This window comes from Sphingobacterium gobiense, assembly GCF_002980575.1.
Classification (GTDB): domain Bacteria; phylum Bacteroidota; class Bacteroidia; order Sphingobacteriales; family Sphingobacteriaceae; genus Sphingobacterium; species Sphingobacterium gobiense.
On record NZ_PVBS01000001.1, the window covers coordinates 1,384,116 to 1,614,801 of the forward strand.

The following is a 230,686-nucleotide window of genomic DNA, read 5'->3' on the forward strand; positions in this document are numbered from 1 at the left end:
ATAGAATAGACTTGCAATTTCAAACTGTCGAGTTACTGTCACCCGATGTGAAACGGCAAATTATGGAACTTTGGAATCTTGAGTATCCAGCTAAATTGGTTCATGCTGATCTAACAGCATTCGAAAAATATCTCCATGCATTGGAAAAACCAACACATATTCTTGTCAGGTTGAATGATAGAATAGTTGGTTGGGCGACAAAATTTTACAGAGATCAAAGTAGATGGTTTGCTATAATACTGTCCAATTCTATTCATGGACAGCATATTGGTTCAATACTGATGAAGCAAATTAAAGCCAATGAATCCTTGCTGTATGGCTGGGTTATTGACCATGACAAGGATATTAAAGCTAACGGTAAGCAATACATATCGCCCTTGAATTTTTATCTAAAACAGGGCTTTACAGTCATTGAAGATGAACGTTTGGAGCTTGCAACGTTATCCGCCGTCAAAATAGTTTGGTTTGAACAGGAATATAATATAGAATAGCAATACGTATGAAAATATATGCAGAAACAGAGCGCTTGATTTTAAGGGAAATACTTCCGACGGATGTTGATGCCATGTTTGAACTGGATTCCGACCCAGATGTACATAGATATTTAGGCAACAACCCTGTGGACGATAAAGATCAAATTTACCGCGCTATAGAATTCATTAGGAATCAATATGTTAAATTTGGAATCGGTAGATGGGCGATTGTCGACAAACAGACGAATCAATTTATCGGATGGTCAGGTCTTAAATATGTTACTGATGAGACAAATGGGCATACAAACTATTATGATCTTGGGTATAGATTGATCAAGCGATATTGGGGAAACGGTATCGCTACTGAAGCAGCTTTAGCTTCTATTGAATACGGTTTTAAGATACTTGGGTTAAACGAAATCTATGCTATTGCAGACCAAGAAAACGATGGGTCAAATAGAATTTTGAGAAAGGTTGGATTTACCTTCATTGAAGCTTTTGAATTGGATGGTATACGGCTTAATTGGTATAGAATACAGAAACAGCTATGAATGTCTATAACGGAGGTCACCGGGCCAGCTATTCTAGTAGAAAAATTGCCCAACTGTCAGATTAAGTCTTAACTTTTACAGCTCAACCAAAATACTATATAAGGAAATATCTTAATTCTATGTGTAGGGGATGATATATGTCAATCGAGGCGACAGTTTATTCTCTTCTAGGTCTAAAATAACCACACCGAAATCACATAGCTTAGCATAACTCTCCCCTTCTTTATTCATCAAATCTAAAGCCATTTTAGAAAAGTCCCGATCGCTCTCCCATTTAAATAAAGTAAAAATACGTTGTAGCAGAGACTCCACTTCAGTATAAAAATAAAACTCTGAATAGTTATGAGATCTTCTAAAAAAAGCCAAAGTAAATCTTTTGTTTTCAACATCTTGCAAAACACTTACATCTGTAAAAAAATCAAAATGTAATCGAGGTAATGTGCCTGAAAAGGCTTGGCCATCTCCTATCTGATGTTCTGAAAAATCAAATCTATTTTCACAATTTCGGACTAGGTCCAAAATCACTCCCAATATATTTTCAGAATCAGTCTCTAATGAGCATCTTGACTCCAATGAATCTATCATCTCATAAGGTGATATTACTTTTGTACGTATGTTAAATTTATGGTATAGAACATTTGTTTTGGTTAAAAGATTTTTATCAGCAACTACGAAATAATCACAATGAGCCGCATAAAAAGAATGTTGAGCATCTGTATAAATATTCATGGCAGTATCTGATGGTTTTGGGAGTTTATCAGCTTTATATCCCAATAAATCTAATATGTTATAACATGCGGTAAAATATACCAAGCGGTCAGGTTTTTCATTCCTAAGCTCAAACACATAATCGACAAATGCTAAAAAATCTTTATTAAATCCTGATTCTTTTAAAAAGGCATCCACATTTGCCATAACTTCGGATACATCCCAATTACCAGAATTTTTATCAAGAACAAAACCCTGTTCTGAGATAGAGTTACGAAGATTTTTATAGTACAATCTATCTGTTATCAAAGATAGCAACATATTTCCGCTTTGTTTCATTAAATCCCAATGGTTCGAATTAACAGTTAAGTCAGGAAACATGGTATTAACAATTTTCTTGTTATCCTCCGTTATGTCTAAACCAGATGGAATGGTTGCGAGAATCTTTTTTAAACTAGAAAATATCGACTTAAAAGAAATTAAACCACTTTCTTCCAGACCCTTATCTAGATCATTAAACAATTTATTGATATCGAACATTGGAGTTATATCTAGATCTCTATCGTAAGATTCAAAATAGTCTTTTGGGGTACAAAATTTGGGTTGGACAAAATTATCTTCCCAATGGAGTAAATGTTTGTTAGATAACCATTCTAAATTTTTCAAATCGGTCTGAAAATACACATTGTTCATAGAATAGCTTTTCATTAAATCTGAAAAATGTGCCGCACTATAAGGAAAAAGAAACCTGTGCTTATTTTCTTCTATAAATGCTTTTAATCTTGAAAACTCAGGTTGCTTCAAATAGCTTATAATACTCCAGTCTAAATAAATTCTGATCATAAATAACTTTCTAGATTACTAAATATAAATTTAGTTTTATTTACGACAAGATTGTTACCAAAGCCTCCTTGCTCTTAGAAAAAATAAAATCAGGTTCCATATTAATTAATAATCTATTAAGATTCATTAATTCTTCCTTAGATAAAACTTCATGCTCCATCAACAAATTTTCCTCTGAAGTTGAAACTAACAGTGCTACTCTTGGATTTATCGGATAATAAAACTCTAACAATTCTGTAGCTTGGGTTGGGTTATTGAAATCTGTTTTTGTATTAATGATTGGTTGGTCTGTGGTAATAAAATCAATGTTGGTGGCATTCTTTAAAAGAGTTACCCTCAATTTATGTACTAAAGCCAAATTAGACGCTAATGTAATTGCAAATGTAACCGCGATGAATTTTAATGAACTTTCGGGCAGATGGTTTGCCAGACTCAATCCATTCATGGCCTTAGAATGCATTTGGTTTGTTCTGGTATATTGAATGCATAAATAAATTAAGGCTTTTACTTTCTCCTCCAAAGTATTAAAAAATGACAAGTCAGACAAATCATTTACAATTAGCAGTTTTTCACCGAACTTTTCAAATATTGAATGTAAATCCTCTAACGTATTTTTCTTTACAACATTTAACCTTTCTTCCTTATCGTAAATGCTTAATTTATCCAATGCTCTTTTAGCTCTCGAATAGATGAAAAATCTTTTTAATAAAGCTAGATTCGTATCTCTCGAATAATCATTACTCCACTCATTGATTAAATATGCTAATATAGACTCTTCATTTTCTGAAAATGCATCCACTTCATAGAAAAAACGTTGTTGAGCAATATTCTCTAAATTTGTTACCTTAACCTCGTTTGAGTTCTTATGAAGAAAATAAATCTGTTTTTCGTTATATGACCAGTTTTTTAAATATTGCTTCCAAACATAATGTTGCTTTTTCTTGACTTCCATACAAACTCCCTTCTCCTATTTTTCCTCGAAACTTTCTAGTTCTTTATTTACTTCCTCTAAAAGTTGCTGTTCTGTTGGCAAGTATAATTTGTATTGGCTTGCAATAATCTGTTTTTGATTTTCGGGCAGTGTGAATTTTACTACTGCGTCATTTTTATCAGCACAGAGCAAAATGCCAATGGTTGGTGTTTCGTGTGGCAGTTTTTCCATTCGGTCATAATAATTAACATACATTTGCAGCTGACCAATATCCTGGTGCGTTAGTTTATGCGTTTTGATCTCAATAATCACAAAACACTGGAGCAAGCGATTATAAAATACTAAATCCGCAAAAAATTCATCACCTTCGATATGGATTCTTTTCTGTCGTGCCACAAAGGAAAAACCATTTCCTAACTCCAATAAGAATTCTTGAAGGTGCGTTATTATAGCATTCTCCAAATCCTTTTCATAGTATGAAGTTTCTCTTTTTAATCCTAAAAACTCCAAATACATCGGGTCTTTGATAATCTCTTTAGCATCAGAGGGGAACTTCTCATTTTTAGCTACTGACAGAACATTTTCTTTATCATTGCTTACTAACAGGCGCTCGTATAGGTTACTGTAAATCTGCCTTTCTAATTGCCTCGATGTCCAATTATTTTTTATTGTTTCGGCTATATAGAAATCTCTTTGTTCTTCATTATCAACACTTAGTAGTAACTTGTACTGTGTCCAACTTAATTGCGTCCGCAGTGCGGACGCAATTGGAAATACACGATAAAACTGTCTGTATCGTTCTAATTGACGGGGAGAAAAACCACTACCAAATTCCGGTTGTAGTTGTTCGGAAAGTAATTTAATAAGGTAAGTTCCGTAATCGGCCCTCTCTTTCCCCTCTTGTTCTTCTTCAAAAATACGCTTCCCAATATGCCAATACATTAACGTTCGTTGATGGTCAACAGCACGGATAGCCTTTTCTTTTGATTGGACTATGATATTCTTGATATCCGTAATAATAGATTGATTTATAATCATGTTAATCGGCTTTACTTTACAAATCTATTTTTATAATCCCTTCAAAGTTATAAAAACGAAATCATTAAAACTAATTTTTTTAGCAAAAATATATTATGGTTATCCTCTTGCTTATATATGGATTCGATAGTGCCGTGAAAATGCCGACCAGGGATACTGTTCCTGGATTGGCAAATGATAAAACCTATACCCGATATAGATCCACCGAAATGATTTCATCGATGCTCAAGCCGTAGTACTTCGCTATCTTGACCAGCAGCGCTATCGGTGGCTCGGCCATGCCGTACTCGTATTTTGAGTAGCGGGTACGGGTGATACCGAGCTCATCGGCAAGCTGTTGCTGTGACCGCCCCCACTTCGCCCGCAGATACCTCATATTGTCAGCCAGATACAACATTGTTCTAATTTTGAACAACAAACATACTAATATTTTTAGTATTTTAGTGTAGCTTTGTATGAAATTTAATAGGGAGCGATATGAAATGGAACGCGCAATAGTACACATGGATCTGGACACATTTTTCGTGTCCTGCGAGCGCCTGAACAACGACAAGCTAAAGGGTATACCGGTAATCATCGGCGGTGGGGAACGCGGTGTGGTGGCCTCCTGTTCTTATGAAGCCCGCTACTATGGGGTGCGTTCGGCAATGCCCATTAAGATGGCGCTGCGCTTATGCCCGGAGGCCAAAGTAATGAAGGGCGATATGGAGCGGTATTCCAAACTTTCGCATACGGTAACGGAAATTATCGAGGAGAAGGCACCGATCGTGGAAAAGGCGAGTATTGATGAACATTATCTCGACATCACGGGCATGGATAAGTTTTTCGGAGCCTATAAATGGACCGGGGAGTTAGCGGCATCGGTTACGAAGCAGTCGGGGCTGCCGATCAGCTTTGCGCTGTCTGTAAACAAGACGGTGGCCAAGATCGGAACGGGCGAAGCCAAACCCATCGGCCAGAAGGAAATACCGCAGGCGCTGGTGAGGCCTTTTCTTGATCCATTGTCCATTAAAAAAATACCGATGGTGGGCAGTGCTACTTTTGAATTGCTGTCGCGCATCGGCATCCGGCGGATACGGACCTTGGCGGATATGCCTATGGAGGTATTGCAGCAGATGATCGGCAAGAATGGCACAGATCTCTGGAAAAAGGCCAATGGTATAGATTATACGCCGGTGGAACCGTATACGGAACGCAAGTCTATATCAACTGAACATACGTTCGGGCAAGATACAATCGATCTGACCAAACTGCGCAGCGTAATCAGCGGTATGGTGGAGAAACTTGCCTACCAGCTGCGCAGCGAGCAGTGGCTGACTTCGACAGTGGTGGTGAAGATCCGGTACTCGAATTTCGACACCGAGACCCGGCAGTGCCGCATCCCGTATACCTCGGCCGATCACACGCTATCGCACTGTGTGATGGGGCTGTTTGAGAAACTGTACAACAGGCGCATGCGCATCCGGCTGATCGGGGTGCGCCTAACGAATCTAGTGCGTGGTAGTCTGCAGATCAACATCTTTGAGGATACGCAGGAAATGGTGGCGCTCTACCAGGCGATGGACCGCATCAAGAACCGTTTTGGCGTGGACAAAGTGGGCCGGGCTTCGGGGTTCCGGAATGTAGCGAAGGAGGAACACTAGCGATGTATCTTAATTGTCACTCTTATCATAGCCTGCGGTATGGCACCTTATCGCTGGACAGCTTGATCCAACAGGCGCTTGCCTGTGGGGTACCTTCGCTGGCGCTGACAGACATCAACACTGTGACAGGTATCTATGATTTTGCCAAGGCCTGCCGGAAGGTAGGGATAAAGCCTATCGTGGGCATGGAAGTGCGGCAAGGGAATAGGTTACGCTATATCACGCTGGCGAAGTGCCGGGCGGGGATCGGTGAGATATGCCGGCTCATAACCGCGCACAACTGCGAGGGGACGGAATTGCCCAGCCATGCGCCTGCGTTTGAGGAGGTTATCACGGTATATCCGATGGCGAATGTACCGGAACAACTGCGGGATAACGAGTATATCGGTATTCGGCCCCATGAGCTGAATAGGTTGATCAGGCCGGAGTGGAAAAAATGGTTGCACCGGATGGTGATATGGTATCCGGTTACGGTGTCGGGCAAACTGGAGCACAACCTGCATCGGGTGCTCCGTGCGATTGACCAGAACGTGGTTCTCTCTAAACTGACAGAGGACGATTATTGCCGTACGGATGAGGTGATGCGGCCTTTTGAAGATATCGTGGCTGCTTATGGAGGCTATCCGCAACTGGTTTCCAATACGCGTGGGGTGATGGAACAGTGCAGTTTTGCGTTTGATTTTGGCACGCCGAAAAACAAAAGGCACTATACGGATAGCCAGGAGGGTGATATCAAGCTGCTCACGGGACTGGCCTACGCGGGTTTGAAAAAGCGTTATGGAGAGAAGAACCGGCCTGCGCGGGAACGGGTGGAGAAGGAACTGAAAGTGATCGATGAACTGGGCTTCAGCGGTTATTTCCTGATAACCTGGGATATTGTGCGCTACAGCAACAGCATGGGCTTTATGCATGTGGGGCGTGGCAGTGGTGCCAATAGTATTGTGGCGTATTGTCTGGGTATTACGGATATATGTCCGCTGGAACTGGATCTTTATTTTGAGCGTTTTCTGAACCTGAACCGGAAGACGCCGCCTGATTTTGATATCGACTGGAGCTGGCAGGAACGGGATGTGATATTGCAATATATCTTTGACCGCTACGGCAAAGACCATGTGGCTTTTTGCGGAACGAACGTGGAGTTTAAGTACCGTTCGATATTCCGGGAGGTGGGCAAGGTATTTGGCCTGCCCAAAGAGGAACTGGATGCGCTGGCTAAAAATCCGATGGAACAGCATGACGGCAACGCGGTGGTCAAGCTGGTACAGAAATATGGGATGTTGCTGGAGAAGTATCCCAATCAGCGGAGCATGCATGCCTGTGGCATATTGATCTCGGAAGAGCCGATAACCAACTACACGGCCTTGGAGATGCCTCCCAAGGGTTTTCCGATTGTGCAGTTTGACATGCATATCGCCGAGGATATTGGCTTTGAGAAATTCGACATCTTGAGCCAACGGGGGTTGGGAACGATCAACGACGCTGTTAAGCTCATCAGGAAGAATAGAGGCATCGCTGTCGATATACGGGATACGGCTATCTCCAAGGATGAGGCGCGCTGTAATGATTTCCTGAGCCGCGGGCAGACCATAGGCTGCTTTTATATCGAAAGCCCGGCTATGCGGGGGTTACTGCGGAGGCTCAAATGCGACAACTACCAAACATTGGTGGCGGCTTCTTCCATTATCCGGCCGGGGGTAGCGCAGAGTGGTATGATGAAGGAGTATATATTTCGGCATAATTACCCCGATCGCTTTGAATATTTCCACGAGGTATTCGAGGAGCATCTGGGGGATACGTATGGCATTATGGTGTATCAGGAGGATGTGATCAAGATCGCGATGCACTTTGGTGGGCTGTCGGCCGCTGATGGGGATATCCTGCGCCGTGCCATGAGCGGAAAGGGCCGGTCGCTCTCTGCCTTGCAGCGGGTGAAGGATAACTTTTTTGCGTCATGTGCGCGTCTGGGGCATTCGGAAGAGCTGAGCCGCGAGGTGTACCGGCAGATTGAGTCGTTCGCGGGTTACTCCTTCTGTAAGGCGCATTCGGCTTCTTACGCGGTAGAGAGCTATCAGAGTCTTTACCTGAAGGTGTATTATCCGCTGGAGTTTATGGTGGCGGCAATTAACAACGGAGGTGGTTTCTACCGTACGGAGGTGTATGTGCACGAGGCCAGGATGTCGGGCGCGACGATCCTACCGCCCTGTGTGAACAAGAGCGGCTACGAAACGGTCTTGGATGGCAGTGATCTATTTCTTGGGTTGATGCACCTGCAGGGTTTGGAGACGCGCCTAGTGCGGCTGATACCGGAGGAGCGGCAGCGAAACGGTGCCTTTGGTTCGCTGGAGGATTTTGTGCGGCGGATTCCAATGGGGATTGAAGGCGTACAGACCTTGATTTTTATCGGTGCTTTCCGCTTTACAGGGAAAGCGAAAAATGAACTATTGGTGCAGGCAAGGCTGCTGCTCGTAAATTTTAAACCGGAGCAGCGCATGCCGCTCTTGTTGCGCGAACCGGCCAAGGAGTGGTCGCTCCCGCAGCTGGAACGTTCTTACTTTGAGGATGCTTTTGATGAGATCGAGCTGCTGGGCTTTCCGGTTTCCTGTTCGCCTTTTGACCTGCTACAGACGGCTTTTCGGGGTGATGTAATGGCGGCTGACCTGGTGAACTGCCACAAGAAGCAGGTCAGAATGCTGGCTTATCTCATTGCGCGCAAGCATGTGCCGACAAAACGGGGGGTGATGTACTTTGGTACGTGGATCGATGTGAACGGCGGCTATTTTGATACGGCGCATTTCCCGGATTGCCTGGAGCGGTATCCTTTCAAAGGGGGCGGTTGCTACTTGCTGCTCGGCACGGTGGAGGTGGATTACCACTTCCCTACCCTCACGATCCACAAGATGGCCAAGCTGCCGTTTATCCCGGATCCGCGGTACAACCATGACCGCGACAGCCAGTACAAGATTCATCAGCAGATCCGTGAGGATGTGAGCATGACGCATCGCGCGCCTTATCCGCAGGCGCACGAGATCGGGCTGCCGAGACAGAGGTTGGGGTGACTTTTTTGTCTTATTTCTATACTTTATAGTTGTTTCCCCAAATCATTATTTTTGATAAATTTTGAGTTTTAAATTTGTCCGATAGCGTGTCTAGTTTGATGGAAAATTCTTTCAGTTCGTTAATCAGTTTTATAAAAGCTGTTTTTGTATCCTTGTAATCGAGTCTAATCTCTTCCTTAATTGTAATCGGATAAAATGTTTCAAATTCGTCCTTACAATAAATAATAATTTCACGACCTCTTCTTTTTATCAATGGCGATGGATGACCTTCAGATAGATAAAATTCCTCAAAATCCTCGAGCAGAATACTTTTCCATATTTGAATTTCTTCTAAAAGTCCGCAACATTGAGGAAATAATTCTATCGTTCCATCTTTAGAAATTGCATATCCACCAAAAAGAGAAATTGATTCGTTTATATCCGTGTCTCCAATATGCAGTTTTATTACTCGCTCTAAGTCTTCGAGAGAAATATCAAAAAGTTTATATTGATAAACGTCTTTGCGTATTGGTTCAGGGAAATTTGTGTAATTTTTTTCAATTTCACTTTTTCGGTAATTGTACCAATCATCTGCGTTGCTTAAACTAGTTCCGCTAAGAATAGTATCACTTTCCTTACCTTTTTTTGTTGCAGGTTCAATAAGAGGAATAAATTCTATTTGGTTCATTTATTGCGGTGTGTCTGTAAATATAAGCCTGTGTAGTCTATCGTCTCTTTAATCTGGCCTTGCTCCATATATCGAATTTTGAGGTGCTATATTATCTACTCTCCTACCTTTCTTACTGTCAATACAGAATCAAGGCGAGCATTTATATAAAAAACATCTTCAGAGAGTATCTTAGCACCAAATGCATTATTCGCCCTATATTTATGAGTTATTCGAAAACCCTGTCGATCCTTCAGTATCTCTTGTTGCTGCGCCATTATACTTTTTCTCTTTTCCATATCCATGCTTTTATCAAAATCTCGTTGTAGATTGGCATATTCAACTCCTGTCCCAATCATACTTATTGACGTCATAGAGTCTAAGCTTCCGAACGCTACCGCTTCATAACTCTCAGGATCGTTGGCATGTTTATCAATGTAGTTTTTGATGAGGGTTTTAGCTTTTTCCTCATTAGATGGATTTCCACACGAATATACCGCTAGAAGTGCATATATCGCTAAATAAATTATTCGTTTCATGGTTTATATAGTTTAAAGTCGAAAAGTTAATTATCATTGATAAGTTACGATTTTTTTATCAACAGACAATCTTTTTAATTATATCTGGTTTTCAATTTGCTCTAAGTTAACTTGTTCCCACACAGGTTCCTTGGTAGCGACATGTTCTCCTCCATTCTTTTCGGGCGAATTTTATATACTGTCCATAGACTTATAAATATTGTAATAAAACTCGAAAAACGTTGCTTTTATTCGGTTTATTACCTAGTTTTAGAAAACGTAACAGTAAATTACTGTTTGGATAAATTTTAAACCTAATCAAAATTAATATTATGGAATACAAGGTAGTACCATTTGTCGCATTGATAGATCACAAAAGCGGCACCTCTGATCATGTTGCCGAACAGTTAGAAAAACTAATAAACCAAGGTGCAAAAGAAGGCTGGAACTATGTAAGACTGGAAAGTGTAACTACCCAGGTGAGCCCTGACACTGGTTGCTTCGGATTTGGCGGAAGGCCTGCCTACACGACAACAAGACAAATGGTAGTATTTTCTAGATCATGAGACTAATCTTATTGAGCGCTATCAAGCTCTACTGGTTTATCATACCTCCGGAAAAAAGGCGAAAGTGCATCTTCAAACATAGCTGCTCTAAATTCGTCTTCGACGTGACTAAGAAAGATGGCTTCACGGCTGGAAAAAAGGCTCTGGTTTTCCGCCTGCGGAACTGTAATGCTCACTTTGATATAATCACCGATTATGAAAGTGGGCTGAGAAAGATGTACCTAAAAAGCGGACTGGCGGTAAATGAGTCTGAAATCGCTGAAAGGCTATTGCGGTCGAGGTAAAGTTTGGTTAGCTTTTACCTTGTGTAACCTTACATGATAACAATCTCCTTTTGAGGTATGATAGCCAACAAGAGGTGTCTGGCGGTATTGGAAATAAAATAACAGCTGCGATGCCCTGCGTAGAGTTTTCTTGTGTTATGATAGACACAATATTTGTGGTCACTGGTTTACGTACTTTGCGAATGCCCCGCGTAACATTATTGTCTACTTTTAATGGACCCAATAGCGGTTTCCCGTAAAAGAATGCTCAAAGTGATCTTTAATTTTGGAAAATATTATTATTGAGACAATGAAGCATACGTTTTTAATTACAATTATTATCCTATTTAGTTTTTTTGGATGCAATCCTAAAAAAGAATATCCATATTATGAAATCATCCAAGAAAATATAACGGAATCTGGTTCCAAGATAAAATACGAGGCTAAAGCAGTATTGAAACCAAATCAAAATCTTGACAAACCGCAAATGGAAGAGCTCTTGAAACATATTTATGATTCGGTAACAACCAGAACTCCAGCACGACCGAACGTCGTAAACATCTTCCTATTCACCAGTAAAGAGCACATGGAGAGTGACATGGGCCAATGGGTTGGCCGTATTAGTAAAGCAAAAAATGATAACACTCCCAATCTTCAAATTCAATTCCTTAATAGCGTTAATGAGAATCCAATAATTGAAACAAGCGATTCGACACAGGATGGTATAGCTCTTGAGCAGAAACAAAAGATATGGGAACAACTTATTCTGGCAGAAGATCAAGCTGAAGAACTAGCAGAAAAAAAACATCCGATAACACTCAAGGATACCGGCGGAAAAACTGCTGAAGAAATTGATCTACTCCGAGAAAGAGCACGGCGGAATATGGATTTAAATCGCGAATATGAAAAGAAATTGAACGATAAATATCGACGAGACATCATACAAAAATTCGAAATAGATGAAAGCACATTAGAAATCATTATCCAAGAAGGGTTAAATAAGAATTGGCCGTTTCCGAAAAAGAGCCGGGGATAATAACACCAGACCTCATTGATTTATATAACCGACAGTATAAATTCATTAGCATTGAAAAACAATACGCTCAGTAATAAATCAATGCACAACAAAATAATTAACACAATAAATTATGACGAATCGAAAAGACGTATTAGTGGTCACTACACCTTCAATAGATGGTGTAAAAATAAAAAGCTATATTAAACCTGTATCTGCCCATATCGTAGCAGGCACAAATCTTTTTAGTGATTTTTTGGGCAGTCTAACAGACGTATTCGGTGGACGTTCCCAAACTTATCAAAAACAGCTTACATCATTGTATAACGAAGCCATTGAGCGAGTAAAACAAGCAGCCTTGCAGCTTGGGGCAAACTGTGTGGTAGGACTTAAAATTGATATGGACGAAATTTCCGGTAAGAATAAATCTATGTTTATGATCACCGCTGTCGGTACCGCCGTGATACTCGATAAACAGCTTGACGATAAGCCTGTAATTCCAGAATCCGACGAAACACTTGATAATGTTGGGATGGAAAAGATAAACGTTTTGCGAAAGAAAAAAGAAATCATTGAAAAAGCTGAAAGGGGTGATTTAAAATTCAATGACGATGTTTGGAGTTTTATAACGGCTTATCAAATTAAAGAAGTTTTACCTCACCTCTTGAAGAAATATCGAGATGTAATCACAAACGAACCGAGTTTTCCGGGAAGTACAGAAAAATTTCACAATTCATTTGTAAGGTATATAGAAGCTTTACCAGACGAAATTAAATTAGATTTCTTATATACAGGAGTAGCGGAACAAGACGGACAGATTGCCCTTAAGTTCTCCGAAATAATAAAAGAACTAAATCTTTTTGACTTTGAGCGAAATCTAAAGTTGCTAAAAAATGAAGATTTCGTGGTTCAAAAACGCGGCATCTACATAGCCACTTATGATAAACCGTCTTATAATAAGAAAGACGTCCAGAACCTACACGATCTCAGAAGCCTTATCCAATTGACATTTAAAGAAAGAGGAATCCATGCGGTGAAAAAAACATTTTTATCATCGAAAGAGAAAGAAATCTGGAACTGTGAGTGCGGTAGAGTTAACGATACGGATACGTTTTGTAATGGTTGTGGTCGAGATATCTTTGGGTTTAAACAACATGAATTAGACGCTAGAACAGCCGATGACTATATTAGACAGAAAATAGACTTAATTACCGAATATTTAGGGTAATTATTGTTGACTTAATCGAGTCAGCAGCTACAAGATGGGGCTGGCAGAGTAATTACGGTTTGTATCACCTCCTCACCCTACTCCGAAAATACCGCTCGGTCTCCTTATCCATAAAGTACACATAGCAGGCTTTCATACCACGTCCCAATAATACGCGGTATGTATTTTTTACCAACTGCACGAAATCCTCACTCCCCTTCACCTGCCCATCGTGCGAATTTTCAGGAAATCCCTCCCATTCCCCGGTATCGGGGTTATATTTAAGATCGTTGCCAAAAATGACACCGGCATAGTCAAACTCAAATCCTTGTGCTGTATACACGCAGCCTACCTGATCGATACCTGCTTCATCGTATGCCCAGTACTGCGATTTAGGAATACCACGGCGCATACCTTTGGTGTTCTCGTCCGCATTCCACGGGCGGATATAATCGCCCACGACAACATCTTTGTGCAATTCTCCATCGGCATCTGCCTGTTTGGTCCATGGCCAACAGAACCCTGCCATCACCCGGCCGGTATAACCTTCTTCGACCTTCTCCCGGATGGCCTGCTCCAACGCATGTGGGCTGTCCATGATACGGAACTCGAAGGCGTCCTCCTGCCGCCACTCGGTAGTAGCGGTCTGCCGGATATGAAGCGTATGATCTATCCACTGGCTGTATTTCTCTGATCCGCCGTTACGGAACTGCGATTCCAAATCATATTCATACACGGTACAGCCCATCTTTTCGGCTTGCGCACGGATAAAGCTGGAAGAACCGATCTCGCCTTTTCGCACGGCTTGATAATCGTCGATAAAGAAGACGCATATGCGGCCGGCGTGGAGTAAGTCTTCCACTTGTAGCCTGCCCGTTGATTTGGCATAGCGTACCTGCGTTTTCTCGCGAATACGATGTGCTTCATCCATGAGCAGGACATCAATAGCATTGGGTGTTGCACCACCGTAAGACAAGAAGTACTTGAGGAGGCTAGCGGAATCCTTGCCCAATATCTTGCGCAGCGTCTCGGTAAATGATCTGGAGCCTGTGGCATAGTGGGTGTTGATATCAAGCGCAGTGAGATCAGCCAATAGCTGCAGCCCTACGACGGATTTTCCGGTGCCTGCACCTCCTTTGACGATGATGGCATATTTATCCTGCTTTTTGACTTTTCGGGCGAGCGACATGACCGTATCGTACACGATAAGCTGTTCGTCCAGCAGGATATAGTCGCCTTTGGCCTTTGCCCTGCCAAATAGTTGTAGCTCGCCGTTAAGCTTTTGCTTGATCACATCGGATACCTGCTTGAGCAGTTTCTTCGATGGCCGCAGTTTGCTGTGTTCGACTTCGTCGAGGATGGTCATCCCCTCGCCTGCCCCGACACGGTTGTGTATAAATGCGGAAAGTTCGTCACGGTCGTCTGCTCCATACACCGGAAACCGGTCGATAGCTTCTTGGAAACGGTTATCGAGCAATGTCTGATCGGTGGAGATGCTGTAGTTGTGCAGGTAGCTACAGGCGGATAATTGAATAGGTTTCGTTTCTTGATAAAAAGCGCTATTGTTCTCTTTGAGGTAGTATAGATAGTTGCCGACCTGTATACTAGGATGCAATACTTGCCGGTTGCCGCCGCCGACCCAGGTCAATACGTAATCGCTGTCGTAATCGGTAAAGTTGCATTTTTCCCATTGCTTGAGTTCGATGATAACGGCCTGTTTTTGGTGCTGCTCGTCATGCCCATAGATGACCACATCGATCCGCTTGGCGCTGAGTGGAAGTTTATACTCGACCATGATGCCTTGTTCGCTCAGGTTCTGGCGTTCGAGGATATCGGACAGGCGGAACAGCGAGTTGCGCCAGGACATGACTTCGTTTTGGGAGGGATTGTACCCAAACTGCTGCAGGAATTGCTCGCGGAGTAAGTCGGCAAGCTTGTTTTGGATATTTAGTTGTATAAACTCGGTTGCTGACCCAGCGTATAGCTTCATAGTTCGTTGTATTTTTTGGCTGTTCCTTTGGCTTTATCGACGGGATATTTCTCGTTGTTGCGCTTGATCTTGTCTTCGATGATCTGCTGGATGTCGAGGTTATGCTTATCCGCAAGTAGTAGTGCGTACATCAGCACATCCGCCAGTTCTTCTTTCAGCTTTTCGGAATCGGCTTCTTCGTTGCCTTTCCAGAGGAATAGTTCCAATAGCTCGGATGCTTCTATACTAAGGGCTACGGCGAGGTCTTTGGAATTGTGGAACTGCTGCCAGTCGCGGGCATCGCGGAAGTTCCTGATCTGCTGCAAGAGTTGTTCGATATCTGTCATGGTGTGCTTCAAAAACGGCTTGATGGCTAAATTTACGAATTTTATACGGAAGACGATAACGAAAAACAAATCATAAAACACATTATTTATCTTTGGTTTTACTGAACCGACCTTTCAATATGGGGGGAAGACATATCGATCACGGTTATACTTTAGAAAATAATAAGGATGAATATAAATATTGTAAACATGAAAATATATCAAAAACTCCTTTTAGTGTTCGTATTCCTATACTTATCGAATCCTATTGCAGCACAAACGGACGCAGAGAAAATAAAAAAGGTCGAAAATGACTTCAATTTTCTATTATACTTCAAAAGAGAATATGAACGGTATGACGCCGCCTTAGAATACCCCAACATACCTCAGACTAGAAGAGATTCGCTGCAGGTAAAAAAAGATTCATGGTATAACAAGTACGTGCAAAAAGCAAAGTCGATCCGTGAAAATGCCGATTTCTATTTACCGGTAATAAATGAAGCGATCAAGAACGGCCGCGTGGAATCTGATCAACCCGAAAGAGTTTTGTACAATCATGTGAATACATTGCTGCCTTTCGACGGTGAACTCAACTCTGTAAGCAGATTAGAGCTCCATAAGCTCGTAAAGCAATACATTATCGAAGCGGACACGTTATTGCCGGCAAAAACTGAAGCCTACCGAAAAGTAGGACACGATGTGGGGTCTTATAAACTAATTCGGTAATAAACTGATCTGCATGGGAAAAGCAAAGTGCATTAAATGGGAAGATATGAAAGATGCTGAATTCAACAAAAATATGCAGCAGATTCGCCTCTATTCAAAACAAGGGGAACGAATTAAAATTTGCAAGTAACCATCCGTATATAGTACAGCGTATTCTGGACAGATCTTTATTCTGATCTTTAATAAAGAACTTTGTTTTTATTGCCTCGCGTATAGTAGAGAAATGGAGCCGTAATAATAAGCCGATAAATGGATAAGATATATGATCAAATTTTTCCTATATTAGTTACTTACAACTATAACCATGAAAAAGCTTATTCTCATTCTAATCGTGTTTACGGCAACACATTCATTTGCCCAAAGAGCGAAAAATGTGTTCCCATGGAAATCCACGCCTGTTACAATCAATAAAAGTAGAGACACTTCGTTGCGAGTGATCATAGTTGACAAAGAGAAACAGGTGCCGCAGCCCGCCTATTTTGTTAATGATAGATTTGTACAACATCTTGGTTTTATCAACCCTAAACAAATAGAAAATATAAACGTAGTTAAAAGAGATACCATCATCGGAACGCAAACATATGCAGGTCAAATCCATATAAAGACTAAAGCGAACTATACTCCTAAATTTATTTCCTTAGCAGAGCTGAAAGATAAATATACAAGCTTTAAAGACATGCCTGTGGTATTCATGCTGGACGCTGATATAATTAATTCTGATGAAGAAAGTTTTTTTGTAGATGAAAATAACCTGTTAACGATAATCGTTGACAAACTGAAAACCAATAAAGACAATGTCGAGATAGGGTTTATAAAATTATTGACAAAATCCAAAGAGAACATTGATAAAAGAAATAACATTATGATCCGTGGTGAAGGAATAGCGGCGAAATAAAAACACACATTTACTTTATAAGCCAGCTTATTAAAAGATTGAGCGAAAATTGGTGCGCCAAGGAAATAGTTGATGGTAATTTTTTTAAGTAACGACAATGGCGGATTGGTATAGGCGAAAAACTTGGACTAAAACAGATGAAGAAGAATATTTCGTCAAGCTTGGTCGCGCAAGAAAGAACGGAAGACCTCAATATTTAAGAGTACAAGCAGTCGAACTTATTAAAACTGAAGATATAAATTTATTATCGGTAGCGGAGACGCTTTTATACAAAATTCTGACAGACTATCCAGACAATAGGATTGAAAAAAGTCAAACCTATAACTCATTAGGAGAGATATATAGGTTTAAAAGAGACTATGAAACTGCATTAATGTATTTTCAGAAGTCACTTGACTTTGAAAGAGAATTTCCTAATATTATTACTAACGCTTACTTAAACTTCTCTGAAACAGTTGTTCTTGCAGAGAGAACCGACTTGTATGGTTCAGTTGAGAAATTATTGACAGAAAAAATAGATCACGACACTTTAAAGTTTCCGGCTCAAAACTATATCATGTATTCTGTTATGGCGATAATTTTTGAGTTTAAAGGTAACTTGGAGCAAGCGAAAGCATTTAAAGATCTAGCTGATAAAAATGCTACGACAGAGACAAATTCACTCTGGGATCCGCAAAAGAAAAAATATGGAATTGTAAAAGAAAGGAAAAAATGGTTAGACAAACTTATTGGACGGAATAAAAATCGCGGTTAAGGATAATTTTAAAAAAATGGCAAAATACGACAATGCTAAAAAAACCATTATACAGAAAGGTGAATACAAGAGCAAGAGGTGTTCATCATAAGTTGCTTAATCTTGATCGCAATACAAAAGACACCTTAGATGTAAAAAACTTAATGCCGTTATAAATCCATTTACAAAATCATTGTATATATCCACTGTCTCTGGCAATATCATTATAATCTAAAACTTCAATCAATTTTCCATTGCGATATAACTCAACCAGTAGGCTGCCGTCATTTTTTGAAACAGAATCACCAACTTGAAATTTTGGTTCCCACGAACGTTCAATAGCTTACCGCCATATTGCCCAACTTTTGCCCCACTATTGTACTTTTTGCCCCACTATTGCCCCACTACCTTATAGGAAATACTTGAACCAGAAGTACCAGTTTTGATTAGAATTTTGAATTTACTAGATAACTCTGTTAATTCAGTCGTCGCTGTTCTTTTGGATATACTATTCAACGTCTGATAGTCACTATTCGTGATTTTTCCTTTCTCTTTAGCAAACAACACCGCTTTCACTTGCCGGCCGTTCAATCCAAGAGAATCAAGATACTCCGTATTATAAATATCCTTCTTGAATATAACCCAAAAATCCGATCCCTCCACAAGATAACTTGGCTCGGGAAGACCAGCGGCTACACACAATTCCGTCATTTTGCTGATACCACGTCCCCAAGACTCCACATAACCACTACGGAAAAAAGAGTTGGCTATATCTGGATTATACGGCCTGGATGAATGGCTCTTTAATAAATTACGCACCGTCCAGTTTTCCGGGAGATGCCCCTCATTCCAAATCATAAGCTTATCAGGATATACCCGAATCTGGATGGGAGTTGATCCCGAATAATCTTTATGTGCGATGGCATTTAACAATGCCTCCCGAACAGCCTCCTTGGGGTATTCATATGTTTCATTACGATGGATCCCATCGTAACTGATCATCGCCTTAATATATTTGGTAAACAATAGATCGATAGTCCCTTCAACCTGTTCAAACAAATTTCCATGAACTTCATCCTGAAATATAAGATCTGCTTCACGCTCAAAATACCCAATCTTCACATAAGCCCCCGTTACATACTTTTCCGGATCTGGATGAAACAACAAAACAGCAGCTCGTTTTAAATAACCATTCTCAACCAGCTTCAAGTTTTCAAGCAGATGCTCGTCACTATCTGTTAAATTATCTTCAGACAAGCGTTTATTTTTGAAGCCACGGTTACGAAAAAAAACAAATGTTTCCTTCTTCAGATCATTAACTGATACGCGGGGAACAGCCGCACCATCCCAACGGACACCTTTCTTCTGTAGTAGAAATTTATCCAGCGCTACGCTCTTCAGCTCTTGTTTCGTGCTACCACTTCTGTAGTGATATTGCCCTTTATAATTAACAGCGTTAGGATAAGGCTCTACGATAATTTCTAAGTAATCCCCCTCAACAGTCTCGTACATATTGACGTCAACCAAAATACCCAATACATCGCGTACCTTATTCGGAATATCCTCCAACAGCTTTTTAGCGGCAGCTAGTCCAACCGTCTTACCTGCATCGTCCTTACCGATGAAAATAGTACCTCCATTCGCATTTGCAAACCCGCATATCCATTTCAGATATTCGTCTCTCCAGCTCTGTTTGTATTCTATATTTTGAGATTCTGCCATTGTTAATTCGTATGGAGCAAGTTATATATAAGTTGGTCTTGTTTCAAAGATAAATAATTTTCTAGCTTGTGGCAAATCTGGCGGGTATTAAGGAATTTACTCTCCTGTAGATGGTGATCTAGTTAGCCTTCCAACATGCTTTCAAGAAGGTGGGGGCTATAAATATTTTTTTTCATAATTGTTTACTACCGTTTAAACGACCTATCAGACCGTCAACGTGGAACTACTGCCAGTCGCGGGCATCGCGAAAGTTCCTGATCTGCTGCAAGAGTTGTTCAATATCTGTCATGCTGTGCTTCAAAAACGGCTTGATGGCTAAATTTATGAATTTTGTGGGAGTTTCATTTACTCTTTCTTTATACCAGGTTCGCTACTTATTCGCAAGTTGTTCGAAAGACTACCGGCATTTTACCGGGAAAGTACCGAGGATTTACCGTGTTGCGTACGGTAAATTCTCGGTAAACACTCGGTAAATCCCCGTTGAATGGGCGAACAAAGTGTGAACAGTGTGCGAATACGATTTAAGTAATGTTCGAAAAAAGGACGACCTGATAAATTAATTGTAATGGTAGCTGGAAGCGTAGTCGATATGTCCTCATGGATCTTCATCGTATTTTGTCATTTTCCACTAATGTGCTATAATATTTTTCTTTATTTTCCATCATTGTACTTTTTCTGAACGGCTATCATCATATGCGGACTTAACGATTAGTTAATCCCTGATGTATAAATTCATCTTTGAGTTGTTTGGGTGGGTGACGATATGAGAAAAAATAAACAGACTCTTTAGACAATTACAAAAGATTTTATACTTTTATTAAGTAAAGCTAATTATACAAGAAGCTACTGACTAATGATATAATCACGATACTTTACCAAATTAACATGACACCAAAAGAAAAACTGACTTCCTTGCTAGACAATAAATATGTTTCTGAAGATGGAGAAGAATATCAAGTTAAACTTTTAGAAGGTTTGCGGATTTAAGAAAAAAATTAAACAAAACGGGGTTTGCATGGGGAAAGTTCGGCCCGAATATAGAAAATGTGAAAAGACATGGATCTGAACTAATTTGGGCAATCGAAAAACCAGAAAAGAAAAAATGGGGTTTATCAAAACTATTTGGAAAATAAGATTGCAGCCAATAGGCTCTCCGCTTAATAATATTCAACACAATTCATGGTTTTAGACATATTCTTTATAGTAGGCATCGCTTTACTATCGGTAACTGCGATAGACGTGTTGGGTGCTATTAATAGGTTTCTTCTTGGCTATTATAATCGGTGCAATGGGTTATACAATAGCTTAATTCGTGCTCGATATTAAAAATGAAAGAACAGTTAAGGATAACATGTGATGGAGAATATCAACTGACTACTAAACAATGAAAATTCATAAATTAATAATGTCATTAACATTGTTGACGATGGCATCATGCGCTACAAACAAATTTACATTTCAAAAAAAAATGTTTAACAGATTGAGCGAACTTGACATCAAGACCGTAATTGAAGAAGAAAAAGAAAGGAACTCTAAAGATATTACACCCGTTCATCTGATAGGAATAGATGAAGGAATTTATCCGAATAAAAACAGATATATTTTAGCGACACCCAGGACTTATGAAAATAAAGACAAGTCAAGTTTCAAACTTGAAACACAATATTTTTATGGAGTAAATGACAGCTTGGTAAAAGTGATCCTATACCAATGGGATTTAGCATACAAAAACGATGTTGATTTTTTTGAAGATGAAACCTATACGCGGATGTTCAATGAATTTCAATCTAAGTTTGATGACTTAGCTATCAAATTAACAAAGGAATTTGGCCAACCTGTTTTAAAAAATCTAGAACAGAATACGATCATCGGTGACACCTTCAGAGACGATTTAAAATTTCAAAGAATCGATGGACTTCATGCTTATCTGTTTATGTTTGGAAATAACAGTAATGGCTACAGACAAATACGGCTCGCAATTTATAAAGAATAACACAGCATTAACTATCATAAAAAAGTATATTAGAGGTATATTATATTTTAAAAAAACCAATGAATCAAATAATTATTAGTCTAATAGTCACATCCACGTTGTGGCTAGTATCCTGCCAAACTGATCAAAACCAACTAAGTAAGAAGGAGTTTACGCAGAGATATAAGGATTCACTAATGCAAAGGGAACCCGATGCTAATTATGAGATACAAGAAGATCTAAAAATAAAAGTAAGCGAAGGCAAACACGATATGGCAATCTATCTGGATAACGCCTATCGTGCCTACACACTCCAACCCGACTCGCTCACTTCAATATTTTCGGATTACTTAAATTCGTCGATAAGTACATTGACCAAGACGGAATTAATAAGTAAAAGCTCAATAGTACCGGTGATAAAGCCCTTTAAATATCTTGATGACATTAAATCGTTAGATCATGGCAATACAAGCCTCGATTCGCTGATCTATTACGAATCAATGATGATCTGATTATAGTATATGCAGAAGACACAGAGCTTAATATTCGATATCTTCAGAAGCATATATTAGACAGCCTGAATATTGGTTTAGATACGCTTCGAAATTTTGCTTTTAATAATCTTCGCAGAATATTGCCCGATGTCGAGATTATAAATCTTGACGGCAAATTCGGTGTTATGGCAGGAGGTGTTTACGATGCGAGTCTGATTCTTTCTAAATCTATGTGGAATAGCGAAAATTTTAGCGTTGACGGTGATATTGTAATAGCGGTACCTACACGTGATATGGTGTATGTAACTGGCAGTAAGAACAGACAAGAGATTAATAAGCTTAAGTCGCTTGCTTTGAAAGATTTTGAGAATGAAAACTATCAGGTATCCCCCTATCTCTTTAGATACAACGGAACAGCTTTCGAACGTTTCAGGGATTAGCAGGATGACTGACGTAGTGTGTAAAACGTGAAATCAGCCATGTACTTTTGTCGGAACATTCATCGTGCTAAGAATTTGCTGATATCGCTATTATTTCTTTGAATAGCGAGACATATACTCTGCTAATAACGAATCGCCAGGAACTTGACTTTCTTTAAGACTACCAATGATAGTGTCTATTTCCTCTTGGGTCTTGTTTTGGCTTAGCTTGGCCTTGCCCTGTATATCGGTGACATCTATCTCAAATGTGACAATACCATTTAGCATTTTGCTTTTGAAATCATCGGATAGCTTCAACCACTTTTCATAATACTCGCGTTCATACTTGATCATGGTGCGATTCATGACCTCCGAAATTTGATTAGCATCGTGAAGTATTGACACATTCCCATAGATATGGACGGCCACGTAGTTCCACGTCGGCACTGTTTCTTCTTTCAAATAGTTGACAGTTGAAATGTAAGCGTGGGGTTCGGTGAAGATAACAAGCACTTCCTGTCCTTCAATTTCTTTCCATTGGCTGTTGGCAATTGCTATATGCGTATGAAGCTTTAATTGATCAGGATCGTTGTTTGAAAGAATAGGGATATGGGTGCCTATTATCCGACTGCTGTCTCTACTAATCAATATACCGAAACTAAATCGATCAATAAATGCGAGGATTTCTGCAGTTTCCTCCAATCTGTTGGATTTTGGTACGTACATAACAGTTACTGGATATAATGTTGATATTCCCCCCTCTGCTGGACATACTATCCCCCCTATCGAGGGTTCTTTCTGTCCAACTGATGACCTGACAATATTACTTCTTTTTTCTTACACTTTTGCCTTTTTAGCTCAAAGGATATATCTCATATATAGTCTTTATTGATAAACAGCATATTCCTCTAGGAACTGTCTCCCTCTTTGTGTCGCATTTTCTTCATACCATTGGCGAGGGTGATTATCGAAGTTAACAGTGATGGCATTCGGCACTGCAACAGTGACCTATTCGCTGGCCTCAATGCTAAGGGCGAGGTCTTTGGAATTGTGGAACTGCTGCCAGTCGCGGGAATCGCGAAAGTTTCTGATCTGCCGCAAGAGTTGTTCGATATCTGTCATGGTGTGCTTCGAAAACGGCTTGATGGCTAAATTTACGGATTTTGTGGGAGTATTAGTCTATGCTCATTTTTTTGAGAGCTCAGCTTTTAGTGTCTCAGTCAAGTAATAACCGCCAGTTTGTGTTGCCTCACCGCGAAACTCGATAAGTCCTCCTTTACGAAGCTGTTGCATATAACGTTCAAGTGTTCGGTGACTACCAAGGTTCGTATCCGCGGTATAATCTGCAATATTTTTTCCCTCGTCATTCAAAATAGCTTTAACGAGTACGGTCAGTTTTCGTTTCAATGCTTTCGATACACCGTCAATTGCACCGTCAATTTGCTGCGTCTTATATTCCTTATCAATAAATTGCACCTGAAATTGTAACCCACCACGCTCGAACCATTTGAATTCGATTTCGGGATAGTCCTTAAGTTCCCCTGCAATTAGTTTGAGACCATTTCCCCACTGGTCGATCAGGCCAACCTTCTTGAAAACCGGCGCAATTACCTTGTTACGGATGTCAGACTGCCGGGCTTCGAGCTCATCAAAGTCAATTGATGGTAATAACTTTCCTGGGCTTGTAATTTCAATCATATCATCGAAGATAGCCACCTTAATATCCCTTCCGGTAAGAGCATAATCGCGGTGCACAACGGCATTCCGAATCGCCTCACGAACTGCTATCACAGGGTACTGCCAGCGGCTATTGGTATACACCCCCTCAACCACGGCCGATTTGTTTATGTGTCGTAAAATGAAATCGTACGCTTGTTCCGCCTGCGCAGCGAGATTGCCTTCGATCGTCTTTTGGTCTATAAACACACTGGTATCCGTCCCTTTAAATCGGGCACATTCGATTTTGGCATAAGGAAAGTAGGTTCTGCGGAAATCCCCTTCCGAAAATAAAATCATGGCATTTGTAGGCACCAAGTTTCCTTGATGTAGTTTTACCAGCTCATATCCTGCTCTTTTCTTTCGTAGAGAGCAAGTTATATGTGCAAGTTGGTCTTAGTTTCAAAGATATATAATTTCCCGTCTTGCGGCAAATCGAGTATTAATTTATGCAAAATTTTCGGGTACTATACGCCTGAAAAATCAAAACGCGGGTTTGCTGTACCCGTGCAGTGAATGAAAAATATTGTATTATAAAAGATTTTTGGTAGTTTTATTCTACAAAGTACAGTTATCTGTAAAATAACTAAAGCGACTGACTAATTTATGTCTATAACAACTCCAAAACCCTGCACTGAGAAATGGGATAACATGTCTCCTACTGAACGAGGACGGCATTGTTCTGTCTGTCAAACGGAAGTAGTCGATTTTACGGATTGGAAAACAGACGATATCATAAGATATATCCAAAATACCAACAAAAAGATCTGTGGAAGAATACACAGGACACCTAAACACAATACACGTTTTTCGAATGGGTTTTGGAAGAGCAAAAGTTATATAAGAGTAGCTGCCAGTTTAATTCTTTCAACCGCAATAGGTATCAAATCTACACAGGCAACATTCAAGGACAACGAAAGAATTCTCGACATTAATTACGTAATACAGATTGACTCTATAACTATCAAGGGGGTTGTCACAGATCAACAGAATAACCCTTTGGTAGACGTCCCAATCTCCATGGAGAAGCAATATCTTGCCTCTACAGATGCTAACGGAAATTTTACATTAAAACTTTCAAAAGAAAACAAAGAAGAAATTTCGCTATTATTTCAATACATTGGCTATAAAAGCAATATAGTAAGGATAAAGCTGAAGAAAGAGATGATTCGACCGCTTAAAGTGATATTAGACGAGGATATCGTTTACATAGGTGAAGTTATCGTTAAACGACCTAATATCTGGCAACGATTTATTCAATCTTTAAAAAAGATATGAACTACTGTAAAACGCTTTGGACATGCTTATCAACCAACAAAAACCATCTTCACATAATTGACAGTTATGAATTATTTAGGAAACATATTTTTAAAAGCTAATAGTAGCCATATCCATTTAGCAATAACAACCTTCTTATTATTATATGGATTTTTCCCAATAAAGGCACAAGAAAAAGCAATCTTGGTAGGCGATTGGATAAAAGTAGGTGTGACCTATTTAGACGGTATGGAAATAGAAGAATCGCACCCGCTGAAATATGCATTCTTAAAATACAGTTTCAAACCAAAAAACAAGGCTGCCATAATTACTGATTATACCCATGCAGGAAACTTCAATTCTTATGAGGATAGAAACGGGACAATAGAGATTTCTACCAATTTTAACACCAAAATAACATTAGGAATTATCCGTCTTACTTCGGATAGCTTAATTGTCGTCCAACCGGGAACTCTAGGAGCAACAGATCCAAGTTCGCTATTGATAACATTAATTAGATACGAACATTTACAAAATACATCGGAATGGAACGGAAAGGATTTGGTAGGTATTTCCAAAACTGACACGGTTTACAAAACCAGTGGAAAGATCCATCCTACTTTTTCTAACCCCTATGGACTACGCCATGCTTTCCAGACTGCGATGCCATCTTATAGCAAGTATATATCAGGCTTTTCCCAAGATTATGGAGAGCTGTTTTTGGCAACTTTTGTTGTTCGTAAATCTGGCTCCATCGATAATATAAAAATCTTGCAAGGTATGGATGATAAATTTAACAAGGAATTTATTAAAACCTGTAGTAAAATGGCAAAGAATTGGACCCCGGCTTATTACCATGGAGAGCCTGTTGACGCTCAAGTCACCCTGGAAATAGATTTCAATTTTATGGACAAGTTTTTAACAGATGAACGATATACTAGATACGCTGCGAAGCGGATTGAGGAAGGTGATATTTATGGCGCTATAACGTACTTTGACAGGATAATCGCCAAAAATCCTAGAAATGAAATAGCTTTGATAAATCGCGGTTACTGTTATCTCATGTTGAACGATCAAGAGTCTGCCTGCCAGGATTTCAGAATACTTCGAAATCTCGGATTTGATTCTGGAAAGTCCTTGTTAGAAAAGCACTGCAAATTATAGTATTAAATGGAATAGGGAATGTTTGGAAACACTAAAAAATAATCATACCGGAAGGTAAATACTAGAGCGAGAGGTGTCCATCATAACTTTGGCGACTTTAAATATTCGAAGGATAAAGAAGGTGAAACTCCGGAACAGATTAGGGGTACTATGTTTGGCAAAAAAGATCGCGGCCTCGACTATACTCCGCTATTTAGATTTTTGTTATCAATGGGAAATCTGTCAAAACTGAATATAAATTGAAACGATACCAATATAATGATCTGACAATTGAAATACTTGATGAGCAAGATTATAGATTCGGGCCGGCAGGTAATTATTTCTCTTACAAGAAACAATATTTCGGTATTGATGCACAAGAATATCCGACTTCAAAACACGGCATCAAGGTTTGGCGAGACGACCAAGTAATTGATAGTTGTATCATAATTGGCTCCGGTGGCACTACAGGTGTTCATCAAAATTCTTCGCTACTTGACGACGAGCATTTACTACTTTGCTGTTGCGACACCATATTTTGTCTTACACTGCCATGTCTAAAGTTAGAATGGAAGACACAGGCCGACCCAGCCACATGTTTTCAGGTATTTAAATTACAAGATGACTATGCTGTTCACGGTGAATTTCAAATAGTTAGGATTGATAAAAAGGGAAAAATAAAATGGGAGTTTGGTGCTGCAGATATTTTTGTCTCGGTAGACTATAAGGAAGAATTTAAAATCGAAAATGACGGAATTTTACTTACGGATTTTTCTAATACGAAATATAAAATTGATTTTGATGGAAGACTAATTTGGGATACTTACGGCAGTTATAACTAATCTCAAATGTTAAAATAATGTGCTAAATCTTTAACATTCTTTTCCATATGATAACTTCAATCGAGGTTTTCCCACCATTTGGTAAACGTTTGCTCCGTGTCGTTCAAGTATACGATGTCGCCTATTCTGGGTGTGATCAATGTCGTTTTATGCGCTTCTTCATTTAACGCAGTAACACTTGTCAAAGGTTCGTCCCAAGGGTGGTAGCCCAATTTGAATTTGGATGAATGTATCGGCAACAATCGCTTTGTCTGTAAGTCCTTTGCGGCTTTCAATACTTCATCTGGCAATAAATGGATCTCCCTCCAGGCTGGATTGTACTGACCGTTGTCCAAAAGGGCTAGATCGAATCCACCAAACTGTTTCCCAATCTCGGCAAAATGCGTATCGTAGCCACTATCACCACCTAGATACAATTTCAAATCTGGTGTCTGCAAAATGTAAGAAAGCCAAAGCGTACTATTACTCTTCATGCCTCTGCCGGAAAAATGCCGTGCTGGCGCAGTGTGGACTGTAAGATCATCTCTGATCAAAATACGTTCGCTCCAATCTTTTTCGATTAATCGCGCAGGATCAAACTTCCAATATTCAAAATGCTCGCCCACTCCCAGACCACATATAACCTGCTTTATTTTGGGTTTTAATTTTTTAATAGTTTCGTAATCGAGGTGGTCGTAATGATCGTGTGTGATGAGGAGATAGTCAATATCGGGCATATCGTTAGCCGAATAAATATCTGTTCCAATGAACGACTTATTTGAACCTGGAATAGGCGAAGCATTTCCACTGAAAACAGGGTCTACCAGGAACCGGGTACCATTGAGCTGGATGAAGTAGGACGAATGACCGAACCAGATCAATACATTCTCGCTGACCGGCAAGCTTTTCAAATCGGTCTTTAAAGATGGGATTTCGTCTATCGGTTTGGTCCGAGGAAATTTTCGGAAAATAAAATCAAAGGTCACTTTGGTTATCGAATATCCCTCGCTGACCATAGGCGTATAGTGTGTGTTTTGAAATTTCCCGTCTCTGTACTGGGGCGATTGTTTTATCCGTTCCAATCGTTTTCCGCTTGGTGCTTTCCCGAATTTAGGATGTTGCATATAGGCAAGGACAGCTACAGTCGATATACCTATAAAAATGAGTATCCCTATCATTACATTTTTCAATATTTTAAAAAGCTTCTCCCTTCTCATACTTTTGCCTCATTACACTTTGATTATGCAAATATACTTTGTAGATTTACAACTAACAACCATATAGTATGGTTTATACTTTATATTTTTTATTCACAAAAACATAAAACTATGTTAATCAATGAATTATCAAAAAGAACCGGCGTATCGATAGCTACGTTGCGATATTACGAGAATTACGGAATGTTCAAAGGTGTATCTGATGAAAAGGTGAGAACAAACAACTATAAACATTATGACGAACTTGTAGTGGAGAAAATAGAAATCATCAAAGGTGCCAAGGAGGTTGGATTTACATTAGCTGAAATAAAAGATCTGTTGGAAAACTGGCATAGTGAGCAACTATCGGTAGAAAAGAAAATAGCGGTCGTAAATAGTAAAATCAACGAGGTCGATGCCAAGATCCGCCAACTAACGGAAGTCAAAAAGCTCCTAGCAAGATGCATTGAGGATATCGAAAACGGGATGTGTTAGTATGAAGTTATTAATTTAAATAAATAATTCGAAAACGAATTTCAATGAAAATTGTTTTAAAATAAATTTACAATTACAGATGGGCACTTTTTTTCATTTGGCTATTCAAATGAATAGAGCTCAACAAGGTTGATAGCGGAGAAGCAGGAAATGTAAACAGCACTTCTACCAGTTCTCTGGTATGGTATCCTTTCTAACTAGGATCCATCTCGGTCGTTCTGCCCGATTATATTCTTCTGATTCTTTTTCGTTAACATAGGTGCGGATGATAGAACGTTCATTCATCTTCTCAATGAACCGAATCGTCTTATTTCCGCTAGCAGATAGCATTCTTCCGCGCGGTTCTATCGTGCGATTGGTAATAAACATAGCGAGAGGAATCATGGAGCATAGGAGAAAAAATCCTTTGTATTTTTTACGTAGCTTTCCTTTGAAAATAAAAAACCACGATAGTATAAGACTACCCCAAAAGAGAATGTTAACAGTAATATATACGGCGTCTACATAGGAATCTGAAATAAAAGAATAAGTTGGGTACCTATAAAAATCCATGTAAAACATCCCCTCTAACAAAGAGGAATAAGAGTAGATACCACTTAGTACAACAACCAAAGTTGGGACGGAAACGAATGCTATTCCAGTCCACCTCAATATCGAGTTCTGTCCTGGTGTCATACAGAACTAAAGTAATAAAAAAGGATTATAATGACAATAAGGATGCGGAAGAATAGCGCGACATACATATCCCTGGCCTGTTAATCGTTATCTTACTTTTACCACCAATATAATTTGACATCTTCAGTTTTTAATTCCGCTCTCATTTGGTATCTTTACTTTAAAGATATCGGTAAAAAATAGAAAATTTGATACAGTGATCTTCTCCTATTGGGGAGAGATATTACCAGCTATATCAAGAAAACCTTGCATTGTAACACCTTTTCTCTACTTTTAGAAAGACAGATTACTAATTAATTACATAACAAATTTAAATGACGAAGAATACTCCTCTAACTGAAATGAGTACCGAAGAACTCATAAAAAATCAAAAAACAATGGGCACTGCGACAGCAGCTTTGGCAGGGTTACTAGCATCCTTGTTCATTTTATCAGTATACAAGTGGATAACAAAAGGTTTTACATCACTTATTGTCGTACCTCTTGCCCTGTTACCAATCGTGTTTGTTAATCTTAAAAAACTCAAGGAAATAAAAGAGGAGTTAGAAATACGGGACAAAGATGTAACGAAATGAAGCGCACCATATTATGTGTGAACTTTAGTAAGACTGTAACGAAGACATATAAATACTTGCTAGAAGATGAAAACAGACGATAGATGAGCTTAGTTAGAAAGGATTTAGAAGGCTACATCGAATTCTGTTTGGATGCTCGAAAATCAAATACCCTCTACCCTTTTGCTAATGGCAGGTCTTTAATCTCGATTTTTCTATTTTTTTTAACTGTCACAATTTTTATAGCCTTATGACCAGGTACATTTTATTATTTCTTTTAGCCAGTCAATCTTGCTTTGGTCAAATAAATACATTCCATGGGAAAAAATTGGACGTCATAGCGTTGGACAAACAAATCAAACACGCGATGGATTCGCTACAGGTCCAGGGGATGTCCCTTGCAATCATCAACGATGGAAAAATAGTATTTAACAAGGGGTTTGGTGTCTCAAATACACAACTGAAGAAAAAAGTTACCGAATCTACCCTCTTTGAGGCGGCGTCTCTGTCCAAACCTGTTTTCGCTTTATTTGTCCTTAAACTGGCAAAGGCAGGAAAAATAGATATTGACAAACCTTTATTCGAATATTTACCGGCTAATAACATTGTTGACGATAGGTATAAGAAAGTCACGGCAAGAATGGTTTTAAACCATACGACAGGACTACCCAACTGGAGCGAGACGGAAAAAATACATTTATTAAGCAAACCGGGAACACAGTTCTCATATTCTGGCGAAGCTTTTATGTACCTTGCTAAGGTCATTGCCAAGCTCTACGATACGTCGCTTGAAAATTTGGATAACATTTTTCAAAGGGAGGTTGCTAGGGAGTTGCATCTTAAAAATTTTCATTTCATAACGACTCAAGAAATTGAGAAAAACTTAGCGCTGGGATACCAGAAGAATCAGAAAGTAGAGGATGAAAGGAATAGATTAATTTTTGATCCAGCCGGAGGCTTGTATGCGAATACCCTAAACTATGCAACCTTTCTGATTTGGTTAATGAACAATGCGTTAGAATACAAAGAAATGTTTCTACCTGTAATCTCTCTTGAACAGGGAAATCCGATTATGGAATACTTTGGCGTTGACTCATGGACACTTGGCATGGCCTTTATACACCTTGGTGGCACTAAAAATTACTGGCATGGCGGAAATAATTTAGGTTTTACTTCTTCCTTTATGATCAATCTGGAGAAGCAATTTGGATATGTATATTTCACTAACGAAGATCAATGCAACGGTATGAAAAAAGTTATAGAGGATATACTTTGGAGATAAATTATTGCTATTCTATCTGTCCCCGACGCCGCCGGAACAACGCTACATCGTTCACCCCATACGTGTTATGGAACTTTGTGAAGCTTATGAGAGCGATGTGAATATCCTGGCAGTCGCTTTATTGCACGACGTACTGGAAGACACCGCCGTTTCGGAAGAGGAGCTTAGTCGTTTCCTGCGAGAAACGATGGCCGCAAACGACGCCCAAAAAACCCTACGTTATGTAATAGAGTTAACAGATATCTATATTAAAGCAGATTACCTCCATTTAAACCGACGGCAGCGAAAGACTAGAGAAAACGAGAGATTTCAAAAAATCACCCCACAGGCACAGACCATTAAATATGCAGATATTACAGATAACTGTATCGAGATTGTAAAGCACGATACAGATTTCGCTCTTTTATTTCTTCATGAATGTCGCGATGTACTCCATCTACTCAACAAAGGAAATGAAGATCTATACCAGCGTGCCGTAGACGCAGTGTCAACAGCGCTAGATAACCTTCCGCAATCTAAAAGGGAAAATCGATCCACAAGGAGATTCCCGTCAAAATAATTTACATTCGTAAAAAAGAACCGAACGATGAAAACACACTCCACCAACTATCTCGATACATTCATCGAAGTCGCTGAGGATACGAAAGCGACCAAAGGCACGCCGCCACCCGCAAGAAACAAAAAGTCCGTAGCAGCAATGCAGTACGAACTACTCGCTCACAACCCCTACAAATTCACATCAGACGACATTCTCTTTCAAGTATACGCCGATCGAAACGATTTAATAAAGGCAGACTACAAGCAAGCAAGAGAACAGTTTTTCTCAAAAGGACAGCCCTGCTTTCGCGCCTCTCCATTAGCAAAAACTTATGGTTTCGGCATTCATAGCAATAATGAAGGAAAGGTTGCGCTTTATGGAATGGAAACGGCGGAATATCAGTCTTTTTTGGCGGATACAAATACGACAAAAAAGAAAGCTATGCGATCGAGCAAACCCACTACATAAGAAAAGGACAAAGTCCAGTATGGCTTAAATTAATGAAGAGCCGATCCTGTTCGATTAATAATAGGTTGGGTTAAAAACAAATACTTCGTGTAAAAAATCTTCACAAAAAAACCAGCGCCAAAAGGGCTGGCTGGGTTTTAAAATTCTTGTTTTAAAGTGCTGCTCTACAGCTCTAGAGTATAGAGGGGCACTAACTATAGCATAAAGATACATTTTCACTAATATTTCCTACTTTTAGAGATATAAAGGAAATTATGAATTATATCCAAAATCAACTAAAGAAAATTTCACTATATGAAACCAGATAATTTGACTGAATTTACTGATGATCAGTTATTCCAAAAAATGAAAAATATCAAGAATACCAAGATAATAAACGCCGTCATCATTGGGGCCACCGTGGGGATTTTCTTTTTTGGAGTAATGAAAAATGGACTTGGGCTGTTTACTTTTTTTCCTTTAGTTATCGGATATTTGGTGATTAAAAATTCAGCAAGCGATAAAATTATTGAACAGGAAATCCGTAAAGAAATGCAGTCTAGGAATTTGGTGTAAAAATTTACAGCATGAAAAATATTAAAAACGATTACGTCTTTCGTGATACCCATAAAGGCCGTGGTGGCCGCAGAAAGGCACCTAATGTGTTCACCGAGTATGGTATGCTCACGCATTTATGCGCTTGGCTGTCCTTGCGACATTGGTCCTTACGAAAAACATTACCATATGTGTCTGTCTATTCCTGAAATAGCTTGACACTTTTTCGGTAAAAAGAGGAAAAAGATGTCAAAATCAACAGGAAGAAAACAGAAAGAGATTTTACTTAAGGACCGCTTCAGTGATGAGAGTTCCACCCAGCCAGAGATAGCATTCCGTAGATGGCTGGTCGGCGAGCTGGACTCAGGCCGGATGACCGAAGGGGAAGCACGTGCGCGATTTCATATAGGAGATGCTACATGGTGGAGACTGATACGGCGCTGGCGCAGGTTATATTCTTCGGATATTCCTTTAACTTTACCCCCGATGACCGAAAAAGAACAGCGGGAACTAGAGGCGCTCCATAAGCGGATAAAGGAGCTGGAGAAGCATCTGGAAGATGCCAAGGTGAAGAATACTGCACTGGAAACATTGGTCGATGTTGCCGAACAGAAGCTGCGGATCAGTATCCGAAAAAAGTCTGGGCCCAAACAGTAAACCTGCTCAGGCAGTTGTACCCACATTACAGTGTAGGGTACCTCTGTTCACTGTTTGGGTATAGCCGGCAAGGCTATTATGAGCAGATAAAGCGTGCCGAAGAGAAGCATATGGCAGATGCACTGGTCATCAAGATGGTCAGAGAGGTGCGCAAAGACCTGCCCCGCTGTGGTGTCCCCAAGCTGATGGTCATCTTAAAAGACCGGTTTGACGGGCATGGTATAAAAATGGGCAGGGACCAGCTGTACAGGCTGCTGGGGGAACGTGGGTACCTGATCCGTTACCGTAGGAGAAAGGTATATACGACCGACAGCAACCATCCTTACCGAAAATACCCCAACCTGATCCGCGATCTGAGCGTGCTGACATGTGCAGGGCAGTTATGGGTAAGCGACATTACCTATCTCCACCTGAAGCATGGGTTCGCCTACCTGAGTATTGTTACAGATGCCTATTCCCACCGGATTATCGGCTACTGCCTTCACCCCACACTCCACAGTGATGGCCCTATAAATGCTTTATTGATGGCAAGCACCTCCAAAATGCAGGGGACACTGATCCATCACAGTGACCGCGGTGTACAGTACTGCTGCCAGCAATATATACAGACACTGGAGTCATTTGGCATCCGCATATCCATGACCGAGAACGGTGACCCTTATGAAAATGCCATTGCCGAACGGATCAACGGTATATTAAAGACGGAATTCCTGTTGGACCGGACTTTCCCATCTTTTGCCATGGCTCACAGTTCGGTAGAAAATGCAGTGGACAGATACAACCGTATAAGACCACATGCAAGCTGTGATAACCTTACACCGGTGCGGGCCCACGAGCAGAAGGGCATCCTTAAAAAGCACTGGAGATCCAAAGGAGAAAAAAAAGATACGGTCAATCTCCAAAACTAATAGACCATGGACATAAGAGGACCCCCTGTCTGCCCAGCTCAGTAATAAGATGATCATACGGACAGTACTTCAGTAACTAGCCGGATCCTGTAGGATAAGGGCAGCAGGAAAAGAAACGTAGTCAAGTAGATATAGAAGTAAAATGAAACATGTAACAGATAACAGCGATAACAGGGGAACGGTATACAGTCCTCCAAACAGTGCCAGTGGTGTAAGTAAAACCAGTAATACGGCATATGGAATACGAGCCTATCGTAAATGTATATTGTTTGTCTGTGTAAACAGGGTTGATCAAAAAATTATATCTACATCCCGTATAAAAGAATCATTGTGTAACTTTGTGTTAGTAAACAATAGAATAACAGTAAACTTTATCAATAACTAACCGATAAGGCTGTCAAGTTTTTTTAGGAAGGTACAGTCTTAATACAGCTATATTGGGGAAGGATATCACCTTTTGTGTAAAAAAGAAAAGCTTTGCTCTGTAACAGCTTTTCCCAGTTTGCGTATGCTCAATGCGTCATTGACCATGTAATTAATGGATTTGACATCCGTCAGTACTCAACAAGCAATGTAGCAATCAGCTTTGACAATCGTCAAAATCAAACAGACACCTGCCAACATGAATCAATCAATGTACGGAAAGTTGTTTTCTGCCATTTGCTTGCTTTGTACCCTAACAAAACCAGTAAGGCAATGTAGTAGCCGGCTTTGAGCCCCGTCAGAAAGAATTATGCAGCCAACATATCAATTTTGTTCCCTGGCGAAGTCGATCTGTTCCGTACAGGCATGCGCTCGCACATGCGCAGAACCAGCATAAAAAAAGCTTAGCTATAAACGTTTATCATTTCCAAAATATGTTCTGAATAGTGATATATATCGTCGAGTTCGTTTAAATCATATTTCGTTTCCTTTTTCTCTTTATCGAAAAGTCCTATACGCAGGCGATTGGAATTAAAATAGAAACGACAGATTGGTTTGCGATTGTTATCATCTAATAATATTCCGCAATAAGATTGGTTGTCTCTCATAAAGACGCGGCCGACCTCAATCTCTTTCCGCAGAATAGATTTCACGATAAGATAACCATCAATCTCATCTTGCGTAGTAACAACTAATGATTCGAGTTCTGCTGGAGCTGCATTATTTTCCTGCTCGTTTTCTGTTTCCTTTTTGAGTGCACTTTTCAGACGCTCGCTGATCTGATCATGGACTATCTGTGTAAATACACGCTTAACTAAAGGCGTGAATTGTTCCAGCACTTTAGCGGTTACGACGCTAGGATATACCTGCCTGGCGAAATATCGGACAAATTCCTCGCTCGGAGCTTGCATTTCGCCTGTAACCAGTATTTGAAGCTCATTGAAAAATTTCAGGTCGCTAGCAGCCGAAGAAATACTATCGAGGTCGAAGATGGTTTTATGAAACTTTCGAAGCTCTGCAATTTCATTGTCTTTGATATCTGTAATCTTAAATTCAAAGAATGGTTTCTCATCCATTTTATTGGGTGTAACCAGATCGGTGTAGAAACGATATTCCAAGCCGTTGGTTAAGAGGCTGAATTTGGCATCAGTTGTATGAAAGTATCGAAACAATTGTGAGTTATGCGGGTCTAAGCCGTCGGCATAATGTTTACATTCGATAAGGATAACGGGTTTATCTTCACGAAGAATAGCATAGTCCACCTTCTCCCCTTTCTTGATGCCAATGTCTGCAATGAATTCTGGTTGTACCTCGAAAGGGTCGAATACGTCGTATCCTAGGATTTTCAGGAAAGGCATAATCAGAGAAGTCTTAGTGGCTTCTTCTGTCTTAATTTGTGGCAATAATCTGTCCACACGCTTGGCAAATTGCCGGATTTCTTCTTTAAAGTCCATTTGTAATCTGTAAATAGTTTATAGTATTTTTTTGATCATTTTCTGTCTTTCTGTTATTTATACTGGGGCATTATCTGCTCTCCAAAAAGGATTTAATAGTTGAAAATGCTTCGGTTTCAGAATTGGCCGTTGGCAAAAGTTTGAATGACTTTACACCGGACTGTGTGAGCCAATCTGACCAAAAAAGTTGTAATATGTCCCAATCTGTCGGATGTACTGAGGCGCCTCCATTTTTGTTCTTTGAACGATCATACATTTCCAGAACGAGAACGTGCAGGTCACGCAACAAAGGATTTTCTACCGGTATAATACCATACCCGTTCTCTTCAAAAAAAGCTTGCATACTTGTCGATCCAGACGCCTTGAAAGCTTTGCGAAAATTCTCGATAGTCTTAGAACTCAAAAAATAGCATTTGTTCCCCTTACAATGGTCTTCTCCATGGAGCCCAGCTTCGATATATCCGTCTGTAAAAAGCAACAGAACATTGCAGCTGTAATCTCGTTTTAACAAGTTGTTTTTTAGTATTGTAGTATCAACAGCTCTATCTACTAACCCATGCTTGATGCCATCTTTCAAATATGACCAGATATCGGCCCCCGCTGGAGCTCGCTCGGACGCAACCGACATCTCATTATATGCGTTTTTAAACTTCCCCCTATCAGTCGCGAGGTTTTGATTAGATTGATTCGTGAGATATCTAACGCGGTCTTCCTGGTTTCTTCCAAACCGCTTGAGGTCGAACTGCATGTCTAACACATTGACACCATATCGACTTATCAATTTCTGGTTGATAAAATCTACCCGAAGAATATCACGCTGTCCCGTTTTTCTCGTCTTAGAAGTACGATGAGCAAGATTATATGTGACGATATCGGGATAGAAACTATCGACTACCGCATCCACTATATCGGCATCACGTACAGGTTTGGGATACAACTGTCCGTTAATGCGATTGGATAAATCTGGGGCGATAGTTATATTATAATGAATGACATCTACGTTTTTTGGCTCCTCTATTTCAGAGGTGCAACTCCAACAAGCACTTAGCGCAACTGCCGGTAGAATGTAGATGGGTAGTATATTAAAACTTGACACGGCGATCGATTTTTTGAGTAGTTAATTTTTGTTCTTGCCACTGATTGACACTATCGGATGCCATAAAGGACATCTCCGTAGCCTTTGCGACAGAATACTGTTGATGCAAAAAGTCGTTCCATCCTTCAAGAAAAATATTAATACGGTCTTTCAACGAATCTAATGAAATAGGAAGATTGTCATTTTCGATATGGCTAACGTACAGGTCCGAAGTTTGCTGAATATATTGGGATTTTTGATTAAGCACCATCAATACCCGTTCTTTTTCACGGTTGTAAATAGCGGGACTTTGCTCGATTTCTGCCAAAGCCAACTGATTCTCGGCACGCAAAATAATGTTCCGCTGCGCTATCGCACTAGATTCTGTTCTAAAACCATGAATGTTGCTAACACCCTTTTTAATTTCCCTTTCATGCTCTTTAATGAGCGCCTTGCTTTTCATAGCTGCATGATCCAGATTTCGCTCTTCATAGTACCCGATTAATCTGGTGTAAACAAATTTGAAAACAACAAGCCCTAGGGCGCCCAAAATAAAAACAAGATAAAAATTACTATCGCTGAAGATATTTGTGAATTCCCACGGTAACGTCGTATCACCACGTAGCTTATGGACTTGATGTACGACAGAAGCTACCTGATAAGCAATAACGGCATCGACCAATATAATACCGATCCACGTCAGTGTGTGTCCCCAAAAATTGAATCCTACTATCTTAGGCAATACAGCCAAAACAATTGGAACCAACACGAAGGTGATCACAAAAAAGAAGGCTACTGTTCCTTTATTCCATGCGTCGGAAAGTGCATCGGGATTGAATACCTCTGGCACCTGAAGATAACCTTCCAGCTGATTCATTTCTGCATCAGAGGCACTATATATCATAATATAAGCTGCTGACGAATAAAAGATAAATAAATAGATGAGAAGCAAAATTCCAAAAGCTATAAGAGGTATCAGTTCGAATGGTCGATGAGCTGGTTTTACAAAAGCAAGTTTCTCACTTTTGATATCTTCCTCATATTTCGCAATTATACTTTCTTCGCGCTTTATCTTGTCTTCGATATTCGTGATGTTTTCGTCATTTACTGCAATAGTCGAATTATTGGTAGCGATACTCGCTTCTAAATTTTTCTTCCGCAGGTCGATATCTGCTTGCGTATGGTTAAGGGATAAATCAGTTTGCCGCTTTAAAGCTCCTATAGCATGCAATTTCTGCTCTTCAACTTTGCCTAATAGACGACGCTTTTTATCTTCGATAACATCTATATCATTAATGAATATGGAATAGACGGTGTCTAACACTTTGTAGATCACTTGATGATCCCCGTTATTGGCCTTAGCTCGATCAAATCCCTGCTGTCTAAGTAGACTTCTGTCGAAATTGGACACCTCTGCTGCGATCATCGAATCGAGGACATTGGCGAAACTTACATCTTCAACTTCATTGGATTTGTTATGCCTTATCTCTTTTATGACCGTTTTATCGATGGAATCGCTTTTTTCCTCCCCCAACTGATCAGTTTGCTCTTCTACTTTGGTTTTAATCTTGTAAAAACTGGCCACCAAACTGTCTACTGTCGGTTGATGATTGGTTGCAATAATACTCTCATTGTTGTTTTTTCGCGCGTTCACGCTCCAGTTATATGATCCGTGTAGCACAAAGGAACGATCAATTACACAAAACTTCTGATTCATGACGCCATAGCCTGCATTTTTGATACGGATTACTACAGCTCCGGAACTAGTTAAGCGATCAAACGGCAGCCTATAATTTTCCTGGTTTTCGGACATTACAATCTCAATCTTCACCCCTTCTGCGATTTTCTTTTCCAGTACATCAAAGAGATCTTCATCGGTAAACCATGCTGCCGCTATTAGAATTTCTTCAGAAGCAGCAGAAAGACTCGATACAATCGCCGCATGGATCGCCTCATTGTCATTGATGACACGTTGGTCTAATTCAAAGACATGCTCTTGAGCGAGTGTTTTGGTGAATGGGTTCTTAAAATTTATTTTCATCGGTATGTATTATAAATAATCGTATGTAGTGCTAGATAACACAGTTATTGTCACTGATTAAGAAAATGAAGTTGACCGAGAGTTTAATCAGGCCGTACAACAGTAGATAGCTTAATGTCTTTTTTAGCAGGGTAGTACGGAGTGCATTTTGTATTCCTAACAAATCGCTGTGTAAGGTTGCCCGTTGCTGACGGGCGAGTAAAATCGCCTCTTTGATACCCTGCATATCTTGACTCGTAATCTCATGTACATCCGCACTAAAGATATTGCCGCGGGATTCACATGGATAACTATTATTCTGTGGCAAAGCTGGTGCTGATGCTGAGCTCTTTACTCCGTTGGAAAGCTTTCTTCTGTTGTAAATTCCTAGCCCGGGTATACTGGTGTTTAGGTAGGCTCCGGAAGATCCCAAAGTTACACTTGCTCCTTTTACTCCAATGGATGTAGAAATTCCGCTTTTACTAAAATTCAAGTGAACTCCAGGGATAATCTTTACACGTCGTCTAAATTTCCATGCCATGATCATTCATATTTAGTCATCTGGTGATTGTTAATAATACAAATGTATGGCCTCCAATGGTTTTGATTTTACGGCTTCCCGTAAAGCAACGATTTTGTAGAAAATAAAAGAGATTTGACATTGGGTGGATAGGTATCGACTACGGCGTACCCATTGATGCTCTGTCTTAGACCGAACGTATTCTTTGGATTGGGAAGCAAAGTATCCTTTCTTCTTCCAGCGGGAGTTTTTTGTTTCGGGAGCATCAATACCGATGAATCGTAATATTTTTCTTTATTTTCCATAACTTTACTTTTCTTGAACGGCTATCATCATATGTGGACTAAAGGATAGAAGATAACTGTCTTTTTCCGTAAGTTGAATAAGCGCCAACAATGTTTTTCTCTTTTTGTGATCTGATATATTGGTGAAAAAGTTCTTATCCAACCATACCATGCCTTCAACCGCATAAGTATCGAGATGAGTTAATCCTTGGTTTATAAATTCATCTTTGAGTTGTTCGGGTCTGTGATAAAATGCTTCGGCTAAAAGCCAAGGGTAATCATCAGGCGGGTTATGCTTACCGGTTGTCAATTCTTCTTTGCACATTTCAAAAAATGACTTCTTGTGGATGAGGCCATTTAACAGACCAACCAACGTTGATGCTGTATAATTAATGGCAAACCCCAATATAATTCCTCCGCTTTTCAAAACTCGTTTAGCCTCACAGATGGTTAAATATCGGTCTTCCCTGTTTTGAAGATGATAAAGTGGTCCGTGCAGTATAACGAGGTCTGCATAATTATTGGGAAACGGCAATTTTCGAGATTCTCCCAGATGTACGGAAAATTTGTTCTTCAGTTTATTGGCTCTGCTTCGGGCAATTTTGATATGTTTTGAAACTGGCTCTACCAAATGGACCGTGTGTCCTTTTTTAGCGAGCCACTCCGAATATTTACCGGTACCGCCACCAACATCAATTATTTTGGAAGGTGAAACAGCAATATATTTCTCTATGAGTGCCTTAATCCTTTCAAATTCAAATATCCCCATTCCTTTTTCGAGCCGGGTTTCTTCGGATGCTTTGTTATAAAATAACTCTATATCTCTGCTTATTAGCTGTTTATTGTTCATTACATTCCTTGTGTTTCCCTCATCCTGTTGTAAATTGGATGCATGCAGTCAGATGAGGCAATAGATCCTATGATCAATTGTGTGTTAAATACTTATGAAATAAATGGGTATGATTATCTGTGCATTAACAACCAGAAGGTTCCATGCATAGTCACTCTTTTTTAGAGTCCGTCTTTTCTAGTGAAGACGCAGATAATATGTTAGATACAGCTTAACAGACTGTAAAAATAGAAATTTTGTATCGATTTTTTTATTTTTCTCATCACTTATTGGAGAAAGATAATATTTTGATGAAAAAGGTTTACCTTTTCAGCGGTTTAGGTGTCGAGAAAAGAGTTTTTCAAAAAATAGAAACTTAGATATCAGATTCATAGATTGGATTGAACCTCGAAAGAGTGAGAAAATTGAACTGTCGTACGTTTGTAAAGTAATAAAAAACGCATGGATTAAGACCGATGAACTGTTGGTGCTTGACACCGCGTGACACGATCCGTCCCCATGCGTTTACATCTCAATACTGAATAGTTCGTTAGACATAAAGCCTGTGTGTACGACGATAGTTACCGAGATGTTGCTTTTAATTTACTTAAAACAAATGTATGAAGTTTATCGGAATTGACATTGCCAAGAGCACTTTTGTTACGGCCTATCCCTTACCCACGGGAGGCTATCGGACCAAGACTTATCCTAATGATCCTAAAGGGGTCGCCCTTTTTATGAAGTCATTTTCACAGGAAGGCCATCATTGCGTATTGGAGGCAACCGGGAATTACGGGATGCTTTTGCTTTATATGCTTTGCAAGGCGGGGATTGCCGTAAGCCAGGTGAATCCCAAACAGATAAAGCATTTTGCCAGAATGATGATGACCGTCACCAAGACAGACGATGTGGACGCCAAACTTATTTCACTCTATGGAGAAAAAATGTGTCCGCCTGTTTATCGGTTCCCTGCAGAGTCTTTACTTATTCTAAAACAAAAAAAAGTCATTGCTAGGCAATTGCGTAAACAGCTGGTCGCTCTCTCCAATTTGAAAGAATCCTTACAAGCATTACCGATAAAGGATAAGGCCAGCTTGAAGTCTCTGGATAAGACATTACGTTTTCTAAAGGCGAGGATTGAAGAAATCGATGCTGATATAGCCGATGTTGCGTCCAGCGCCTTCGAGCAACAGATTGCTTCCCTGACCTCCGTTAAAGGGATAGGCATCTCACTGGCGACATCACTTGTAATCTCTACCGGTGGATTCTCCCAATTCGAGACATCTAAACAGCTGGCGCGATTTGTTGGGATATACCCCAGCTACCAACAATCCGGTTCATCAATAAATATTAGGGGCAAAATCAGTCGAAACGGTGATTCAAACCTGCGTTCGCTCCTCTATATAGCCTCATGGTCCGCCATTCGTTATAACGAGACCTGTAAGGAGGCTTACGAACGGTTGAAGGCTCGTGGCAAGCCATCCAAGGTTGCATTGGTAGCGGTCGCTAACAAACTCCTCCGGCAGGCTTTTGCGATATGTAAATCGAACAGCAGATATGTGGACGGGTATAAATCAACCCTAAATAAAAATGCGAATTCTTCTTGCTTTTTAACATAGTTCGTGTCATTAATATAGCTTTTCCTCATTAATTGAGAAGCTCTCGTTAAAATAACGAAGTATACCGTGCCATTTTCCTTCCACATTATATTTTTCGCCGGTGGTTTTGTTACGTATGACTAGCTTAAATGAACATATTATGGCATGCCGATCAATAGATTTTCTAAAAATTAGTTTAGATTGTGCAGGTACTTTCAGGTCGAAGGTAAATGTACTGTTAGGCGTGTATGGCTCACGTTGCTCCCTGTCGCTTATTGTAAAGTGTTCTGGATAATAGGAAAATGTTCCATCTTCGTAATATATCTCAGGCACGTTAACCTTAAATCCAGTGATATTTAAATCTGAGGGTAATTCGCCATCTTTCAGATTTACCTCAAAAAAAGAAGTTTTGACAAGATCATCAAACGTTTCGACGTGCTGTACTTCCATGAGCGTGTTACCGGGATTAATAAATTCCTCTGTCCCCCCTTTGATTTTCAATGTATCAATTTTGTCGTCGTCCTTCAAGAGATACGTTAAACTCTCCATTTCATATTCGTGCGGAAGAATGGATTCGTCTTCGTTAACTTCCAGATCTAAAGATTCCTTCGAGCAGCTACCAAGAAATAAAAAGGATATAGCAACGATTAAAAGTATTTGTCTATAATTTAATGCAAATGTTTGGACCATGTCGAACAACTTAAATCAATAACCAAACTTACGTAAAATATTGCTTTATCTTTGGATTTTTAAGCTAAAGTATGACGGACGAGTTATATACTACAACAATAGCGGTTCACTCAATTCTATTGTACATCTCGTTAAGTCAGGGTTATTTTAATGTTAATAATTTAATTTTTTGTCGATAAACCAAACAATTTTCATAAAACTGAGTTTTAAATTTAAAATTATATTTTTTAGACACCGTTCTTCTAATCATTAATTCTTCTTTTTTTGAACTGGTTACAGAACATAACTTAATCAGAAATTAATTTCATTTATTATATAACACCTAAAACACGTTATCATGAAAATCTTCAAAGGTAAACCAGAGAAAATTAAAAAGAAGGAAAGGTATGAAAAGCCGCTTGTTTCAAGCTTAATTTTACATCTAGAATATCATATTGCAGCAGGTTCAACTGTTCAGGGAACTACTATGCAGCAGGAGCATAATGAAGAAACCAAATCTCAGAATGTCGAATGGTAATTAATTTAATTAAAAAAAATTATGAGATCATATCGAATCCAAGACATGCTTATGGGGAAAGTAGCTAGTTCTTTAATAGTGGTTACTTTATTGTTTTTTTCATGCGCTAAAGAAAACCAGATTCAATCTGAAAAGGAAAACACAATTGTGCGGATAAACCTGTCCAGTACAATTTTCAATTCTTCTAATGGAAATACTGGCCGTGCAAATGATAGTTTTTCTAGAGAACATAGTCAGGTTATTGGTCTTACAGAGGAATTCAATCTCGTTGCGACTTTAAAACCTGCTGAAAATCAAAAAACTCCAGATATTGCCCTTTCCAAAAAAGCGGATCTAAAAGCTGCAACGCCGGTGCGTACACCTTTGCCCCTCGGCACTCAATACATCATTGCGGTTTATAATACCTCGGGGGATTATATAACCCATCAGAATTATACATATGCTGCAGGTCAGAATCCTGAAATCACTGTTCAACCCGGAACTTACCAATTTGTCGCGGTTGCCTCAGGAAATAATACCCTTCCGACGATCAACTTCAATCAATCTTTGGCGAACATTAATTTGGAAATACAGGATCCCGATATAGATCTGATGTATTTCAGTCAGCAATTGACAGTGCTGCAAGGTCAGATCAATCAATTAGATGTGGTTTTAAAACACCTGTTTACTGAAATCACTGTAAGTTTAAATACGGAGGCAATAGGTGAGATTGGCGCAATCGGCCAGGCAAACATATCCCCTAATTATTCAGCTGTGAACGTTTCTTTGAGCAATGGCAGTTTAAGTTATCCCTCCACAGCAACTTCCGCTGCTAAAACCATAGTTTTTGGTGCGACGACTGGAGAAATCGTAATTTCTACACCGATCTTTCTATTCCCAAACAATACAAACAGCGGTACAATCTCCATCGAAAATTTACAGATCGGAGAAATATCAAAGCCATTGACCTTAACAAACTTGACAATCATGGATGGCATAAAATACAATCTTGAATTTGTGTTGCAGGCAGCTGGAATTAATATTGGGAATGAAATATGGTCTGGAGGAAACCTGATTTATGATCCTGCAGACAATAGATATGGATTTACGGCTTCTGATAATGACTTTGGTAATTATTGGTTTCCTGGTTATACACTGCCAAAATTATTGGACGGCACCAATCAGGGACCGGATCCCACAATTAACGGAAGTGCTGGAGATCCTTGCGCACTGGTCGCTCCTGCTGGAACTTGGAGGTTGCCTACTGAAGCAGAAGCTAGCCAGCTGATCGATCGCACGGGTCCGAACGGCGCTGACAATCCCCATAATATGAATGCATATGATCCAGCACGTTACGTAGATACTTTTGACGGCAGCGGTTCTGGTACAAATCTAGGAATGTTTTTTGGCATACAGGGGAATCCGGGAGCATCCAGACATGATTATTTATTTTGTGTATATGCAGGTGCATACCACAATGAAAATACGCCTGGCCCTACTATAGGATCTGAAGGGAATTATATCCTTTCAGGGACAAGCGGCGGCTATCGTGAATTGCATTTAACGGGTAATGCTGGGGATGCAGGCTATGGAATAAATATCGGACAGGCTGATATGAACACGGCCTATCAGATCCGTTGTGTAAAACAGTAAAAAAGATCATATCGAGTTCAATATATTCATAAAAAACGTAAAAATATGAAAAGGAAATTAGCAATAATACTAACGGCAATATGTCTGTTTTGGGCAAAAAATTCTGTGCTATGTACCAGAGTGGTTTACAAAGGCCCTAATCAAAATGTAATTACCGCCAGAAGCATGGATTGGCGCGATGAAATCCCTGCCAATTTGTGGATTCTCCCAAAAGGAATTGAAAGAACCGGAGAAGTAGGCCCGCTTTCCGAAAAATGGAAATCCAAATACGGAAGTATCGTAAGCACTTCCTGGGATATTGCTTCCTCAGACGGAATGAATGAAAAAGGTCTGGTTGCCAACCTTTTATGGCTTGGAGAATCTCAATACCCGAAATTTGATCCGAAAGGCACAAAAAAAGGAATTGCCATTTCCTTATGGGCACAATATTTTCTGGATAATTTTGCAACCGTAAAAGAAGCAGTAGAACAGGCTAGTAAAGAACAATTTGTTATTGTAAGTGATTATATCCCCGGAACTGAAAGATTTACAACCGTTCACCTTTCCCTTTCCGATGCTTCTGGTGACAGTGCAGTCTTGGAATATATTGACGGAAAACTTATCATTCACCACTCTCCAGAATATACCGTAATGACCAATTCTCCTGTTTTTGATGAACAGTTGGCTTTAAATAATTACTGGAAAGGAATTCCTGGAACCGTGATGCTTCCGGGAACGAATCGTGCTGCAGATCGTTTTGTGAGAGCATCCTATTATATTGATGCCATTCCTAAAACTGCAGATACCAGAACTGCTATAGCAAGCGTTTTCAGCGTAATCAGAAACTGTTCTGTACCTTACGGAATCTCTTCAGAAACAGAGCCTAATATTTCTTCTACGAGATGGCGCTCTGTTTCCGACCAAAAAAACATGGTCTATTACTTCGAAACTGTTTTTACTCCCAATACATTTTGGGTCAACCTTAAAGAATTTGATTTAACAGAAAAGGGAAAAGTAATGAAGCTGGATCTAAGCAATTTTCAAACCTACAACGGAAAAGCAAATTCGAATTTCAAAGAATCAACACCATTCAAATTTTTAGGACTGAATTAATCTTAAAGTAAAACACATAAACAATATGACTTTTTTTTATTTAAAAAGAGTCTGTTGCTTTGCTTTATGCTACTTTGCTGTGATGCAATCGCACAGATTCCGGATTCTATACCTATCGAATCAAAAGAAGACAATGTAAAATACCCGGTCCTGCAGATTAAGGGGCTATTCCAGGCTAGATATCTCGTCGGAATGTCGAAGGATGTAGATGTAAACGGACTTCACCATACAGATGAATCGGGAATCAGTAATAATTTTATGGTAAAATACATGAGAGTACAGGTTCGGGCACAAATCAGCAAACGTACCGAAGTGGTTACATTGGCTAATTTAGCGGATTTTAATTCTCTGTTTTTTTGATAAATCTACTTTCTCGAGATCTTTTTTAGGACATTTGCAGCATTATCATTTTGGGGGTTGAGTTCTAACGATTTTTTGTATGCATTGATAGCTTCTTCTTTTTCACCCAATTTCAGTAGAGTCTCTCCATAACTGTCGTAAGTATTAAAAGCTTCGGGATACAATTCTGTATTTAATTGGAAGATATCGAGGGCGTCTTTATCCATATTTTGATTGAGCAACATATATCCTAAACCGTTAATCATTTGCTCACTTACGTTATAGGTTGATTGTTTACCTTTTTTAAACTCACTTTTAATTACAGCAATGGTCTTTTCAACTGATTTAGAATCCATGTAGTATTGAATAATAGGCGTCAAATTCATCAAACGTTCTTTCTCCTCCTGTTCCGCGAGAGTTTCTACACCGTAATATCTTCTTTCTTCATCAGTAACTGCATCCGGATTCAAGGTGTAACGCTTCCATTTTCCGTTGGTAGAACTGTCGTTAATAGTCTGTGTACCATAAATCTGTGGTTCTCCTTTTCTCATCAAATCTCGATCAACTGCTGCTGCATACCACCATCTGTTCAAAGTACTATCCATTTCGATAGCTTTTTTAAAACTTTCAACCGCTATTCGGCTAGCAATAGTGTCGTTTCCGTGCTGAAAAATAATCCCTACATTATAATGATCTTTCGCAGTTTTAACGTTACCGGCATCAATGATAGCGTGTGCTTTTATTCGTCTCAAGCTATCTTGTTTATTCAATTCTTTCCAATCAATATTTTGCCCCATTCGCTGTTGTTGATCGGCATCAGCCATTTGCTGTAGTTCTTGGTTATCCTGTGCAAAGGCTAACACCGAGAGAAATAAACTCGTTATTAAGAATACATATTTCATACCGTCTTTTTTTAATGTCTAATTTTATGTTCAAAAATGAATACGCGTATATAAAACAAACTTATTAACAAAAAGAACGTGAAGTGACCTCAATTAGTAATCGTTGTCAATAAATTTATATTCGTTGCCTTTGTTGCATTGCTTCTTCATTCAACCGCTCAATTTCAAAATCAAAACTATCTTCGTAACGAATCTGCTGTAAGCCCAAATAAAAACGTCTTTAAACAACTGACATGGCAAAACCGAGTCGATCACTAATCTGCTCAATTGACATACTACCTTATCCTGATCGTTGAAAACTTGAATAAAAATCAAAGCGGATGTAACCTAATTAAGGCATGTTGTAACTTTCGTAGGTGATATAATGCTTTTTTTGGTATCACAGGATATTGTTTAATTTAATATATTGAAGAAGCATAATTGTTTTAGCATCTTTTATTTCTCCAATTTCAATCATCTTCATCGCTTCATTTATATGCATTTCCAGTACCTCAATATTTTCTTCTTCCTGTTCAAGACCTCCTCCTTCATTTATTTTCATTTCCATTGAGTATTCCGCTATGAAGAAATGTAGTATTTCAGTAACGGATCCAGGAGACATATAGGCTTCAAAAATCTTACGCACGTCTTTTATCTGATAGCCCGTTTCTTCTTCTGTTTCACGTCTGATACAATCTTCCGCATTGTCCTCGTCTAACAATCCTGCACAGGCCTCTATCAGCATTCCTGTTCTGTTACCGTTTAGGAATGTTGGCATCCGAAATTGTCTTGTAAGGATTACTAATTGTTGCTCTTTATTGTAAAGCAATATAGTGGCACCGTTCCCCCTGTCATAAGCTTCACGACTTTGTGTTTGTGTAGTCCCGTCGTCCTTTAAATATTCGTATGTAATTTTCCTGAGAATGTACCAATTATCGGAAAGAATTTTGCTCTCTATGATTTTAATGTTGTCTATCATTACAGTTAATCTATATTTTTTTGCTTACGTTAATAGTATATATTGAAAATTTTTGAATCAGCTAATGATCATTACTTTGAAATATATTTAAAAATCCTTTCAAATTTAATAAATGCATTGGTTACTTCTTTAATAGTTAAAGGGCCTCATTATTTCGAAGGCGAATTCAAAAGAACTATTGTATTCTTTCCATCTTAAGGTAACAACGCCTATAGTTCATTCCGTTGCTTCTCATCCGTCCATTCTGGCAATTCTCTTCAAGATAGAGCGGAGATAGTTCCTCATCATCCCTACCGTAATGGTACCCGTTGAAGCGACTTCAGTTACCACCTAAACGGATTTCTTTTTTCGGATTTTGTTTCTCAATTCACTATCCAAAATTTCAGAATGTTGTATCATCTCCTAACTAACTGCATCGTGGAAAATAATTCCTAATGTGTGGCGTTCGCCTGTTCTTACTTCACTTACGCCGTGTTTCATATTTATCCGGTAATAACCTTTTGTGCCTTTTGCGGGTTTGAAATTCGTTGTAAAAATCAGCATATCGCCTTTTTTTGGTTTCAATACAATGGCTTTGGATTGTGCTCTCGGAATTTGCTGTGTCAATACAAATTCACCGCCTGTAAAATCTTGGTCGGGTTCATTCAAAAACAAAACGGTCTGTATCGGAAAATAAACTTCGCCATACAAATCCTGATGTAAGGTATTGAAACCGCCTTTGCCGTATTTCAAAATCAAAACAGTTGCTTTTTGCTGTCCGTTTTGGTGGCATTGTCGTAACAATTCTGCGTGTTCCAACGGAAATTGCCTATCCATATTCAACGCTCTAAACCACGCATTTGCTATCGGTGCAAGGTGCGGATAAATGTTAGTTCGGATTTGCTGAATAATGTCGGGCAGCGGATAGCTGAAATACTTATATTCGCCCAAACCAAAACGGTGGCGTTCCATTACTACCGTTTTTCTGTAAGCGTTTGGGTTATTGTATTCCGATTTCAGCATTTCGCATTGTTCGTCTGATAACAGGTTGGGGAGAACCGCATAACCGTTTGCGTGCATTGTTTCGGTTATGGCTTGCCAATCTATATTTTGTATCTTTTGCGCTATCATCTTATAACCGAAATTCCTGCGTCCACTGTTAATTCTGTTCCGTGAATGTATGAGGCTTCTTGTGATGCAAGAAACAATACGGCGTTGGCTGTTTCGACAGGTTCGTCGAATCTTTTGAATGGAATAGTAGGGATGTTAATGAACTGTTGGGCTGTGGCAAATCCCATTCCGTTTGTTCCGCCTGTGATAAGAGCGAATTTGTCTTTAAATCTTTGCATTGTTTTCTAGTTTTAAAATCTGTTGTAAAGATTGGAACGCGTTTTAAGGTAGAAAATCCGAAACTTGCTGTATTTCCAATGTTGTAATCGGTAAATCAGAATACACGTGCTCATGTTGTTGTTTTTCCGGCCATATGCCTTTTCTTGACTGCACAAAGATCTCGCTTCCCTTGATCTGGCCATCGTGCGAGTTTTCAGGGAATCCCTCCCACAATCAAAACAAATCGCGTCTAATTACTTTAACGGCATTGCCACGCGCCAACTCATAATGATTTTGCCATTGGTTTTGCTGTTGTTCCATTAGTTGCTCTGCCTGCCAGACCAATACTTTTTCCTGCAATCTGGCTAAACAAAGTTTTTTGTTCTCCAACTGGGAGCGTGTATCCATAACCAGTACTTGTGAGCCTGATGGCAGGTGTATTCCGCGCACGGCTGTTTCAACTTTATTTACGTTTTGCCCACCGGGACCCGATGATCGGCAGGTTTCTAGCTTGACATCTTTGGGATTCCATTGCATTAGTGTCTTCACATCGAAGGCGGCAACACCCACAAACCAATTTTTACGCTTGTGGTATCTACGAAATGGGCTCTGTGCGATCCATTGTATCGTCCCTACCCATTCTTTTAAAAAGTCATCCAGATTATTTCCTATAAGCATCATAGTGGAAGACAATAGTGTTCCCTTTAATTCGCCGGCCTTATTTTCAAGCACCTGCATTTGAATGCCTTGTTGTTTGGCCTGTTTCATAATTAAACTTTGCACACAGGCGACAACCCGGCAACATTCTACCGGGCCCTTACCTGATGTAATTTGTATCATAATTTTCTTCATCATTACTCTTTATTCATTCTAACAATACGTGGATAGAATTTACCTTGGATATCAACTAGATCGCGCTGTGCAGTCATGACGGCGTCGATATCCTTATATGCCAAGGGGTTTTCTTCAACTGTCCCGCCGATTAAAGTAACATCGGCATTGATAAGCATCTTCTTCATGGCAGATACCGTCATGCTATCCTTAGCTTTTTGCCTGCTCATAGCGCGGCCTGCACCGTGCGATGCGGAATATAATGCATCGTGGTTTCCTTTGCCGGACACCAGGTAAGCTGGTGTTGTCATGCTACCGGGTATAATACCCAGCTCGCCTTTATGCGCTGGTGTTGCGCCTTTACGGTGTATGATCATTTCTTTACCATCGGACAATTTGTCTTTCCAGGCAAAATTGTGATGGTTCTCCACGACACAGATTGCTTTTAGCCCTAAAGCTTTTAATAGGTTCGAATGGATACGGTCATGACAGGCTTTCGCATAATCGCCGGCCAATGCCATCGCAAGCCAGTACTCCTGCCCTGCTTCGCTGTTCAAATCCAACCAGGCTAGTTGTTGTGCATGCTTGGGCAACTTACAGGTGTCCATAGCAAGTTTCGTGTAGTGTTTAGCGATAGCCGCGCCTAAACCGCGGCTTCCTGAATGAGTTAATAATGCCAGGTATCTCCTAGCTGGTAACCCCAGGGCATTATCGGCCAGCATCTCTATTTCGCCAAATTCCACAAAGTGGTTGCCTTTTCCGGAGGTACCCAATTGCCTTACGGCTTTACCTCTTAGGGGTTTCAAAAAAGGTATTTCGTTGAACACGGTACTATCTAAAACTTCATGCTCCTGCCTGATGTCCAACCCGCCTTCCATTCCAAAATGAGTGTGTTTTTTTAGTGCCTGCTTGATTTGGTATGCAGACCTTTTTATAAAACTATCACTCTCGTCAATAATAGAAAGTGCCATGCGGCATCCGATATCCATACCTACTGCGTATGGGATCACAGCGTTATCTGTAGCCAAGACACCACCGATAGGTAAGCCAAATCCCATATGCGCATCTGCCATTAAAGCCCCTTGCAAGCTTACCGGCAACAGGCTAGCAAGTTCCATTTGTTGTTTGGCTGACGGTTCGATAAACTTACCACCGTACGTTTTAACACATACGGGTTCATCGCGTAGCGTGTAAGCTTTAAACGGTGCTCCTTCTTCTTTGCCAATTATTTTCTCGGCTATTTTACTTGTCAATGTATTATCCAAAAATGCTTCTGGATCGTTCTTAATATCCACCAACAGATCAAGTATTTCTTGCTTGCTGTGATGTTTGAAATTTTTGGAAACTACACCAATAACCAGACTTCGTAGCTGATCATTATGATATCCTATCTTACTTAAATCTTTTGTCCTTAAATTGCCCATGTGGGTGCATGTATTAAACTCCAGAATAACCTGATTGGGTTATATCTGGAAATGTTTGTGTTTTTTTGAATTTAATTTTTGATTGCAATTCGTCCTTGTAGAAGGATGTACCCTTTTAGGAGCGCTCAGCAAAATCTAATGAAATTTCAGGCAGACAAACATTGCATAAGTTCATTACACAATTGCTTAATTATAAAAAAAAGAGGTTTGACTGCCTTTTTAGGCAATGAGCGAAAGGGATGATATGTAAATTTGCTCTGTCATGATTCCTTGATATTTAAAAGATGAATAAATCAAGAATGACTGCAAATATAAGGAATAATTTAATATTGCGAAAAAAAACTATTCATAGGAATCAAGTACTTACCATCAATAATAAAAGGACATAAAATCCTGTAAATAAATATGAATTACTCGCTGGGACTATCTCGAAATGGTATACGATCTTATAATCTTCAATAACTATTCTATATCCGTTGGAAATATCCTATTGGCGACCGTTACTATTATTATTTCCTAAACAGCCATAAGACGGAGGTAGCTAAGCTATTGAGCAGCTTTAATAAAATGATAGCAGACTTGGAGCAGAGCGGCATGAGCGAGAAGCGATACTGCTAAGAATGTATCAATTAGACTAGGTACAACATGGACTGATATCTAAACAAACGCTATAGCTTTTTCGCCAATTCCCACTGTTTGGCAATGGTTTCTTTCGCTAAAGGAAGTTCCGTTTCCAAATCCGTAAACCGACATTCCAATGCGATCATCCCCTTGTAACCAATTTGCTGAAGCGCACGGAAGTAAGGCACAAAGTCATCTCCTTTGACCCCTGGAGCGGAACGTGTTTCTTTCTCACCTATATCGCAATGGTAAATATATTTTCCTCCATCGATAATATGGTCAGCTGGCTCATTTTCACGCATCATATGGTAGGTATCTACCGTTACACGGAAATTCGGATGATCAACTTCTTTGGCAATCAAAATGGCCTCTTGCAAAGTATTGATAAAATTGCATTCTTCTTTATTCTGGCTTTCAAGCGAGAGTACGATATTATATTGCGCAGCAAGAACGGCCAGTGTTCTGGAAATGTCTACAAACTGCTTGCGTGCGATATTTTTATCAAACCCATCGGGGATCATGCGGGATGCGCCACTACCAAAAACAATTAGCCGAATATTTGATTTTTCTGCTCGCTCAAATACGCTGGTGGCATACGCCATAATTTTTTGCTCATTAACTTCGGGCCCGGTGGTCTTGATGGAACCGGGGATAAAAACATTACAAACGACCATATCCAGCGGAAAATCAATCTTATTGATATGCCCCTCATATAGACTATCAGGTTTTTGCGGTTGCAATATTTCGGCAACAGTCGGTTGAATAAAAGTATATCCATGTTTATGGACTAAAGGAACTTTATCCATTGTCGCACAAACGCCTAACAGTGGAACGTCTGTTTTTTGGCCAAAAACTAAATTTGGACTGGTGGTAATAAGTAATAAAAAAAGATAGATCAGTTTTTTCACTGCTTCGATGTTAAGGTTTATAAGTGAGATCTGTCTTGATAGCACTATTTAAAAAGTGAATATAGTATTTTTCATTGAATCTTCATGAAACTTTTGGTAATATTGAACAGCCTCCTCGGGGTATTCATTGAGCTTTTATGAGTTCAGCAACTACACGATTCCGCCCATTAACGGATCGGTGATACTATCGTTGCCATTTTCTACACGCCCGCTATACCTACGGATAAACGACGTCTGAGGAATGGTCAATGCTAAATCATACCAGCGTTTATTAGCTTTAGTTCCTATTTTAATAATCTTTGTATCGCTTGGTTTAAATATGATCTGTTTCCTTTTTTTGGTATAAGAATCGTAAATTTCTAGTGAAAGGCCACTGTTCTGTTTATTGGTAACTTCAAAAACAATTTCTTCTTTAAGAAAATCATAACGTTGCCGAATAGCGATAGGCTGCTTATACTTTTCACCAGAAAAATAACGATAATAACCATTAGGCCCATGTATGGCTAGCGCGTAGTCATTACCCGAGAAGTCATCTAGAGACCATTGGTAGTCAATCTCTTTACCAGCTGACGTAGCAAAGGACCAATTCGATTTTTCATGATTATAACCATAGGCAAATACATTGAATGCTCCACCTAAAGCTTTGTCTGCAAAGAGTTGATCGGAAGCAATAAAGTGTAAAGTAAGCTGATTCGCTGTAGTTTCTTCATCTACATATAACTCGTAACACAGCGCATTTGAAGGTTTCGTCCCTTTTTCCTGTCGAGGGAGCGCGGTAGTTTTTTGCCCTTGGCTGATAGCGGCGATGGCAGCCGCGTCTAATAGCGTAAATTTATTGGGTGCTGGCTTGTCCCGGGCCTTATTGATCGCTGCTACTTGTTCGTTTCTGTTGATAAATGGAGGAAGCTTCTCCTTCCCTCGCTGAAATGGTCTAAAGGCAGAGGAAAGATTGCCAGTTATGGCTCTTCGCCAGCTGCTGATGTTGTCTTCCAGAATATTTAGGTTGTGTTTTTTATTTAGAAAGTGCTCCATAAATTGTATGGTTGATGTGATGTCACAGACTTCGGAATTAACCCACCCTCCACGTGACCAGGGCGAGGCAATGATAAGCGGAACGCGGTAACCCAGACCTACAGGACCTTCTGTAGCGTTTTTTTCTCCTATACCGTATTCCAATTCCTGTTCTCTTGTGACATATTCACTGCTGTAATCCAAATCGTCACTGGTTTTTCCAGTCCCTATGTCTCCAGGTTTAGGAGCAACAAAAGGTGGAATATGATCAAAATATCCATCGTTTTCATCATAGTTTAAGATGAATATTGTTTTTTTCCATATTTCGGGATCCTTGGTGAGGATATTCAGAATTTCAGATACATACCAAGCTCCATACATCGGAGCACTGGGGTGGTCTGAGAAATTCTGAGGTGCGCATAGCCAGGACACCGTAGGAAGCTGGCCGTTTTTAACATCCTCACGAAACTGGTGCAAGACATCGCCTTTAGGGACGGTAATGATCATGTTGTCTACTTCTACCTCTTCCGTTTGGTGATAATAGGGGTCGCCTTCATTAGTCTGAAAAGCCCGTAGATGTAAAGACTTGCTAAAGCTATCCAGCTTTTCAAAATTTGTTGTATTGTACGTTTTCAGTTCATTTTGATAGCTTTCTAACTGCTGTTCCTTCTGTTGTATCTTATGCTTAAGTTTTTGATCATTTTTAGTGCCTAAATCTCTTTTTAGCTGCTGGATTTCATTAGGAAGTTCCTGGACACGTTTGTTATAGAAATCCACATGGCTTTTCTTATAACGTACGTGGTACTGTGAATACCACTCTAAATTATTATCTGTGAAGTTGCCCAACCAGCTTTCCGCATCTCCGGATAATTCATTTTGAAGACTAATTTCATTTTGATAGATTTTCCAGCTAATATTGTTTTTTTCCAATAATTCAGGAAATGTTCGCCAGGAAGCCTCTCTGCTGAAATAAACATCGGAATTACGCACCAAAGGTTTGGCGCCTTTTTCAGGGATACATTTTCCGGTCCAGAAGTAGTGGCGGTTTGTCGTTGTCCCCGTGATGGAAGAGCAAAAATGTTGATCGCAAATCGTAAAAGCATCAGCAAAGGCGTAATAGAAAGGAATATCTTCACGCGTGTAGTAACCTAAGGTCAGCGGGATGTCCCGGTATATTTTGTTGCCAGAGCGTTTAGATTCCAACCAATTGTCAAAGTTTCCATTATTCCACGCGCCGATCTGATTTTCCCAGGAATGAGGAAGGTCGCGTGTCCATGCTGCATTGGAATTTTTAATATCCAAGCGGAACGGTGCATAGGTATCTCCATTTTTATAGGACTGCAACCATACGGGACGTCCACTTTGCAAACGTAAAGCGCGAGGATCATTAAAACCGCGTACTCCCCTTAAAGTACCGAAGCTGTGGTCAAAGGAACGGTTCTCCTGCATAACCATAACAATGTGCTCTGCGTCCAGGTAGGTTGATCCATCGGCAGGGTCTATCCGTAGTGCTGCTTGAATAGATTGGGGCAATGACTGAAATAATCCGAAAGTGCCTGCAAGCAAACCGGCTTTTTTGATAAAATCTCTTCTATTATCCATGATCACGTTGTTAAACTAAAAAGGTGTCCGTATAGCACAGACACCTTCCTATCCTTAAAGATACAAATTATTTTAAAATCCACATCAATTGGTTAATGTCATCGACACCTCCAAATTGTCTCTCAACAGCAGCATCAACATTTTCTGCATTGTAGTCAAATTCAACTGTAATCACGTACAGTATTTGGTGATATGGACAGATACGCTGCAATCTCTTGATTGTAGCGATTTTCCAATTTGCTGAGCTGATATATCATTTCCTCTTTTCGGAGATAAAAGAGATAGCCTGGTGGTAGAGTACGTGCAGTTCTTCAAATTCTTGATACTCTTCGTTACTGTTTGTACTTTCCGATTGGTGGTATTGGGCATGGTAGATTTTACCTTACTGCTGACACACTGATATCATCTATTGATTTACTTTTGGATATTATCCGAACATCGATATATCTTTCTTCGCAAAACAGAAACAATGCCTGTAAAAAAGTCCGTCTGTAATTCATTGCATAAAGGTGGATAATATATATGGTCAAATTTTTCCTATATTAGGTACCGCAACCCGCCTATTTTGTTAATTATAGATTTGTACAACATCTTGGTTTTATCAATCCTAAACAAATAGAAAATATAAACGTAGTCAAAGGAGATACCGTCATCGGAACGCAAACATACTCGGGTCAAATCTATATAAAGATTAAAGCAGTATACGCTCCAAAATTTATTTCCTTAGCGGAACTGAAAGATAAATATACAAGCTTTAAAGAAATACCTGTAGTATTCATGTTGGAGGCTGATGTAATTAATTCTGATGAAGAAAGTTATTTTGTAGATGAAAATAACCTGTTAACGATAATAGTTGACAAGCTGAAAACCAATAAAGACAATGTCGAGATAGGATTCATAAAATTATTGACAAAATCCAAAGAGAACATTGAGCTGTCTTGATTTTACGGCTTCCCGTAGTAAAGCAACGATTTTGTAGAAAATAAAAGAGACTGCCGATTTCAGCAGTCTCCAGGTTAGAATTAATAATTGGGAATATTATTCAGGCTCTTTTCTCCACAATCCTTGTTTCGTCTCGCGTGCTCGTTTTTGCAGATCAATAAACTGCTCAACATATTTTACATTGGGTGGATAGGTATCGACTACGGCGTACCCTTGTTCGATCAAAGAGGCGTTGAGAAACGTCCCGTCTTCTAGATAAATATAGGCTAGCCTGCGCTTATACCGATCCATAGCTTGTACATCGAACTCCAGGCGTACCCATTGATACTCTGTTTTAGACCGAACGTATTCTTTGGATTCGGAAGCAAAATATCCTTTCTTCTTCCAGCGGGAGTTCCTTGTTTCGGGAGCATCAATACCGATGAATCGTACTTTGAACGACTCCGTCCCGTTGTCTACCCAGAAGGTATCCCCATCGATAACTTTAGTCACGTAGGCAAAGCCTCTTTTCCAGCGTTTGTTTTTTTCTGCGCGCGAAGGTTCGCTTTCATGGAGTGCGCGAGTGACGTCTCCGGTTTCTCCTTTGACACTATAAACGTAATCTGACTGGCTCTGACAGGCTATACAGACATAACAAAACAGCACCGATAAAACGGTAAAAATGTAACGGTTCTTCATCGTGCAAAGATAGACTTCGGTGTGCTAAATAATGCCGACATCTTTACAATAGGCAACGAGTTGTTCATTCTTTGAAAAACCTAATACTGTACGCATGAGGCCTAGTCTTTTTTCGACACTACTGAGCCCCGAAGGCTTCATATTCTTCTCTTCCAGATAGGAAGGAATGTTTTTCTGTGGCACACCTTCTGCCAATAGGGAAATAATATAAACATCAAAGGCCGTGAATTCATGGCTATGTTTTTCCTTTAATGACTCTTTAACCTCCGGTGAATAGTAAGTTCTATTGCTATAAACAGTTTGTAAAGCTTCTTTTAGATGTTGTGCATCACGACGTGCCTTACGGACATAGCCATCAATAGTCTCCTGTTTAAATAGCTCGTCGATAATATTGGAGCGTGCTTCGGCTGAAAGTACGATTATTTTTAAATCCGGCTGTATTTGTTTTACCGCGTTAACGAGTTGTGTGCCGTGGGTGATCTGCTGTGGTGTATTGTCATCCTCAAAAATGAGATCGGTAATTAATAGATCATAGGGTTCGTCCTCGTGCAATGCCTTTTTTATCCAGTTTAATGCATGGTCACAGTAGTAAACATATTTTGTGTCTTGAATACCTAAATCATGCAGTGTTTTCTGAACAGAAATATTGGCTATTTCGTGGTCTTCTGCAATCAATACTTTTTTAAACATATGCATCTTCTTTTAGGAAATGGGAATAGCGATTTCTATTTTCAATCCTTTTCCCAGTTCGCTAGCAAAAGTAATTTGACCTTTTATATTTTTCATACGGGAAACCGTATTCTTTAAACCATTTCCTTGAGAATTTACATTTTTCATCCCAACACCGTTGTCTTTGTAGTAAATTTTTAAATGTGCATCGATTTTCTCAAAACGGATGACCACTTGATCTGTGTTACTATGTTTCCGCATATTGACCATGAGCTCCTGTAATACATGGCTGATTTCGGTTTTTATATTTTCGTCCACATCGTCCCAAAGTTGACTTTCATTCCCTACGATGAGTACTTTGTGTTGCTCATTGGCAAATGATGTCAAAAGTTCGGTTATCTGTCGGGCATAGGCCTGCTCGGCTGGTAAGGATTCTTCGGCTTCACAGGATATATCACGGGATTTATGGTAAACACCTTCCAGTTTATCCAAAATTCCTTCCCGATCGATATTTTCTTTGTTTTCTATTTCGCTCATCACCCGGTAGATGCCGTTGGCTACTACATCGTGAACTTTACGTGAGGTTTTGAGCTGGCTGGCTTTGATTTGATGCTGTGCTTCTAGCTCTAGGCGTTGCTTACGCTTTTTATACCAAAATCGGCCTCCTACACTGGAAAGTAGCAATAAAAACACAAGGCTTCCGGTAAAAAATCGTTGACGGGTAAGCCTGTTGATTTTTTCTGCATTTTCTTTCTGTAATCGCAAATTATCGGCCTTGTTTTTTTCTACTTCGTAACGTATTAGTGCGAATTGATTCTTGGCTGCAGCTCGAGCTTGTTGCAAGCTGTCCGTCAATAACTGGTAGGTATGAAAATATTCCTTTGCCTTTCCTTCTGGACTCAGTTCAATGAGTTTACTTAATGCATGGACTTGATCATCGGGACTTTGTATTTTCTGAGCGGTTTCGTACATCTTTTTTGCATACCATAGCGCGGAATCGGGGCGTACATCAGCGTAATAGTCTGCGAGATGGACGTAACTGGCATTTAACCCCCATAGATCGTTTTCCTCTTTTCGGATAGCCAGCGATGTCAGCAATTCTTCCGCGGCTGGGTATGTCGGGTCAGCAAGCCATTTTGTTCTGGCTAAATTTGATAAGACGCGGGCATATTGTTTCCGATTATCCTTAACCTTATCATAGATATCCGCATAAATCTGTACGGCTTTGTCGTAATTTTTAAGATTCTGATAACAAATCGCCATATTGTTCTGATAGATTAGACCATTCAAAGAATCTTGGGAAAATTGGAGTGCTAATTTATAAAATACTAAAGCCTGTTCGAAATCATTGAGTTTTCCCGTCGCAGCCCCAAGATTGTTATAGTTCGTACTTAGGTATATGTGATGTTTGGGGTTATTTTTGCTTAGATAATCTACTGCTTGCAAGGCAGTTTCCTGTGCGCCGAAGTAATCGCCTTGGTCTTTTTGTGTAATAGCCATGTTTATTAGACAGTTTGCTACATTCAAACTGTCATTTGCTTCTATATAGACATCCTTCGCTTTATTGAAAGCAAAAAAAGCACTATCCGAAATTCCTCGATCTAAGTATTCATATGCGCTATCCGTATCTGGATTATATGTAACCGAGGTTTTATTCTGATGGTTTTCTGAACAAGAAATAAAAACGAGAATAGCAATATATATAGGTAATGACTTCACTAGGGTTTGTTTCCACTAAATTATTAAGAATAATCGGTAAAACAAAAAGGCAGCGGATGCTGCCTTTCAAAAAATTATGGGTTATTTGGTTGCGACGGGCGCGGTGGACGCGGTGTATCTGTTTCTCCTCCGTGATCGCCAGACTGGACAGTCTGCTGTCCGCCTTTATTACCATTGTGTGCTGAATCATTTCCTTGTCCAAATAATAGAGCTAAAATTAAATACCACATTTTTCAAAAATTTAAAAGTCAAAAACTTGGTAGGTCCTCGTGCCCTGTGCACGGGATTGCTACGATTGTTTTCAGAAGGCCTTCTGAATTTTTGGGAAGTGGGAGCTTCTGTCGCGGGAGGCAATAACTGCTTCCCAAACCGGCTAATGTCTACCGCGACTTCTTCTCTTTTCGGAATCTCTTTCGTATCTTTCCTGGAAAGAACTGGTTGATGTTTCAACTGATTCCGAAAGCAAATTTATGACTAACAAAACCCTACAAGCCAATGTTTTACGATGTTTCCGACATTTCCGGAATCATTCCGAATATTCCGACACATTGCTGAAATTTCCGATGTTTTTACGTTGGTTTTAGGCTTGTTCGGTTTACGGATTTCCGTAATTTCCGACAATCTGATTGATTTATTTTTGTAATAATGTTTGAAAAATTCCAAACGGCGGTGAGAAACGCCTACCTAGATTTAAAGAACGAAGGGCAGCTCCATTTCGATAGGGCATGGCCTTCTCCAGGAGAACTTAAGTCGTGGTGCTTAAAGTGTTACGTACAGGGGCTTAATCCAGATGATGAACTCGTGTTTATGCGTTTTTTTAATCGTGAACAGGCAACAGAGGATCTCGCCGCGATTATAGAAGGTTTTGATTTGGACAAGCTACGTCCGCTGCGAAATTTTATAAGTGGTGATACGCAGAGAAGACCCGACGAAAATATTGTGAAGTTGCTAGCGGTTTTAATAGACTTTAAACCTCGCCCCTATAAAGCTTCCCACTGGGACGAACATGTATACACGGATAGTTTGAATAACGAAGAAGAAAATCCTTCGACAACAGGTTCGAGATACGGAGATTCATTTGCAGAGCCCCTTAGCACAGATGGAACTGAAAAGGAAGACCATTGGCCAAAAGCTATTGAACAGGAACAGGTTGAAAATCTGGAATATAAAAAGGCGCCGCTAAAGGCGATAGAAATAAAAAGAAAATCGAAAAATAACAAACTATTGTACGTGGGGGTCGGTTTAGCTATCGTGACGGTGTTATTTGTTGTTTATAATATATTTACGCCTGCGAATTGTATGTGCTGGAATGGGGAGCGTTATGTAGAGGTGGATTGTCAGGATAAAGGACAGCCTTATCAAGTTATTGGGCTCGACAAAAATAAATTGATCCATTTTCAGAAAATTACGCGTCCGGACACGTTGAACCGTGAGCATGTAGGAAAGGTTTGGTATTCTAAAATTAATAATGAAGTGGAGTTTTTTACATATCCGGGACATCACCCGATAGAATACGGTAGATCGCTAAAAGCGGCCACAGAACATATTATTGATAGATATGCGGGGGAAGATACAACGGACGAGTGATGTTTGTACAATTTGGTGCTAACATCGTTATTAAACAACAAGGGGTCAGTTCGTCGACGAACTGACCCCTTGTGTGTTATTAAAAAACCTGAGTACTGTGTTAACCTTTATGCGGTTTTTTTGCTGATTCAATCAGCTCGTGCATTTCCATTTTGATGTAATCTACATTCGGCGAAGACCCCGTTAGAAAATAACGGATATTTCCTTCCTTGTCAATAATGAATTTGGCGGGAATACCTTTCACCCCGTACTGCGCCGCCATATTTTGGCCCGATTGCGGATCTTTCTGGTCGTCGTATAACACTTCGAAGGGATAGTTATTCTTTTCGATAAAGGCAGGAACTTTCGTTTTGTAGTCTTTGTCGCGCTCCCAGGTATTGATAAATAGGAATTCCACATCCGGATCTGCCGCATAGGATGCCTGTGCCGCCTGCATGCCTGGGAACGAGCGGATACAAGGTTGGCACCAGGTTGCCCAAAAGTCCAATACCACAACCTTCCCCTTCAGGCTGGCCAGGGAGACTTTTTCGCCTTTCAGATTCAATAGCTCGAAGGCTGGGGCAGGTTTAAACGTTTCCATTTCTTTGATATGTGTACGGATAGATTGTTTCAGCTCTTCTTTTAGATTTGCGTTGAACCGCTCGTAGCCCGTCATGGATCCGTTGAGATCGGCGTAAAGTTTCTTCAGCTGATCTTCTACACCAAATTGACCTTTTGCGTAAAGCCGCGTAAGAATGTTGTACGCTTCCAGTTTACGATCTAGTCCGATTAATGACTTATAGTACACCGTGGATAGGGCGTCCGCTTGCTGCGGTGCCACCACCAATGCCTTTTCGATCTGCTCCACTGCCTGCGCATATTGCCCTCTGTTTACCAGTATATCCACGTATGCTGACATAGAACTGGCATAACCCATAGCGGCGAACCTCGCTTTGTTATCTTTCTGTTCTTCTGGCAAGGATATAAAGTAATATGCATCATCCATAGCCACCTTGAGTAGAGGAGTCGCATTCGTGGTATCTCCCTGAGCCAATAAGGTTGTTGCGACAGGTAGGTACCCGTTTCCTCGCCAGAACCGTTCCTGCATGGTTTCGAGATATTGGGTTGCTTTCGCTGCATTGCCATCTTTGGCGAAACTTTGCGCCAGTGTTGCAATGGCATAATCGTATGTAAGCCCTTCGTCGGGAAAGTTTTTAACCGGCCATTTTTTTAGCAGTTCGTTATAGGCCTTTTCTTTTGCCGCTGTTGTTTCGGCTTTGTAAAATGTGTTCTGGATAAACGCATCGCGTGTGATGGCACCCTTCGGAAATTTCTTGACGGCAATTTTTTCCAGGTCTTGCACTTTCGCATCCTGTTCCAAATTGCGAAGTATATTTAACGTGGAGCGGTATTCGGCTTCCGTTTTATAGCTCTTGGCTTCCCCCACTAATGCGGTAGCTAAAGAGTCCTTCTGTGCTGCAGAGCCCTCAGTGATAATCGGAAGGTATTGCTGATACCGATCGGCTGGCTTTTGCTGACCGTAACTTACGGTGGCTGATAGCGCAAGGGCAAAAATTAGTGTGGTTTTCATATCTTTCATTTTTTTGAATGTATTATTTAATCCTCGTAACCTAAATTCTGTGTTAAGAGGTTATTAGCCAGACGTTGTCCATTTGGTATAGGAAATAGCACATCGGTAGCCTGCCAGTTTGGTTTTATAGGTGCAAGTACCGCTGTCGCGCGGTCTGTCCGTTTCAAGTCAAACCATCTATGGCCGTACTCACCGAAAAGCTCATGAAGACGCTCCGTTTCTATGGCGGTTAGCATTTGCGTCGCCGTTAAGTTGCTGCTTACGCCTTCAAGTCCGGCGCGTGAGCGCACGGCATCGATATCTGCTTTTGCACCTGCACGATTATCCTGGTTTGCTCTTGCTTCGGCTCGGATAAGGTACTGCTCGGCAAGACGCAATACGACGTGATACTCATTGCCTATTGTTGGGCTCGTAGATTTGTATTTGGTAATGGTGTAATATACCTTCTCACTAACAGTTTTAGGTGTTATCCAATTAAGTTTTCGCAGGTCTTCCTCGGGCGCCGTTTCAAAACTCTGGTAATGCCTGTCTGGTAAGGTGTACGCTGGAATGCTTGTCGCCCCCGCAGCGAAATAGTTTGCTGCAAACGTCGTTACCCCATTGATATTAGCCAGTTGAAAAATGATTTCTCCGCTGTTGTTAGTAAAACTTACGGATGGTGCCGGCATACTGTACAGATCTGTGGCTGCCAGTACTTTGCTGGCATATAGCTCCGCATTGACATAATCTTTACGGTATAGGTATACACGGGCCAAAAGTGCGCTGGCGGCATGTTTATTTACTCTACCCCGAAATGTACCTTTATAGGCAACATCCAGTTTGGTCTCCGCATCTTTTAAATCGCTGAGGATTTGTTCATAAACGCGATCGGTGGCTGTGCGCGGTAGCACGGCACTCTCAAATACCCCGCTATCGTCGGCGGTGTATAATGGGACATCGCCGTACAGGTTAACAAGATATAAATAGGCGTATGCGCGTATAAACTTTGCCTCACCGATTAGCTGGTCCTTTGTAGCAGGTGTTAGTGCGTTAGACGCTTCTAAGGCAGCTACGGCGTTGTTCGTGTTCTTTATCAGTTGATACAGGTTACTCCATACATTGTTAACAAGACCGTTAGTGCTTAGCAGACCATTTGTATAAAACTCCAACAACAATGCATCGGCACCATTATATTGAAGGTCGTCAGCAGCAACGCCAGTATATAGGGAAGCCATACTGGAAAGGTTTGCATTGTTTGCGTTTCCGGTTGCTGATACATATAATCCCAATATGACACTCTGGGCACCAGCATCCGTTAAAAAGCCGTCTTGATATTCAATCTGCGTCGGAGGTGCACCCAACTCTACAAATTTAGCACAGGAAACAAAAAGCGAGCTTCCTATGATGACAGATAGTGGTATGATGTTATTTAAAAATCTTTTCATTTTGTTGTTCATTAAAATTGACAGTTAAACCCAAAGACAATAGTACGCAATGGCGGAAGAACTTGGCTCAATGTGCCTGTACCTAGCCCCGGAGGGCCGCCCTGTATAGTTGTTTCCGTATCCAATACATATGGATTTTTAGCCCAGGTAAATAAATTTTGTCCCTGTACAAAGATACTGCAGTTGGACATTTTTGCGCGAGATGTCCATTGGGTCGGCAACTTATACGTCAAATTGATCGATCGCAGCTTGATATAGGATGCATCTCCGTATACCGCATTAGAACTTGTAAATTGATTGTACGATGTATAAAGAGGGTTTCCGGCCGTGGTTGTCGCGGCAGGAATCTCCGAACCCGGATTGGAATCTGTCCAACGGCCCAGCCAGTAATCGTTCTGATTGACAAATGCGCCCGGACGTGTATTCAATATCTTGGTCACACCAAAGCGATGGTTGAATTGGAAGAATACGCCCAACTCGAGACCTTTATAAGCAAAGGTATTATTAAACCCGCCATAAAAAGGTGTACCTAAATCGGCTACATAGCGATCATCAAGATTGATGGTGCCGTTACCATCCCGATCTTCATAGGATGCCCGTCCAGTAGCTTCATCAACGCCTAAATAGTTGTATAAACGAACTAAGTTGATGGGTTCGCCGACTATAAAGCTATTGGCATAAAATGTATTTTCGATGCCATCGAATTCAAGTAGTTTGTTTTTAAAGAACGTAAAGTTTGTCGATGTCTTCCAGAAGAAATTATCCGTCTCGATGTTGGTTGAGCTGAGTTCTAATTCTAAACCTGTGTTTTGAATGAGTGCAGGAACATTTGTTGTGTAACTATTGTATCCGACCTGCGTTGGTAAAGTTGCAAACGACAGCTGATTGCCGGAGCGGTTCCGAAAATAATTTGCCGTAAACAAAATCCGGTCGCGTAGAAAGCCCAGATCTAATGCGAATTCCAGTTTCTTTGTCGTCTCCCATTGGATATTAGGATTCGCAAGCGTGACTAGGTTCATCGAAGGACTTCCCAAATAGGCTGTTGTAGAGCTTAGTAGGGAAAGATGGATGTAGTTTGAAATTTGATCATTACCAGTCGAACCGAAGCTACCCCGTATCTTACCGAAACTGAGTATGCGATTGCGGTCTTCGAAAAAGTCTTCATTCGTGAAGACCCAGCCCAAACCGATAGCGCCAAAGTTTCCAAAACGGTTGTTTGCTCCAAATCGAGACGATCCATCACGGCGGAATGTTCCGTTGAAAAGGTATTTTTGTTTCCAGTCGTAATTCAATTTTCCAAACACCGCATTGTACTTATAGTATACAATATTGTTACTCGCCGTGTAGTTTCCGGCGGCACTTAGCGAACCAAGTAAAGCTTCGTTCGGGAAATTAGATGCATTTGTCGTTTGCGTGACCGACGAATTTTGTTGGAAACTCGTTCCGATTAACGCGGTTAATTGGCCTTCGCCCAAAGTCGCGACATAATCTACTGTAGGCTCAATGATCCAGTTTTGTGACTTCGTATTGGAGAAAGATGCTGAACTCAACGGATTGTTCGCTGGATTCAAACTCGAAGCCGGTGTTTGGCTATTTTGATGTAGTTGGGTTGTCGTATAACCAAAGTTGGCCTTCGCTGTTAGACCCGGCAATATCTTGTAGCTTAAGTTGGCCCCGGAAATTAGGTTATTTGTGGTGCCAATATATTTTCGATTGATCATGGCTAGGGGATTGTTGAAAGAAGATCCCGTTAACCAATAGAGCGCGCCGTTATCATCATAAAGTGGGAAGTTAGGCGGAAGGTTATATAACGAGGTGATATCAGAGCTCGGCATATCCGATTCGTCGTTTGCATAACTTGCTGAAATCGCGATGTTGAACTTGCCATCGGAGGTAGTATGATCCAAGTTTAACCTCGAGGTAAAACGGGCATTCTGACTATCGCCCACGAATACTGTGCTCTCCCGTCTATATCCTGAATTGAAAAAGAACCGTGTGTTGTTATTTCCGCCAGACATGTTGGCCTGTAGATCTGTGATATGTCCCCGGTTTCCGATCAAGAACTTTTGCCAGTCGGTCGATTGTGTTTGATCCCATAACATTAAATCAGGTGCGTTAGCAACTGATGGTGTTACGCCATCATTCGCGAATGCTTCTTTACGAAGGGTCAAATAATCTTCTAGCCCAAGCATGGGTATAAAGCGATTTACCTCGGTGTAACCCGTGTTGGCGTTTACGCCGATGCGCGTACGTCCAGACTGTCCTTTTTTTGTCGTAATCAATACAACTCCATTTGCGCCCCGACTACCATAAATAGCGGTCGCATCGGCATCCTTTAATACGTCGATACGTTCAATGTCTGAAGGATTTATCATCGCAAACGGGCTTAACCCGCCTGAGGAGCCCGATATACCGAAGGCATTAAGGTTGTCTGTAGCGGGCGCACCGCCATTAAAATTGGTAAACGGTACACCATCGATCACATAAAGTGGAATGGAACCAGACGAAGTTGGACTTAGGGACGTCTGGTTACGAACCTGAATCTGTACCGCACTACCAGGTACGCCATTATTCTGCGCGATCAGTACTCCTGAAAGTCTGCCCGATAATGCAGCCAAGGGATTTCCGACAGGTTGTGTTTCAATATCTTTGGCCGTAATGGAAGCTACAGATCCCGTATTCATCCGTTTTGTGGTCGTGCCGTAGCCAACGACCACAACTTCTTCGAGCCCTCCGATTTCTGGCTGTAAATGGAGGGGTTCGCGATTTTCAATAAAACGTTTTGCCGGCATTTCTATCGTTTGATAGCCTATAAAGGAGAATACCAGCGTTAAATTGTCCGCAGGTAAGTTTAGACTCCAGATGCCATTTTCGTCGGAAGCGGTATTTGTCTGTATATTTTGAAACTTGGGATTTCGCCAATCTTTGATCAGGATGGTCACGCCGGCCAATGGTGTACCATTGGCGTTGAGCACTTGTCCATTAGCTCTCGATTGTTGTTGCGATTGTTGCTTCGTTGGCTTTTCTTTGATCGCAATAATGTTGTTATTCAATAGTTCCCATGTAAGGTTACTACCGCTCAACGACTTATCGAGAACATCTTTTACACTCATATCGCTACCCTGAAGATTAACCTCTGACGTTGGTAGCATGCCCTTGCTGTAAAATATTTTGTAACTACTCTTCGCATCAATGGATTTGAATACATCCTCCAGTCGGCCGCGTTTGATCGATACGTCTATCTTTTCGGACTGCGAATATGCAGCCCCATGGATGTGGGTTGTGCTCAAACACGCTAAAAAAATAGCCAGCCGAACTTCTTTGCTGATGTGTGGTAAGAATTTATTCATAAATGGAGTTAATTATATATGGATATTGCTTTTATTTAAAAAATTTCGATGTTCCCGTCGCTATCCTTTTTTATCTGGAAAGGTGATACTACACTAAGCCCCCTGAGTATATTATCGATGGTCTCATTTTCGAACGTTGCGGAGTACAATTTCTGTCCGATGGTGGGATCTGCAATCTTGATATGCACCCCATACATCCGCTGTAAGCGTAACGCGATCTGCTGGAGTGACTCTTCATGAATGGTGATTCGGTTTAATGTCCATTCTGTTTCCAGCGCACTTCCATCGGTTTCAGAAATTTCAAAAGGTTGTATGGTAATTTCCGGTTGCTTTGTCACTAATTTGCCCGTGTTGACGGGTACCGTGTTTTTGGGCGTTGACACCGCTGCCTGCCCGGTAAGTGTAAATTTTTCACGTGGTGCTAGAAAATAGGTGTTTTGTTTCTCGCCCGTTTTCCATATTTCTATCTTACCGTGCACCAGTGCGGTTTCCGCAATATCATCTTCTTTATAATCACGCACATTAAAAGCGGTACCGTGTACACGGATTTCCATACGATCTGTATGGACAAGAAAGTGCTTATGTTTATCCTTCGCGACATCGAAGTAGGCTTCTCCTACCAGTGTCACTTCCCTCGTCGCTGCGTCTTTAAATGTGCGGGGATAAGTAAGGGTACTTGATGCATTTAAGGTAACCTTAGTGCCATCTGGGAGCGTGAGCTGCCGTTGTTGTCCAGCGGCTAAGGTAATTTCATGCTCCCCATCAAACGGCGTGTCTATAAAATAGGAATATACGCCTATTGTGCATATGAATAAAGCAGCAATTGCAGCAAGATTACGCAGGACACGAGCACGCTGACTTTTTTGTGGCAGCGCAGATTCCACCTGCGCGAGATTGTTGGCCAGATCGGAATCAGATATCTTATGCGTAGACTGCTTGGCTTTATGTAGATAGAAGCTATCCAGCCACAGTGTCTCCTGCCTGCTTAATTTTTCGCCTGCATGGTACTTTTGCAGGATTTTTTTAGTGTCTAGTTTGCTCATCATTATCAGGTACTGGCCCCATATTTACGACGGTCAGTTATAGAAGAGACGGGCAACCTACGGAAAGGGAGTACTATAAAATTGAAAATAGTAAAAAAAGTATAGAAAATAAGAGTGCAGTAAGCTTTGTTCGAAGGTATCGTAGTGCATTATGCACTTGTTTCTTTGCCGTTGTCTCCGAAATAGACAGTTTCTCGCCAATTTCGCGGTAGCTTAATTGCTGTTCGCGGTTCATTTCGAAAACTTCGCGCGTACGGGGTGGTAAATTAGACTTATTTTCTTCGATCAGGGCTAAAAGTTCGCGTTCGAGTACGGATTCTTCGGTATAACACTGTCCGTTTCGCTCGAAATCGGCCAATTCGCCTAAATATTTGTCAATCACTTTTTCATGGCTGATGTGATCAAGTACCTTATTGCGTACCGCTTGATAAAGATATGAAATTGCAGAAGTTTTGATATGCCAGGTCTTATGTTTGGCCCATATGGTCAGGAATACATCTTGTATAATGTCGTTGCAGACCTCTGTATCCGGAATCATACGATATGCGTGGCGGTAGAGAGCTTCTTTATAACGACTGAATAATTCATCAAAAGCTCGATGGTCACCGGCATTGATCCGTAAAACTAGCTGTACATCATCGCTATAGGCACCTCTCTCTCGCACGGTTACTACTTTGTTACCAAATGATTATTTTTTTGTAAATCTATCTTATTTTTTAAAAATTTGCAAATACGAAATCGCATCATGTCTTTCGGACGACATCGCTCCCCAGATCTATACCGCTGAAACACACCGGGTCAACTATCTTAGCTCTCTCGAACGGAAGAATCCCAGGCACTATCCTCCTCCTCCCTAGCGATGAATATGCTATCTTCTTGTAGCAAGCGTTCCTGCATGAATTTAATAAATTCAATTATGACGATAATACAGGCAATCAATCAAGTTTCAAAAGATTATGCATTTTTGTTTTTTCTACATTTTATTAAGTAAAATGGATAATTTTCAGTTACTTCCGATACTTCAAAAAGCCCTGTACTTCCAAATTCTTCTTCTATCGTTTCCTTGTCGTAAAAGAAAATTTTAACACCACCAAACATTTCAAATCGGTCTTTACTTATGAGCGTTCCGCGTCCATAAGTTGGGGCATCTTTTGTTATAGCGGTAAATACCATATAGCCGTTTTCAGTCAATTGGTTAAAACAATCTTGGATTAGTTTTTTCCTTTCGTCTTTGTCCAACAAGTAAATTAATCCGTAACAAAATATTCCGTCAAACGATTTATCGTCAAAAGGCATTTCTGCTACCGAACCGTGATAAATTGTTAAACCATTTCCAAAATGCTTTTGAGCTAAATCTATAGCTGTCTTTGAAATTTCAATTCCTGTGACGGTCATTCCATTGTCTATGAAAACTTGTGCATTCCGTCCATAGCCAATTCCCGGAATAAGTAAATTTTTTATTTTATGCTCGACAAAAAAATCCTTTGTCAGAACAGCGGATTTAGCCGGTTCAGATCCCCACATTTCTTGCTTGTCTTTAAATGCCTTTTCCCAAAATTCAGTCATTGCCTTACTTTATTGTTAAGTTGTATCGTTCTAAAATGCACCATAACGGTTATGCCTTCGCGAAGTTACGCCCCCCTTTTCCAATTTGCACATTTCGATATAAAAATACAGCTTTAAAGGATTACGGGTACAAATAATGAGTGTAGAGACATTGCTTCATCTGCAAAAATATGAAAGAATGCCTTTTAATCAATCTAACGCTTTCTCAGTAACTGTGAATCGGGCTTTAAAATAACCAGAATACCGCGCCATTTTCCATTGAAAATAAATCGTTTACCCATAGTTTTATTTCGAATAATCATTTGAAATGAGCAGACCATATTATACTGGTCATTTTTTTTCTAGGATTAATTTTGAATGCGCCGGTATTTTAAGATTGAGGGTGGATATCCCCGTTCTTCCCGGCGAATATGGTACGAGCCTCACGAGTGGAGACTCTTGTGCAATGGTATATCCCCATGGTGTGAGATAGTTAGACCTTGATTAGGCTGCCTAATGGTATTTTTAATAAAAAGTATGCTAAACTAAAATAAACTGGTATATGAAACGTAAAAATGGGTTTCAGCGAAATAATAGTGGGTACACCGGATATCGCGACAAACCAGATTAATTTTTACAGCAGGCTTCGAACCCTTCGCAGTCAGGAAGGATTTTTTATTGTTAACTATGTGCATCCAATATACAAGAATGGTTTAAAGCTACGTGCCTACGGGCATTCGTTCCTCCTTAGCTAGGCTTACGCTTTACAAGCACAGCTGCTGTTACCGCGAGCAATAGCCCGATACCTGCTTTTTTCATGACCGATTTTTTGTTAAGCTTCCACCGGGCCCTCCAGCCCTTTTCCAAGAGTATGTGGGGAGCTTTACCGTGTTTAAAATCATCTATAATGCCCTCGATTTCATTGATGCGATCGGCGATCAGGAGAGGAATCCAATGGCGATAACGGGATTCACTATGATTAAATGCATATCGCCGGATATGGCCGCTGATACCCTGCGGAGCTATTGTTTGGCCGAAAACCGCCGGAATAGTAGCGCGCTCGTTTGAAGTAAGTACTTCCATCGAAGCTTGTTGCTGGTCAGGACGCTCCCAAATAGTTATTTTATCTTCCGCGTCTCCCTCTTTCATGGGATAGGTGGGTTCGTTTAGTGGATCTGCATCGATTCCCCAACCTTTGACTTCCTGGTAGTTTATTTTTTGTGTATTCATATGTCTAATTATTAAAAGCTGATTCGACTTCTCTATCACACCGCTGAAGGTACCAACACAGGCTTTATACAATCGTCTAGCTTAGAAGAAAAAATGTGATAGGCGTCCGCCGCATCCTCTAGTGCGAAGCGATGTGTTATAATTTCTCTGGGACTTAATATACCCTGCTGCACATGTTCGATAAGTCTGGGCAATAACCTTTTGACCGAAGTCTGGCCTGCCCTGATAGTAATGCCTTTATTCACGGCGTTACCAATAGGTATGAGGTTATCCGTGGGACCATATACCCCTACTATCGAAACGATACCTCCTTTTTTGACCGAGTTGATTGCCCAGTGTAATGCTGTGGCGGCTCCTGCCTGCAGCAGCAATTTTTTACCGGTAAGTGTCTGCATCATGTTGCCACAGGCATCCGAACCTACGGCGTCTATACACACGTCGGCACCTAACCAATCGGTCTGCCGTTTGATAAAAAGTACGGGGTCTTCAATCGACTTGAAATTATAGGCTTCGCAGGGTGCATATTTTCGCACAAAGTCTAATCTGTACTCCAGATGATCGATTACGATAACGCGTCCGGCACCGAACAACCAAGCACAGCGGGCTGCCATGATTCCCACAGGCCCCGCACCAAAGACAACAACCGTATCTCCCTTTTTAATCCCGCCCATTTCGGCGGCATAATAGCCTGTAGGCAAGACATCTGTCAACAGAAGGGCATCCTCTTCGTTCATACCGTCGGGGATAACTGTTGGCCCGATATCTGCGTACGGTACCCGAACATATTCGGCCTGCCCTCCGTCGAATCCGCCCGCAATATGTGAATAACCGAACACTCCGCCAACAGTCGACGACATGGCATTGGATTCGTGGCAATAAGCGAAAAGCCCTTGTTTGCAAAAAACACACTGCCCGCACGCAATGTTGAATGGAACGAGCACGCTGTCTCCTACTCCAAGGTTATGTACTTCCGTCCCAACTTCTTGCACTATTCCAATAAATTCGTGCCCGAAGGTGGTTCCTACCCGTGTATCGGGTACCATTCCGTGATAAAGGTGTAGATCGGAACCGCAAATGCACGCGCGTGTTACTTGTACGATTGCATCACGAGGATGCTGAATTTCCGGGATTGGTTTGTCTTCTACCCTGATTCGAAAAGGGCCTCTATAATTTATTGCTTGCATATCGTCTCATTTTATTCTTATTATCTTTTTCAACTTCTGTTGTCAGTAGAATAAATAAAGGGGCCTCATTGTTTACTGGAGCTTACAAAACGGGTAGAATTACAGGTCTTTAGGTATTTATTGCATATTATATCTTTTATACGCTTCACCGAAAAAGCCGTTCAACTATAGCGACGATAAATCAATGTCGCAGGAATATGTGTATATTTATCATCTATCTAAAAGTTTGACAAATGGTACAATTTTTCAAAGAGCTCTTTGATTACAATCACGAATGTAACCAAAAATTAGCGCAGGCGATAATCTTCCTACGAGAGCAACTACCGGAAAAGGTTGTCGGATTATATAGCCACATACTTGACGCGCACCAGATCTGGAACAACAGGATTGATCCAAGAGAAAAAACTTTCGGTGTATGGCAGATTCACGACACCGCTGACTTCATAAATCTGGACCTAAAAAACTACAGGCATTCGTTAAGTATTTTGGAGAGATCTGACCTCACCCAAGTTATAAATTACAAAAACAGTACAGGACGGCATTTTAATTCCTCTATTCGGGACATTGTTTTTCATGTTATCAATCATTCTACCTATCACCGCGCGCAGATTGCAACCGAGTTCAGACAGAGTAGTCTGGATCCTTTGATGACAGATTATATTATGATGAAGAGGTAGTTTTTCCCCCATGGACAACCACAAAGATACAAAACGACTTTCACGATTAACCGCGATTCTCACCCAATTGCAAACGAAACGACTTGTGACTGCTTCTGAATTAGCGAGTAAGTTTTTAGTAAGTAATAGGACAATTTATAGGGATATAAGAGCTTTAGAGCAGGCGGGGGTTCCTATCTTGACAGAAGAAGGCAAAGGTTATACATTAATGGAGGGTTACAGAATCCCGCCAATTATGTTTACTGAAAGTGAAGCCAACGCATTGATCACGGCTGAGCAACTGATATTAAGAAACAAAGACACCTCATTCGTGAAGGAATATTCAGAAGCAATCAACAAAATAAAGTCTGTACTTAGATATAACACCAAACACAAGGCAAACTTGCTCTCCAACAGAATTGTATTCAGACAAAACTCAGGTAATAACCGAACAAGCAATTTTCTGTCAACTCTACAGTTAGCTTTAACAAATTTTAAACTTGTCAAAATCAAATATCATTCGCCCGATACAAAACAGACAACTGAAAGAACCATCGAGCCTTTTGCTATTTATAGCACACAAGAAAATTGGTTGCTTATCGCATTTTGTCGTTTAAGAAAGGATTTTAGGGCGTTTCGTCTTGACAGAATACAAAACCTAATGACACTCAACGAACCGTTTGAACCTCATAAATTAACGTTGCAGGAGTACTTTGAAATCTGTAAGGAAAAAACTTCTTCACAACCCTTGACATAGGGTTGTCACAACGCAAAGTTAGTTTTGTGGCTTAATAACAACATATTTTAAAAATGGATAACGTAAACATTGAGCCTTTTAACGTGATCGGCATTTCGGTGAGGACCACAAACGAAAACAACCAAGCGGCAAAAGATATTGTGGATTTGTGGAATAAATTTATGCATGATGGAGTGCTGGAAGCCATTCCTAACAAAATTAACAACACTGTATACTCCATTTATACGGATTATGAAAGTGACCACACCAGGCCTTACACGACCATACTGGGTTGCAAGGTGGAAAATTTAAACAGTATTCCTGAAGGAATGGTTGGCAAATCAGTTGATGGAGGAAATTATGTGAAATTTTCTATCAAAGGAGATTTAATGAAAAACTTGGTCATAAACAAATGGCTGGAGATTTGGAAAATGGATTTAGACAGACTGTTTACGGCCGACTTTGAGGTATTTGGTGAGAAAGCACAAAATCCGACAAATGCAGAGGTAGATATTTTAATTGCAGTAAAATAGACGAAATGATTGAGCAACTTCATAACTACTATTTGAATAAAGAAGAGCCAAACAAGAGTTGCCTTTTTGCATTGCGGAAGATTATACTCAGTCAGGATACAAACATTACTGAAACACAGAAGTGGGGAATGCCCTGCTTCTGTTATAAGAAAAAAATGTTTTGCTATTTGTGGACAGATAAAAAGACCGCTGAACCATATATTCTTATGGTTGAAGAAAAATATCTTGACCATCCCGAATTGGAAGAAGGTAACCGTACTCGGATGAAGATTTTCAGAATTAATCCTAACAAAGATTTGCCCTTAAAGAAAATCGAGAATATTTTACAAACAGCATTGGACTTATACAGAACAGGTGTGGTAAAGCTCACAGAAAGATAGGCAGTTTCATTTACTTCTTTATAGTTGTTTCCCAGATCATTATTTTTACAAGGTCAATTTCATTTTGGGACCGTCATTCTTCGATAATGCGCTGTAATATCTTTCTCTATTTTCCATAATTATCGTTTTTTGAACGGGATCGTTTAAAGTGCCGTGTCAAGCTCCATATTTCCTGAACTTTTGCGCTTATAAAAGAGCGTTAATTTTGTTGAACCTTTTTTGCACATAAGCCTTAATTGCACCCGTGGACCAGAGTGCCCACAGAATTAAAACCGGCTGAAAGAACAACCGCATAAGTCTTTTTTGGTCTGTATCGAGACCAAAGGCATCAATCTGATTGGTGTACTGCGAGACGTTACCGGGAAAAACAAGCACGTAGAATATGGCTAATATAGCGCCTAATGGAACTTTATATCTGCTTAAGAATATCATGGCCAATCCAAGAGCAATTTCAACAATTCCGGAGGATATAACCACAAAATCCATGAAAGCTGGGTTATCTGGCAACCACCTAGGTACCTGAGCCAAAAATTCTTCCCGAAGAAAGGTTAAATGACTTATGCCCGCAAATAACATAAACCCGCCCAAAAAGATCCTGCATATATTTTGAAGAGTAGATGTTTTTATCGAGGCCATAATAGTGCTTTCAATTAGAACCTCTTCATCGACCGAAAAGTTTTATCAATTTTGTCGTCATCCGCCAAAAGATTCGTTACACTTTCTATTTCATATTGTGGGGCACCAAGCTTATCGGGATATACCCAAAATTGCACATTATTATTTCCCAATTACACGTCAATAGCGATAACTTTTACCCAACTGAAATACCTTGAATATATTTGTGTAATTTTGTCATACACGACAAGCCAGTTAGTTGTCATTTTAGGATAACAATCCTGAACTGACCATTATCATGATTTAAAAATGGAAGCAGAATCAAGAGTTGCTCGACATCTGTCATGGCGCGCTTCGAGTTGAAAAATATTGCTGTTGCCGAGGCGTACCAAAACCAAGGCATCGGAAAATTTATGCTGGCTGATGCCGAAAAGCGGGCTTTGAGCGCTTTGCCAGCAGGAAAGATTTTTTTATCGTTAACTATACGCAGCCAATATACGAGCATGGTATACAGCTGAAAGATATGGTGATGCTACGGAAAAGAATCGGGGATTAGCTTTGGCTTGATACGTTCTTAACGTAACGACAGGTAGCATATCATTAACTTTCATGAGTGTTTATCAGCTCTAACTGGCTACAGCGTCACGTTTTATTTTTATAGAGAGTTACATTTTCTTTCCTGTTTATCGCTATTTCCGCCACTTTCTCTGCATGGGCATCGCCCCATTGTTGCATTGCATCGATGACAGATAACAGTGTATTTCCAAATGGCGTCAAAGTGTATTCTACTTTAAGCGGATAGCCCTCAAAGGATTCTTTGGTCACAATTTCATAATCCAAGAGTTCTGACAGCTGTTGGTTTATAACCCGTAGGCTAGCCTGCTTTATTGCTTTCTGAATCTGAGCTGGCCTGTTTATGCCATTCGATATGCAATCAATTATACAGGGCTTCCATTTGCCTCCGATGACCTTCATTGTGACGGATACGCCGTAGTCTAGTGCTTGTGGTATTTTATTACGGTACATTAGCTGCTTTACATTAAAACTATAAGTACGAATTTACAAATATATTTATTGTGATTCCGGTATTGAGATGGTGACAATATTATCTATATGATTCTTTTACCTCATATTTCACGCCGTTATTAGTTGCCTTAACTTTGTTAAAAAATAATACATATATGAAACATTTCTTTCTCTTTGGTGCAATTCTGGCAGAAATAATAGGTGCTTTGGCAACACGACAGTCAGATGGGTTTAGTAAGTTTTGGCCATCCTGCGTCGCCGTAGTTGGTGTCGTCGGCGCATATTTCCTATTGTCATTATCATTGAAAAGTGGTATGCCAATAGGTGTTGCCTATGGAATCTGGGCTGCTTTAGGAATAACTATACTAACAATTATTGGCGCTATCTTTTTCGAAGAGCCTTTGAGTGTCATCCAAATCATAGGAATCATCATGATAGTGGGTGGAGTTTTAGCCTTAGAGCTCGGGAAGACTAATATTGATACTATCTAGCCTGTCCAACATTTATAGTAGAAAAGATTATTAACGACAATGCATACAAAAGTATGGCAGGGCAAATAAAGAATTTTTCTTATATTGGTATAAACAATTACATTTCAACGCTATGTCCAAAATTATTTTCTTTATTATCTTGATTGGTTTTTCTAATACGATTAAAAATAGCATTATATTAAATAGAATAAACGCAAGCCTTTTGTAGCCATGAAGCCAATTTTGTTAAGCTTTTTTTTGATTTTAATTGGCCATATAGTGTTTGCTGAGGTTCCTTTACGGTTGGCCGTAGCTGGGCTAAGCCACGGGCACGTCGACTGGATTTTCAACAGAAAAGACAAAAAGGATGTGGTTGTAATTGGCATTTATGAAACCAATTCAGAGTTGATTGATTATTACGCCAAACAGTACCAGCTAGATAAAGCTCTTTTCTTTACCGACTTGCAGGAAATGTTGGATCAACTAAAACCGGACGCTGTGTCGGCATTCGGCGCTATTAGCGAACACATTGTTGTTGTACGTGCCTGCGCACCGCGACAGATCCATGTGATGGTGGAAAAGCCGTTGGCAACGACCGTGGCGGATGCCAAAGAGATAAAAGAACTCGCCGAACAATATAAGATACATGTTCTGACAAATTTTGAAACGTCGTGGTATGAAAGCAATCAGCAGATTAAGGAAATATTAGAAGAGGGTCAATTGGGAGAAATACGAAAAGTGCTAGTGAATGATGGGCATCAGGGACCAAAAGAAATCGGGGTAAGCAAAGAATTCTTGGAGATACTGACCGATCCGGCAAAAAATGGAGCGGGTGCATTGGTGGATTTCGGATGCTATGGAGCCAACTTGATGACCTGGTTGATGAATGGCGAGAGACCTCTCTCAGTAACGGCCGTAATACATCAAAATAAACCAGACATCTACAAAGATGTGGACGATGAAGCGACCATCGTTCTACAATATCCGAAAGCACAATGTGTGATTCAGGCCTCATGGAACTGGCCCTTTTCTAGAAAGGACATGGAAGTATATGGCACCGAAGGTTATGCTATAGCTCTTGATGCTACAACTTTACAACAGCGCTTACCGGGAAACAATAAAGAAGAAAAAAAGAAACTTCCCGCAAGATCGGCTCCGTTTGATGACCCATTTTCTGTATTAGCCGCTGTGGTGAATGGTTCTTTAGTATTGAACAAACTTGATCTTTATGAATTAACCATTAATTGCACCGTTGTCGAAATCCTCGATGCGGCAATGCAATCTGCAAAACAAAAAAGAACTGTATTCTTAAAATAGCACAAAATCCTTTGCTTGGGAAAGCTAGATAATAAGAAAATCGGGATTCCCGATTTTACTGATCTGTCTTTAGTACATTCCTGTAGGGATATTTGGGATATATATGCCGTTTTGCAAATCGGCTAGGTGAATCGGCATTGGCAAATTTAATATACTCATTTTTAGGGACTTTAAAATACTCGTATTTGCTGCCGTCAAAAAAGCTAATTGTCAATGTATGCGCACTCCACTCAAAATCGGCAATACCTGAATTTTCGATCGTATTTTTATAAATCGGAAGTTGTGCCTTTAGTGTTTCGGAACTTATGCTGACAAGAAAATGATATGCTTCAATTATTTCTTTACTTTTCTCCTCAGCAGCCAATAAGCCTACTTCGTCATTAATAAATCTATCGGGATGGCATTCTTTCATGATCTGCCTGTAACGAGATTTCAGCGTGCCAAGATCAGCTTCACTGCCGACTTCTAAAAGCGCTCTGTAATCAGCTGTTTTTTTCATGGGGCAAATGTAATCATTATCCTGTCAAAATATCATTCCATCTTCTCAATCGTTGTATCATCATTTCCACCGCTTATGTGTCCACAACCAACCGTATGGTTCTTCCTTGATATTTTCCGTTAATAGGTCTACGTACTTTTGGGTAATTTCGCCCTCGATCGTAGATTCCGCATTCGAGCATATTGGTACGCAGACAATTTTGTAGTTTCCTTTTGATAGCTGTGTAATATGTAGATAGATAACTGCTGTCCGCTCCTTGCGCGCTAATTTTTCCATTCCTGAAAAAAAATATGTTTCCTGATTCAATAAAGTAAACCTATACTTTTCTTCTTTTATGCGCGGACATTGGTCAGCAAGAAAAAGATAGACGGCAGGGCTTGAGCTTTTAGATAGGACATGGCGCAGAACTGCACTATCGGCTAACAACTTCATACCAAAACGTGACCTTATTTTAATCATCAGCCTGTTCATTGCCACAGACCTAAGGGGTTTGTAAACGGCATATACCTCGTGGCGTATTTTATATGGCATGAAATTTAACATTTCCCAGTTGCCACAATGCCCCAAACACGCAATGACATTTCGCCCGGAGTTTATATACTGGTCTATCACTTCCAAATTCTCAAATACTATTTTCTTATCAAGTACTTCTGCCGGAGTCGAGATACTTTTTATAATTTCGGCAAAATAGGAGACGAAGCAAGCATAGAACTTTGTTACAATTGCATGGATTTCTCCGTATCGCTTTTCTGGAAATGAACGTGCAACGTTTTGAAGGACTACCGCTTTCCTGTACCCAATAATGTGATAAGCAATGCAAAACGTGAAAGAAGCCATTATATATAGAAACCCCATTGGTAACAGGCTTGCGACGTAGGTAATAGTATAAATGCTTCTATATGCAACGGTGTGTAAGGCTTGCTTCATTTTCATTGATTAAAATTTCATTTTTAAACCGATGGACGCATACGGAGAGACTGAAAAATGATAGTCATTGTCGCCTGCAAACACCCCTTTTAAGGTTCTGTCGCTGTATGACGCAGGGCGGTATAGATTCAGTCCCGCCATACCAGTGATAGATAATCCTTTTTTGCCAAGCTTTACTTCAGGACGAAATCCTGTAACGATATATTGATGGGAGAATATCACATCTTTACCGTTTTTGTTCAATAAGGCTACCTGTCCGTTCATTTCAAGGGCATATGATAATTTGAACCTTTCGTTGAAACCATAACCTACCGACACGTCCAAGCCCTCAACAAGCTCAATATTTACATCGTATTTTCCATCACGCCTCCAATTGATGTAGACGGCAGGAAATACCATTGGATAACCCAGGGAACTGTTTATAGCCAGACCGCCTCCGATATCAAGATTGGTATTTAGATGACGTATAAAAACAATCCCCCCGCTTCCAAGAACATGTTTGAAGCTGATTTTGGAAAAGTCGGTAGAGGACGTAAATATCCCCATTCCGACACTTGCCCTGATCGACCATCTGTCGTTCAGCGGACGTAAATGATAAACGCCCAACTGTAAGTTCATGATTTCGGACACCATGTATTCTGAAAAGTTTTGGTTTTTCAACGAAACGTACGCCCCCCCAAAACCAATTCCCCACGCGGTAGGTCGATTGTTATCATTTAACTTCCGGGATAAGGGCATACTGAACGTTCCCTGATAAACCATGGCCGAGCCTCCCGCATCACCAATTTTTTCCCTTGGCTTCTCGCCAGGAGGTAAATAATAGTATCCGGAATTTCCGATGTACGCTGTCTTTAAGGACACTTGCTGTGCTTTTGCTCCCAGACATGAAAGTATAACCAATGTTGCTAAGAATAATGATATGGACTTCACGATTTTAAAATGTATGTATACTTATTTGCTGTTTAAACTTCGATATGCCATTGGCTTGATAACTGCGTTATTTTTAGAATTTGTAGGCTAATCCGACGGACGCAGCGTGGTTTTTCATTGAGCCGCCTTTACCTTTGTGCAGATCTGCAAGACCAAATTGATAACTTGCGTTTATTTGCCAATTTTTATCAAAGTCGTAGCCGATAATACCTCCGACACCGTAGTCAAAACGGTTTACTGTAGGTCTGCCTGCTTCGTTATTATTTTTAAACAGATTTACACCATTGGACTTTGTACTGATGCCATAGCCGACATACGGGCCTGCTCCAATAAAGGCTTTTCCACTACCCAATTCTCCCTGCACAATCCCATAAATTGGCATCTCGATGCCAAAAGATTTGATTTTATTGGATATTCTATCTGTTGTGGATTCCAGCTTAGAAGTCCTGTAATAAACATCGATACCGGACTGTAGCGCAAAGTTTTGGCTTATGTCGTATTTGACAAAACCGCCAACAGAACCGCCTATACTCATGTTACTGTTGAAGCTCTTCATATTACCTTTTAGCCTATAATTGGAAAGGCTTGTTCCGGCTTTGAAACCGACCGACACGGGATTGTCCTGTGCTGATAATTGAGAGGAGAAAACCACTGAGGCTGTTGCGAAGATGAATGCTAATACGTTCTTTTTCATTGTTCTAAGATTTTAATGTTGTTTTTAAATTCTGAACAAAAGAACGATGAACGGTGCAGTTAAGAAATCTCTAAGCGATAGACTTTAGATTCTACTTGATAAAATGCAATATACGGGGGATGGATTTTTCTACATCAGCTATTGTACAATACCGTCCATCCATTTTAGAAAATCCGGTACGCGTACACGACTTACCAAAACCGTATGTGGGCATTCCGGCGAAAAGGAAAGTTTCAGACGGCTGTTAAAGTATTTTGCAACATTTTCAATAGCTTTGACATTCCCGATGCAATTACGCGACACACGGAAAAACAAACGGTTATCAAGCTGTTGGTCCAGCTGGTCTAACGTATAATTAATAATATATCTTCTATCGTTGAATGTATGGAGGAAGACGACCCCCTCTTCACTATAGAAATGGGCAATATCTTTGGTTTCGATATAATGATAGTTTTCCCCTTTGGATATCAGGAAACGGTTTTTGGTCTTAAGCGATAATAGTTGCTCAAAATTCTTCGAATTGCTTTTATAAGATCGGTTATGAAAGATGTTCTCAAATTTGGTCAATGCTTTCTCTAGTTCACTTTCGTCAAATGGTTTTAATAGATAATCAATACTGTTCAGCTTAAACGCCTTGATAGCATGTTCATCGTATGCGGTCGTAAATATAACGGGTGTGATAACCTCGACATGGTTAAATATTTCGAAGCAGTTGCCGTCTGCAAGGCGGATATCCATAAGAATAAGATCAACAGCGGATTCTTTGAGAAATCCAATGGTATCTATAACCGTTTTCGTTTGTTTCTCCAACAAATAATCTGGACGTAATTTCATCATCATACGTTTCAGTTCTTCGTATGCGAACCGCTCATCTTCTACTATCAGGTACTTCATGACTGTATATAGGGAATTTTTACAATAAACATTTGCTCGTTACGCTCAACCGTAACTTCTTTCGCATAGATTTTATAATGCTTGGTAATGTATTTTAACCCAATTCCACCTTTATCTGCACTGCCTGACGGCTGGATATTGTTTTCGACCGTAATGTATTCGTTATCAATATTAATTGTGATATTTAATGTCGATTCTTCAGTTGCGGTATTGTGCTTGAATGCGTTCTCTATGAGCAGTTGAAGGGTAAGGGGGATTATTTTATTCTGTTCGCTGGACGATATTCGATTTACCGTGAAAGTAAATGAGTTTTCAAACCTCATCCGCATCAGGAATATATACGAATCCAGCGCATTCAATTCTTCCGCAACGGACACTGTCGGTTGTTGCGTGAGGGATAGTACGTACCGATAGGTTTTTGAAAGGGCTTTCGTAAACTTATTGGCATTTTCCTGATTTATATATATCAGAGAAGACAACACATTCAGGGAATTAAACAGGAAATGCGGATTTATTTGTGATCTCAGCGTTTCGTGCTGAAATAGGAGAACCTTACGTTTGGCCTTCTCGGAATCTGCTATGGCTTTTTGTTCAGACTGGAAATAATGGATCAACTCAAATACTAACAGAATAGGGATATTTGTTGACATAGCAAAAGCAAACTTAACAAGGAAAGTGGGCAGTCCCTCTTGCGGAATGAGAAATACATCATATATCAGAAAATTAAATATCCACAATAATGTCAGGCATATCAATGTTATACCCACAATATCTGCCACAATGCGCAAAAATATATTCTTAGAATAAGGCAGGTATTTATTTAAAAATAGTAATAGGCGGTAATCTGCTATACACATCGCAAAGATTACCACATAGTGAGCCGATAACTGCTTATGAAAATTAGTCCATAAATCTTCTTTCATCAAAATAATACTAAACAGCATCTGGCACAAAGCATATATCAGCGTAGAAAAGAAAAAGATGACCAGTCGCTTTAGATTTATTTTTTTTATTTGAACCATTCTTCAAAAATAAAATTTCCATGTAAGATTTATTGAAAAGTGCTCTTACTTTCCGATGAAGTTCATTATTTAGGAGATGAATTTTATGTGCCGGCTGTTATTCGTCTTGTACGAGGTGCTGTAGAACGTAAGTTCCTGGACTGTCCATTCTAAGGTGTAGAACGCATGACGGACTATTTGAGACAAGATTCCCCCACAGTCCCGATTATATTATGATGAAGAGGTGTAAATGGTAAGTAAGATGGTTCTTCGCCAATTTTGATTTAGCGATTATATGATAGGCGGTTCTAAATTTCTTGATAACCTCCAAATATATGCAAAAAAAACAACCCGATCAAGAGAAACTTAGTTTATATTTGTTCTATAAATCGTTCACTTCAATAGTAAAAATTATGGGTTAAAACATTATTGTTGGTTTGAAATCTATGTCAAGGATATAGAATATACCAGAAATGAACACTTCGAAATGTTTTCAATACGTTAAAAAAATTATTATGAAAATCATCAAATTTATTCTCTGTTTGTTATTTGGAATACTGTTCGTGAATGCGGGACTTGACAAATTCTTACACTATATGCCCATCCCCGAAATGGATGCTGAAATTATAAAAATTGGCGAAGCTATGATGACAATTAAATGGATTATTCCATTAACGGGATTCATTGAAATTGTCGGTGGAATTCTATTTATTTTTCCCAAAACAAGAGCCTTGGGTGCAATTGTCATCTTACCGGTAATGGTCGGAATCGTCATTCATAATATTATTTTTATGCCCAGCGGACTAATCATGGCAGGTATATTGTTCCTCATTAATTTATGGGCTATATACGACAACCGTGAAAAATATAGATTGTTAATTTCATAAAATAAAACAAAATGAAAAAGCTACAGTACAAAACAAACATCAAAGCTCCTAAAGAGGTGGTATATGAAAAAATGCTAGGGAGAGCCACCTATAAACAATGGACCTCGGAGTTCAACCCTACTTCTGATTTTGAGGGTGGGTGGAACAAGGGTGATAAAATCCGGTTTATTGGTATTTCCGAAGAAGGAAAAAAAGAAGGAATGCTTGCCCAAATAGCAGAAAACATCCCAAACGAATACGTATCTATACGTCACTATGGGCTTGTGGACGGAAACAACGAAATCACCGAAGGGCCGGCAGTCGAGGCCTGGACACCGTCGTTTGAAAACTATACATTTTCGGAAAACGGGGGTATCACGACGGTGGTCGTCGAGGTGGATACCAATGAAGAATACTTCGAATATTTCAACGAAGCATGGCCCAAAGCGCTCAATAAGTTAAAAGAAATCTCAGAGCAATAAGGAAAAAATATTCGCAAGTTTAAACAAAAACCTAAAAAAACAAAGTAATGAAAATAATAGCATTTATAGCGGCAGTAATCTTGTTATACGGTTGCAATGGGCAACAGCAAAAATCGAACACGGACACTTCGCAGCACAGCGAAACGACCAGCGCGTCAGACGATAAACAACGTATCAAAGATTATTTTGATGAAACCTACCAAGACATCATACAAACAACGCAAGGCCTCACCGAGGAGCAGCTGAACTTCAAGGCTTCACCCGAAAAATGGTCGGTTTTGGAATGTGTGGAACACATTGTCATTACAGAACCGATGTTGTTTGCAGGGGTAAAAGAAGCAATGGAAAATCCGGCCACACCTGAGAAAAGAAGCGAAATCAAGTTGAGTGACGACGAAATCCCCGCCATGTTGACTAACAGAGATTATAAAGCCACAGCTCCGGCTGAAATGACTCCTGTGGGAAAATATAAAGATGTAGCTTCGGCCCTATCGGATCTTGAGGAACAGCGCAACATGATTTTTGCCAATTTGGAGAACTACTCGATCGATGATATGCGCAGTCGTGTGATAGAAGCCCCCTTTGGCAGTATTGACGCTTATCAATTTATGTTATTTATCCCCGGACATGCTGCTCGGCACACCTTACAGATGGAAGAAGTGAAAGCCGACTCGAATTTCCCAAGTAAGTAGGGTGATAATAGTCTTGCTCTACTCTCGCAAGTTTTTCTTAGTTGCGCTCTCCATCAACCGGCGGATCGGTTAGCGCAACTATACCCATTCCGAAAGAAATAGAAAACATGTTCCTTTATACCATCGAAATATACTCATAAAACGATCATGTCATTTTGAATTTAACATACATCCTCCTTGATGAATTTTCTTCAATCGCTGAAAACTTTGTCTTTATAATTTCTTCTATTACTCCTGAAAATTCAAACTCCCCATATACTCTATTTATATCTTTCGATATCTGTCATGGTAAGCTTCAAAAAGGGATTAATATAAAGTTATTTAACGTTCAATTTCTGTAAACGTCTTTTCGCTGAAGGAATGACATCATCATCTCCTTCATAATTTTCAATCACACTTTGTAACGTACTCTTCGCCTGGAGACTATTGCCTTTAACAGCATAGGTATCTGCAAGTAGAAGGAAGCTCTTGGCCACCCAGTAATCATGTGCCGCCATATTGTTGATCACATCAAAGGCTGTTTCTTGAGCCTTGTCGTACTCCTTGTTTTCATACTGCAGTTGTCCCACGCGATACCGTGCTTCTGCGCCGACCGCCGTTTGACTCTTCAGCGCGGCCAGATTCAGCTCCTTCGTGGCAGACTCCATATTGCCTTCCTGCAGCAAGGCTCGCCCACTATATAAGTGTGCCTTGGCAATTTCCTCCTTAGATGACTTATCGTAACTCTTTACTAACTTCGCATACTTGACCGTCTGTTCCAAATCACCGAGTTCGAAATAACAAATCATCAGGTTGGTTACCGCATAGCTATAGTTAGCTTTATATGCTGAGTTGAGCTCCAGCTTTTTGAGATGCACAATAGCCTCGTTGTATTCCTTTAGGTCCAGGTATAACGCTGCCGCTGTCAGCAGGGTACTCTCCGTATACTTGCTCGTCCAGTCGTTCAGGATGATGTTCAGGTCGTGCAGCGCTTCATTCGGGTGCCCGGTATGGTACAGACTCACCCCACGGATGTAACGGGCATGTTTTTCTTGTCTGGGTTTCGGAAATTTATCAAAATACGCATTGATCGCTTCCACTGCCGGTCCGTATTCCCCCCTTGCAAACAGGGAATGGGCTACTTGGAAAGCCAGGTTATCCTGCTCCGCGGTGCTCAGATTACTGATATTGGTGCTGGTCGCGTAACGAATATAGCTCGAAGCATCCCCCTGATCTAGGTAAATGTTTTCAATGGAACGCAGGGCTTGTCCTGCTTCATCGGTTGCGGCGTATTGCTCGACTACCTTCTGGAAGGTGGCTTTCGCCGCTTCGGTCTCACCTTTATTGTACTGGACGAGACCGATGGTCATCAACGCGCGGGGAACGTAGCTGCTACGGGGGTACTGCGCTATCATCCGCTGCAGCCCTTCAATAGCGGCATCGTAATCTCCGGTAGTGAAATATGTGTACGGGATCTCAAAGGCAACGTCATCCGCATAGTTCGAACCCGGAAATTGTTCCACAACGGATCGCAGGATGCTGAGCTTGGTTTCATTGTCGCCCTGCAACCCAAAGATAACACCTCGTTGGAACAACGCATAGTCTTGATTGGGAGCTTTGCTGTTGATCAGCTGGTCATAGTATCGGTTGGCTCGGTTGTAATTGCGCATGGACAAATATGAATCGCCCAAACGTGCGATCACGTCATGACGTACACTTTCCTCCATTGAACTTCCATCCATAGCCAAAAAGCGTTCAAAATAGTCTGCCGCTGTGCCAAAGCTGTTATTGCGGAACGCCGCATAAGCTAGTCCGTAATTTGCATAATTGTATACTTCGGTGTTTCGCGCGGCGGGCAACCGAAGGAACCGGGAGAAGTTCTCCACCGCTTCCTTGTATTTGCGCACTTCATACATCGCCTCGGCTTTCCAATACGTGGCCAACGCCGCCATTTCTACATCAATCGGGAATTTTTCCGACCTCATGAACATGGATATGCTGTTTTCGAAAGCGCGCTCGTTATAAAACTCCAACGCGCGATAGTACGTTGCTTTTTGATAGGTTGCATTGCCTTCCTCCCCCCTGTTGCTCATCGATTCCAGCATACTTACTCCTGCGTGGAAGTTACTCGTACCTAATAAAACTTCTGCCGATAGTGTCTCCACACTTTCTTGTTTTTGGGCACCAGGATCACTATCCGCATATTCCTGAGCGATATATTCGCGGAGGACCTCCTGGGCGACCTGGGCGGAATCTAACTCGTACAAGATTTTGGCATAGTTAAACAACGCATCCACTTTCAATACCGGATCGAGATCCAGTCTCGTCGCTTTGAGAAATGCATCTCGTGCACGTTGCTTATCACCGGTTTCCAAGGCAATATGGCCTAAAGTAATTAGTGAACCTTGATAAAAGGCATCCGAAGTTTCCAACTTCTCCAAAATAGAGGTCGCTCTGGGGTATTCGCCTGCCCGGTAGGCCAGATAGCTGATCCGATAATTGTCGATATTGTCGCGTGAAGCGTTCGGATTCCGTTTCAGTAATTCATCGTTATAAGCTTGTTTATATCGGTTTCTTGCAAGATATGTGGCGGTGGCGATCTTGCGCAGCTCTATCTCAATTGCTTCCCGGTTGATACGCATATCCGGGCTCCGGCGGACCTTTACGGCATCGGCCAGCATCGGCCGGTAGTCACGCACGACATCAATGGAATCCATAATTGTAGCTTGCCTTTCGTGCCGTTGCTCACTAGGTTGTTGTTTCTCTTTCTGCTGTTTCTCCTCTTGCTGCGCATACCCCGTAACCAGCAAAACTGAAAAGACCCCGGTAAGCAGGTATTTCAAGTATTTATAGCCAATGCTTTCTTTCAATATCATTGTTCGTCCGTATTTCTGAGTTTTTCCAAACGTTCCTTTGCCGAGGAGATAATATTGTAATATTTCTCTAACTAGCTATAGCCAAAACTAAAGAATTCCAACCACAATTATGTAAATCGTCAGGAAAAAATTGGACGCTAAAAGGTATTTTACATACATATCCGTCACGTTTACACCATTTAAAACTCGTTAAGCGTTGGGTAGAAATTAATAAGTACTTGTAATTATTTAGTCTGATAGGTTTGTTGATAAAATCCTAACTCTGGCTTATTATTCTTGAGCTCAATCAATCCAGCCGAAGGTACTTGCTTTCCTCTAACGGAGGTACTGCATGTACCTGTGTTTAGCAAAGCTACCCAAATATTTAACTCCTTTCTGCCGCGAATCTTCTGTTGCGGCTTGCTTTTCGCTAGCTTCATCGTCTCATTTAATATAAAAGAGGAGGGCAAAATTGTTTTGCCCTCCTCTTTTATATTATTTCCTATCCTTTATCTTAATATCCCGGATTTTGTTCTAGCTCCGTATTCCGGTTTATTTCATCACGATGAAACGAGGTAAAATACATTTTATCATTCCAGGTTCTATTTTCGATCCCTGGGTCAATCGTATTTACGGTATAACTATAGTTGTAATTTTCTTTGTCGTATTTGTATACTGACACTTGCCTTCCTGGTTTCAATTTCCCTTCTATCCTAATAATTGTTGCTTTCCTCCCTAAGGTTTCAGGTGCAATCATCCACCGTCTAGCGTCAAAGTAACGATGTTCTTCGTAAGCAAGTTCTACTCTTCTTTCGTTACGATAACGTTGCTTTAAAGCTTCTCCTGCATCCTCGATGGCTGGCATCCCCACGCGGTATCGAATTTTGTTAAGCCACAATCTTGCTTCGGCCTCTTCACCTAATTCAATACATGCCTCCACATAATTGAGCACGGCCTCTGTATACCGCAACAAAGGCCAAGGGATACTTTGGCGCGTATTCTGATCCTCAATGGCGGGGTCGGAATCTATAAACTTACGATAATAGTATCCCGTATAGGAGCCGTTCCAATCTTCTATGGGACTGTTCCGTGTGTCTAGTCCGTGCTGGACTCTCTTGGTTCCCGAGCCGTCACCAATCTCGTATTGGCCTGTTTGTATTTGATTATAAGGATCGCGGCCTTTTACATCATCGGTACGCGGTTTCCAGTCTGCTCCGTCGTATAGGATGGATGCATAAAGACGAGGGTCCCTATTTTCGTAGGGAGCTGTTCTGTGTACCGCGTTTCCCCAGTTAAATTTACTTCCGTCGATCATCTCATAATCGTCCACCAACAATTGCGTCGGCGTATTCCCTGCCCAGTTGTGGTAACCATTTGGTCCGTTATCACGACCTACCCATCCTCCAGCTTCATCTTTTAAATCAATAAAGAATCGTCCTAAAATGAGGTCGTTCTTACCTTCGGCATCAGCCACTTTGCTGCCTCCCCCCATTGCTATCGCGATATAATTCTCCCTTCCATCTTCCGGGGTTTCTGGCTCTGCCAAATCCAATTTATACTGATATTCCGTATACGCAACGACTGCTTTACTTGCCTCTTTGGCTCGCTGCCAACGTTCTGTTCTATCGCCACTAGTATAGCCAATATATTCGGGTGTTTTATAGCCATTGATCAGCGATGATCTAGATTTTGCTGTTGCATTATCATACAGATCACTAGCAGCATACGTTAGTACGCGGGCCTTCAACGCTAAAGCCGCCACTTCGTTGGCTCTGCCGTCAACCCTCACGACACCATCCAGAAGAAGCGCTGCTGAGTCGCAATCACCTACAATGAACTCCACACATTCTTCAAAGGTACTTCTTTCCATCGTATAGCCTTCCGATCCCAATTGATATACAAAATCTACAATAGGTACAGCCCCATATTGACGTAGAAGTTGTTGGTAAAAATAAGCTCTTAAGAAATATGTTTCCCCTAGCAATTGGTTTACCAAATCAGGGTCGTCAAACTGCGGTTCCAGTAGGTTGGCAATCGCGATATTCGTTGCCCGAATCCTCGTATACATCAAATCGAACCGATAAGTCTCCAAGATATATCCCTGATTGGCATCGTTGGTCCGCGCTTCCGTCACTGTATTGATGTCTCTACCGGGGTGGGTAAACAACGCTTCATCTGTTAGGGAAGCCATTTGCTGTTCGAAAAAGCCGCCTACACCAAACCCATTATAAATTTCAAATATGAAAGCCTCAGCCAAAGCCCCATCGGCCCATACAAGGTCTTCAGGAACTTCTTCCAACGGTTGCGTACTCACAAAATCATCGTTACAAGACAGGAATACCATGCTTGTCAACACTATATATATACTATTTTTAATCTTCTTCATATTATCGATTTTTTAAAATGAAACCATAACCCCGGCGTTAATCAATCTCGCTTGTGGATAATACTGTCCAAGCTCACTGGTTGCTTCTGGGTCCAAGACCTTAATCTTGCTCCAAGTCAATAGGTTAAAGCCACTCACATACACGCGTAGATTGCTTATTCTCGCCCGCTCTAACAACTTTGCCGGAAGGTTATAACCGAATTCTACGTTTTTCAACCGAAGGTAATTCGTGCTTCGTAACCAGTACGTATTGTTATACGAATAATATTGATCACTTCGGTCGGTAATTCTTGGGTGCTTGTCGCTCGGATTGTCGACCGTCCACCTATTTTCATAAAAATCCAGCAAATAATTACCGATAGCCCCTGACTCGTCCGTCCCGACACGTAACTCGCCACCAGTAGCTCCCTGAAAAAGTACACTCAAGTCAAAATCGCCGTAGGTCAAACCTAAGTTTATACCTCCTTGAAATCTAGGATCTGTATTTCTGTCTCTACGCACCCGGTCATTTGGTGTTATCTTACCGTCGTTGTCATAATCGACATACTTCATATCTCCCGGGCGCAAATTCCCGGTTATATCACCGTAATCGATCGTATTTGCATCGATATCTGCCTGATCTTTAAACACGCCATCATACAAGTAATACAACTCAGCATTGATAGCTGCTCCTGTACTTTTTTGCCAATCGGGGGCTCCTGGTGCTTCATCCCAAAATATAATTTTATTTCTTGAATACCCACCATTTACGGATACTCGATAGCCCAATTTACCAATCTGATCCTGCCAGCCGACATTAAATTCCCATCCAGCGTTATCTACTTTCCCTAAGTTTTCAGCTGGTAATGTCATACCGGTACTCTGGGGAATCGAAGCGTTTCTCCGCCATAATATGCTGTTACGGCTATTTTTGAAAACATCGAATTCTGCATTCATCTTCCCACCGAAAAACTGCATATCCAACCCTAGATTGTAGTTGTTTGCCACTTCCCATGTGATGAAATTGTTCGGAACACGCGTTTCATAGAGAGATTTCACCAGGTCTCCACCAATAATATAGGTACCAAAGGCGTAGGTGGAGAAATATTGATATTCTTGTAAGGCGTCGTCGTAATAAATATTATCGTTACCCATTTGCCCATAAGATGCACGCAGCTTCATATAGTTGATAAACGGAATATTGTCTTTCCAAAAGTTCTCTTCCGACAACAGGTAGCCCACCATGGCCCCCGGGAAGAAGCCATAGCGCCTATTTTCAGGAAACATATAGGAGCCATCATAACGCCACAAAAACTCTGCGATATATTTACTTTTATAATTATAACCGACACGGCCAAAATAGTTTAAACGGGCCCTTTCCCATGCCCCTCCGTCATTGTCCTTTTCGAGTTCTCCTCCAGCAAACAGATAGTCTATGTTTTGCGAAATAAAATAACGTCTAAATGCACTGAAGTTATCGTTGCGAATCGTTTCCCTATTCATACCGGCCAACAAATTGATAGTATGATCGCCGATCGATTTATCGTAGCTCAAAACAGCGCCAAGCAAGATATTTGTTTGGTCTTCATCACTTTGTGTTAGATTAGGATCGGCAGGACCCCGTCTACCAGGCTCCAACTTAGGGGTTACGCCGTCTTCTTCATATGCACCCTGCCAGGTATACAAATACCAAGGAATCGACCATGTTTTTTGCTTTTTACCATATTTGTCGATAGAAGCGGTCAGAGATAATTTCAAGCCTTCTATCCATGGATTGGTAATGTCCACCTGTCCATTGGTCTGTACATAATACCGCTTATCACGATCATAGCCGGTCTGATCTGTCGTAATGACCACGGGGTTTTCTCCGTGTTCGATATCCGGCCCCGGTAAACCATTTGGCCAATAAGCGGGCATCGTTGGGTTACCACGCATCAACATGCGAAAGATCGTGCTAGCACCTTTCGTTGGAAAATTTCTATTTTCCTGGCGCCCTAACACACCAAATTGTGTTTTGATATAGGGATTGATATCTGCGTCCAGGTTAATCCTAAAATCGTACTGTTTATATCCTGTTGCCGATTTTTTATAGTATCCATCCTGATTCTGAAAACCAAGAGACATCAGATAACGCATGTTTTCTGACCCACCATCAATCTGCAGATTGTGTCTGCTTTGAGGTGCCCAGTTTTTTAATGTAGCATTATACCAATCTGTATTGGGATACCCCCAAGGATCACTACCATTTCTAAACAATTCCCGTTCATCGGGCGAGAACGGAGCTTCAACACGGTTACCGTTTGCTCGTTCGTAGAAGCCACTTGTATTAAATCCATGCGAGGCATCGCTCCACTCATCTACAGGCAATTTAAATATTTCTAGCTCATTTCTCAATTCAGCATATTGAACAGCATCGGTCAATTTAGGAATAACGGTAGGTTGCGAATATCCTTGGTTAAAGCTATATGACAGTTTTGGTTTACCAGAACTTCCCCGCTTGGTGGTCACCAATATCACGCCATTTGCTGCGCGAGCACCGTAAATAGCGGCAGAAGCATCTTTCAAAACAGATATGTTATCAATATCGGCAGGATTTAATCGTTCAAACCCTCCCTGCCTGGCAGGTATACCATCAATTACAATTAGTGGACCACTATCGCCTAGTGTATTGGTTCCTCTGATTTTTATAGTTGATCCGTCGTACCCCGGCTCTGCACTGCCATTTGTCGCGACAACCCCGGGCACTCTTCCAGCAATAGCATTAGAAACGTTTAATGCCGGGGACTTTACCAGCTCCTCTCCCTTAATAGCTACCACAGAACCGGTAATTGTTTCTCGCTTCTGTGTGCCGTAGCCTACGACGACGACCTCGTCCAGCTGTGCCTGATCTTCTTGCAAGACAATATTCATCGAACTTTGTTGATAGGCAATTTCCTGTGTGAGATATCCGATATAGGTAAATTGAAGAATAGCATTTTCATTCTCCACTTCCAAAGAAAATTTCCCTTCCGCATCCGACAACGTAGCCCGGTCAGTGCCAACTTGTGCAATCGAAACATTGGGTAGTGGCTCGTTGTTTCTATCTCTAATTATTCCAAATGCTGTTAGCTTTTGACTTTTCTGTTTCGCTCTAAGTATAATACGTTGCTTTCCTACATATTCAACAATAAGGCCCTCACGATCTAATATAGGCAACAATAGATCTTTCCAATGTATATCCCTAGCATCAATGTTTTTTACCTTAATATCTTCAATCAGGTTATCGTTATAAATAAAAGAAATCTCCGTTTGCTCCTCGATAGAGAGCAACAAGCTTTTCAGTTTGACATGACTAAAACGTATGGAAACGGTTTCTTGGGCAATAGACTCATGTGCCAGCAAGCCGGAAGAAAAACAGACGATAAATAATACAACTAACTTTAACAATAACAACCACTTAAGGTAATGAGAAATACGCACATGTATTTTAGCATGCGAAGTTATTTTCATACTTTTGTTTTTTAAAATTTAATCAATTGAGCATCTAACTTCCTACGGCCGGATGCTCACGGTTAACAAGTTTTAGGGGTATATCTTTACGAAAAAGGTATACCCTATTTTTTATTTAGATGTGTTTAGGTCATATGCTTCTACTTTATATAAATGATACCATTATTAATGTTATAGCTAAATTTTACTCCTGTTTTCTGTAATAAGTCAAGCACCTGCTCGCAGGATCTTTCTTGGAACACACCTGTAAACAATTGTCTGTTTAAGTTTTCATTTTCTACAACAATTGTTTTATTATACCAACGTTCCATTTTTTTCACCGCTTCTGTTAAGGAGTCGCCATTAAACACCAGTTTATTTTCGACCCACATTGTCTCCAGCGCATTGTTCTTATCGACCACATTTTTTTTATAATCTACAAGCCCCTCGATATCATTCTCTTTTAATTCTGCGGTCACCGCTCCCATAATCTTCTTGTCAAACTGACGGTTACGGTTTAAAACTTCTACTTTATCGCCAGGGCTCAACATATAATTACTTTGTTTATTTCCCTTCTCCACGTGTAGATTCACTTTTCCCTCGATCAGCGAAGTCGCTATTTTTTCTTCTTCTGGATACGCCCTAACATTAAATACTGTTCCCAACACTTTAATCTCGGTATCCAAAGCATTCAAATATAGTGGCAGGGCTTTATTTTTCGCAACAGAGAAGTAACCTTCGCCCTCCAGCATCAATATACGGTGCTCCTTCCCATATCCTTTTTTAACTCTTAAAAGACTTTCACTATTCAACCATATTTCGGTACCGTCACTCATCCGAAAGAATTTTCGTTCGCCCCTTTCAGTCGACATTTCTAACCATTCCTGTTGTGATTCCAAAGGAAAGTACGGTTTACCAATGATCACCCAAAAGGTAATAGCCAAACAGACAACACAGGAGGCGGCAATAAGATAGCGGTTTTTCCAAAAAATCGATTGCGCTTTTTCGGGATACGATGTTTGACGTATATCATTCGGTTTTGTTTTTTCATAGATAATCTCAGCCTCCAAACGCTCTCCGGTTTCGTGGTCGCGTTTATCAAGGTATTGTAGCAAAAGCTTCTTTTTTTCGTCGGTCTCTGCCAATACAAAAAGAGTATCTCTTTCCGCTGGAGATAGCGTGCCCTCCAATAACCTCTTTAACAGTTCCAAATAATATTGTTCGTCTGTGGACATGGATAGCTTTTAGTCTACATTTATACAGACACGACAAATCCATAAAATCCCCAATACAATTTTATTTTTTTTTCTTAAGTGCACACCAGAGCTTCTGGATGGCTATTTGAATATGCCGATCCACGGTATTGATGGAGATGCCCATCATCTGGGCCGCATCTTTATAGGAATAGTTTTCGTCTTTTACGAGCCGGAAGACCTGTTGGGTTTTTGTCGGAAGTTTTGCTATAGCATGCTCAATCTCCATCACATTTTCATTTGAAATAAAAATGTCTTCCGGATTTAGGTGATCCAAAAATTGATAATCAGCCAACTCTTCATGCCCCACATACTCCGCCTGTCGAATACGGAGATAGTTTAAACACTTGTTCTTAATTGCCCGTAGTAGATAGAGTTCTATAGAGGTTACATGCAATAAATCGGACCCGAGATGCCACATTTTCCACATCACCTCAGACGCGATGTCCTCCGCGATAAATTTATCTTTTACGTAAAACCTGGCATAGCTCTCTAACACCTTAAAATTGGCTACAAAAAACAATTTGAAGACCTCTTGCCTACGTTCTATAGCTATTTTTCTCTTATTATCCTCACTTAACGGTTTAAAATACATGGCTGCGTAATGCTACTGTAATTCGCAAAATAACAAATATATTACAATCTGCATATACAAAAAAGGAAATAATGGGAAAACGTCAGATGAAATCGAAACTAATACAAGTAATATAGCTAAGCTTTTTTCTATGTTTTTTTATAAGTACCTATCGACCTCCTTTATTTCAACGTCATTGATACTTGCATACCGTTTTCTCATTAGACCATTTTCGTCAAACTCCCAATTTTCATTACCATAGGCTCTAAACCATGTTCCGTCTTTATTCCTATATTCGTATTCAAACCGAACAGCAATTCTGTTGTCAGTATGTGCCCAGTACTCTTTTTTGAGTTTGTAATCTAATTCTTTTTCCCATTTCTCGGTCAAAAATCTCACAATTTCTTCCCGACCATTAATAAACAGGTTTCGATTTCGCCATTCACTGTCAATGGTATAAGCCATTGATACCTTTTCGGGATTTTTGGTATTCCAGGCATCTTCCGCCATTTGGACTTTTTGTTTTGCCGTCGCCAAAGTAAATGGAGGTAAAGGTTGTTTCTGTTCCATAGTTCTAAGATTTAAATTAAACTGTTCGTGATTTTTTTTGATTTCTCGACCAGCTCATTTGATTTAAAGAGCTGGCTTTCTATAATTGAACTTTCAAATAATAGATAGATATGAGCGGACAACAATTCCTCTCCGAGCTCTTTTTCAAAAAATTTTCTAAGATCGTTTTTGTGTCTTTGTATAACAGAAAGTATAGCGCCTTGTTCTTGTGATATTTCCGACAAAATGTTCAAAAAACTACAGCCCCTATAATCTTCCTTTTCGTTCATATAAACAATGAAATCAAACGCGTTCAATATTCTCTCCTTGGTGTTTTTCGCTGCTGAAATGTGTGCCATTAATTCGGAAAACCAATATTCGTGTCTTGCATTTAGAAACGCAATACATAATTCGTCTTTTGATTTAAAGTGTTGATAGAAGCTCGCTTTAGCCACGTTCGCTTCGCTGATAATCTGATTTATTCCAGTGCTATTGTAGCCTTGTTGGTGAAACAGAATAGAAGCGGCGTCAATAATTCTTTCTCTCGGGGCATTCATGTTTAATATCTTTTATGAAAGCAAATATATAGAACTAAAACAATACAGACAAGTCTGTCTACACCATGTACATACAGTATGTGCACAATTAGAAAAGCACGTTGAGAATTTGATGTGATTGTTGATGGAATTGTCGACCCTTGGCTACAAAACGATCCAATGGCAGAAACATTTAGATACTATTGAATTATGCTTTATCTTTGGATTTTAAGCTGAAGTAAGACTGAAGAGTTAAAGCACATAGAAAATTCCGTATTCCATGCGCTAGGGTAGCTATGATTTATTTACGTTATATCTATAGCAACATGTGCGAAAGCACAAGTGGAGGCAACATTTGGGTTCTTAGACTAGGTACTCCTTTAAGATAAAAAAATATGATAATTGGTTTAGATATTGGTACATCATCTACAAAAGCTATCGCATTTGACCATGCGGGTATGATCATTACGCAATATAGCGTAGCATATCCTATTTTAATCCCCCAAACTGGTTATTATGAACAAGATCCCCTACAGATCTACGAGGCTTGCGTACGCGCAGTTTCGGAGGTCATGGATGCTTTGAAAAATTATACACAAGAACATCGCTTAGAAGGGATAGCCGTGAGCAGTGCTATGCATGGACTTATCGCCATGGATAAGAAAGGGAATCATCTTACAAATTGTATTATTTGGGCGGATACGCGTAGTCAAGATATTGCGGATAAGTTAAGAGGAACTTCCGCAGGACATAACCTCTTCCGACAAACAGGTACTCCCATCCATCCTATGTCTCCACTGTGCAAATTAATTTGGATGAATAAGCATATGCCGAACACCTTTAAAGAAACACATAAGTTTATTGGCGTAAAAGAATATATCTTTTTCAAATTATTCGGTACCTACGTTGTAGATTATTCTATTGCTTCCGCTACGGGATTATTAGATATTCATACGCTCCATTGGAGTGGATTAGCGTTATTGGAGGCTGGAATAACAGATGAACATCTATCCTCATTAGTTTCTGTTGATCACATAATTAAAGTGGAGGATGAGGCGATGGCACAGCGGTGGAAAATTCCCGTAGGAACACCCTTTGTAATCGGTGCTAGCGATGGATGTCTTGCTAATTTGGGTGTCGGCGCAACCAAGCCGGGTATAGCCTCTCTGACAGTAGGAACCAGTGGTGCTATACGCGTAGTGACGGATCAATCCAATACGGATACTAAAGAACGTGTTTTTAGTTACATCCTTCGCCCTGGTGAATTTGTGGTAGGTGGCGCCATCAACAATGCCGGAGTCGTCCGAAGCTGGTTTCAAGATCAGTTTATGTCTGAACTTTCCCGATCACCTTTGGGTGCTGACCGCTCCGCTTTATTTGATGACGAAGTCAGGTCCGTCGCGCCTGGTTCGGATGGACTAATCTTTCTACCTTATCTTACGGGAGAGCGTGCTCCATATTGGGATGCAAAGGCAAAAGGTCTTTATTTTGGAATTCAGCTACAACACCGTAGGGCACACTTTGCACGCGCGATGATTGAAGGGATGCTATTTGCGCTATATAGCGTTGGAATTGCTCTGGAAGAAACGACACAACCTATAGAAACTATTTATGCGAGTGGCGGTCTGGCACGTTCGGTGCTCTGGGTTCAAATGCTTGCCGACGTATTTAATAAGCCCGTGCTTGTAAAAGAGAATGTAGAAAGTTCGGCATGGGGAGCAGCTATCATAGGAATGGATGCACTTGGCATACATGGGGCATACTTATCGACCCATACGGCCGATACCTACAGTACACGATATCTCCCAGACGAGAATAACCATCACGTTTACATGGAGAACTTCAAGAGATTTGAACGTCTCTACCTTAAGTTGAAGGAAGAATTTTAACCTCTAATACTTGTATTATGCCCTTAATGATTGTATTGTGTGGAATAATTTTACTGCTATTATTAATAACGGTAGTAAAGCTCAATTCAATAATTTCTTTATTGATTACATCGATGGCGGTTGGTTTCGCTATGGGAATGGACGGGATGTCCATTATGAAGTCTGTCGAAGTCGGCGTGAGTAGCACCATGGGCCAGTTGGCATTGATACTTGCCTTTGGCGCAATTTTAGGAAGGCTGCTCGCTGATGGCGGAGCAGCTCAGCAGATAACCGACGTTTTGACGAGGGTGTTTGGTGTCCGAAATCTCCCATGGGCAATGGTATTAACGGGATTCATTGTAGGAATCCCGCTCTTTTATAACGTGGGCTTTATTGTGTTAGTTCCGTTTGTTTTTATGGTATGTCGATCAAATAAACTTCCTTTGCTTTATGTGGGTATCCCCTTGCTTGCGGCACTATCTGTCACACATGGCTACCTGCCACCGCACCCGGGAGCCACAGCTATTGCGATTATATTTCAGGCAGATATTGGGTTAACGATGATTTATGGAATGGTTGTCGCCGTACCGGCTATTATTATAAGTGGTCCACTTTTCGGACGCTTCTTGAAATCGATACCCACCAATCCTCCTGAAGAACTATTTGCGCCTAAATCCGAACTCCATACATCTTCTCCTGGATTTGCAGTAAGTATTCTCACTGGACTGTTCCCTGTCTTTCTCATCGCATTGGGATCATTTGGATCTATGTTTCTACCCGAAAGTTCTCGTATTCTATATGTCGTACAGTTCCTTGGGGATCCAGTATTTGCTTTACTTTTAGCGGCTCTATTGGCTATGTATACAATGGGAATAAGACAAGGCAAGAGTTTGAAGCAGCAGGCTGCGAGCATTGAAGATGCCCTACGGGGTGTGACCATGATACTGTTTATTATCGGGGCATCAGGTGTGTTTAAGCAAGTGCTTGTGGATAGTGGCCTAGCCATATATATTACTGAAATCACCGCTGACCTTACCTTGTCGCCATTAGTTTTGGCTTGGGCAATTGCCGCTATTATACGATTGGCTATTGGATCGGCTACTGTCGCTGGGCTCACGACTGCGGGGATTATGTTACCGATTCTAGAATCTTCACACAGTAGTCCGGAACTTATGGTGCTGGCTACTGGTGCAGGAAGCCTCATGTTTTCGCATGTAAACGATACCGGTTTCTGGATGTTTAAAGAGTACTTTGGTCTGAGTATACGGCATACTTTCCTATCGTGGTCCATTATGGAAACATTGGTTTCTGTTATTGGCTTATTTGGCGTTTTACTACTGAACTTGTTTGTTCGATAGGTTAAACTCAAAAAAGCAGAACAGAGATTTTTAATTGTGAAAACTGTACCTTCGTCCTAATTATGGCATATACAAAAGAAAGAAAAAAGTTGGAGAAGCTTTTGGAAAAAATTGCAGGTCTACAGAACTACGATGATAAAAGCTTAACGACCATTACGGACATATACGACCAATATTCACATACAGTACGTATATTAAAAAACAAAGATGCAGAAACATTTAGCGAGCTTTATTTAAATGAATTGCAGCAGGTTAAGGAATTTAAAAGACTCCTTAAAGTGGGTGAAGAGGAAGACCGTCAAGTCAATTTCATCAACTATAAAACAGCCCTCTCAGATGCTCTGAAAAAAACTATACAAGCGGCTAACAGCACCATATAAGTCGGTTTGTATAAGCAATGGGTAGGACTATATAGTCGAGATGGTAAATATCTATATGCAAACAGAGGTTTTGGTTACCATGGTCTAAAGGGTAGAATTGGTGTCTGTAGCTGCCGATCGAAATCCATCACCCCGTCCGTGGCCTTCTTGGGGATCATGTGTATATACGGGTTATGAGAAATAGCGGTTCCATGGGGGTCAATTACATAAATGGGGATATCCGCGGCTATATAATCAATTAAGGAAGCGGCTGGATAAACTTGTAATGACGTACCGATAATCAACATAATATCTGCCGTTACCGCTTCGGCGACGGCTTCGTCCATCATCGGCACCATTTCCCCGAACCACACAATATGGGGTCGGAGCTGTGCGCCATCCGCTCCCCTATCGCCCAAAACCAAATCTTCAGACCAATCATAGATCAGCTGTTCGTTTTTTTCACTACGGACCTTATCTAGTTCCCCATGCAGATGAATAACGCGGGATGATCCAGCTCGTTCATGCAGATTATCGACATTTTGGGTGATGATACTTACATCATACTCCGCTTCCAATCGCTTTAAATAGAAATGCGCCGAATTAGGCTTCACCGTTTTCAATTGGCGTCGACGTTGGTTATAAAATGCTAACACCAACCCAGGATTCTTCTTCCACCCTTCCGGTGTAGCTACATCCATGATATCGTGGTTTTCCCATAGTCCATTAGCATCCCGGAATGTAGAAATACCACTTTCCGCACTCATTCCCGCTCCTGTCAAGACAACGATTTTCTTCATTTTGAATGATTTTCTGTTACTGAATAGATTCAATTCCTTGAAACCAAATTTAATCATTTATACTTTACGATAAGGTCTCTCAGGTGTTTTTATCATGCTTAACGGCGGTTCAGATTCGATGGAACTATTTTTTGTAGTGAATTAATTCTATATCTTCGTTGCTATGATGAGACAAGCGATAATTTTGCTAGTGTTGATACAACAGATACTATGTGTCTGTGCACAAGATAGTACAAATTATAAGGGGATAACGATGAGGCATGGTGATCTTTTATTTGTCGGCGCCCAATCTGAAAATCTCTCCGGTGCGATTAACCGTGTCACACAACGGACAAGTAGCACCGCCTTTGATCATGTCGGACTGATCGAAATAGTATACGGATTCCCTCATATTCTCCATGCAAGTAGCAAGAAAGGCTCTATAAAAGAACCATTGGACAGTTTAATAAAGGGCAATCATGGAGATAATAAGCTGTTTGCTATATATCGTATAGATAGCATTTATCAAAATGCAATTCCCAAGGCGCTCACAAAGGCTCATCAAATGTTAGGCAAGCCGTACAATTGGAGTTATACGTTAAATGACAGTTCCTATTACTGTTCCGACTTTATGGAACGAGCCTTTCGACACATAGGGCTATTTCAATTGGAACCAATGACATTTAAGAATCCGAAGACGGGCGATTTTGATGAATTTTGGAAGATTTTCTATGCAAAGCAGGGCATGGAAATACCTGAAGGCGAGTTAGGGTGTAACCCTAATGGTCTGGCTGCCAGTAGAAACATCCATTATATAGGTTCTTTCCACACTGGGGCAGAATAAGCTGTATGGTTTATCGGAAAAAGTAAGTTGGTAAAGTGATTTTATTGTATATAATAACGAATTTAATTAGGTTTGATAATTAGATAAGGCAATGCAAAAACAGAGAATTAATACAGGTATATTAAGCTTCGGAATGTCAGGACGTGTTTTTCACGCCCCGTTTATCCACACTAATGAGAATTTTAATTTTACAGCGATCGTGGAAAGGACAACTAAAGCAGCTAAGGAACTCTACGCCGATGTGAGAAGCTACAACAGTGTTACCGAGTTATTAGCCGATGATAGTATAGAACTTGTTATTGTAAATACACCTAACTATACGCATTTCGAATTCGCAAAAGCGTCGCTAGAAGCGGGAAAACATGTTCTGTTGGAAAAACCTGCTGTAGACAATCTTAATCAACTGGACAAATTATCCGAACTAAGCGAAAAGACAGGTAAGCAGATTTTTTTCTACCAAAATAGACGCTACGATAGCCACTTTATGCAGATGAAAGAGATTATCGAAAGTGGGCAACTCGGTAAAATAATAGAAGTACACATGCGTTTTGACCGCTACAATATGGCATTGGGACCTAAAGAATTCAAAGAAAAAAGCCAATATGTTTCAAGCGGTGTCGCATATGATTTAGGACCACACCTCCTTGATCAAGCTTTTTCCCTTTTTGGAAAACCTAACAAAATAATCAAAACAACCGCTATTAACAGGCCGGAATCACAAGTACCTGATTTCTTTAACTTTCATTTGATCTACTCCGATAACCTTCAAGTATTTTTGACTGGAAATCTCTTGGTGGCCGATCCACAGTCAGCCTTCGTCGTTCATGGATCCACAGGATCTTTTATTAAAAAAATGGTCGATGTTCAGGAACGGCAGTTAATTAATGGTATGTTACCCACCGCATCAGAATACGGAATTGAACCAGAAGAAAGCGAAGGGAGGTTAACGGTTGTGGATGGTAACGGAGAAAAACAGATGGTCTTACTTCCCGCGCAAAAAGGAGATTATAATCTCTTATTTAACGCCGTGTATGAGAGCTTGCGTAACGACGCAGCATATCCCATAACGATTGATCATATTAGATGGCAAATCGAAGCTCTACAGGCACCAGATTTTAGCATTATAGAGCCATAGCTTACTTTCGCAAGCTATGGCTTAGTATACATACCTATTATTTCCCGATTTTCGTCAGAATGGTTTCCATCTCCGCCATTACAGCGTTGATCTTAGCAATAGTGAGGTCAAACGGTTCTGAAGTATTCATATCCACGCCAGCATCGACAAGTAAATCCACGGGGTATTTTGTGCTTCCGGAGGCTAAAAAATTAAGGTATTTTTCACGATCTTCATCCGCGCCTTTTAGCACCTTTTCTGAAAGAGCGGTAGAGGCGGTGAAGGATGTTGCATATTGATAAACGTAGAAATTGTAATAAAAATGTGGAATATAAGACCACTCGGATTTGACGTAATCATCCACTATACAAACATTTTTATCATGACCGTAGTACCGTTTGGTTAAATCGAGATACATTTTATCAAAATCTTCACCAGTTAACGCTTCGCCCTTTGCAACTTTTTCGTGGATCATCAATTCAAATTCAGCAAACTGTGTCTGTCGGAACAATGTCCCTTTGGCGCCTTCGAGGTAATTTCCGAGGATAGCGAGCCGGATTCTATCATCTTCAATCTGCTTCAGCATATAGTCGTTCAACAATTCTTCATTTAGCGTGGATGCCACCTCAGCGACGAAAATAGAATAATTGGCGTTCGCAAAATGTTGCTTCTTATTGGTTAGGTAGCTGTGCATTGTATGCCCCAATTCGTGCGTTAAAGTCGACATGTCATTGTACTTTCCATTATAATTCATGAGTATATATGGATGTACGTCGTACGCGGCCCCATTAGAATAAGCCCCCGATCTTTTTCCTTCGTTTGGATACATGTCGATCCATCTTTCATTAAATGCTCTTTTTGACACATTTATATAATCGGCACCTAAAGGTTTCAAGGATTGCAAAATATTTTCAACAGCTTCTTCGACCGTATATTTTAAATCTACTTTTTCAACCAAAGGGGCATATAAATCATAATAATGCAACGTGTCTACGCCCATCATACGTTTACGAAGATTTAGATAGCGGTGAAAGGTCTCTAAGTTTCCATTCACGTTCTTAATGAGATTATGAAAAACATCAGTGGCAATATTCCCCCCATCCAGCGCCCTTTCTAACGTACTCTCATAATTTCTAGCTTTTGTAGTAAACAATGCAGCGTTAATGTTTCCGTATAGCTGCGCTCCAAAGGTCCGTTGAAATTCATTCAACTTACGAAAATACGTCTCAAACACTTTGCTCCTGACTTCTCTGTCTTCGCTTGCTCTATATAGCGCAAAATTGGCGGCGTTGAGCTTTACGCGCTCACCGTTTAATTCAATTTCCGGATGGGGGAACTCTGCATTAAAAAATGTACTAAAGATATTTGCTGCATTTCCAGACATTAATGACGAATACGCCATTACCTTCTCAACTTCTTCGGTGCCCCGGTGTTCGCGCTTGCGAAGCAAATCCGTGAGGTAAAATTTATATGTCGCCAGTACCTTTTCCTTTGCAAGAAAAGCGTTGAGCTGTTCTTGCTTTAGTGTTAATAATTCTGGCTCCATGAACGATGTCAGTGCGCCATATGCTGAAAAAAGCTGTTGCAACTCTTGTTTCATTCCTGCATATTTTGTCACCCTGGTGTCTTGATCTGATTTCATCGACGCATAAGATGATAGTCTGGCCATTTCCTTAACCAAGTTACTATTCAACTCTAGTGCTTCTAAAAGTACGGAAGCGGACTGCGTAAGCTTACCCTTGTAGGATGCTGCTTTCTGCATTTCTAATTGCACTCGTTGTTTTTCCTCTTTCCAAACTTCATCGGTAGCATAGAGATCGGAAAGGTTCCACTTATATTTTTCAGGCAGCTCTTCCCGAACTTTCATCTGACTTACAGCAACCGTCGTAGAAAATAGTATCATAGCGGTAATCAATTGTGTTTTTTTACGCATATCTTATTAATATAAATAGTGCGTACAATTTACAAAAAAGATTTTATCGATTTCGGTTAAGGTATAATAATAACGTTATCGCTAAACTTATTGGCTATTATTTTTCGAGTAGACAAGAGGAAACGTGCCAATTATATTTTAGTTAACTTTGTAGCTTCGTATTCATTTAATTGTTCAGCAGTGTCTTTAGATAAATTAAAGCTTAGTAAACGTCTTCATGCATCCATGAATGATTTGGGTTACTTTACGGCAAAAGAATTCCAGTTAAAATCACTCTCTCGAATCGTCGGTGGGCATAGTATTATTGGCGTCGCACCTGAAGGGGCTGGAAAAACTACTACTTATGTCCTCGGCGTGCTGATGCGCCTGAAACATACGCAAGATGAGGCTCCTAAGGTCTTAATTTTAGCGCCTAATGAAGAAAAAATCACAGAAATAGTAGATCGTTTTCTGACCATCAGCAAGAATAAGAACCTGCATATTATCGGACTCAAAACGAGTGGAAGTATGGAGGAAGAGATCGAAGATTTGGTCCGTGGGGTAGATATTGTCGTTGCGACTCCGAACCGTGCCCGTGCAGTGTATTTAAAATTAGGGCTTAATTTAAATCGTATTCAGACGTTCATCATCGATGATGCAGAAGAAATAGTTAAGCAGGGAATGCAAACAACTGTAAGGGAATTGGCCCAAAGCTGCGGAAAAGTCCAGTATTTATCCTTCAGTACTGTCGAACATGAAAAATTGCATTTGATGATCGATGATTTTATGCCGTTCGCTACGCTGGTCGAGGTTGAAGAGCTTGGTGAGAAAATCGTCGACACCCATGAACTCATGTTGTATCAAGTTCCTAATTTCACCACGAAAATCAATTTGCTAAATCTTTTGATGAGAGACGACGAAGTATTTGATAAAGTCGTGATATTTGTGAATAGTAGGCTTACTGCACAAAAATTAAGTCAAAGTCTACACACCAAAAAAGGAGAAGTTGCTGTTTTACGCCCGTTACTACATAACGACGTAGGTATGGATAATCTTCATGATTTTAAGCAAATCGCCGAATGTCGAATACTCATTATTGCAAATGAAGGCACGAATGATGTTGATTTGAGTGGAATTCCTTTTATATTTCATTTTGAAATACCAGAAAATAGCGACGTTTTTGTACGACATATCCTAAAAACTCCAGATGATGACGTTATTGCCATCACATTTGCAACAGACATCGAACTCCCCAAACTTAAAAAAATAGAGCAATCTTTAGGGAAGAAAATACCTGTCATACCTCTTCCAGAAGATCTTGTCATCTATCGTCCGTCCAATAATCTAAAGGAAAAAAATGAAGTAGATGAATCACAAGGTGGCGCTTTTCATAAAAAGAAAGAAAGCAATAACAAAACCTACAATTATGGAAGTGGGCTAAAAGCCAAAATGACCATGAAAAATAAGAAAAGGTAATTACTTTTTTTGTAATTTTATAATATGGAGAAGCAACCAAATAACCCATTACATGGCAAACGGCTGGATACGATTATAGAAGAATTATTGGATTATTATGGAAGTTGGAAAGCATTAGGCCAAGAGGTGCGAATTAACTGTTTCGTGGACAACCCAAGTTTAAAATCGTCATTGACATTTTTGCGGAAAACGCCGTGGGCTCGTAAGAAAGTAGAGAATCTGTACATCGAGGTATTAGGGAAGTAAAGGTTTAACTAGTAATTATTGACGACATGCATCCAAACATACAACAAACATTAGATTTATTCGATGACTACAATAGCCAAGACCCTCATATTTTTGTCTGGCAAGGTATGCAATACCCGCAGGAATATTTTTTAGCCACTAAGCTACATGAGTGGGTACTGAAATTAGATCCTAAAGCAAGTGATGCGCTCATCCTGGCTTCCCGATGTCAGCATATCGGACGGTGGGAAATTCCACGAGACAGTTTTCCGCTGGATAAAAGCGGATACCTTCAGTGGAGGAAGACTTTAGCTAACCACCATGCTGAAAAGGCGAAAATCATCATGGAACAATCACAAGTGTCAGATACCCTCATCGCAGATGTTCAGGAAATCATCTTAAAAAAGAAATTAAAAGTAAATCCGGTGGTACAGACCATGGAAAATGCCTTATGTTTGGTTTTCCTAGCGTATCAGTACGAAACGTTCTTTCCGAATCATCGAGCAAAAATCGTTAACATTTTAAAAAGGTCACTGTTAAAAATGGACCATCAGGGGCACCATTTTGCACTTACACTTCCGTACTCTACGGAAGGTATGGCTTATATTCAGGAAGCGCTCGACTTATTAAACGACAACAAAATAGGATAATGCGTCCATCGACAAACGACACCTCTATAAATCATATTACCTTACACCATTAGTCTTTTAGCTAATATCGACATGAAGAACATAGGCATCATTGGATGCGGTTGGTTAGGATCACATATGGCTAAACACTTGTTTCCAAAATATAAAATCTATACGTCCACAACCACACAAAGAAAAAGAGCAGAACTGGAAGCGGTGGGATATGATTCCATTGCTATTCAATTTTCAGATAACGAAATACGCCAAACGTATAAATCTTGGAAAGTTTTGGAACACCTGGATACGATTATTATCAGCGTACCATTTTCAAAACGAACGGATATAAAATCGCTTCAAAACCGGTTTGAAAATATCAGCTTGTTTATTAACGACTTCGATAAACAGCTTTTTTTGATGAGCTCAATAGGAATCTATCCGCAGACACAAATGGAAATCGGCGAAGAAACACTTGATGAACAGTCCCTTCATCCAAATATCTTATTCGTAGAGCAATTAATAAAGAATAAATTCCCACAGGTGAACATTTTGCGATTAGGCGGATTAATGGGAGGAGACAGAATTTTCAGTAATTACCATACTTCAAATCCTGATCAGTTTGTTAACCATGTCCATTATGAAGATATCGTCCTGATAACCGAAAAAATGATAGATAAAAAAATCCATTCGAAAATATATAATATCGTAGCTCCTGAGCATCCGACTAAACAGGACGTTGTTAATTATCAAAAGGGCTTAACCGAATTCCGTAACACGCAGGGACAGGGCCGAAAAATAACATCAACTTTATCTGAGCAAGACATACCGTACCAATATTTGCACCCAGACCCAAAAACATTCAAATAATAGCCCCCTTAAAAGCAAGTTTAAGGGGATACGTAGGCGATCTTCTTACAAAACTTTAGAAGCTTCGACAAGACGTTTTAATTTGGCATGTGTGACATCAATGGGTACGTGTCCAAATCCACATTCGCTGGTCAATATCAAACGATCGGCCGGAAAGTAATCCAGCGCAGGCTTCAACCGCTGGCGTATTTCCTCTACAGTCTCTAAATCGTCACTACGTTGGTCTATCACACCGATCGCCAAGTCTCCTTTAAAATCCCACTCATCAAACAACTCAAGCATGTTGTAACTGAGTGTACAATGTTCCAGCAAAAGCTCGTCTACCGGGACGGTCTTAAAAGCGTCAACTATGTCAGTATACTTTGTAAAATAGACCCGTTTTCTTCTCGGATTTCCACCACACACGTGCAATCCGATACGCACTTTTTTCGGCAATGACTCGATTAGCTCCGCCAGAATCTGAGCTGCCCAAACGCTTTCTTCCGGAGACTCTGTCCACATCGGTTCATCAAATTGCACATGCGTGCACCCAAGTGCTATGGCTTCGGCGATTTCATCTCGCAAAACGTTAGCCCACGCACGACATAAAGCCTGTGCGTCGGGATACAGATCTTCACGCTCGTTCACACTGAAACGGTATAGCACATGTGGCCCGGTTACCGTCAGTTTGACATCGACACCGGCGGGCGCAGCATCACGGGCAATTTTCCAATTACGCGCTATTTCGAACCGTGAATTCTTAAGCTCGCCGACAACTCTTGGACATTCAATTCCAAAACCAGCAGTACCGAATGAAACCTTGGGCATATTTTCGAACGTAATACCGTCAATACGCTTTTGATAGAAATAGTACATATTCTCACGGTATCCTTCGCCATCGGTAATCGTATCCAATCCCAATTCAGCCTGATCTTTTGCTGCCCATTTGATATAATCATCCACCTCTTCCTGGGTCATTACGGGTCGTTTCATTGTATCTTCTAACTTTTCCGGACGCGGGTAACTCCCCACCACTGTATTACGAAATCCTGCCATATATTGCTTAGTATTTTAAAATATCTATAAAGATAGAACTTTTCTAGTAAACGGTCTGTAATTGCCTGTTTCGAGCTTCCTCAATCTGCGCCCGTACCCCATCGGCCAGCGACCTTGGCGTAAATCCAATTTCCTCTTCTAAACGAGCGCCATCACAACGGTCCACAAGGGATGTTCGCTGCACATTCTCGTCGAACTCATACCGAGCATCTGGTACGATGTTCGCGACAGTCTGCATCAATTCCTCAGCCGTCACCGAATGTCCTCCATTGTTGTATGCGAAGTATTTGAGCTCCGGCTTCAATGTTAGTCGCACAAACTGTTCCGCGACGTCATCGACATAAATCCAGCAATCACGAGCATGTTTAGAGAAGGGCAGTTTAACCTCCTTCCCCAATGCCGGATTGGTAGCAAATTCACAAGCCCAAAGAACCGATCCGCGCATGCGTCCATCTCCGTAGACAACCGGAGGACGCATAGACGCAATACTGACTCCTTTCGTTTGGATATATTTCTTGGCTGTAAATTCATTTAACATTTTCATAACACCATAGGTATAGAAATGATCATCTAGCGAGCAAAAGTCGTCCTCCCTAATAGCATAATCTTCGCCGCCATAGGCGCTATGATTTGCCCCATAGATTGTCTCGCTACTGGCAAACACCAAACGAGTTAGTTTATGATCCACTACCATGTCAAACATGTTGACCATGCCGAGAATATTAACAGATGCGCCACGATGATGATCCGCTTCCACTTCGGCACTCATAAGATACGCTAGATGAACAACATGGGTAATATCCGGATAAGTCAAAAAAACATTGTTTACTGCACCTCTGTCGGATACATCCAATTCAATAAATGTGGTCTGACGAATCTGCTCCTCAATTTCTGCAAGCTTGATCTCGTTATTTTGATATTTTAACAAAGCAATCTGCTTTGTCCATTCGATATTCAGGTTCAGGTCAGCGACCACTACCGGAATTTTACGTTCCCACAGGTTGACTACAACGCGTGCTCCAATAAATCCCGTACCTCCGGTAACTAAAAATTTCATAAATAATACTGTGTTTTTCGTTAAACAGTCTTGCAAATGTGAGCATATCCTAACTCCTCGCACATCTGGCTAAGCACTGTACAAAGTTAGTTTCTGTTTATTAACAACCACAATTTTTTACATAATTAGGTTTTTTAACTAAATAATATAAATGTATTAGTATAATTATCTTTTTGTTTATTAGATTTGTTTACCGAAAAGTGTTTTATGCTATGGAAGAACTTGACAAGACAGATTTGTTGTTATTGAAAATATTGGCGGACAATTCCAACCACACTATTAAGGAGTTGGCTAAACGGGTAAATCTCTCGCCTACACCCGTGCTGCAACGCGTTAGGAGGTTAGAGAACAACGGCTATATCAAAAAATATATCGCGTTACTCAATCCGGAGAAATTTAGCCAAGGGTTTATCGTTTTCTGTAATATTAAATTGAAGCAACACGACCGCCAGGTGGGCCATCGGCTAGTAGCAGACATCTTAAAGATCGATGAGGTGGTAGAATGCTATAATGTGTCGGGCGATTATGATTTCATTTTAAAAGTGTTTGCAAAGGATATGAAACATTACCAAGAGTTTGTATTCAACAAATTAGGTACGCTCGAAAGCATTGGCAGCACACATAGTACCTTTGTCATGGCCGAAATAAAAAATTCTCACAACATAAATCTTTGAGACACCCTAGGCCGCTATGACGATACCATCCATGAAAGTAGGTACCTGCGATAATTATTGCTATATTCAGAAATGCTCGTCGACAAGTTCTTTATTAACTATAGCTCCCGTGACATTTCCAGAAGAAATAGCATTTGCCACGGAACGCATCATAGCGGCGTTGTCGCCACAAGCAAAGACCCCCTCAACAGTTGTCTTCTGCATCGTATCTACATAAATATAACCATGTTCCGTGAAATCACACCCTAAAGCCGCAGGAATATCGGAATGTTGTTCGAAGGGCAAGGCGGCATAAACAGCTATAAATGCCTCTCGGCTACCGTCCATAAACACAACCTCTTTAACATATCCATCTTCATGCACAATCTCAGCAACCTCTTTCTCTATGATACTTATACCGTTCGCTCTCAATTTTTCCGCAGCTGGAAAATCAAACTCAACTTTACCATTAGTGAGAAGTGTAAGATCATCCGTCAAGTTGTTTATCAAAGACGCTAGATGATAAGCTTTCGCTCCATTGGCAAGAATGGCGGTTTTCGCATTACGAAATTCATAGCCATGACAATATGGACAGTGAATCACGGTTATTCCCCAGCATTCCGAAAAACCCGGAATATCGGGCATAACATCTTTTATACCAGTGGCAAATATAAGTTTTTGCCCACTGAAGATCTCACCAGTCTGGGTAATAACAGTAAATCCTTGGTCTGTTTTCGAAGCCCCAACGGCAAGACCATGATGAAACTTTATAGTGTCATATTTCATGAGTTGCCTTCTGGCTTCTGCAGCAATCTGACCGGGTGTATGCCCATCATGCGTAAGGAAGTTCTGTGAATGCGGAGTTTGAAGGTTGCAAGGCCATCCGCTGTCAATAACTAATACAGCGCGTAATGAACGGCCTAAGGACATAGCCGCTGACAGGCCTGCATAACTGCCGCCGATAATGATAACTTCGAAGTTTACACGTTTCTCCATAGTATATACATCATTTCACTACCGATAGATCTGCCCTATGAACAATTTAAAGTTAGTACAGTTTTAGACATTCTCAAAATGTGAATCCTTTATACCTATTTATGACAAAGTCAAGAGAAACGTCCTTTAATGGGAACCATCCTCGTAAAAAATTGTTATAAAATAATAAGTAAACAGACAATAACATATGAAAAAGAAGATTGTATCTCGGACAAGATATTTAGCATTACTGTTACCGGCTATAGCCCTTCTAATTTCCTGCGGCGAGTCAGGCAACAGCGCCTCGAACGATAAGGATACATTAATCCGTGACGACGATACCAGGGCTATTACCAACGAATATGGCGCCGACATCAAATTAAAAGCACCTTTCGATACACCACCACAGAACAAATTTGCAAAGGTAATTGGCTGGGAGGGGGGAAATACGCCGACTGCACCATCAGGATATCGGGTAGTCGCATTCGCCCGCGACCTTAATAGCCCGCGCAACATTTATGTAGCGGATAATGGCGACATCTTTGTAGCTCAATCCCGCACAGAAAAAGAAGGAGAAGATCCTGAAAAAGAAAACTCGCGCAACGTCTTTCGTGATAAGAGTCCTAACGAGATACTGCGATTCCGAGATGAAGATAAAGATGGTATAGCCGAAAAGAAAGAGGTTGTTTTAAGTGACTTATCACAGCCCTATGGAATGTTGATAATCGATAATTTTTTCTACGTAGCAAACACCGACGCATTACTACGTTTCCCATATGATCCTTCGACAGGAAAAGTAACAAGGAAACCCGAGGAGATTATCTCGCTGCCTGCCGGGGGATATAATAACCATTGGACACGTAACCTCACTGCGAATAAAGATAAATCTAAGATATATATATCTGTTGGTTCAGGTAGCAATGTCGGTGAGAACGGTATGGACAAAGAAGTCGGCAGAGCGTTGATTCTGGAGATCAACCCAGATGGTTCAGACAAACAGATATACGCAGCAGGTCTCCGGAATCCAGTGGGCATGGATTGGGAACTGACTACTGGTCAACTATGGACCGCAGTCAACGAGCGTGATGAACTGGGTGACGAAATCGTGCCCGATTATATTACGGCAGTAAAACCAGGTGGCTGGTATGGCTGGCCATATACTTACTGGGGCAAGCATATTGACCCCCGGTGGGATTCCGAACACATTGAACATTTGGGATCTGCTCCGGATTCGTTAACCACCAAATCAATTACACCAGATTATGCTCTCGGCTCGCATACCGCATCGCTGGGTTTAGCATTTAGCAAAACGGTGACTTTCCAGGAAGGCGCCTATATCGGCCAACATGGGTCTTGGAATCGTTCCAACTTGGTCGGATATAAAGTCGTGTTCGTTCCATTTGAACAAGGCAAACCTGTAGGTAAACCTAAGGACTTCCTGACGGGTTTTATCGCCGATGAAGAGAAAGCGGAGGTCCGTGGACGTCCAGTAGCTGTCGTATTCACTCCACAATATATGCTAGTTACAGACGACGCCGCTAACGTCATCTGGGCCGTACTGCCGGAGAAAAAATAAAGTGATTTTGCATATACCAGCGCTTAACATACGGGCGCGCTTACAGTATATTGCGCATAAGAATCAATTTGCATAAGTTTGTGATATCAACACTTTATATATGAGATTTATTTCTATTCTATTCTTATTTATTGTAAGCATGTTGGGGCCCGGCGTTTCTGCGCAGACTGCCCGCATTTTTACAGATGTCGTTTATAAAACATCACAGGAGGGAAAATCGCTCTCCTTGGATATCTTTTTACCCGACCATAATTTGACCGCGGAGAAGACGCCCGTTGTCATCATTATACATGGCGGTGCTTGGGTAGCAGGAAACCGCACGTTAGAGACGCTATATTATATGCGGACTCTCAGAAAAGCATTAAATGACAGCGGCTTCGCAGTAGTAAGCATAGATTATACGTTATTGGATAAAGAAATACACTTTCCCGACCCCGTTATCGACTGTAAGGACGCTATACGTTGGGTACGTGCTCAAGCGGACAGGTATAATATCGACGGCGATCGGGTGGGTTTGTGGGGAGGCTCCGCTGGAGGCCATCTCGCTATGTTAGCAGCGTACTCTGATGATTCCAAATGGTTGGGAGACGAAAGCCTTATAAATTTTTCTGCACAAGTTAGTTGCGTGGTTGACAATTTTGGTCCCACTGATCTTAATGCTTTATTGCGTACAGATGCAGGAAAGCTAACTATTTTCATGTACAAAACCTTTGCAAGTAAACTGTATCCTCTTCGGCAAAAGGTTATCCACGCGTTAACAGGGTATACTTTAGAGGAAAATAAAGACGATGTATTGCAAATAGCAACAGAATACTCACCGTTGTATTATGTTGATTCAACTGCAGTCCCTACGCTTATCCTACACGGCACGAAAGACCGCATTGTGCCGATAAAACAATCTAAAGTACTAGCGAAAACTCTTACAAAATTTGGTGTACGCCATGAATTTATAAAGGTAAAAAATGGCGATCATGGGTTTAATAACATTCCTGAACAAGAAATTGATAAAATTGTAGCGGAGACTGTTATATTTTATGCCGAACATTTGCAATAAAACTTTCAGATCATCGAAACACGGTTCAGTATGAGCGAGTATAAAAAAATTGCCCGTATTAATACTACTGAATTAGTTGGCGAGCTATGCTCGCCAACTAATCTCACATAAACCAGTGCTGTTTAAACCGCTATGTGTGCGGTATGCGGTTCGCGCATCCAGTTTCGGTGTTTAGCCAGTGCGCTGGCGAACTGCTCGGGCGTACCATTCAATAAAATGGCTTCGTCATTGACAAAATCCTTTGCAGCCGAAAGCTGAAACAGTTCTTCAGCTTCTCCGTCAAAGGCAACCGTCTTACAGTGTTTTAACGTTTCATTTATAAATTTAAACACCTTTCCTTCTTCTTTAAGCTTTTGTATACTTCCCGCACCTCCAGGGACATACAAGGCGTCAAAAAGTACGCTTTCGGTTGTCATTAATGCGTGATCCACCTTATGCTCCCTGCTATCTGCGCTAGTTACGGTGCCGCCATGGGGTGCTATAAGTAGAAAACTCGCGTGTTTTAGTTCTTCCAGATACGTCTTCATTTTTTGTAGTGCTACCATATCAAACCCCTTCGCCACCAATACAGCAATTTTTCTGCTCTCTATAGTCGCAGCCGGCAACCGTTCTTGGCTGAGAGCCTCTGACTTTTCCAAATAATGTTTAACCGCAGGAGGTTCATGTTTGTGCGGATCTGCATCAGCACCAATGTTTTGATTTATCGGTTTTTCTATACCGGTCGGTATTTGCATCCCCAGCTTGTCTGCCACAGCGGTGGCTAACCGATTATCTATCTGTGACAAAAGCCACAACATGCGTTGTTTAATCGGATCTAACAGACATTTCCCCAATTCAAATGCATAAGCGTTAATCAAATGAGTCTGTTCCCACATTGTTAAACTCCTAAAAAACAAAGCCGGTTGCGAAAAATGATCGTTAAAGCTGGAACTCCTGTCCCTAATCTTTTTGCCGTCTATCCGCTCCTCAAAGGACGTAAACCCGCCCTCTGCCATCTTCGCTAAATGCGGGCATCCCCCACCTATTGTATTAGGGAAATACGCCGCTTTACCTTTGTTGATCGTCATGCGCATTTGCGCGTCGCGGTGGTTATTGTGCACTTCATTGACCGCACGGTTGATGGGTATTTCCCGAAAGTTAGGCCCCCCTAATCGAGACAGTTGCGTGTCCGTATAGGAAAAAAGCCGTCCTTGCAATAATGGATCATTTGTGAAATCGATACCTGGTACAATGTGTCCTGGATGAAAAGCCACCTGCTCGGTTTCTGCAAAGAAATTGTCTGGATTGCGATTCAATGTCATCTTCCCGATAATTTTTACAGGCACTAGTTCTTCCGGAACAAACTTTGTGGCATCCAGAAGGTCAAACTCATACTTGTGCTCATCCTCCGCAGGAATAATCTGTAGACCAAGCTCCCATTCCGGAAAATGCCCAGCTTCTATGGCCTCCCACAAATCTCGCCGATGGAAATCAGGATCTGCGCCGTTTATTTTTACGGCCTCGTCCCAGGTAACGGAGTGAACACCTAATTTTGGTTTCCAATGAAACTTGACGAAATGTGACTCACCTTGTGCATTTACCAGTCGAAAGGTGTGAATACCAAAGCCTTCCATCATCCGATAACTCCTTGGAATACCTCTGTCACTCATTGCCCACATATGATTATGTAACGATTCGGTAGCTAACGAAATAAAATCATAAAATGTATCGTGTGCAGATGCTGCTTGGGGAATCTCCCAGTCAGGTTCGGGTTTCACCGAGTGTATGATGTCCGGAAACTTCATCGCGTCTTGGATAAAAAATACGGGCGTATTATTTCCGACAAGATCAAATACACCTTCCTGCGTGTAAAACTTAACGGCAAATCCCCGTATATCTCGAGCCAGATCCCCCGAGCCTTTGCTTCCAGCCACCGTAGAAAATCTGACAAAAACCGGGGTTCGATTTTCAGTATCTGTAAAAATCTTAGCGCGAGTATAATTACTCATATCTTCATACAGCTCAAAGTAACCATGCGCGCCGGAACCGCGGGCGTGTACAATCCGTTCTGGAATACGTTCGTGGTCAAAATGGGTGATTTTCTCACGAAGTATAAAATCTTCTAACAGCGAGGCTCCTCGCTCACCAGCCTTTAGCGAGTTCGCGTCGTCGTTAATTTTTACACCTTGGTCCGTAGTCATCGGTTTACCTTCACTCGTGACGCTATTTTTCTGTAAATCGTTGATTTTAGAATGAAAGGGGCATCCAGAAGTTTCGTGTTCATTTTTTTTCATGATAATTTCATTTTTTATCTTTCTATTCCAATGAATTGTTTATACAGAAGAACATATGGTACACGGGAAAGTTTTCTTTAAATTATTTCCTTACTTATTTTTTTTCGAAGACATTCCATTCAAATCGAAATGGATGTCTGCTATAAGGCTTATTCATTGTTTTGTCCTATTAAATATTCGGGAATACAAGCATTTTTGCTAAGTTTGCCTGGAGTGGGTCAACATATGAAATATTTATTATCGGCACTTTGCTTGATCAGCGTGATATCTTGTCGCGATAGGCGCAGCGAACAAGTACTAGAACAACTGGATAGAAAGTCAGCCCGGGAGATCACTTTAAAAACGGTGACCAAAGGTGATTCCGTTCTGCATATAACCATACAACATATCTGGTATAACGGTGAGCAGATTACTTCTAAAAATGATACCATCGTAACGGCCATAGCGCCCGGTACCTGGAATACCATGGATTCATCTGCGACGTTGAGCAAGGTACCTATCTATGTAACTGTACAGTGATGAGAAAAACAGCAGCAAAAAGTATAAAATTGGTTTTAATTACTTCGGTACTGGCCTCCTGCGCGCAGCCCGAAGGTCAACGAAATAGCGAGGACAGGCAGCGTGTATTTATGCGTGCAGACACCACGGCCGCCTATACAGAAGTTACGGACAATTATACACGCGGACATTCGGGAGGTGGTATGGGTTCGGCCCTACTCTGGTTTATGGCTTTTAGACACTTAGGAGGTGGTTTCGGCTATGCTAATAATAGTCTGCATCCGCAATCAATAGCGGGTACGAACGCAGCAAAGGCGGCCGCCTACCAAGCTCAACGCGGCGGCTTTGGTCGTAACGCGGCTTCCTCGGCTAGATCTTCTTACGGTTCCTGATGCGAATCAAAAAATTACGTATCGATCCGAAATGGCAGTCCCGCCTAGAGTCCATAGGATATGGCTATCATACGCCAGACGGCGTTCCCTATTGGATGGATGGTTACTATTACGAGATTAGCAATCAAGATGCAGATCTGATCTACAAGGCTACTACCGAACTTTGGCAAATGTGCTTAGACGCTGTCGAGTACATTGTCCAGAACAAACGATATAAGCATTTTCATATACCACCTTTTATGATCCCTCATATTGAGCGGACTTGGAACGATGACGACCCTTCCATATATGGACGTTTTGATTTCGCCTATGATTCTTTGCATGGAGCGTTAAAGATGTTGGAGTTCAATGCGGATACACCAACGTCACTCTTTGAGACCGGTATTGTACAGTGGTATTGGAAAAATCATTATTTTCCAGAACTTACGGATCAGTTCAATAGTATCCACGAACAATTGATTCGGAGCTGGATAAAACTAAAGCCTTATCTTAAAGGGGGTATTTTACATTTTTCCTGTGCTAAAGAAACGCTGGAGGATCTTACTAATGTTGAATATCTCCGGGATACCGCACTTCAGGCTGGTATTGAAACCAAGCTTATCTATATTGATGATATCGGTTGGACTGGCAACGACTTCGTAGATTTACAAGGTGAACCAATTCTATCTATTTTCAAATTATATCCTTGGGAATGGATGACGCGGGAGGAATTTGGTGTGCATATTGTAAACGATCCGAACAAGACACAATGGATAGAGCCGTCGTGGAAAATGTTATTATCCAACAAAGCGATACTTCCAATACTGTGGGAGTTATTTCCAAATCATCCCCACTTATTAGCTACGTATTTTAAGGAACCGGCTCACCTGAAGCATTTTGTTAAAAAGCCCATCTTATCACGCGAAGGCGCCAACATAGAAATGTACTACGACAGTCAGATGATCTATCATACGGAAGGCGAATATGGCGGAGAAGGTTTTGTCTATCAAGAGTTGGCCAATTTACACCGGGAAGATACAGGTTTTTCTATTATCGGCAGCTGGATTATTGACCAAGAGCCGTGCGGTATAAACTTCAGGGAATCTGATATGCCCATTACGACAGATAAAAGCCGTTTTATACCGCATATAATTGGAAGGTAAACGATAATCTTTAGAACGCTCCTAAAAGATATGATTCTTTCAGGATTGAGTTAGTTTATCACGATCTCCCAATCATCCGGTTTATAGAGAATATTAAAACCTACCTCACCGTATTTCGACCGGTTGATGATTAAACCACACTTTTCATTCCCCAGTTTCAAATCAGTGAGACGAATTTCGTGGAGATAATCCGGAAGCACAATTCGATCGAAGGTTATTGTTTTATTTATCGCATTTATATCGATACGTAAACAAGACTGGAGCAGCATAAATACCGTACCAACTGCCCACGCCTGTGGTGAACAGGCAACCGGGTACGCCGTAGGTCCTATGCCTTGCCGTTTCTCAAAACCGCAATATAGTTCAGGGACCCTTTGCAACTCTATGAATAACGAGGCGTCAAATATGGCGCCCATAATTTTTAAAACATGCTTTTGTAAACCATACTTTGATAACCCGTAACCTATCAATGCGTTATCATGAGGCCAGATTGAGCCATTATGATAAGACATCGGGTTATACCTTCCCGATGATGATGACAGGGTTCTGACTCCCCATCCGCTAAACATATCCGAAGCAAGTAGCGTATCCGCAAGAACGGCAGCCTTATCGTCGTCAGCAATCCCCGTAAATAAGCAGTGTCCAGCGTTCGATGACCTTACCCTGCAAGGCTTTTTCTGACCATCGAGCGCCAAAACGAAACTAGATAAATCCGCATCCCAAAAACGCTCGTTAAAGTTCTTTTTTAAAACGGCGGCCTCATCATATAGTCTCGACGACTTATCTTGGTTACCAAGTACAAGGGCGAGCTTTCCAGCATGAAGTTTTGCACCATACACATAACTTTGAACTTCACATAGCGCAATCGGCGGGTCGGCAAGTTGATTGTTTTCGTGCATGATAGAATCAAAGGAGTCTTTCCAACCCTGATTCGTCAAACCATTTTTAGCTTTATGTATATATTCCACGAAACCATCACCATCGATATCTCCGTAGTTATCGATCCAATTGACCGCAGTCATAATATTCGGCCAAATTTGTTTAACTAAGTTCAAATCACCAGTACGATCATAATACATTCCCGCCAAGATAATAAACAAAGGCGTGGCATCTATTGTTCCGTAATATTGCTTAAAAGGAATCTCACCCGTATTCGCCATTTCACCGTTGCGCGCTTCATGGAGTATTTTTCCAGGTTCGGCATCTTTTTCCGAAATTAGGTCAACAGCCTGGTTTGCGGCCAAGAATAATAATACCCCTTTTGCAATTTCCGGATTGATCCATAAGATTTCCATAGCGGCGATTATCCCGTCCCTCCCGAACGGCGTATTGTACCAAGGAACGCCAGCATATGGATATTTTCCATAATCGGTTTGAGAAAGGAGCGATATAAAATCTTTTTCCGACCGATACAACCAATGGTTAAACTGTGTATTAGAAGTCTTAATCTCGGCGAACAAGGTTTTGCTTTGATTTAACTCAAACTGGTTTAATTCACTGGCTTCAGCATAGGACATAGCGTCTTTTTTCTCATCCCCCGTCAAGAAATGAATACAATACTGAATAGTTACGACCTTTTTAGAAGTTAAATTAACAGAAAAGACAGCTCGATTTCCTCCTAAGCTATATTCAGCGTCAGACTGGAAATAGATTTCAAAAGAACGTTTGATACCATCTAGTCCTAAATAAGTGGTTTCAAAATATTCATTGTGATCAACTGGGTACGCATTATGGGTATCTACTTTTCTTTTTATCCCTCTAATTTCAAAGATATCCTTAAAATCCCCGTCAAAATCCAAGCTTAAATCAAAGGAGCAATTTTCAGGCTCGTATTGGAGAATCTTGATTTCCTCGTAAAAAGCACCTTCCCGCACAAATTGATGCCTTTCGATATGAATAGAATTTTCCTGTATCTTGCATGCTTTTATCATGGGGTTTGTAAGATCTGCCGAGTAGATGGAATTTCCTTCTTTGATTGAGCCACTTAGTAAAAGAGGTTTCTGACCATTAAACTTTAATACTAATCTATTTATAAAGCGGGTACCCTCGTGGTAAATGCCCTGTACCATTTTTCCATAGGGATGGATATTCCCGGATCGGTCAAAAACCGCAAATGTATTGGAATAGTTTAACACCATATTTACCTCATCTGAATTAACGGCATCAGATGAGATGTGATATTCTTCTTCTTCTTGTGTTATTTCTTCTTTCATGCTGGTTTATTTAATCTTGGCATACTACGCCGATGGACGTTTTTGTATCTGTCTTTGACTAGAGAATGATACACATCAATATAGTTGTCTGCCATGTGAGCGGCTGTAAAACGTCTTTCAAAAACACGACGTATGTCCATTTTTGACAAATATTTTAATCGACTTACGGCTTCAATAGCTTCCGTTACAGAATCTACGATAAAACCAGTAACTTGATCTTCCATGATTTCTGGTACAGATCCTCTATTAAATGCAATCACAGGTGTCCCACATGCCATAGCCTCGATCATGACTAACCCAAATGGCTCCGGCCAATCTATAGGGAACAGTAAAGCCTTTGCACTACCCAGAAACTCCGTTTTTTGTTGTTCGCTTATTTCTCCGATATATTCAATTAAAGGATGATCTAAGAGAAATTTCACTTTTTCCTCATAATAGGCAAAATCAGTCTTGTCAATTTTTGCGGCAATCTTCAGTTTTGTATTCGTTGCTAAGGCAATTTCGACTGCTCTTTCCACACCTTTCTCGGGCGAAATCCGACCTAAGAAAGCCAAGTATTCACCTCTTCCTTTTCCTTGGTGATGAAGGTTTGTCGGAAGTCCATGATATATGGTTTTGACAAAGTTTCCTTGAGGAATTGGCAGACGCTGATTTTCAGAAATTGATATTAGGTTTTGATAAGGGAACGTATGATAGATATCCTGTAGCTCAGGGATATCCAGCCGGCCGTGTAAAGTTGTAACAGACGGAATTTCTAACATGTTACTGAACGGGAAATGAAGGTAATCGGTGTGAAAATGAAGGATATCAAATTCATTGATGCGCGTACTCAACTTTTCCATTTGGATAATATGATACGCTAATGGATCATTACAGTGTCGTTTTAACCGCAGCCCCTCATCGACGCAGGCAATCAATTTAGCTGTTGTACTAGAATCTCCTGAAGCAAACAACGTAACATCATGCCCTTGCCGAACTAATTCTTCTGTCAAATAATGTACAATCCGCTCCGTTCCGCCATATAACTTTGGAGGCAGTGACTCATACAATGGTGCAACTTGCGCTATCCGCAGGGCTCTCCTTTTAACCGTTTCACTTCTGTATTTATCCATCACTATGGTTATCTTTTCCTTATAAATAACCTAGCAAAACGTAAATAGTTCAATGAAATTATGACACCGTGTGCGACAATTGAATTTTATAAATTCAAATCGCCTTGCTCCCCGGTTTCGATGTTACTTCCCGTAATAGCACGTGCCGCCACTTTAAAAAAGGTTATCAATTTACTTGATTTCGTATCCCAATAATGAGCCTCATAAGGAACAACCTTAAGTACACGTATACGCGGATCTTCTTTTCCACGGTCAAACCAGCCTTCAACCATCTTATTCCAATATTTTTCTATCCGGCCTCTATCTTGATTAATTTCGGCCTCGCCGTTAATGCTCAGAAAGCTATAATTGCGGACGTCCGAATACAGCAAGCTAACTTTAGTCGTGTCCTGTAAGTGTTTGTGTGTCTCACTTTCCGAAGAAAACAGAAACCAAATATTCCCTTTTTCATCGACTTCCTGCCTGCTCATCGGAATGGCATGAATATAGTCGCTATCTTTTGGATATGTTCCCAACATGCCAATATCAATCTGATCGACGATTTTCTTTAACTTCTCTATCGCTTCTTGATTATAAAGATTTTCTGTACTCATAGTTGTGCTATTTAGTATACTATCTATAGAACAATGAAAAGTCTCTTTTGTTAAGTCTTTTTCACTTTATATTATCCGCAACCCACACTCCAGAGCTAAAACAAGCTTGTAATAAATAGCCTCCAGTGGGCGCCTCCCAGTCGAGCATTTCACCGACGCAAAAAACATTGGGGTACTTTTTCAGTGCTAGGGAACTAGACAGTTCGCCAAAAGAAACTCCTCCAGCGGTAGAAATGACCTCGTCAATAGGTCTAAAAGAAGTAACTTCAATAGGGAATTTTTTTATTGCAAAAGCTAATTTGGTAGGATTGGTATACGTTTTTTTATCCAAAAATTTCAGTAATTGTACAGCTGTTTGCGAGAATTTTAATTTCTCTTTGAGAACGGACACAACGTTCCCTTTATTTTCCAATTCCTTTTCGATGGACGCCATCGAGTGAGTAGGTTTTAAATCTAAAAACAGATGATTCGGAAAAGGATGCTGGCGCAGGAAACGATTTAGATAATATACGGGGGCTCCCTCGATACCGTATGATGTAAATACAATTTCACCCGACTTCTTGTGTTCCGAAAATTTTAACTGAATATTTTTTAGTACCTGGCCGGCAAGCGAAGAAAATTCATCTTTCGTGTTCATACCCGAATTAGCTGGTTCCAGTGTATTAATTTGAATGCCTTTTGCATTAAGAATATCTACCCACTTCGCATCTGAACCTGTTTTAGACCAAGATCCGCCGCCTAGTCCCAAAATTAGTTTATGATACGGGACTCGTATAAACTCTCCTTGATGAATGAAGGTAGCAACCTTCTCGTCAAAATCGACCATTTGATAGCCATAGTGTATTTTTACACCATCATATACTAATTTAGCGAGTATAGCTTGTAATACCTGTATGGGTTTTATTCCCTTTGCCGGAAATACCTTGCCGGAACTGCCGATAAACGTCGGGATTCGCAGTTTGCCAAGCCATTCCACAGTAGCCCTATTATCGAAATGTTTAATAATACGGCGGATTTCGATTTTATCATAATTCTGAATAAACGAATCGATATCTTCACTATGCGTAAGGTTAAACCCACCGTGGCCGGCCACTAAAAATTTACGTGCAGCGGCTTTATTCTGCTCGTAGATGTGCACTTCAAACCCCTTTACTGCCAATTGTTGCGCGGCTATCAGCCCTGCCGGTCCCGCTCCAACAATAACAATAGGTGATTTTGACATGCCGCAAAAATACGCAAATCTCTCTTAACCGGATAGCTATTACTCCCTTTCTTGCAGTTTCCGTTTACTGCTTTCGCTCAAACCTACCGTTTGTTGCAAACCTTCCTGAAGACTCTTCCAAATGGTTTTAAAGTGAGAATATTCGGGAACACGCTCATAATCTATCTCTCCTATGTGATACACTTCATTTGCATCCGGATTGCTATCATTGATTAAAAGCTGGTTGATTAAAAACGTGAGGATACCGCGCTTTCCTCTTTTATTGCTTTCCGCACCGGGAGGATATAAAAGATTCACTTTAAGTTGCTCATAATCAAAATAGAGTTTACCCCAATTTCTGTAGTCATTTCCCTGCATGTCAAAACGTATGCGACGCACGTTCCCGGAAGCAAACTGGAGATTAAGCAACGGCGTAATTATACGGTTGAAAGCTGATACTTCCATACTTCCTAATGTTCCAGCATAAGAGTGACGACCATTTTTGCTCAGCATATCGAAGCCAAATACGGCATGCAATCTTCCTGATCCCATTAGGTTTGCTTGCAAATCTGCTCGCATGAATTTATCCTTTTCCAGTTGACTTGTATCGTTAGCGACATTGGTAATATGACCATGTGCCTGTTGAAAAGTAATCACGCCTTCACGATGGTACTTCCCGCTCAGCTCGTGATAGGAAACATCTACGTTTTCTACAAAAACTGTATCAAAGTAAAGAGGCAGATTAACGGCCATTATTTTTTGATGCGGAGCCTCTCCTATCTTATTTACGTTATCTTTTTGAAAGCGCTTATCTTTGTGAAATGAGGCTATACCTCCGTCCACATGTACGTATATAGAGGAGATCCGTTGCCTATCAAACATGTCTCGGAACCGGATCTTTTCCATTCGAATAGTATCAAAGTTTAGAAAAATCAAAGCTTTATTCTCCTTATCATTTCGGAAATAATCTACTTTGCTGATCTTCGGTGACAAGTCGATTTTCGTCAATAACAGTTGATCCTCCCTACTGTCCATCATCAAACGATCAAAACTTATCCTATAAGGGCTGGTCGGAATCTCGTATTCAAATTTTGGAATATCTATCTGTAAGGCTTTGAAATAATATAGACGTGCGGAATCCTGTGCTGCGTTTTCATCTACCAGGATATCATAAAACCGGAATTGTGTACTGTCGACTTTTATCACGTTCGTGTTACCGCTTTCTGTCTTTGAATACACGATATTAAAACGGTCTAGACTCAGTTTGTCTACCTGTATCGATTTGAAGGTATCTTTAATGCGATCATACAACGAAGTGGCGCTATCACGCTTAACTGCATCGTTATAAGCATGGGATTCATTCAGCACGAGCAAGTCCGCTCCGCTCAATGTAACATGTTTGATAAATAACTTTTTGCGTATCAAAACAGACCAGAGGTTCACGCCTTTCACTTCTAAGGATTCTAATTTAACATGGAAACGGCTGTCTGACGCGGTCTTTGACGCAATCTGTTCACGGTAAACTGTGGAATCAGAAACGAGTTCCGCATTTTTCAAACGGACAGTACCTGTTAGGATATGCAGTTCCATATCGTCATAAGTCAACGTGTACAGCCCCTTGCTCCTTTGTTGGACAACTCCTTCCAGTTTGGCTTTGATTTTGGGCTTCCAATTACGTACGTAGTATGCACCTAGCGACAATGCTACTATAAGCACTAATAACAGAATCCCTCCTACCCACATCCATGTACGGGGTATTGAACGTATATTATTCATCATCCCGCTTAGCCTCATCTGGGTTTACGCGTTTCTTTCCTTTTTTGGCTCCTGATCACGAAGAAAATTCCAAGTGCGATAAACAGGACCGCAAATATAATCGGCAACACCATAGTCTTAATCTATTTTTAAATAAACATATTGAATCACAAAAAGGTTTAGATTATTCGATTTTACATAGAAACCCACTTCTAAACCTTTTCTTCTTTTTATTGTTAATTATAGGTGATAGAAAACTAAACTCAATCCCTATGCGTACACGAAGAGAATTTCTTCAGAAGATTACCTATTCAGCCATGGCGTTGCCTTTACTCCCTTCCTGGCAATTTGGCTCATTCGGTGTTGACAACGAACCCTATGACGGTCCGGTTTTACGAGTGGCTATCATGGGGCTTGGTGGATATGGAACACGCGTAGCAGAAGCTATGAAAGCGTGTAAGAAAGCTAAATTGGTGGGCGTAATCAGCGGTACGCCTGCCAAGATCAAGGAATGGCAATCAAAATACCAAATTCCAGAGAAAAACTGCTACAACTATGAAAATTTTGACGACCTAAAGGACAACCCCGACATCGATGCCGTGTATGTAATTACTCCCAACGCTTTGCATCACGATCAAGTTATAAGAGCCGCAAAAGCGGGGAAACACGTAATCTGCGAAAAGCCAATGGGTCTGAATGCCAAAGAAGGCGAAGAAATGGTTCGGGCATGCAAGGAGGCAAAGGTCAAGTTATTGGTTGGGTATCGTCTGCATTTTGAGCCGAAAACGCTCGAAATTGTCCGCATGAGACGAAACGGTGATTTCGGAAAAATCCTTTTTTTTCAAGGACAATGCGGTTTTAGGATAGGTGATCCTAACCAATGGAGATTGGATAGAGCCTTGGCTGGTGGTGGTTCCTTAATGGATATTGGCATTTATGCTGTCAACGGTGCTCGCTACATGGTCGGGGAAGAACCCATATGGGTAACCGCACAGGAAATGAAGACAGATCCGGTAAAATTTAAAGAGGGTGTAGATGAAACGATATTATTTCAGTTTGGTTTTCCAAGCGGTGCTGTATCTTCCTGCCTGTCTACCTACAATATGAATAACCTCGATCGATTTTTCTTAAACGGGGAAAAGGGGTTTGCCGAGATGCAACCTTCCACCGGTTACGGACCTATAGCGGGAAGGACGCATAAGGGTAAGCTCACACAACAGCATGTTACCCATCAAACATTACAAATGGAGGAAATGGCGTCTATTATTTTAGAAGACAAAGAGTCTATTATACCCGTTGATGGCGAGGAAGGCTTAAGAGATTTAAAAATAATAGACGCTATCTATAAATCTTGTCAGACTGGCGAGAGAGTCGAATTAGTATAAACGCCCGTCCACCCCGCGATTTCCGCGGGGCTTCTGAGCGATCACTCGATTACTAAACAACAAAATGAAACAAACTTATGTCCGCTAGAAAAAGCGAACGGAATATTTTTTAACCTAGAGGCGGATTCATATTATACCCCTGATGATTTCTTTGCTTATAACATAGATTGCTTACTTGGAATAAACAACGATAAACATACGAACAAATTATGATTTTTCCAAAAAAATCATAATTTGTTTAACACAAAAATTAAAAACAACGATTATTATTAATGAAAAACAAATTAAATTGATAGATCAACGAGCGGGTATGGTATGCCTATGGTGAAAAAAGTCTTTAAAAAGATACATCTTAAAATTTGTTTGATCCGAATTATTACGCTATTTTTAGCCAAAATGAATAATTAAGATATTGAAATTTATTGAATTTGGTTTCTCTCCCACATTAGAGGAGGGCCTTGATAGTATGGGGTTTGAAGAAGCTACACCCATTCAAGAACAAACAATTCCGGTTATTTTAAACGGAAAGGATATTATCGCTTGTGCACAAACAGGTACAGGTAAAACAGCTTCTTATCTCTTGCCTCTATTGAACAAAATAGCTGAGAATCCTCGAGAACAGATTAATAGCCTTATCCTCGTTCCTACCCGAGAACTCGCCGTACAAATCGACCAACAGATTATGGGGTTTGGGTATTTTACCGGAGCCACTTCTATATGTGTATATGGTGGCGGAGATGGTGCGGGTTACGAACAGCAAAGAAGAGCTATTCAAGAGGGAGTAAACATCATTGTTGCAACTCCGGGTAGGCTTATCGCCCACATGGGATCGGGGAAGGTAGATTACAGCCATTTGGAACACCTCGTGCTAGACGAAGCAGATCGTATGCTGGATATGGGATTTCATGATGATATCATGCGCATTATTAGTGCGTTGCCCAAAAAGAGACAAAGTCTATTATTTTCGGCAACAATGCCTCCAAAAATCCGAACGCTGGCAAAGAAGATACTTCACCAGCCCCTAGAAATTAACGTGGCTATTTCTAAACCCTCTGAAGGAATCGACCAACAAGCATATTTGGTATATGATGAGCATAAAATGGAGCTTATCAAACATATCTTAGATAATCCTGCTTATGAGAGTGTCATTATTTTTGCTTCCAAAAAAGACATCGTTAAAAGGTTAAACAAAGAATTGGTTAAAAAGGGAATTGTCGCAGAAGGTTTCCACTCGGATCTGGAACAAGTACAACGGGAAGATATCATGCAACGATTTAAGGCAAGAAGAATAAGGGTACTGGTGGGTACGGATGTTATTTCCCGAGGTATCGATATTGTTGGGATTAGCTTGGTCGTGAATTACGACGTACCTCCTGATCCGGAAGATTATGTACACCGGATTGGGCGCACGGCACGAGCAGCCACCACGGGTACCGCCATTACATTCATCAACGAAAAGGATCAAAATCGATTTGCCCGTATCGAGCAATTGATAGAAAGGGAGATACCGAAAACACCATTGCCTTCTGGTTTTGCAGAAGGTCCTTCATACGAACCACGTAAGGGAACCAAAAAGAAAAATAACAATCGGAAAAAGCCTTTTCGGAAATTTCCTAAACGCAAAACGGAATAATCCGTTTTGCTTCTACCTTTACCTTCTACGCTTGAAAATCAGGTAGTCCAAACTGAATTTGCCCGGGCCCAATGTTAAAATCGAGAGATAACCGATAAAAAAAGCAGTGGCTAATTCATACTCCCCAAATAATTCCCAGTTATGGATAGATAAAGCTATCAGCATAGTCGCCAGTAAAGGGATTGTGGCCAAGCGGGTGAACAAACCTAGAATCAATAGTACCGAACAGAAAAACTCTGCGAATACGGCTAGGCCCAATGACACCGAACTGCCTAAACCCAATATATCAACAAATCCGTCTTTACGTTCATTAAACTCAACTAGCTTAGCATAGCCGTGGTAAGGAATCATCAAAATACCAAAACCTACCCGCAGGATAAACGCCGCAAAATTGCTAGATTTTGTTCCTTTCTGGACGGTTAGAAAAAATTTCTTCATATAACAGGATTATGTCATGGTAAATATAACAAAAATAGAGACGCAATAATACTCTTCATAGTAAATCGTTTGCGTCTCTATTAACGACAGTAGATCACATTAACGCAGGTGTGCACGTAGCATCCATGCGGTTTTTTCGTGTGCTTCCATAATACCAACCAAAAAATCTTCCGTTCCGGCATCGTTATGCTTTTCACCAACCTTGTCTATCTGCTCACGAATGGATACGATAATAGCTTCATAATCTGATAATAGTTCTTTTATAAGCCCTTGACTATCGTTTTTCTTATAACGTCTCTCTGTCAACTGGGTCAGTTCGAGAAATTCTTTCATGGTACCCACCGCATAATGACCAATCGAACGAACACGTTCTGCAATTTCATCAATGGTTTCCGCCAATTCGCCATACAGACCTTCAAAAAACAAATGCTGGGAATGAAAATCAGGTCCTTCCACATTCCAATGGGCATTCCGGATTTTCACATACAACACATGTTCGTCGGCCAATAACTTATTCAAAATGGCCGCAACAGCATTTGAGTCTTTTTCTTTAATACCTATGCTAGCCGAGGTCGCTAAAGCTTTTTCAAGCACAGTTGTGTCTGTTTCTTCCATATCCGTTTTCATATTTAAAAATTTAAGTAAAATTATGTGTTATTGAGATTAACACAATTTACGGCTTTTTGTTGGTTTTTTTCTATTTTTGCAGCACAAAGTTTTTCATCCGCATGGTTGCCAACAGCCCTACCTTTTTTCATCATTTTCAATCGGATATTACCGCACTACCAAAGCCCCAAGTGTTCACTTTTCCTTTTTGTTATGAACCTGATGAACTCAGTAAAATAGCGGCTGAAGAATTACAGGCCTATCTCGAAAAGCAACAGGACTTTACGCACAACTTTGGCTTACAGAAAATGGAAGGTTCTGCCATTGGTAAAATGTTTGGTGTGTTAGTAGTGGAAAATGAAGACGGTCAAATGGGCTATCTGGCTGCGTGTTCGGGAAAACTTGCGGGCACGAATCAACACACCTATTTTGTACCGCCTATTTTTGATATGTTGATAAAAGAGAGCTTTTTCTTACGAGAAGAAGAACAAATCAACGCACTAAATCGAAAAATTGAAACCTTGGAAGGCTCTCCCGATTTCCCGGCACTTCTCCAGCAGCTCAAAGAAACACAGCAACAGGCTGACGAAGAGTTAAGAACTTACCGTCTCCATATGAAAGAGGAAAAAACAAAGCGGAAAAAAATAAGAACGGAAAGCAAGGAGATACTGTCGGTCGCTGAATATCGATTGTTGGAAACCGATCTCATCAAACAAAGCTATCGTGACCAACATGAATACGCGGTCCTTAAAAGTAAATGGAAAGGACAACTCGAATCTATTGAAATATTAATTCAGGATAGGCAACAGGAAATAGAAAGTTTAAAAAGCAGTCGTAAATTAAAGTCTGCTGCGCTGCAACAGCGATTATTTGAGCAATATCAATTTTTGAATGCCCGAGAGGAAACGAAAAATGTGTTAGCCATTTTTGCCGAGAGCAAACAGCCTATTCCTCCGGCAGGTGCTGGCGAGTGCGCAGCCCCAAAATTGCTTCAATATGCATACCAGCATCAATTAAAACCTATCTGTATGGCGGAATTCTGGTGGGGAGTTTCACCATCTTCCGAAGTTCGGAAACACAAAAATTTCTATCCCGCATGTAAAAGTAAATGTGAGCCCATATTATCACACATGCTAAAAGGTTTACAAGTGGCGCCCAATCCGATGCGCATAAATCCAGCATTCGGACGTACATTTGACATCATTCACGAAGACCACGATATTATCGTCATTAATAAACCGTCGGAGTTTCTCTCTGTTCCGGGCATCCATATTACCGATTCAGTCTACACCAGAATATTAGAACAATATCCGGAGGTTTCCGGTCCAGTCATTATCCATAGGCTAGATATGTCTACATCCGGTATTCTGTTAGTAGCCAAACATAAAGACGCACATCAATTTATTCAACAACAATTCATACAACATACTATCATAAAAAGGTATACTGCTATACTAGATGGGCTAGTGAACCTAAAAAACGGACTTATCAACTTACCCCTTCGGGTCGATTTAGATGATCGCCCGCGACAAGTAGTGTGTTACAAATTTGGCAAACCGGCACAAACGAAGTTCGAAGTACTTACTCATGACAGTGGGCTTACCCGTATCCATTTTTTTCCATTGACCGGCCGTACACATCAACTTCGTGTACACGCCGCCCATCACCTAGGACTCCATACTCCCATACTGGGTGATGATCTATACGGACAACGGGCAAACAGACTGCACCTCCATGCCGGTCATATCCAATTCGTTCATCCTAGAACCGGAAAGCTGACAACCTTTACAGCAGAAGATCCTTTCTAAGGACCAACTATTCCCTAGTTTATCAAGAAAAAGTCACATTCTTCCCACGTCACGCTTCATCCTTCAAAATCATTTAAAGTATTACTACTTTTGTTCGACTTCCTTAAAAACTGACTTACAAAGTTCAAAAGTCAGCCGCAAGGTTTATAAAGAGATATACTATGTCAGGTTATCGCGTAACGTCAATTACCAACAGGCTGTTAGCCTATAGATTAAAGCTCGGAATGCTTATGGCATTCATTTTTGTTTCCGTTTTATCTTTCGGACAAACCCTTCATTTAAAAGGAAATGTAATGGATGTAACCAATAAAGAACCAATTGGTTATGCCACCGTCGCAGCGGTAGGATCCACAACCGCAGCGTCGACCGACGATAATGGGAATTTCATATTAAAAGTCGAACCAAATTTTTCCAAAATCCGCATTTCCTTCGTGGGCTACGAACCCCAAGATGTAAGCATTAATGGCGAAACGTACCAAGAATTAACAGTTTACCTGGTTCCGGAGGAACACACGATTGAGACTGTAAATATTACAGCTCCGAAACGAGCCAAATATTCAAACAAGAACAATCCAGCTGTCGAACTGATCCGAAAAGTTATCGCCCATAAAGATGAAAATCGAATTGCTTCCTACGAATATGCTGAATATCGCCAATATGAGAAAGTCTCCTTAGGCCTGAGCAACTTATCTGAAAAATTCAAAAACAGAAAAATATTTAAAAATTATCAATTTCTGTTTGAAAAAGAAGATGTAGAAGCCGGAAGCAGCACAAGAGGCTACACGCTCCCTGCCTATATAGAAGAAAGGTTGTCGCAGGTATATACACGTAAAAAACCAAATACGACGAAGCAGTTAATTTTAGCAGAACAACGCGCACAATTCGACCCTAAATTTGTGGACAATGACGGTTTGAGCGCATACTTCAATAAACTCTACCAAGATATTGACATCTATGAGAGCAATATCGAATTGGTAACAAATCAATTTTTAAGTCCGATTGCTGGATCATCACCGACGTTTTATAGATTTTACATCACCGACACCGTTAAAACAGAAACCCCTTATTTGGTAGAATTAAGTTTCTTTCCGCGGAATAGAGCCGATCTTCTCTTTCAGGGGAAATTATATATTACGCTAGATGGGAAATATGCGGTTAAGCGTGCTGATCTCAGTGTATCCGACGACATCAACCTCAACTTTGTCCGTGATCTGGATGTCAAACTCGACTTTGAACAGGACAGCAATAACCGTTATTATCTAAAGACAAGTTCTTTAGGATTAGATTTCTCCCTAACTAATAAAGGTACAGGTATCAAAGGTAACCGTACGGTAAATTTCAATGACTTCCGAACCGGTGTCGCTCAGCCCGATAGCGTTTATGCAGGTCCATCGGTCGTAAAAGTTGTTCAAGAAAAAGACACAACATTAAATGAGACATATTGGGCAACCCATCGTCCGATTGCGTTGAAGCCCACTGAACAAAACATATATCGCAATATCGACACTTTACAGCTTATTCCCTCCTTTCAACGCTTTATGGACATCAGTGCCTTAGTGCTCTCTGGCTATAAACAGGCGGGTCCCGTTGAGATTGGCCCTGTCAATACGTTTTATAGCTTTAATCCGGTAGAAGGTTTTAGGTTGCGCCTGGGTGGACGCACGACGGATAGACTAAGTAAACGATTTTATGCCGAGGCTTATACTGCCTATGGATTAAAAGACGAAAAATGGAAATATTTCTTGAGCGGAACATACGCCCTCAACAACAAATCGGTATACACATTTCCTCAACATTACCTCCGGGCGTCCATTATGCGAGATACGAAAATCCCGGGACAAAATCTGGAATTTGTCCAAGAGGACAATTTTTTGTTATCATTTAAACGAGGTGAGAACGAGCGTTATCTTTACAACGATATCTACCGTCTGGAATATAAGCGCGAGTTTGAAAACAATTTCTCCTACCTCATCGGTTTATCGAAATGGAGACAACAACCAGCTGGCATATTGTCGTACCAAATGTTGGACGACCACGGAAATAACAGATTGTTCGACGAACTCAACACCACCGAACTTTCCGTCAGTTTGCGCTACGCACCTCATGAAGAGTTTTATCAAGGGAAATTGTACCGCACGCCTATATATAATAAATACCCCATCTTTTACCTTAATTATGTCGCCGGCCTTAAAGATGTTTTAGGAGGAGAATACGATTATCATAATTTCACTTTAGGAGCAGATAAGCGCTTTTATTTTTCACAACTCGGCTATGCTGATGTGAATATAGAAGGAAATTATATTCTTGGCGATCATATTCCTTTTCCATTTTTGAATATCCATCGGGCGAACCAAACATATGCTTATCAGCTTCGGTCTTATAATCTTATGAATTTCCTGGAATTTGTAAGTGACCGTTCTATCTCCGCAAACGTACAATATTATATGAACGGGTTTCTGTTGAATAAAGTACCCTTGATAAAAAAATTAAAATGGCGTGAGGTGTTCAGTATCAAGACGATTTATGGCGATTTACGTAATGAAAACAACCCTGCTTATACGAGCAATGTACTTCAGTTTCAAAAGAATGAAGATAATGAAGCAATTACATATGGATTTAAGAGCAGACCTTATGTAGAAGCTAGTGTGGGCTTAACCAACATCTTTAAATTTATTCGGGTAGATTACGTCAAGCGGCTTAATTATCTTGACCAACCCGACGTACCGAAACACGGTATCCGAGTCAGGGTGAAGTTTGATTTTTAAATGGTATGCGTTTTGTTTTAAAAAAATTCTATTTTTAAAACAAAAACCTGCTATGTACCCAGACAAACTTCGCCTAGTTTACCAATATCCGACCATGTCCTATGCTGATATTGATCGGATTATAGAACGGCATGAAAAAGTCTCCTTTAAAAAAGGTGATCTGCTATTGCGTGAGGGGCAAATTAGTGATTGCTACTTTATATTAGAGGAAGGTATTGCCCGCTCTTTCGTTCATGATTACGAAGGTAACGATATCAGTACTAATTTCTTTTGCCCCGGTGAAGTTGTTATTGAAGTCGCTTCTATATTTCACCATATCCCTACACAAGAAAATATTGTATGCATAACGGATTGTACATTGTGGAAAATAAAACTCGAACAATTCCAAGATTTGTTCGAGACTATTCCTGCGCTGGCGGAGTGGGGACGTGCCTGGATGGCTTATCAACTACTTATTACAAAAAAAAGAGCCATAGACATCATCAGCCTATCGGCGATAGACCGTTATAAACAACTCCTAGACGAGAAACCACTTATCTTTCAGCAAGCACCATTAAAACACATCGCGACTTTTTTGGGTATTACCGACACCTCCCTCAGTCGTATCCGAAAAGAACTGGTAAGTAAATAGCCCCTTTTAAAAACTTGCCCTACGAAAAGTAACTTCAACATCTAGTGCTTTATTTTTGAATAGTTGAAGAGACCAAAATCCCGTTATTATGGAAATTAGATTCAAAGGTGGTGTGAATATTGCGATGAAGATTCCACCAGAGAAATACGATGAAACAGTAGCATTTTACAGAGATATCCTCCTACTTGATGGAAGAAGTGTCTGCAGCCGATCCCACGGTGTTAGTTACACACCGATTGGAGTTTGGACAAAACATTTTGTGGTTAGACTGTGTAAAGGGAGTAACGGGCTCGAAAATATGGCTAGAAATATGTACAGATGACGTCCAAAGTGCCGCGAATTATTTGCGTGTAAATGATGTTACTATATGTGATGAAGCAGAGGAAATTGATCCACCCATGCATCGGATAGAAGATCCTGCAGGCAATATATTTCTGTTAAAAAAACAAATGAATTAAGAAATGGCACAATTACAGCACAAGTCGACTCCCGATTGGAAACGCTACCATGCTCAATGGGAAGATGCGATAGAAAAAGTCCAACAAGTTTTACAAGAGCTACCTCTTAACCGAGAAATTAAGTGGGGTAGCGACGTGTATACCTACCAAGGTAAAAACGTCGTGTCATATGGAGGATTTAAAAATCATTTTGCGATATGGTTTTATAATGGTGTATTTCTGGAAGATAAAGACAACATGCTGATCACCGCGTCGGAAGGTAAAACGAAGTCTTTGAGACAATGGCGGTTTCAATCAGCAGACGAAATCGATCCTGTTAAAATAAAAAGTTATTTCCAGGAAGCCATCCAAATCGTAATCGACGGCAAAGAAATAAAACCCGAAAAGAGCATACCGCGTCAACCATCCGGTTTACTGGAAGAAATCTTAACAAAGGACACCTCCCTTCAACGTGCTTTCGATAAATTGTCTCCCGGTAAACAAAAAGAGTATATGGAATATATAGATAGTGCCAAACAGGAAAAAACCAAGACAGCACGTATTGAAAAGATAACACCGCTCATCAAGGAAGGGAAGGGGTTGCATGATAAGTATAAACGGTAGGAATTAAAAAAAGTAAGGGCCGAACGATAGCGTTCGGCCCTACATCTACCTATGAAAAACATGCCCTTTGGGAGGGCTTATACAAAAGTATATTTTAAATTAAGAACCCACTAGTATTTTAAAGAGTTTATCGGTAAATGTCGAAGTAAGACTACAAGATGTGCTACAATATGAAGAACCACCGCTTCGCTTAACGTCCATATATTTATAAACACATTAAATCTTATTCACATTTCATCCATTTTTCACAAAATTTTATTTAATTCGTAGACTTCAAAAGATATACGATGAGCTTATATAAGTTAGAAGAATATATAGAGACCGGGAACCACCATGACTTGGAGATATTATTGAGAGCACAACCGGAATTATTGAGAGAGCGAACAAGCCATGATATATCTCCCTTATTGCTCGCCTGCTATTATCATAAAGACCAAGTAATCAAAACGATACTAACTCAATTAACCGCTATTACGATTCACGAATCTTGTGCTATTGGTTTAGTCGAACAGATAGAGGCTATGCTTAGTCAGAAACCGGAAGTTATCGACGAGATCTCTACACATGGGTTTACGCCATTAGGCATTGCGACACATTTTGGACAAGAAAAAGTTGTTCAAACACTCTTGGCAAAAGGCGCAGATCCTAATATATGCTCGCAAAACGGATACAATGTGCATCCTTTACATACTGCGCTAACAGGTGGATACGACCAAATCAGTAAAATGTTAATTGAGGCCGGTGCTAATGTAAATGTAGCTCAACATGCCCGTATCACCCCCTTACATATTGCTGCTCAACAAGGCAACATTGATATGATCATCATCCTATTGGAAAACGGATCAGATGTTTCTGTGAAAACGGAAATGGGTATGACTGCTTCTGAACTGGCCCTTGAAAAAGGGCATAAGGAGCTCGCCGAAATTTTGCGAGTAGGTTAATTTGCAATTCGTCTGTGCCCATATAGAAAATCGGGACCGGCGTTGTAGTTACATAGGTTAAAAAGTCTAAAAAATATAGGTATTATTTTTGGGTGTTTTTTCTTTTTATTACCTTTAAGGTAGATTATAAACTCCAATGGTTATGCACACTAAAACAGAATACCTAATTTGGGATAAAATTGTCAACAGTGCTAAGAGAAGAATAGACTTAAGTAGTTACGGTGAAAAAGCAACCCAGATAAGCCCAGAAATTTTGGACAAGTTAATATTACATATCATCGCCGCTTTTGCATCAGGAGAAGAACATAGCACCATTTCTACCAATCTACACAATGAATTGCACCATATCGGAATGGATGTCAATGAAGATGTAATCGACAAAATAGTTTCGGACAAACATATCGTATTCAGTGCCGAGATATATGCGGCCTATCTCACCTTTTCCATGTTGGAAGATGGTCACACAGAACAGGAGGTATTAGGCTATGTTATCGATCTTCTGGACACCCCAAAAGTACACTAAAACAATCTACCTATTAAAATAAAACCTCAAATCGTCACCTCCGACTTTTTGTCTGGTGCTTACTATTGCATTTATTAGAGGAGCAGGTCTACCCTGTTTCCAGCTACTCTGGGAAACGAAAACACGTGCTTCATCCCATATTCCTGCGTCAATGAACGATTGTATTGTCTTTGCTCCTCCTTCGATAATCAAGGATTGCACGTCCATCAGGTATAGCTGATAAAGTATCTGCTGAGGAAGATACCGGTCGAAATGCTCTAATGCGATCAGCTTTTTACTTTTTTGCCAGTCCGTGTGATACGCATTGAAGACGATGGTCTCCGCCTCGTCGTTAAAAATTGTAGCGTGTGCTGGTACTTTTAGATCTTTGTCAATCAATATTCGTTTTGCATTTTTCCCGCTCCATAAACGTGTAGTCAATCCAGGATTATCAATAAGAACTGTGGATGTACCTACCAATATGGCATCCTCCTCCCCTCTCCACTTATGTACAAGTTGCTTGCTCGCTTTATTACTTATCCATTGCTGCGTAGCGTTCTCGGGTGAGAAAAAACCATCATGGGTTTGCGCCCATTTTAGAATAACGTAGGGGCGTTGCTGACGAATACGTGTAAAGAAGCGTCTGTTAACGAATACACAAGCATCCTCTAACACACCTACTGTCGTATTAATACTGGCTTCTTGTAGCTTTTTTACACCCTGTCCGTTGACTTTTGCGAAAGGATCAAGGCAGCCGATTACCACGCGCTGGAAATGCAATTCGACTAACATATCAGCACAGGGTGGTGTTTTCCCAAAATGGGAACAAGGTTCTAGACTGACATACATCGTCGATGTTCGAAATCGAACTTTAGCTTCTTCCTCGCCCAGCTTTCTATAGGCGTCCTGTATTGCATTTACCTCTGCGTGAGGTCCGCCAAATGGCGATGTGTAACCTTCGCCGATGATAAGATCATCGTGCAAAATGACCGCGCCCACCATCGGATTTGGGCTCACAGTACCTGCACCTAAAGTAGCTAAATCCAAGCAACGTTGCATGTATCTCTCGTCTTGTATCATAGTACAAACTTAGTATTTACCAAAGAATATCAAAAGTGTAATCAGCTTTTGTAAGTTTGTGGTTTGAATTTAATAAGATGAAAACTTTCAAGGATATAGCAAAGACTTATGAAGAAGCTTTATTACCACTGTACCCTCTAGGGGAAATTAAACAGCTGTTTTTGATATCATACTCTTTTGTTACGAAAAAAAATAGTGCTTATTACATGTTAAATAGCACAAATGAAGTTACCGGAACAGTGTTACACCGATTTATAAGCATACTGGAGGGGTTGCAAACAGGACGTCCCATACAACACGTCCTTGGGGTTGCGGATTTCTATGGGCTCCGCCTTTCGGTAAACGAACATACGTTAATTCCCCGTCCTGAAACCGAAGAACTAGTCGAATGGATTGTCAAGGAGCATCAAAATAATGAACAGTTATCTATACTCGATATTGGAACGGGATCAGGTTGCATAGCACTAGCACTAAAAAAGCACCTACCCCAAGCGCAGATAGATGCAATCGATCTGCTGGGCGAGGCCATAGCAATTGCCCGTACAAATGCCGCAAACCTAAATCTTTCAGTGAACTTCATACAAGCCGATATCTTGGAATGGGACAGCTTTATGCAAGCAAAACAACGATATGATATTATCGTTAGTAATCCGCCGTATATTACACCAGCCGAGCAAAAAGACATGCACAACAATGTTTTGCTTTATGAGCCATACTGCGCGCTTTTTGTCGAAGAGCAGACGCCTCTCCTTTTCTATGATGTTATTGCTGAGATTGGAAAACAACATCTGTCTCCGGGAGGTAGTCTCTATTTTGAAATTAATCAGTATTTAAGCCGTGAGACCTGTGAGCTCTTACTAAAAAAAGGTTATGAAGACGTAACGCTACGTCAGGATTTAAACCAAGCAGATCGAATGATAAAAGCGCTTTTAAATTAGTGTATTTTTTTTATCTGAATAACAGCCCGTTAAAGCTATATATTCAAAATAAACAAGCAGGTATTTGGCAAGAGTAAACATTTTTTCTACCTTTGCAACACTTCAATCGGTGAAGCGATGCTTCCGAAAATTAAGTACGATTCTGTAGCTCAGCTGGTAGAGCAATACACTTTTAATGTATGGGTCCTGGGTTCGAATCCCAGCGGGATCACAAACAAAAGCAACTCTCAAAAGGGTTGCTTTTTTTGTATCCTCAAAGCTGGGATGAGAACCCTGGGGTTCGATTCGCCAGAAGGCTCAGGGCGGAGTTGGGGGATTTGTGGGGCTGAGCCAATCCCAGCGGAATCACTAAGCCACCTCACAAGGGTGGCTTTTTTTTAAGCTAAGATGAGAACAGAAGGGTGGGTTTCGTTTATTACTTTTTGTCGGCCATATATTCCAATTTATAATCTCCGATGTGCTTTTCGCTCTTGGTGATATTCCGTTTTTGTATCAAAAAATTAACGGTTCCAATCACCAGCAAAATCACCGAAATCGCGATAAACACAATTTCAATAAGATATCCCTGTTTTATAGTCGTCAAATTATTGATGCTGACTCCAGCGACCAAAAAATACATAGCTGTCCGTATAAAGGACAGTAAAGTAGATTGATTGGCTAAAACCGTGCGTGCAAGTGCAAGTTTTTCTCTAAGTATTAAGTCTTTATTCATAATATCAATAAATTGATTTTATTGCTCTCCATTAGATCATGATATTGCACTAATTTACGTAATTCTGCTTGCTATTCCCGTCGCTATTAGAATTTACATTTTCTTTAACACTTTTTCAAATGTATTGATGTTACGCGAAGTAAAAGAGCTTTTTAGGTTCTTTATCCCTAGTATTTTCCCGAATTCGGAATCGAGTGTGTTTCCTTTCGGAACTTTCCAGTAGAAATTACAATCCACAAGCTGTGCTGCTTCTCCTAAAGCTTTTTTTGATTTATCAAATTCCGACATCAACATTTTCGCTACGCCATCCACGCCAACAAAACCGTATATATGGTATCGTGAGTCAGTTTCAAAAGGAATTTCACGAAAAATAGTTTCTATCTCCTGCCGGCTTTTCACAAATAGATAAGCTTCGTAGGAGAAATGGTCCGACATTGCTTTTTCTAGTGTTTGTTTTAATTCCTGTGCTCTCCTTTCTGAGGAAAACAGGATGTTCCCCGAAGCTAACACCGAGGAAACATTTTGCATGCCTGCTCTTTTAAATACAGAACAGACTTCTGCCATTTTCATGTTAGTTCCCTTTACGTTCACGCCGCGCAGAAATGCACAGAATTGATTGTCAGCATTAAAAACGCCCATTGCCGGTACCTCCTTCATTTTATAATTGTATATTTAAGCGAAATCCAAGATAGGTGACGCTTTGTTCAAGCTAATTGCTAATGCCAAATTACAAAGATATACGGACAACCTGAATAAGAAATACATATTTTTAAAAAGTGCCCTTGAATCGCACGGAATGTGCAATTAATAAATTTACTAAAACATCAATCAGATTTGGGATTGGTTTGTGATTTCATCCGTCACATCACTATCTTTGTGCATAACGATGAGCATGCAAGAACATATTTTTTCGATTAATAGCGAGGAGACATTCAATGAAGTTTGCTTAAAAGTATACCGCTATCAAAAAGCTAACTGCTCCGTTTATGGCAAATATGTAGACTTATTAGGCAAAGGAAAAACAAATATTAGTCACTACACACAAATTCCTTTTTTACCGATCGATTTTTTTAAAACTCAACGGGTACTTGCCGAAGGATATCAAGCGGAGATTATTTTCACCAGTTCAGGCACGACGGGCGTGGTCACGAGCAAGCACCATGTAGCGAATGTATCATGGTACCAGAGGAGTTTTCGGTCCGGCTTTCAACGGTTTTATGGCAAGGTAAAAAATATGGCTGTGTTGGCACTTCTCCCCTCCTATCTCGAACGCTCGGGTTCATCATTAATCTATATGGTCGATGATTTAATAGTGCAAAGCCAACACCCGCTATCCGGCTATTTTTTGTATAATCATGAAGATTTATTCAACACCCTCTATGAACTGAAACAGCGTGGTACAAAAACACTCTTGATTGGCGTTACATATGCACTTTTGGATTTCTGCGAACAATACCAAGTTGATTTTCCCAATCTTAAAATTATGGAAACGGGCGGCATGAAAGGAAGACGGAAAGAAATGATCCGCGAAGAGCTGCACCAAACATTAACTAAGGGCTTTGGCGTACAAAAGATCCATTCGGAATACGGCATGACAGAACTGCTTTCGCAAGGCTATTCGTTTGGAGAAGGGGTTTTTCAGACACCGCCGTGGATGAAAGTATTATTGCGCGACACCGATGACCCACTAAGCCTTATCAATCAAGGAAAAACAGGCGCCATTAACGTCATTGATTTAGCCAACTATTATTCTTGTTCTTTTATCGCTACACAGGATCTGGGCAAGCAACATATGGATGGGCGATTCGAAATCTTGGGTCGTTTCGATAACAGTGATATTCGAGGGTGCAATTTATTGGTGCAATAATCTTTTGGCGACGAAAGCGGTACAACCTTCGAAAGCATCATTCTAAACTTGTATCCTCAAATGTATTACCTGCATTAATATCTCCTGTATCGTAACCTTTTTTAAACCAATGAACACGTTGTTCCGAGGTACCGTGGGTAAACGACTCTGGATTGATGTGCCCATGTACTTGTTCCTGTAAGTGATCATCTCCTACTGCTGCTGCCGCCCGCATACCGTCGACAATATCGTCGTAAGTCAGTTCAATATTGGAATAATTTTTAACGTGATGTGCCCAAACACCCGCGTAAAAATCTGCCTGTAATTCGGTCATCACGGATATCTTATTGTATTCGCGCTCACTCATTTTCGAGCGCATATCATTGGTTTGCTGCAATACCCCTAGTACATTTTGTATATGATGCCCCACTTCGTGGGCAATAACATAAGCCAAAGCAAATTCTCCTTTTGCTCCGTATTTGTTTGACAATTCATCATTAAAGCTTAAATCTAGGTAAATTTTTTGGTCTCCTGGGCAGTAAAACGGTCCAAAAGCCGACTGTCCCACTCCACATCCGGCAGTTTCTACCGCACCGTTATATACGGTTAGCGTTGTAACTGGATAACTCCATCCATTAGCTGCAAAAATATTTTTCCAAACATCTTCCGTACTTCCTAAAATAACATCTGCAAAATCCATCAATCGGCTTTCTTCTTCCGTCGATTCGTATACACCTCCTTCTTTCGGGGCGGTTTGCTGCACCTGGTTCAATAATTGTTCTGGGTCTCCCCCCATCAAAAAACCAACAATCAACACGATAATCCCCCCTATTCCACCGAGTGTCAACTTCTGTCCGCCGCTCATACCTCTTTTATCTTCGATATTGCCGCTTCTACGGCCACCTTGCCATTTCATAATTTTATCCGTTTATATTTCAATATTACAAAATATTTGCCAACAAATGTATATCCACATTTTTTCGTATTTTCGCGGTTCGACCCGGTTATTATGTCTTTAGAACATCAGTTGATAGAAAGAAGCAACAATACATGTGAATTGTGTAACAACACAGCAACGTTATCTACATATACAGTTCCTCCCGACGCACAGCAAACTGCAGATAATGCTATTTATCTATGTAAAGTTTGTTTAGATCAGATCGAAAAAAGGGAACAAATGAATACTGAACACTGGAAAGTACTCTCTCAAACGATGTGGTCAGCGTATCCTGCCGTGCAGGTCGTGGCATGGCGAATGCTGAGCCGCCTACGGCATGAGGGCTGGGCAGCCGAAAACCTTGATATTCTATATCTCGATGACGAAAACCTAGAATGGGCCAAAAAAACAGGTGATCATGAACAAGACGGGACTGTACAATTTCATATAGATACCAACGGTACCCGCCTCTATGAGGGAGATACCGTTGTACTCGTTAAAACGCTAGATATAAAGGGGTCGTCTCTCTCCGCGAAGTTAGGTACAGTAGTCAAGAACATCCGTTTAGTATCAAACAGTCCCGAACAAATCGAAGGTAAAATAGAGGGACAAACTATTGTTATCTTAACGAAATACCTTCGTAAAGGATAAAGAGCACCGCTGAAAATATCAAGATTGATTAGGCAATCAATATATCTATTTTATTTCACCCGGTGGCAGACCCGATGTGTCCACCCCTATCCCTGCCGAATCTTGCATTTCATGCAACATCTCATCGGGTTCATTGAGATTATAACGGGATCTATCCATTTCGCTCACTGGTCCCGGAAAAACCGTATCTGTATCTATATCAGAAGAATTTCGATTTCCGCTTGAACACGAGAAAAACAGGGTTGCCACTACTAAAGCTGCGATGTATTTTATGGTATTGATCATATCTTATTTTTTTAAGGTGAAAATATTTATCCCATTTTTGTTAAATCGTTGCTCGCCCCCCAGTCGCGGGGATAGTTGCGCCTGACACATAGGAAGCCGCATCCGACGCTAAGAATATATATACCGGTGCTATTTCTGCAGGTTGCCCGGGCCTACCCATTGGCGTATCCTCTCCAAAATTCTCGTGATCAGGGATTGTACTAGGAATAAGGGGTGTCCACACCGGTCCTGGAGCCACGGCATTTACTCGTATACCTGATCCATCCTGTAAAAACAGCTGTGCTAAGCTCGAAGTAAAATTTTGGATAGCCCCTTTGGTAGCGGCATAAGGCAATAGACTGGGATTGGGATTATAGGCATTAACGGACGTTGTGTTAATGATAGACGAGCCTGGCGGCATGTGTTTCTTTGCATATTTCACAAAATAGAACATGGCACTCATATTGACCTGAAAGGTTTTATTCCACTCCTCTTCAGAAATGTCCTCTACGCTTTCATAAGTCATCTGATAAGCCGCATTGTTGACCAATATATCAATCTTACCAAACTTCGCTACTGTCTCATCGACGATCCGTTGACACATTAATTCGTTCCTTATATTTCCTTTAAAAAGTAATGCTGTGCGTCCTGAACGTTCTACCCAATCACGCGTATCGAATGCATCTTCATCCTCGGTATCATCCTTATAAGAGATAACAACATCCGCACCCTCACGCGCCATAGCTATTGCAACAGCTTTACCAATACCCGAATCTCCTCCGGTTATTACCGCTACCTTTCCCAATAAGGTATCACATCCGATATAGCTTTCCTCACCGTGGTCGGGTCGTGGTTGCATAGCCGACGTGATCCCCGGTGGTTGTTGGCTTTGTTTCGGAAAGGGAGGTTTAGGATAGATATCTTTTGGATTGCCCTTCTTGTAAGTATTCATATCGTAATATTTAGAATGTGATGAATGTTGTAACTTAATCTTAACACCAATGCTTTAATCTAAAGGCGGTGTTGGCATCATCCGTTCTACGGTATCCAAACTATCTCGCTCTAATGAATCAATAGGCACTATGCCATCTCCTAGCGGCATATCCTGCTCTATCGGAGTATCTTGTATATGTTCTCTCTGATTTCCGCCACAAGCATATAGGAAACCTGCAGCCGTAAATAGTTGTGTAAAAAAAATAAGCTTTTTCATAATAACTTTTTTTAATGAATGTTGTTACTGACGGAACGACTTTTGGTAGTTCCGTCTTATCTGACGTTTTTCAAGGTCAACTCTCCACATACCATGATACTTTTTCTGGCATTTCCTGTCGACAGAAGCCTTAATAGAAAAACACAAAGTAAATAATGGCGAGAATAATCACGGCAATAACAATTGTCCATGGGATGGTCCGAGCCGCTGGCTTATCATCTGGCTCCTCTTTTGCAACTTCCGGTACTTCCTTCCGTGGAACACCGTGCATGGATTCATCCATTTCCATTTCATTTTGTTCTCTGTTATTTTCCATAACTTTATCGTTTTCGTTTAATCCTGCCCATCATTCTCCTGCTGCTGGAATAAAAACAAACGGTTGGACATTTAGGTTTGGAATCCCATGATAACAAGTAGTAATACGTTAAAAAAGAAAGCTTGACAGCCTTTTAATAAGTATTTATACCAAACTAACCGTATTAAACCCTAAAACTTATTAAGCTTCGCGACTGTTTACTCTAAAAGAATTCGAAGACACTAATCGCATCATCATGGCAAAAGATAATAGAAAGTCTATTAAAGACGACGAAAAATATGAAGCATTACGTGACCAAGGAATGAGTAAAGAAAAAGCTGCACGTATATCTAATACGCCCAACGCCAGTAAAAAGGGGGGAAAAGCAAAGCCATTAGATGACCGAACAAAACAGGAACTACTGGAGGAGGCTAAAAAAATTGGCATTACAGGTCGTCATAAGATGAATAAATCAACACTCATTAATGCAATCCGAAATCATTGATAGGCTAAAATGGACGTAAAAAAGGAGGCTCTATTTGAGCTAGAAGAGTGCGGTCTCCGCTATTCTTCTCCGCAAGAAAAGGGGTATAGTCGAAAAGCTAAAGGGAACTCCTTTATATATCTGGATAAACAAGGTCTTCTTATCACAAACAAACAGGTACTATCCCGTATTCGTTCACTGGTACTCCCCCCTGCTTGGCGAGAAGTGTGGATTTGTGCGTCTCCAAATGGTCATTTACAGGCGACAGGATTCGATCTCAATAATCGAAAGCAGTATAAATATCATCCAAAATGGATGTCCTTACGAAGTCAGAAAAAATTTGCTGATCTTCTCACCTTCGGGATTAAACTTCCGCTTTTAAGAAAGAGAGTATCTCAAAATTTACGAAAAAAGAAACTATCGCGTGATAAAGTTTGTGCGTTGGCCATCGCGATTATGGATAAAACTTCTTTTCGAGCAGGAAATAGATACTACGAAAAAAATTATGGTTCCTATGGGCTGACCACTTTACGCAACAAGCACATTCAACAAATTTCCAGCAATAAAATATTCTTTAAATTCGTCGGCAAGAAAGGTGTAGTGCAACAATGCTACTTACGTGAAAAAGCCTTAATTCGGGCCCTAGCAAAAGTCAAAGAGATCCCTGGACAGGTGCTTTTCCAATATTATGATGAGGAGGGAAATGTAAGACAGCTTGACTCTGGTACCATCAACGCTTATCTGAAAGAAGCGATGCTGTCTGAAGTTAGCTGTAAAACTTTTCGAACGTGGAATGGCTGTCTATTGGCATTATCCTATATGGCCACATTACCTCTTCCGAACAATACGACAGAGCGGAAAAAAAATATCATAAATATTATTGATCACGTTGCGCATGAGCTAGGTAATACGAGAACCGTAACACGCAATTATTACATACATCCTGAAATACTTTCTGCCTACGAAAGTGGCATGTTAGATAAATGGATAAAGACTATCCAAAGCAAACAGAAGCTCAGCGAAAAAATGATACAAAATCACTTAATGAAATTATTAAGAAGGCAGAGCGGCTAGACAACGTTTTCATCATCCCCCTCATTATCCAATACTGTCTCCATGATGCCTAAACCAACGGCGACGTATTTCAACTAATGCAATGCCTTTGCCGGCAATTTTATCGGAGCTAGCAATACCACCTGTACCGCTTGGCTTATTTTTCTAATGATTTTTTTCATCTTTTAATAACTTATAGCAGCAGGGTCCATTCCCTCGCTGTGGAAACCAAAGTGTTCGGCCGTGAAAATTTTAACGGAAAGTGAAGACAGATGAGGACAGATGAACACGCATTTACACTTGGTTGTCTTTATTTTGAGCAACAACAAGAGCATGTCGAGGGACCTCTACGTCCTGACGAAGGACCTCTTTTCCTTGTTGAGGTCCCTCAATACGTTGCTGAGGGACCTCAATACCACATCGAGGGGCGTCAATGAAAGCAAGAGGGACCTCAACGTTTATATGTCCTCCGTGTCAGAGCCTATGAGGGGCATCAACGTGACGTCGAAGGACGACAATATGGTTTTGCCGCTGCTCAAAACGTTATCGAGGTATGACACCATCGTGTTGAGGGGGGAATAGATTACAAAGAGGGACCGATATAACGTGTAGACGCACCAATACATCGTGTCGAGGGGGCTCTTGCCGGTGTTGAGGGGCAACGGAAGATGTAAGTCGGCCCTCGATGCTTTCTTGAGGGCCGTAGAGCACACATATCGGTACCTCGGCACGCACATGAGGGGCCTCGTTAGACCAATGAGGTACCGCAACGGGTTGTTGAGGTGCCTCAAAACGAGAGAAAAGCGTGCCATCTGGACGCTTTCCCCTATTTAAACTGCGGCAACGATGCGCTTTATCAGCTCGTCGTTTGCCTCGCCGTGCACACTCCTGCAAAGCCTGCTAGAGATCGGCGTCCGTGTAAAAATGTCGAGAACCGATAGTACGCGGAACCAGAATGCCTTGCTTTACCCAGTGGGTGGCAACCTGGTCGCTACACCGGCTACTGCTACATTCGGAATCAAGCCAATCAGCCGTTTGGCTACCTGGATGAATGCCTTGTCGTCGTCCAGCAGTATGAGTTTGATCGTTCTATTCCCCGATGACCACTTTATCAAAGCAAGCAAGATTCCTTTGATGTAAAAACAAAAGGTTGTCCTTTCAATTGGACAACCTTTTATGCGTTTAAGCGGTCTCTCCCATATTAGCCTCTTCCATAGCTATTTGGGTCAATAATTCATCGGTTTCTTTTTCCTCCGCCAATGTCTGCCCTAATAAATCTTTTACTTCTGTGTGTCCCATCAATTTAGCATACGTGACGATACATCCGTAACTGGCGATTTCGTAATGCTCTACCTTTTGCGCCGCGGCAATCAATGCTGCGTCTAATACTTCTGGGCTATCTTCGAATTCTTCGATAATCTCCTCAGCTTCATTTAAAAGGCCTTCCATTGCTTTACATTTTTTGCCTCGTCCACTAAGTCCTAAATTAGAAAAAGCGGATTTTAGACGTTCAATATGATTCTCCGTCTGTTCATAGTGTTGTTCGAACGCCTTTTTAAGCGTCGAATTCTGCGCAGCATTTGCCAATTTCTTCAGTCCCTTTAGCAATTGACGTTCCGCTCCCATAATGTCTTTCATCTCATCTACTAGGAGTTCGTGTAGATGCGCATTTGGCATATTGCCATTTTCTTTTGTATGTGCCATAATTTATTTCTGTTTGTTTGTTAATAGAACGTTCTACGAAGATATTGGTTCGTAATTTTTTTATTTTTCAGTAGTAATACGTCGTAAGCAGGTAGAAAGGCATACCAGTCCGTATAACACGTATTTTTAATCGGCGATGGATCATATCATAAAAAGGGGCGGTCTTATCAAGATCGCCCCTTTTTATCCAACATACTTTGTTCGTTCAATTATAACAGGTTGGTGTGCTAATCGATGCTATTTAACCAATCCTCTACTTCTTCTTTCGTCTTTCCTGTTTTCTTTTGTAATCTACCTAACAATTCGTCTTCCTTACCTTCTGCATATAACAAATCATCGTCCGTTAGATCTGCATATTCCTGTTTAACTTTTCCTTTGACTTCGTTCCAACGACCTTTCCATGTTAATTTATTCATTGTTTCCTCCTTTTAATATAATGTACACTTATATAACCTGAATATTTCGTTTTTGTTCTACATCTTCTAAAATTATCATTTTTCTCAACGGACTTAATCTATCTTCGACATATTACTACTTATGTGTTTTTCCGCTTTCTTTATCACTGTGGGCAACCAAGCAATTAAATCTCGAAATATACTGTTACAAGTTTGCATGAGTATAGTACTGGGGTCACCGGAAAATTGTTTTTTGTAGATTCGCTTTTCCTTTCTATACTGAAAGGCATAATACACGGTGCCTACCTCTCTTTTTTGCCTCGGGTTATTCGTTTTATAAGCCAATCCAGTTACACTAATAAAAACATCCGCCCCAGGAATTGAGCTCGCAGACAATCCATCCAACATGCGCAAGGTTACTACTGCAGACTCCGCGCAGTATTTTTCTATTTTATTTTTTGACACAGAAAGCAATTTGGTTTTACATTGATTATCATAACAGACCAATGATCCCAAAAAATAATCACCACTGTTGAATTCCAATGACCATAGCGTACTGAGATATCCAGCGGTCATACTTTCGGCGCACAACAGTTTTAATCCATGAGTTTGAAAAAATTTACCGCAAGCGGTTAATACTTTTTCGTCTATTTGCATAACGGCTGCCTTCATTAAATTTTCCATTCATTATTTCAATAACCCGTTTTGAATAGCAAATTTGATTAATGCGGGGGTATTTTTTGATTTTGTTTTATCAATTAAGCTTTGCCTATGCCCCTCCACTGTTCGTTTGCTCAAAAATAATTTCTTCGATATTTCTAAATTAGTCAATCCCTCACCCAGCAATTCCAATACCTCCAACTCCCGTGAAGAAAGTGACAATTCTGCCGGATCTATTTTGCAAGATCGTGTCTCTTCCTTGTTAATTAGCTTATCCACCAGTTTCATAGCAAGTTCTTCGCACAGATATCGTCCATCTTTGGCCACATGGTTAATACAAAAAAGCATTTCATCTGCCGCAACATTTTTAACCAGATACGCCTTCGCGCCGAATCGGAAACTTTGGGCCACATACTGTTCTTCATCCAACATTGTTAATACAATCACACGTATTCCTATATTTTTTTGATAAAGTTCTTTAATCAGCTGTAATCCGTCCACATTATCCATGGTTAGGTCAGTAATTAAAATATCCGCTTCTAGACCAGTTGCTATCAAATCCAAAATTTCTTTACCACTACCTACATCGCCTACGACTTCGAAATTATCTTGAGCGTCCAAAAGTAGCTTAATACCATTTCTGACAACTAGATGATCTTCTGCCAATAATATTTTCGTCTTTTCCATTTTAACTTCTAACCTTTACTTCCTTTTGTTTCCCAGTAGCATAAATATTTACGAATGTTAAAGCTCCATGGAACAATAAGCTCGTTGCATCCGAATTATTGTAATTCTTGCAAGTTTCATTGATACTGTTTGTTCAACAACTAAACCCCTTGAATAGTTTATTTGTTTACCCATTTACTTAAAAAAATTCATTTTTATAGCAAACCAACCTCATGTCGCCGTTAACTAACATCAATTTACACCGTCCGTTTGGTATTTAATGCTATAGCCCATTTATCGTGCCGACATCGAGTACACGTAGGGTTTTGTATAACGGTGTCGCGTTGCTGTATACAACCACAATGCATACAGGCCAACGTATCGTTACAGCTAGATAAATCAGCTTCTTGATAAGCTTCTGGAAATAACGGCAAACCAAACTTTACTTCATGATCAGCGTAAAACAACACACTGATTGTGCCATCTGTTTCCAATATAGCCGTTCTAATCTGTCCAAGGTGTTCGATGGATTGATTACGCAGTTCTGCAAAAAATTCTACAGTAGAAAAGTCGTTATCTTTCTCATTTTTTATGCTAAACACTCCGTTTTCGACCACAGCCATTTCTTTACCCTCCAAGATTCGATGGACAGAAAGTGATTTAGAGGCTAGCCATGTAAGGGTCTTGTATATCGCCATAACGACAGCAAAAACCACTAATGCGTGAAAAATAGGTATATCTTCTTGAAACATCGGGTCGCCTGCAGCGGACCCTAAACCCAATATGATGGCGACTTCAAATAAGGTAAGCTGACGTACCCCCCTTTTTCCTGACAAGCGGAGCACTAATAAGATCATCAAAAACATAATCGCGGTACGCACAACTATTTCTCCAATAAAATGCCATTCAATACTTTCTATTAGTAAGTTTTTGATGTCGATGTCAAACATATTTCAATCATTATATCAATAAAGCAATATAGATATAAAATAGTTTATTAGTAACAAAAAAATCGTATTCGATTAAGTATAATTGGTAAAAATTGCAAAAGTAAAAAGGAGCTACGTTAAGTAGCCCCTTTTGATTATTTGAAAAACATTTATTAAAGTGGCTTTATACGTATGTTCCTAAAAAAGACTTCGGAACCGTGTCCCAAAAAGCCGATATGCCCCGACTTCTTATTTAATCCCGGATGTTTTTTCCCATCCAATGTTCCATTTTTCGAAGCCTCCACAAGATCACCATTTAGGATAACCACGCCGTTAAGCGTTACTTTGATCTTGTCACCTTGAACGCGGATCTCTTGTTCATTCCATTCGCCGATTGGTTTCATACCCTCACGTTTAGCAGGAATAATACCATAGGCGGATCCGTGATACTGATATTCTTTCAGATTTTTGTAAATCTCTGCATCATTATCTAAAATCTGTATCTCCGTACCTGCATAGGCCGCATCTCCTTCTAATGGAGTACGGATACCTACACCATTGTTGGCACCAGGTGTCAGTTTAAACTCAAAACGATATACAAAATCGTCGTATTCATCTCTCGTATAAAGGTTCTTACCAAACTTAGCATCCGGATTTGCTCTGATATAACCTTCCGGTGTTACTTCGTAAGCCGGCGTTTCTGTCCACTTATCGAGGTTATTACCATCGAATAACATTTCAAAGCCCTCTTTCTTTTCTTCCCCACTCAATGTATATGTTTCTTTGCGTGCTAACTCTTTTACATATATATCCCTGTACCACACTTGTGAACCATGTGCTTGGAGTTCTATCTGTTCAACTGGAAAAATAGATTGGTTGCGATCCCAATAGTTTTCGAGTGTTACGTTGTCTACAACTAATTCACCGTTTAACCATACCCATACTTTCTCACCCACCATGCGGATTTTAAATGTGTTCCATTCGCCTAGCGCATTATCGGCAACTTTCAATGGTGTGGATGGGTGTTTTTTATTGTTGTATAGACCACCTGATCCAACTTGCGCACCTACATTCGTACGTGCGATATCCCATATTTGCACCTGTGGAGTACCACGAAGATAAACACCTGCATCTGGTTCTTTACCGTTGGGATCCAGTTTCCAATCCACCAGCATCTCAAAATCACCATATTGCTTTACGGTCGCGATATTATCACCTTCTCCGGAGAAAACGAGTTCACCCTTAACCGCTCTCCAACTATCACGCATCTTTTTATCTGCCGCAGCTTGCTTTTGCTCCAATTCTTTTGAAGACATCGCAGCACGCTTAATAGGATTCTCAACAAGTCCCTTCCAACCCGTAAGATCCGTACCATTAAATATTGATAAGTAACCTTCTCCTGCCGGCATCTCGGTGAGGTGGCGGATGATTGCTTCCCTTAGGTAAGAACTTTCGCTCCCCGTCAGATTCTCCATCGCTTTATTCAGGATATTACGGACGTCTGTTCCAATAAAATTATAACTGTCCGTAGCAATATTGATCGCCGTATTTGTCGCAGCGCCCGTCAAGTCCTTATCATCCATATACTTTGCAGCAAACATCAGCGCCTGATAAGTACCTGTTGCCTGCAAGCTACTTAATACGGTACGCTTTTGTGCAGTGCTTTCTGCCAGTTCAAACGCATCTTTTAACAGCAACGTTTTTTGTTCATTAGTATGTTCACTCGCATTAATGTGCTTAACCAAACCGTTGAAAATTGCGCCAAAATGTTCGCTCGCGCGTTCAGAGCGGGATAGCTCGATCAATACGGGCAATACTTCGGGGTCGGACCAATTGGCAAGCGCCAAGACGGCTGAATTCTTGAGTTCGTTGTTCTTCAAGAAACCTTTGACGGTTTTCAAGGATTCCTTTCCACCTACACCGGCAAATACAGGAAAAAGTTTAGCAGAAGTCGGCGAAGGGTTTCTTGATGTTTCCACAGCCAACTGATTTATTTTGGCGTCCTTGTCACTACGTGCATTTAACGCAATGACCAAAGCTTCTTGTACGTAACGGGCATCACTTTCTGACATATTAGCCAATACATTGACCAACGCATCTACATCTTCAGGACTTACCACATTCGGTAGTGCTTTTAATGCCGCTACTTTCACGTTGTTATCGCTAGCTGTCAACAACGGTAAAACTACTTTAGACGAATTGGCATTTGTGCGGGTAGCCAAAACTTTAAGCATTGCTAACTGCGTTTTTGTATCTGCCCCTGCAACCGCGTTGTTTATTTTTTCAACAACATCTGCATCTTTTGAAGAGAGGAGCAACGCTTCAATCGCTTGCGTCGTTGCTTCATCGGCGTTTGGCAACTCTGAAATCAGGTAATCTGTACTACCATCACTAGATAGTTTAGAGAGCGTGTTTAAGCCTGCAATTTTTGCTCTTGTATACTTTAAGTTACCCAATGATTTTTTAATGTCTGGCACGAGTGCTTCGGTACCTTCCATTGCGAGATAGTTGAGAATACTTTCCTGCACCTCTGGCGAAGATTTCCGCAATGTACCGATCAATTTTTTGGTATCTGCATCTGTTCCATTTTCCGCTAAAAGATCCAATGCTGCCGCACGGTACAGCGGATCGTTACTTAACGCCGCTTTCATCAATTGCTTACGCGTTCCTATTGGGTTAGCTTTCGTCAATAATGTTAATGCGCCCACCTGTAATGTTGAAGCTCCTGCCTTTGCAGCTTCTTTAGCAATAACATTGGCGATCGAAATAGCTTGTTTTTGCTGTCCTTCGTCCAACATATTGTTGGCATAATCCAATGTCAGTCCGCCAATATTGGTTTTATCAAATTGATAATTGACTTCCTTTAGCTTTTCCAAAAACACCGGTGCAGATTTCGTACCGGCAATTTTACTCAATGCGGTATAAGCGTTACGTTGGTAATTTTCGGATGTGTATTGCGCCAATGTAGCAATAATAGCTTCTTCGTCACTTTTTGAACGTAGGTCACCCAAGGCACCTACGATTGCTATTGTTGTTTTTTCAGAAGCCGACGATGCTAATGCATTAGACAACGCCTGTGCTGCTTCCGGTGTACGGATGCCGTTTAACGCCATCGCCGCTTTATCGACCAGATATTCATCTTTCAAGTACGGAACCAGCACATCGATTGCTTCATTTTTTGACGCTTGCCTCATCAATTGTAATACAAAGCCCTTGTTGTCCTTGTCTTGCAATCTATCCAACGCTAATATCAAACCTTTAGAAAAGGCTTCACGTTGCGTTTCCATACCAGGCTGCATAACATAGAAGGAATAGGAATTAGCCGCATATTCCGTTGTCGCGTTATTTCCTCCTTGGGGTTTCAGTCCCGCGAGTAGATTTGCTACATCTTCTGCCGTGAAGTTTTGGAGTTCCTTCATGGCAGCTGTAAATTTATTTATTTCTTCAGCAGGTTGCTGCGCCAACACATCCGCAATTTTTGTTGCTGAGGTTCTGTTTGCTGGTTGTTGGGCATACGCCGCAACTTGTATAAGCAATAGTGCTGATAATGTATTAAATACTTTCTTCATTTGTTCTCAAGAGGTTAATTTAGATAATCCAAGGACCACGCATAGGTTGATCAATTAATCTGTTCGCTGCTTCATCGTCCACAAATGCCTGCTTTTCAGAATCAAATTTCAGCGTCCGGTTTAAGCGCAGGGCTGCTAAACCCAAATTAACCAAGGTGGCTGAATAATAACCGTTTTGTTCATTCAATGCGAATTTCTGTCTTGTTCGGCAGGCTTCCACAAAATCAGTCATCTGCGGAGCAGGATCTGGATATTGCGCTAATTTACGTTCCATATCGGGAATATCAGATATGAATCCTTTATACAATTTCCCTTTTGGTCCTTCGATATACGCCAAACCTTCTTCTGTACCTGCACCGTCCAATACGATCTGACATCCATCAGCATAGGTATAGGTAATTTTTCTCCAGGTTCCAACAGCATCTGAATGTTGCTGTGGTGCATCTACCTCTATCTTTACAGGGCTTTCTCCATCCTTACCCAGAAAATATTGGACGGGATCCAGATAATGTTGCCCCATATCACCGAGTCCACCGCCATCGTAATCCCAATATCCACGGAATGTCGTATGCACGCGGTGCTTGCTATAAGGTTTATATGGTGCTGGCCCCAGCCACATTTCGTAATCCAATTCTTTGGGAGCTTGTTCTACAGGTAAATTCTCCCTTCCTACCCAATAAAACTTCCAATCAAACCCCGTGTGTTTACTGATTGTTACCTTTAGCGGCCAACCCAACATACCCGTATCGACCAATTTTTTTATTTTTTTGACTGGCACATTCATGCCATAAAAGTTAGCATCGAAGCGGAACCAGGTATTTAATCTAAAGATATTCCCATGTTGGGCTACTGCCTCTTTTACTTTTTTGCCTTCCCCAATCGTCCGCGTCATAGGCTTTTCACACCAGATATCTTTACCAGAGCGGGCAGCTTCTACAGCCATGATCCCATGCCAATGTGGCGGTGTCGCGATATGTACAATATCTACTTCTGGATTTTGGATCAATTCGCGAAAGTCGTGATGCTCTGTTACTCCTCCGCCAAGAGCCTTTTGTGCTATGGCTAAGTGCCTAGTGTCTACGTCACAGATGGCTACCGTTTTTGTACCCGCATATTTGAAATGCCCCCTTCCCATGGATCCTACACCGATTACTCCTTTAGTTAAATGGTCACTAGGCGCAAGAAAACCGTTACCGCCGAGCACGTGTCTGGGCACAATGGTAAAAGCTGCCGCACCAATTAACGTCTTCTTCAGAAAATTACGCCTTGATGTTTTGTTTTCACTCATGCTTGTTTATTGATTAAATTAGGTTTTAAATATTCTTTTTGATTTGAGATTCTACCGCTATATTTTGAATTCTCCAATTTCATGACGCTGACATTAACGATAACTCCTTGCCATAAATATGTGTTTCTGACCGAGCTCAAATTAACATCACGCTTATCCTTCGAGCCTATTTCTTAAAAGCCAAATTATACTATTTTCTTCACTAATACAAAAACATCAATTATATTTTTCAAAAAAGTTACCTGATTAATATAAAATTTAAAAATAAAAATTATCTTTATTAAAAATTTCAAAGAACAACAGCTTTTAATTATATCAGATGTCACTAACCGACCCTATACTTGGCACTATCGATCAGGACATTGTTGACATGGGGAATGTCGACCGGAAAAAATATGCTCAAAAAATTAGTTTAATCAAACAGTTGTACGAAAACGGTCCATCCTCTATACTAGAACTATTTACAAAACTTGGTGTAAGCCATCCTACGTGCCAAGGTTTGGTAGCGGAACTTACTGTTCTTGACCTAATAGAAAAAAAAGGGAAGGGTATATCTGTCGGCGGAAGAAAACCCGACCTCTATGGCTTGAAAGATGGCTCTTACTATGTTGTGAGCATAGACATGGAGCGGTTCCACGTACGGGCAGCCATTTTTGACAACAACAACAATAATGTTAGCGGCATTAGACAACTACCGCTTTCTATTTCCAAAGACATATCCGTCCTAAATACGATTCGAGATTTTATTGATGCACTGATCCGGGATTCGGATATTAATACAAGCAAAATACTTGGAATTGGAATGAGCATGCCTGGCTTGATCAGCAGTGAGGAATACATCAATTACACCTATCTTTCGGAAGGAGATTTTAACTTGAAAGAGAATCTCGAACAGATGTTTCCCTATCCGGTATTTATTGAAAACGACGTTAAATCGGCTACCATTGCCGAATCTCGCCACGGATTGGCCAAAGACCGAAAAGACGCACTAGTCGTCTTATTGGATTGGGGAATTGGTTTGGGCATTATCATGGATGGAAAAGTCAGAAAGGGGGCCAAGGGATTTTCCGGTGAGATCGGCCACATGCCTTTCGTGGATGACGGCGCCTTATGCTACTGCGGCAAGCAGGGCTGTCTGGAGACTGTAGCTTCGGGAATTGCCCTTGCCAGAATGGTAAAAGAAGGAATCAAGTCGGGACAGCACTCACTATTAAACCGCTTATCGGGGCAGGAAATCAATGAAATAGAGCCGCATATCGTTATAGAAGCCGCTAATCAGGGCGACCAATTTGCAATAAGCATGTTGTCCAAACTAGGAAACAGCTTAGGCAAAGGTATTGCCACCCTTATACAACTGTTCAATCCAGAAGTAATCATACTGGGCGGAAAAATTGCAGAGGCCAAGCAGTACATTACTATTCCAATTATCCAGTCGATAAACACATATAGCATGGCCAAGATTCGAGAAGACACGAAAGTCACGCTCTCGGAACTACGGCGCGATGCGAGTCTAATGGGAAACATCAGCATTGTCATCGACGGCATATTGGAAGCACAAATGAGGAAAGCAAATAGCTAAGATTGTCCTCCAGATGTTTTATATTCAATCCCTAAATTGTCACACAATTGTTGGTATTTAGTAGGTATACTATCACTTATAATCATATCTACTTTGGCCAAGGAAGAAATCTTGCCCAAACTTTTCCTGTCGAACTTGGAAGCATCTGCTAAAATAATAACCTTATGGGCAGATTCCATCATTCGGCGATTCAACAACGCTTCCTGCGCATTTGTTGTGGTAATTCCGAACTCCGCGTCAATACCATCCACACCAAGAAATAACTTAGAACAAAAAAAATCACCTAATAAATCTTCTGCATAGCGTCCGGTAATAGAAGAAGATGTTTTTCTTACAGGACCGCCCAACTGAATGATATCCACACTTTCATGCTTGATAAGTTCCATCGTTACGTTGATGGCCGAGGTAATCACTGTTAAACGTTCTTGCGGTACAATTTCTTTCGCAAAATACTGCATCGTCGTTCCAGAGGCAATAATAATGGAATCGTTCGGTTCTACCAGTGTCGCAGCCGTTATTCCTATAGATTTTTTAGCATCTGAATGTAATAATGCTTTCTCGTTTATAGAGCGATCCTTTTGATACGGATTCACATTGGTTGCTCCGCCGTGCGTCCGGAAGACCATGCCTTCGTCTTCTAAAAACTGTAAGTCTTTACGGATAGTAACGGAAGAAACTTTCAGCTCTTCACATAAATCAACGACAGAAACATGGCCATTTTTCTCAATCTGCTTGATTATAAACTGATGACGTTCTACATTATTCATAGCCCAAGATACACATTCCATTCGAATAGTAAATTAAAACACCATAAAAACTTCAAAAAGTTTCGTTTGTTTACGTTTTTTACTATTTTTACCGCATAATAGAAATTCTAACGAAACGAATCAAAATGATTTTCAAGAGAACCGAAGCGATACATATAATAGAAAGTACTACCACATGGGATATTGCCATCATCGGCGGTGGAGCCACTGGATTAGGCATCGCAGTCGACGCCGCCGCTCGGGGATATAAAACGTTATTGATAGAAAAATATGACTTCGCTAAAGGCACATCAAGCAAGAGTACTAAACTAGTACACGGCGGCGTACGCTATCTAGCTAATGGTGATGTCAAATTGGTGTATTCGGCACTCAAAGAGCGTGGTCTGATTTTTCAGAACGCACCCCACGTCTCTTTCGTGCAGAGCTTTGTTATTCCTTCTTATAGCGTATTCAGCAAATTAAAATTCCTCATCGGCCTTAAGCTTTACGATTGGATGGCAGGTAGTCTACGTATTGGCAAATCCTCCCTATTAAGTAAAAAGGAAGTGGTTGAAAAGCTCCCTAAAGTAAAAACGAAGGGGCTACGTGGTGGTATACAATATTTTGACGGGCAATTTGATGACGCCCGCTTAGCCATAAATCTTGCACAAACCGCCACGGAATATGGAGCTGTGACCCTCAACTACGCAGAAGCGACAGTCATTCGAAAGGATGCCAACGGAAAAATAAATGGTCTTTCATTCTTAGACAGCGAAAACGGGATAACATACGATATACAGGCTAAAGTAGTTATCAACGCCACTGGGATTTTTGTCGATGATATCCTTAAACTAGACACCCCTACACATAGGAATCTTGTACGTCCTAGTCAAGGTGCACATATTGTCATTGATCAGAAGTTTTTGGGCAATCAGGACGCTCTCATGATACCAGAAACAAGTGATGGGCGCGTTCTTTTTGGCGTACCTTGGCATGGAAAAGTTTTATTGGGAACGACAGACACCCCATTAAAAGAGCATCAAATTGAACCCCGACCACTGGAAGAAGAAATTGAATTTATCCTCTCAACTGCCAACGAATACTTAGAAAACGCACCTACTCGCGCAGATATACGTAGTGTTTTTGCAGGTTTAAGGCCACTCGCCGCCCCCACAAATGGCGATAGCAACAGCACAAAAGAAATTTCCCGAGACCATAAGCTCATCAAAAGCGAATCGGGACTTATCACCATCACTGGAGGCAAGTGGACAACCTACCGGAAAATGGGGGAAGAGACGGTCGATTTAGCAATGAAAACTGGGCGTCTACCCGAAACCTCCTGCAAAACCGATTATCTTCCACTACACGGATATACGAAAGATAAACACCCAGGACATTGGCAAGTATATGGCTCCGATAGGATCGCTATCCAAAAATTAATGGACAATAATCCTTCGCTAGCGGAAAAAATACACCAGGATCATGATTTTACCGTTGCTGAGATTATTTGGGCCTGTAAAAATGAGATGGTTGTTAAAGTAGAGGATTTTCTAGCCAGACGGATCCGTTTATTGTTACTGGATGCACGGGCCTCCTTAGAGGCCGCTCCACTGGTCGCTAAAATCATGGCGGAGCAATTAGATAAAGACAACGAATGGGTAAATAAGGAGCTGGCAGATTATGAACTCTTAGTAAAAAATTATACATTGTCCCCAAAAGAAATAAGCAACCACAATAGTCCCACATGGGGATAAAGCCTTAAACTTATTATTCGAATGAAGAAAGAATTTATTTTAGCGCTAGACCAAGGCACAACAAGTTCCAGAGCGATCCTCTTCAATAAGAAGGGTGAAATCGAAAATATTGCTCAAAAGGAGTTTACGCAGATATTTCCCCGGTCAGGTTGGGTCGAACATGATGCACAGGAAATATGGTCGTCACAGCTCAGCGTATTAACAGAAGTTATTGCAAAAGCCAATATAAAACTAGATGCCATCAAAGCCATTGGTATTACGAATCAACGGGAAACCACAGTAGTTTGGAATCGGAAAACGGGAGAACCTATACATAACGCCATTGTTTGGCAAGATAGACGTACAGCGGCCTATTGCCACTTGATGGAGGAAAAGGGCTTGGCTAAGACGATACAAGAAAAAACCGGCCTTTTAATCGATGCTTATTTCTCCGCCTCCAAAATCAATTGGATCCTTAAACATGTTAAAGGGGCACGCAAATTAGCCGAAAAAGGCGAGCTGGCTTTTGGCACGATAGATTCTTGGCTTGTCTATAACCTGACCAATGGCACCAAACACATCACAGACGTGACCAATGCGTCACGTACGCTGCTCTTTAATATCCATACGTTAACCTGGGACCAAGAGCTTTTGGATATCTTTGAGGTCCCTGCTTCTATGCTACCCACGGTATGTGATAGTTCCGAAATATACGGAGAAACGAGCACTACGTTAGGCGCTCGGCCAATTCCTATCGCCGGTATTGCCGGCGATCAACAAGCCGCTTTGTTTGGCCAGCTATGCACCCAAAAGGGTATGGCAAAAAACACGTATGGAACAGGTTGTTTTTTGCTGATGAATATTGGCAACAAACCGGTTATCTCCACACATAAATTGGTAACAACTATCGCGTGGAAAATTGGCAAGGAGGTCAATTATGCACTAGAGGGCAGTATTTTCATCGGCGGGGCGGTTGTTCAATGGTTACGTGATGAATTGGGTATTATTAAAAAAGCGAGCGACGTAGAACAATTGGCCACGACCGTAGCGAGTACGGATGGTGTATATTTAGTTCCCGCCTTTTCAGGTCTAGGTGCACCACATTGGAATCCCGACGCAAGAGGGACACTGCTTGGCTTATCCCGTGGTTCGAATGATGCTCATATTGCACGAGCAGCGTTGGAAAGCATCGCTTATCAAACCTACGATATACTTAAAGCGATGGAATTGGATGCTAAATCTAAAATCCGCGAGCTTCGCGTCGACGGAGGCGCCACACAAAACAGTTTTCTCATGCAGTTTCAGGCCGACATATTAAAAACCAATGTTATTCGACCCGCGGTGACAGAAACGACAGCTATGGGCGCAGCATTTTTGGCTGGATTAGCGGTTGGTTTTTGGAAAGATATTGACCAATTGCAATCTTTATGGCAAGAAGAAAGAACGTTTATTGCCGACAAGAAAAAGAAATATCAACCACTACTCCAAGAATGGAAAAGAGCCACAGATACTGTAAAGTTCTGGGCAGAATATAAATAAGATAATTGTTTTAATTTCATCATTATGACACCCTTTTTAGCAGAGTTGATCGGTACAGCCTCTATGATTTTATTAGGTGGCGGCGTTGTGGCAAATGTCGTCTTAAAAGGCACAAAAGGCAATAACAGCGGATGGATCGTCATCACAACTGCTTGGGCAATGGCGGTCTTTGTAGGCGTGACTATTGCCGGTCCTTATAGTGGCGCGCATCTGAACTGGGCGGTAACTATAGCAAATTTCGCCCTTGGAAAATTGGATATCGCGACTTCGCTGTCTTACATGTCCGCACAGCTGCTAGGAGCTATGGCAGGTGCTTTTACGGTCTGGATAGTATATAAAGACCATTTCGACCAGACGGAGGACGCCGGAGCAAAACAGGCGGTGTTCTGCACCGCACCGGCAATCCGGAACCTACCCATTAACCTTATCAGTGAAATTGTAGGCACCTTCGTTCTTATATTCACCATTTTGCATTTTACAGATGCATCCCTAGTGGGGGCAGATGAGAGCACCCCTATTGGTTTAGGTTCCATAGGCGCTATCCCTGTTGCTTTTCTGGTATGGGTAATTGGTCTTTCATTAGGCGGTACAACGGGATATGCTATAAATCCCGCCCGTGATTTGGGTCCGCGTATCATGCATGCCATCCTTCCCATTCAAAACAAAGCAGCTTTTGATGGTGCCTACGCGTGGATCCCCATTGTTGGACCTATATTGGGTGCGCTGATAGCAAGCACGTTATATCTTACTATTTACTAGTAAGATACATATCCATATCAATCCAATATTTCATCAAATGACTCTCAAAAAAATGCATTTCAGAACAAGGCTAGCCATGAGTATGTTAATTTTATGCGCTTATGGAAAAACTGAGGACACTTCAAGTGGATGGCATTATTAGAGATTACCCTGATTTGCTTTTGTTTTACCGTCCATATTAAAGACTCCATCACGTTATCAAATCTATATGCTTAATATTTTCAAACCAGCGACACACAAACCGCAGCTGCCCGCCAACAAAATAAGTCCCGAATACAAAAGACTACGCCTACAAGTATTCATTGGCATATTTATAGGTTACGCTGCTTACTATTTTGTACGCAAGAACTTTTCATTTGCCGTCAAAGACCTTCAGGATTCATTGGGTTATAGTAAAGCCGAATTGGGTTTCGCTATGTCTGCTATTTCGATCGCTTACGGCCTGAGTAAATTTCTTATGGGTAACGTCTCTGACCGAAGCAATGCACGATATTTTCTGGCAACCGGGTTAATTCTATCAGCTTTAACCATGATTTTTATGGGTTTCTCACCTATTGCAACCTCATCTATAGGAATCATATTTGCACTTTTGTTTATCAACGGCTGGGTGCAGGGTATGGGCTGGCCAGCATGCGGCCGTGTAGTAGTTCACTGGTATTCCATCAAGGAACGAGGCACCACCATGTCCATCTGGAATCTTGCACATAACGTAGGTGGTTTTCTCGTGGGGCCACTGGCTATCCTTGGTGTCGAATTGTTTATGGATTGGCAAGCGCGTCTCTATTTCCCTGGCCTAGCGGCGATACTCGTGGCGTTAATATCCATTTTGCTGGTACGTGATACACCTCAATCCTGCGGCCTTCCGCCAATTGAGGAATACAATAACGACTATCCCAAAACTTATGATAAATCACAAGAAAAAGAATTTAGCGCAAAAGAGATCTTTTTAAAATATATTTTCAACAACAAAATGCTGTGGTTTATAGCTATCGCCAACGCTTTTGTTTACCTAGTCCGCAACGGAATCATCAACTGGGCTCCCACCTATCTGCAGGAAGCCAAACATTTTACAGCATCCGAAGCGACTTGGTCAGCTTCCATTTATGAACTTGCGGCTATACCGGGTACTATCTTGTGCGGATTAATGAGCGATAAACTGTTCAAAGGACGCCGTGCTCCTGTCACGATCATCTATATGACAATCACTTTCCTAGCCGTACTCCTTTATTGGATAACTCCTGGCGACACGGCTTGGCTTGTAAATGGTTCTTTATGGGCTATCGGCTTTTTAATTTATGGACCTGTTATGCTTATTGGCGTACAGGCATTGGATCTTGTTCCTAAGAAAGCTGCAGGTACTGCTGCGGGATTAACAGGATTGTTTGGCTACTTTATAGGTGATCTATTGGCTAATGCAGCTCTTGGAGCCGTAGTAGACCACAGTGGCTGGAATGCTAGCTTCGAAATCGTGTTACTATCTTGTGTATTGGCAATTTTGTTCACCGCCTTTACCTGGAACAGAGAAAAGGTTCTTTTGCTGCAATAAAAACGTTTTATCGCGCGGTTTGTTTACCCTATATTGTAGTCCCAAATAGAAAGTGTTATGACAAAAAGTATTTTCCGTCTTTTGAACAAACTCAATAAAGTGGCATTACCTAAATTATCAGGAAAAGACCCTAGTAAATTGACAAAATGGGAGCAAGCTCTGCTTGCCTACCGTTATTATATTCTGACGCGCTCACTGGATTGATATTACTGTAAAAACAAACCATTTTTCTTATCTTTAACCTTATGTCATGGATATACTTGGATAACAACGCCACTACGAAGATAGATCCAAAGGTTTTAGAGGCTATGCTTCCTTTCCTAACAGACTCCTATGGGAATGCCTCCAGCATGCAGCACCGTATAGGACGTGAAGCCAGCCAAGCTGTAGCTTTGGCACGCCAACAAATTGCACAGAAATTTCGTGTAAAGGAAAATGAACTCTTTTTTAATTCTGGTGCAACGGAAGGTATCAATACCGTCCTACGTGGAGTACCCCAAGCTTATAAACGCAAAGGAAAACATATTATTACTTGCCAGACCGAACATAAGGCGGTCTTAACGACCTGCGCTCAGTTAGAACGGAACGGCGTTGAAATAACATATTTACCCGTCAATCATAACGGGGAATTAGATTTACAATTGCTCCAGGATAGCATACGCCAGGATACCATCTTAGTATGTATTATGGCCGCGAATAACGAATCGGGTGTTATACACCCCATTTCTGCAATTGCAAACATCTGTCAGGAAAAGGATGTCCTGTTTTTTTGCGATGCGACACAGTTGGTCGGCAAACAGGAAATAGACCTACAGCAGATTCCTATTGACATCCTGACCTTCAGTGCACATAAGTTTCATGGTCCTAAAGGCGCAGGTGTGTTATATGTGCGTCGCAAACGTAAACCGATACAGGTCCCTCCGTTAATATCCGGAGGACAGCAGGAAAACGGATTTCGTGGTGGAACATTAAATGTTCCCAATATTGTAGGTTGCGGGAAGGCACTGGAAATAGCAAATACCCATCCACAGGTCAAGCAATACCGAGACGAGCTGGAAAAGCAAATTAAACTTCGGATACCCGAAGTCATTATCCACGGCGAGCAGGCGGCACGATTAGACAACACCAGTTTCGTCGCTTTTCGACATATTAAAGCAGCTGAGCTTATGACTACCCTCTCCCATATCGCAGTCTCTTCAGGTTCTGCCTGTACTTCTGGTCTACGGGATCCATCACATGTTTTGAAAGCAATGGGTGTTAGCGATGATGACGCCTACGCTAGTATCCGTTTTAGCTTGAGTAAATTTACCAAAAAAGCCGATATGGAACAGACCATAAACGATCTTGCCAAGGCCGTTCAACGTCTTCGCTCCTCCTCTCCCATATGGCAACTTTTTAAAAAGGGGCTGATAGAGTGACGATTTTAGCAATTGCATTTACATTTTTTGACATTCTCTCGACCTCCGATAGTTGGAAGTAAACAAAAGAATAGCGATTTTTGTAAATCAAGAAGAAAAGCGATGAACGAATTGGTAACAATCACAGATAGAGCAAAGGAGCGTATCGACAAGATTATGCAAGAAGAGAACTATGACAATAGTTACTTTGTACGAGTTGCAGTGGAAAGTGGGGGGTGTTCCGGTCTTTCCTACAAACTATCGTTTGACAATGAGGAAAAAAAAGGTGACCAGTTTTGTGAAGATAGGGGTATTAAAATTTGTTTAGATATAAAATCCTACCTGTATCTAGCGGGAACAGAACTAGATTACTCAGACGGACTTACAGGCAAAGGCTTTGAATTTCATAACCCGAATGCTTCGCGGACTTGTGCGTGCGGCGAGAGTTTCTCCGTATAATCCTATTCTACAGGATATTATTAAAAGGGAGTTGTATAAACAGCTCCCTTTTTTAGTAATATTTTCAAAACATCATTCATTTTATTAATAAAACATTTATTTTTGCTGATAAAATTTAAAAAAATATCAATAGCTAGCTTATGGTATTTAGAGCGCTAACATTTTATGGGACGTAACTTATTAAAAACGGAACAAGCGATTACGTTTGTTAAGAACATTTTTTCGGAGAAACTAAGTCAGGCATTAAATCTCATTCCTGTTTCCTCGCCTTTAGTTGTATTAGATGGAACAGGCATCAATGATGATCTCAATGGCATTGAACGTCCGGTAGGGTTTCCTATCAAATCTTTGAACGAACAGCGTGCTGTAGTAGTACATTCCTTGGCCAAATGGAAAAGGGTGCGACTAAAAGAATTGGAAATACAACCCGGAGAAGGTATATTGACAGATATGCGGGCTTTACGCCCGGACGAGGATTATAGCCCTATCCATTCCATCTATGTAGACCAATGGGATTGGGAAAAACATATCAACAACCGAAACCGTACGTTGGTTTATCTAAAGGACACCGTATTAAAAATATATCAAGCGCTATATGAAACAGAACAGGAAGTGGCGGAACGGTACCCTGAAAAACAGCCTGCTCTTCCAAGGGATATTCATTTCATCGCCTCCGAAGAACTCCTAGCGAAATACCCCAATTTAACTCCCAAGGAACGAGAGAACGCTATCGCCAAAGAATATGGCGCCGTCTTTATACATGGTATCGGATGTGAACTTAGTAACGGCTTTCCACACGACGGCCGTGCAGCCGACTACGACGACTGGAGCACCGATAATGAAAACGGATATAAAGGCCTAAATGGTGATATATTGGTTTGGAACCCTATTTTACATACTGCTTTCGAGCTTTCTTCCATGGGGATTCGAGTCGATAAAAAGGCACTATTGCACCAGTTGGAGCTTAGAGGCAGCCTGGAAAGGACTAAGCTTCCTTTTCACGATATGCTATTAAATGATCAGCTTCCTCCGTCTATCGGAGGTGGTATCGGCCAATCACGTGTTTGTATGTTCATGCTTAAAAAAGCACATATTGGCGAAGTACAAGTAAGTATATGGGAGGGTGAACAACGGAAGCTACTAGCGTCGCAGAATATCAATTTGTTATGACCACCCCTATCTATTGCTGATGCCGAAGCATGTTACTAAAGTGGCGGCATAAAACAGGCAGCTTACAGCCTATAGCTAATAATTATTATATTTGCGCTATTATTTATAGAATAGAAAAACGATATGATTATACAACCACGTGTAAGAGGGTTTATCTGCTTAACTTCGCATCCGGAAGGAACAGCAGAACATGTTAAGCAACAGATAAGCCATATAAAATCCAAGGGTAAAATAGAAAACGGTCCTAAAAAGGTTTTGGTAATCGGTGCATCCACCGGTTTCGGATTGGCTTCCCGTATTACGGCTGCCTTCGGTTCGGACGCCTCAACGATCGGCGTGTTCTTCGAAAAACCTGCAGCCCCCGGCAAGCCTGGCACTGCTGGTTGGTATAATACTGCTGCCTTCGAAAACGAAGCGCATGCTGCGGGACTTTATGCGAAAAGCATCAATGGAGATGCCTTTTCTGATGAAATAAAAAAACAAACTATTGATCTTATCAAAAAAGATCTTGGACAAGTAGATTTGATTGTCTATTCATTAGCCTCACCGCGCCGTACACACCCGAACACCGGCGTCGCGCATATGTCGGTACTTAAACCCATCGGACAAGCTTTTACCGACAAAACGGTGGATTTTCACTCCGGTGTTGTCTCGGACATTTCCATCCAACCGGTCGAAAGCGAAGAGGACATTCAGAACACCATCGCCGTCATGGGCGGTGAGGATTGGAAGTTCTGGATAGAACAGTTAAAGGACGCTGGCGTATTGGCGGATGGAGTAAAAACGGTTGCTTATTCTTATATCGGGCCAGCGCTTACCTATCCAATTTATAGAAATGGAACGATTGGCAGAGCGAAAGATGATTTGGAAGGTACGGTGCCGGTTCTTAACGACCTGTTAAAAGACATAGACGGCATTAGCTATGTCTCTGTAAACAAGGCGTTGGTAACACAATCAAGCTCTGCTATCCCGGTTGTCCCCCTCTACATATCCCTACTCTATAAAGTCATGAAGGAGAAAGGTATACATGAAGGCACTATCGAACAAATGCAGCGGCTATTTGCTGACCGCCTCTATACTAACGGAGAAACTCCACTAGATGAAAAAGGGCGGATTCGAGTTGATGATTGGGAAATGCGAGAAGACGTACAAACGGAAGTGGCAAAACTATGGGAACAGATTACCACAGAAAATTTGGGACAAATTTCTGATATAGCTGGCTACCGGAATGACTTTTTTAATTTGTTCGGTTTCAACTTCGATACCGTAAATTACGATAAAGACACCAATGAAGTTGTCAAAATACCTAGTATAAAAGAATAGATAGATTCTATTAACGAAAATAAAAAAGGCAGTAGATTATAATTTCTATTGCCTTTTTTATTTTCTGTCTTTTTGAGCATTATCTCAAGCAAGATTCACCCGCTCCATGTACGTTTTTCAGCTAAAAATAGAAGAAATAAGTTGAGAATTAATTTTATAAAAACCAATTTAAAATTACAATAAAAACCTGGCTAACAAGCAAAAAAATATTATATACCTTCTTGATATTTCCAATTTAAATAGTCACTTTTATAAACTGATTATTTTATAAATTAAAATAGAAATATATTATGGCAAGAAAAAAAACTAAAACCACGGAAGAATCAGAAAATATACCTGTAAAAAAAGCTCGTAAGGTAGTTGCTGGTCCCATACGAGACAAAGAACGAACCAAGCGTAGGTTAATAGCAACTGTAGGTAAGGTGTTGCAAAAGTATACATACGCCGGGCTTACTATTACCAATATTGCAAAAGAGTCCGGCCTAAACCCTAAGCTTATATATCTCTATTTTGGAAACTTAGATGGCTTGATAGAGGAATATATCCTGGAAAAAGATTTTTGGGCCGGAAAGCTTAAAACACAAATCACGGAGTTTGCAGAAAATCCAACACCGGTTGGCGCACAGGACACCAGTGATTTGTTCCAACTACAGTTCGATTCGTTCTTAAAAGATAAATCTATGCAGCGTATTATCCATTGGGAGATGGGGGTAAAAAATAAGTTGTTACGAAGAATAGCTGACGACCGGGAAGAAGTTGGTAAAAGTGCTCTTGACCTTATTTCCGCTCGATTCGTGGATACAGATGTAGACATTCAGGCCACCCTGGCCATTATTCTTGGCGGAATTTATTATCTGACATTACATGCCAAAAACAATGGAAGTACGGTCAGTGGTATCGATATTAATGACGACGAAGGTCGGGAACGCATCGAAAGGACTATTGAAAGATTAATCTTCCGGGATTTTGAAGATGCAAAAAAGACAAAGACAGCAAAAGCAAAAAAATAACAACATAATCAGATAGTACAGTAATGAATGGGGGGGGGCAATATTTCACCCCTATTTTTGTACTTTTGCAGCATGTCTGTACTAAACAAAAAATTTGACACAGCGCATGATACGGCGCCGTTTTCACAAATAAAAGACGAGGATTACATCCCCGCGTTTGACACCGCTATCGAAAAAACAGCAACCGAAATCACAGCAATTATCAATAATCCAGAACCGCCTACTTTTATAAACACAATAGCTGCAATAGTCTATTCTGGCATGGAGCTGGACCGTATATCACATATATTTTTCAACCTCCACTCCGCAGAAACCACCGACAAGCTTGATAAAATAGCCCAAGAGGTAGCGCCCAAGCTATCCAAGCTGAACAACGACATCATGCTAAATCCACAACTATTCGAACGGATAAAAGTAGTATACGATCAAAAAGACAAGTTTTCGTTAAATACCGAGCAGCAAACTTTACTACAGAAATCCTACCGCGATTTCGTGAGAAACGGTGCATTGCTGGATGATGATAAAAAGAAAACCTTACGTCAAATAGATGCTGAACTTGCTATTTTAACGCTAAAGTTTGGAGAGAATATATTAGCAGAAACAAACGCATATCAATTGTATATTACTGATAAAAAGGATTTATCAGGTTTGCCAGAAGGCTCTATAGAAGCTGCACGAGGACTCGCTGAAGCACAAGATAAAATTGGGTGGATATTCACCTTAGACTACCCAAGTTACATCCCATTTGTAACTTATGCCGATAATCAGGCTCTTCGTCGCGAAATTACTATTGCCGCTGGCCGTAAAGCGTTTCAACATAACGAATATAACAACGAGGAGAATATCCTCAAAATTGCACAACTACGTTTCCAGCGCGCACAACTATTAGATTATGATACACACGCCCATTTTGTTTTGGAAGAACGTATGGCACAGCAGCCATCAAAGGTGTTGACATTCCTAAATGATTTATTAAATAAAGCGAAGCCCGCCGCAGAAAGAGAATTTCAAGAATTAAGTGCTTTTGCAAAAGAGATGCACGGATTAACACGACTTGAAAAATGGGATACAGCGTATTATGGCGAAAAGTTAAAACAAAAAAAATATAATTTAGACGACGAACTACTGAAACCCTACTTTCAACTTGAAAATGTATTGCAGGGTGTTTTCATTATTGCTCAGCGGCTTTATGACTTAAACTTCCACGAAGTCAATTATATCGACAAATACCACGAAGAGGTACGCACTTTTGAAGTCACGACGAACGACAATAGTTTCATAGCGATATTTTATGCCGATTTCTTTCCCAGAAAAGGTAAACGTAATGGGGCTTGGATGACATCATTTAAACCGCAATACCGTAAAAATAACCAGGACGAACGCCCCCACATATCCATTGTATGCAATTTTACACGTCCAACCACTACAAAGCCGTCTTTATTGACATTCAGCGAAGTGACTACCCTGTTCCACGAATTCGGTCATGCACTACATGGTATGTTAGCCGATACGACCTACCCTAGTCTATCTGGTACGTCTGTATATTGGGATTTTGTAGAACTGCCCAGTCAAATCATGGAAAACTGGTGTTACGAAAAAGAGGCCCTCGAACTTTTTGCAAAACATTATCAAACCGGAGAAGCCATCCCAATGGAACTCATTGATAGAATCAGAGCCTCGGCTTCATTTATGGAAGGAATGGCAACCTTACGTCAATTGGGTTTCGGATTATTGGATATGGGGTGGCACGCCCAAGACCCTACAAATATTGACAACGTCAAGTCATTTGAAAATAGTTGCTTCGCTTCTACACAATTGTTACCTGACGTTGGAGAAAATGCGATAAGTCCATCGTTTTCACATATTTTTAATGGCGGATACTCTTCGGGCTACTATAGCTATAAATGGGCGGAAGTATTAGATGCTGACGCGTTTGCCTATTTTCAAGAAAACGGAATTTTTGACAAAGCAGTTGCTGGTAAATTCAAAACAAACATTCTCTCCAAAGGGGGTATCGAACACCCCATGACACTTTATAAACGGTTCCGTGGAAAAGAACCTAGTGTAGACGCATTGTTGAAACGAGCAGGATTAATTGAATAACAGCTACAAAAATGATTCAAAATTGATTTTTTCTTTTTATTCCAGAGAATAGTATTTACATTTAATTTGTAATAGTCAATTTATCTTAAATATTTTCATATGAGCAAATTAGAAGAAAAAATTGCCGGTTATGTTGCCGAAGCAAAAAAGTTAAACCTTTCTTTAGATGAAAAGTTGGTCGCTGCTGTAGCGAAGGGATTGGGACCGTCCATCTACAATGCCGATGCAGAAACCATTGCGTCGTCAGATAAAGCTGAACTCGATCGTGTCAAGAGCAACTTTTTGGTTAAAAAACTTGGGTTGACAGATGGCCCAGAGTTAGATACCGCTATTGAGGAAGTTATAGAGCAAATTGGAAAATCCAACAGGAATAAGTATCGCGCTATTGTGTATGCGTTGCTCGTTAAGAAATTCAAAAAGGAAAGTGCATATGCGTAAGCATAGCCCATGTAAAATTCAAAAGCTCGATTCTATTAAATAGAGTCGAGCTTTTTCTTAAGCGAACAGGTTACACGCTATTAACCTGTACTATTTTCAATGTCCGCATTGGAACTCCGTCTCGGACACCGCAAAGACACTAAATAAACGGTCAATACCGCCAATGGAAAAGAAATCAATGCGGGGTTTTCCAGTTGATGTATTGCACTTTCTGGGTCTAGCCCGTATTTGTCCCACATTGTGGGCGATGTGAGAATAATTATTAGTGAGGATACAATCCCCACTATGATCGACGCCGCGATTCCTGTTTCCGAAGTTTTTTTCCAAAAAAGCAAGAACAGAATAGCCGGTAAGTTAGCTGATGCAGCGATGGCAAACGCCCACCCAACCAAAAAAGATACATTTATTCCCTTAAAAGCCATGCCAAGTAAGATCGCAAAGATCCCAACAACAAAAGCAGCAATCTTTCCAAGTTTAACTTTTCTATCGTCGCTCAAATTTTTCTTTAGATACACATCAATAAAATCATGCGCTATCGCTCCTGAGGAAGCTACAATCAATCCCGCAACGGTGCCTAGCACGGTTGCGAATGCTACCGCTGATATAATCGAGAACAATACTGCACCGAATGCGCGTGCTAACAGTGGTGCTGCCATATTGCTAGATTCCAGATCTAAAACGCCATTCACAGCCGACCCCAGTCCCATAAACAGGGTAAGGATATAAAAGCCTCCAATAGCAGCTATCGCTAGAATAGTTGATTTCCGCGCATCACGTGGTGTTTTGACGGTATAATAACGAATCAAGATATGTGGTAGGGCGGCCGTTCCTAAGAACAACGCTAACATTAAGGATATGAAATCCAATTTACTCCATAAGTTGGCATCGCGACCAATTTTATATTTAAGACCGGGAAGCATAAAAGAAGCGCCCGCTGTAGGCTCCTGATAGTACAGTGACACTTGATCTGCTCCATCTGGAAATTTTACTTGCAGAAACCGCACAATCTCACTCTTTTGCAGCGTCGATAAGAACTCGAATGGACTAAGGGGTCCGGTTTGTTCCACTTCTCGCCCATTGACCACAATCTTGCTCATGTGTCCTACCTGATAAAAACGACGGTTTTCCTTGGGTTCTCCGTTATATAATGTCTGCCCATTGGCCTGCTGCGTTACGGTTAGCGCCTCTTTCAATAAAGAGCTATCATGACCTCGCTCCCAGTCAAACCACCGTTCAATCCCATTTTGTGAAAGCTTAACAAATGTTTTATCTCCAATGACTTGCTGCGCAATGACATTCCAATCCGGCACGGCCACCACTTTATCATCTTCCACTTGTGGTGTAAGTTCCATAAAGGTATAGTGGCTGCTATTACCTTTGAAGTCCGGTGTTAATGTGAGCCCATTTTTCAATATGAAAAACGTAAGCACCAACGAAAGTACAATAAGTAAGCCTCCCTTTAAAAACTGCACATAAGTCGTTGAAGCCATTCCTGCGCTAGCTACAATGACAATTACAATAGCGCCGACCAACAACACACCTGCCCAATGTGGCATACCAAGCAGAGGCATCACCAAATCACCAGCGCCTACCATTTGCGGAATGAGATAAAATACCGATACAATCAACGTACTTACAGATGCTGATAACGTTATCGCACGCGAATTAAATTTGGCGTTGAGGGCGTCGGTAAATGTGTATTTCCCTAAGCGCTTGAATGGCTCTGCTATGAGAAATAAAGCAACAATCCATCCCCCTAGAAAACCAATTGCGTACAAAAAACCATCAAAGCCAGACACAGCGATCATCCCACATATTCCAAGAAAAGAGGCTGCAGATAAATAATCACCTGCAAAAGCAATTCCATTGACTCCCCAATGAATCTGTCCTCCTGCAGCATAATAAGAAGAGGATGAACGTGTCTTCCTTCCAAAATAGAAGGAAAGACCTATTACTAATCCGACAAAAATAAAGAAGAATACAAGCGCGGTATACGAAATCTCATAAATCATGCAGTACCCCTCTCTTTCATTTCATTTGCTTGTTCGGTATCGGCCTCATCTTCGTATTTTGTACAATAATAATTATATAACACACCGAGAATAACGGCAAATACAATGAGACCAATTCCATAGGCTAAGGCCAAGTTAAGCCCCCCGAATATTTGAATAGCTAATAATTCATACTGAAATACACCTATCAGTACAAAACCTGCATAGAAAACAAGATAAATGAAAAATAAGCGTATGCCTAAGCTAGATTTTCGCTTGGTCAGACTTTCTTTTTCTGTAGACGTGTTATTAACGTGCATAATATTTTTTTGGAACGGTTTATGAATTGAAACATCGGCAGCATAGATAAGTAAGCCGCCGATGTACGTAAACAAATGTAACCAAAAATGGGAAAAGTTTATATTTTTTTATTTTTTTAAAGATGTAGGACATCTACATTTTAAATTTTAGGTTTTTCCGAGGGGTAGTAAGCATTCACAAAATCGTCTAAGTATTCGGCGCCGATCGATAGCGGAGCATCATAATCCAACAGATAAAACTGTCTCATTGCGCGGGAAAATTTCATGACTCGGTGGATGTTAACGACATAACTTCGGTGTGCTTGGATAAAAATGTTGCGTGGTAATATGGACAACAATTCTCTCAGCGTAGTACGCGCTTTTATTTCCCGTTTGTCCGACAGGTGGAAACAGACATAATTCTTGTCGCTTTTTACTAAACTAACTTCTGTGAAGACGATTTTTGCATCAAACCCCTCCCTTACGTCCTTCACAAACATAAAATCTCTTCCTGCATCCTCTGTATTCATCACTTTGGAGATAACACGATTTATTGCTTCTGCTAGACGAGCATAATCCACAGGTTTGGGAATACAATCGTCTACCTGTATATCAAATGCGTCCATGGCGCGTTCAGCATAAGCAGTTATCAAAATTACCGCGGGACGAGGCTCAATAGACTTGATTAGTGAGATGCCGTCGAATCCTTCCATAACAATATCCGATACCAGAATATCCACGGGATTATTTCGGATGTAATGGAGAGCTCGGATACTGTCGGTCTCCGTCCCAACCACCACCAAACGGCTATCTGTCTGAAAATAAGCATACAAAACCCCTAACATGGCTGGGTCATCATCCAAAAGAAACACACGCAATCTTGCGCTAGGCTGACCCATGTACACTTTGTTTAATTGTCAATTCTACGAAGAAATATCCTAGACGCTTACCATAGCGCAAGTTATATCGCTGTTGTGCTAAAAGATCTAACCGCTCTTGAACATTGGACAACCCTATCCCGCTGCTATCTCGAAATCGTCGTTTACCTTCGAATTTATTGATAGTAACAAATGTAAACATATTGTCTTCACAGTCTAGCTTTATTTTAATGGAACGTCCTCCACTCTTAACGGAGGCATATTTTAAGACGTTATCCATAAAACTCAACAATAAAACAGGCGGTACCTTATGTCCTTCCAGTGTTCCCCTCTTCACATACTCCACCACATCATTACTTCCATGTTGGAGGCGTATAACATCGATCAGACTTTCTACTTGATTTATTTCCTCTCGTAAGCTAATCATTGTGAGCCGGGCTTGTGTTTTTTCATAACTATAACGCTGAACACTTCCTAATCTGCCCAATGATCGGGCAAACTCCCAATTTCCTTTCAGCGCAAGCTGATTCGCTATCGTCGAAAGAACGTTATATTGAAAATGACCATCTAATACAAAACGTAACTGTTGCTCTTTCAGTTCGCTGTTTTCGCTTTGCTGCTGCTTGAGAATAGCGATGAATCGGATGCCCCATATAATCAGCCGAAATAAAAAGACATGTCCTAACAATTTACAATATTCGACAATTAAAGTAAAAAAAAGATCGCCCCATGTCAATCGATACTCGCTATTGTAGAACACGATACCATACAGCGGGAACACTTTATAAATCATTAAATAAGTTATGCTCACCAAGGTAGGATAAAATAAGAGCAGCATCAAAAAACAGTATTTCCAAGCACGTCGGGTTGCGCTGTATGCGACAATAAACCAAACGGTATAAAAAAGTGGAATGTAAAGTAAAAGAAAAGTCGCGGCTGCTAAATATATATTTCCCTCAAATTCGCTTGTGTAATTACGCGAAGCGGTTAGCCAATAGTATGCCACCCACCCTAACAGATGGATGAGGACGTAAACAGGAACTTTAAGTTCAGTAATTTTCTTCATCGCGGTTAAATAAGGTAGTGTTTAACATAACTTGAAGCTGCTAACACAAGCATTCTCCCGCTAAAATTACTAAAAAAAATCAATTCTTCATCTGTCTCGTTAAATGTTTCCACTTACGCATACACAAGAAAGACAATTTTCCAATCTCTTGACAAGTGTATCGAGGACTAATCATCATATAATATCGAGTTCCAACCCGGCAGGGCCAGTATGACTGATATCGTCTCTTTACTTTGTTTCGTTCCCGTTTCCCAGGCATGGTATGGACATATAGCCACCCCTCCCAAACCTCGGGTTTTGGATAAACAACTTCCTGTAAATGGTTGTAAAGTGTCCGGAACACGCGTGATGTATAATGCTTCAATGCTTCTTCGGTATTTGGAGAAATTACAGGGTAGCTTTTATAAAATGTATCGTCCTGATCGTCCAAAGAAGAGAGAATGGGAAAAATGGGAATGTTCCTTTTATAGGATAGTACAGCCAATCCCTTACGTACAACAAGATTGCAATTAAAAAACGGCACTTCCTCATTATCCAATTCATCCTTAGTAGGTGCGGCCCCATGGTTCCCATCCATATAAATAACAACGTGGTAGCCGTTTTGTAGTGCACCTAACATCTTGATGAGACAGTTGCCCGCGTCTGCGTCAATCAGCTGTAATTTGCCAACATCCTTCATTTTTGTATGCTGTGCGAACAGATGTTCGCCCTGCTCAGCTATAATCTCGCGTGACATAACCACAGCCACGTTTAATCCTTGCATATACATTACACGACTGAGAATACGATACGAGCCCGTGTGAAAGGTAGTAACGAAACCAGGTCGACCCTTGATCTGCCGAATGTATGACGTCAATTCCGCCAAAACTTCTCGTTTGATCGGCAACGCTTCCGACAATTGATCGTCCGAGGCGCGATATCTAGAGGTCACTAAACGGCGATAAATATCAGCATAACTGCTTGTATCTATTTGAGGGCAGAACCTATACAGGTTAGCTGCAAACAATGCATAAAGCCAAGAGGTTGACGCATCATCTTCGTTTGTCGTGCTTCTTTCCAAAAAATCCATTATCATGCAAGTTTTTATTGAAAAATTTGAAATTGAGAGGTTATAAAAAGAAAACCTGACCGCCGAGCCAGGCTTTCTACAGCTAATTTAGATCGTCCTGAAAAAACATTTGGGTTCTTTCCTGGATGATGCTTCAATATCCCAAAATGCGACCATTGTTGGCAAAGCCACCTGCGTTCTACGCCCCGTAAATACTTGTGCCTTAGCCTTACGTAACCATACTTTTAAAATCTTCATGTTTTTCAATTTAAGTGTTCATTATTATACCTTCATGCCGCGAGTCAGTTCCCATGCCCGCCCCCGTCCGGATCGGAGTTCCATGAAATTCACCAAAAAATTAAGTAAATCTTTTGAAGATAAAGACAGATAGGGATAGCGTAAATTATTTTAGTGATAAAAGTGTGAAAGAATGCGACAAATTAATATGTACCTTAAAAATGGCTTTTAGTCACTAATTTAAGAACATTTACTCCCAGTACGACATTCGATTTTCACCCCCAAAAATTAAGCATATGCCCCACGAAATCTGTTTTCTCCGGTTTTATTTGGCAGTGAACATGTAAATGTACAATTTGGTGATACCATGAAAGAAACCATTCAGTATGTTTCTGATGTCAATACAGCAAAACTGAATTATGAATTGGAAAGGCATCTTATAGAAACATCTATTCATGGAAGTACACGAGGTCAAGGTGTGGCGTCCGGGCGTAGCCCACCTGACCACTTCCTATTATTTATTCAAACTGTAATCGTTTTGAGGTATATACTATCCTTGTAGCTTGATGTCACCTAAATTTGGAACATCTTTCAAGTCAAATGGAGTTTCTTGATAGACGAAATAATTTAGCCAATTGTTGAATAATAAGTTGGCATGGCTTGTCCAACGCACTAACGGCGGATTATCGGGATTATTATCCACATAATAATCAATTGGCATAACAATATTTAGTCCTTTTTCCAAGTCTCTTTTATATTCATCATCCAAAGTGAGTGGCGCATATTCAGAATGGCCGGTGAAATAGAATTCGCGCCCTCCTCTGGAAGAAAGAATAGCAAGACCAGCGTCACGTGACTCGGACAAAATAGAAATCTCTTTCCTATTTGTTACTGATGTTTTTAAAATAGTAGTGTGGCGGCTGTGGGGAATAAAAAATTCATCATCAAACCCCCTGAACAATGGATGCCGTTTTTCGACAGCCGTATGCTTGAACACACCAAATAATTTCTCCGATAAAGGTGATTTCTCGACATCATAGAAATGATAAAGTGCCGCCTGTGAAGCCCAACAAATATATAAAGTGGACGTGACGTGCGTTCTTGCCCAGTCAAATATGCTTTTGATTTCTTCCCAATAGGAAACTGCTTCAAAGTCCATCATCTCCACAGGTGCTCCAGTGATAATCATACCATCGTAGAAATCATCGCGCACTGCACTGAATCCTTTATAAAACATTTCCAAATGATCCGCAGGTGTGTTTTTTGATGTATGCGTATCTAGCCGTATAAATTCTATCTCGACTTGTAAGGGGTTATTGGACAATAGTCTTATGAAATCCGTTTCCGTCGATATCTTAAGTGGCATCAGATTGAGAATAAGGACACGTAAAGGGCGAATGTCCTGTGCAGCTGCCCTTAAATCGCTCATCACAAATATATTTTCTTTTTCCAAAAGTTGAATAGCTGGAAGATTATCTGGTATCTTGACTGGCATACTATTTCCCTCGCTTAAGTTGATCTAAAAACTGACTGCAAAAATAGAAAGAATTAACCGGAAGAAAAAACATCCAGCTGCAAACTCATGTGCAGTAGTTAAACTTCGAAGATTATACGTCCGCAAACGTACAGTTTTTGTTCATATTCGAACAATCTGGACACAACAAAGACAGCAACAAACAACTAGTAATGAATACTTTAACCTTTGGAAACGCAATTGAATAACTTGAGCCAAAGATATCAACGATAAAGCCACAACGATAATCGGTAAAAAATTCACCGGGCATTACACTGGTTTTACCGAGAAATATCAAATACTGGTCTAATTGAAGTTTCGTACTATACAACATGCAGCTACCTTTGAATCATCAAACTGATCAGAAAAAGGAAAGATAAATATTAAAAACTTAATACAATGAAAACGACAATCGCAACCATCGCAACGGCATTTATCATGATGACATCATTCAATTCTTTTGCAGCAAAAAAAGTCAACCCCCTGAAAGATCTAAATTCGAGCAACATCGTCCTTACTTATCTAGAAGCGGCAACTGCTGGCAGCATTGAATTCAACAAGTTTCTGTTTTCAGACGACTTCGAATATCGAAACACTGCTAACAATGTATGCTATAACAAAAAGACGTACACTAATTTTTTAAAGAAGAACAAAGGCTTGAAATTCAACTGTGAAACAACCTACGAGATGCTTGATGAGTGTGGTAAAGCATGTGTCGCTAAAGCCATCATGAAATTTAATAATTTTACACGTGTAGATTACATTACATTAAACCACAGCCAAGACGGGTGGAAAGTAAGTAAAGTAGTAACGACTTACCCATAGGAACGGGGTATTTGTTTCAATGTTTAGTTTAGTGAAAAGCCTACCAATGTAGGCTTTTTTATTAATTTTAAAACGGAGCGTCGTCCGGCATATCGTTCATTCGTGAAGGCATGGTGATGCCTCCGCCACCAAAACCATCTGCTCCACCAAAAGCGTCAGACGGTCCCATTGCAGAAAAGCTATCTCCCCCGGCAAAGGAATCCGCATCTCCGAAATCCTCTTCTAAATCCACGAATTTAACGTATTTCCCTATAAAGCGTAACGGTACGATGCCTGTCTCACCATTCCGATGCTTCGCGATAATAACCTCACCTACCCCTGCGGTAGGACGTCCTTCTTCATCTTCCGTGAGCCCATAATACTCTGGCCGGTAAAGGAACAGTACCATATCGGCATCCTGCTCAATAGATCCCGACTCCCGCAAATCTGACAACATGGGACGTTTACTATTTCCTGGACGGGATTCCACCGCGCGGCTCAACTGAGAAAGGGCTAATACTGGGATGTTCAGTTCTTTCGCAACTGACTTCAACGCACGAGATATACTACCGATTTCCTGTTCCCGATTTCCTCCGCCTTTTCCTTCACTTTTACCATGCATTAACTGTAGATAATCCACAATTACCATTTGAATATCATGTTGGGCTTTCAAACGCCGACATTTCGCCCGGAATTCGAAAACATTTAACGCCGGTGTATCATCAATGATAAGAGGTGCTTCCGTTAGTCTCCCTATCCGGGAATGCAATTGCTGCCACTCATGGTCAGCTAGATTTCCTTTTTTTAGCTTTTCCTGTTCGATTTCCGTTTCACCGGCTATCAAACGATTAACTAACTGCACCGACGACATCTCCAATGAGAATACCGCTACCGGACGTTGATGGTCTACGGCCGCATTTCGTGCGACCGATAATACAAAGGCCGTTTTCCCCATCGCGGGACGCGCAGCAATAATAACCAAGTCGGAGGGCTGCCAGCCAGATGTCATACGGTCTAACGCGGTTAATCCGGAAGGAATACCGGTCAATCCGTCCGTCCGGTCGCGAAGCGCTTCCAAATTAGTGATTGCTTCGCGCATAATATCGTCCATCATCCGCGAATCACGGCGCAAATTATTCTGCGCAATATCAAATAGTGATTTCTCGGCATGATCCAATAAATCAAAAATATCCGTCGTCTCGTCGTAAGAATTATTTATAATTTCTGTCGATACCTTAATAAGCTCCCGTTGGATGTATTTTTGGGAAATAATACGCGCGTGATATTCTATATTCGCAGCGGAAACAACCCTATCCGTTAATTGCGTAATATAATAAGCTCCTCCCACCATTTCCAATGCACCCATCTTTCTGAGCTCAGCGGTTACCGTCAACAGGTCTATAGGTGAGGTATGCTGAAACAAATTAAAAATCGCTTCGTATATTTTTTGATGTGCTTCTTTATAAAACGAGTCTGGTTTAAGAATATCGATTACCTCGCTAAGTGCATTCTTCTCTAGCATTAACGCCCCCAAAACAGCCTCTTCCAAATCTAAGGCTTGTGGAGGCAATTTACCCAACCCACTGACTAAATTAGTAAGGCTAGTCCGTTTCTTAGCAAAAGAAGTTTTGCCCCCCGCATTGTTCGAAAATTCATTCTCTATCGCCATTCCAAAAATTTCTTCTGTTTATTGTTAGTGCTGATCGTAACGAATAACAAAAATATAAAAAATAAGCAGGAACAATCCAACTATTTGTACACACTTCAAAGCAGCGCAAAAAAAAGCCAATTATAACTCCCTTACGGATACGGCTTTCAACGCAAACGTTTTCCACACCGTTTTGTTAACAACGTGTGGAAACGAAAAAAAGTCTCTTTCAAGCCAATAAGTTATATGAATGTTAACAAATCCAACGGGTGTTAAAAACTGTAATTCGGTATTACTTAAACAAAAAATAGGCTTACCTGCACCCTTTAGATTAAGTACCAAACAGTTAATGTAGGTTTAATGCATATCCTCTATCCCTATTATACGAAGTCACCTCATTATCTACCGATAATGAAAACGGTTCTAGCACGTTAAAATTCAATATCGTATCTTTGCTTTATGGCAAATGATACCCGAACAATAAAACCTTACAAAGCACAGGAAGGTGGAAAGAAAGAACAAGTAGCAAACATGTTCAACAACATATCTAAAACATATGATATGTTGAATCGGATGATGACAATGGGTATCGACAGGATATGGCGCAGAAAAGCAATTCGGTCATTACGCGGCATCCATCCACAGCTTATCCTCGACGTAGCTACGGGCACTGGCGACTTTGCCTTAGAGTCTATTCGAATATTGAATCCTAAAAAAATTATAGGCGTGGATATTTCTGCGGGTATGCTTGATGTAGCCCGTGAAAAAATTGAGAAAAAAGGTCTACAAAAACAATTTGAGGTTCAACTTGGAGATTCAGAAAAACTGCAATTCGATGACAATACATTTGATGCCGTCACCGTTGCCTTCGGTGTTCGCAATTTTGAAAACCTCGAGCAGGGGTTGGCAGATATTCGTCGTGTATTGAAGCCGGGTGGTAAAGCTGTCATCTTGGAGTTATCCAACCCAACCACCTTTCCCATAAAACAGCTATATCATTTCCATTTTCATAAGTTGACACCGGCATTGGGCAAATTGATATCGAAAGATTCAAGCGCCTACTCTTATCTTCCCGAGTCTGTCGTTAATTTTCCAGACGGTGAGCGGTTTGCCGCCATTACCCAGAAGGTGGGTTTTAAGGAAACTACAGTAAGGCCACAGACGTTCGGGTTCTGTACTATTTACGAATGTATAAAATGATAATTTTCAACTACAATGAGAACGGTACTTATTACAGGAGCAAGTTCAGGAATCGGTGAAGCTTGTGCGGAGGTTCTAGCGAGCGAGTTAAAATACAGGTTATTGCTTTGTGCTCGTCGTCTGGAACGACTGAAAGAACTTAAAAAGAAAATTCAATCTGCCTACCCCACTTGCGAGATATTTTGTTTTGAACTTGATGTACGCGAAAACAACGAAATAGAAAAAACATGGAAGAATCTTCCTGCCGAATGGCGGGAGATCGATATATTGATCAACAACGCGGGGCTTAGCCAAGGGTTAGAGCCTATACAAAACGGAGACATAGGTGACTGGGACAGGATGATAGATACTAACGTCAAGGGGCTACTCTATATCACTAAACATACCATACCATTAATGGAACGTAGTGAAGCAGCACATATCATTAATCTGGGCTCCATTGCAGGCAAAGAAGTTTACCCGAACGGAAACGTTTATTGCGCGACCAAGCATGCTGTAGATGCGCTGACAAAAGCCATGCGGATCGATTTGTTGGAAAAAGGAATTAAGGTAACTTCCATTGACCCGGGTATGGTCGAAACTGAATTTTCGGAGATCCGTTTCAAAGGTGATAAAAAACGTGCAGAAAATGTGTATCGGGGATTAAAGCCGCTCTCGGGAAAAGATATAGCTGAGATTATTGCCTTTGTACTTTCAAGACCAGCTCATGTCAATATCAATGATCTTTTGGTCATGCCCACGGCTCAGGCCAATGGAACGGCTATAATCCGTAATACATAATCGTCGGCTATAAACAAATATTCATTCATAATTTATAACGCTTAACTCATAAAAATGTCATTAGAGCAAAAAATCAACCAGGATATTAAAACGGCCATGATTGCCAAAGACAACGTTAGATTACGTGGCTTACGCGCTATCAAAGCGGCTATATTATTAGCAAAAACAGAAAAGACTCAGGTAGAAGAACTTAATGAGGAGGGAGAAATCAAGGTGTTACAAAAACTGGCAAAACAACGTAAAGAATCGGGAGATATTTACAGAAATCAAAATCGAGACGACCTCTATCAAATCGAAATAGAAGAGCTTCAAGTAATAGAAGAATACCTACCTAAACAACTAGATAAATCTGCCATTGAAGAGGTAGTAAAAAGTATTATAGCGGCGGTTGGAGCAACATCCGTCAAGGATATGGGGAAAGTAATGGGTGCCGCAAATCAACAACTTGCTGGAAAAGCAGATGGAAAGACGATATCAGAGGTGGTGAAATCCTTCCTAATTTAACGAAAAGCAACAAAGGGCAAGGGTACGTTCATTATCCTTGCTCTTTTATCCCCATCCCTCTATCTTTATCTCGCTCATAGGTAGTCATATGCCGCTCTTTCTTGGCTGGATAAATATCTTCTAACGTAATCATGATCCCAGTTTCTTCCACCTCTCCAAATTCATCATTCAATGCTGTACCAAATGTACGCATGGTCGGTGATAAATTCATATAGGTATTAATAAGCGGTGGAATATTTTCGCCTAGTTCCCGAACCTTTGTGTTGAGCAACTTATATCCTTCTTTATAGGCCAGACTGTCAAACATCCCAACAAACGGTGTAATGTCTGTTTTATATTTTAAACTGAGATGTTCAAAAGGAACCACTAGTTTGTCTCTATCCGGAAAATAATATTCCATAAAATAAATTAGCAAGTCACGCGCGGTTTCATTATAATGCGGATACATGGTCACTTTTCCAAACAAGTATTTTACATCTGGATTAATTACCACCAACGCGCCTAAGCCATCCCATAAGTTGTCCAATGAAAATAGGCCTTTTCTGTTATCGATTGAAGGCTGAAAACGAGGTTGAACCCATGAGCGCCCAAGTTCCAACGTATAAGGCAAAAACTCTTTCTTAAATTTATCCGAAAAATGGAAGTAGTGGGCAGTCGAAAGATGAAGGTTTCCCTCCTCATCTATAGCATCTAAACATTTAACAACTCGATATCCGGCGATGATTTCCTCTGCTTCCGGATTCCAAGCTATAAGTTGGTCGTAACTATGTTTACCTGTATCGTTCTCATCAATATCCAGAGGCAGCCCCGTCCCACCTCCTGCTCCGCGAAAAGTGACCTCCCGCAAACGGCCTATTTCACGCATAATATTAGGAGCGGAGTGATAGTTGATTAAATAAACCTCATTATTTCCATTATTGGTGTAGCGTATAAAAGCGTCTTGTGTCAATTCCGCTTTAATTAACGCTCTATCCACCGGTGGTATAATCTCCTGCATATATTATTTTTTGTCTCCCATTCTATATACTATCTCTCTCACGTGATGAGCCCATTCATGTTCACTCTTCGATCGGTCAAATTCCTGGTAAGGAATTCGTTTTCCTATGCGAATGGTTACCGTATGGTTTCGTTGTGAAAACATCTCATCCGGCAAATATAACATCTCTATGTTTACTTTTAATCCTAATTTTTGTCTTAGTCTAGCTAAATTATAGAAAAAATTAGAATTTTTACCATCAATGTAAACTGGCACGATGTCTCTTTTGTATTTTTTTGCTTTTGAAATAAAGCTTTTCTTCCAACCCAGATCTGCAATTTCCCCTTGTATCTTGCGTGAAACCAAACCAGCAGGGAAGACTAACAACGCATTTTCGGATGCATAGGCCTGCTCAATTGCCATAATCCCACTCTTTGCCTGTCCTCCTACCTTGTTGACTGGAATGAACAAAGGTTCGAGATTTCGGATATTCATCAATATGTCGTTTACTAGAAATTTTACATCTCGTCGATACCGACCTATTGCTTGCATAATCGCAATGCCATCCAGCCCTCCTAACGGGTGATTAGAGGCAAATATGACGCTATCGTCAATGGGGATGTTCTCCGCGTCTTCTAGTACTACTTTTACTCCCAAATCCGCTATTAATGCGTCAACGAAATCTAACCCGTATAAATCCCCGAATCTGGTCATAATATCGTTGATCTCATCTTCATGGATAACACGTTCCAAATACCTTATTAAAGGTCTCGGAATCCATTTGGCCAACCTCGGGCTTTTTTTTCGAATTACTTCACGAATCTGAATAAACTTTACCTGCTCTTCTTCTCTGGCCATTTGCTTTTTAAGTACGTCCGTGTTTGGATAATTGTTGGCGTAAAAATAATAAATTTAAATTTTAATGTTGTAAAAAGTTATTTACATGAAAAGTGCATGGGGTAAAGGTAATATTGTTAATTTAGCATATAATTAAACAGGAATATAGAAAACGGTTTCAAGTTTCCTTTGTTTAATTTTAAAAACAGTTCATCATGTATATAGGTGAAATTTTAGCAAAGAACTATTTTGACGTCCGATCTGACGATAACATTGGGTTTGCATTGGATAAAATGAACGAGCTCCATACTTCGCAGCTTCCTATTGTCAACGAACGAGACCTACTTGGAATCCTCACAGAAGACCATTTGCTTTCTGCACATGATGAAACACAAGCCCTAAGTAGCTTGACAGTCTCTTTACGTTTTGTGTATTTATACGAATACCAGCATATCTATAATGCGCTCCAGTATATGGACGCGCATCGATTAGAAATCCTTCCGGTTTTGGATAAGGAAAACGCTTATATGGGGGTCGTGACAATAATTGATCTGTTATCCGCAATCAACGAGACGTTAGGCAATAAAGACCTGGGAGCTATCATTGTATTGGAATTAGGAAAAAATGATGTATCGTTTTCGCATATTGCCCATATCTTTGAATCGGAAAATGTACACATACTCAATACCGCCCTCCGTGATATTCCAGACACTACCAAAATGGAAATGACGATTAAAGTCGACAAACAAAATATCTCGAGCGTAGTCGCTTCTTTATGGCGTTTTGATTATGTTGTTAAAGCCACATTCAACGATGGCAGTCAAGATTCAGACATCAAAGAACGCTATGACATCTTAATGAATTACCTAAATTTATAAAACTCGCCTTAATTTAGCATCTTTGCGTAAAGTTTTGATAAAAAATCGCTGTCTATGCAACAAAAATCCATCGCTATATATGGTAGAGCTTTCAATTCATCCGTTGTTCCTTATGTCGAACAATTGTTTTCTTACGTGAAAGAAAAAGATATTACTATCTATATTTACTCCGATTTCTATGACTTCTTAAAAGAACAATTAGATTGTCCGGATACTTTTTTGCGTTATTATAATCATGGTGATCTCCCGCAGGATATTTCATTTTTACTGAGTCTCGGTGGAGATGGAACAATGCTGTCTGCAGTATCACAGGTTAGGGATTCGGGTATTCCGATTGCCGGAATTAATTTTGGACGACTCGGCTTTTTGGCTTCGATCCACAAAACACAGATAATCCAGGCGCTTGATGCTATTTTTGCGGGACATTATACATTGCAAACACGGGATTTGTTAGCGGTGAGTAGTGATCAGCAGCGGATTTTTGGGGATGCTAATTTTGCGTTAAATGACATCACAGTCTTTCGTCACGATACTTCCTCCATGATTACAATTAATGTGACCTTAAACGGAGAACTTTTAAACGCTTATTGGGCAGACGGTATTATCATTGCCACACCTACGGGATCCACTGCGTATTCCCTAAGCTGTGGCGGCCCTATTATCATGCCGGGAAGCGGTAATTTTGTGATTACACCTGTCGCTCCTCATAATTTGAATGTGCGACCGATTGTTATCTCGGCAGACAGCGAGCTGGAATTGGAGATTGAAAGTAGAACAGATAAATATATTCTGAGTTGCGACTCTCAAAATGAAACATTAACGACTACCACTAAATTACACATTAAGCGCGCGCCATTCCGTGTAAATCTCATCCGTTTAGCATCTGATAGTTTTTTCGGCACTTTACGTGAAAAGTTGCTCTGGGGATTAGATGTTAGAAACTATTAACAAGATATTTTAACACAATTTAATACTCCCTTATTGTTCTAAAACGCCTATCTTTACACCATAAATCCCCTATAGGGAAGTCCGTTTAAAAAATGAGTTTCAAACAAAAGATAAATCCGGAAGCGTTACCACAACACGTCGCTGTCATTATGGACGGCAACGGCAGATGGGCGAAAGGTTTTGGAAAGTTGCGTATCTTCGGTCATCAGAATGGTGTGACCGCTGTTCGGGAGGTGTTGGAAGGATGTATAGAGATTGGCGTACCCTATTTGACACTCTATGCTTTTTCATCTGAAAACTGGAACAGGCCGAAGATGGAAATCAATGCATTGATGGAGCTACTGGTCGACACGTTAGCAAAAGAAACCAAAACTTTTATAGAAAATGACATCCGCTTAAACGCCATCGGGAATATCAGCGATTTGCCTCAAAACTGCCAAGCTAAACTGGAAGACACCATAACACTGACAAAAAATAATAGTAGATGTGTACTTACACTTGCATTGAGTTATGGTGCGCGAACGGAAATTATTGATGCCACTAAATCGATCGCTAAACAGGTAGCAGAAGGCAAGTTAAAAGTGGACGATATTGATGAGAAAGTGTTCCAAAACAGCCTATACACCGTTGGGATACCTGATCCTGATCTCATGATAAGGACAAGCGGAGAGCAGCGAATTAGCAATTATCTTCTTTATCAAATGGCGTATACAGAGTTTTGCTTTTTGCAGAAAATGTGGCCAGAGTTCACACGCGACGATCTCTTCGAGGCAATTTATAATTACCAGCAAAGGGAAAGAAGATTCGGCAAAACAAGCGAACAGCTATAACATTATATTTATTACCTTTGCACCATCGATTTAGAGCCCAATTAAAAGGCTGGTTATTAATTATTTCTTTTAACAAAAATTAACAAGAGATTGGTGTACTTTAGCACCGAGAAAATAGAATAAATGAAGCGCTTACTATATTTAATAACATTTACACTAGTTTTCGGAGGGCAACCATTATTCGCTCAAATCCCAGGAAACAACCCAATTAACCTAAACGACCCTGATGACATCAGCTATTTAGATCCTAAAAACTACATCATCGGCGGCGTACGAGTTTCCGGCACGGAGTATCTGGACAATGACGTCTTAGTTACCATTTCTAAACTTGTAGTAGGTCAATATATCGAAATCCCGAGCGAGGAAACAGCAAATGTTATAAAGACTTTGATGGCCCAGAACTTATTCGACGATGTACAGTTATATGCAGAAAGATTCGAAGGAGACAATGTTTATCTGGAAATCCGTGTCCGGGAACGTCCTCGGCTTACCCGTATTGAAATTGAAGGTCTGAAGAAGGGAGAGAAAGAGGAAGTTCAAAAACGTCTAAACACCAGTTCGGGCAGGATTGTCAATGAGAATCTCTTGAAGACAACCCGATCTACAATACAAAAATTTCTTCGGGAAAAATCGTTCCTGTATCCGGAAATAGAAATTACCACGAAAAAGGATAGTGCAGAAGCGAATAATGAAATTGTTATTGCCAATGTAACCAAGAACAAAAAAATAAAAGTTCACCGCGTGTATTTTGATGGAAATAAGGAATTTTCAGATCGCCAGTTACGAAAGTACTTAAAAGGAGTAAAACCTCGTCGTTGGTATCGCATTTTTGGACCTGGAAAATTTAAAGACGACAAATACAAAGAGGCAAAAGAAAACTTGGTGGCTAAGATGCAAGATAAAGGATATCGAGATGCCCAGATTCTTGTTGATAGTATCTCGCGCTATGATAATAATGAAGTGGATGTGCATATTAGCCTTCACGAAGGCCCCCGTTATTACATGGGAAACATTCAATGGTCCGGAAACTCTAAATACACGGATTCTCTTTTGAATCTGTTGTTGGGAATCGAAAAAGGGGATGTATATAGTGAAGAGAAACTGCACACCAAGTTGATGGGACCAACGCGCGCAAGCGACGACATCCTTTCTTTATATCAAAACGATGGCTACCTTACTTTCAATGTACAGCCTATTATAAAACGTGTTTATAATGACACGGTGGATGTGGACATCGTGATAAGTGAAGGAAAACAATTCACGATTAACAATGTTATTGTCAAAGGAAATGATGTAACTAACGATCGCGTAGTATTGCGCTCCATTTATTCCAAGCCTGGACAAAAATACTCGCGCGAGCTAATTATGCGCAGTATCCGTGAAATTTCTCAATTAGGTATGTTTGATGAACAAAAGATTCAACCTGACATTCCACAATCATCCATGAATTACGAAGAGGGGACAACGGATATTGTATTTAACGTCGCCGAAAAGCCGTCTGACCAAGTCGAGCTTTCAGGAGGATATGGTGCTGGACAAGTAATTGGTACTTTAGGACTAACATTCAACAACTTCTCAACAAGCAACTTTTTCAAGAAAGACGCTTGGAAACCGCTTCCTCGAGGAGACGGACAAAAACTGAGTGTTCGCGGTCAGACGTCCGGGAAAAGATACCAATCGTATAGTTTTTCTTTCTCTGAACCCTGGTTAGGTGGTAAAAAGCCAATATATTTTGGTTTGAGTGCTTATACATCGAGCTCCGCTATGTTCGGGTTTGATCCCTGGACTGGTAGACAAGTAGTTGCTGACAGTGATCTGAGCCGCATCTGGATGACCGGAGTAACAGCGACGCTAGGTAAACGTCTGCAATGGCCAGATAACTATTTTCAAGTAAATACGTCATTGTCCTTCCAGCGTTACAAATTACAGAATTATGCCGGCTACTTTTTGTATGAGAATGGAACATCGTACAATATGAATATCACGCAGGAAATTAGCCGAAACTCGGTAGATGCCCCCATCTACCCTACTTCGGGTTCCCATTTCAAATTCTCTGTACAATTGACACCGCCATACTCTGCGTGGAACAGCATCAATTATCAGACTGACCCAGATCATATCAGATACAAATGGACTGAATACCACAAATGGAAATTTGATAGCCAGTGGTATACAAGAATTGTCGGTAAACTGGTCTTGAAAAGTCAGGCGCAGTTTGGTTATCTAGGGAATTATACCAACAGGACGGAAACTTCTACGTTCGAACGGTTTAAGCTTGGTGGTGATGGTATGATGGGCTTTGACTTTCTACAGGGCTCCGAAATTATTGCCATGCGAGGTTATGCTAACGGTACCATCATACCCGAATCGACCGGCTCACAAAACGATGGTATACGCAGAGCCATCAACTCCGGTAGCCCTATTTACGCGAAATATCAGTTAGAGCTTCGCCATCCTGTTATGTTGAATGAACAGGCTACTGTATTTGTTTTAGCTTTTGCAGAAGCAGGTAATACTTGGAATAAATTCGATGAAGTCAATCCATTTAAAATGCGCCGTTCGGCGGGAATAGGTGCACGGATATTCTTACCTATTTTTGGTATGTTAGGAATAGATTACGGTCACGCCTTCGATCCGATTCCGGGTTTACAGTCTAGCCAATGGAAACAAAACTTTACATTCAGTATATTGCAAAACATGGGCGGGTTTTAAACTTTTTGGAACTATAATTGTCCTAAAATTTAGAGAAATAGGTAGTGTAAAAATTTATAAAATGAAAAAAGTAATATTTGTCATCAGTTTGATTGTAGCTTCAGTAACCCTGGCTTCCGCCCAGCGTTTGGCTTATGTGGATTCTGAATATATTTTAAATCATATCCCCGAATATACTGCGGCACAAAAGCAATTGGATGATCTCTCCACCAAGTGGCAAGCGGAAGTAGATAAGCGATATGAGGAGATTGAAAAGCTCTATCAAGCCTATCAAAATGACCAAGTATTGTTAAATGACGATATGCGGCGCCGTAGGGAGGATGAAATTGTAAATAAAGAAAAAGAAGTAAAAGATTTTCAACGTCAAAAATTTGGTTTCGAAGGTGATCTTTACAAAGAGAGAATCCGTTTGATCCAGCCTATCCAAGACCGCGTCTCAAAGGCTATTCAGGAACTAGCAAAGAGTGAAAATTTAGATTTGATAATGGACAAGGGAAGTGAAGTCGCCATTCTATTTGCAAACCCCAATTTGGATAAAAGTAATGACATCATTACAAAATTAGGTTTAAAACCGAATCCAAGCTTGGCGAATTAATTTTTTTATTATACTTGTGGCAGCAAATTGTAATTAATTATTAACAACGTTATATTTTATAAAAAAAGTGTATTGGTTGATAAAAGAGAACCAAGCAAATGATTAAAATGAGAAGAATGAAAAATTTATTTAGAAGTGTAGCTTTAGTAGCGGTGGTATTTTTGGGCGTACAGCATGTAAATGCTCAACAAAAGATTGGTCATGTCAATGCTGATGAAATTTTTCAGTTGACTCCTGAATTTAAAACGGCAAATGATCAATTGAGAACGTTAAACGAAACGAAGACGAAAGAACTACAGGGCATGTATGAAGAGTTTCAAAAGAAACAAAGCGATGCTAACGAAAAGTACAGAAGTCGTAGTGAAGCAAATAAAGAGACAATTGATGCGGAACTTCAGGTCTTAGGACAAGAGCTTCAAAACATCGAGCAACGTATACAGGAAGTTCAACGTGTCGCTCAAGAAGACCTACAAAAGAAGCAACAGGAGCTTTTAACGCCTATCCAAACAAAAGTACTGAATGCAATCAATTCCGTAGCGAAAGAAAAAGGGTATGCCTATGTGCTCGACACTTCAGCCGGGAATGTAATCTATTTCCAAGGCGGAGAGGATATATCGATGGATGTACGTTCAAAACTAGGTATCAGCGCTGATGCTCAGCCGGTGACGCCAGCCGTTCCTGCTGCAGGACAGCCTCAACAGTAAACATAGCATAAGAAACAAAAAACGCATAAAGAAAGAAAGGAGCCTTTGGGCTCCTTTCTTAATATCTAACAAATTGATAACGGGTTAAAAACTTTATTTTACGGTATCAATTACGGCTTTGAAAGCGTCTGGGTTGTTCATAGCTAAGTCAGCCAGCACCTTACGGTTTAGACCGATATTTTTGGCGTTTAACTTACCAATCAACTGTGAATAAGAAATCCCATGCTGACGAGCACCTGCGTTGATACGCTGAATCCATAAAGCTCTGAACTCGCGTTTTTTGGTCTTACGGTCGCGGTAAGCGTACTGTAAACCTTTTTCTACTGTGTTTTTAGCAATAGTATAAACTTTGCTTCTTGAACCGAAATAGCCTTTGGCCATTTTCATGATTCTTTTTCTTCTTCTTCTCGAAGCTACTGCGTTAACCGAACGTGGCATATTATTTTGAATTTAGTTTGGTATAAGGCGTTACGTTTTCCAGCAATCTTACTGCCCAATACCCGGTTAAAAAAATTATTATTATAAAGATCGAAATAAATTTATTTACCGATGCCAAGCATACGTTTTACGTTGCCCATATCTGCATCAGAAACATAACTTGTTTGTGTCAAATTACGTTTTTGCTTTGTTTCTTTCTTTGTCAAGATGTGGCTTTTATAGGCACTTTTTCTTGCAATCTTACCTGTTCCAGTCAATTTAAAGCGTTTTTTCGCGCTGGAATTGGTTTTTACTTTTGGCATAATGAATTAAATTTTCTATATCAATCTGTTAGATTCTCGTATTTATTTTTTTGGAGCCGCCTTAGGAGCTAGTGTTAAGAACATCCGCTTACCTTCTAATTTAGGCAACAATTCTACCTTTCCGTAGTCCTCCAAAGCTTGAGCAAAACGCAATAATAAAATCTCACCCTGTTCTTTAAAAACAATAGCACGTCCTTTAAAGTGCACATACGCACGGACTTTCTCACCGTTCTCTAAAAACTTAATTGCATGTTTTAACTTAAACTCGAAATCGTGGTCATTGGTGTTCGGACCAAAACGAATTTCCTTTACAACTGTTTGTTTAGCATTCGCTTTAATCTCCTTTTGCTTCTTCTTCTGCTCGTATACAAACTTACTATAATCAATGACCCTACAAACAGGAGGACTGGCATTTGGCGAAATCTCCACTAAGTCAAGTTCCAGCTCGTCTGCTATTTCTAATGCCTTACGAGTAGGATAGATGCCTTGCTCCACATTATCACCCACCAAACGCACCTCGGGCACTCTGATGAATTCGTTAATGCGATGTTCTGGTTCTTTCTTTCTCATTGGCGGTCTAAAACCACCTGATCTTTTTAATGCCAAATGTTTAAATATTAAACGGTTACTTCTTTAATTAATAATTCCTTAAATGCCTGCGGACTCATAGAGCCTAAATCTACAGATCCATGTTTACGAACAGAAACTGTGCCATTTTCGACCTCCTTCTCCCCTACAATCAACATATAAGGGATTTTTTTCAATTCCGCATCACGAATCTTACGACCGACTTTCTCGTCACGAAAGTCAATCAGTCCGCAAATATCGGAATTATTTAGCGAATCTAAAAGACTTTTTGCAGTTTCTTCGTACTTCTCCGATACTGGCAAAATTATAAATTGCTCTGGTGCAAGCCATAAAGGAAACTGCCCCCCACAATGCTCAATGAGCACCGCGACAAATCGCTCCAATGAGCCGAACGGCGCACGATGTATCATTACAGGGCGATGCTTTTGGTTGTCACTTCCTGTGTACTCCAGTTCAAAACGCTCTGGCAAGTTGTAATCCACTTGAATTGTACCCAGTTGCCATTTCCGACCCAGTGCATCTTTCACCATAAAGTCCAGTTTTGGACCATAGAATGCGGCTTCCCCATGCTCTATAACTGTACGGAGTCCTTTTTCGCTTGCAGCTTCAATAATAGCGGCTTCCGCTAGGTCCCAATTTTCATCGGTACCGATGTATTTCGTTTTATTCTCCGGATCGCGTAAGGAAACCTGCGCAGTATAGTCATTAAACCCGAGTGCTCCGAAAACGTATAACACGAGGTCAATCACTTTCTTAAACTCTTCTTTAACCTGATCAGGTCGGCAGAATAAGTGTGCATCATCTTGTGTAAAACCACGTACCCGTGTCAATCCGTGTAATTCTCCTGATTGCTCATAGCGGTACACCGTACCAAATTCGGCAAATCGAACAGGTAGTTCCTTATACGAACGAGGTTTGGTCTTATAAATCTCGCAGTGATGCGGACAGTTCATCGGCTTTAGATAAAACTCTTCTCCTTCAATCGGCGTATGGATGGGCTGAAACGCGTCGGCCCCATATTTCTCGTAATGGCCCGAAGTTACATATAGTTGTTTGTGACCGATATGCGGTGTCACCACGGGCTCATAGCCTGCTTTTATTTGCGCTCGTTGCAAAAAATCTTGTAGTTTTTGACGTAAAGTAGCGCCTTTTGGTAGCCAAAGCGGTAACCCAGCTCCTACTTTTTCCGAAAAAGCAAATAGCTCCAACTCTTTCCCAAGCTTACGGTGATCACGTTTCTTAGCTTCCTCGATAAATTTCAAATATTCTGTCAGCTCCGATGCCTTGGGAAAACTGACTCCGTATATACGGGTGAGTTGTTTGCGCGTTTCGTCTCCACGCCAATATGCTCCCGCTACGTTTGTCAATTTAATAGCCTTAATAACGCCTGTATGCGGAATATGCGGGCCACGACAGAGATCCGTAAAATTGCCTTGTGTATAGAATGTAATTTTGCCGTCCTCCAAATCCTTAATCAAATCCAGCTTATACTCATCACCTTTCGCTGTAAAATAAGCCAACGCATCCGCTTTCGAAACAGCTTTACGTTCAAATACTTCTTTTTGCTTTGCAAGCTCCAACATCTTGTCTTCTATCTGCTTGAAGTCATCAGAAGAAAATTCACGGTCACCGAAGTCGACGTCATAATAGAATCCCGTCTCAATTGCAGGACCTATACCAAATTTTATTCCCGGATACAGCGCCTCCAATGCTTCCGCCAATAAATGCGCAGATGAATGCCAAAACGTCGATTTTCCTTTATCGTCGTTCCAAGTTAACAATTTAACAGAAGCATCCTCTTCTATCGCTCTGGATGCATCCCATACTTCACCATTTACTTCAGCGCCTAATACATTTCTAGCTAAACCTTCAGAAATGGACTGGGCGATCTGCATAGCAGTAGTCCCCTTTTCATACTGACGGACCGACCCGTCAGGCAATGTAATGTTAATCATCTACGAATATGATTTTAATTTATTAAAAAAATTGAAATTTAACTGTTTACAGACCGCCAGCATACTACGCTGTAAAGTCTCGAACGCAAAGGTATTCAATATCTGTAAGAAACGGAAGCCGTTTTTTTATTGGGTGAGCCTATACACTATTCGCGTTATATATAGGACATGCACATTACTAGGCGTCTACGCCTTTTTTTCGTACCTTTGTCCTCTCAAAGGAAAAAGCAATGTCAAATCAAGTTCCGGAAGACGGCACACTGCTTCCACTTATGGAAGAATTTTACACTATACAAGGCGAAGGATACCATACCGGAAAGGCGGCATACTTCATTCGTTTGGGGGGATGTGATGTGGGCTGCCATTGGTGTGATGTCAAAGAAAGCTGGGATGCCGAGCTACATCCGCTGACGTCGGCAGACGCCATCATCGAGAATGCAAAGAAATTCCCCGCAAAGACGGTTGTTATTACGGGAGGAGAACCTCTACTCTACAATTTAGACTATCTCACAAGAGGATTAAAGGAAGCTGGCATACAAACTTTCATAGAAACATCGGGCGCTTATCCATTATCTGGTTATTGGGATTGGATATGTCTGTCTCCTAAAAAATTTAAAGGTCCACGTCCAGATGTACTGAATGCCGCCGGTGAATTAAAAGTAATTGTTTTTAATAAAAGCGATTTCCAATGGGCAGAAGAACACGCCAGATTTGTCGGCAAAAACTGTAAGCTATATTTGCAGCCCGAATGGTCTAAAACCACAGAAATGACACCGCTGATTATTGAATACGTAAAAGATAATCCGCAGTGGGAAATTTCCCTGCAAACGCATAAGTATCTGAATATACCGTAAGCATTTCACAACTTCACCATCCCACCCGTCTTAACGGATTCATCGCAGGCAAAAGCAATTCTTAAACTGTTAACGGCATCTTCCATCGATTTGGACAAATCTAGATTCTCGTGTATTGATTGCAAAAAATGCAATTGCTCCCTGTCGCATAGTTCCTGATGGGATGGCTCATCAGTTAAATCTATCCATTCATCGGGTACAATAAACTTGTTGTTGCTGTCGACATCAGCATAATGCACACGTAAAGATTCTGTTTGGGTATGAGCCTCTACAGAATCAGATTGACCTTTTGCCCCAGCTTCATTAGCGACAATAGAGACCGCACCTTTAGGCCCAATCACATCTTTGACAAAAAACGCCGTTTCGCTTATCATCGGTCCCCACCCGGCTTCATACCAACCTACAGAACCATCATCAAAATGAATCTGTAGTTGTCCGTAGTTATAGTTATCCAATGGTATATCATCCGTTAAACGGGCGCCTATAGCAGATACCCGAATGGGGCGAGCTTCCGTTATCTGACACATCACGTCGATATAATGTACACCACAATCTACAATAGGACTCAAACTCTTCATTAAATTCCGATGTACATCCCACATATATCCCTGACTTTGCTGATTTAAATTCATACGGAACACCAATGGGTTGCCCAATGTTTTTCCTATTTCTATAAATTTGATCCAAGATGGGTGATAACGAAGAATATAACCAACTACTAACTTCTTACCCGAGTCCTTAGCTGCTTGAACCACCCGCTCAGCCCCCACCACACTATCCGCCAACGGCTTTTCGATGAAAACATGTGCTCCCGCCATAAACGCCTTTAATGCATACTCTTCGTGTGTATCGGGATATGTCGCAATACATACCGCGTCCGGTTCTGTTTGGCTCAAAGCATCATCATAATGATCGAATGTCGGATATGCCGACTCAAGCATGGTGTTAACGCGATGTTTACTATCGCCTCTGGACACCAACCCAACAATCTCAAACCCTGCTAATTTATGATAGGCTGCAGCATGCGATGCACCCATATTACCACAACCCACAACCAATATCCTTATTTGTTCCATCGCTACGTAAACTTATAATGACCGGGTCTCGGAATTGCTAACTCATCTATTTTCATGTCCCAGTGATAGTCCTCCACAGGTGGTCCTAAAACTTCTTCCGAATGGATAGCCTCATCGTAGGACAGCGTTCTGCCTGAATATGCCGACAGTCTACCCCAAATCGCCATTAGCGTAGATTGTACCATGAAATCCCCATCGTTGATGACCTGCTTTTCTCTAATCGCTTTAAAGAGTTCGTCGTGTTGCGTTTGATACATATTGTTAAGACGTTCGGTATTACGCCAAGGTTGATCGCCAAAAATCTCGTAATTAGTATTAATTCCCACATTTATATATCCCCTTGTTCCCATGGCTTCCACAGTATTACGTGGCGTTGTACCATTCTGCTGGCGACCAAAATGGAAACTGCGGAATCCCTTTCCGTATTCGTATTCTACTGTAAAATGATCGTAAACATTTCCATATTTATTCCACGGTCGGCTTTGGCGTCCGCCAGTAGCTGTTACTTTTTGAGGAAGTTCGTTATTCAATATCCACGACATATAATCTATACTATGTATCGTCTGTTCGACAATCATATCCCCCGAATATCGTTGATAATAATACCAATTTCGTAATTGATAGGTCAAATCATTCCATCCAGGTTGCCTTTCTTTATAACTCAATTCGCCGCCATGGCGAAAAGAAGAAATGGTTTTAATATCTCCTATAGCACCATCATGCACACGAGAAATAATGTCTCTGTTTGGAAAAGAATAGCGAAAACAAAATCCGCTCACCAAACATAATTTCTTTTCTTTAGCTAACTTAACAGCTGCCTCCACCTCGTGCAGTCCCGGTATATCCACAGCAACGGGTTTTTCGCAAAACACATGTTTTCCCTCTTTTACTGCTAATGCCAGATGTGCAGGTCTAAAATTCGGGGGCGTGCATAATAACACGACATCTACTTTTGATTTAATTAGTTTTTCATACGCATCAAAACCGAGAAAGGAAGTTCTCTCCGTTACAGCTATACGGTCCCCGTATTTTTGCTTTAAAGCAGAAAGCGTGTTGTTCAGGTTGTCTTCGAAAATATCTGCCAATGCCGTTACACGCACATCAGGATCTGCTGCCAACGCTTGAAAAACTGCTCCTGTTCCTCTCCCCCCACATCCGATCAATCCAACACGTAAGGTCTTTCTCTTTGTTTCTGCAACAGCCCCAAGTATAGGCGTGCTTACAACTGTAGAACCCATAACGAGTCCACTGTTCTTGATAAAATCTCTCCGATTAATCATCTAATATGTTACGAGTTCAAAAAAGTCTATATATTTATATAAATTCAAGAGCAATTTAACAATTACCACAAAATATGCAAAATGCTATCAGAGAAGTTACACCACTCATTACCGATAATGCCGCCGTGCTGGGTTTGTTGATGATTGTTTTAGGCGTGGTATTTTATACCGCAAGTCTTAAAAGCAAATATATTGTTAAGTTTTACACGATCATTCCGCCGTTACTGCTCTGTTATTTCATTCCTGGGCTGTTGAATTCCGCTCATATTATTGATGGTGAAAATTCGCCGCTTGCCAGTATTGGCAGCCGTTTTTTTCTCCCTTCTTGTTTGATTCTTTTTACCTTAAATCTAGATTTAAAAGAAATGTGGAATTTACGCAAGCGAGCAGGCTTGATGTTTTTCACAGGTACAGTTGGTATTATTATAGGCGGACCGATCGCCGTTTGGATCACGTCGCTTTTTGCCCCCGAAATAGTGGGCGGCGTCGGTCCTGACGAAGTATGGCGTGGATTAGGAACATTGGCAGGATCTTGGATTGGCGGAAGCGCTAACCAAGTGGCACTCAAAGAAATACTACAGCCCTCTCCCAGCTTATTTTCTTCTATCATCGCCGTAGACGTATTTGTAGCCTATATATGGATGGCTTTTTTACTATATGGAGCAACCAAGCAACAAAAATTTGATCGCTTTTTTAACGCAGAAGCCGCAGATGTAAAGGCACTGACTAAAAGAATGGATCAACAACAGAAAGCGAATAGCCGTATACCCGAAGCTAAAGATTTCATCCTGATGCTATCACTTGCTTTAGGCGGAACAGGGCTTGCATCGTTAATCGCGGACCCGGTAGCTTCGTATATGGCGAATAACTTTCCAGAACTGGAAAAGTTTTCGCTGACTAACAGTTTCTTTTGGATAGTTCTCGTTGCTACGCTGATTGGTATCGGACTTTCCTTTACACCAGCTCGTAAATTCGAGCATTCGGGCGCTTCGAAATTAGGAACTGCCTTGCTTTATATGTTGATTGTGACAATCGGTATGCAAATGGACATCGCTGCTATTCTGAAAAACCCGGGGTTATTTATAGTGGGAATAATATGGCTTAGCATACATGCTTTACTATTGTTATTGGTTGGAAAATTGATCAAAGCTCCATTTTTCTATTTTGCAGTGGGCAGTATGTCTAATATTGGAGGAGTAGCATCCGCCACCGTTACATCAGCAGCTTTCCATCCGTCACTAGTCTCCGCGGGAGTGATCCTGGCAGTATGTAGCTACGCGATTGGCACGTATGCTGCTTGGTTGACGGCGATATTAATGCAATTGGTATCTCCAATCAATGTCATGTAAGGAAATTTAATAAATTTAGGACAAAAAATGAAACAAAACATCTATTTCGAAGGACAGGTGCTCTGGTCTCAACTAGATCCCAACATGCATCTCAGACATTCGGCATATGCTGACTTCTGTGCACAGGCGCGAAGCAATATGATGACCCAGGTGGGGCTTTCGCTGGAAGAGTTTGCTAAATATCATATCGGCCCTATCTTATTTAGGGAAGAGCTAATATATTATCGTGAAATCGGGCTTGACGAACGTATAGCTGTAAAGGTAGAAATGACAAAGCTTAACCTTAAAAATTTTCGATTCTCGTTTCGTCACGAAATCTATAAAGAAAATGGCATAAAGGCTGCAACAGTCTACGTAGACGGTGCTTGGCTAGACCTTCAGAAACGGAAACTGACGACCATTCCAAATGAGTGGCATTCGATTCTTGACACGATACCCAAGGCAAATGACTATTCAGCGATTACTGAATGACAAAGCCGGGTGAACCCCCTTATTTTAAGAGATTCACCCTATATAAGTCTTTTCTTCTATCCTTCAGTATTTTTACTGTACCATATTCATGCAAATCCCGTAGGGCATATAAATCCACATCTGCAATCAGAACCATTTCGGTGTTTGGTGTGGCTTCTGCCTTTATACCATTATTAGGGAAAGCAAAATCTGATGGTGTAAATACAGCAGATTGCGAATATTGGATATCCATATTATTGACACGCGGTAAATTACCTACGCAACCAGCGATAGCCACATAGCATTCGTTTTCGATAGCTCTCGCTTGCGCACATGCTCTTACGCGCAAATAGCCGTTCTGCGTGTCAGTCATGTACGGCACAAAAAGTATTTGCATGCCCTGGTCGGCCATGATACGGCTAACTTCCGGAAATTCCACATCATAACATATCAAAAGACCAACCTTTCCACAGTCTGTGTCAAATACGTTGATTTCATTTCCTCCTACCATCCCGTAATACTTAAACTCGTTGGGCGTGATATGAATCTTTTTATGCACGTCCACCTTCCCATTTCGATGACATAGATAGGACGCGTTATAAAGTTTTTTATATTCCATGATAGGCATGGATCCGGCGATAATATTAACATTATACGATACTGCAAATTCCTGCAGCTTTTCGACAATTTCACCGGTCAGTTCCGAAAGCTTCTCCATAGCAGCGCGCTCAGGAAGCTCATTGTAAGGGCTCATCAATGGTGTATTAAAAAATTCCGGAAACATAACGAAGTCTGACCCATAGTCGCTGACAGCATCTACAAAAAACTCAACCTGATCGTAAAAGTCGTTTATATCTTTAAACAGCCGCATCTGCCATTGTACCAACCCCAATCTGGTTGTTTGTTTGGAAGCAGACGAGTATTTTGTATCGGGGTCATAGTATATATTATCCCATTGCAATAGTGTCGCAAACTCATTCGACTCTTTATCTTCGGGAAGATAATTTTTCAGGATCTTGGAAACATGAAAATCATTTGACAGCTGAAAGGTTAGTGTCGGATCGAAAATCTCTTTCCGTTTTACTTTTTCGATATAGGTTCGCGGCGTTATCTTATCTGCGTAGGCATGATAATTTGGTATTCGCCCTCCTGCAAGGATCCCGCGGAGATTCATTTGCTCACACAACTCTTTTCGCACGTCATACAAACGTCTTCCCAGACGCAAAGAACGAAAGTCAGGATGTACAAACACTTCTATTCCATAAAGGATGTCCCCTTGATAATCATGGGTCGAGAACTTTCCGTTATCTATAATTTCATAGTATTTCTTGTAAATATTGGTCTTTTTCGAATCAATGATCAAAGAAAGCGCACAAGCTACCACCCGTCCATCTACTTCCACACATAATTGTCCTTCGGGAAAGATCTCTATCAAATCTACTATGTTTTCACGTGTCCATACATCTCCCGTATCTCCACCGTAGGCCTTTTCCATGGAGCGCTTTAAATCCTTGTAATCCTCGATGGTTAAGTTCCTAACCTGTATATCCATTTATCTAAATTATAAGTTATAAGATATAAGTTATAAGTGACTATATAGTTTCATCATTCATAACTCATCACTCATACATAAATTATGCTTCCCCTTTTGGACCAAAATTTAACGGCAGCCCCGGCTCACTTGCTTTTATTGTTCCATTGGCAGCTTCAAATCGGTTAATATTGTCTTGTAACGCCCCTAACAGCCGTTTAGCGTGCTCTGGTGTCAAAACAATTCTGGATTTGACCTTTGCCTTAGGCACTCCAGGCATGATGCGGATAAAATCCAATACAAATTCAGAGCTTGAGTGCGTTATAATAGCTAGATTGCTATAAATACCTTCAGCGATCTCCTCACTCAATTCTATGCTCAGCTCGTTATTCTCTATTTCATCGTTACTATTATTTTTCATCTATAAGTTGTTTTTCAAGTTTCATAAAAATCCAGATTTTCTATCTCCAAATTCTAGTCATTATATACATAGACCCCCAGCACATTATTACCGTGTACGTCGATCTAGTTTCCTCCTTTCAGCTATTATTCGCTAAACGGCCTAAAGTCCTGTCCATCTTCTATCTTGAGCAATACCTCATAAATAAGCCTTACCACATTATCCAAATCTTCTTTGTGTACCATCTCTACCGTTGTATGCATATAACGCAGAGGCAACGATATTAGGGCTGAAGGCACGCCGCCATTTGAATACGCGAAAGCATCGGTATCCGTTCCGGTGAACCGAGAAGATGCCTGACGTTGAAATGGAATGTCATTTTCTTTAGCTACATTGATCAAAAGCCTATTTAGATTAATCTGTACTGCAGGCGCATAAGACAACACCGGCCCCTGACCACAAGCTAAGTCGCCCTGCGTAATTTTATTAATCATTGGCGTTTGTGTATCATGTGTTACATCCGTCACAATGGCAAGATTAGGCTTAATGTAGTGGGTAATCATCTCCGCCCCACGTAATCCGATTTCCTCCTGTACTGCATTGACGATATACAGACCGAAAGGCAATTTTTTCTTATTTTGCTTTAACAAGCGCGCTACTTCCGCAATCATAAATCCTCCCGCCCGATTGTCCAGCGCTCGCCCTACATAATAACGATCGTTAAGTACGGTAAACTCATCTTCATAAGTAACAACACACCCTACATGGATTCCTAACTCCTCCACTTCTTCTTTAGAAGTAGCACCACAATCTAAAAAGATATTCTTTAAGGTAGGAGCATCTTCTTTCTCTCCCGAACGTGTATGGATAGCTGGCCATCCAAAGACCGCTTTCACCATACCACTATCTGTATGAATGTTTACGCGCTTCGAGGGTGCGATCTGATGGTCGGAACCACCATTCCGGATAACGTATATAAAGCCCTCTTTGGTGATATAATTAACAAACCAAGATATTTCATCCGCATGCGCTTCAATGACGACCTTATAGGATGCATCGGGATTGATAATTCCTACTGCTGTACCATAATTATCGATATAGGTTTTGTCGACGTAAGGTTTCAGATAATCTAACCATAAGCGCTGGCCCTCCCACTCAAAACCTGTTGGTGAAGGATTATTGATGTATTTTTCAAAAAAATTCAGTGATTTATCTGTTACGACGGGTATGTGTTTATTTTTCTCTTTCGCTTTTTTATTTGCCATATTTCTTTTTTTGCTATTCGGATAACAATTAGTGGGTCTTTTCTCTTTTTTATACTTTGTCCTTATTCTCTCAAAGTTAGGAATTTCGACCAAATAGTATACGAAATTTAATGCAATATTAATTTTATAAAGGATAACCTTATATTTCCTCTATCAAATAACCCTTGATGGCTGAGGATAGCGAAATAGATTTATTTTATATGCATATGCTTATATTGCATATCACAATAAATTTATTTAGGTTTACTGCACAATTGAAGACTTATGCACGCGATTTTAAATGTTATCCATTGGAATATAGACCCTATCATTTTTGAAATAGGTTCTTTTGGTCTGCGCTATTACGCATTATGCTTTTTAGCTGCCTTTGTGGTATCCTATATCCTCATGTTGAAAATTTTCAAAAAAGAAGGGAAAACACAAGAGCTATTGGATCAGTTAAGTATCTATATATTTCTGGGAACGTTGATCGGCGCACGGTTAGGCCATTGTCTATTCTATGAGTTTGACTATTATAGTAAACATCCCCTAGAAATGATTCTTCCTTTCCGTATGGTTAACGGAAACTTTGAGCTTACTGGCTTCCAAGGCCTTGCGAGCCATGGAGGAGCTATTGGCATCCTAATAGCTTTATGGCTGTTTTCGCGGAAAACCAAAACAGAATTTACGTGGATTGCCGATAGACTAGTTATCGTTGTTCCATTAGCAGGGGCCTTTGTACGGCTAGGTAATTTCTTTAACTCGGAGATTATCGGACTTCCGACCTCCATGCCATGGGGGGTTGTCTTTGAAAAGGTAGATATGGTCGCCCGCCATCCCGCACAATTGTACGAAGCTATTGCCTACGTCATCATCTTTGTCATCTTATGGACGATGTATCAAAAGAATGCAAAACCAAAAGCAGGCTATCTATTCGGCATATTCTTAGTTTTGCTCTTCGGTGCACGATTTGCATTGGAATTTTTCAAAGAAAACCAAGAAGCTTTTGAAGACACTATGAAATTCAATATGGGGCAGTTGTTAAGTGTTCCATTTATGATCGTTGGGTTGTATCTTATTTTTCGAAAACCGAAAACTGGAAATCAGTCTAAACGGTGATCTCTAAGATCGTTAATGTTTTAACAAGCTTTCCACCCCCAATCTATAACTAGTTAAGCCGAAGCCGCAAATCACGCCTATACAGTTTGGGGCAAGATAAGAATGATGGCGGAAGGTCTCACGCCTATATACATTTGAAATATGGACTTCCACTACAGGGGTTGTAATACCTGCGATGGCATCGCCAATAGCAGCCGAAGTGTGCGTATACGCTCCTGCATTGAGCACAACACCGTCATAAGAAAAGCCCACCTCATGCAGTTTGTCAACAATCTCTCCCTCGTGGTTGCTTTGAAAATAAGACAGCTCAACCTCCGAAAATTGTTGCTTTAATTCTTCAAAAAAGGATTGAAAGTCTTGACTCCCGTAAATATTTTTCTCCCGTACCCCTAATAAATTTAGATTAGGGCCATTTATGATTATAATTTTCATTAGCCTATTTTTTTAATAGCAATTCTAGTAGATTTCATTTATACAATTTTACTAAATATCTCCATAAAAATTGCGAAACGAAGATCGAAGACCAAAATTTATGACACCAGATTTCTCTGTCGGTGCCCCCTCTATCCTATTATAGCGTTGCGTATAGCCAACTTCAAAACGCAAGTTATATTTTGGGTTAAGTACATAGGCGGCTTTTATATCACCATAATAGAGATCATTTTTTACGCCCTGGCCTATATAATTACCGTGTCTATTTGGAAAATTGGAATACGATTGGAAAATATCCCCTCCCATGTTCGTAGCTGCATCCGGATCCGTTCCGTAGCGACTGTACATACCTTGTATAGAAAAATCAAAACGGTTCCATGAATAATTGAGCATGCCTAAAAGCTCTCGTAAGTTAGCTCCTCTCGGGTGCGCAAGCGGTTCTCCATTATTACTATAATTAGATATCGATACGTAATGTTGATAAGTATACGGTCTGACGACGTTATATTCAGCTAGAAAATTAAGATTTTGTACCTTAAATATATCGAAACCTTTTATGCCAAGTTGTGACCCCCATTTATTATGTATGTATCCATTTCCGGCAAAAAATTCTTTCGCTGTGAACTCCCCCAACAAGAACTGTCCGTAGGCGCTCATATTATTTAGCACTTTGTATTTGGCATTTAATCCTAAGAACATTTTATCAGGTGAAGTCGAATTATTTGATTCCACCGGGCGCAAAAAAATGATCGGGTTAGCATAGTTAAAGTCGAACCCACGATGGCCTGCTTCGTTGCGATTTGCCCAAACAACCGCTTGAAAGAAGCCAACTGACAAGCGATTCGTTGCGTTATAATCCAAATATTGAAAAGCTCCCCATTTAATACCATCACCAAACCGACCGCCAGAATTGAGCGAATCCACACGTGGGTTTTTAGGATCGTTCATATAAGCCCATATGGACGTATATTGCACATTTCCTATCTTACCGGTGAATTTTAAATGTGCATAATTCGAAGAGAAGTCAGATAGCAATAAAGAACGATAACCGTCACCAATATGATTCTTGTCATATGCTAACGTGGTTTGGAAATAGTCACTGAAGTCGTACGTCAAACTTGCAGTAGCATACATCCAATCTTTTTTATTATTTGATAGGTGTTTTGTATTCCCCTGTCCAGGAACCACCCCCGCTCTGTCAATATAATCTGTAAGGTAATTTGGAAAAACTCCTTGATTTTCGAACGCATTAGCATAAAAAGTGAACTTATCCTTAATGGTAAGACCAACTTGAAATCCGCGTGTATTTAGCCAAGTCGTTCTTTTATCCGCTCCAATCATTTCTTTTCCAATCACAAAATCAGGCAAAAAGTCCAGATAAAAACTATGGTCTTCTTTATGAATTTCGATCAAGTGTTCGTTGAATATCTTTCTCAAGAAAATATTGTCTGAATCCACTTGATTTAAGTTTTGGATCGAATCGTACTTCGCCAATAAGTCTCCTTTAAAAAGGAAGGGTTTGGTCGCCGTATGCATACGTGTTTGTGGCGAATAAAGAAGGTTGTCATATTTTTGATAATGTTGATATGAATAGGGTTGGTTCTTAACCTGCGCCTGCAACGTCGATATTACCGTAAACGATGCTAACGATGCAAAAAAAAGAAAGTAATGAAACTTCATAATGAAAAAATATTGTACGTGTTCTTCCTAACAATTATTATTCCTAGTTTTATTTTTCTGAACTGTTTTTGCCATTCAGAACCTTCATACGCTATTTCAAACAATATGCTGAACTAGGAACTCCTGAAGGATTAAAAGCGAAGGTAGCAATATTATCATCAGAATTTACTCCTCATTTTTTCCACACCTTGGAAAACTTATAAAGAAAAACCATCTTTGCTTAACAATAAGGAACGGGTGGAGATAAAATGACAATAGCAAAGCACGGCCCCATCGGCATATTTGATTCAGGTTTTGGAGGTTTAACCATTTTCCGGGAAATTAAGGACACATTACCCTTATACGATTATATCTATCTAGGCGATAACGCGCGCGTTCCTTATGGTACACGGCCGTTCGAAGAGGTCTATGATTTCACAAAAGAGTGCGTATTTAAGTTATTTGAGTTAGGCTGTAATCTCGTTATCTTAGCTTGCAACACCGCTTCTGCAAAAGCCTTGCGAACTATCCAACAAAATGACCTTCCCTTTGGAAAAAAGGTACTTGGCGTCATTCGCCCTACTACGGAAGCCATTCATCATTATACAAAGACCAATGAAGTGGGTGTCCTTGCCACACAAGGAACGGTATTATCCGAGTCCTATAAAATAGAAATCACGAAGTTTCATCCCGAAATAAAAGTACATCAACATGCTTGTCCTTTATGGGTACCACTTGTTGAAAGGTATGAAATAACCGGAGCGAACGCGAATGAAATTGTCCAAAAAGATATTCAGCATATACTTGGACAAAGCGCTCAGATTGACAACCTAATCCTTGCTTGCACACATTATCCCTTATTATTGCCGCTTATAAGACAACACACACCACCTCACGTACAGGTATTATCGCAGGGTGAACTGATCGCTAAAAGCCTGGTAGATTATTTTAACCGCCATCCAGAGGTAGAAGAAATCTGCTCAAAAAACGGCCGGATGCAATTTTTAACAACAGATAATCCTTTAAATTTTGAAGAAAAAGCAGCGATATTTTTTGGAGAAAAAGTAGATGCGCAATACGTTTCCGTATCTTAAGATCTCATCTGTAAAGCCACAGCATACAATTTCATTTGCTTTACCATAGATAACAAACCATTCGCACGCGTGGGTGAAAGATGTTCTTTTAATCCAATCTCATCAATAAAATAAAGGTCGGCTTGTGCGATCTCCTGTGGGGTATGTCCAGAAAGCACTTTTACCATTAGGCTTACCAAGCCCTTAGTAATTATGGCGTCACTATCCGCAGTGAAATATACCTTTCCATCTCGCAACTCCGGATACAACCAGACCCTTGACTGGCATCCTTTGATAATATAATCGTCTTTTTTATATTCCTCTTTTATTAACGGAACTTCTTTTCCCAATTGGATGATGTATTCGTATTTCTCCATCCAATCCTGATAAAAAGAAAAATCGTCAATGAGTTCGTCTTGTATTTCGTTTATAGTCATTTTTCCTGATTAACTTTGGTGAGCATTAGCTATTTATAATAACATGCTCAATGCCCTTTTCAATCCGTCGATTAATGCATCTATTTCTTCTTTTGTATTATACATAGCCAGCGAAACCCGTACTGTCCCCGGAATGCTAAAAGCATCCATAACAGGTTGCGCACAGTGATGTCCAGTCCTTACGGCTATACCCAGCTTATCTAATATGACGCCAATATCATAGGGATGCACACCATCTACCACAAAAGAAATAACGGAAGATTTATGTGTCGCTGTGCCAATAAAGCGTATTCCTTCTATTTCTGACAAACGTGATGTGGCATAGGCCAAAAGATCCTCTTCATAAGCTTTAATTGCATCCAAGCCGATATCCTGGATATAATCTATAGCATCACCCAGACAAATCCCGGCTTCGATGTTGGGTGTTCCTGCTTCAAACTTAAAAGGGAGTTCATTATAAGTTGTTTTTTCAAAAGTTACATCCTTAATCATATCACCACCACCTTGATAAGGAGGCATATTATTTAACAGGTCTTCTTTTCCATACAATACGCCAATACCTGTCGGGCCATACATCTTGTGCCCTGAAAAAGCAAAGAAATCGACGTCAAGTGCTTGCATGTCCACTGCTATGTGTTGTATAGCTTGTGCGCCATCGACCAGTACCGGCACACCGTGTTCATGCGCAACATCAATCATTTCCTTTACGGGATTCACCGTGCCTAAAGCATTGGATACATAAGTGAAAGAAACAAGTTTTGTGCGTTCCGAAAACAAGGATTTGTAGGCTTCTATATCCAACTCTCCATTATCAAGCATAGGGATAACACGTAATCTACATCCTTTTTCATCGCAAAGCATTTGCCAAGGCACGATATTCGAATGATGTTCCATCGCGGAAATAATAATTTCATCCCCTGCGGTTATAAAAGCACGTCCATAGCATGAAGCAACGATATTGATAGCTTCTGTCGTTCCTTTGGTTATGATAATTTCGTGTTCATGTTTTGCATGAATGAACGCTTGTACTTTACGACGTGTTACCTCAAAAGCATCCGTGGAAATCTGGCTCAGATAATGCACGCCACGATGCACATTACTATTCATATCGGCATAATAACGTATGATAGCGTCAATGACCTGCTTCGGCTTTTGTGTAGTTGCACCATTGTCAAAATAAACCAACGGTTTACCGTTCACTTCTCTGCTCAAAATCGGGAAGTCTGCCCGAATCCTATCTATATCAAAAGTTTTCAATTTTTTACGCTCCTTAAATATCCTACAAAGTTAGTGTATTAAGCCCGAAAACTCGTCAACGTGATGTATTCTTTTTATTTCGAGATGTAAATCCATATCAAAATGATTTTACGTCACAACCATTTTTTGTATCGATACACACCTTTAATTTATTCTCAATTGGTTATCTTTGTACTAGATATGCAAGAATTACCATTAAATATCCCCGAGGGCTCAAGAAAAGAGGTTATGGCATATTTAGAGCCGTTCATGTTGAATGAAATGAGCGAGTATCTAAAGCCAGTAGAAGAAATGTGGCAACCAGCTGATTTCTTACCTGATGCCTCACGTGATACTTTTTTTGAAGAAGTGAGGGACTTACAGGAAAGTGCAAAAGAACTACCTTATGATTTAGTCGCAGTACTTATTGGTGATACAATTACCGAAGAAGCTCTTCCCACCTATGAGTCGTGGCTGACTATGGCCGAAGATGTCGAAAAAAATGAACAAGGTGGATGGATGAAGTGGGTAAGAGCTTGGACCGCGGAAGAAAACCGCCACGGTGATTTATTAAATAAATACCTATATTTATCTGGACGCATTGATATGCGACAATTTGAAATATCAACTCAATACCTGATAAAAGACGGTTTTGATATCGGTACTGGCCCTGATCCCTATCGTAATTTTATCTATACTTCATTCCAGGAGTTAGCAACTAATGTGTCTCACCGACGGGTAGCCGGCATTTCAAAAAAGTCAGGCGATAAACTGTTGGCTAAAATGTGCGGCGTCATTGCCGCCGACGAGGCTCGGCACGCCAAAGCTTATATGTCATTTATATCGCACGCCATGAAGGTCGATCCAAGCGAGGTTATGATAGCTTTCGAGGACATGATGCGTAAAAAGATTGTCATGCCAGCCCATTTTCTGCGCGAATCCGGCGAACCACAAGGGGAAGCGTTTGCACATTTTTCTGATGCGGCGCAACGCATAGAAGTGTACACAGCTTTGGATTATGTCGATATTCTCCGGGATCTTAACCGTGAATGGGCTATTGACAAAGTATCCAACTTGAACGAAAAAGGAGAAAAAGCGCGAGACTATCTCATGAAATTGCCCGATCGCCTTACAAGGTTGGCAGAACGAATAAAAATCCCTGAGATTCAGTATAAGTTTAAATGGATTCATGGATAACATTGAAAAAGGCTTGGAGAAAATCCAAGCCTTTTTTTGTAGTATATTAATCTTTTCGTAAATTTACTTGTCACACTAATAATTGCTATGCAACCTGCATGAATGACCATACAAAAAAGGATCTCAATCATTCATGCAAGCTTCATTGCCTTTAAAAAAACAAGTCATCATAATGAAAAAAGAACAATATACACAGTATTCTTTTCTGTTGGATCGGACCGCCAGACGAGTAAAACAATATGCGCAGACTTCCTTTTCGGAAAAAGCGTTTGATATAACCATCGATCAGTGGTCTATCTTGAAAGTCCTATATAATGAAGATCCGATGACGCACAAGGAACTTGCTGAAAAAACAGGAAAAGATCAGCCTACCTTAACCCGCATCGTTGATATCATTATAAAAAAAGAATTGGTTGAACGTGTAGGACATCCAGAGGATAGACGATGTCTACTTATACAACTTACCACTAACGGCGAAAAGAAAGTAAAAGCACTCTCTCCAGAGGTCGCTCAAATTCGTATGAAAGCTTGGGAAAATCTTTCGGAGGAAGACTTCAAAAATTTCACTAGAATACTGAATACGATATATGACAATTTGAATATTCACGGAAAATAACAAGAAAATTATGATTGAAAAAGATATCTGCATTATTGGCGCCGGCCCGGTCGGTTTATTCGCTGTATTCGAAGCTGGTTTATTAAAAATGAGGTGTCATTTAATAGACGTACTACCCCAGGTTGGCGGACAGCTTTCGGAAATATACCCACATAAGCCAATCTATGATATTCCGGGCTACCCAAGTATCAAAGCGCAAGAGCTCATTGACAAACAAATGGAACAAATTGCACCATTTCAACCTACATTTACACTCGGGGAGCGCGTAGAGGGCTTACAGAAGCAAGACGACGGCTCTTACCATATCATTGGTTCCGACGGCACGGTAATCCATAGCCAAGTAGTCGTCATTGCAGGCGGACTAGGCTGTTTTGAACCGCGCAAGCCCGACTTGGTCAATTTAGCGCTTTATGAAAAATCGCATGTACACTATATGGTCAAAGATCCAGAGCGTTTCCGCGATAAGCGTATTGTTATTGCTGGTGGCGGAGATTCCGCACTGGACTGGACGGTCTACCTCGCCAACGTCGCAAAAGAAGTGACGCTCGTACACCGAAATGATTCCTTTCGGGGTGCACCTGATTCCGCAGAAAAGGTCTATCGACTCGCTCAAGAAGGAAAAATAAACCTGCTTTTGTCTCATAATCTAGTCTCTCTCAGCGGAAACGGCCATTTGGAATACATTCACCTGACCAACAAACAGAAAGAAGATATCGCGGTGCCTACGGAAGACTTTATTCCTTTATATGGATTAAGTCCCAAACTGGGTCCAATTGCGGAATGGGGGTTGAACATTGATAAGAACGCGATACAGGTCGACACATTTGATTACGCCACCAATACAGAACGCATCTATGCAATCGGCGATATCAACACGTACCCGGGAAAACTTAAACTAATTCTCTGTGGATACCACGAGGCTGCTTTGATGTGTCAAAGTGCGTTTAAGTATGTTTATCCGGATCAAAAGTTGAGTTTTAAATACACCACCGTAAATGGGGTTAATGCATTTTAAATGGAAAACATCATCAACATTACCGTCGAAGACCGTGATGGAACAACGCAAACTATCGAAGTGCCTACAGACATTAATTTAAGTCTAATGGAAATACTGAAGGCTTCCGAATACGATATCCTTGCTACATGTGGCGGGATGGCGTTATGCGCAACCTGTCACATACATATATTAAATGGCGGCGACGGATTACCCGCAGCCTCAGATCAGGAGCTCGATATGTTAGATACGCTACCTGATGCAGCCACGGAAAGTAGGCTCGCCTGTCAGTTGTACCTCACCGACGACCACGACGGATTACGACTGAAAATCAAAGGAACATTACAATAACAAATGGCGCAAATTTTTACGCTATGTTTTTTGTACTTTTGCCCCAAAATAGAACAAAATTAGTTTATCATGTTATTAAATCGTTCTGAAAGAAGCTTTCCGAGAGTCATTATCATCGGAGGCGGTTTTGGTGGTGTTGAGGTCGCAAGAAGCTTAAAAGAGAAAGAAGTTGAAGTGTTATTGATCGACAGAAATAACTTCCACACTTTTCAGCCACTGATGTACCAAGTCGCTACTGGAACATTAGCAGCGGATGCCATTTCCTTTCCTATCCGTAAAATGTTCAAATCGCAACAGAACTTTCGATTTAGAATGGCTGACGTTACTGAAATCGATCATGTACAAAAGATTGTCAAAACATCGGTTGGCGACTATGATTACGATTATCTGGTTATTGCGACGGGCGCGACGTCCAATTTCTTCGGCAATAACCAAGTCGAGAAATATGCGTTGCCCATGAAGAGCATTCATGAAGCTTTAAATATCAGAAGCTATGTATTGCAAAATCTGGAGGAAGCCGTACTACGCAAAAACTACCATGACCGAGAGCGCTTTCTTAATTTTGTCGTTGTGGGCGGTGGCCCTACAGGTGTAGAACTTTCTGGGGCTATTGCAGAAATTCAGCTCCACATGTTAAAAAAAGATTATCCGGAACTATCCAAAAATGAGATGAAAGTATATCTTGTGGAGGGTACTGGAAAAATCTTAGCGGCATTGTCGGAAAAATCTTCACAGGACGCCGAACGCTACTTACGCGATCTGGGTGTGAATGTATTACTCAACGCGCAGGTAACGGGCTACGACGGTAACACCATTACATTTTCCAACGGAGAAAGTATCCCAACCAAAACAGTGATTTGGGGAGCTGGTGTAATGGGGCAATTCCCAACAGGAATACGTCCAGAAATTATCCAGCGTGGGAATCGCATTCAAACAGATGGACAGTGTCGCGTAAGCGGAATGGAAAACGTTTATGCTATCGGTGACGTTGCGGCGATGATTACGGAAGATACTCCTAGGGGGCTTCCGGGTGTGGCGCCCGCCGCTCAACAACAAGGTGCCTATGTAGCCAAACACATCCTAAAACAAATGGATAACCAACAAACCGCTGATTTTAAATATTTTGACAAAGGTTCTATGGCGACCATTGGAAGAAATAAAGCCGTGGTCGATATGGGGCGTTTCCACATGAAAGGTTTTTTAGCTTGGCTCACTTGGATGTTTGTCCATCTCGTTTCCATTTTTGGATTTAGAAACAAATTAGTGACCTTTGTTAACTGGACGATTAAATTTTTCACCAAAAACAGCGGTATTCGTTTAATCATCAACAAATACAAGCGACCAGAGGTAGAAAAAGAAACAGAAGTCGAACATCACTCTTAAATAATCATGGAAAACAAAGCCATAGCCAAAACTTTTAAGTTATACAGTCAACTCATGGAGTTGTTCAACGAAAATCCCTTTCGAACGAAAGCTATGGCTTCTGCTTCTTTTAAGATTGACAAATTGCCCTTTCCTGCCGCAGGTGCTACTATAGACCAGCTCAGTACACAACCGGGCATCGGTAAGAGCACAGCTGAAAGAATAATGTTGATTCTAGCGTCGGGTTCATTCCCCGAATTGGACAACCTTCTTACTCAAACTCCACCAGGCGTTATGGCCATGCTTACGATAAAAGGGCTGGGGCCGAAGAAAATCCGATCGATCTGGAAAGACCTCGGTATTGAATCAATTGGTGAGCTCCTCTATGCCTGCAACGAAAACCGGTTAATTGAAGCAAAGGGGTTCGGTTTGAAAACCCAGGAAGAAATTCGGAAATCCATAGAATTTTCCAACGCAAATCAAGGGCTCTTTCTATATGCCAAAGTGGAAAAAATTGCGGCTACGTTACTAGGCAATCTCGTCTCCCATTTTCCGGACAAACAACATACTTTTACAGGAGAATTTAGACGAAAATGTGAAATCATTGCATCCGTTGAAATATTAACAACCTGTAGCGTCTCTGAAATACATGCTTTTTTAGAAGAGACACCGGCATATAGTGTCGAAGAATATCAAGATATCGCTGTTCGTTTAACCGATGATCTAGGTGTTCGCTACATTATCCGATCCACGACGGCAGACCGTTTTGCAGCCGATTTAATACTTACCACAGGCAGCGAAACGCATTTACAAGAGCTGCGATCCATTGGAGCAGACATAACAACGTTTGGATCTGAGGAAACAATCTATGAATCACTCGGTTTATCGTATATCGAGCCCGAATTAAGAGAGGGTTCGGGAGAAGTTGAATGGGCAAAAGAGAGACAAATACCCCAACTTATTACCTATGCCGATTTAAAAGGCACACTGCATAACCACTCAACCTATAGCGATGGTGTACATTCATTGGAGCAAATGGCAATCTATTGCAAGGATGAATTAGGATTAAGCTATTTCGGCATCTGTGATCACTCAAAGACGGCCGTCTATGCGAGTGGCCTTAGTATAGAGCGGGTAAAAGAACAATGGATAGAAATCGACCAGTTAAACAAAAAGTTAGCTCCTTTTCGAATTTTCAGAGGAATAGAATCCGACATCTTATCTGACGGGAGTCTGGATTACCCGGATGATATCCTCGCAAAATTTGATTTTGTCGTTGCCTCTATCCACGGCAACTTACGTATGGATGAAGAAAAAGCAACGCAACGGTTAATTACAGCTATCGAAAACCCTCATACCACTATCCTTGGGCATCCAACAGGCCGTTTGCTACTCAGTAGACCAGGTTATCCGATTGACTACAAAAAAGTAATAGATGCCTGTGCGGCGAATCAGGTGGTTATCGAAATTAATGCTAATCCACTAAGATTAGACTTAGACTGGCGTTGGCAAAGATATGCGCTGGAAAAAGGTGTATTGCTATCCATCAATCCTGATGCTCACCGTACCGAAGGTTTAACCGACATGCAATATGGTGTATATGTCGCACGAAAGGGAGGGCTATCTCCTAAGCATTGTCTTAATGCATTCTCTCTTCAAGACATTGAACAATATTTTGCTGCGAAGAAAAAAAGATAAAAAAGGTTCGCTTATCGCGAACCTTTTTTATCTTTTATAATATTGCATCGCTCGGGGAATGAGCTTCTGAATATCAGCGACCCGTCTAGCGTCACTCGGGTGAGTACTCAGAAACTCCGGTGGTGTATTGTTTTTTGATTTCGCGGATGCCATACGCTCCCAAAAAGATACCGCATGCTGAGGATTATATCCCGCCATCGCCATAAACATCAGACCAAGCTGATCAGCTTCTGATTCATTGCTACGCGAGTATTTTAATAATGCCAATTGGCCTCCAATACCATAAGCATTGTTTACAAGACCTTGAACGATAGAGCTCTTTCCCGAAGTCGCAACACCTAAGACCTGTGCGCCAACCTGCAAGGCATATTGGTTGGACATTTGCTCCATCGAATGACGAGCGATTGCATGTGCAATCTCATGCCCCATTACTGTCGCTAAACCATCTTCATTTGCTGTAAACGGTAAAATCCCTGTATATACCGCCACTTTACCTCCCGGCATACACCATGCGTTTACGTCAGAACTCTGCACTAAATTAAACTCCCAATTAAAGTTAAATTGGTTTGACAAGCCTTCAGCTTGAAGATACTGGTTTACAGCAGAAGCAATTCTATTACCCACTTTTTTCACCAATGCTGCATTCGATGTCCCAGTCACGACTTTTGTATTGGGATTGCCCAGAAACTCTTTATAGGCTACGGCAGCTTGTTGCTGTATCTGATCGTCACTCACAAGTGACAATTGCTTCCTACCCGACAACGGCACAGTAGAGCACGCTGCCATAATCGCCACCATGGCGATCAGAAAGGTATATTTAAAAATTTGTTTCATAATAATCAAGTTTGTTTACGACAAAATAGATAAAACAATATAATACAAATCCTATGCCTAAAAGCTTAATAACCCTACATCTTCTTTTTCTTAAACAGATAAATTTTAGATTCGTGGCCCTTCAATAGCCTTTCGATATTCTTTTGATGCGTAACCAATATCAACGCACAGATAGCTATTCCATATAATAACACAGCTGGAACCGATGTGTGAAAAATAAAAGCAATACTAAAAGGAAATGTAAAACCTGCTAATATTGAACTAAGCGACACATAATGTGTGACAATCAATGTCAACAAAAACACACTTGCACAACATAGTGCTGCCTCTGGATGTATAGCGATAACCATCCCAAATAACGTCGCCACGCCCTTGCCACCGCGAAAGCCGGCGAAGATAGGAAAAAGATGTCCCAGTACGGCGATAACGCCCAGCGCCAATTGGAAATTAACAAATTGTACAGAGCTTGGTATACCGACAACTGCAGAATCTAAGAGATAAGGTAAATTGGTAGCTGTCCAACCTTTAAATATATCGACAAACATGACAATAGATCCTGCCTTTTTACCCAACACCCGAAAAGTATTAGTTGCTCCAGCATTCCCGCTTCCATATTCCCGTACATCTACCCCATAGAAAGCTTCACCAAACCATACAGCAGATGGAATGGAACCAAACAGATAAGCTAAGATAACTATGCCTATTAGATAAATCGAAATCATATATTAATTTAAGCTTCCTAAAGATAATTATACAATTTTAGCTTTTAAGCTTAAATCTAAACTTTTTACAGAATGCGTTAATGCACCCACCGAAATATAATCAACTCCAGCCAGTGCATAATTGCGAATAGTTTCTAATGTAATACCGCCAGATGCTTCTGTTACCAGTCGACCATTCACCAGCTGTACCGCTTTCTCTACATCCTCCGGTGTAAAATTATCAAACATCACCCGGTCTACACCTTCATTAGACAATACTTCTTCGAGCTCGTGAAAACTCCGAACTTCTATTTCGATAGGGAGCGACAATCCGTTGGTCGTTAGATAAGTTTGGGCTCGCGCCAATGCATTGGAAATACCCCCTGCATAATCAACATGATTATCTTTGATGAGAATCATATCATAAAGCCCGAAGCGATGGTTGGCACCACCTCCAATACGCACCGCTTCCTTTTCCAAAAAACGTAACAGTGGTGTTGTTTTTCGCGTATCCAATACTTTGGATCTTGTTCCAACCAACTCTTTAGCATAGAGGTTGGTCCGCGTAGCAATTCCGGACATGCGTTGCATCACATTTAACACCAACCTTTCAGCTTTTAAGATACTGTGGACATTACCTTGAACAAAAAACGCTATATCTCCCACCTTGACTTCCACACCGTCTTCCAACGTCACATCAATCGTTAAATTCGGATCTATAATATGAAAGATATCTTTTGCCACCTCGACTCCTGCAAGTATACCGGTATCTTTTACAAGCAGTTTTGCTTCTCCCAATACATTTTCTTGAATAGTGGATAAGGAAGTATAGTCGCCATTGCCCACATCTTCTTGCAGTGCTAACGCCACAAACTGCTCCAGTTTACTCAACTCAACTGCCATTTATTCGAATTAATTAATAAGCGAAGATGACAAAAATATATTTTATTATAAAATCCTACATCACTTTTTAAGCTTATCTTTACTCAATTCTAATCTCAGCGATCTTAAATTCCTTATTGTTAGACTGTACAAACTTTATAAATACCCGATAGTTTTTTGAATTCGATTTCAATGAAAAAACAGCGAATGCGGCTGTGGAATTATTAGCACGCTGCACTTCTTTCACGGCATCCACTTTATTTGTTCGAAAAAAATCATTCAGTAGTAACTCTGCCTGAAATTTAGTAAAGGCTCCCTCATCTCGTTTAACGGAAAGGTGGACACTGTTATCAAAGACATTTGCCAATTTCTTTGCATTACCCTCCTTTAGAGCTATTGATGCGCTTTTTACTACCTCGTCAAAGGAAGTATTCATTGCTAATACCGGTGCTCCGACCATACAGCATAACACCAAAAAAGTGCATCTTCGCATCACTTTATATATCATATATTCTGATTTCAATTCCTAATCGAGGATGTGCTAAAACTATGCCAATTCGCGATGATGATTTTTTATATTAAGGTATTGGCGAATGCAAAGCATTTTATATAAGTTTGTATGTGGGTAATTTAAAAAACAAAAGAGTAGCACTACTAATCTTAGATGGTTTAGGCTACGGAAAAGACGATAATTCAAATGCTGTACGTGCAGCCAAAACTCCATTTTTAGATCATTTATTAGCGACTTATCCGAGTTCGCGTCTAGAAGCTTCTGGAGAAGCCGTCGGGCTTCCGGAAGGACAAATGGGAAACTCAGAAGTAGGTCATATGAATCTCGGTGGCGGTCGTATTGTATATCAAGAACTTGGTCGTATAAATAAGGCCGCAACAGACGGAGAATTCAACACTAATCCTGCCATTCAGGAGGCTTTCGACTACGCCAAAGCACAACAGAAAAAGGTGCATTTTATCGGATTATTATCCGATGGTGGTGTGCACGCCCATATTGAACACTTGAAAGCACTTTGTGACACCGCACAGCAGGCCGGACTTCAGCAAGACCAAGTATTTATCCATGCTTTTATGGATGGCCGTGATACCGATCCCAATGGCGGACTCGGTTACATCGAAGATTTACAGAATCACCTAGCGCATTCAACAGGAACTATTGCAAGCGCAATAGGACGGTATTATGCCATGGACAGAGATAACCGATGGGAACGTGTCAAAGAAACGTATGATTTGTTGACAAAAGGAACGGGCAAGCCTACCACGAATATAAAACAAGCGGTAAAGCAATCTTACGACGATGGAATTACCGATGAGTTCATCAAGCCCATTGTGGTGACGGATGCGGATGGACAGCCACTAGCAACTATTCAGGAAGGCGATGTTGTATTTTGTTATAATTTCCGTACTGACCGAGGCCGTGAGATTACCATAGCTTTGACGCAGGAAGCTTTCCCAAAATACGACATGAATCCGCTGTCATTATATTATGTAACCATGACTTCCTACGACGAGACATTTAAAAATGTGCACGTTGTGTTCCAGAAAGAGAATTTAACGAATACACTCGGAGAAGTACTAAGCCGTCAAAACAAAACGCAGGTTCGTATCGCTGAAACAGAGAAGTATCCACACGTTACTTTTTTCTTTTCAGGGGGGCGTGAAGAAGAATTTCCCGGCGAACGCCGATTGCTCATCCCTTCGCCAAAAGTGGCGACCTACGATCTTCAGCCAGAAATGAGTGCTGAAGGTATTACCACGGCAATCTGCAATGATATAGCAGAAAATAAACCGGATTTCATCTGTTTAAATTTTGCCAACCCTGACATGGTGGGACATACAGGCGTTTTTAATGCTGTTGTAAAGGCGGTCGAAACCGTAGATACCTGCACTAAAAAAGTTGTGGAAACGGGATTGGAACACGGTTATTCCTTTATTATATTGGCCGATCATGGGAACGCTGAGTTTATGGTCAATAAAGATGGTTCAGTAAATACAGCCCACACTACTAACCTTGTTCCTTGTATCTTAATAGATAAAGATTTTCAGCAAATCAAAGATGGAAAACTGGGTGACATTGCTCCTACAGTATTAAAATTATTAAGTGCTGACATCCCGGCAGATATGAGTGGTAATGTATTGGTATAAAACAAAAAACACATGGTGCAGAGCAATAATGACGGTAGTTATTATTGCTCTGTTCTTATCGTGCAACTCCAGCCCAAAAGACAAAAAAATAACAAGGGAAACGTATTTCGATATTCCCGGATATTTTAAGACAGAGATAGCACGATTGACCCAAGAGAAACCTTTTTTAGACAAAACGGTTGTTAAAGACAGCCTATCCGAAACCAAAGAAATACAAATCACCGATTGGGAAAATGAGCTTTCTAGTTTTGCCTCAATTGATTTAAACAAGCCTGCTTATGCCGGTGTATTAAAGAAAGATAGCACAGCTAACAGTGTAAAAATAACTTCCTCAGACCCAAAAGTTGATATTGTTATTGTTGAAATAATTTACGGAGATAATGGGGAACCCGCTACATTTCGTATACAACGAAATATTCAAAATTCATTATACGAAACACGCGAAATACTACATTATACAAAGAACAAAGGATATAGCTTGGAAAAACATCAGTCTGTTTTAATTCTTGGAGATAAGTACTATTACATCGAGGGAGTATTTAAGCATCAAACCGAGCTAGCGAAATTATCCAGTCACTGAAGCGTGTTAAACGCCCTTCGCTATGTAGGAAGTCCAAGCTAATGATAAACGCGTACCCGATAATATCTGCACCCAGTTTTTCCAATAGCTTGGAAGCCGCCACAACTGTTCCACCTGTAGCAAGCAAATCATCGTGAATCAATACCTTACTTCCTGGGACAAGCGCATCTTCATGCACTTCAATAGTCGCTTGTCCATATTCTAATTTATAGGATTCCGATATCGTGTTAAAAGGCAACTTCCCTTGCTTCCGGATAGGAATAAAAGGCACACTCAATCTGTTGGCCAATAGCATACCAAATAAAAAACCGCGGCTTTCTACTCCTGCGATAGCGTCAATTTCAATCCCTTGCAAATAGTTGACCAACTGGTCGACAATCTCTCCGCAAAGCTGCTGATCTTTTAAAATAGGCGTAATATCTTTAAATACAATTCCCGGTTGCGGAAAATCGGGAATATCCCGGATCACGGATTTAAGGCGTTCTTCTAGCATGCTTTTTAATTAAAATCCAAATAAGGTGCAATTTTACGTAATAAATCATCATTTAAAGCATACATCTTTTCTAAATCAGCCAACGATGCAAAAGCACCATGCTGCTCCCGATAACGTACGATATGCGTAGCCTCTTTGCGAGAGATATAAGGGTGTAGTGCCAATCTTTCTATCGGCAAATGATTTATTGCCCACTTGTGAACAAGACTATCTCCGAGCATCAAAGAAGGTTCCATCTTGGCGAATTGCTCTTCGGAAATACCGTATACCTCTTTTACTTGGTCAATGCTATGAAAACCGCCTAAAGCATCGCGAAATTTTACAATACGCGAAGCAAGTACCGAACCGATACCATGAATCGCCTTCAACGCAGTGGTATCTGCTATCGATAAATCAAGCAAAATTTTCGCTCTCGAAGGCTTAGTCGCTCCCTTTAATGAAAAAGCAGCCTTAGGCGATGAAGTAGAAATTGTCTCGGGCAAGGTAATGTATGGTGCTATCCGCTTAAAGTCATCGTCGGAAATGACATACATTTTAGCGACATCCGCTTTTGTTCGGAACCGTCCGCCCTTGGCTTCGTAATTTTTAATAACTTTTATTTGTCCTTCGGTAAATCCTAACATTTTCCATTTTTCGGCAGGTAAATTATTTGGATTGAAAGGAAAAGTTAGTTTCTCTGTTTCCGTAAGAGGTGCGCTATTTCGTTCCGCATTTGTCTCCAACGTCTCTCGCTCTTCCTCTACTAGGGAAGAAAACAGCAAAATGTCATCTGCGGTATCGCTAACATAAAAGCTATATATAAAAGGTGTAACTGCCATCAGCACAATAAGAATCGACAGCACAAGAAATCCCCTGCGTTCGTTCTCACTCATTCCGAAAAAGATGGCTAATTTCTTCATTATCCCTTTAGTTCAGCGCACTCGCCTCGACCTCTTTCACTTGTGTACCATCCTGCAAAATCTTGGAAATGGCATTGAAAGGTCTGGACACCACCTTATCACCAGCTTTTAATCCCGATTTAACAATAATGTTATTATCATCCTGGATACCAGTCGTTACCTCTGTCATATCTACCACATCTCCATTCAGGACAAATACATATTCCTTTATGTCAGCATTGTTCACTGAATCCACATTATTTATATTTTCCCGCACGGTCACTGCCTGAATCGGGACAACGAGACCTTTATCCGATTTTGTATGAATCTGTACCGTTGCCGATAAACCGGGTTTAAACGGAGAAGCGTTTTTATTATCCTCATCTATCAAATCTTCATACGAAGATGCCTGGATACGTACTTTCACGCTAAAGTTCGTTACTTGCTCAGCAGTTGCTGCTACCGTTTCGGAACCTGCAGAAGTCGAGGAGCTTGAAATTTCAGTTACCACCCCTTTAAACTTACGTCCTTGGAAAGCATCCACTTCTATCGTAGCGTCATTACCCACCTTTACTCGGTTAATATCATTTTCGTTTACTTCCACATTCACTTCCATGGTGGACATATTGGCGATACGCATAATTTCCGTTCCTGCCATCTGTGCTGTACCCACCACGCGCTCGCCGAGTTCTATTGACAACAAAGAAACTACACCATCTGCTGGTGCATATATTGTCGTCCGAGACAAGCTATTCCCTGCTTCCTGCAATTGCGCCTGCGATTGATTCACTCCAAATCTGGAAGCCTCTACTTGCTGACGTTGAGATTCCACAGTAGCACGTGCGACTTCATAGTCAGCCCTTGCTTTGTCCATCTCCGATGCTGATATCACTTTTTTATTAAAAAGCTCTAAACTTCGATTATAGATGGCTTCCGCATTGATCAGACTCGCTTCTTGTTGCTTTAACATCTGCTGTGCAGCAGCAAGGTTGGCCTTTTGTTGGCTAACCATTGCCACAACTTGATCGTAGCTGGATTGCAACAGATCCGGTCTTACTCGGCACAGAACATCTCCTTTTTTTACAATCTGCCCTTCTCGGACGTTCAATTCTATAATCTCACCCGAAACCTCCGAGCTCAATTTCACTTCAAATTCCGGTTGCACCTTCCCACTCGCAGAAACAAGTTCCGAGATGGTTCTCTCCCCCACCTCATCTACTGCGACCTGTTGCACGCCCCCATCACCAAACCAGCCGAACTTATTTCCTATTACAACCAGTATTAAAATTACTACTGCAGAGATGACCAATATTTTAGGTAGGTTGCTCTTTTTCTTTGCCATGAAGATATCGTTAAAAAGTTATAGGGTTTCCAATATAATAGTCAATGACCTTTCCTCGAAATACCATTTCGTATTTGCGGCGAATCATTTCAAATTCTGCACTATTCATATTTGTCTGCGCGGTGAACATTTCCATCGAATTGGCCATGCCCACGTCATAACGTTCTTTAATCGTTTCATAAGCAACTTTAGATGTATTAAAAGCTACCTGTGATGCGAAATATTGCTTATTAGCAGATCTTAAATCTAAAATAGCCTGTGCAATAGTCTTTTCGAGATTCCTACGCGCCAGTGCCTCGTCATTTTGTGCTTGCATATAGCCGATCTTTGCTTTGCTTACCGCTACCTTTGTCCGATTGTTGTTAAAAATTGGTACTTGCAGACTAAGACCTCCCCGAAAAGATTTATTCTCGTTGAATTGATCGAAAAACCGAATTTGTTCTCGCGTAACCATATCATAAGCCCGAGATGAATAATTCGTTCCGTACCCCGCAGACAGATTTAATGTAGGATAATAAGCGCCTTTAGCGATATCGATATTCTTTAATGCCAGTTCCTTGTAGTAGCTAGCCTGTTCGATAGTTGGCTGCGTCAACAATGCTTTTTTAAACACATCATCGAAAGAAGTAACAGCATATTCTGCCATAATATCCGCTATACTGGGTTTTTCCAAGCTAAATGTCGTATCCGGAGATAATTCCATGAGCTGCTTTAAATTGAGTAACGAAAGTTCATAGGCATTCTCCGACGACATGATATTCAATTCATCCGTTGCCACCTGGTTTTCGGCTTGTGCTAAATCAGCTAGTGTCTTATTTCCTACCTGAAATTGGATACTATCTTGTCGTAATTGTTCCCTTGAAAGCCTAACCTGTTGCTGAGCCGCCTCAAATAGCTCTCCGTTTGTAATCGCTTCTAGATAGTTTGTTACCACAGATAAGATCAAATCATTTTTAACTTTCTCCACTTCGGTTGCATCAACCGACAATTGGATTTTATTCGCTTTAATCTGATTAATTTTTTGAAAGCCTTGGAATATGGCGATACTAGAGGATAACTGTGCGCCTGCATTTGTTGTCCAAAAATTTCCACGAATCAATTGTCCCGAGGTCTGATCAAACGTCAACCCATAATTATAAGAATTATCAACCCCTAAACTCAAATTTGGATACAATTCCGATTTCGATTGGTAAAGATCCTGTTCACTTAACTGATACCCAAACTGCGCTTGCTTAATTTGTAAATTGCGATTGAGTGTCGTTTCAATAGCCTCTTGTAATGTTACTTGCGCATATCCTTCGGGAGCCCCTATAATGAACAAAATGAAAAATAATACAGTATAATAGGATATTTTTTTTGTCATTTGATTAATTAAGCATAAAATGATTTTTAAAATTGGGACAAATTTCTGATATTATCAACATGTATTTTGTTACCGCACCTTTTTTTTTACGATGGTACTATCCAAAAGTAACATTCAATAAGTCCAGAAAAGAACAGAAGGTCTATTTGACATTCGATGATGGACCAATTCCGGAGGTAACGCCTTTCATATTGAATACACTCGCTGCACACCACATTAAGGCTACTTTTTTTTGTGTAGGTGATAACATAGCGAAAAACAGAGACATTTACGAACGTATTCTTGCAGAAGGACATCAAGTCGGCAACCATACCTACAATCACCTACGAGGGTGGGATACCGACGACAGCGTTTATTTAGATAATATCGAAAAATGCCAACAATTAACAGGAACAACATTATTTCGTCCGCCGTATGCCCGAGCAAAAAAATCACAATTGAAAGCGCTATATGAGCAGTATGAAGTGGTCTTTTGGGATGTCCTTTCGGGTGATTTCGATACGCAAATCAGCCCGGAAAAATGCTATCAGAATGTAATTCGCCACGTGAAAAATGGTTCCATTATCGTTTTTCACGACAATATCAAAGCATTACCCCGCCTATCATATGCACTGCCTAAAGTAATCACCTATCTTCAAGAAAAAGGTTATGGTTTTGGCATATTGTAGTTCGTCGTACCAAAAATGTATATCCGTTTTAACAAAAATGCATATGCAATTTTCAAACACAGCGGTAACTTACCGCAACATGCTATCATCAAGACCATCCCAATCGAAGTTCATATCCATAATTTGCATTTGAAATTCTTGCGCTGAGGCTACAGAAAAATAACCCAAGGCATTATTGGAAATATTAGACGTTGGGTTCCCCGGGGCTGCGGAACCGGGATTCGTACTTTGATATTCATTCCAATAGTCAAAGACCTTTTCGTCTATGCAATAACGTCTCACCGTAATAATATCTCCCGGTTTCAATTCGGTATCCAAATCAGAAACCTGATGGGTGACATATAATCCATCATTGAATTTATCTTGAAACACGGAAGAGAACCGAAAGCCAATATTATTAACGGAAACGTCATATCGATAATAGTTCCGTTCATCAGGGGGATCGTTAAACTTGAATGTTGCGAAATAATAACTATCTCCAAAAATACTTTCCTCAATAATACCCGTGGAGTCTACAGCCACTGTGGGCGGCATATAGCAGGAAGACAGAAATTGTTCCCCGTCGACTTCCACATATAAACCATAAACTTGCTCCGGTACCGGTGTGAAATTCATCGCTACATAGTTTCCATCTCCTTCATGCTGGAAACCATGTTGATTTCCCTTACTATCTACTACGAGTACATGCGCATTGGTTACGCCCAACGAGTTAACCGGTTCATTAAAAGCAACAGTTTTAGACACTCTGATACGCTGAGTAGATTGTAGGTCGGAGAGATTCGCTTCGATTACTACCCGCGGATCCGCATCGTTCAAGTTAATATCAATTTTTTCTTCGCATGCAACGAAAAACAAAAAGATCCATACGATATAAATATAACGTCTAGCACTCATAATAATCAGAATTTGAAATTCCATGTTACCGATGGAATGATACCGAACAGCGCTATTTTATAAGCCTCTGTTATATTCGCATTGCTTTCGTTCTCGCGAAAGTCGATGATGTATGCGTTCCGCCGATTATACGCGTTATAAACACCAAATGTCCAACTGGATTGGAAACGCTTCTTTGAAGGTAGCGGTTCATAAGTCGCCGAAAAATCCAATCGATGATAATTGGGCATCCTATAACCATTTCTTTCCGTGTAATAGAACATCGTTTTGCCATCAACCTCATATTTTCCACTTGGAAAAGTTACCGCGTTACCCGTTTGGTAGACAAAGGTCGCGCCAAGCGTCCATTTTTTTGACAGCTCATACATTCCCACCACAGAAACATCATGCGTCCGATCCTGACGGGCTCTAAACCACTGTCCACCATCAATCTCATCAAACTTTCGCTCACTTTTTGCCAGCGTATAGCTTATCCAACCATTCAGCCTCCCTGTATTCTTTCGAAGGTATGCTTCCAAACCATAAGCTCGTCCGATGCCGTACAATAGATCTCCTTCTAAATATTGGTTTGCCTGTAAATCTGCTCCATTCCGGAAATCTATCTGGTTGTCCATATGCTTATAATAGGTCTCTACCGAGAATTCGTACCGATTGTTCTTGAAGTTTCGGAAGTACCCGATCGCAATCTGATCGGCGATTTGGGGTTTGATATTCAGACTACTTACTACGTATTGATCCGTCGGTAAACTCGACGTGGTATTCGTTAACTGATGTAGGTTTTGGGCTATACGATTATAAGATGCCTTGACACTATGCCGCTCACTCAGCAAAAAACTAGCTGAAAAACGAGGTTCGATATTTAAGTAATGCTTGGCCACAGTACCCTTTCCATAATACTGCTCTCCTATTGGCTCGCCGTCTTCGTCATAGCCGTAAAAAGTTCCCGGACCCATCACCATAAAATCCGTAAGACGCACACCATAAAGCAATGAAAGCCAATCAGCCGGCTTCCAGGTATGCGAAACGTAGGCTGCCAGCTCTATCCCCTGGCGATTATCTACATTCACATCGTTGACCGACGTATTTTCCCCCGCTGTTATGCTCGCCGGATAAATGGACTGTTGCAAGGCATGTACACCGAAACGCCAAGTACTTATCGGATTAGTATAGTAAGAAAAGTCCTGTTTCAAATTCCAGTTACGAATTTTCGATGCAATGCCAAAATCAGTATCATCGTTGGACACCTGCACGCTATAGTTAAAATCACTGTAAATCAACGATGTATTACTAAACAATTTATCGCTAAAAATATGGTTCCATCGCACGGTTGCCGTCGCATTACCCCAATCAAAATTAAAAAGATCGGAATACCCTAAATCATCTTTGCCAAAATATCCAGATAAATAAAGCGTGTTTTTATCGTTAAAACGAAAATTGAGTTTTGCGTTTAAATCATAAAAATAAAGTTTGCTTTTATTGACGTCTTCATCGTTTGAAAGCTTTAAAAACATATCTGCATAGGTACGCCGCCCACTGATCATAAACGAACTTTTGTCCTTAACCAAAGGACCTTCCACTTTTAGACGCGAAGCAATCAAACCTACTCCTCCCTCGGTTACAAATTTCTTTTGATTACCGTCCATCATAGCGATATCTAATACGGACGAAATGCGGCCACCAAACTGCGCTGGAATTCCTCCTTTATACAATTGCACATCCTTAATAGCATCAGAATTGAATGTCGAGAAAAAGCCCAACAAATGGGAAGCATTGTAAACAGTAGCCTCGTCGAGCAAAATTAGATTTTGGTCACCGCCACCGCCACGAACATAAAAATTAGAAGAGCCCTCTCCCCCGTTTTGCACGCCGGGTAATAACTGTATAGTTTTCAGCAAGTCCTTTTCGCCGAAAACAACCGGTACATTCTTCACTTCCTCCATCGTGAAGTTGAGCACCCCCATCTGTGGATTCGTTACGTTATCGTCTTTCCTTTTTGCCGATACCACTACCTCCTCGAGTTCATTTTCCGTTTTGCGGAGATTTGCGTGTAATCTCCTATTAGCGTCAAGTTCGATCTCTTCGACATAAGTCTGGTACCCTACATAGCTAAATACCAACCGATGCCTTCCTGTTGGTAGTGTCAAGGAGTAAAAACCATAAGCATTGGTGCTAACGGCCTGTTGACCGGTATCGGTGTCAATTGCTACGACAGCTCCTATTAGCGTTTCGCCCGATTCACCGTCCCGTACTGTTCCACTCAGTACAACTTGCTGCGCAAATACTGGAGCACAACCTAGTAACAGGAAAATGGTCATCCACACTTTGTTCATCTATAAGCCTAGTTAAGAGTGACCTTTTGAA

230 protein-coding genes and 1 tRNA gene (3 of these 231 cut by a window edge) are annotated in these 230,686 nt (G+C 40.7%); 112 read left to right on the forward strand and 119 right to left on the reverse strand.

What is annotated here, in order from left to right; genetic code table 11:
• A protein-coding gene (locus C5749_RS05965) for a GNAT family N-acetyltransferase (RefSeq protein WP_105723915.1) crosses the window boundary here: on the forward strand, positions 1-4 show its end. The gene continues 800 nt to the left of window position 1, outside the view; only the last 4 of its 804 coding nucleotides appear in the window; its start codon lies off the left edge, out of view; its stop codon occupies positions 2-4.
• Positions 1-491, forward strand: the 3' portion of a protein-coding gene (locus tag C5749_RS05970) for a GNAT family N-acetyltransferase (protein WP_105723917.1). It extends 4 nt beyond the left edge of the window; only the last 491 of its 495 coding nucleotides appear in the window; its start codon lies beyond the left edge, outside the window; it ends in the stop codon at positions 489-491. The genes C5749_RS05965 and C5749_RS05970 overlap by 8 nt, the downstream gene beginning before the upstream one ends.
• Positions 492-499: 8 nt before the next feature.
• Positions 500-1,024, forward strand: coding sequence for a GNAT family N-acetyltransferase (locus C5749_RS05975; protein ID WP_105723919.1), 525 nt, complete (start codon positions 500-502; stop codon positions 1,022-1,024).
• 117 nt (positions 1,025-1,141) lie between these two features.
• Here the strand turns inward: C5749_RS05975 and C5749_RS05980 are convergent, their stop codons facing one another.
• From C5749_RS05980 to C5749_RS05995, 4 genes are all read right to left on the reverse strand, one after another.
• Positions 1,142-2,575: a hypothetical protein gene (locus C5749_RS05980; protein ID WP_105723920.1), complete on the reverse strand. Its 1,434-nt coding sequence runs from the start codon at positions 2,573-2,575 to the stop codon at positions 1,142-1,144.
• Positions 2,576-2,615: 40 nt separating this feature from the next.
• Positions 2,616-3,527 (reverse strand): DUF4238 domain-containing protein, encoded by a 912-nt coding sequence (locus C5749_RS05985; RefSeq protein ID WP_105723922.1) that lies wholly within the window; start codon positions 3,525-3,527, stop codon positions 2,616-2,618.
• A 15-nt stretch (positions 3,528-3,542) separates the two neighbouring features.
• Positions 3,543-4,544: a PDDEXK nuclease domain-containing protein gene (locus C5749_RS05990; protein ID WP_105723924.1), complete on the reverse strand. Its 1,002-nt coding sequence runs from the start codon at positions 4,542-4,544 to the stop codon at positions 3,543-3,545.
• 184 nt (positions 4,545-4,728) lie between these two features.
• Positions 4,729-5,049, reverse strand: a complete 321-nt coding sequence (locus C5749_RS05995; protein WP_219847906.1) for a helix-turn-helix domain-containing protein — start codon at positions 5,047-5,049, stop codon at positions 4,729-4,731.
• Here C5749_RS05995 and dinB point away from each other — a divergent pair.
• On the forward strand, positions 5,048-6,187 hold the full coding sequence (gene dinB, locus C5749_RS06000) for a DNA polymerase IV (RefSeq protein ID WP_245893635.1): 1,140 nt from the start codon (positions 5,048-5,050) through the stop codon (positions 6,185-6,187). The genes C5749_RS05995 and dinB overlap by 2 nt on opposite strands.
• A gap of 2 nt (positions 6,188-6,189) precedes the next feature.
• On the forward strand, positions 6,190-9,243 hold the full coding sequence (locus tag C5749_RS06005; protein ID WP_105723930.1) for a DNA polymerase III subunit alpha: 3,054 nt from the start codon (positions 6,190-6,192) through the stop codon (positions 9,241-9,243).
• A gap of 16 nt (positions 9,244-9,259) precedes the next feature.
• Here the strand turns inward: C5749_RS06005 and C5749_RS06010 are convergent, their stop codons facing one another.
• Positions 9,260-9,910: a hypothetical protein gene (locus tag C5749_RS06010; RefSeq protein WP_105723932.1), complete on the reverse strand. Its 651-nt coding sequence runs from the start codon at positions 9,908-9,910 to the stop codon at positions 9,260-9,262.
• A gap of 95 nt (positions 9,911-10,005) precedes the next feature.
• A complete protein-coding gene (locus tag C5749_RS06015; RefSeq protein WP_105723934.1) occupies positions 10,006-10,428 on the reverse strand; it encodes a hypothetical protein in 423 nt (140 codons plus the stop codon).
• 311 nt (positions 10,429-10,739) lie between these two features.
• Here C5749_RS06015 and C5749_RS06020 point away from each other — a divergent pair, with 311 nt between their 5' ends.
• The 4 genes from C5749_RS06020 to C5749_RS06035 all read left to right on the forward strand — a co-directional run bounded on the left by C5749_RS06020 (position 10,740) and on the right by C5749_RS06035 (position 13,479).
• Positions 10,740-10,973 carry a DUF4177 domain-containing protein gene (locus C5749_RS06020; protein WP_105723936.1) on the forward strand — a complete coding sequence of 78 codons (234 nt, stop codon included), beginning with the start codon at positions 10,740-10,742 and terminating at the stop codon, positions 10,971-10,973.
• Positions 10,970-11,257, forward strand: coding sequence for a membrane protein insertion efficiency factor YidD (gene yidD / locus C5749_RS19925; protein ID WP_105723938.1), 288 nt, complete (start codon positions 10,970-10,972; stop codon positions 11,255-11,257). The genes C5749_RS06020 and yidD overlap by 4 nt, the downstream gene beginning before the upstream one ends.
• Positions 11,258-11,522: 265 nt before the next feature.
• Positions 11,523-12,272: a hypothetical protein gene (locus tag C5749_RS06030; protein ID WP_181151293.1), complete on the forward strand. Its 750-nt coding sequence runs from the start codon at positions 11,523-11,525 to the stop codon at positions 12,270-12,272.
• Positions 12,273-12,384: 112 nt separating this feature from the next.
• Complete coding sequence (locus tag C5749_RS06035) at positions 12,385-13,479, forward strand: YbjQ family protein (protein ID WP_105723942.1); 1,095 nt, start codon at positions 12,385-12,387, stop codon at positions 13,477-13,479.
• A 64-nt stretch (positions 13,480-13,543) separates the two neighbouring features.
• Here the strand turns inward: C5749_RS06035 and C5749_RS06040 are convergent, their stop codons facing one another.
• Complete coding sequence (locus C5749_RS06040; protein ID WP_105723944.1) at positions 13,544-15,448, reverse strand: DUF2075 domain-containing protein; 1,905 nt, start codon at positions 15,446-15,448, stop codon at positions 13,544-13,546.
• Positions 15,445-15,855, reverse strand: coding sequence for a nucleotide pyrophosphohydrolase (locus C5749_RS06045; protein ID WP_245893637.1), 411 nt, complete (start codon positions 15,853-15,855; stop codon positions 15,445-15,447). The genes C5749_RS06040 and C5749_RS06045 overlap by 4 nt, the downstream gene beginning before the upstream one ends.
• Positions 15,856-15,963: 108 nt before the next feature.
• Here C5749_RS06045 and C5749_RS06050 point away from each other — a divergent pair, with 108 nt between their 5' ends.
• The 3 genes from C5749_RS06050 to C5749_RS06060 all read left to right on the forward strand — a co-directional run bounded on the left by C5749_RS06050 (position 15,964) and on the right by C5749_RS06060 (position 18,128).
• The gene (locus C5749_RS06050; RefSeq protein ID WP_146113698.1) at positions 15,964-16,479 is read left to right on the forward strand and encodes a hypothetical protein; all 516 of its coding nucleotides are present in this window, start codon (positions 15,964-15,966) and stop codon (positions 16,477-16,479) included.
• A 304-nt stretch (positions 16,480-16,783) separates the two neighbouring features.
• Positions 16,784-17,374, forward strand: a complete 591-nt coding sequence (locus C5749_RS06055) for a hypothetical protein (protein WP_105723948.1) — start codon at positions 16,784-16,786, stop codon at positions 17,372-17,374.
• Positions 17,375-17,471: 97 nt separating this feature from the next.
• Complete coding sequence (locus C5749_RS06060) at positions 17,472-18,128, forward strand: hypothetical protein (RefSeq protein ID WP_105723950.1); 657 nt, start codon at positions 17,472-17,474, stop codon at positions 18,126-18,128.
• A gap of 372 nt (positions 18,129-18,500) precedes the next feature.
• Here the strand turns inward: C5749_RS06060 and C5749_RS06065 are convergent, their stop codons facing one another.
• Positions 18,501-19,829, reverse strand: a complete 1,329-nt coding sequence (locus C5749_RS06065; RefSeq protein WP_105723952.1) for an ATP-binding protein — start codon at positions 19,827-19,829, stop codon at positions 18,501-18,503.
• 1,468 nt (positions 19,830-21,297) lie between these two features.
• Between C5749_RS06065 and C5749_RS06075 the strand changes: the two genes are divergently transcribed.
• From C5749_RS06075 to C5749_RS06085, 3 genes are read left to right on the forward strand one after another with little or no spacing between them, the layout of a single operon-like run.
• Positions 21,298-21,822 carry a hypothetical protein gene (locus C5749_RS06075; protein ID WP_146113699.1) on the forward strand — a complete coding sequence of 175 codons (525 nt, stop codon included), beginning with the start codon at positions 21,298-21,300 and terminating at the stop codon, positions 21,820-21,822.
• Positions 21,823-21,881: 59 nt separating this feature from the next.
• Positions 21,882-22,313: a hypothetical protein gene (locus C5749_RS06080; protein ID WP_105723957.1), complete on the forward strand. Its 432-nt coding sequence runs from the start codon at positions 21,882-21,884 to the stop codon at positions 22,311-22,313.
• A gap of 2 nt (positions 22,314-22,315) precedes the next feature.
• Positions 22,316-22,735, forward strand: coding sequence for a DUF1444 family protein (locus tag C5749_RS06085; protein ID WP_281258056.1), 420 nt, complete (start codon positions 22,316-22,318; stop codon positions 22,733-22,735).
• Between the two features lie 90 nt (positions 22,736-22,825).
• Here the strand turns inward: C5749_RS06085 and C5749_RS06090 are convergent, their stop codons facing one another.
• Together C5749_RS06090 and C5749_RS06100 are read right to left on the reverse strand one after the other, a co-directional pair.
• Positions 22,826-23,440: an FMN-binding negative transcriptional regulator gene (locus C5749_RS06090; protein ID WP_105723961.1), complete on the reverse strand. Its 615-nt coding sequence runs from the start codon at positions 23,438-23,440 to the stop codon at positions 22,826-22,828.
• Positions 23,441-23,899: 459 nt separating this feature from the next.
• The gene (locus C5749_RS06100) at positions 23,900-24,730 is read right to left on the reverse strand and encodes an ATP-binding protein (RefSeq protein ID WP_105723965.1); all 831 of its coding nucleotides are present in this window, start codon (positions 24,728-24,730) and stop codon (positions 23,900-23,902) included.
• Positions 24,731-25,036: 306 nt separating this feature from the next.
• Here C5749_RS06100 and C5749_RS06105 point away from each other — a divergent pair, with 306 nt between their 5' ends.
• The 3 genes from C5749_RS06105 (at position 25,037) to C5749_RS06120 (ending at position 27,672) form a co-directional block, all read left to right on the forward strand.
• Positions 25,037-25,708 carry a carboxypeptidase-like regulatory domain-containing protein gene (locus C5749_RS06105; protein ID WP_105723967.1) on the forward strand — a complete coding sequence of 224 codons (672 nt, stop codon included), beginning with the start codon at positions 25,037-25,039 and terminating at the stop codon, positions 25,706-25,708.
• Positions 25,709-25,774: 66 nt separating this feature from the next.
• Entirely contained in the window at positions 25,775-26,851 is a 1,077-nt protein-coding gene (locus C5749_RS06110) for an energy transducer TonB (RefSeq protein WP_105723968.1), read from the forward strand.
• Between the two features lie 239 nt (positions 26,852-27,090).
• Complete coding sequence (locus tag C5749_RS06120) at positions 27,091-27,672, forward strand: hypothetical protein (RefSeq protein WP_105723970.1); 582 nt, start codon at positions 27,091-27,093, stop codon at positions 27,670-27,672.
• A 56-nt stretch (positions 27,673-27,728) separates the two neighbouring features.
• Here the strand turns inward: C5749_RS06120 and C5749_RS06125 are convergent, their stop codons facing one another.
• Entirely contained in the window at positions 27,729-28,868 is a 1,140-nt protein-coding gene (locus C5749_RS06125) for an MBL fold metallo-hydrolase (RefSeq protein ID WP_245893638.1), read from the reverse strand.
• A gap of 111 nt (positions 28,869-28,979) precedes the next feature.
• Here C5749_RS06125 and C5749_RS06130 point away from each other — a divergent pair, with 111 nt between their 5' ends.
• Positions 28,980-29,342 carry a MerR family transcriptional regulator gene (locus tag C5749_RS06130; RefSeq protein WP_105723972.1) on the forward strand — a complete coding sequence of 121 codons (363 nt, stop codon included), beginning with the start codon at positions 28,980-28,982 and terminating at the stop codon, positions 29,340-29,342.
• Between the two features lie 165 nt (positions 29,343-29,507).
• Here C5749_RS06130 and C5749_RS06135 read toward each other — a convergent pair whose 3' ends face one another.
• A complete protein-coding gene (locus tag C5749_RS06135) occupies positions 29,508-30,017 on the reverse strand; it encodes a hypothetical protein (protein ID WP_146113701.1) in 510 nt (169 codons plus the stop codon).
• 314 nt (positions 30,018-30,331) lie between these two features.
• Between C5749_RS06135 and C5749_RS06140 the strand changes: the two genes are divergently transcribed.
• The 8 genes from C5749_RS06140 to C5749_RS06170 all read left to right on the forward strand — a co-directional run bounded on the left by C5749_RS06140 (position 30,332) and on the right by C5749_RS06170 (position 34,958).
• Positions 30,332-30,592 carry a redox-active disulfide protein 2 gene (locus C5749_RS06140; protein WP_105723975.1) on the forward strand — a complete coding sequence of 87 codons (261 nt, stop codon included), beginning with the start codon at positions 30,332-30,334 and terminating at the stop codon, positions 30,590-30,592.
• A 229-nt stretch (positions 30,593-30,821) separates the two neighbouring features.
• Positions 30,822-31,853, forward strand: a complete 1,032-nt coding sequence (locus C5749_RS06145) for a serine hydrolase domain-containing protein (protein ID WP_105723977.1) — start codon at positions 30,822-30,824, stop codon at positions 31,851-31,853.
• Between the two features lie 4 nt (positions 31,854-31,857).
• Positions 31,858-32,412 (forward strand): HD domain-containing protein, encoded by a 555-nt coding sequence (locus tag C5749_RS06150; RefSeq protein ID WP_146113702.1) that lies wholly within the window; start codon positions 31,858-31,860, stop codon positions 32,410-32,412.
• 27 nt (positions 32,413-32,439) lie between these two features.
• Entirely contained in the window at positions 32,440-32,859 is a 420-nt protein-coding gene (locus C5749_RS06155; protein WP_105723981.1) for a DUF6157 family protein, read from the forward strand.
• A gap of 294 nt (positions 32,860-33,153) precedes the next feature.
• Positions 33,154-33,414 (forward strand): hypothetical protein, encoded by a 261-nt coding sequence (locus C5749_RS06160; protein ID WP_105723983.1) that lies wholly within the window; start codon positions 33,154-33,156, stop codon positions 33,412-33,414.
• 11 nt (positions 33,415-33,425) lie between these two features.
• Positions 33,426-33,602, forward strand: coding sequence for a hypothetical protein (locus tag C5749_RS19605; RefSeq protein ID WP_181151295.1), 177 nt, complete (start codon positions 33,426-33,428; stop codon positions 33,600-33,602).
• A gap of 37 nt (positions 33,603-33,639) precedes the next feature.
• Positions 33,640-34,050 (forward strand): hypothetical protein, encoded by a 411-nt coding sequence (locus C5749_RS06165; protein ID WP_105723985.1) that lies wholly within the window; start codon positions 33,640-33,642, stop codon positions 34,048-34,050.
• Between the two features lie 14 nt (positions 34,051-34,064).
• Complete coding sequence (locus C5749_RS06170) at positions 34,065-34,958, forward strand: IS3 family transposase (protein WP_181151296.1); 894 nt, start codon at positions 34,065-34,067, stop codon at positions 34,956-34,958.
• 827 nt (positions 34,959-35,785) lie between these two features.
• On the opposite strand, the gene C5749_RS06175 is transcribed toward C5749_RS06170, so the two are convergent.
• The 6 genes from C5749_RS06175 to C5749_RS06200 form a co-directional block, all read right to left on the reverse strand.
• Positions 35,786-36,835, reverse strand: coding sequence for a type I restriction endonuclease (locus C5749_RS06175; RefSeq protein WP_105723989.1), 1,050 nt, complete (start codon positions 36,833-36,835; stop codon positions 35,786-35,788).
• Between the two features lie 70 nt (positions 36,836-36,905).
• Positions 36,906-37,931, reverse strand: coding sequence for a hypothetical protein (locus C5749_RS06180; protein ID WP_146113703.1), 1,026 nt, complete (start codon positions 37,929-37,931; stop codon positions 36,906-36,908).
• Positions 37,918-39,951 carry a phospholipase D-like domain-containing protein gene (locus tag C5749_RS06185; protein ID WP_105723993.1) on the reverse strand — a complete coding sequence of 678 codons (2,034 nt, stop codon included), beginning with the start codon at positions 39,949-39,951 and terminating at the stop codon, positions 37,918-37,920. Before C5749_RS06185 ends, C5749_RS06180 begins: the two co-directional genes overlap by 14 nt.
• A gap of 31 nt (positions 39,952-39,982) precedes the next feature.
• The gene (locus tag C5749_RS06190; RefSeq protein ID WP_105725267.1) at positions 39,983-40,471 is read right to left on the reverse strand and encodes a DUF4236 domain-containing protein; all 489 of its coding nucleotides are present in this window, start codon (positions 40,469-40,471) and stop codon (positions 39,983-39,985) included.
• A gap of 68 nt (positions 40,472-40,539) precedes the next feature.
• Positions 40,540-40,755 carry a hypothetical protein gene (locus C5749_RS06195; RefSeq protein WP_105723995.1) on the reverse strand — a complete coding sequence of 72 codons (216 nt, stop codon included), beginning with the start codon at positions 40,753-40,755 and terminating at the stop codon, positions 40,540-40,542.
• A gap of 4 nt (positions 40,756-40,759) precedes the next feature.
• A complete protein-coding gene (locus C5749_RS06200) occupies positions 40,760-41,584 on the reverse strand; it encodes a class I SAM-dependent methyltransferase (protein WP_105723997.1) in 825 nt (274 codons plus the stop codon).
• Between the two features lie 599 nt (positions 41,585-42,183).
• Here C5749_RS06200 and C5749_RS06205 point away from each other — a divergent pair.
• Positions 42,184-43,182: an IS110 family RNA-guided transposase gene (locus tag C5749_RS06205; RefSeq protein ID WP_105723998.1), complete on the forward strand. Its 999-nt coding sequence runs from the start codon at positions 42,184-42,186 to the stop codon at positions 43,180-43,182.
• Between the two features lie 9 nt (positions 43,183-43,191).
• Here the strand turns inward: C5749_RS06205 and C5749_RS06210 are convergent, their stop codons facing one another.
• Positions 43,192-43,851 carry a hypothetical protein gene (locus C5749_RS06210; protein WP_105724000.1) on the reverse strand — a complete coding sequence of 220 codons (660 nt, stop codon included), beginning with the start codon at positions 43,849-43,851 and terminating at the stop codon, positions 43,192-43,194.
• A gap of 337 nt (positions 43,852-44,188) precedes the next feature.
• Here C5749_RS06210 and C5749_RS06215 point away from each other — a divergent pair, with 337 nt between their 5' ends.
• The 4 genes from C5749_RS06215 (at position 44,189) to C5749_RS06230 (ending at position 47,452) form a co-directional block, all read left to right on the forward strand.
• Entirely contained in the window at positions 44,189-44,368 is a 180-nt protein-coding gene (locus C5749_RS06215; RefSeq protein WP_105724002.1) for a hypothetical protein, read from the forward strand.
• A 21-nt stretch (positions 44,369-44,389) separates the two neighbouring features.
• Positions 44,390-46,000: a FimB/Mfa2 family fimbrial subunit gene (locus C5749_RS06220; RefSeq protein WP_146113704.1), complete on the forward strand. Its 1,611-nt coding sequence runs from the start codon at positions 44,390-44,392 to the stop codon at positions 45,998-46,000.
• 45 nt (positions 46,001-46,045) lie between these two features.
• Positions 46,046-47,092: a linear amide C-N hydrolase gene (locus C5749_RS06225; protein WP_105724006.1), complete on the forward strand. Its 1,047-nt coding sequence runs from the start codon at positions 46,046-46,048 to the stop codon at positions 47,090-47,092.
• Between the two features lie 66 nt (positions 47,093-47,158).
• Complete coding sequence (locus tag C5749_RS06230; protein ID WP_219847907.1) at positions 47,159-47,452, forward strand: hypothetical protein; 294 nt, start codon at positions 47,159-47,161, stop codon at positions 47,450-47,452.
• 5 nt (positions 47,453-47,457) lie between these two features.
• On the opposite strand, the gene C5749_RS06235 is transcribed toward C5749_RS06230, so the two are convergent.
• From C5749_RS06235 to C5749_RS19610, 12 genes are all read right to left on the reverse strand, one after another.
• Complete coding sequence (locus C5749_RS06235) at positions 47,458-48,333, reverse strand: tetratricopeptide repeat protein (RefSeq protein ID WP_105724008.1); 876 nt, start codon at positions 48,331-48,333, stop codon at positions 47,458-47,460.
• 379 nt (positions 48,334-48,712) lie between these two features.
• Entirely contained in the window at positions 48,713-49,291 is a 579-nt protein-coding gene (gene nudK / locus C5749_RS06240) for a GDP-mannose pyrophosphatase NudK (protein ID WP_105724010.1), read from the reverse strand.
• A 402-nt stretch (positions 49,292-49,693) separates the two neighbouring features.
• The gene (locus tag C5749_RS06245) at positions 49,694-50,401 is read right to left on the reverse strand and encodes a 2OG-Fe(II) oxygenase (protein WP_105724012.1); all 708 of its coding nucleotides are present in this window, start codon (positions 50,399-50,401) and stop codon (positions 49,694-49,696) included.
• Positions 50,398-50,619 carry an SDR family oxidoreductase gene (locus C5749_RS19730; protein ID WP_219847908.1) on the reverse strand — a complete coding sequence of 74 codons (222 nt, stop codon included), beginning with the start codon at positions 50,617-50,619 and terminating at the stop codon, positions 50,398-50,400. The genes C5749_RS06245 and C5749_RS19730 overlap by 4 nt, the downstream gene beginning before the upstream one ends.
• 214 nt (positions 50,620-50,833) lie before the next feature.
• Positions 50,834-51,439 carry a peptide chain release factor H gene (gene prfH, locus C5749_RS06255; RefSeq protein WP_245893639.1) on the reverse strand — a complete coding sequence of 202 codons (606 nt, stop codon included), beginning with the start codon at positions 51,437-51,439 and terminating at the stop codon, positions 50,834-50,836.
• 14 nt (positions 51,440-51,453) lie between these two features.
• The gene (locus C5749_RS06260) at positions 51,454-52,854 is read right to left on the reverse strand and encodes an RtcB family protein (RefSeq protein ID WP_105724014.1); all 1,401 of its coding nucleotides are present in this window, start codon (positions 52,852-52,854) and stop codon (positions 51,454-51,456) included.
• A 668-nt stretch (positions 52,855-53,522) separates the two neighbouring features.
• Entirely contained in the window at positions 53,523-54,383 is an 861-nt protein-coding gene (locus tag C5749_RS06265; RefSeq protein WP_146113705.1) for a sugar phosphate isomerase/epimerase family protein, read from the reverse strand.
• A 150-nt stretch (positions 54,384-54,533) separates the two neighbouring features.
• Positions 54,534-56,996 (reverse strand): phosphocholine-specific phospholipase C, encoded by a 2,463-nt coding sequence (locus C5749_RS06270; RefSeq protein WP_105724018.1) that lies wholly within the window; start codon positions 56,994-56,996, stop codon positions 54,534-54,536.
• 1,038 nt (positions 56,997-58,034) lie between these two features.
• On the reverse strand, positions 58,035-58,616 hold the full coding sequence (locus tag C5749_RS06275) for a thermonuclease family protein (protein WP_105724020.1): 582 nt from the start codon (positions 58,614-58,616) through the stop codon (positions 58,035-58,037).
• 24 nt (positions 58,617-58,640) lie between these two features.
• A complete protein-coding gene (locus C5749_RS06280) occupies positions 58,641-59,306 on the reverse strand; it encodes a response regulator (protein ID WP_105724022.1) in 666 nt (221 codons plus the stop codon).
• Between the two features lie 12 nt (positions 59,307-59,318).
• A complete protein-coding gene (locus tag C5749_RS06285; RefSeq protein ID WP_245893640.1) occupies positions 59,319-61,004 on the reverse strand; it encodes a tetratricopeptide repeat-containing sensor histidine kinase in 1,686 nt (561 codons plus the stop codon).
• 74 nt (positions 61,005-61,078) lie between these two features.
• Positions 61,079-61,234, reverse strand: a complete 156-nt coding sequence (locus C5749_RS19610; protein ID WP_181151297.1) for a hypothetical protein — start codon at positions 61,232-61,234, stop codon at positions 61,079-61,081.
• Positions 61,235-61,649: 415 nt separating this feature from the next.
• Between C5749_RS19610 and C5749_RS06295 the strand changes: the two genes are divergently transcribed.
• The gene (locus tag C5749_RS06295) at positions 61,650-62,591 is read left to right on the forward strand and encodes a hypothetical protein (protein ID WP_105724026.1); all 942 of its coding nucleotides are present in this window, start codon (positions 61,650-61,652) and stop codon (positions 62,589-62,591) included.
• 100 nt (positions 62,592-62,691) lie between these two features.
• Here C5749_RS06295 and C5749_RS06300 read toward each other — a convergent pair whose 3' ends face one another.
• The 8 genes from C5749_RS06300 to C5749_RS06335 all read right to left on the reverse strand — a co-directional run bounded on the left by C5749_RS06300 (position 62,692) and on the right by C5749_RS06335 (position 73,937).
• Entirely contained in the window at positions 62,692-64,161 is a 1,470-nt protein-coding gene (locus tag C5749_RS06300) for a TlpA family protein disulfide reductase (RefSeq protein ID WP_181151298.1), read from the reverse strand.
• 26 nt (positions 64,162-64,187) lie between these two features.
• Entirely contained in the window at positions 64,188-65,585 is a 1,398-nt protein-coding gene (locus C5749_RS06305) for a RagB/SusD family nutrient uptake outer membrane protein (protein WP_181151299.1), read from the reverse strand.
• Positions 65,586-65,596: 11 nt separating this feature from the next.
• Positions 65,597-68,935 carry a SusC/RagA family TonB-linked outer membrane protein gene (locus C5749_RS06310; RefSeq protein ID WP_105724032.1) on the reverse strand — a complete coding sequence of 1,113 codons (3,339 nt, stop codon included), beginning with the start codon at positions 68,933-68,935 and terminating at the stop codon, positions 65,597-65,599.
• Between the two features lie 35 nt (positions 68,936-68,970).
• On the reverse strand, positions 68,971-69,981 hold the full coding sequence (locus C5749_RS06315) for a FecR family protein (RefSeq protein WP_105724034.1): 1,011 nt from the start codon (positions 69,979-69,981) through the stop codon (positions 68,971-68,973).
• Positions 69,982-70,051: 70 nt separating this feature from the next.
• Positions 70,052-70,642 carry an RNA polymerase sigma factor gene (locus C5749_RS06320; protein ID WP_105724036.1) on the reverse strand — a complete coding sequence of 197 codons (591 nt, stop codon included), beginning with the start codon at positions 70,640-70,642 and terminating at the stop codon, positions 70,052-70,054.
• Positions 70,643-70,932: 290 nt separating this feature from the next.
• Positions 70,933-71,544 carry a class I SAM-dependent methyltransferase gene (locus C5749_RS06325; protein ID WP_105724038.1) on the reverse strand — a complete coding sequence of 204 codons (612 nt, stop codon included), beginning with the start codon at positions 71,542-71,544 and terminating at the stop codon, positions 70,933-70,935.
• Between the two features lie 726 nt (positions 71,545-72,270).
• Positions 72,271-72,753, reverse strand: a complete 483-nt coding sequence (locus C5749_RS06330; protein WP_105724040.1) for a hypothetical protein — start codon at positions 72,751-72,753, stop codon at positions 72,271-72,273.
• A gap of 35 nt (positions 72,754-72,788) precedes the next feature.
• A complete protein-coding gene (locus C5749_RS06335) occupies positions 72,789-73,937 on the reverse strand; it encodes a zinc-dependent alcohol dehydrogenase (RefSeq protein ID WP_105724042.1) in 1,149 nt (382 codons plus the stop codon).
• A gap of 233 nt (positions 73,938-74,170) precedes the next feature.
• Between C5749_RS06335 and C5749_RS06340 the strand changes: the two genes are divergently transcribed.
• Genes C5749_RS06340 through C5749_RS06355 form a run of 4 tightly spaced genes read left to right on the forward strand, consistent with a single transcriptional unit; the run spans position 74,171 to position 76,242 of the window.
• Positions 74,171-74,614 carry a DinB family protein gene (locus tag C5749_RS06340; RefSeq protein WP_105724044.1) on the forward strand — a complete coding sequence of 148 codons (444 nt, stop codon included), beginning with the start codon at positions 74,171-74,173 and terminating at the stop codon, positions 74,612-74,614.
• A 10-nt stretch (positions 74,615-74,624) separates the two neighbouring features.
• Positions 74,625-75,350, forward strand: a complete 726-nt coding sequence (locus tag C5749_RS06345; protein ID WP_105724045.1) for a helix-turn-helix transcriptional regulator — start codon at positions 74,625-74,627, stop codon at positions 75,348-75,350.
• A gap of 53 nt (positions 75,351-75,403) precedes the next feature.
• Positions 75,404-75,862, forward strand: coding sequence for a GyrI-like domain-containing protein (locus C5749_RS06350; protein ID WP_105724047.1), 459 nt, complete (start codon positions 75,404-75,406; stop codon positions 75,860-75,862).
• A 5-nt stretch (positions 75,863-75,867) separates the two neighbouring features.
• Positions 75,868-76,242, forward strand: a complete 375-nt coding sequence (locus C5749_RS06355) for a DUF1801 domain-containing protein (RefSeq protein WP_245893641.1) — start codon at positions 75,868-75,870, stop codon at positions 76,240-76,242.
• Between the two features lie 186 nt (positions 76,243-76,428).
• Here C5749_RS06355 and C5749_RS06360 read toward each other — a convergent pair whose 3' ends face one another.
• Positions 76,429-76,878, reverse strand: a complete 450-nt coding sequence (locus C5749_RS06360) for a DoxX family protein (RefSeq protein WP_219847909.1) — start codon at positions 76,876-76,878, stop codon at positions 76,429-76,431.
• A gap of 323 nt (positions 76,879-77,201) precedes the next feature.
• Between C5749_RS06360 and C5749_RS19930 the strand changes: the two genes are divergently transcribed.
• Positions 77,202-77,375, forward strand: a complete 174-nt coding sequence (locus C5749_RS19930) for a GNAT family N-acetyltransferase (RefSeq protein WP_105724049.1) — start codon at positions 77,202-77,204, stop codon at positions 77,373-77,375.
• A gap of 124 nt (positions 77,376-77,499) precedes the next feature.
• Here the strand turns inward: C5749_RS19930 and C5749_RS06370 are convergent, their stop codons facing one another.
• Positions 77,500-77,883 (reverse strand): winged helix-turn-helix transcriptional regulator, encoded by a 384-nt coding sequence (locus C5749_RS06370; RefSeq protein ID WP_105724051.1) that lies wholly within the window; start codon positions 77,881-77,883, stop codon positions 77,500-77,502.
• 155 nt (positions 77,884-78,038) lie between these two features.
• Here C5749_RS06370 and C5749_RS06375 point away from each other — a divergent pair, with 155 nt between their 5' ends.
• Positions 78,039-78,374 carry a DMT family transporter gene (locus C5749_RS06375; protein ID WP_105724053.1) on the forward strand — a complete coding sequence of 112 codons (336 nt, stop codon included), beginning with the start codon at positions 78,039-78,041 and terminating at the stop codon, positions 78,372-78,374.
• A 210-nt stretch (positions 78,375-78,584) separates the two neighbouring features.
• Positions 78,585-79,670 (forward strand): Gfo/Idh/MocA family protein, encoded by a 1,086-nt coding sequence (locus tag C5749_RS06380; RefSeq protein WP_105724055.1) that lies wholly within the window; start codon positions 78,585-78,587, stop codon positions 79,668-79,670.
• A gap of 55 nt (positions 79,671-79,725) precedes the next feature.
• Here the strand turns inward: C5749_RS06380 and C5749_RS06385 are convergent, their stop codons facing one another.
• From C5749_RS06385 to C5749_RS06410, 6 genes are all read right to left on the reverse strand, one after another.
• Positions 79,726-80,169: a KTSC domain-containing protein gene (locus C5749_RS06385; RefSeq protein WP_105724057.1), complete on the reverse strand. Its 444-nt coding sequence runs from the start codon at positions 80,167-80,169 to the stop codon at positions 79,726-79,728.
• 60 nt (positions 80,170-80,229) lie between these two features.
• Positions 80,230-81,102, reverse strand: coding sequence for a lysophospholipid acyltransferase family protein (locus tag C5749_RS06390; RefSeq protein WP_105724059.1), 873 nt, complete (start codon positions 81,100-81,102; stop codon positions 80,230-80,232).
• 3 nt (positions 81,103-81,105) lie between these two features.
• Entirely contained in the window at positions 81,106-82,026 is a 921-nt protein-coding gene (locus tag C5749_RS06395; protein ID WP_105724061.1) for a DUF6268 family outer membrane beta-barrel protein, read from the reverse strand.
• A gap of 73 nt (positions 82,027-82,099) precedes the next feature.
• Entirely contained in the window at positions 82,100-82,720 is a 621-nt protein-coding gene (locus C5749_RS06400; RefSeq protein ID WP_105724062.1) for a porin family protein, read from the reverse strand.
• A 138-nt stretch (positions 82,721-82,858) separates the two neighbouring features.
• Positions 82,859-83,614 (reverse strand): LytR/AlgR family response regulator transcription factor, encoded by a 756-nt coding sequence (locus tag C5749_RS06405; protein ID WP_105724064.1) that lies wholly within the window; start codon positions 83,612-83,614, stop codon positions 82,859-82,861.
• A complete protein-coding gene (locus C5749_RS06410) occupies positions 83,611-84,537 on the reverse strand; it encodes a sensor histidine kinase (protein ID WP_245893643.1) in 927 nt (308 codons plus the stop codon). Before C5749_RS06410 ends, C5749_RS06405 begins: the two co-directional genes overlap by 4 nt.
• Positions 84,538-85,130: 593 nt before the next feature.
• Here C5749_RS06410 and C5749_RS06415 point away from each other — a divergent pair.
• From C5749_RS06415 to C5749_RS06425, 3 genes are read left to right on the forward strand one after another with little or no spacing between them, the layout of a single operon-like run.
• Complete coding sequence (locus tag C5749_RS06415; RefSeq protein WP_105725279.1) at positions 85,131-85,502, forward strand: MauE/DoxX family redox-associated membrane protein; 372 nt, start codon at positions 85,131-85,133, stop codon at positions 85,500-85,502.
• Positions 85,503-85,513: 11 nt separating this feature from the next.
• Positions 85,514-85,963 (forward strand): SRPBCC family protein, encoded by a 450-nt coding sequence (locus C5749_RS06420; RefSeq protein ID WP_105724071.1) that lies wholly within the window; start codon positions 85,514-85,516, stop codon positions 85,961-85,963.
• A gap of 47 nt (positions 85,964-86,010) precedes the next feature.
• A complete protein-coding gene (locus C5749_RS06425; RefSeq protein WP_105724073.1) occupies positions 86,011-86,655 on the forward strand; it encodes a DinB family protein in 645 nt (214 codons plus the stop codon).
• A 317-nt stretch (positions 86,656-86,972) separates the two neighbouring features.
• On the opposite strand, the gene C5749_RS06430 is transcribed toward C5749_RS06425, so the two are convergent.
• The 8 genes from C5749_RS06430 to C5749_RS06465 form a co-directional block, all read right to left on the reverse strand.
• Positions 86,973-89,510 (reverse strand): tetratricopeptide repeat protein, encoded by a 2,538-nt coding sequence (locus C5749_RS06430; protein WP_105724076.1) that lies wholly within the window; start codon positions 89,508-89,510, stop codon positions 86,973-86,975.
• A 224-nt stretch (positions 89,511-89,734) separates the two neighbouring features.
• On the reverse strand, positions 89,735-89,929 hold the full coding sequence (locus tag C5749_RS06435) for a hypothetical protein (protein ID WP_105724078.1): 195 nt from the start codon (positions 89,927-89,929) through the stop codon (positions 89,735-89,737).
• A gap of 74 nt (positions 89,930-90,003) precedes the next feature.
• Entirely contained in the window at positions 90,004-91,875 is a 1,872-nt protein-coding gene (locus C5749_RS06440) for a RagB/SusD family nutrient uptake outer membrane protein (protein WP_105724079.1), read from the reverse strand.
• 12 nt (positions 91,876-91,887) lie between these two features.
• Positions 91,888-95,343 (reverse strand): SusC/RagA family TonB-linked outer membrane protein, encoded by a 3,456-nt coding sequence (locus C5749_RS06445; RefSeq protein ID WP_105724080.1) that lies wholly within the window; start codon positions 95,341-95,343, stop codon positions 91,888-91,890.
• Positions 95,344-95,483: 140 nt separating this feature from the next.
• The gene (locus C5749_RS06450) at positions 95,484-96,557 is read right to left on the reverse strand and encodes a FecR family protein (protein WP_105724081.1); all 1,074 of its coding nucleotides are present in this window, start codon (positions 96,555-96,557) and stop codon (positions 95,484-95,486) included.
• 61 nt (positions 96,558-96,618) lie between these two features.
• Positions 96,619-97,170: a sigma-70 family RNA polymerase sigma factor gene (locus C5749_RS06455; RefSeq protein ID WP_105724083.1), complete on the reverse strand. Its 552-nt coding sequence runs from the start codon at positions 97,168-97,170 to the stop codon at positions 96,619-96,621.
• Between the two features lie 138 nt (positions 97,171-97,308).
• On the reverse strand, positions 97,309-97,719 hold the full coding sequence (locus tag C5749_RS06460; protein WP_105724085.1) for a nuclear transport factor 2 family protein: 411 nt from the start codon (positions 97,717-97,719) through the stop codon (positions 97,309-97,311).
• Between the two features lie 11 nt (positions 97,720-97,730).
• Positions 97,731-98,255 carry a TetR/AcrR family transcriptional regulator gene (locus C5749_RS06465; RefSeq protein ID WP_105724087.1) on the reverse strand — a complete coding sequence of 175 codons (525 nt, stop codon included), beginning with the start codon at positions 98,253-98,255 and terminating at the stop codon, positions 97,731-97,733.
• Positions 98,256-98,629: 374 nt separating this feature from the next.
• Here C5749_RS06465 and C5749_RS06470 point away from each other — a divergent pair, with 374 nt between their 5' ends.
• The 3 genes from C5749_RS06470 to C5749_RS06480 all read left to right on the forward strand — a co-directional run bounded on the left by C5749_RS06470 (position 98,630) and on the right by C5749_RS06480 (position 101,840).
• On the forward strand, positions 98,630-100,123 hold the full coding sequence (locus C5749_RS06470; protein WP_105724089.1) for a gluconokinase: 1,494 nt from the start codon (positions 98,630-98,632) through the stop codon (positions 100,121-100,123).
• 26 nt (positions 100,124-100,149) lie between these two features.
• Positions 100,150-101,460: a gluconate:H+ symporter gene (locus C5749_RS06475; protein ID WP_219847910.1), complete on the forward strand. Its 1,311-nt coding sequence runs from the start codon at positions 100,150-100,152 to the stop codon at positions 101,458-101,460.
• 62 nt (positions 101,461-101,522) lie between these two features.
• A complete protein-coding gene (locus C5749_RS06480; RefSeq protein WP_105724092.1) occupies positions 101,523-101,840 on the forward strand; it encodes a hypothetical protein in 318 nt (105 codons plus the stop codon).
• A 74-nt stretch (positions 101,841-101,914) separates the two neighbouring features.
• On the opposite strand, the gene C5749_RS06485 is transcribed toward C5749_RS06480, so the two are convergent.
• On the reverse strand, positions 101,915-102,619 hold the full coding sequence (locus C5749_RS06485; RefSeq protein WP_105725281.1) for an SIR2 family NAD-dependent protein deacylase: 705 nt from the start codon (positions 102,617-102,619) through the stop codon (positions 101,915-101,917).
• Positions 102,620-102,782: 163 nt separating this feature from the next.
• On the opposite strand from C5749_RS06485, the gene C5749_RS06490 reads away from it, so the two are divergent.
• The gene (locus C5749_RS06490) at positions 102,783-103,442 is read left to right on the forward strand and encodes a YiiX/YebB-like N1pC/P60 family cysteine hydrolase (RefSeq protein ID WP_219847911.1); all 660 of its coding nucleotides are present in this window, start codon (positions 102,783-102,785) and stop codon (positions 103,440-103,442) included.
• A 91-nt stretch (positions 103,443-103,533) separates the two neighbouring features.
• On the forward strand, positions 103,534-104,577 hold the full coding sequence (locus C5749_RS06495; RefSeq protein WP_105724096.1) for a Gfo/Idh/MocA family oxidoreductase: 1,044 nt from the start codon (positions 103,534-103,536) through the stop codon (positions 104,575-104,577).
• Between the two features lie 37 nt (positions 104,578-104,614).
• Here C5749_RS06495 and pepF read toward each other — a convergent pair whose 3' ends face one another.
• Positions 104,615-106,489, reverse strand: coding sequence for an oligoendopeptidase F (gene pepF, locus C5749_RS06500; RefSeq protein ID WP_105724098.1), 1,875 nt, complete (start codon positions 106,487-106,489; stop codon positions 104,615-104,617).
• A 225-nt stretch (positions 106,490-106,714) separates the two neighbouring features.
• Here pepF and C5749_RS06505 point away from each other — a divergent pair, with 225 nt between their 5' ends.
• The 4 genes from C5749_RS06505 to C5749_RS06520 all read left to right on the forward strand — a co-directional run bounded on the left by C5749_RS06505 (position 106,715) and on the right by C5749_RS06520 (position 109,662).
• Positions 106,715-107,944, forward strand: a complete 1,230-nt coding sequence (locus tag C5749_RS06505) for a DEAD/DEAH box helicase (protein WP_105725283.1) — start codon at positions 106,715-106,717, stop codon at positions 107,942-107,944.
• Between the two features lie 24 nt (positions 107,945-107,968).
• Positions 107,969-108,190 carry a VF530 family protein gene (locus C5749_RS06510; RefSeq protein ID WP_105724100.1) on the forward strand — a complete coding sequence of 74 codons (222 nt, stop codon included), beginning with the start codon at positions 107,969-107,971 and terminating at the stop codon, positions 108,188-108,190.
• Between the two features lie 26 nt (positions 108,191-108,216).
• On the forward strand, positions 108,217-108,819 hold the full coding sequence (locus C5749_RS06515) for a DUF4202 domain-containing protein (protein ID WP_105724102.1): 603 nt from the start codon (positions 108,217-108,219) through the stop codon (positions 108,817-108,819).
• 72 nt (positions 108,820-108,891) lie between these two features.
• Positions 108,892-109,662 carry a Rossmann-fold NAD(P)-binding domain-containing protein gene (locus C5749_RS06520; RefSeq protein WP_105724104.1) on the forward strand — a complete coding sequence of 257 codons (771 nt, stop codon included), beginning with the start codon at positions 108,892-108,894 and terminating at the stop codon, positions 109,660-109,662.
• Between the two features lie 45 nt (positions 109,663-109,707).
• Here the strand turns inward: C5749_RS06520 and C5749_RS06525 are convergent, their stop codons facing one another.
• Positions 109,708-110,697 (reverse strand): cobalamin-independent methionine synthase II family protein, encoded by a 990-nt coding sequence (locus tag C5749_RS06525; RefSeq protein WP_105724106.1) that lies wholly within the window; start codon positions 110,695-110,697, stop codon positions 109,708-109,710.
• A 43-nt stretch (positions 110,698-110,740) separates the two neighbouring features.
• Positions 110,741-111,754, reverse strand: coding sequence for an NAD-dependent epimerase/dehydratase family protein (locus tag C5749_RS06530; RefSeq protein ID WP_105724108.1), 1,014 nt, complete (start codon positions 111,752-111,754; stop codon positions 110,741-110,743).
• A 212-nt stretch (positions 111,755-111,966) separates the two neighbouring features.
• Between C5749_RS06530 and C5749_RS06535 the strand changes: the two genes are divergently transcribed.
• The gene (locus C5749_RS06535) at positions 111,967-112,428 is read left to right on the forward strand and encodes an Lrp/AsnC family transcriptional regulator (protein ID WP_105724110.1); all 462 of its coding nucleotides are present in this window, start codon (positions 111,967-111,969) and stop codon (positions 112,426-112,428) included.
• Between the two features lie 66 nt (positions 112,429-112,494).
• Here C5749_RS06535 and C5749_RS06540 read toward each other — a convergent pair whose 3' ends face one another.
• Positions 112,495-113,403 (reverse strand): NAD(P)/FAD-dependent oxidoreductase, encoded by a 909-nt coding sequence (locus C5749_RS06540; protein WP_105724112.1) that lies wholly within the window; start codon positions 113,401-113,403, stop codon positions 112,495-112,497.
• Positions 113,404-113,590: 187 nt separating this feature from the next.
• On the opposite strand from C5749_RS06540, the gene C5749_RS06545 reads away from it, so the two are divergent.
• Complete coding sequence (locus C5749_RS06545; protein WP_105724114.1) at positions 113,591-114,958, forward strand: PQQ-dependent sugar dehydrogenase; 1,368 nt, start codon at positions 113,591-113,593, stop codon at positions 114,956-114,958.
• Between the two features lie 100 nt (positions 114,959-115,058).
• Complete coding sequence (locus tag C5749_RS06550) at positions 115,059-116,012, forward strand: alpha/beta hydrolase (protein WP_105724116.1); 954 nt, start codon at positions 115,059-115,061, stop codon at positions 116,010-116,012.
• 122 nt (positions 116,013-116,134) lie between these two features.
• Here C5749_RS06550 and C5749_RS06555 read toward each other — a convergent pair whose 3' ends face one another.
• On the reverse strand, positions 116,135-118,285 hold the full coding sequence (locus C5749_RS06555) for a catalase (RefSeq protein WP_105724118.1): 2,151 nt from the start codon (positions 118,283-118,285) through the stop codon (positions 116,135-116,137).
• A gap of 225 nt (positions 118,286-118,510) precedes the next feature.
• Here C5749_RS06555 and C5749_RS06560 point away from each other — a divergent pair, with 225 nt between their 5' ends.
• The 3 genes from C5749_RS06560 to C5749_RS06570 are packed head-to-tail and all read left to right on the forward strand — an operon-like array spanning position 118,511 to position 120,317.
• Complete coding sequence (locus tag C5749_RS06560) at positions 118,511-118,804, forward strand: hypothetical protein (protein WP_105725285.1); 294 nt, start codon at positions 118,511-118,513, stop codon at positions 118,802-118,804.
• The gene (locus tag C5749_RS06565) at positions 118,804-119,175 is read left to right on the forward strand and encodes a hypothetical protein (RefSeq protein WP_105724122.1); all 372 of its coding nucleotides are present in this window, start codon (positions 118,804-118,806) and stop codon (positions 119,173-119,175) included. Before C5749_RS06560 ends, C5749_RS06565 begins: the two co-directional genes overlap by 1 nt.
• Positions 119,175-120,317 carry a glutathionylspermidine synthase family protein gene (locus C5749_RS06570; RefSeq protein ID WP_105724124.1) on the forward strand — a complete coding sequence of 381 codons (1,143 nt, stop codon included), beginning with the start codon at positions 119,175-119,177 and terminating at the stop codon, positions 120,315-120,317. The genes C5749_RS06565 and C5749_RS06570 overlap by 1 nt, the downstream gene beginning before the upstream one ends.
• A 50-nt stretch (positions 120,318-120,367) precedes the next feature.
• On the opposite strand, the gene C5749_RS06575 is transcribed toward C5749_RS06570, so the two are convergent.
• The 5 genes from C5749_RS06575 to C5749_RS06595 form a co-directional block, all read right to left on the reverse strand.
• On the reverse strand, positions 120,368-122,530 hold the full coding sequence (locus C5749_RS06575; RefSeq protein WP_105724126.1) for an amylo-alpha-1,6-glucosidase: 2,163 nt from the start codon (positions 122,528-122,530) through the stop codon (positions 120,368-120,370).
• Positions 122,527-123,642: a glycosyltransferase family 4 protein gene (locus C5749_RS06580; protein WP_219847912.1), complete on the reverse strand. Its 1,116-nt coding sequence runs from the start codon at positions 123,640-123,642 to the stop codon at positions 122,527-122,529. Before C5749_RS06580 ends, C5749_RS06575 begins: the two co-directional genes overlap by 4 nt.
• A gap of 86 nt (positions 123,643-123,728) precedes the next feature.
• A complete protein-coding gene (locus tag C5749_RS06585) occupies positions 123,729-124,235 on the reverse strand; it encodes a pyridoxamine 5'-phosphate oxidase family protein (protein ID WP_105724128.1) in 507 nt (168 codons plus the stop codon).
• Positions 124,236-124,296: 61 nt separating this feature from the next.
• Positions 124,297-125,457 carry a BaiN/RdsA family NAD(P)/FAD-dependent oxidoreductase gene (locus C5749_RS06590; RefSeq protein ID WP_105724130.1) on the reverse strand — a complete coding sequence of 387 codons (1,161 nt, stop codon included), beginning with the start codon at positions 125,455-125,457 and terminating at the stop codon, positions 124,297-124,299.
• 39 nt (positions 125,458-125,496) lie between these two features.
• Positions 125,497-127,215, reverse strand: a complete 1,719-nt coding sequence (locus C5749_RS06595) for a hypothetical protein (RefSeq protein WP_146113706.1) — start codon at positions 127,213-127,215, stop codon at positions 125,497-125,499.
• Between the two features lie 248 nt (positions 127,216-127,463).
• Here C5749_RS06595 and C5749_RS06600 point away from each other — a divergent pair, with 248 nt between their 5' ends.
• Both C5749_RS06600 and C5749_RS06605 read left to right on the forward strand, forming a co-directional pair.
• On the forward strand, positions 127,464-128,576 hold the full coding sequence (locus C5749_RS06600; RefSeq protein WP_105725288.1) for a Gfo/Idh/MocA family protein: 1,113 nt from the start codon (positions 127,464-127,466) through the stop codon (positions 128,574-128,576).
• A gap of 412 nt (positions 128,577-128,988) precedes the next feature.
• Positions 128,989-130,209 carry a DEAD/DEAH box helicase gene (locus C5749_RS06605; RefSeq protein WP_105724135.1) on the forward strand — a complete coding sequence of 407 codons (1,221 nt, stop codon included), beginning with the start codon at positions 128,989-128,991 and terminating at the stop codon, positions 130,207-130,209.
• Positions 130,210-130,227: 18 nt separating this feature from the next.
• Here the strand turns inward: C5749_RS06605 and C5749_RS06610 are convergent, their stop codons facing one another.
• Positions 130,228-130,647, reverse strand: a complete 420-nt coding sequence (locus C5749_RS06610) for a DoxX family protein (RefSeq protein ID WP_105724137.1) — start codon at positions 130,645-130,647, stop codon at positions 130,228-130,230.
• Between the two features lie 99 nt (positions 130,648-130,746).
• Positions 130,747-131,274 (reverse strand): Dps family protein, encoded by a 528-nt coding sequence (locus C5749_RS06615; protein ID WP_245893644.1) that lies wholly within the window; start codon positions 131,272-131,274, stop codon positions 130,747-130,749.
• A 101-nt stretch (positions 131,275-131,375) separates the two neighbouring features.
• On the opposite strand from C5749_RS06615, the gene C5749_RS06620 reads away from it, so the two are divergent.
• The 7 genes from C5749_RS06620 to C5749_RS06650 all read left to right on the forward strand — a co-directional run bounded on the left by C5749_RS06620 (position 131,376) and on the right by C5749_RS06650 (position 138,982).
• On the forward strand, positions 131,376-133,061 hold the full coding sequence (locus C5749_RS06620) for an RluA family pseudouridine synthase (RefSeq protein ID WP_105724139.1): 1,686 nt from the start codon (positions 131,376-131,378) through the stop codon (positions 133,059-133,061).
• Between the two features lie 230 nt (positions 133,062-133,291).
• On the forward strand, positions 133,292-135,826 hold the full coding sequence (locus C5749_RS06625) for a DUF5686 and carboxypeptidase-like regulatory domain-containing protein (RefSeq protein WP_245893645.1): 2,535 nt from the start codon (positions 133,292-133,294) through the stop codon (positions 135,824-135,826).
• 52 nt (positions 135,827-135,878) lie between these two features.
• Complete coding sequence (locus C5749_RS06630) at positions 135,879-136,457, forward strand: Crp/Fnr family transcriptional regulator (RefSeq protein ID WP_105724141.1); 579 nt, start codon at positions 135,879-135,881, stop codon at positions 136,455-136,457.
• Positions 136,458-136,645: 188 nt separating this feature from the next.
• Positions 136,646-136,915, forward strand: coding sequence for a hypothetical protein (locus C5749_RS06635; protein WP_219847914.1), 270 nt, complete (start codon positions 136,646-136,648; stop codon positions 136,913-136,915).
• Between the two features lie 3 nt (positions 136,916-136,918).
• A complete protein-coding gene (locus C5749_RS06640; protein WP_105724143.1) occupies positions 136,919-137,518 on the forward strand; it encodes a YdeI/OmpD-associated family protein in 600 nt (199 codons plus the stop codon).
• A gap of 287 nt (positions 137,519-137,805) precedes the next feature.
• The gene (locus C5749_RS06645; RefSeq protein WP_105724145.1) at positions 137,806-138,459 is read left to right on the forward strand and encodes an ankyrin repeat domain-containing protein; all 654 of its coding nucleotides are present in this window, start codon (positions 137,806-137,808) and stop codon (positions 138,457-138,459) included.
• A 142-nt stretch (positions 138,460-138,601) separates the two neighbouring features.
• Positions 138,602-138,982, forward strand: coding sequence for a hypothetical protein (locus C5749_RS06650; RefSeq protein ID WP_146113707.1), 381 nt, complete (start codon positions 138,602-138,604; stop codon positions 138,980-138,982).
• A 6-nt stretch (positions 138,983-138,988) separates the two neighbouring features.
• Here the strand turns inward: C5749_RS06650 and ribD are convergent, their stop codons facing one another.
• Positions 138,989-140,041 carry a bifunctional diaminohydroxyphosphoribosylaminopyrimidine deaminase/5-amino-6-(5-phosphoribosylamino)uracil reductase RibD gene (gene ribD / locus C5749_RS06655; RefSeq protein WP_105724149.1) on the reverse strand — a complete coding sequence of 351 codons (1,053 nt, stop codon included), beginning with the start codon at positions 140,039-140,041 and terminating at the stop codon, positions 138,989-138,991.
• Between the two features lie 77 nt (positions 140,042-140,118).
• On the opposite strand from ribD, the gene prmC reads away from it, so the two are divergent.
• Together prmC and C5749_RS06665 are read left to right on the forward strand one after the other, a co-directional pair.
• Positions 140,119-140,979, forward strand: coding sequence for a peptide chain release factor N(5)-glutamine methyltransferase (prmC, locus tag C5749_RS06660; protein ID WP_105724151.1), 861 nt, complete (start codon positions 140,119-140,121; stop codon positions 140,977-140,979).
• A 138-nt stretch (positions 140,980-141,117) separates the two neighbouring features.
• Positions 141,118-141,190 (forward strand) — tRNA-Lys (locus tag C5749_RS06665).
• A gap of 204 nt (positions 141,191-141,394) precedes the next feature.
• Here the strand turns inward: C5749_RS06665 and C5749_RS06670 are convergent.
• Positions 141,395-141,691 (reverse strand): DUF202 domain-containing protein, encoded by a 297-nt coding sequence (locus tag C5749_RS06670; protein ID WP_105724153.1) that lies wholly within the window; start codon positions 141,689-141,691, stop codon positions 141,395-141,397.
• A gap of 93 nt (positions 141,692-141,784) precedes the next feature.
• A complete protein-coding gene (locus C5749_RS06675; RefSeq protein WP_245893647.1) occupies positions 141,785-142,348 on the reverse strand; it encodes a DUF1697 domain-containing protein in 564 nt (187 codons plus the stop codon).
• A 229-nt stretch (positions 142,349-142,577) separates the two neighbouring features.
• Between C5749_RS06675 and C5749_RS06680 the strand changes: the two genes are divergently transcribed.
• Positions 142,578-143,558, forward strand: a complete 981-nt coding sequence (locus tag C5749_RS06680; protein ID WP_105724155.1) for a LuxE/PaaK family acyltransferase — start codon at positions 142,578-142,580, stop codon at positions 143,556-143,558.
• A gap of 37 nt (positions 143,559-143,595) precedes the next feature.
• On the opposite strand, the gene ypfJ is transcribed toward C5749_RS06680, so the two are convergent.
• Positions 143,596-144,453 carry a KPN_02809 family neutral zinc metallopeptidase gene (gene ypfJ, locus C5749_RS06685; RefSeq protein ID WP_105724157.1) on the reverse strand — a complete coding sequence of 286 codons (858 nt, stop codon included), beginning with the start codon at positions 144,451-144,453 and terminating at the stop codon, positions 143,596-143,598.
• A gap of 261 nt (positions 144,454-144,714) precedes the next feature.
• Between ypfJ and C5749_RS06690 the strand changes: the two genes are divergently transcribed.
• Complete coding sequence (locus tag C5749_RS06690; RefSeq protein WP_245893648.1) at positions 144,715-145,125, forward strand: alkylphosphonate utilization protein; 411 nt, start codon at positions 144,715-144,717, stop codon at positions 145,123-145,125.
• Positions 145,126-145,170: 45 nt separating this feature from the next.
• On the opposite strand, the gene C5749_RS06695 is transcribed toward C5749_RS06690, so the two are convergent.
• The 4 genes from C5749_RS06695 to C5749_RS06710 form a co-directional block, all read right to left on the reverse strand.
• Complete coding sequence (locus tag C5749_RS06695; RefSeq protein WP_105724161.1) at positions 145,171-145,410, reverse strand: hypothetical protein; 240 nt, start codon at positions 145,408-145,410, stop codon at positions 145,171-145,173.
• Between the two features lie 40 nt (positions 145,411-145,450).
• Positions 145,451-146,341: an SDR family oxidoreductase gene (locus C5749_RS06700; RefSeq protein ID WP_105724163.1), complete on the reverse strand. Its 891-nt coding sequence runs from the start codon at positions 146,339-146,341 to the stop codon at positions 145,451-145,453.
• A 54-nt stretch (positions 146,342-146,395) separates the two neighbouring features.
• A complete protein-coding gene (locus tag C5749_RS06705) occupies positions 146,396-146,599 on the reverse strand; it encodes a hypothetical protein (RefSeq protein WP_105724164.1) in 204 nt (67 codons plus the stop codon).
• Between the two features lie 130 nt (positions 146,600-146,729).
• Positions 146,730-146,915 carry a hypothetical protein gene (locus tag C5749_RS06710; protein ID WP_105724166.1) on the reverse strand — a complete coding sequence of 62 codons (186 nt, stop codon included), beginning with the start codon at positions 146,913-146,915 and terminating at the stop codon, positions 146,730-146,732.
• 235 nt (positions 146,916-147,150) lie between these two features.
• Here C5749_RS06710 and C5749_RS06715 point away from each other — a divergent pair, with 235 nt between their 5' ends.
• The 4 genes from C5749_RS06715 to C5749_RS06725 all read left to right on the forward strand — a co-directional run bounded on the left by C5749_RS06715 (position 147,151) and on the right by C5749_RS06725 (position 149,571).
• Positions 147,151-147,399: a DUF7218 family protein gene (locus C5749_RS06715; RefSeq protein ID WP_105724168.1), complete on the forward strand. Its 249-nt coding sequence runs from the start codon at positions 147,151-147,153 to the stop codon at positions 147,397-147,399.
• 9 nt (positions 147,400-147,408) lie between these two features.
• Positions 147,409-148,452, forward strand: coding sequence for a DNA topoisomerase IB (locus tag C5749_RS06720; protein WP_105724170.1), 1,044 nt, complete (start codon positions 147,409-147,411; stop codon positions 148,450-148,452).
• Between the two features lie 251 nt (positions 148,453-148,703).
• The gene (locus C5749_RS19615; RefSeq protein WP_181151302.1) at positions 148,704-148,868 is read left to right on the forward strand and encodes a hypothetical protein; all 165 of its coding nucleotides are present in this window, start codon (positions 148,704-148,706) and stop codon (positions 148,866-148,868) included.
• 487 nt (positions 148,869-149,355) lie between these two features.
• On the forward strand, positions 149,356-149,571 hold the full coding sequence (locus C5749_RS06725; RefSeq protein WP_146113708.1) for a hypothetical protein: 216 nt from the start codon (positions 149,356-149,358) through the stop codon (positions 149,569-149,571).
• A 42-nt stretch (positions 149,572-149,613) separates the two neighbouring features.
• Here the strand turns inward: C5749_RS06725 and C5749_RS06730 are convergent, their stop codons facing one another.
• From C5749_RS06730 to C5749_RS06760, 7 genes are all read right to left on the reverse strand, one after another.
• On the reverse strand, positions 149,614-150,135 hold the full coding sequence (locus tag C5749_RS06730; protein ID WP_105724174.1) for a YciE/YciF ferroxidase family protein: 522 nt from the start codon (positions 150,133-150,135) through the stop codon (positions 149,614-149,616).
• 227 nt (positions 150,136-150,362) lie between these two features.
• Positions 150,363-150,551, reverse strand: a complete 189-nt coding sequence (locus C5749_RS06735; protein ID WP_105724176.1) for a CsbD family protein — start codon at positions 150,549-150,551, stop codon at positions 150,363-150,365.
• A gap of 93 nt (positions 150,552-150,644) precedes the next feature.
• On the reverse strand, positions 150,645-151,214 hold the full coding sequence (locus C5749_RS06740; RefSeq protein WP_105724178.1) for a CinA family protein: 570 nt from the start codon (positions 151,212-151,214) through the stop codon (positions 150,645-150,647).
• Positions 151,215-151,217: 3 nt separating this feature from the next.
• Positions 151,218-151,877, reverse strand: a complete 660-nt coding sequence (locus C5749_RS06745; protein WP_105724180.1) for a response regulator transcription factor — start codon at positions 151,875-151,877, stop codon at positions 151,218-151,220.
• Positions 151,878-152,113: 236 nt separating this feature from the next.
• The gene (locus tag C5749_RS06750; RefSeq protein WP_105724182.1) at positions 152,114-152,806 is read right to left on the reverse strand and encodes a DUF421 domain-containing protein; all 693 of its coding nucleotides are present in this window, start codon (positions 152,804-152,806) and stop codon (positions 152,114-152,116) included.
• Positions 152,807-152,958: 152 nt separating this feature from the next.
• Positions 152,959-156,354 carry a DUF1080 domain-containing protein gene (locus tag C5749_RS06755; RefSeq protein ID WP_105724184.1) on the reverse strand — a complete coding sequence of 1,132 codons (3,396 nt, stop codon included), beginning with the start codon at positions 156,352-156,354 and terminating at the stop codon, positions 152,959-152,961.
• Positions 156,355-156,373: 19 nt separating this feature from the next.
• Positions 156,374-157,642 (reverse strand): Gfo/Idh/MocA family oxidoreductase, encoded by a 1,269-nt coding sequence (locus C5749_RS06760; RefSeq protein ID WP_105724187.1) that lies wholly within the window; start codon positions 157,640-157,642, stop codon positions 156,374-156,376.
• Positions 157,643-157,961: 319 nt separating this feature from the next.
• Between C5749_RS06760 and C5749_RS06765 the strand changes: the two genes are divergently transcribed.
• Entirely contained in the window at positions 157,962-159,221 is a 1,260-nt protein-coding gene (locus tag C5749_RS06765) for an ROK family protein (RefSeq protein ID WP_105724189.1), read from the forward strand.
• Here C5749_RS06765 and C5749_RS06770 read toward each other — a convergent pair.
• The gene (locus C5749_RS06770) at positions 159,218-160,009 is read right to left on the reverse strand and encodes a DeoR/GlpR family DNA-binding transcription regulator (RefSeq protein WP_245893649.1); all 792 of its coding nucleotides are present in this window, start codon (positions 160,007-160,009) and stop codon (positions 159,218-159,220) included. The genes C5749_RS06765 and C5749_RS06770 overlap by 4 nt on opposite strands.
• A gap of 104 nt (positions 160,010-160,113) precedes the next feature.
• Between C5749_RS06770 and C5749_RS06775 the strand changes: the two genes are divergently transcribed.
• The 11 genes from C5749_RS06775 to C5749_RS06825 all read left to right on the forward strand — a co-directional run bounded on the left by C5749_RS06775 (position 160,114) and on the right by C5749_RS06825 (position 173,444).
• Entirely contained in the window at positions 160,114-161,721 is a 1,608-nt protein-coding gene (locus C5749_RS06775) for a glycerol-3-phosphate dehydrogenase/oxidase (RefSeq protein ID WP_105724191.1), read from the forward strand.
• A gap of 21 nt (positions 161,722-161,742) precedes the next feature.
• Positions 161,743-163,239: a glycerol kinase GlpK gene (gene glpK, locus C5749_RS06780; RefSeq protein ID WP_105724193.1), complete on the forward strand. Its 1,497-nt coding sequence runs from the start codon at positions 161,743-161,745 to the stop codon at positions 163,237-163,239.
• A 24-nt stretch (positions 163,240-163,263) separates the two neighbouring features.
• Complete coding sequence (locus C5749_RS06785) at positions 163,264-163,998, forward strand: MIP/aquaporin family protein (protein WP_105724195.1); 735 nt, start codon at positions 163,264-163,266, stop codon at positions 163,996-163,998.
• A 208-nt stretch (positions 163,999-164,206) separates the two neighbouring features.
• Positions 164,207-165,544 (forward strand): glycerol-3-phosphate transporter, encoded by a 1,338-nt coding sequence (glpT, locus tag C5749_RS06790; protein ID WP_105724197.1) that lies wholly within the window; start codon positions 164,207-164,209, stop codon positions 165,542-165,544.
• 245 nt (positions 165,545-165,789) lie between these two features.
• On the forward strand, positions 165,790-166,962 hold the full coding sequence (locus C5749_RS06795; protein WP_105724199.1) for a cysteine desulfurase family protein: 1,173 nt from the start codon (positions 165,790-165,792) through the stop codon (positions 166,960-166,962).
• A gap of 102 nt (positions 166,963-167,064) precedes the next feature.
• Entirely contained in the window at positions 167,065-167,400 is a 336-nt protein-coding gene (locus C5749_RS06800) for a HesB/IscA family protein (protein ID WP_105724201.1), read from the forward strand.
• A 165-nt stretch (positions 167,401-167,565) separates the two neighbouring features.
• The gene (asnA, locus tag C5749_RS06805; protein ID WP_105724203.1) at positions 167,566-168,570 is read left to right on the forward strand and encodes an aspartate--ammonia ligase; all 1,005 of its coding nucleotides are present in this window, start codon (positions 167,566-167,568) and stop codon (positions 168,568-168,570) included.
• A 123-nt stretch (positions 168,571-168,693) separates the two neighbouring features.
• Positions 168,694-169,893, forward strand: coding sequence for an enoyl-ACP reductase FabV (gene fabV / locus C5749_RS06810; protein WP_105724205.1), 1,200 nt, complete (start codon positions 168,694-168,696; stop codon positions 169,891-169,893).
• Between the two features lie 290 nt (positions 169,894-170,183).
• Positions 170,184-170,903, forward strand: a complete 720-nt coding sequence (locus C5749_RS06815; protein WP_105724207.1) for a TetR/AcrR family transcriptional regulator — start codon at positions 170,184-170,186, stop codon at positions 170,901-170,903.
• 72 nt (positions 170,904-170,975) lie between these two features.
• A complete protein-coding gene (locus tag C5749_RS06820) occupies positions 170,976-173,006 on the forward strand; it encodes a M3 family metallopeptidase (protein WP_105724209.1) in 2,031 nt (676 codons plus the stop codon).
• Positions 173,007-173,105: 99 nt separating this feature from the next.
• The gene (locus tag C5749_RS06825) at positions 173,106-173,444 is read left to right on the forward strand and encodes a DUF2853 family protein (protein ID WP_105724211.1); all 339 of its coding nucleotides are present in this window, start codon (positions 173,106-173,108) and stop codon (positions 173,442-173,444) included.
• 80 nt (positions 173,445-173,524) lie between these two features.
• On the opposite strand, the gene C5749_RS06830 is transcribed toward C5749_RS06825, so the two are convergent.
• The 6 genes from C5749_RS06830 to C5749_RS19620 form a co-directional block, all read right to left on the reverse strand.
• The gene (locus C5749_RS06830; protein WP_105724214.1) at positions 173,525-175,456 is read right to left on the reverse strand and encodes a solute symporter family protein; all 1,932 of its coding nucleotides are present in this window, start codon (positions 175,454-175,456) and stop codon (positions 173,525-173,527) included.
• On the reverse strand, positions 175,453-175,755 hold the full coding sequence (locus C5749_RS06835) for a DUF485 domain-containing protein (RefSeq protein ID WP_105725298.1): 303 nt from the start codon (positions 175,753-175,755) through the stop codon (positions 175,453-175,455). The genes C5749_RS06830 and C5749_RS06835 overlap by 4 nt, the downstream gene beginning before the upstream one ends.
• Before the next feature lie 140 nt (positions 175,756-175,895).
• Complete coding sequence (locus C5749_RS06840; protein ID WP_105724216.1) at positions 175,896-176,633, reverse strand: LytR/AlgR family response regulator transcription factor; 738 nt, start codon at positions 176,631-176,633, stop codon at positions 175,896-175,898.
• Entirely contained in the window at positions 176,620-177,678 is a 1,059-nt protein-coding gene (locus tag C5749_RS06845; RefSeq protein ID WP_105724218.1) for a histidine kinase, read from the reverse strand. The genes C5749_RS06840 and C5749_RS06845 overlap by 14 nt, the downstream gene beginning before the upstream one ends.
• Positions 177,679-177,757: 79 nt before the next feature.
• Positions 177,758-178,747 (reverse strand): lysophospholipid acyltransferase family protein, encoded by a 990-nt coding sequence (locus C5749_RS06850; protein ID WP_105724220.1) that lies wholly within the window; start codon positions 178,745-178,747, stop codon positions 177,758-177,760.
• A gap of 87 nt (positions 178,748-178,834) precedes the next feature.
• Positions 178,835-178,984, reverse strand: a complete 150-nt coding sequence (locus tag C5749_RS19620; protein WP_181151303.1) for a hypothetical protein — start codon at positions 178,982-178,984, stop codon at positions 178,835-178,837.
• A 346-nt stretch (positions 178,985-179,330) separates the two neighbouring features.
• On the opposite strand from C5749_RS19620, the gene C5749_RS19510 reads away from it, so the two are divergent.
• The gene (locus tag C5749_RS19510; RefSeq protein WP_146113710.1) at positions 179,331-179,525 is read left to right on the forward strand and encodes a hypothetical protein; all 195 of its coding nucleotides are present in this window, start codon (positions 179,331-179,333) and stop codon (positions 179,523-179,525) included.
• Here C5749_RS19510 and metA read toward each other — a convergent pair.
• Positions 179,514-180,458 carry a homoserine O-acetyltransferase MetA gene (gene metA, locus C5749_RS06855; RefSeq protein ID WP_105724222.1) on the reverse strand — a complete coding sequence of 315 codons (945 nt, stop codon included), beginning with the start codon at positions 180,456-180,458 and terminating at the stop codon, positions 179,514-179,516. The two genes, C5749_RS19510 and metA, sit on opposite strands and share 12 nt — an antisense overlap.
• Positions 180,459-180,875: 417 nt before the next feature.
• Here metA and C5749_RS06865 point away from each other — a divergent pair, with 417 nt between their 5' ends.
• A complete protein-coding gene (locus tag C5749_RS06865; RefSeq protein WP_105724226.1) occupies positions 180,876-181,301 on the forward strand; it encodes a hypothetical protein in 426 nt (141 codons plus the stop codon).
• A gap of 67 nt (positions 181,302-181,368) precedes the next feature.
• Here the strand turns inward: C5749_RS06865 and dnaB are convergent, their stop codons facing one another.
• Positions 181,369-182,949: a replicative DNA helicase gene (gene dnaB / locus C5749_RS06870; protein ID WP_105724228.1), complete on the reverse strand. Its 1,581-nt coding sequence runs from the start codon at positions 182,947-182,949 to the stop codon at positions 181,369-181,371.
• Positions 182,950-183,387: 438 nt separating this feature from the next.
• Between dnaB and ubiE the strand changes: the two genes are divergently transcribed.
• Genes ubiE through C5749_RS06885 form a run of 3 tightly spaced genes read left to right on the forward strand, consistent with a single transcriptional unit; the run spans position 183,388 to position 185,412 of the window.
• Positions 183,388-184,128, forward strand: coding sequence for a bifunctional demethylmenaquinone methyltransferase/2-methoxy-6-polyprenyl-1,4-benzoquinol methylase UbiE (ubiE, locus tag C5749_RS06875; RefSeq protein ID WP_105724229.1), 741 nt, complete (start codon positions 183,388-183,390; stop codon positions 184,126-184,128).
• A 15-nt stretch (positions 184,129-184,143) separates the two neighbouring features.
• A complete protein-coding gene (locus C5749_RS06880) occupies positions 184,144-184,908 on the forward strand; it encodes an SDR family NAD(P)-dependent oxidoreductase (RefSeq protein WP_105724231.1) in 765 nt (254 codons plus the stop codon).
• A gap of 54 nt (positions 184,909-184,962) precedes the next feature.
• A complete protein-coding gene (locus tag C5749_RS06885; RefSeq protein WP_105724233.1) occupies positions 184,963-185,412 on the forward strand; it encodes a GatB/YqeY domain-containing protein in 450 nt (149 codons plus the stop codon).
• Positions 185,413-185,443: 31 nt separating this feature from the next.
• Here the strand turns inward: C5749_RS06885 and glsB are convergent, their stop codons facing one another.
• The gene (gene glsB / locus C5749_RS06890; protein ID WP_105724235.1) at positions 185,444-186,409 is read right to left on the reverse strand and encodes a glycine N(alpha)-acyltransferase GlsB; all 966 of its coding nucleotides are present in this window, start codon (positions 186,407-186,409) and stop codon (positions 185,444-185,446) included.
• Between the two features lie 3 nt (positions 186,410-186,412).
• Positions 186,413-187,246, reverse strand: a complete 834-nt coding sequence (gene glsA / locus C5749_RS06895) for a lyso-glycine lipid O-acyltransferase GlsA (RefSeq protein WP_105724237.1) — start codon at positions 187,244-187,246, stop codon at positions 186,413-186,415.
• A gap of 194 nt (positions 187,247-187,440) precedes the next feature.
• On the opposite strand from glsA, the gene C5749_RS06900 reads away from it, so the two are divergent.
• The 6 genes from C5749_RS06900 to C5749_RS06925 all read left to right on the forward strand — a co-directional run bounded on the left by C5749_RS06900 (position 187,441) and on the right by C5749_RS06925 (position 193,892).
• Positions 187,441-188,103 carry a CBS domain-containing protein gene (locus C5749_RS06900; RefSeq protein ID WP_105724239.1) on the forward strand — a complete coding sequence of 221 codons (663 nt, stop codon included), beginning with the start codon at positions 187,441-187,443 and terminating at the stop codon, positions 188,101-188,103.
• 54 nt (positions 188,104-188,157) lie between these two features.
• Positions 188,158-189,051: an NAD kinase gene (locus tag C5749_RS06905; RefSeq protein WP_105724241.1), complete on the forward strand. Its 894-nt coding sequence runs from the start codon at positions 188,158-188,160 to the stop codon at positions 189,049-189,051.
• Between the two features lie 92 nt (positions 189,052-189,143).
• A complete protein-coding gene (locus C5749_RS06910) occupies positions 189,144-189,881 on the forward strand; it encodes an undecaprenyl pyrophosphate synthase (RefSeq protein WP_105724243.1) in 738 nt (245 codons plus the stop codon).
• 123 nt (positions 189,882-190,004) lie between these two features.
• Positions 190,005-192,593: an outer membrane protein assembly factor BamA gene (bamA, locus tag C5749_RS06915; RefSeq protein ID WP_105724245.1), complete on the forward strand. Its 2,589-nt coding sequence runs from the start codon at positions 190,005-190,007 to the stop codon at positions 192,591-192,593.
• A 61-nt stretch (positions 192,594-192,654) separates the two neighbouring features.
• On the forward strand, positions 192,655-193,188 hold the full coding sequence (locus tag C5749_RS06920; RefSeq protein WP_105724247.1) for an OmpH/Skp family outer membrane protein: 534 nt from the start codon (positions 192,655-192,657) through the stop codon (positions 193,186-193,188).
• Between the two features lie 116 nt (positions 193,189-193,304).
• Positions 193,305-193,892 carry an OmpH/Skp family outer membrane protein gene (locus C5749_RS06925; protein WP_105725299.1) on the forward strand — a complete coding sequence of 196 codons (588 nt, stop codon included), beginning with the start codon at positions 193,305-193,307 and terminating at the stop codon, positions 193,890-193,892.
• A 93-nt stretch (positions 193,893-193,985) separates the two neighbouring features.
• On the opposite strand, the gene rplT is transcribed toward C5749_RS06925, so the two are convergent.
• The 4 genes from rplT to thrS form a co-directional block, all read right to left on the reverse strand.
• On the reverse strand, positions 193,986-194,330 hold the full coding sequence (rplT, locus tag C5749_RS06930; RefSeq protein ID WP_105724249.1) for a 50S ribosomal protein L20: 345 nt from the start codon (positions 194,328-194,330) through the stop codon (positions 193,986-193,988).
• Between the two features lie 101 nt (positions 194,331-194,431).
• Positions 194,432-194,632 carry a 50S ribosomal protein L35 gene (gene rpmI / locus C5749_RS06935; protein ID WP_105715938.1) on the reverse strand — a complete coding sequence of 67 codons (201 nt, stop codon included), beginning with the start codon at positions 194,630-194,632 and terminating at the stop codon, positions 194,432-194,434.
• Positions 194,633-194,674: 42 nt separating this feature from the next.
• Positions 194,675-195,202 carry a translation initiation factor IF-3 gene (gene infC, locus C5749_RS06940; RefSeq protein ID WP_425443438.1) on the reverse strand — a complete coding sequence of 176 codons (528 nt, stop codon included), beginning with the start codon at positions 195,200-195,202 and terminating at the stop codon, positions 194,675-194,677.
• A 47-nt stretch (positions 195,203-195,249) separates the two neighbouring features.
• Complete coding sequence (gene thrS, locus C5749_RS06945; protein ID WP_105724252.1) at positions 195,250-197,175, reverse strand: threonine--tRNA ligase; 1,926 nt, start codon at positions 197,173-197,175, stop codon at positions 195,250-195,252.
• A gap of 230 nt (positions 197,176-197,405) precedes the next feature.
• Between thrS and C5749_RS06950 the strand changes: the two genes are divergently transcribed.
• Complete coding sequence (locus C5749_RS06950; RefSeq protein ID WP_105724253.1) at positions 197,406-198,029, forward strand: 7-carboxy-7-deazaguanine synthase QueE; 624 nt, start codon at positions 197,406-197,408, stop codon at positions 198,027-198,029.
• A gap of 5 nt (positions 198,030-198,034) precedes the next feature.
• Here the strand turns inward: C5749_RS06950 and C5749_RS06955 are convergent, their stop codons facing one another.
• Positions 198,035-199,105: a Gfo/Idh/MocA family protein gene (locus tag C5749_RS06955; RefSeq protein WP_105724255.1), complete on the reverse strand. Its 1,071-nt coding sequence runs from the start codon at positions 199,103-199,105 to the stop codon at positions 198,035-198,037.
• A 2-nt stretch (positions 199,106-199,107) separates the two neighbouring features.
• Positions 199,108-200,385 (reverse strand): Gfo/Idh/MocA family protein, encoded by a 1,278-nt coding sequence (locus tag C5749_RS06960; protein WP_105724257.1) that lies wholly within the window; start codon positions 200,383-200,385, stop codon positions 199,108-199,110.
• 74 nt (positions 200,386-200,459) lie between these two features.
• Here C5749_RS06960 and C5749_RS06965 point away from each other — a divergent pair, with 74 nt between their 5' ends.
• Together C5749_RS06965 and C5749_RS06970 are read left to right on the forward strand one after the other, a co-directional pair.
• Positions 200,460-201,734, forward strand: coding sequence for a DUF819 family protein (locus C5749_RS06965; protein ID WP_105724259.1), 1,275 nt, complete (start codon positions 200,460-200,462; stop codon positions 201,732-201,734).
• 27 nt (positions 201,735-201,761) lie between these two features.
• Positions 201,762-202,205: an acyl-CoA thioesterase gene (locus tag C5749_RS06970; RefSeq protein WP_105724261.1), complete on the forward strand. Its 444-nt coding sequence runs from the start codon at positions 201,762-201,764 to the stop codon at positions 202,203-202,205.
• A gap of 19 nt (positions 202,206-202,224) precedes the next feature.
• Here C5749_RS06970 and C5749_RS06975 read toward each other — a convergent pair whose 3' ends face one another.
• The 3 genes from C5749_RS06975 to C5749_RS06985 all read right to left on the reverse strand — a co-directional run bounded on the left by C5749_RS06975 (position 202,225) and on the right by C5749_RS06985 (position 205,380).
• Positions 202,225-203,736: a bifunctional GNAT family N-acetyltransferase/carbon-nitrogen hydrolase family protein gene (locus C5749_RS06975; protein WP_105724263.1), complete on the reverse strand. Its 1,512-nt coding sequence runs from the start codon at positions 203,734-203,736 to the stop codon at positions 202,225-202,227.
• Between the two features lie 82 nt (positions 203,737-203,818).
• Positions 203,819-204,136: a DUF3467 domain-containing protein gene (locus C5749_RS06980; RefSeq protein WP_105724265.1), complete on the reverse strand. Its 318-nt coding sequence runs from the start codon at positions 204,134-204,136 to the stop codon at positions 203,819-203,821.
• 125 nt (positions 204,137-204,261) lie between these two features.
• Entirely contained in the window at positions 204,262-205,380 is a 1,119-nt protein-coding gene (locus tag C5749_RS06985) for a M42 family metallopeptidase (RefSeq protein ID WP_105724267.1), read from the reverse strand.
• Positions 205,381-205,644: 264 nt separating this feature from the next.
• Here C5749_RS06985 and lgt point away from each other — a divergent pair, with 264 nt between their 5' ends.
• The gene (gene lgt / locus C5749_RS06990; RefSeq protein ID WP_105724269.1) at positions 205,645-206,478 is read left to right on the forward strand and encodes a prolipoprotein diacylglyceryl transferase; all 834 of its coding nucleotides are present in this window, start codon (positions 205,645-205,647) and stop codon (positions 206,476-206,478) included.
• A 12-nt stretch (positions 206,479-206,490) separates the two neighbouring features.
• Here the strand turns inward: lgt and aroQ are convergent, their stop codons facing one another.
• Together aroQ and C5749_RS07000 are read right to left on the reverse strand one after the other, a co-directional pair.
• On the reverse strand, positions 206,491-206,910 hold the full coding sequence (gene aroQ / locus C5749_RS06995; RefSeq protein WP_105724271.1) for a type II 3-dehydroquinate dehydratase: 420 nt from the start codon (positions 206,908-206,910) through the stop codon (positions 206,491-206,493).
• 51 nt (positions 206,911-206,961) lie between these two features.
• The gene (locus tag C5749_RS07000; RefSeq protein ID WP_245893650.1) at positions 206,962-208,590 is read right to left on the reverse strand and encodes a gliding motility protein RemB; all 1,629 of its coding nucleotides are present in this window, start codon (positions 208,588-208,590) and stop codon (positions 206,962-206,964) included.
• 248 nt (positions 208,591-208,838) lie between these two features.
• Between C5749_RS07000 and murI the strand changes: the two genes are divergently transcribed.
• On the forward strand, positions 208,839-209,663 hold the full coding sequence (gene murI / locus C5749_RS07005; RefSeq protein ID WP_105724273.1) for a glutamate racemase: 825 nt from the start codon (positions 208,839-208,841) through the stop codon (positions 209,661-209,663).
• Here murI and C5749_RS07010 read toward each other — a convergent pair.
• Entirely contained in the window at positions 209,660-210,079 is a 420-nt protein-coding gene (locus tag C5749_RS07010) for a SufE family protein (RefSeq protein WP_105724275.1), read from the reverse strand. The genes murI and C5749_RS07010 overlap by 4 nt on opposite strands.
• 33 nt (positions 210,080-210,112) lie before the next feature.
• Positions 210,113-211,336 (reverse strand): cysteine desulfurase, encoded by a 1,224-nt coding sequence (locus tag C5749_RS07015; RefSeq protein WP_105724277.1) that lies wholly within the window; start codon positions 211,334-211,336, stop codon positions 210,113-210,115.
• 180 nt (positions 211,337-211,516) lie between these two features.
• On the opposite strand from C5749_RS07015, the gene C5749_RS07020 reads away from it, so the two are divergent.
• From C5749_RS07020 to C5749_RS07045, 6 genes are all read left to right on the forward strand, one after another.
• Positions 211,517-212,512, forward strand: a complete 996-nt coding sequence (locus tag C5749_RS07020; protein ID WP_105725302.1) for an acyl-ACP desaturase — start codon at positions 211,517-211,519, stop codon at positions 212,510-212,512.
• Positions 212,513-212,684: 172 nt separating this feature from the next.
• On the forward strand, positions 212,685-213,128 hold the full coding sequence (locus C5749_RS07025) for a MarR family winged helix-turn-helix transcriptional regulator (RefSeq protein ID WP_105724279.1): 444 nt from the start codon (positions 212,685-212,687) through the stop codon (positions 213,126-213,128).
• A 10-nt stretch (positions 213,129-213,138) separates the two neighbouring features.
• Positions 213,139-214,143 (forward strand): NAD(P)/FAD-dependent oxidoreductase, encoded by a 1,005-nt coding sequence (locus C5749_RS07030; RefSeq protein ID WP_105724281.1) that lies wholly within the window; start codon positions 213,139-213,141, stop codon positions 214,141-214,143.
• Positions 214,144-214,473, forward strand: coding sequence for a 2Fe-2S iron-sulfur cluster-binding protein (locus tag C5749_RS07035; RefSeq protein ID WP_105724283.1), 330 nt, complete (start codon positions 214,144-214,146; stop codon positions 214,471-214,473).
• A gap of 69 nt (positions 214,474-214,542) precedes the next feature.
• Complete coding sequence (locus C5749_RS07040; protein ID WP_105724284.1) at positions 214,543-215,856, forward strand: NAD(P)/FAD-dependent oxidoreductase; 1,314 nt, start codon at positions 214,543-214,545, stop codon at positions 215,854-215,856.
• A gap of 6 nt (positions 215,857-215,862) precedes the next feature.
• Positions 215,863-217,533 (forward strand): DNA polymerase/3'-5' exonuclease PolX, encoded by a 1,671-nt coding sequence (locus tag C5749_RS07045; protein WP_105724286.1) that lies wholly within the window; start codon positions 215,863-215,865, stop codon positions 217,531-217,533.
• Positions 217,534-217,560: 27 nt separating this feature from the next.
• On the opposite strand, the gene C5749_RS07050 is transcribed toward C5749_RS07045, so the two are convergent.
• The 4 genes from C5749_RS07050 to C5749_RS07065 form a co-directional block, all read right to left on the reverse strand.
• The gene (locus tag C5749_RS07050; protein WP_105724288.1) at positions 217,561-218,367 is read right to left on the reverse strand and encodes a M48 family metallopeptidase; all 807 of its coding nucleotides are present in this window, start codon (positions 218,365-218,367) and stop codon (positions 217,561-217,563) included.
• Between the two features lie 74 nt (positions 218,368-218,441).
• On the reverse strand, positions 218,442-219,089 hold the full coding sequence (gene plsY / locus C5749_RS07055; protein ID WP_105724290.1) for a glycerol-3-phosphate 1-O-acyltransferase PlsY: 648 nt from the start codon (positions 219,087-219,089) through the stop codon (positions 218,442-218,444).
• A gap of 27 nt (positions 219,090-219,116) precedes the next feature.
• Entirely contained in the window at positions 219,117-219,971 is an 855-nt protein-coding gene (gene nadC, locus C5749_RS07060) for a carboxylating nicotinate-nucleotide diphosphorylase (RefSeq protein WP_105724292.1), read from the reverse strand.
• Between the two features lie 79 nt (positions 219,972-220,050).
• Positions 220,051-220,458 carry a DUF4783 domain-containing protein gene (locus C5749_RS07065; protein ID WP_105724294.1) on the reverse strand — a complete coding sequence of 136 codons (408 nt, stop codon included), beginning with the start codon at positions 220,456-220,458 and terminating at the stop codon, positions 220,051-220,053.
• 113 nt (positions 220,459-220,571) lie between these two features.
• On the opposite strand from C5749_RS07065, the gene gpmI reads away from it, so the two are divergent.
• Both gpmI and C5749_RS07075 read left to right on the forward strand, forming a co-directional pair.
• Entirely contained in the window at positions 220,572-222,107 is a 1,536-nt protein-coding gene (gpmI, locus tag C5749_RS07070; RefSeq protein WP_245893651.1) for a 2,3-bisphosphoglycerate-independent phosphoglycerate mutase, read from the forward strand.
• Complete coding sequence (locus C5749_RS07075) at positions 222,094-222,687, forward strand: hypothetical protein (RefSeq protein ID WP_105724298.1); 594 nt, start codon at positions 222,094-222,096, stop codon at positions 222,685-222,687. Before gpmI ends, C5749_RS07075 begins: the two co-directional genes overlap by 14 nt.
• Here the strand turns inward: C5749_RS07075 and C5749_RS07080 are convergent.
• The 4 genes from C5749_RS07080 to C5749_RS07095 are packed head-to-tail and all read right to left on the reverse strand — an operon-like array spanning position 222,647 to position 226,763.
• On the reverse strand, positions 222,647-223,180 hold the full coding sequence (locus tag C5749_RS07080; RefSeq protein ID WP_105724300.1) for an adenine phosphoribosyltransferase: 534 nt from the start codon (positions 223,178-223,180) through the stop codon (positions 222,647-222,649). The genes C5749_RS07075 and C5749_RS07080 overlap by 41 nt on opposite strands.
• 5 nt (positions 223,181-223,185) lie before the next feature.
• On the reverse strand, positions 223,186-224,079 hold the full coding sequence (locus C5749_RS07085; RefSeq protein ID WP_105724302.1) for a ComEA family DNA-binding protein: 894 nt from the start codon (positions 224,077-224,079) through the stop codon (positions 223,186-223,188).
• Between the two features lie 7 nt (positions 224,080-224,086).
• A complete protein-coding gene (locus C5749_RS07090) occupies positions 224,087-225,400 on the reverse strand; it encodes an efflux RND transporter periplasmic adaptor subunit (RefSeq protein ID WP_105724304.1) in 1,314 nt (437 codons plus the stop codon).
• 10 nt (positions 225,401-225,410) lie between these two features.
• Positions 225,411-226,763 carry a TolC family protein gene (locus tag C5749_RS07095; protein ID WP_105724306.1) on the reverse strand — a complete coding sequence of 451 codons (1,353 nt, stop codon included), beginning with the start codon at positions 226,761-226,763 and terminating at the stop codon, positions 225,411-225,413.
• Between the two features lie 59 nt (positions 226,764-226,822).
• Here C5749_RS07095 and C5749_RS07100 point away from each other — a divergent pair, with 59 nt between their 5' ends.
• Positions 226,823-227,431, forward strand: a complete 609-nt coding sequence (locus C5749_RS07100; protein ID WP_105724308.1) for a polysaccharide deacetylase family protein — start codon at positions 226,823-226,825, stop codon at positions 227,429-227,431.
• A gap of 69 nt (positions 227,432-227,500) precedes the next feature.
• Here C5749_RS07100 and C5749_RS07105 read toward each other — a convergent pair whose 3' ends face one another.
• The 3 genes in view from C5749_RS07105 to C5749_RS07115 are tightly spaced (at most 8 nt apart) and all read right to left on the reverse strand, a layout consistent with a single transcriptional unit that may run on beyond the window.
• Complete coding sequence (locus C5749_RS07105; protein ID WP_245893652.1) at positions 227,501-228,349, reverse strand: DUF4249 domain-containing protein; 849 nt, start codon at positions 228,347-228,349, stop codon at positions 227,501-227,503.
• Positions 228,331-230,655 (reverse strand): TonB-dependent receptor, encoded by a 2,325-nt coding sequence (locus C5749_RS07110; RefSeq protein ID WP_105724310.1) that lies wholly within the window; start codon positions 230,653-230,655, stop codon positions 228,331-228,333. The genes C5749_RS07105 and C5749_RS07110 overlap by 19 nt, the downstream gene beginning before the upstream one ends.
• Before the next feature lie 8 nt (positions 230,656-230,663).
• Positions 230,664-230,686, reverse strand: the end of a protein-coding gene (locus tag C5749_RS07115; RefSeq protein ID WP_105724312.1) for an alpha/beta hydrolase. The gene runs 787 nt beyond the window's last position; 23 of the gene's 810 nt are visible here — the last part of the coding sequence; its start codon lies off the right edge, out of view; its stop codon occupies positions 230,664-230,666.

What these genes read in the sequence shown, in the direction of transcription:
- C5749_RS05975 (WP_105723919.1), top strand. Translation starts at nt 500, where the DNA reads ATGAAAATATATGCAGAAACAGAGCGCTTGATTTTAAGGGAAATACTT.
- C5749_RS05980 (WP_105723920.1), bottom strand. Translation starts at nt 2,575, where the DNA reads ATGATCAGAATTTATTTAGACTGGAGTATTATAAGCTATTTGAAGCAA.
- C5749_RS05985 (WP_105723922.1), bottom strand. Translation starts at nt 3,527, where the DNA reads ATGGAAGTCAAGAAAAAGCAACATTATGTTTGGAAGCAATATTTAAAA.
- C5749_RS05990 (WP_105723924.1), bottom strand. Translation starts at nt 4,544, where the DNA reads ATGATTATAAATCAATCTATTATTACGGATATCAAGAATATCATAGTC.
- dinB (WP_245893635.1), top strand. Translation starts at nt 5,048, where the DNA reads ATGGATCTGGACACATTTTTCGTGTCCTGCGAGCGCCTGAACAACGAC.
- C5749_RS05995 (WP_219847906.1), bottom strand. Translation starts at nt 5,049, where the DNA reads ATGTGTACTATTGCGCGTTCCATTTCATATCGCTCCCTATTAAATTTC.
- C5749_RS06005 (WP_105723930.1), top strand. Translation starts at nt 6,190, where the DNA reads ATGTATCTTAATTGTCACTCTTATCATAGCCTGCGGTATGGCACCTTA.
- C5749_RS06010 (WP_105723932.1), bottom strand. Translation starts at nt 9,910, where the DNA reads ATGAACCAAATAGAATTTATTCCTCTTATTGAACCTGCAACAAAAAAA.
- C5749_RS06015 (WP_105723934.1), bottom strand. Translation starts at nt 10,428, where the DNA reads ATGAAACGAATAATTTATTTAGCGATATATGCACTTCTAGCGGTATAT.
- C5749_RS06020 (WP_105723936.1), top strand. Translation starts at nt 10,740, where the DNA reads ATGGAATACAAGGTAGTACCATTTGTCGCATTGATAGATCACAAAAGC.
- yidD (WP_105723938.1), top strand. Translation starts at nt 10,970, where the DNA reads ATGAGACTAATCTTATTGAGCGCTATCAAGCTCTACTGGTTTATCATA.
- C5749_RS06035 (WP_105723942.1), top strand. Translation starts at nt 12,385, where the DNA reads ATGACGAATCGAAAAGACGTATTAGTGGTCACTACACCTTCAATAGAT.
- C5749_RS06040 (WP_105723944.1), bottom strand. Translation starts at nt 15,448, where the DNA reads ATGAAGCTATACGCTGGGTCAGCAACCGAGTTTATACAACTAAATATC.
- C5749_RS06050 (WP_146113698.1), top strand. Translation starts at nt 15,964, where the DNA reads ATGAAAATATATCAAAAACTCCTTTTAGTGTTCGTATTCCTATACTTA.
- C5749_RS06055 (WP_105723948.1), top strand. Translation starts at nt 16,784, where the DNA reads ATGAAAAAGCTTATTCTCATTCTAATCGTGTTTACGGCAACACATTCA.
- C5749_RS06060 (WP_105723950.1), top strand. Translation starts at nt 17,472, where the DNA reads ATGGCGGATTGGTATAGGCGAAAAACTTGGACTAAAACAGATGAAGAA.
- C5749_RS06065 (WP_105723952.1), bottom strand. Translation starts at nt 19,829, where the DNA reads ATGGCAGAATCTCAAAATATAGAATACAAACAGAGCTGGAGAGACGAA.
- C5749_RS06075 (WP_146113699.1), top strand. Translation starts at nt 21,298, where the DNA reads ATGTTTAACAGATTGAGCGAACTTGACATCAAGACCGTAATTGAAGAA.
- C5749_RS06080 (WP_105723957.1), top strand. Translation starts at nt 21,882, where the DNA reads ATGAATCAAATAATTATTAGTCTAATAGTCACATCCACGTTGTGGCTA.
- C5749_RS06090 (WP_105723961.1), bottom strand. Translation starts at nt 23,440, where the DNA reads ATGTACGTACCAAAATCCAACAGATTGGAGGAAACTGCAGAAATCCTC.
- C5749_RS06100 (WP_105723965.1), bottom strand. Translation starts at nt 24,730, where the DNA reads ATGATTTTATTTTCGGAAGGGGATTTCCGCAGAACCTACTTTCCTTAT.
- C5749_RS06105 (WP_105723967.1), top strand. Translation starts at nt 25,037, where the DNA reads ATGTCTATAACAACTCCAAAACCCTGCACTGAGAAATGGGATAACATG.
- C5749_RS06110 (WP_105723968.1), top strand. Translation starts at nt 25,775, where the DNA reads ATGAATTATTTAGGAAACATATTTTTAAAAGCTAATAGTAGCCATATC.
- C5749_RS06125 (WP_245893638.1), bottom strand. Translation starts at nt 28,868, where the DNA reads ATGAGAAGGGAGAAGCTTTTTAAAATATTGAAAAATGTAATGATAGGG.
- C5749_RS06130 (WP_105723972.1), top strand. Translation starts at nt 28,980, where the DNA reads ATGTTAATCAATGAATTATCAAAAAGAACCGGCGTATCGATAGCTACG.
- C5749_RS06135 (WP_146113701.1), bottom strand. Translation starts at nt 30,017, where the DNA reads ATGACACCAGGACAGAACTCGATATTGAGGTGGACTGGAATAGCATTC.
- C5749_RS06140 (WP_105723975.1), top strand. Translation starts at nt 30,332, where the DNA reads ATGACGAAGAATACTCCTCTAACTGAAATGAGTACCGAAGAACTCATA.
- C5749_RS06145 (WP_105723977.1), top strand. Translation starts at nt 30,822, where the DNA reads ATGACCAGGTACATTTTATTATTTCTTTTAGCCAGTCAATCTTGCTTT.
- C5749_RS06155 (WP_105723981.1), top strand. Translation starts at nt 32,440, where the DNA reads ATGAAAACACACTCCACCAACTATCTCGATACATTCATCGAAGTCGCT.
- C5749_RS06160 (WP_105723983.1), top strand. Translation starts at nt 33,154, where the DNA reads ATGAAACCAGATAATTTGACTGAATTTACTGATGATCAGTTATTCCAA.
- C5749_RS19605 (WP_181151295.1), top strand. Translation starts at nt 33,426, where the DNA reads ATGAAAAATATTAAAAACGATTACGTCTTTCGTGATACCCATAAAGGC.
- C5749_RS06165 (WP_105723985.1), top strand. Translation starts at nt 33,640, where the DNA reads ATGTCAAAATCAACAGGAAGAAAACAGAAAGAGATTTTACTTAAGGAC.
- C5749_RS06175 (WP_105723989.1), bottom strand. Translation starts at nt 36,835, where the DNA reads ATGGACTTTAAAGAAGAAATCCGGCAATTTGCCAAGCGTGTGGACAGA.
- C5749_RS06185 (WP_105723993.1), bottom strand. Translation starts at nt 39,951, where the DNA reads ATGAAAATAAATTTTAAGAACCCATTCACCAAAACACTCGCTCAAGAG.
- C5749_RS06190 (WP_105725267.1), bottom strand. Translation starts at nt 40,471, where the DNA reads ATGGCATGGAAATTTAGACGACGTGTAAAGATTATCCCTGGAGTTCAC.
- C5749_RS06195 (WP_105723995.1), bottom strand. Translation starts at nt 40,755, where the DNA reads ATGGAAAATAAAGAAAAATATTACGATTCATCGGTATTGATGCTCCCG.
- C5749_RS06200 (WP_105723997.1), bottom strand. Translation starts at nt 41,584, where the DNA reads ATGAACAATAAACAGCTAATAAGCAGAGATATAGAGTTATTTTATAAC.
- C5749_RS06205 (WP_105723998.1), top strand. Translation starts at nt 42,184, where the DNA reads ATGAAGTTTATCGGAATTGACATTGCCAAGAGCACTTTTGTTACGGCC.
- C5749_RS06210 (WP_105724000.1), bottom strand. Translation starts at nt 43,851, where the DNA reads ATGGTCCAAACATTTGCATTAAATTATAGACAAATACTTTTAATCGTT.
- C5749_RS06215 (WP_105724002.1), top strand. Translation starts at nt 44,189, where the DNA reads ATGAAAATCTTCAAAGGTAAACCAGAGAAAATTAAAAAGAAGGAAAGG.
- C5749_RS06220 (WP_146113704.1), top strand. Translation starts at nt 44,390, where the DNA reads ATGAGATCATATCGAATCCAAGACATGCTTATGGGGAAAGTAGCTAGT.
- C5749_RS06225 (WP_105724006.1), top strand. Translation starts at nt 46,046, where the DNA reads ATGAAAAGGAAATTAGCAATAATACTAACGGCAATATGTCTGTTTTGG.
- C5749_RS06230 (WP_219847907.1), top strand. Translation starts at nt 47,159, where the DNA reads ATGCTACTTTGCTGTGATGCAATCGCACAGATTCCGGATTCTATACCT.
- C5749_RS06235 (WP_105724008.1), bottom strand. Translation starts at nt 48,333, where the DNA reads ATGAAATATGTATTCTTAATAACGAGTTTATTTCTCTCGGTGTTAGCC.
- nudK (WP_105724010.1), bottom strand. Translation starts at nt 49,291, where the DNA reads ATGATAGACAACATTAAAATCATAGAGAGCAAAATTCTTTCCGATAAT.
- C5749_RS06245 (WP_105724012.1), bottom strand. Translation starts at nt 50,401, where the DNA reads ATGATAGCGCAAAAGATACAAAATATAGATTGGCAAGCCATAACCGAA.
- C5749_RS19730 (WP_219847908.1), bottom strand. Translation starts at nt 50,619, where the DNA reads ATGCAAAGATTTAAAGACAAATTCGCTCTTATCACAGGCGGAACAAAC.
- prfH (WP_245893639.1), bottom strand. Translation starts at nt 51,439, where the DNA reads ATGATACAAATTACATCAGGTAAGGGCCCGGTAGAATGTTGCCGGGTT.
- C5749_RS06260 (WP_105724014.1), bottom strand. Translation starts at nt 52,854, where the DNA reads ATGGGCAATTTAAGGACAAAAGATTTAAGTAAGATAGGATATCATAAT.
- C5749_RS06270 (WP_105724018.1), bottom strand. Translation starts at nt 56,996, where the DNA reads ATGGATAATAGAAGAGATTTTATCAAAAAAGCCGGTTTGCTTGCAGGC.
- C5749_RS06275 (WP_105724020.1), bottom strand. Translation starts at nt 58,616, where the DNA reads ATGAAGAACCGTTACATTTTTACCGTTTTATCGGTGCTGTTTTGTTAT.
- C5749_RS06280 (WP_105724022.1), bottom strand. Translation starts at nt 59,306, where the DNA reads ATGTTTAAAAAAGTATTGATTGCAGAAGACCACGAAATAGCCAATATT.
- C5749_RS19610 (WP_181151297.1), bottom strand. Translation starts at nt 61,234, where the DNA reads ATGTGGTATTTAATTTTAGCTCTATTATTTGGACAAGGAAATGATTCA.
- C5749_RS06295 (WP_105724026.1), top strand. Translation starts at nt 61,650, where the DNA reads ATGTTTGAAAAATTCCAAACGGCGGTGAGAAACGCCTACCTAGATTTA.
- C5749_RS06300 (WP_181151298.1), bottom strand. Translation starts at nt 64,161, where the DNA reads ATGAAAACCACACTAATTTTTGCCCTTGCGCTATCAGCCACCGTAAGT.
- C5749_RS06305 (WP_181151299.1), bottom strand. Translation starts at nt 65,585, where the DNA reads ATGAAAAGATTTTTAAATAACATCATACCACTATCTGTCATCATAGGA.
- C5749_RS06310 (WP_105724032.1), bottom strand. Translation starts at nt 68,935, where the DNA reads ATGAATAAATTCTTACCACACATCAGCAAAGAAGTTCGGCTGGCTATT.
- C5749_RS06315 (WP_105724034.1), bottom strand. Translation starts at nt 69,981, where the DNA reads ATGATGAGCAAACTAGACACTAAAAAAATCCTGCAAAAGTACCATGCA.
- C5749_RS06325 (WP_105724038.1), bottom strand. Translation starts at nt 71,544, where the DNA reads ATGACTGAATTTTGGGAAAAGGCATTTAAAGACAAGCAAGAAATGTGG.
- C5749_RS06330 (WP_105724040.1), bottom strand. Translation starts at nt 72,753, where the DNA reads ATGAATACACAAAAAATAAACTACCAGGAAGTCAAAGGTTGGGGAATC.
- C5749_RS06335 (WP_105724042.1), bottom strand. Translation starts at nt 73,937, where the DNA reads ATGCAAGCAATAAATTATAGAGGCCCTTTTCGAATCAGGGTAGAAGAC.
- C5749_RS06340 (WP_105724044.1), top strand. Translation starts at nt 74,171, where the DNA reads ATGGTACAATTTTTCAAAGAGCTCTTTGATTACAATCACGAATGTAAC.
- C5749_RS06345 (WP_105724045.1), top strand. Translation starts at nt 74,625, where the DNA reads ATGGACAACCACAAAGATACAAAACGACTTTCACGATTAACCGCGATT.
- C5749_RS06350 (WP_105724047.1), top strand. Translation starts at nt 75,404, where the DNA reads ATGGATAACGTAAACATTGAGCCTTTTAACGTGATCGGCATTTCGGTG.
- C5749_RS06355 (WP_245893641.1), top strand. Translation starts at nt 75,868, where the DNA reads ATGATTGAGCAACTTCATAACTACTATTTGAATAAAGAAGAGCCAAAC.
- C5749_RS06360 (WP_219847909.1), bottom strand. Translation starts at nt 76,878, where the DNA reads ATGGCCTCGATAAAAACATCTACTCTTCAAAATATATGCAGGATCTTT.
- C5749_RS19930 (WP_105724049.1), top strand. Translation starts at nt 77,202, where the DNA reads ATGGCGCGCTTCGAGTTGAAAAATATTGCTGTTGCCGAGGCGTACCAA.
- C5749_RS06370 (WP_105724051.1), bottom strand. Translation starts at nt 77,883, where the DNA reads ATGTACCGTAATAAAATACCACAAGCACTAGACTACGGCGTATCCGTC.
- C5749_RS06375 (WP_105724053.1), top strand. Translation starts at nt 78,039, where the DNA reads ATGAAACATTTCTTTCTCTTTGGTGCAATTCTGGCAGAAATAATAGGT.
- C5749_RS06380 (WP_105724055.1), top strand. Translation starts at nt 78,585, where the DNA reads ATGAAGCCAATTTTGTTAAGCTTTTTTTTGATTTTAATTGGCCATATA.
- C5749_RS06385 (WP_105724057.1), bottom strand. Translation starts at nt 80,169, where the DNA reads ATGAAAAAAACAGCTGATTACAGAGCGCTTTTAGAAGTCGGCAGTGAA.
- C5749_RS06390 (WP_105724059.1), bottom strand. Translation starts at nt 81,102, where the DNA reads ATGAAAATGAAGCAAGCCTTACACACCGTTGCATATAGAAGCATTTAT.
- C5749_RS06400 (WP_105724062.1), bottom strand. Translation starts at nt 82,720, where the DNA reads ATGAAAAAGAACGTATTAGCATTCATCTTCGCAACAGCCTCAGTGGTT.
- C5749_RS06405 (WP_105724064.1), bottom strand. Translation starts at nt 83,614, where the DNA reads ATGAAGTACCTGATAGTAGAAGATGAGCGGTTCGCATACGAAGAACTG.
- C5749_RS06410 (WP_245893643.1), bottom strand. Translation starts at nt 84,537, where the DNA reads ATGAAAGAAGATTTATGGACTAATTTTCATAAGCAGTTATCGGCTCAC.
- C5749_RS06415 (WP_105725279.1), top strand. Translation starts at nt 85,131, where the DNA reads ATGAAAATCATCAAATTTATTCTCTGTTTGTTATTTGGAATACTGTTC.
- C5749_RS06420 (WP_105724071.1), top strand. Translation starts at nt 85,514, where the DNA reads ATGAAAAAGCTACAGTACAAAACAAACATCAAAGCTCCTAAAGAGGTG.
- C5749_RS06425 (WP_105724073.1), top strand. Translation starts at nt 86,011, where the DNA reads ATGAAAATAATAGCATTTATAGCGGCAGTAATCTTGTTATACGGTTGC.
- C5749_RS06430 (WP_105724076.1), bottom strand. Translation starts at nt 89,510, where the DNA reads ATGATATTGAAAGAAAGCATTGGCTATAAATACTTGAAATACCTGCTT.
- C5749_RS06435 (WP_105724078.1), bottom strand. Translation starts at nt 89,929, where the DNA reads ATGAAGCTAGCGAAAAGCAAGCCGCAACAGAAGATTCGCGGCAGAAAG.
- C5749_RS06440 (WP_105724079.1), bottom strand. Translation starts at nt 91,875, where the DNA reads ATGAAGAAGATTAAAAATAGTATATATATAGTGTTGACAAGCATGGTA.
- C5749_RS06445 (WP_105724080.1), bottom strand. Translation starts at nt 95,343, where the DNA reads ATGAAAATAACTTCGCATGCTAAAATACATGTGCGTATTTCTCATTAC.
- C5749_RS06450 (WP_105724081.1), bottom strand. Translation starts at nt 96,557, where the DNA reads ATGTCCACAGACGAACAATATTATTTGGAACTGTTAAAGAGGTTATTG.
- C5749_RS06455 (WP_105724083.1), bottom strand. Translation starts at nt 97,170, where the DNA reads ATGTATTTTAAACCGTTAAGTGAGGATAATAAGAGAAAAATAGCTATA.
- C5749_RS06460 (WP_105724085.1), bottom strand. Translation starts at nt 97,719, where the DNA reads ATGGAACAGAAACAACCTTTACCTCCATTTACTTTGGCGACGGCAAAA.
- C5749_RS06465 (WP_105724087.1), bottom strand. Translation starts at nt 98,255, where the DNA reads ATGAATGCCCCGAGAGAAAGAATTATTGACGCCGCTTCTATTCTGTTT.
- C5749_RS06470 (WP_105724089.1), top strand. Translation starts at nt 98,630, where the DNA reads ATGATAATTGGTTTAGATATTGGTACATCATCTACAAAAGCTATCGCA.
- C5749_RS06475 (WP_219847910.1), top strand. Translation starts at nt 100,150, where the DNA reads ATGATTGTATTGTGTGGAATAATTTTACTGCTATTATTAATAACGGTA.
- C5749_RS06480 (WP_105724092.1), top strand. Translation starts at nt 101,523, where the DNA reads ATGGCATATACAAAAGAAAGAAAAAAGTTGGAGAAGCTTTTGGAAAAA.
- C5749_RS06485 (WP_105725281.1), bottom strand. Translation starts at nt 102,619, where the DNA reads ATGAAGAAAATCGTTGTCTTGACAGGAGCGGGAATGAGTGCGGAAAGT.
- C5749_RS06490 (WP_219847911.1), top strand. Translation starts at nt 102,783, where the DNA reads ATGATGAGACAAGCGATAATTTTGCTAGTGTTGATACAACAGATACTA.
- C5749_RS06495 (WP_105724096.1), top strand. Translation starts at nt 103,534, where the DNA reads ATGCAAAAACAGAGAATTAATACAGGTATATTAAGCTTCGGAATGTCA.
- pepF (WP_105724098.1), bottom strand. Translation starts at nt 106,489, where the DNA reads ATGCGTAAAAAAACACAATTGATTACCGCTATGATACTATTTTCTACG.
- C5749_RS06505 (WP_105725283.1), top strand. Translation starts at nt 106,715, where the DNA reads ATGAATGATTTGGGTTACTTTACGGCAAAAGAATTCCAGTTAAAATCA.
- C5749_RS06510 (WP_105724100.1), top strand. Translation starts at nt 107,969, where the DNA reads ATGGAGAAGCAACCAAATAACCCATTACATGGCAAACGGCTGGATACG.
- C5749_RS06515 (WP_105724102.1), top strand. Translation starts at nt 108,217, where the DNA reads ATGCATCCAAACATACAACAAACATTAGATTTATTCGATGACTACAAT.
- C5749_RS06520 (WP_105724104.1), top strand. Translation starts at nt 108,892, where the DNA reads ATGAAGAACATAGGCATCATTGGATGCGGTTGGTTAGGATCACATATG.
- C5749_RS06525 (WP_105724106.1), bottom strand. Translation starts at nt 110,697, where the DNA reads ATGGCAGGATTTCGTAATACAGTGGTGGGGAGTTACCCGCGTCCGGAA.
- C5749_RS06530 (WP_105724108.1), bottom strand. Translation starts at nt 111,754, where the DNA reads ATGAAATTTTTAGTTACCGGAGGTACGGGATTTATTGGAGCACGCGTT.
- C5749_RS06535 (WP_105724110.1), top strand. Translation starts at nt 111,967, where the DNA reads ATGGAAGAACTTGACAAGACAGATTTGTTGTTATTGAAAATATTGGCG.
- C5749_RS06540 (WP_105724112.1), bottom strand. Translation starts at nt 113,403, where the DNA reads ATGGAGAAACGTGTAAACTTCGAAGTTATCATTATCGGCGGCAGTTAT.
- C5749_RS06545 (WP_105724114.1), top strand. Translation starts at nt 113,591, where the DNA reads ATGAAAAAGAAGATTGTATCTCGGACAAGATATTTAGCATTACTGTTA.
- C5749_RS06550 (WP_105724116.1), top strand. Translation starts at nt 115,059, where the DNA reads ATGAGATTTATTTCTATTCTATTCTTATTTATTGTAAGCATGTTGGGG.
- C5749_RS06555 (WP_105724118.1), bottom strand. Translation starts at nt 118,285, where the DNA reads ATGAAAAAAAATGAACACGAAACTTCTGGATGCCCCTTTCATTCTAAA.
- C5749_RS06560 (WP_105725285.1), top strand. Translation starts at nt 118,511, where the DNA reads ATGAAATATTTATTATCGGCACTTTGCTTGATCAGCGTGATATCTTGT.
- C5749_RS06565 (WP_105724122.1), top strand. Translation starts at nt 118,804, where the DNA reads ATGAGAAAAACAGCAGCAAAAAGTATAAAATTGGTTTTAATTACTTCG.
- C5749_RS06570 (WP_105724124.1), top strand. Translation starts at nt 119,175, where the DNA reads ATGCGAATCAAAAAATTACGTATCGATCCGAAATGGCAGTCCCGCCTA.
- C5749_RS06575 (WP_105724126.1), bottom strand. Translation starts at nt 122,530, where the DNA reads ATGAAAGAAGAAATAACACAAGAAGAAGAAGAATATCACATCTCATCT.
- C5749_RS06580 (WP_219847912.1), bottom strand. Translation starts at nt 123,642, where the DNA reads ATGGATAAATACAGAAGTGAAACGGTTAAAAGGAGAGCCCTGCGGATA.
- C5749_RS06585 (WP_105724128.1), bottom strand. Translation starts at nt 124,235, where the DNA reads ATGAGTACAGAAAATCTTTATAATCAAGAAGCGATAGAGAAGTTAAAG.
- C5749_RS06590 (WP_105724130.1), bottom strand. Translation starts at nt 125,457, where the DNA reads ATGTCAAAATCACCTATTGTTATTGTTGGAGCGGGACCGGCAGGGCTG.
- C5749_RS06595 (WP_146113706.1), bottom strand. Translation starts at nt 127,215, where the DNA reads ATGATGAATAATATACGTTCAATACCCCGTACATGGATGTGGGTAGGA.
- C5749_RS06600 (WP_105725288.1), top strand. Translation starts at nt 127,464, where the DNA reads ATGCGTACACGAAGAGAATTTCTTCAGAAGATTACCTATTCAGCCATG.
- C5749_RS06610 (WP_105724137.1), bottom strand. Translation starts at nt 130,647, where the DNA reads ATGAAGAAATTTTTTCTAACCGTCCAGAAAGGAACAAAATCTAGCAAT.
- C5749_RS06615 (WP_245893644.1), bottom strand. Translation starts at nt 131,274, where the DNA reads ATGAAAACGGATATGGAAGAAACAGACACAACTGTGCTTGAAAAAGCT.
- C5749_RS06620 (WP_105724139.1), top strand. Translation starts at nt 131,376, where the DNA reads ATGGTTGCCAACAGCCCTACCTTTTTTCATCATTTTCAATCGGATATT.
- C5749_RS06625 (WP_245893645.1), top strand. Translation starts at nt 133,292, where the DNA reads ATGGCATTCATTTTTGTTTCCGTTTTATCTTTCGGACAAACCCTTCAT.
- C5749_RS06630 (WP_105724141.1), top strand. Translation starts at nt 135,879, where the DNA reads ATGTACCCAGACAAACTTCGCCTAGTTTACCAATATCCGACCATGTCC.
- C5749_RS06635 (WP_219847914.1), top strand. Translation starts at nt 136,646, where the DNA reads ATGGAAGAAGTGTCTGCAGCCGATCCCACGGTGTTAGTTACACACCGA.
- C5749_RS06640 (WP_105724143.1), top strand. Translation starts at nt 136,919, where the DNA reads ATGGCACAATTACAGCACAAGTCGACTCCCGATTGGAAACGCTACCAT.
- C5749_RS06645 (WP_105724145.1), top strand. Translation starts at nt 137,806, where the DNA reads ATGAGCTTATATAAGTTAGAAGAATATATAGAGACCGGGAACCACCAT.
- C5749_RS06650 (WP_146113707.1), top strand. Translation starts at nt 138,602, where the DNA reads ATGCACACTAAAACAGAATACCTAATTTGGGATAAAATTGTCAACAGT.
- ribD (WP_105724149.1), bottom strand. Translation starts at nt 140,041, where the DNA reads ATGATACAAGACGAGAGATACATGCAACGTTGCTTGGATTTAGCTACT.
- prmC (WP_105724151.1), top strand. Translation starts at nt 140,119, where the DNA reads ATGAAAACTTTCAAGGATATAGCAAAGACTTATGAAGAAGCTTTATTA.
- C5749_RS06670 (WP_105724153.1), bottom strand. Translation starts at nt 141,691, where the DNA reads ATGAATAAAGACTTAATACTTAGAGAAAAACTTGCACTTGCACGCACG.
- C5749_RS06675 (WP_245893647.1), bottom strand. Translation starts at nt 142,348, where the DNA reads ATGAAGGAGGTACCGGCAATGGGCGTTTTTAATGCTGACAATCAATTC.
- C5749_RS06680 (WP_105724155.1), top strand. Translation starts at nt 142,578, where the DNA reads ATGAGCATGCAAGAACATATTTTTTCGATTAATAGCGAGGAGACATTC.
- ypfJ (WP_105724157.1), bottom strand. Translation starts at nt 144,453, where the DNA reads ATGAAATGGCAAGGTGGCCGTAGAAGCGGCAATATCGAAGATAAAAGA.
- C5749_RS06690 (WP_245893648.1), top strand. Translation starts at nt 144,715, where the DNA reads ATGAATACTGAACACTGGAAAGTACTCTCTCAAACGATGTGGTCAGCG.
- C5749_RS06695 (WP_105724161.1), bottom strand. Translation starts at nt 145,410, where the DNA reads ATGATCAATACCATAAAATACATCGCAGCTTTAGTAGTGGCAACCCTG.
- C5749_RS06700 (WP_105724163.1), bottom strand. Translation starts at nt 146,341, where the DNA reads ATGAATACTTACAAGAAGGGCAATCCAAAAGATATCTATCCTAAACCT.
- C5749_RS06705 (WP_105724164.1), bottom strand. Translation starts at nt 146,599, where the DNA reads ATGAAAAAGCTTATTTTTTTTACACAACTATTTACGGCTGCAGGTTTC.
- C5749_RS06710 (WP_105724166.1), bottom strand. Translation starts at nt 146,915, where the DNA reads ATGGAAAATAACAGAGAACAAAATGAAATGGAAATGGATGAATCCATG.
- C5749_RS06715 (WP_105724168.1), top strand. Translation starts at nt 147,151, where the DNA reads ATGGCAAAAGATAATAGAAAGTCTATTAAAGACGACGAAAAATATGAA.
- C5749_RS06720 (WP_105724170.1), top strand. Translation starts at nt 147,409, where the DNA reads ATGGACGTAAAAAAGGAGGCTCTATTTGAGCTAGAAGAGTGCGGTCTC.
- C5749_RS19615 (WP_181151302.1), top strand. Translation starts at nt 148,704, where the DNA reads ATGAGGACAGATGAACACGCATTTACACTTGGTTGTCTTTATTTTGAG.
- C5749_RS06725 (WP_146113708.1), top strand. Translation starts at nt 149,356, where the DNA reads ATGTCGAGAACCGATAGTACGCGGAACCAGAATGCCTTGCTTTACCCA.
- C5749_RS06730 (WP_105724174.1), bottom strand. Translation starts at nt 150,135, where the DNA reads ATGGCACATACAAAAGAAAATGGCAATATGCCAAATGCGCATCTACAC.
- C5749_RS06735 (WP_105724176.1), bottom strand. Translation starts at nt 150,551, where the DNA reads ATGAATAAATTAACATGGAAAGGTCGTTGGAACGAAGTCAAAGGAAAA.
- C5749_RS06740 (WP_105724178.1), bottom strand. Translation starts at nt 151,214, where the DNA reads ATGGAAAATTTAATGAAGGCAGCCGTTATGCAAATAGACGAAAAAGTA.
- C5749_RS06745 (WP_105724180.1), bottom strand. Translation starts at nt 151,877, where the DNA reads ATGGAAAAGACGAAAATATTATTGGCAGAAGATCATCTAGTTGTCAGA.
- C5749_RS06750 (WP_105724182.1), bottom strand. Translation starts at nt 152,806, where the DNA reads ATGTTTGACATCGACATCAAAAACTTACTAATAGAAAGTATTGAATGG.
- C5749_RS06755 (WP_105724184.1), bottom strand. Translation starts at nt 156,354, where the DNA reads ATGAAGAAAGTATTTAATACATTATCAGCACTATTGCTTATACAAGTT.
- C5749_RS06760 (WP_105724187.1), bottom strand. Translation starts at nt 157,642, where the DNA reads ATGAGTGAAAACAAAACATCAAGGCGTAATTTTCTGAAGAAGACGTTA.
- C5749_RS06765 (WP_105724189.1), top strand. Translation starts at nt 157,962, where the DNA reads ATGTCACTAACCGACCCTATACTTGGCACTATCGATCAGGACATTGTT.
- C5749_RS06770 (WP_245893649.1), bottom strand. Translation starts at nt 160,009, where the DNA reads ATGGAATGTGTATCTTGGGCTATGAATAATGTAGAACGTCATCAGTTT.
- C5749_RS06775 (WP_105724191.1), top strand. Translation starts at nt 160,114, where the DNA reads ATGATTTTCAAGAGAACCGAAGCGATACATATAATAGAAAGTACTACC.
- glpK (WP_105724193.1), top strand. Translation starts at nt 161,743, where the DNA reads ATGAAGAAAGAATTTATTTTAGCGCTAGACCAAGGCACAACAAGTTCC.
- C5749_RS06785 (WP_105724195.1), top strand. Translation starts at nt 163,264, where the DNA reads ATGACACCCTTTTTAGCAGAGTTGATCGGTACAGCCTCTATGATTTTA.
- glpT (WP_105724197.1), top strand. Translation starts at nt 164,207, where the DNA reads ATGCTTAATATTTTCAAACCAGCGACACACAAACCGCAGCTGCCCGCC.
- C5749_RS06795 (WP_105724199.1), top strand. Translation starts at nt 165,790, where the DNA reads ATGTCATGGATATACTTGGATAACAACGCCACTACGAAGATAGATCCA.
- C5749_RS06800 (WP_105724201.1), top strand. Translation starts at nt 167,065, where the DNA reads ATGAACGAATTGGTAACAATCACAGATAGAGCAAAGGAGCGTATCGAC.
- asnA (WP_105724203.1), top strand. Translation starts at nt 167,566, where the DNA reads ATGGGACGTAACTTATTAAAAACGGAACAAGCGATTACGTTTGTTAAG.
- fabV (WP_105724205.1), top strand. Translation starts at nt 168,694, where the DNA reads ATGATTATACAACCACGTGTAAGAGGGTTTATCTGCTTAACTTCGCAT.
- C5749_RS06815 (WP_105724207.1), top strand. Translation starts at nt 170,184, where the DNA reads ATGGCAAGAAAAAAAACTAAAACCACGGAAGAATCAGAAAATATACCT.
- C5749_RS06820 (WP_105724209.1), top strand. Translation starts at nt 170,976, where the DNA reads ATGTCTGTACTAAACAAAAAATTTGACACAGCGCATGATACGGCGCCG.
- C5749_RS06825 (WP_105724211.1), top strand. Translation starts at nt 173,106, where the DNA reads ATGAGCAAATTAGAAGAAAAAATTGCCGGTTATGTTGCCGAAGCAAAA.
- C5749_RS06830 (WP_105724214.1), bottom strand. Translation starts at nt 175,456, where the DNA reads ATGATTTATGAGATTTCGTATACCGCGCTTGTATTCTTCTTTATTTTT.
- C5749_RS06835 (WP_105725298.1), bottom strand. Translation starts at nt 175,755, where the DNA reads ATGCACGTTAATAACACGTCTACAGAAAAAGAAAGTCTGACCAAGCGA.
- C5749_RS06840 (WP_105724216.1), bottom strand. Translation starts at nt 176,633, where the DNA reads ATGGGTCAGCCTAGCGCAAGATTGCGTGTGTTTCTTTTGGATGATGAC.
- C5749_RS06845 (WP_105724218.1), bottom strand. Translation starts at nt 177,678, where the DNA reads ATGAAGAAAATTACTGAACTTAAAGTTCCTGTTTACGTCCTCATCCAT.
- C5749_RS06850 (WP_105724220.1), bottom strand. Translation starts at nt 178,747, where the DNA reads ATGGATTTTTTGGAAAGAAGCACGACAAACGAAGATGATGCGTCAACC.
- C5749_RS19620 (WP_181151303.1), bottom strand. Translation starts at nt 178,984, where the DNA reads ATGAAGATTTTAAAAGTATGGTTACGTAAGGCTAAGGCACAAGTATTT.
- C5749_RS19510 (WP_146113710.1), top strand. Translation starts at nt 179,331, where the DNA reads ATGAAAGAAACCATTCAGTATGTTTCTGATGTCAATACAGCAAAACTG.
- metA (WP_105724222.1), bottom strand. Translation starts at nt 180,458, where the DNA reads ATGCCAGTCAAGATACCAGATAATCTTCCAGCTATTCAACTTTTGGAA.
- C5749_RS06865 (WP_105724226.1), top strand. Translation starts at nt 180,876, where the DNA reads ATGAAAACGACAATCGCAACCATCGCAACGGCATTTATCATGATGACA.
- dnaB (WP_105724228.1), bottom strand. Translation starts at nt 182,949, where the DNA reads ATGGCGATAGAGAATGAATTTTCGAACAATGCGGGGGGCAAAACTTCT.
- ubiE (WP_105724229.1), top strand. Translation starts at nt 183,388, where the DNA reads ATGGCAAATGATACCCGAACAATAAAACCTTACAAAGCACAGGAAGGT.
- C5749_RS06880 (WP_105724231.1), top strand. Translation starts at nt 184,144, where the DNA reads ATGAGAACGGTACTTATTACAGGAGCAAGTTCAGGAATCGGTGAAGCT.
- C5749_RS06885 (WP_105724233.1), top strand. Translation starts at nt 184,963, where the DNA reads ATGTCATTAGAGCAAAAAATCAACCAGGATATTAAAACGGCCATGATT.
- glsB (WP_105724235.1), bottom strand. Translation starts at nt 186,409, where the DNA reads ATGCAGGAGATTATACCACCGGTGGATAGAGCGTTAATTAAAGCGGAA.
- glsA (WP_105724237.1), bottom strand. Translation starts at nt 187,246, where the DNA reads ATGGCCAGAGAAGAAGAGCAGGTAAAGTTTATTCAGATTCGTGAAGTA.
- C5749_RS06900 (WP_105724239.1), top strand. Translation starts at nt 187,441, where the DNA reads ATGTATATAGGTGAAATTTTAGCAAAGAACTATTTTGACGTCCGATCT.
- C5749_RS06905 (WP_105724241.1), top strand. Translation starts at nt 188,158, where the DNA reads ATGCAACAAAAATCCATCGCTATATATGGTAGAGCTTTCAATTCATCC.
- C5749_RS06910 (WP_105724243.1), top strand. Translation starts at nt 189,144, where the DNA reads ATGAGTTTCAAACAAAAGATAAATCCGGAAGCGTTACCACAACACGTC.
- bamA (WP_105724245.1), top strand. Translation starts at nt 190,005, where the DNA reads ATGAAGCGCTTACTATATTTAATAACATTTACACTAGTTTTCGGAGGG.
- C5749_RS06920 (WP_105724247.1), top strand. Translation starts at nt 192,655, where the DNA reads ATGAAAAAAGTAATATTTGTCATCAGTTTGATTGTAGCTTCAGTAACC.
- C5749_RS06925 (WP_105725299.1), top strand. Translation starts at nt 193,305, where the DNA reads ATGAAAAATTTATTTAGAAGTGTAGCTTTAGTAGCGGTGGTATTTTTG.
- rplT (WP_105724249.1), bottom strand. Translation starts at nt 194,330, where the DNA reads ATGCCACGTTCGGTTAACGCAGTAGCTTCGAGAAGAAGAAGAAAAAGA.
- rpmI (WP_105715938.1), bottom strand. Translation starts at nt 194,632, where the DNA reads ATGCCAAAAGTAAAAACCAATTCCAGCGCGAAAAAACGCTTTAAATTG.
- infC (WP_425443438.1), bottom strand. Translation starts at nt 195,202, where the DNA reads ATGAGAAAGAAAGAACCAGAACATCGCATTAACGAATTCATCAGAGTG.
- thrS (WP_105724252.1), bottom strand. Translation starts at nt 197,175, where the DNA reads ATGATTAACATTACATTGCCTGACGGGTCGGTCCGTCAGTATGAAAAG.
- C5749_RS06950 (WP_105724253.1), top strand. Translation starts at nt 197,406, where the DNA reads ATGTCAAATCAAGTTCCGGAAGACGGCACACTGCTTCCACTTATGGAA.
- C5749_RS06955 (WP_105724255.1), bottom strand. Translation starts at nt 199,105, where the DNA reads ATGGAACAAATAAGGATATTGGTTGTGGGTTGTGGTAATATGGGTGCA.
- C5749_RS06960 (WP_105724257.1), bottom strand. Translation starts at nt 200,385, where the DNA reads ATGATTAATCGGAGAGATTTTATCAAGAACAGTGGACTCGTTATGGGT.
- C5749_RS06965 (WP_105724259.1), top strand. Translation starts at nt 200,460, where the DNA reads ATGCAAAATGCTATCAGAGAAGTTACACCACTCATTACCGATAATGCC.
- C5749_RS06970 (WP_105724261.1), top strand. Translation starts at nt 201,762, where the DNA reads ATGAAACAAAACATCTATTTCGAAGGACAGGTGCTCTGGTCTCAACTA.
- C5749_RS06975 (WP_105724263.1), bottom strand. Translation starts at nt 203,736, where the DNA reads ATGGATATACAGGTTAGGAACTTAACCATCGAGGATTACAAGGATTTA.
- C5749_RS06980 (WP_105724265.1), bottom strand. Translation starts at nt 204,136, where the DNA reads ATGAAAAATAATAGTAACGATGAAATAGAGAATAACGAGCTGAGCATA.
- C5749_RS06985 (WP_105724267.1), bottom strand. Translation starts at nt 205,380, where the DNA reads ATGGCAAATAAAAAAGCGAAAGAGAAAAATAAACACATACCCGTCGTA.
- lgt (WP_105724269.1), top strand. Translation starts at nt 205,645, where the DNA reads ATGCACGCGATTTTAAATGTTATCCATTGGAATATAGACCCTATCATT.
- aroQ (WP_105724271.1), bottom strand. Translation starts at nt 206,910, where the DNA reads ATGAAAATTATAATCATAAATGGCCCTAATCTAAATTTATTAGGGGTA.
- C5749_RS07000 (WP_245893650.1), bottom strand. Translation starts at nt 208,590, where the DNA reads ATGAAGTTTCATTACTTTCTTTTTTTTGCATCGTTAGCATCGTTTACG.
- murI (WP_105724273.1), top strand. Translation starts at nt 208,839, where the DNA reads ATGACAATAGCAAAGCACGGCCCCATCGGCATATTTGATTCAGGTTTT.
- C5749_RS07010 (WP_105724275.1), bottom strand. Translation starts at nt 210,079, where the DNA reads ATGACTATAAACGAAATACAAGACGAACTCATTGACGATTTTTCTTTT.
- C5749_RS07020 (WP_105725302.1), top strand. Translation starts at nt 211,517, where the DNA reads ATGCAAGAATTACCATTAAATATCCCCGAGGGCTCAAGAAAAGAGGTT.
- C5749_RS07025 (WP_105724279.1), top strand. Translation starts at nt 212,685, where the DNA reads ATGAAAAAAGAACAATATACACAGTATTCTTTTCTGTTGGATCGGACC.
- C5749_RS07030 (WP_105724281.1), top strand. Translation starts at nt 213,139, where the DNA reads ATGATTGAAAAAGATATCTGCATTATTGGCGCCGGCCCGGTCGGTTTA.
- C5749_RS07035 (WP_105724283.1), top strand. Translation starts at nt 214,144, where the DNA reads ATGGAAAACATCATCAACATTACCGTCGAAGACCGTGATGGAACAACG.
- C5749_RS07040 (WP_105724284.1), top strand. Translation starts at nt 214,543, where the DNA reads ATGTTATTAAATCGTTCTGAAAGAAGCTTTCCGAGAGTCATTATCATC.
- C5749_RS07045 (WP_105724286.1), top strand. Translation starts at nt 215,863, where the DNA reads ATGGAAAACAAAGCCATAGCCAAAACTTTTAAGTTATACAGTCAACTC.
- C5749_RS07050 (WP_105724288.1), bottom strand. Translation starts at nt 218,367, where the DNA reads ATGAAACAAATTTTTAAATATACCTTTCTGATCGCCATGGTGGCGATT.
- plsY (WP_105724290.1), bottom strand. Translation starts at nt 219,089, where the DNA reads ATGATTTCGATTTATCTAATAGGCATAGTTATCTTAGCTTATCTGTTT.
- nadC (WP_105724292.1), bottom strand. Translation starts at nt 219,971, where the DNA reads ATGGCAGTTGAGTTGAGTAAACTGGAGCAGTTTGTGGCGTTAGCACTG.
- C5749_RS07065 (WP_105724294.1), bottom strand. Translation starts at nt 220,458, where the DNA reads ATGATATATAAAGTGATGCGAAGATGCACTTTTTTGGTGTTATGCTGT.
- C5749_RS07075 (WP_105724298.1), top strand. Translation starts at nt 222,094, where the DNA reads ATGTATTGGTATAAAACAAAAAACACATGGTGCAGAGCAATAATGACG.
- C5749_RS07080 (WP_105724300.1), bottom strand. Translation starts at nt 223,180, where the DNA reads ATGCTAGAAGAACGCCTTAAATCCGTGATCCGGGATATTCCCGATTTT.
- C5749_RS07085 (WP_105724302.1), bottom strand. Translation starts at nt 224,079, where the DNA reads ATGAAGAAATTAGCCATCTTTTTCGGAATGAGTGAGAACGAACGCAGG.
- C5749_RS07090 (WP_105724304.1), bottom strand. Translation starts at nt 225,400, where the DNA reads ATGGCAAAGAAAAAGAGCAACCTACCTAAAATATTGGTCATCTCTGCA.
- C5749_RS07095 (WP_105724306.1), bottom strand. Translation starts at nt 226,763, where the DNA reads ATGACAAAAAAAATATCCTATTATACTGTATTATTTTTCATTTTGTTC.
- C5749_RS07100 (WP_105724308.1), top strand. Translation starts at nt 226,823, where the DNA reads ATGTATTTTGTTACCGCACCTTTTTTTTTACGATGGTACTATCCAAAA.
- C5749_RS07105 (WP_245893652.1), bottom strand. Translation starts at nt 228,349, where the DNA reads ATGGAATTTCAAATTCTGATTATTATGAGTGCTAGACGTTATATTTAT.
- C5749_RS07110 (WP_105724310.1), bottom strand. Translation starts at nt 230,655, where the DNA reads ATGAACAAAGTGTGGATGACCATTTTCCTGTTACTAGGTTGTGCTCCA.